Below are 222,918 nucleotides of genomic sequence, written 5' to 3'. Positions count from 1 at the left end.
CCCCGCGCTTGAGGCCATCACGAAATAGCTGAGCGCGTTGTGGGTGCCGATGTGAAACGTCGCGGCGTGAATGGTGTAGAATGGCATGGCCAGTTCGACGGATATGAACGCGACCCGGGTGAGCAGGAACCGTCGGAACCAGCCATAGGCCATGCCGGTTTTGAAGCCCCTTGCAAGCGCGGCGAGAGGGCGGGCTGGTGCCTCGGCCGCAGGTGAGGACAATCGGCCTTCCAGAAGTTTCACGCCGACAAAGCTGAGCCCGGCAACTGTCAGCGCCAGTATACCGCACCACAGCACGACGATATGCTGCTGCATTGGCTTGTCCGAGGCCATCAGGTCCCGGGTCAGCCAGACGACGAGAATTGCCAGTATGCCGGATATCGTGGCTTGGGCGAAAACCATTCGATTGCGGATGTTTTCGGCCACGGTGGTTCCGTAGACTTGGTTGGTTCCGATCGTGTTGACGCCCTGACACAGGCCCATGACGATTGCGGTGATCAGAAACAGCAGGATGAGCAGCACCTGCGTCAGGCTGGTTGCGAAGATGGCAACAAGCGCCAGAGCCAACGCTGTCAGAATGTCCGTTGCATAGACGGCCACCTTGGCGCGGACGATGTTGTTGACGAACGGAGAGACGAAGATTTCAGAGATAAGGCGCGAGCCGGTGACGAAGGGAAGCAACAGCCCGGCGATGACGGTCGGTGCACCAAGCGCCAGATAGAGGAACGGCAAAACGATTGTCGGATTGGCCAGTTGCCCCCCGATGGTCGAAAGCGCACCCGACAGAAAGATCAGCCGGTGGTTTCGCCTCTGGTGGGTCTCGGGCGGGGTCTGTGAGTCAGATCGTTCCATAGCGTTATTGCATCCTGGCCCGTCGGGTGCGGTGTCACTTTCGGAAAAGATAGGTGAAACTGCCGGCGGATGGCAAAGGCAATTGAGGTCCGGGTCGGCTTGAGTGCTGACAGAACACGCTGCGCGATTGTCACTTTGGGAAAAATCCTGTCCACGGGAAGGATACGGCCTTGCGTCGGGGCGGCAAGTTCGCAAGATTTGGCCACCCAAGAGCGATAAAGAGAAACCGAAGGTACGGGCATGGCGGCAGGTATCAGAAAAACCGGACCGATCCGGGCCCTTGGGGCCATGTCGGGCACATCTCTGGATGGAGTTGATGCGGCAGTGGTCGTGACCGACGGTGAGCGCATTCAGGAGTTTGGCGAAACCGGGTATCGCGGATATTCGGGTGACGAAAGGGACACTCTGCGCGCAGCACTGGGGCATTGGAACGGTGATGCGGTTGCCGTCGCGGGCGATCTGATCACACAAGCACATGCCGAGGCTTTGTCCGGGTTCGATGGGGCCGAGCTGATCGGCTTTCACGGGCAGACACTGGCACATGAGCCACGCGGTCGAGGGACCTTGCAGGTGGGCGACGGAGCCCGGCTTGCCCGGGAGTTGCATGTGCCGGTGGTTTGGGATTTCAGATCGGATGACGTGTCGATGGGGGGTGAGGGTGCGCCTTTGGCCCCGTTTTTTCACTTTGCCTGTGCGGAGTGGATCGGCGCGGAAGAGCCTTTGTGTTTTCTGAATCTGGGCGGAGTGGGCAACCTGACCTATGTCGATCCGTCATTTGCGCGCCCTGAAGACCCAGGTGCGCTGCTGGCGTTTGACACCGGGCCAGCCAATGCACCGGTGGATGATCTGATGCAGGCGCGCTTGGGCAAGTCCATGGATCGGGACGGAGCGGTCGCCAGGGGTGGTACGGTAGAAAGCGGGGCGCTGGAGTTGTTTCTGGCCGAGCCGTTTTTCAACCGGATGCCGCCCAAATCGCTGGATCGCAACGATTTCGCCGAGATGATCGGTTTGGTGCAGGAGCTGAATGACTCGGATGCTGTTGCCACGCTGACCGGGATGTGCGCCGCCGGGGTTGCGCAGGGGATGGAACACTGCCCCAAGCCGCCTTCGCGGGTGCTGGTGACCGGAGGGGGACGGCACAATCCGGTGTTGATGGAGATGCTGCGGGTCTCGCTGGATTGTCCGGTGGAGCCTGTTGAAAGTGTCGGTCTGGATGGCGACATGCTGGAGGCGCAGGCCTTTGCGTATCTCGCGGTGCGGGTCGCGCGGGGATTGCCGACCTCATGCCCCGGCACGACCGGAGTGCGGGCGCTGGTGGGGGGCGGGATCATCAGTGTGCCGGCGCCGGATGGCGCGGTGGCCGGGTAGGGGGGGGCGCCCCCTCGGCCTTACGGCCTCACCTCCAGAGTATTTGGGCCAGATGGAGAGAAAACCTCAGCGCGTGAGGGAGCGGGCATAGTCCGCGGTGAATTTTGCGTAGCCGTTCGAGGTGGATTTCAAGTGCTTCTGGGTCCAGTCGTGAAAGGCGGGCAACTGGTGGAAGGGGACGTTCGGAAAGGCGTGGTGTTCCGCGTGGTAGGGCATGTTCCATGCCAGAAAGCGAACGATCCGGTTGGTGAACGTGGTGCGGGAATTTTCCAGCATGTTCGCAACAGGCGGGCAGAGGCCGTGTTCGGCAAGCAGGTAGAGCCTGAGAAACGGTTGGCCGACGAGAAGGGGCAGCAGCCAGACCCAGAACATCACTGGTGAGAAGAACAGGCTTATGACAGCGAGGGCGTAGAGGGCGAGCAGCACGCGCGCCTCGGTTTTCATGGCGCCGTGTTGGCGTTCGGGCAGGTAAGGGGCGTCGATGCGGCCCATGGCGTTGTCGACAAGTACCCGCGCCATCCCGGTCCAGTAGAACCAGCCTGTCAGGTAGATCGCGACGGAAATCCAGCTGTCGGGCCGCGGCTTTCCGGCCAGTTCGGGATCGCGTTCGGGATCGTTCGTCCATTTGTGGTGGGCCAGATGAAAATACCGAAACCACGTGAAGGGAAGCAGGATCAGCAGGCCGACCAGATGTCCGACCCCTTCGTTCAGCCAACTGGTTCGGAACGGTGTCTTATGCGTGCATTCGTGGCTGAGCGTGAACAGGAACACCAGCAAGAGGCCCTGTGGCAGGATCAACGCTTGCCAGAACGGGACCTGCATCAGGATGCCGGTTGTCGTCAGCGTCAGGGCGGCGAAGTAACCAATCAGGTGCTTCAGGCCAGCCGCGTCCGACCGTGCCAGCAGGCTGGCCTTGGTCTGGGGCGGCAGCGAGGAGATGAGCGCGCGGTGATCCATGCGCTCACCCTACGCAGGAAAGGCCGTCGATCAAGCCCTTGGGATGTCGAAATCCGGTTCAGCGAGTTCAAATCCTTCGAACTGGAACCCCGGCGAAACGGTGCAGCTGACCAGAGTGTAAGCGCCGGTGGTGTGCGCGGCCTGCCAATGGCCCTTGGGAACGATCAGTTGCGGCGCACCTTTGGTCAGGTCCGGCGCCAGCAGGTGATCGGTGGCAGGCCCGGTATCTGAACCGCTTAGCGACAGGATCAGCGGCGCACCGGCGTGATAGTGCCAAATCTCGGTGGCATCTACCCGGTGCCAGTGGCTGCGCTCGGTTTCCTGTAGCAGGAAGTAGATGCAGGTGCCGGTGGCGCGGCCCTGATTTTCGGCGCGCCAGGTTTCCTTGAACCAGCCGCCTTCGGGGTGTCGTTCCAGTTTCAGGTGATCGATGATCTGTTGGGGTGTCATGTCTGCCTCATTCGTTTGGCGCGATTATGCACGAGGTGCCGCATTCCGCTATGGCAATCATGGGTTTGGGTTTTATCTTTGTCCCATGACCATGATGATCCCCTTTGATAATTCGTTTGCCCGTCTGCCAAGCGGGTTTTTCGCGCGCCAGAACCCCGAACCGGTGAGTGCGCCGCGGATGATCGCCTTTAACTCCGATTTGGCCCGTGTGCTGGGGATTACCGAGGGCGATGTTCAGGATATGGCAAACACCTTTGCCGGTAATGCAGTACCCGACGGGGCCGAGCCGTTGGCGCAGCTGTATTCGGGGCATCAGTTTGGCCACTATAACCCTCAGCTTGGGGACGGGCGCGCAATTCTGCTGGGTGAAACCGTTGGGACGGACGGTGTGCGGCGCGACATACAGCTTAAGGGCTCTGGCCGGACGCCGTTTTCGCGGCAGGGGGATGGCCGGGCCTGGCTGGGGCCGGTGCTGCGGGAATACGTGATTTCCGAGGCGATGCATGCGCTGGGCATTCCGACAACGCGGGCGTTGGCTGCCGTGGAAACCGGCGAGATCGTTCTGCGTGAAGCGCCAATGCCCGGAGCGGTGCTGACACGGGTGGCACAAAGCCATCTGCGGGTCGGTACGTTTCAGGTGTTCGCCGCGCGGGGTGAGATAGCCAACCTGAAACAGCTTACGGATTACGCCATCCAGCGGCACTATCCCGAGGTCGAAGGGCCGATGGGTCTGTTGCGGGCGGTGCGGGATGCACAAGCTCGGCTGATTGCCCAGTGGATGAGCGTCGGGTTCATCCATGGTGTGATGAACACGGACAATTGCTCGATCGCGGGAGAGACCATCGACTATGGCCCCTGCGCGTTCATGGACACGTATCATCCGAACACGGTCTACAGTTCGATCGACCGGATGGGGCGTTATGCCTATTCCAACCAGCCGGACATCGCGGTCTGGAATGTCGCGCAACTGGCGACATCTTTGATCCAGCAGATCGAGGACAAAGAAGCCGCCGTCGAGGAGGCAACGGAAATCGTTCACGCGATGCCCGGGCTTTTGCAGGACGAATGGTTGAGGCGGTTTCAGGCCAAGATCGGTCTGAGCCGGGCGGAGGAGGGCGATCTTGAACTGATCACCGACCTTTTGACGCGCATGGCGCAAAATCAGGCGGATTTTACCAATACGTTCCATGCGCTGGGCGCGGGCAAGGCGAGGGATCAGTTCACGGACCCCACAGCCTATGATGCGTGGGCAGAGAAATGGCAGGTGCGCACCGGGCGTGAGGCGAATGCTGTTGAAACGATGGTGTCTGCAAACCCGGCCTTTATTCCGCGCAATCATCGGGTGGAGCAGATGATTCAGGCTGCCGTGCAGGGGGATTATGCACCCTTCAACAGGCTGAACGCGGTCCTGTCTGCGCCATATGTGTGGGCAGAAGAAAACTCGGACCTTGCCCGGCCTCCGACCGAAGGTGAAGTCGTTCATGCCACGTTTTGCGGGACGTGAGTGTGGAGCGTTTTCGGCGAATGGCAGGGTTTAACGGACTGAGCTGAAAGTTGGCTATTGTTTCACTGCCAGCTCATTGTTTCACACGCCATTGAAATACCAGAGCCAACTTGCCTGCGGGTTAGATGTAAAGGGTAAGATACGGACCGGGCAGACGCGTCATACGCGGGATGTCGGAAAACCGGGATATACTCGAAAACCCCTTCTTCCCAACGCCCGCCAGCAATGCTATGCCCCCGGTCAGGCACTCTGGCGATGGCGTCGCCGGGGGTAGTTATCGTACAACACAGATCCTGTACGCCGGGACTTTCAATCGGGAGATTGAGGGCCCTGCCTTGTCTCCCTCGCAACAGGAGACGGCCATGGCCTGGTCACCGGATAAAACCGAAGTCAAAAGCTGGAACGAATGGGACACCCTGCGCCACGTGATCGTGGGCCGCGCGGATGATTGTCATATTCCGCCGGAAGAGCCTGCGCTGGACGCGAAGGTGCCGGAAGACAGCGATATGCGCGGCCAGTGGGGCAGGCGGCCTCAGGAAACCATCGACCGGGCCAATGAATTGCTCGACAATTTCGCCGATCAGCTGCGCAAGCGCGGTATTCGCGTGGATCGCCCGACATCCATTGATCACTCGCAACCGGCCACCACTCCGGATTTTCATACCGAAAGTCAGTTTGGCTGCATGCCGCCGCGGGATGTTCTGCTGACCGTCGGGCACGAGATGCTTGAGGCGACGATGTCGTACCGCTGTCGCTGGTTCGAATACCTGAACTATCGCCCTCTGATGCAGCAGTACTGGGACGAAGACCCCAATTTCCGCCACGAGGCCGCGCCCAAGCCGCGCCTGACCGATGCGGACTATCATCCCGATTATCTCAGCGACAAGATCGGCGTCGAGAAACGCCTGCAATGGGCGGCAGAGAAGTTCTTTGTCACCACCGAGGAAGAGCCGCTGTTCGATGCTGCAGACGTGCTGCGCTTTGGCCGTGATCTAGTGGTGCAGCATGGGTTTACCACCAACCTCAAGGGGATCGAGTGGCTGCGGCGTCACTTCCCGGATCACCGCGTTCACACGGTGAACTTTCCGGGTGATCCCTATCCGATCCATATCGACGCCACCTTTACCCCTCTGCGTCCCGGCCTGATCCTGAACAATCCGCAACGGCGGTTGCCGCAGGAACAGCGCGGCATGTTCGAGCGGAACGGATGGGAGATCGTGGATGCGGCACAGCCCGCCCACAACACGCCGCCGCCGCTGTGCTATTCGTCGACCTGGCTGTCGATGAATGTGCTGGTGCTGGACCCGAAAACCGTCTGTGTGGAAAAATCCGAAGTCTATCAGGCCGAACAGATGGACAAGCTGGGCATGGAAGTGGTCGAGGTTGAATTGCGCGACGCATATGCCTTTGGCGGCGGGTTGCATTGCTGCACCGCGGATGTCTATCGCGATGGGGACTGCGAGGACTATTTCCCGAACCTCTAAGCGCCGATTAGTTCCAAGGCCGATCCGATTGGGTCGGCCTTTTTTGACATGTAAAAGGTATCAGGGGCTTACACCGAGGTGCTGATGTTTTCCGGAACGTCTGTCTTGCAACTGATACCTTTCGCCCGATCCGGTTCACCCCGAAATGAATATTCGGGCTTGAATGCGGCGTGTGGCGTGGCAATCTAGGGTATTCCTCAGAGAGCCAAGTTGATCCCGGAACCCATGCTTCAGCCTTTGTCCCTGCGCATTGCCAGCTACAACATTCAGAAATGTGTGGGGCTGGATCTGCGCAGGCAGCCGCAGCGCATTTTGCAGGTGCTGGACCGGATGGGCGCGGAAATCGTCGTGCTGCAGGAAGCGGACAAGCGTCTGCCGCCACGTCCCGCCGCCTTGCCGCATTTCATGCTGGAAGAGGCCGGGTGGAAGGTTGCGAACCTTGGCGGCGCGGGCAGTCTTGGATGGCATGGAAATGCCGTGATCTGGCGCGGGGATCATATCTCGGTCCGGCAGACCGAGCATCACGATCTGCCGGGTTTTGAGCCGCGGGGCGCGGTGCGGGTGGAGTTTGACACTCCGATCGGCCCTCTTCGTATTCTTGGCATGCATCTGGGATTGCTGACCCATTCACGCCACCGGCAGATCAGGCACATGCGGCAGGACAGCCGGGACCTGAACTTGATGCCGACGGTCTGGGCCGGGGATTTCAACGAGTGGTCCCGCCAGCCCGTTCTGGACCGGCTGGCGCCTGACATGCGGTTTCTGCCGCCGATACCCAGCTTTCCGGCCGCCCAGCCGTTGGGGGCGCTGGACCGGATCGCGCTGAGCGACGGGCTGGAGGCGCTTGCCCACGGCGTTCACGCCGAACGTCCGGCGCATATCGCCTCGGATCACCTGCCTGTCTGGGCTGATCTTCGCGCTTCAGCCTGAGCAAATTTTGACGCATCCTGAACTTGCCCCGGCGCGATTCACGGTGGCAGGCGGTAAAAAGACGTACTAAGACAGAGGTCCTGAAAGGATTTGGGGGTCATCATGTCGGATACCATCATCGCCCGGTGCGAAGCCAAAGGGCTGCGCATGACCGGCCAGCGCCGGACGATTGCCCGTGTGCTGCAGCAGAGCGATGACCATCCGGATGTTGAGGAGCTGTATTCGCGAGCCTCGGCGCTGGACGAAGGTATCTCGATCGCGACAGTGTACCGGACGGTCAAACTGTTCGAAGAGGCCGGAATTCTTGAGCGGCTGGAATTCGGCGACGGGCGCGCGCGCTATGAAGATGCCGAGCGGGACCATCACGACCATCTGATCGACATCAACTCGGGCGAGGTGATCGAATTCGTCGATCCGGATATCGAGGCGCTGCAGGAAAAGATCGCCGCCAAGCTGGGATATGAACTGCGCGGTCACAAGTTGGAGCTTTACGGGGTTCCGATCCGCAAGCGTTAATCCTTGATCGTCCGGTCAAAGCAGAAGGCCTGAGCCTGGGCGGCGCTCATGCCGTTTCCGACGATATCAACTGAAATAGATTGGCTTTCGACAGCGCCACTGGCTGGCGGACTGAATGTGAATTGCACCGCTTGCTTGTCGCCCTTCTTCACACTGGGGCCTCGGCCGCGTGTGACGTAAATGCGCTGTGTCGCACCTTTACCAAGATCCGCGAGTGCATATTGCGCCGCGCCGCACCAAAAATCCCCTGAGGCAGGGCCTTGGGTTGCGATCACTTCGAAAGCGTCTCCGCCCAACGGATGAACTTCGTAAAGAACTGCATAACCGGCTGAAACTGGAGCCGGTGAAAACAAGACTGCGGCAAAGATTGCGTGTTTCATTCTCTCCTCCAAACTCATGGAGGGGTACGTCGATCTTGGGGAAAAGGATCAAAGAACTTGCCGAAAATCTTCAGGCTGCACGTTGCGCCTGCGTGGGAAGTATCACGAAACGCGATGGGTGGGGTCACGTCTATTCATCGAAGTTAATGCGAAAGTCCTTGCCGTAGCCGCGATCATGCGATTTTGCTGATCGCATTGGCCGTACCGATGGTGGACGGCAGAGATTGGATACGCGCATGAACAACGTCAACGGCATCCTGATGATCATTGCCTCGATGGCGGCCTTTACGCTTGAGGACATGTTCATCAAACAATTGTCGGTCGATGTTTCGACCGGACAGATTCTGACGGTGCTGGGCACATTCTGCTCGGCCATCTTTCTGATTCTGGCAGTTGCAACACGTAAACCCATTTTTCTGCCGCAGGCCTGGGCGCCACTGCCACTGATCCGGGCGGGGCTAGAGGCTGTGGGCGCGCTGACCTTTGTGACCGCGCTGTCGCTGGTTGATCTGTCCACTGTTGCGGCGGTGTTTCAGGCGCTGCCGCTGACGATCACCATGGGTGCGGCGCTGTTCATGGGGGAGCAGGTCGGCTGGCGCCGGTGGAGTGCGATTCTTGTGGGCTTTGCCGGTGTGCTGATGATCATCCGGCCCGGAACGGATGCGTTCCAGCCGGAATCGCTGTTTGTGGTGGCAACCGTGGTTGCGATTGCGGCACGGGATCTGCTGACGCGGGTCATCGATCACCGCGTACCGTCGGTCGTTGTTGCGTCGCAGGCCTATCTTGCGCTGATCCCGACCGGTCTTGTGCTTATGACCGTGACCGCTGCGCCGGTTGCCACGTTGCAGGCACCGCAGATCGGGATTTATGTAGGGGCCATCGGGTTCGGTGTTCTGGGGTACTATGGCATCGTGACCGCCATGCGTATCGGCGAGGCATCGGCCATCACCCCGTTTCGCTATACCAGACTGTTATTCTCAATACTGGCAGGCATGCTGGTGTTCGAGGAACGCCCCGATTTGCCGACCCTGATGGGGGCGTCCCTGATCATCGGATCCGGACTGTATACTTTCGTGCGTGAGCGGCGGCTTGCGCGCGAGATGGCTGCCGTCGCGGCCTGAGGCGCGGCCTGCTGTCTCAGGTCTAAGAAAATCCCTGCGAATGTTCGCGCAAACACCGCAATGTTAGCCCTAAAGTCGTAAAAACAGGTACGTTAGCGGTAACGGTGCCGGTTTACTTTTTTCCGGGTGCTGATAAGACGCCTGCAACCGAAAGCATCTTCAGGGACGGGCCTCATGAGCACCATCATCGACATTCACGCGCGCGAAATTCTGGACAGCCGGGGCAATCCCACCGTCGAGGTGGACGTGATTCTGGAAGACGGAACAATGGGCCGCGCCGCGGTTCCTTCGGGTGCGTCAACCGGGGCCTATGAGGCGGTTGAAAAGCGCGATGGCGACAAGGATCGGTATCTGGGCAAAGGCGTACTGGAGGCCGTGGCCGCCGTGAACGGTGAGATCGCCGAGGAACTGGTAGGCTTTGACGCGACCGAGCAGGTGGCCATCGACGGCGCCATGATCGAATTGGACGGGACCGAGAACAAGGGCCGTCTGGGTGCCAACGCCATTCTGGGTGTTTCGCTGGCAACTGCCAAGGCGGCGGCGGATTTCACCACGCAGCCGCTGTACCGCTATGTGGGCGGCACCTCGGCCCGTGTTCTGCCGGTGCCTATGATGAACATCATCAATGGCGGCGAACACGCGGACAACCCGATCGACATTCAGGAATTCATGATCATGCCCGTCTCGGCCAGCAACATCCGCGAAGCGGTGCGCATGGGGGCGGAGGTGTTCCACACGCTGAAAAAAGAGTTGTCGGCGGCAGGTCTGGCCACCGGGGTGGGTGACGAAGGCGGTTTTGCGCCCAACATCGCCTCGACCCGCGAGGCGCTGGATTTCGTTCTGAAGTCGATTGAAAAAGCGGGCTACAAGCCGGGCGAAGACATTCATCTGGCGCTCGATTGTGCGGCGACCGAATACTACAAGGACGGAAAATACGTTCTGTCGGGTGAGGGCACGACCCTGACGTCCGAGGAAAACGCGGCCTATCTGGCGGCGCTGGTTGCCGACTATCCAATCATCTCGATCGAGGATGGCATGTCCGAGGATGACTGGGACGGCTGGAAGGCACTGACCGACGCCATTGGTGACAAGGTGCAGCTGGTGGGTGACGATCTGTTCGTGACCAACCCGGCGCGTCTGGCCGAGGGGATCGAGCGGGGCTGCGCCAACTCGATGCTGGTCAAGGTGAACCAGATCGGTTCGCTGACCGAAACGCTGAAGGCCGTCGATATGGCCCACCGTGCGCGTTACACCAACGTCATGTCGCACCGTTCGGGCGAAACAGAGGATGCAACGATTGCCGATCTGGCGGTTGCCACCAACTGTGGTCAGATCAAAACCGGATCGCTGGCGCGCTCGGACCGGCTGGCCAAGTACAACCAGTTGATCCGCATCGAAGAATCGCTGGGTGAAGTCGCGGAATACGCGGGACGTTCGATCCTGCGTTGATTGGCAACGCCTGACAAATACCGCCCGGTCCTGTTATTCGAATGGGGCCGGGTGCAGTGCCATTCCATCGGAATGCGCTACAAGGTTCGGCTCATGAGCATGTAGCGTTCTCGCGCCCTGAATCCGGTGCGCGCATACAGTCGCTGAACGGTTTCGTTGTCGCGATCCACCTCCAGATGGATGGCGCGGATACCGGCCTGTGCAAGTGCCTTGGGCAATTCCAACAGAACCTCGGTGGCGATGCCGCGGCCGCGCACAGCGGGGCGGATGTAGATTTCATCGGCAAAGGCGTCCATGCCTCCGAACTCGACCGACCAGCCAAAGGTTATGACGATATATCCAAGCGGGGCGCGAGAGGGGCCGATCAGGTAAACGCAACCATGCGGGATGCCCTCAAGCAGCGGGAGGAGGGCATCGCGGCGCTGATCGTGATCCTGCTCGATACCGGCCTCGGTATGAAAGGCGGCGACCAGCGCCATCAACCGGTCCAGATCGTCGGGGCGGGCAAGGCGAAGGGCAGCGGTCATAGCCGGGCCAGCCGTTCGGTAAGCAGGGCGAAAAAGCCGTCCGCATCCAGATCACCCATGAACGTGGCGTTGGGTGGTCGGTCGGTGACGCCCCACCAGTCTGCGACGGTCATGCCGAGGGTCAGATCGGATTGGGTTTCGATCTCGACATTGACATGACGGCCTGAGAACAGCTCGGGCTTGATCAACCAGGCGGTAACGCAGGGGTCATGCAGGGGGGCGCCTTCGCTGCCGTATTTGTTCTTGTCGAACCGTTCGAAGAAATCGGTCATTTCCGCCACGGCCACACCAACCTTGTTTCCAAGCGCGCGGAAAGCGTCGTTGCGGGGTTTGGTGACAAGTGCCTTGTGGGTCACGTCCAGCGACATGACGACAATGGGTCTGCCGGATTTAAATACGATATCAGCGGCTTCTGGATCGACGTGAATGTTGAACTCTGCCGTTGGCGTGATGTTCCCAACCTCAAAATACGCGCCACCCATCAATACGATTTCCTGAACACGATCAACGATATCGGGGGCTTTCTGAAAAGCTGTCGCGATGTTGGTCAGCGGGCCAAGTGGGCAGAGGGTAACGGTGCCGGCTTCATGCGCGCGCAGGGTGTCGATGATGAAATCGACGGCGTGGCCTTCTGTCAGAGGCATCTGCGGGTCGGGCAGAACAGGCCCGTCCAGACCGGTTTTGCCGTGTACATGTTCAGCGGTGATCAGGGGGCGGTTCAGCGGGCGGTCGCAACCGGCATAGACGGGCACTTCGGTATGGCCTGCCAGCTCACAGACGATGCGCGCATTTTTTGCGGTCAGTTCCAGCGGCACATTTCCGGCGACCGCCGTGATGCCCAGAACCTCGATCTCTTCGGGGCTGGCCAGCGCCAGAAGGATGGCGACGGCGTCATCCTGTCCGGGGTCGGTGTCGATGATGATCTTGCGCGCTGTCATGGACGGCCTCCGAAGTGTTGAAGGGCGGAGACTGGCAAGCGCTGCCTCACTTGTCCAGCGGTTTCAGGCGTCGGTCGGCGCATCCACCGGCGGGAGTTTGCCATTGGCGCGGTGTTCCTCGGTTTTGACCTCGTCCCAAAGCGCGTCCATCTCGGCCAGATCGCTTTGCGACGGGGTTTTGCCGCGCGCGGCAAGACGCGCCTCGACCTGTTCAAAACGTCGGGTGAACTTGGCGTTGGTTCGGCGCAGCGCGGCCTCGGGCTCGATCCCCAGATGACGCCCCAGATTAACGATGACAAACAGCAGATCGCCAAATTCATCCTCTAGCGCGTCGGCATCCATGCTGTCGCACGCCTCTTCCAGCTCTGCGGCTTCTTCGGTGATTTTGGAAAGGACATGGCTGGCGTCGGGCCAGTCGAAGCCTACGCGGGCTGCGCGTTTCTGCAACTTGTGAGCGCGCAGCAGGGCGGGCAGGTTGGCCGCCACACCGTCCAGCGCGCCTTTCTGTTCCTTGCCTGCGCGTTCTGCCGCTTTGATGGTTTCCCAGTCCAGCGTCTGCTGTTCGGCGGACTTGTCGCGGGATTCATCGCCAAACACGTGCGGGTGCCGGTCCACCATCTTGTCCGACATGGTGCGCACCACGTCCTGAAACGTGAAATGCCCGGCCTCCTGCGCCATCTGCGCGTGGAACACGGATTGGAACAGCAGGTCGCCCAGTTCGCCCTTCAGTTCATCATACGCCTCGCGTTCGATGGCGTCGGCGACCTCATAGGCTTCTTCGATCGTGTAGGGAGCGATGGTTGAGAAATCCTGTTCGATATCCCACGGACAGCCCGTCTGCGGGTCGCGCAGGCGGCGCATAATCTCCAACAGGCGCTCAATCCCTGCGTCAGAGTCGTGGATCAGCGGATTTTCAGCCATTGCGAAGCCCCTTGTTCCGGTGTCAGATGCATCCATCCCGCAGCTTGGATCAGGAGTCCACCCCAGATGCCCGTCGTGAACCGAATTGCCGACTTTGCCGCCGATATGACCACGTGGCGCCAGCACCTGCATACGATCCCTGAACTTGAGTTCGAATGTCATGAAACCGCTGCGTTTGTGGCCGAGCGTCTGCGCGAGTTTGGTGTGGATGAACTGCACGAAGGGATCGCCACCACGGGCATCGTCGCAATTATCAACGGGCAGGGCGAAGGGCCTACGATTGGCCTGCGCGCCGATATGGATGCGCTGCCGATTCCTGAGGAGACCGGTGTGGAGTATGCCTCCACAAACCCCGGAAAGATGCACGCCTGCGGGCATGACGGGCATACAACGATGTTGCTGGGCGCGGCACGCTATCTGGCCGAGACGCGCAATTTCCGGGGACGGGTTGCGTTGATCTTTCAGCCCGCTGAGGAAGAGGGCGGCGGGGCTGGTGTGATGGTCGAAGAAGGCATCATGGACCGGTTCGATATCTCTCAGGTCTATGCGCTGCACAATGCGCCCGGGTTTTCGGAGGGGTCGTTTTATACCACACCCGGTCCGATCATGGCGGCGGTGGACACGTTCGAGGTGCATATTCAGGGTGTCGGCGGGCATGGGGCCATGCCGCACGAAACCCGCGATCCGGTCATGGCGGCCTGCGGCATTGCGCAGGCGATCCAGACCATCGTCAGCCGCAATCACTATGCGCTGGACGATCTGGTTGTCTCGGTCACGCAGATTCACACCGGCACGGTGAACAACGTGATCCCCGACACGGCCTATATCAACGGTACCGTGCGCACCTTTGATCCGAATGTGCAGAAAATGGTGATGCAGCGCATGGAGCAGATCGTGCAGGGGCAGGCGGCATCCTATGGGGTCGAGGCGCGTCTGGATTATCACGTCAGCTATCCGGCCACGATCAACGATGCCAACAAAGTGGCCTTTGCGGCAGACGTGGCACGGGAGGTTTCCGGCCCTGAACGCGTGATCGCCAATACGGGGCGCGAGATGGGGGCCGAGGATTTTTCATACATGCTGCAGGAACGGCCCGGTGCCTATCTGTTTCTGGGACAGGGCGAGGGTGCGGGCCTGCACCATCCGAAGTACAACTTTAACGATGACATCGCGCCGGTGGGTGCATCCTTTTTTGCGAGGATCGTGGAAAAGGCGCTGCCTGTGGCTTGACGTTAGTGCGCGTCGCCAACCCCCCGGGGAACTTTGGGAGGAAGATGACCTAAAATGTCGTTGGAAAATGCAAAGACACAGGTGGACGAGGCGTTCACCAATCCTGACCTCAAGGGGTTGTCCTTTGAGAATACATTTGGCGGGGCGACATCGTTTCTGCGCCGCTTGTACACCAAGGAGCTGAAGGGCGTGGATATTGCCGTGACCGGCGTGCCCTTTGATCAGTCGGTCACCAACCGGCCCGGCACCCGTCTGGGGCCCCGCGCGATCCGTGAGGCCAGCGCCCTGCAATCGCCCGATGCGCCCTATGGCTGGCCTTTCGATGCGCTGAGCGAGTTGGCGATCATCGATTATGGCGACATGGCCTATGACTATGCCAACATCCCGGCATTTCCTGACACGCTGACCGAGCATATCCGTACCATTCTGGCGGCTGATGTGGCCTCGGTCACGCTGGGTGGGGATCACTACATCAGCTTTCCGATACTGAAAGCCTATGCCGAAAAATTCGGACCGATGTCGCTGCTGCAATTCGATGCGCATACGGATACGTGGGCTGACGATGACATGTCCCGCGTGGATCACGGCACCATGTTCTACAAGGCGGTGAAGCTGGGGCTTGTGGACCCGAAGCGATCCGTTCAGGTGGGGATACGCACCAGCAACGAGGATACGCTGGGCGTCAATATCATCGACGCACGTGAAGTGTACGAGGCCGGACCGGCCGCCGTGGCGCAGAAAATCAAAAGTATTCTGGGCGACAGCCCGGTTTATCTGAGCTTTGACATTGATGGTCTTGACCCGGCGTTTGCACCGGGTACCGGGACACCCGTATGGGGAGGTCTGACCTCGATCCAGACGCAGATTATTCTACGCGACATTGCCGGGATCAACATCAAGGGCGGTGACGTGGTCGAGGTGTCGCCGCCATTTGATACTTCGGGCGCGACGGCCATTGCAGGGGCACATGTGGCGACGCAGATCATTTGTCTGTTGGGGTGGAACAAGCTAGTCCCAGCTTAACGATTGGTTAGCCATATCGTCGATATGTGCTTGGTCAAATGGCGGGACGGGAGAGGCGACGGGAATGACAGATTTTAACCAACCGATCAGCGGCAACGATCTGGCTCGATTTTCCGGGCCTAATACATTCATGCGGCTGCCGCAGGCGGCCTCGCTTGCGGGGCTGGATGTGGCGGTGCTGGGCATCCCGATGGATATCGGCACCTCATGGCGATCCGGGACGCGGTTCGGGCCGAAACAGATCCGTGCCGAAAGTGCAATGATCCGGCCCTATAACATGGCCACAGGCGCGGCCCCTTTTGACAGCCTTCAGATCGCAGATATCGGTGATCTGGCGATCAATACGTTCTCTCTGGCCGATAGTCTGAAGATCATCAAAGAAAGCTATGACGGTATTTTGGCGCAGAACGTGATCCCGGTGGCGATGGGGGGCGATCATTCGATCACCCTGCCGATCCTGCGGGCGATTGCTGCGAAACACGGGCCTGTCGCGCTGGTCCATGTGGATGCCCATGCCGACGTCAACGACGAGATGTTCGGCGAGCGTGAGACGCACGGAACCGTCTTTCGTCGCGCCTATGAAGAAGGGGCGATTATCGCGGACAAGACCTTTCAGATCGGCATTCGCGGCTCGGGCTATGCGGCCACTGATTTTACCGAGGCACAGGGTTGGGGATTTCGTCATTTCCCTGCGTGGGAGTTGTGGCACCAGAACCTGACATCCATCGGAGATGAGATCCGGCGCGTGGTGGGGGATCATCCGGTTTATGTCACCTATGACATCGACAGCCTGGACCCGGCCTATGCGCCGGGCACGGGCACGCCCGAGATCGGGGGCCTGACCACTCCGCAGGCGCTACAGATTATTCAGGCGCTGAAGGGGCTGAACATCGTGGGATGTGATCTGGTTGAAGTTTCCCCGCCATACGACCCGTCCGGGAATACGGCACTGACAGGGGCGAACTTGCTGTATGAACTTCTGTGCGTTCTGCCGGGTGTGACGTCACGGTAACCGGGCCCTGCGTGGCTTGCGTGGGTGACGGTGCGGGTTAGGGTCGGGATCAGGCTGTTATGGGATGGAAAATGACCCTTCTTCTGGTGCTGATTGTTCTGGTCGCTGGCCTTGCAGGTTATGTTCGGCTGGCGCCATCCGATACGGCGCGCTGGCACATAGCGCCCAGAGGTGATGAAAGTCGGGATTTCAAGGCGGGTGTTCTGCGTGTGATCGATACCGGGCCGGACGGTCTGGCGCGACTGGATGCCATTGCCCGCAATGCCCCGCGCACCACGGTTCTGGCAGGATCGGTGGACGAGGGGATGATCACTTATGTCACCCGCACCAAAGTGATCGGATTCCCCGACTACACAACGGTGCAGCAGGACGGCGACACGTTGCGTATCTATGGGCGGTTGCGTTTTGGCCGGTCAGATTTCGGGGTAAACAAGCAGAGGGTTGATGGGTGGATCGCCCTCATGCAGCCTTGAGGATAGGCACCCTTCCTGCACTTCGCGCCACATCGGGACGTTCAGCGACATCTGGCATTGTGCCATGAACATGCGGCCATCGACCTGCAGGCAGATCATTTCCCCCAACTCGACGCGGGTGCCTGATTTATCGGTGCAATAACAGTCCTGCACCTTGCCGCCGGGACCGGTGACGTCCGAAAATGCAGGCGAGGCGCAGAGGATCAGGACAAGAACAAGCCGTTTCATGGGATCAGCTTAGCACGAGGCGGCCCTTGACCAAAGCCTCGGGATGATAGACACCGCGCGGATGGTCCCTGAAGAACGTCTTGAACAGATCACTCAACGATTCCAATACCTCGAAGCTGCCATGGCTGATGGCGCATCGGGCGGGGATATTGCGGCTTTGGCCAAGGAATATTCCGAGCTCAAGCCCGTGGTTGAACAAATCCAGCACTGGCGGCAGTTGGTGGCCGATCTGTCCGAAGCGCAGGCGATGCTGGACGACCCGGACATGAAGGAACTGGCCGAGGAGGAAATCCCCGAGCTTGAGGCTCGCATTCCCGAGGCCGAGCATGCGCTGCAGCTGTCGCTGCTGCCACGGGACAAGGCAGATGCCCGCCCGGCAATGCTGGAGATCAGGCCGGGGACCGGAGGGGACGAAGCGGCGTTGTTTGCCGGTGATCTGCTGCGGATGTACCAGCGTTATGCTGAAACGCGGGGCTGGCAGTTCGAGATTATCGAGGAGCAGGCCTCGGATCTGGGCGGCATCAAGGAAGTGGTGGCCCATATCAAGGGTGACAACGTGTTTGCCCGGATGAAATACGAATCTGGTGTTCACCGCGTCCAGCGGGTGCCGGAAACGGAAAGCGGCGGGCGTATTCACACGTCGGCGGCCACAGTGGCGGTTCTACCCGAGGCCGAGGACGTGGATATTCAGATAGACGCCAATGACCTGCGCATCGACACGATGCGCAGTTCGGGCGCGGGCGGTCAGCACGTGAACACGACCGATTCGGCGGTACGGATCACGCATGTTCCCAGTGGTATCGTGGTGACCAGCTCCGAAAAGTCGCAGCACCGCAACCGCGAGATCGCGATGCAGGTTCTGAAAACGCGCCTCTACGATCTTGAGCGGCAGCGGATCGACAGTGAACGGTCGGCGGATCGGGCCAGTCAGGTGGGTTCGGGTGACCGATCGGAACGCATCCGCACCTACAATTTCCCGCAAGGCCGCATGACGGATCACCGGATCAACCTGACGCTTTATAAGCTGGATCAGGTGATGCAGGGCGATCTGGACGAAGTAATCGACGCACTGACTGCGGATGACCAGGCCCGGCTGCTGGCCGATATGGCACAATGACCGGGGCTTTGACAGCGGCGCAAGCCATGGTTGCGGCAACCGCGCGGTTGCGGGCAGCAGGGGTTGATGACCCGGCGCGTGATGCGCGCCTGCTGCTGGCGCACGCGGCGCGGATCGAGGCCAGCCGCGTCACCCTGATCGCCCCGGACGAGTTGTCGGCGGAAATCGTGGAACGCTATGACCAGTTGATTTCACTGCGCGCGATCCGGGTGCCGGTATCGCACTTGCTGGGCGAGCGAGAGTTTTACGGCCGCCGTTTCCGTGTCAGCCGCGATGTACTGGACCCGCGCCCGGAAACGGAAACGTTGATCGAGGCGGCGCTAAGCCATCCCTTTGACCACGTGCTGGATCTGGGGCTGGGGTCGGGGTGTATCCTGATCACACTATTGGCAGAACGGACCAGCGCCACCGGGGTCGGCGTGGACCTGAGTGAGGCAGCCTGTCTGCAGGCCAGTGCCAATGCCGTTCAGAATCAGGTGCAGGACCGGCTGGAGATCGTGCAGTCGGACTGGTTTGAAAATGTCGAAGGCCAGTTTGATCTGATTGTGTCGAACCCGCCCTACATATCGGCGAACGAAATGGAAAGCCTGTCGCGGGAAGTGCGCGAGCACGAACCGCGCATGGCATTGACGGATGAGGGCGACGGGCTGGGCGCCTATCGGCGCATTGCCGCCGAAGCACCGGATTTTCTTATGCCGGGTGGGCGGTTGCTGGTGGAAATCGGCCCGACACAGGCACGAAAGGTCGCTGCGTTGTTTGACGCATCCGGTTTGTCGGGAATCCGCGTTATCGCCGATCTTGATGGTCGCGACCGGGTTGTTGGCGCCTGTATGCCGGGGTGAGGGGATGGATTGAGGCCGAAAAACGCCAATTCAGGTAAAAAAGCTGCGAAATTTTCGGCAACCCTCTTGTCTGCGTCGTCAGGACGTGCTTACTCAGAGTAGTCGGTGAGGGCGACGCTTTAACAGCGAACCTCCGACGCCAAGCCCAAAAAAGTCGACAACGAGTCACGAAATCGGCCTCGAAATGGCGCAATGTACGGGTTGATCGACAGTGAATTACAAGGCTGACGTTAAATAAGATGAGATCTTCCAAATCCCGCTCGCGGGCAAAGAACAACCGCAATCGTCCTTCTGGCGGCAACGTCGTAAACAGGGTCTTCGACAGCTCGGGACCCGAAGGTAAGGTGCGCGGCACGCCCCAGCAGATCATAGACAAATACAATCAACTGGCGCGCGACGCACAGCTGTCGAACGACCGTGTGGCCGCAGAGAATTTTCAGCAACATGCTGAGCATTACCTGCGTATGCTAAGCGAAGCTCAGCGCGAGATTGATGCGCGCCGGGAAGAACAGGAACGGCAGAACCGTGAACGGCAGGCCGAGCGTGACCGTGAACGGGCCGAAAAGCAGGAGCGCGAGTCGGCGGCCACGGCTGCACGGCAGGCCGATCCTTCGGAAGCGCCGCAACCTGACGTTCTTGGCTTTGCCGATCAGCCCAGCGGGGCAGATACGGGGCTGGTCGAAACCCCCGAGAGCAAAAGCCCGGAGCCAGAGGCGGCTGAACCCAAAGAGCGCAAGGAAAAACCTGCGCGCCGTCCGCGCACGCGCAAGCCCAAAGCCGCGCCGGAACCTTCGGAAAAGGCTGAGGTTTCGGGCGACGGTGATGCACCTGAAGCGGCTGAATAACCGCTAGCAGACCCTCTTGCGAAACATGTGAAGTCCCGGTCTTTTGGCCGGGATTTTTCGTGCCGATTGCCGGGAATGCGTTTCGGGCGTTATGGCTTTTGAATTTCCCTGGCCAGAGCGCAAAACCCCTCCAGTGGAATTTGCTCGGCCCGGTCTGTAGGGGTAATACCGGCGGCGCGCAGGCGGTCTTCGATATCGGGTGCGATACCCTTGAGTGAGGCACGCAGCATTTTTCGCCTTTGGTTAAAGGCGGCCGCCACGACCCGCGAGAGTGTGGCTGCATCCGCCGGAAAGCGGGGTTCAGGCAGGGCAGTCAGGTGTACAACCGCGCTGGACACCTTGGGTGGCGGGGTAAACGCCCCAGGTGGCAATGACATGGCGATGCGCGCCTCGCTGCGCCACTGAGCGAGGATCGCAAGGCGGCCATAGGCCTTGGAGCCGGGTCTGGCCACGACACGCTCGGCCACCTCACGCTGGAACATCAGGGTCAGGCTTTGCCAGAACGGCGGCCATTGCGGCGGCGTGAGCCAGCGCACCAGAAGTTCGGTCCCCACATTGTAGGGCAGGTTTGCGGCGATCCGGACAGGCGGCGTCAGGTGTTGTGATGGGTCGATTTCGAGGGCGTCGCCGTTGATGACCTCAAGCCGCCCGGGGTAAGCGGCGGTGATATCTTCAAGAGCGGCAATGCAGCGGGTATCTTTTTCGACCGCAACCACCTTGCGCGCGCCTTCGGCCAGAAGGCCACGAGTCAGACCACCGGGACCGGGACCGATCTCCAGCACGTCGCAGTCAGTCAGGTCGCCAGCCTGTCTGGCGATTTTGGCGGTCAGGTTGAGGTCCAACAGGAAATTCTGCCCAAGCGACTTGCGCGCGGAAAGTTGGTGGGTCGCGATCACTTCGCGAAGGGGGGGAAGGTTGTCTATTGCGCTCATGGTCTGATCATCGTGGTGTGGAACGGCAGGGGGGCGCCATAGATTTTTTGCCTCTGGCGGGGATATTTCCGGCAAGAGGAAGGATCAAGCCCTTTGCGCCATCTGTTGGGCCAGTTTCAGCGCCTCGATCAGGCTGGTAGGGTTGGCGATGTTCTGTCCTGCGATATCGAGGGCTGTGCCGTGATCAGGCGAGGTGCGGATGAAGGGCAATCCTAGTGTCACGTTTACCCCCCGGTCGAAATCCAGCGTTTTGATCGGGATCAGTGCCTGATCGTGGTACATCGCAATTGCTGCGTCGTATCGCGCCCGGGCTGCCGCGTGAAACATGGTGTCGGCGGGATGAGGGCCGGTCACGGACAGTCCTTCGGCCCGCATGTTTTCAAGCAGGGGGGCGATCCAGTCGATTTCTTCGCTCCCCATCTTGCCGCCTTCACCTGCATGGGGGTTGAGACCGGCAACGGCAATTCGGGGTGTGGAAATGCCGAATTGTTCCTGAAGTCCGCGTATCGTGATTTCTGTGGTTTCGCGCAACAGTTCCGGTGTCAGGACAGATGGGACGTCGGACAGGGCGATGTGAATGGTGGCGGGGACGACGCGCAGCTGGTCACTTGCCAGCATCATGACCACGCGCTTTTTCCCGGCCAGAAAGGCAAGGAATTCGGTATGCCCCGGGTGCGGGAAGCCTGCGCCGTCGATCAGCGCTTTCTTGTGAATTGGCGCGGTACACACAGCCGAGGCTTTGCCGGACTGAACCAGCGCCACCGCTTTTTCGATGGCCTCTATGACAAAGGGGGCGTTTGCCTGGTCTGGCTGACCGGGTTGTGCCGGTGCTGAGAAGGTCAACGGCAGTACGGGCATCGCATTGGCGCAGTGCGCGGTGGCCTCGGCAGGGTCGTTCACAATTGCGATCGGCGTCGCTGCGGGCAGATGCCGCGGATCGCCAATCCAGACGAAGGGGCAGGTGTCCCGCAACTGCTCCCATGCTTTTGCCGCGATTTCCGGGCCGACGCCTGAGGGCTCACCGCAGCTCAGTGCGATAGGCGGGGTCATTGTTCGACGATGTGGGCATCCGCGCGCAGCTGTTCCAGCTGGCTTTCGGCGAAGGCTTGCAGGCGCTGCTGAGTCAGGGCGTTGGCGATATCCTGGCGCGATGTTTCCTCGCCCAGATCGCGGGTTCGGTTGCACAGCATCAGAAGAACCAGTGTCTGACCGTTGTTGCGGGTCAGAGTGGTCGAGATTTCGCCCGGATCGAGCTTGCCCAGTTCCAGCGCGATATCGCGGGGAATTTCCGACGGGCTGGCTGAGACCCGGTCGAGAACCTCGGCGGGTTGTTCCTTGGCTACGCCGTAAAGGTCGTCGCAAGTATCAACGGTCGCCATGATTTCGGCGGCTTGCTTGAGCGTTTCCGGGCTGCGACCGCCTGCCATATAGTAGGTTGCGTAGTCGATTTTCGAAAAATTTGGAGCCCCGGTCGAGACTTCGCGCAGGCCACGCATTTGAAACAGCGCCACGGCATTGGGCAGGGTCAGCGGCGACGTGATCTCACCTTTGTTGAGGCCAAGGATCACAGGCTGTAGGGCCGGGGGCAAATTGCTGAGCGGCAGCCAGTCCAGCCGACCGCCATTGGCCCGGGTGTCGGCCGCGGAATATTGCGCGGCGGCAGCAGAAAACGAGTCGTAATCGGGCAAAAGCGCGATTTCTTCCGCCAGCGCCTCGGCCTGACCCAGCGTTTGTGGGGTAACCGGAATGATGATTTCAGACAGCAGCACCTGCAGGCCGCCACCGCCCGCCTGGCCCATAGCGCGGTCGACTTCGGCCTCGGTCGGTCGGGCTTGTGAAATGAAGCGCGCGCTTACGTAGTCGCGCCAAGCCATCTGAATTTTGACGAAATCCCGAACAGTTTCCGTTGCGATGCCTTCATTGTTCAGAAGCCTCAGGAAGTCCTCGGTCGACAACTGACCACGGGCGGCAAAGTCGTCGATTCCGACCTGAACGTCTTCGGGCGGGATTTCGATACCGGCATCGCGGATTGCCTGCTGCCGCAGGCGGTCGTCGATCAGCGCCTGACGCACCTCGGCCTCGGAACCGCCGGGTATGCGCAGTATCTGCATGAACTGCAGACGCTGGTCCAGTTCATACCATGTCACGATATCCTGATTGACCCGGATTGCCGGTGAAAACAGGCTTTGAGCGGTGGCAGGCAATGATGTGCACGCAAAAAGAGCTGCGGTCAGCACAGGCATTGCCGGTTTCAGCCAGCGGGAAAGAGTGATCTTTGAGAGTCCTGAGATTAGCTGCATGATTTTTTATACTTCTTGCCACCACCGTTAACGGCATATCCAGTCAGGGCAATGGTAAAGCCGAATTCCGTTGTCGGCTCAATACTCGAGTTGGACGTATAGCGCCGATTCACGTTCATGTTTACTGCTACGCATTCATTTTGATAGGTCAAACCGAATCCAAGCCTGATCGGTTCGGATTCGCTGAGATCGTAGCGTGCACTTGCTCTGGTTAGCCAGTTTTGATTGATCTGATATCGTCCGGCCACGCGGACTTCGGAAATCTCATCCGTAAGGGCCTCATCCGGGTCTTCCTCGAGCCAGACATAGCTGCCTGACAGGCGCACTACTTCGTTCCCCCAGGTACTGCGTACTTCTGCCTTGGTAAAGTTCATGTCACCGTTGAGGATGCCACGGGCGGCCAGCGAGAATTTTCTGTTCAGTTTTAGCTGACCGGCCAGCAACAGGTCAGAAGATGTGCCCTGAAGGCCGGATGTCAGTGTGAATTCGGGGTCCGCCTTGTTTCGAAAAACCTGACCGATTGTGGCGAATGCCTCCCAGCCATCGGGATTGTAGCGCGCCCAGTTCAGGCCGACGACGGCCGTCGAACCGTCTTCGCGATGGTCCTCGGCCGGAAAACGCGAAAGGGACAGCAGGTTGCCCTGATCGAACTCCTGAAAGTTGCTTTCGTCATTGGGCACATCCGTGTTTGTCACATGTGTCCAGCCGACTTGCGCAATTGGTTCGAGGTGCTGCGTGGCCCCGGACTTTTCGCGTTTCACCATCGGGTATCGGAGCGTGAAGGCCGTTCTTGGAGTTGACCGGGTAATGCGATCCGGAAACTGGCTGTCGTCGCGAATATTGAATGTGTCGACCGAGGCGCCGATCCGCCAGTCTGCACGCAGTCCCGAGTTCCAGATCCAGCTTTTTAGCCATTCCGCGTCAAAGGTTGCCCGCGCGACGTCGCGTCCGATGATGTCCTGATCGCTGGTGCGTTCATGATTGTGCGCGATAAAGCCCAGTCGAACTTCTCCGCCTAACTGACTGGGAAAATAGCGTTTCCGATAGTCCAGGTCGAATACCCGGGACGGGATCAGATCCTGTGGTTCGCGATCGCGCAGGGATTTGTAGTGGATGAATCTGGTGCGGAATGCGGTATCACGTTTGATCCGCTCCAGAGAGATTTCGCTGCGCAGGCGGTCCAAGTCGGGAAGCCCGTAGTCAGCCAGATACGAGTCGTCGGACGTGGCTCGCAGGTCGAACCGCAGTTTGAAGTCGTTCTTCAGGTTGAACCGTCCACGCGCAAACAGGTAACCACGATCCTGACCGGGCAGCAGGTCATCCTGAGTATAGGCGCCTTCGACGTCGATCCGGCCGTTTCGAAAGGCCTGTCTGTATCGAAAGCCCAATGTCGTTGTTTTGTCAGAGACATAGGGCGTCAGCGTCAGGTCCTTGTGATCGCCAATCTTGAAGAAGTAGGGCACCTGAACGCCGGTTCCCAGCTGCGATGTGGTTCGGATCGACGGAACCAGAAACCCGGTGGCGCGGTCCAGCGTCGGGTCCGGCAAACGCAAAACTGGAAAGTAAAACAGCGGTACGTCCAGAACGCGAAATTGAGCACCTTCGAAATAAAGTTGCTGTTTGACCTGATCGTGGGTGACCTTGCGGGCACGGATCTGCCAAAGGGGTGGTTTGCCGTTTTCACAGACATGGCAGGATGTGGCCGACACTTTGCTGAATTGCGTATAGCGCCCGCTGGCCCGTGTGGCCTGAACGGATGCGATCTGAACTTGCTGTTCAAAAACCAACCGTGCGCTTTTCAGGATGCCGTTCTGAAACCCTGAATCCAGTTCTGCGGAATCCGCGAGTAGGGTCGACGTACCACGTTCGTCAATGCGGATCGGCCCTTCGATCGTCAGTTGGCCGGTTTCTCTGTCATAGGTGATTTTACGAGCCGTCAGTTTTGTTTCGCCCTGATAGGCCTCGACGTTGCCTTCGGCGATCAGCTTGCGCTCTCTGGTGATAAAAACCTTGTCGGCCACCAGCAGGGCCGGTGGGTCTGCTGGTTGTTCGGTTTCGTCACCAGCTGCGCTGCGCGGATTGGCATTCTGCGCGAGGGCAGAAGAGATCGGGGTCACAAACACGACCCCCGATAGCAATAGGGATACCAGCCGCCGCATCATCCATCCTCCGCATGAAGCAGCAGGCCCAGTGATAGCAGGATGGCCGCAACCGGAGGTGCCCAAGCGGCAACCAGAACAGGAAGCTGGCCGTTTTCCCCCAGTATTTGCGCGAAGTTGCGGACGAAATAGATCGCGAAACCCAAAAGAACGGCGGTCAGAACGGCAATGCCGGTGCCCCCGAATCTGACGTGGCGCATGGTAAATACCGCTCCGATCAGAACCATTGAAACCAGAAAGAGCGGTCTGGCCAGCTGTACCTGCAGCCATACCTCATACTGCTTGGTGGTGAACCCGGCCTGCCGCAGATCCTTGATGAGTTGTGGTAGGTCGTAGACTGACACCGCGTCTTGCTGTCCCAGTGAATCCAGAATTCTGTCACGTGTCAGCGACGTGGGCAGCTCCAGTTGTTTGTATCGCGTGGCGTTGGCCTCGGGGTTGAGACCATCCTGCAGCGGCCAGGACTTGGCATTCGTCAGAATCCACACGCCATCACCAAGGCGCGCCCGGCTCGCGGCGATCTGGCGGGTCGGTTTGCCGTCTGGCGAGAAGGCGGTGATGGTTACCCCGTGCAGTTCGAATTCACCCTGATCGCCGGTTCCGGTTGCATGAATCACCGACTGGCCGGATTCGGTTCCCTGCCGCAGCCACAAACCTTCGCGGCTGATAGACAGCGTGGAGCCACCGCCGTTCAGGTACCCCTCGGAAAGCTTTCGGAATTCTTCAGAGGTGGCCGCCACGATCGGGTTCAGAAGCGCGACGGACAGCGCCCCGATGATCAGAGATACCACAACAGGCGCAATCAGGGCGCGGATACCAGAGCGCCCGATGGCCCGGGTCACTACCAGTTCCGAGCTGCGGGCCAAACCGATGAACAAGGCGATGGTGGACAGGATCATTAGCAACGGCAGCATTTCGCTGACTGCTGCTGGCGTATTCAGAAGGGTCAGTTGGACCAACTGCCCAAAGCCGAGGTCGGCCTCGTTGAATCGGCGCACCTGTTCGATCAGGTCGATCAGCATGATGAGGGTCAGGAAAACGCCGCCGATCATCAGAAAACTCTGTATGAATCTGCGGGCGAAGTAGCGGTCGAGGATCACCGGGCGACCTCCGCCACATTGCAGTTCGCGGGAATCACAGAACAATCGCTACAGCGGCAAATACTGCGCGACGGCATATGCCTGCCGTATGGTGCCAATGCGATCTCCCCGGAGCCTGCCAGTTATTTTGCGGCGACCATAATCGAATTGTCTGGCGGGGAAAACTGCTATCTGGTCAAGTCGGGCGGGGCAGGCTACCTCTGGTGCAAACAACATTTCTGGAGCAAGCGATGAGCAGTTCGATCCCGATCCGTTTTCAACCGACAGACCTTGATCAGATGGCCACTGCCGAGGGGCGCGTTGCCATTGTGATACCGCCCGAGGGCAAGATGGATCCCGGTGCGCGCAGGGCCAACAGGTTGACACGGGGTGCAGTGGCAAGGCTGCTGGAGAGCGAGCGGTTTGGAAAGGCCAAGGCGGGGCAGGTGATCTCGTTGGCGTGGCCAGGTGGGATGGCGGCCGAGGCGTTGGACGTTCTGGTTCTGCCGCGTCGTGCCGATAGCGAAGAATGCCGCAAGGCCGGTGCGGCGCTTGCCAAGGCTGCGGGCGCCAAGCCGCTTTTGGTCATGGCGGGCAATCAGCCCCGGATCGAAGATCTGGCTGCCGGTATCGCGCTACGCACCTATGACTTTGATGCGCACAAGACCAAAGAACCGGAAGAGCGTGGCGTGGTGACAATCTGTCATACCAAGCCGGATGACGCCGAGGCGGCCTTTGCCCCGCTGCAGGCGGTGGCCGAAGGTGTCCACATGACGCGCGATCTGGTCAACGAGCCTGCAAATGTTCTGACCACAACCGAATTCGCCGACCGACTGAAAGAGATGGAAGCGCTTGGGCTGAAGGTCGAGGTGCTGGAAGAGGATAAGTTGGCCGAACTGGGCATGCGCACATTGCTGAGCGTCGGGCAGGGGTCCGAGAGCCCCTCGAAGGTTGTGGTGATGCACTGGAACGGTGGTGACAAGGATGATGCACCGCTGGCGCTGGTCGGCAAGGGCGTGGTGTTCGATACGGGCGGCATATCCCTGAAACCATCGGCCGGTATGGAAGACATGACCATGGATATGGGCGGTGCGGGCGTTGTGGCCGGTACAATGCGGGCGCTGGCGCTGCGCAAGGCCAAGGCAAATGTCGTTGGCCTTGTCGGGCTGGTAGAAAACATGCCGTCAGGAACTGCGACCCGTCCCGGGGATGTGGTGAAGTCGATGAAGGGCGACACCGTCGAGATCATCAACACCGACGCCGAGGGCCGTTTGGTTTTGTGCGACGTCATGTGGTACGCGCAGGAGCGGTTTAACCCCGTCGGTATGATCGATCTGGCAACCCTGACCGGTGCGGTCATCATCGGGCTGGGGCATGAGAACGCTGGCGTATTCTCGAACAACGACACCTTTTGCGATGCATTCCTCAGTGCGGCAAAGACCGAAGGGGAAGGTGCGTGGCGGATGCCGTTGGGCAAGGCCTATGACGATATGCTGAAATCGCGGATTGCCGACATGAAGAATGTGGGCGGGCGACCGGCCGGGTCGATCACCGCCGCGCAGTTTCTGCAGCGTTTCGTCAAGGAAGAAACCCCGTGGATTCACCTGGACATCGCCGGCGTCGCCTCGGTCTCGTCCGAAACCGCCTATGCACCCAAGGGCGCCACGGGCTGGGGTGTTCGCGCACTCAGCCGCATGGTGCAGGATAACTTCGAGCAATAACCATGGGGGCCGTCTATTTCTACCATCTGACCCAACGACCGCTGGAGCAGACCCTGCCGGTCCTGCTGGACAAGGCGCGGCAGGCCGGGTGGCGGATTGCAGTCCGGGGCGTCGATCCCGGGCGGCTGGACTGGCTGGACGAAAAGCTGTGGCTGGGACTCGAGGAAGGGTTCCTGCCGCATGGCCGGGCGGGCGGGCCGCATGACCAAATGCAGCCCGTCTTGCTGACGACCGACAAGCAGGCGGCCAATTCGCCCTCGTGCGTGATGGCCATTGATGGTGCCGGGGTCGATCCGGAAGAAGTCACCGCGATGGAGCGGGTCTGCATTCTGTTCGATGGTACCGACGCGCAGGCCGTGCAACACGCGCGAGGCCAGTGGAAGGCGCTGACAGGCGCGGGATGCGCGGCGCAATACTGGTCCGAGGAATCGGGGCGTTGGGAGAAGAAGGCTGAGGCCTGAAAATTTAAACCCGACAAAGACTTGCAGGAGAAACCTGATATGAAGATGAAGCCTTTGGGCCGCAGCGACATGATGGTGTCCGATTTGTGTTTGGGCACGATGACATTCGGCACGCAGACATCAGAGCCGGTGGCCCATGCGCAGATGGATCTGGCGCTGTCCGCTGGTATCAACTTTGTCGATGCGGCCGAGATGTACCCGGTAAATCCGATTTCGAAAGAGACTATTGGCCGGACCGAGGAAATTCTGGGCAACTGGAATGCGGCAAACCCTTCCCGCCGAGGTGACTATGTTCTGGCGACCAAGCATTCTGGTGCCGGGTTCATGCATGCACGCGATGGGGCGCCGATTTCGGCAGAGACGATTCCGCAGGCGATTGAGGGCTCTCTGCAGCGGTTGAAGACAGATTACATTGATCTGTACCAGTTCCATTGGCCCAATCGTGGCAGCTATATGTTCCGACAGAACTGGACCTATGATCCGTCGCGGCAGGATCGGGCGGACACTTTGGCGAATATGGAGGAGTGCCTGGAGGCCCTTCAGCATCAGGTGGACAAGGGCAACATTCGCGCGTTCGGATTGTCGAATGAAAGCGCATGGGGAACGGCGCAATGGTTGCGGATAGCGGAAGCAAACGGATGGCCGCGCGTTGCGTCGGTGCAGAACGAATACTCGCTGCTGTGCCGGTTCTTTGACACCGACATGGCCGAGCTGAGCGTGCACGAGGATGTGGGCCTGATGGCCTTTTCACCTTTGGCGGCGGGATTTCTGACGGGCAAATACCAGAATGATGTGGTGCCTGACGGATCGCGAATGTCACTGGTGCCTGAAATGGGCGGTCGCAAATCCTATCGTGTTTTCAGCGCTGTTTCGGCTTATCTTGAAGTTGCTGAGCGTCACGGGCTGGACCCGGTTCACATGGCATTGGCGTGGTGCCGTACACGGCCCTTTATGATGTCGGCAATCTTTGGTGCGACAACGCTTGCGCAATTGGAGCACGTTCTGGAGGGAGCCGGAATGGAGCTGTCCGAGGACGTACTGGCCGAGATCACTGCAGCCCATCGGGCACATCCAATGCCCTTTTGAGGGCATCGCGGCAAGCCGCGATTCCCCCAAGTATTTGCAAACGGTAAAAGTGTCAGTGGTGTGTGGGTTGCCGGCGATCCTGTCGCAAGTCGCGGGCCGACAGACCATGAGTGGTGCGGAAAGCGCGGGCAAAGCTGGACTGTGAAGTGAAGCCCGTGGCCAGCGCGACCTCCATTAGCGGCATGTCGGTGTCGGCAACAAGGCGGCGGGCCTCGGCCAGACGCAGTTGCAGATAGTGATCCTGTGGTGTGGTGTCGAGGCGCAGGCGGAATTGCTGTTGCAGAGTTCGGGGGCTGGTGCCCAAAGTGTTGGCAATTTCCGCAAGCGGCATAGGATCGTCCAGCGCCGCCTCCATCAGTTTGTTTGCCTTTGCCGTCAGTGCGTTGTGACGGTGCGGAGCACCGGTGCGGCTTTGCGGTTTTGTGGGCTCGGGCGCGCCGTCATACAGGAAAAGGCCGGATACGCGGGCGGCAAAGCCTGCTCCGTGGCGGGCGGCAATGATGTGCAGCATCATTTCAATCGCCGGTATCGCACCGCCGGAGGTCAGCCGGTTTTCAGAGACGGTGAAACGGTCGGGCAGGACGGTGACATCGGGAAAGCGGCCGGCGAAGTTGTCCAGATCCTCCCAGTGGGTGGTCGCTGTATGGCCGTTCAGCAGCCCTGCCTCGGCCAGCAGCCAGGGGCCGCCGTCTATTCCAGCCATCGTGGCGCCCGTGGCGGCGATGCGGCGCAGTCCGGCAAGCAGACTGGGGGTGGCGTGGCGGGCCAGGTGAAACCCCGCAACAACGATCATGAGTTCACAGGAATCAACCCGTGCCAGCGGAATGCCCGGAACGGTCAGGGCGCTGGTCAGTTGCGCGGGCTCCGCGGTGGCGGTCACATAGTCCCAATCAAATGCGGGGCGGTCCGCCAGACGGTTCGCCGCACGCATGGGGTCAACGGCGGACGCGAAGCTGAGCGTGTTGCAATCGTCCAGCACCAGCACCGCGGTTTTAAGGGCGCGGTGTTCCGGCTGGAGTATGTTTTTTGCGGATTTCATCAAGTTCGATTCGCATTCTGACAAGTTGTTTCCCTAAGGCTGCGCCAGAGTCGATCGCGAAGCAAATCGGAATCCGGGGAGAAGCCTGGGGAAAACTCTGGGCGAATCCGGGTATAACTTGGGGAAAACGTCATGCCTCTGGAAATGAACCGCGAAGTCTTTATCACCTGCGCCGTCACCGGCTCGGGCGGAACGCAGGATCGCAGCCCGCATGTGCCGCGCTCGCCCCAGCAGATCGCCGACAGCGCGATTGCTGCCGCCAAAGCCGGCGCGGCGGTGGTGCATTGCCATGTGCGCGACCCGGAAACCGGTGCGCCCAGCCGTCGGCTGGACCTGTATCGCGAGGTGACCGACCGTATCCGCGATGCGGAGGTCGATGTGGTGTTGAACCTGACCGCGGGAATGGGCGGCGACATCGTATTTGGAGGCGTCGAGAGCCCGTTCCCGGTGAATGAAGCGGCTACCGACATGATCGGTGCCTCCGAGCGCGTCGCGCATATCGCGGAATGCCTGCCCGAGATCTGTACGCTTGACTGCGGCACCATGAACTTTGCCGAGGCCGACTATGTAATGACCAACACGCCCGGCGCGTTGCGGGCGATGGGGCAGATGATGACCGATCTTGGCGTGAAGCCCGAGATCGAGGCGTTCGATACCGGCCATCTGTGGTTTGCAAAGCAACTGGTGAAAGAGGGCATTCTGGAGCCCAACGCACTGGTGCAGCTTTGCATGGGTGTGCCGTGGGGGGCGCCGGATGATCTGAACACCTTCATGGCGATGGTGAACAACGTGCCCGATGACTGGACTTTCAGCGCGTTTGCGTTGGGGCGCAACCAGATGGCATTTGCCGCGGCATCGGTTCTGGCTGGCGGCAACGTACGTGTGGGGCTGGAAGACAATCTGTGGCTGGACAAGGGCGTTCTGGCCGAGAACTGGCAACTGGTCGAGCGGGCGAACACCGTGGTTTCGAACATGGGCGCGCGGGTGATCGGCCCGCAGGAAGTCCGCGAGAAACTGGGTCTGACCAAGCGGGCACCGGTGGCGAAATAAACCAATCCCACGGGGGAAATTGGGGGTCAGCCCCCAAACCCCCGGGATATTTTGGGCAAGAGGAAGAACCGGGCGGTTCTCAGAGGAATTCGGATGCAAACAGCAGCAATCATCGGTGGTGGTGTGATCGGCGGCGGGTGGGCCGCGCGGTTTTTGCTAAGTGGCTGGGATGTACGGGTTTTTGACCCGGACCCGGAGGCCGAGCGCAAGATTGGCGAGGTTCTGGACAATGCACGCCGGTCGCTGCCGGGGCTGAGCGACGTCCCGCTGCCGCCGGAAGGCACGCTGAGCTTTCATGACGATATGGCGGATGCGGTGCGGGGCGCTGTCTGGATTCAGGAGAGCGTGCCGGAACGGCTGGATCTGAAGCTGAAGGTTTACAAGGGCTTGCAGGAAGCTTGTGAACCGGATGCGATCATTGGTTCCTCCACCAGTGGGTTCAAGCCGTCGGAGTTGCAGGAAGGCGCGCTGCGCCCGGAACAGATTGTGGTGACGCACCCGTTCAACCCGGTTTACCTGTTGCCACTGATCGAACTGGTGCCAACCGACAGGAATGCACCCGAGTTGGTTGAACGCGCCAAGGAACTGCTAACCTCGGTCGGATTCTTCCCGCTGCATATCAAGAAAGAAATCGACGCACATATTGCCGACCGGTTCCTCGAGGCGGTCTGGCGCGAGGCGTTGTGGCTGGTAAGTGACGGCATTGCCACGACCGAAGAGGTGGATGAGGCAATCCGCATGGGATTCGGCATCCGTTGGGCGCAGATGGGTCTGTTTGAAACCTATCGCGTCGCCGGGGGCGAGGCCGGGATGCGACACTTCATGGCGCAGTTTGGCCCGGCGCTGAAATGGCCCTGGACCAAGCTAATGGATGTGCCCGAGTTCACCGACGAGTTGGTAGACCTGATTGCGGACCAGTCGGACGCGCAATCCGGGATGCATTCGATCCGCGAGTTGGAGCGAATTCGCGACAACAACCTGGTCGGAATGATGCGCGCGCTCAAGAAGCAGGATTATGGCGCGGGTGCTGTGCTGAACCAGCATGATACGCGGTTGCGCTCCGGCGCATTGCCCACACTTGACGAGGCGGATCTGAGCCAGCCGATCCTGACGCTTGCTCGTGCCGTGCCGCTGGATTGGACCGATTACAACGGGCATATGAACGAGGCCAAATATCTGGAAGCCTTTTCGCTGGCCACGGACCGGTTCATGGAAATCATCGGATGTGATGCGGAGTATATCGCGTCGGGCGGCAGTTACTTTACCGCCGAAAACCATATTCGCTATCTGGATGAAGCCCATGCCGGGTCGAAAATCGAAGTGCGGACCCAAATGCTGTTGGGTGAAGGTAAAAAACTGCACCTTTTCCACAGCATGTTTGAGGGCGACAAGCTGCTGGCCACGACCGAGAGCTTTTTGTTGCATGTCAGTCTGGAAACCCGCCAGTCCAGCCCGCCTTCGGCAGACATCCTGACCACATTGGCGCGGATCACCGAAGCGCAGGCCGCGTTGCCTTATCCAGAAGGGGCGGGCCGCGCGATCCGGAAGCCGGCGTGAACCAGCGCGTACTGATCACCGCCGGTGCTTCGGGTGTCGGCCGGGCGATGGCCGAAGCCTTTGATGCGTCAGGGGCCTCGGTCTGGGTCGCAGACGTGGACAAAGAGGCGCTGAAAGCGTGCCCCGGACACTGGCAGCAGTCCATTGCAGATGTCTCGGACGAAGCACAGGTTGCAGCGTTGTTTGCCGAGGTTGAGGCGGCATGGGGTGGGTTGGATGCACTCTGCGCCAATGCCGGGGTCGCGGGGCCCACGGCACAGGTTGAGGATGTGGAACTGGACGATTGGCGGTCCTGCCTGTCGGTCAATCTGGAAGGTGCATTTCTGTGCTCGAAATACGCGGTCCGGATATTGAAGCGCCAGGGCAGTGGAAGTGTGATCATCACCTCCTCTACCGCCGGTCAGTACGGGTATCCCAATCGGTCGCCTTATGCGGCGGCTAAATGGGGGATGGTTGGGCTAGGAAAAACTCTGGCAATGGAATTGGGACCGCATGGCGTCCGGTGCAACGTGATTTGCCCCGGAGCTGTGGAAGGCCCCCGCATGGAGGGCGTCCTGCAGCGGGAAGCGGCAGCGAAGGGTATGACCCGTGATCAGGTCTATGACGGCTATGCATCCGGCACGTCGATGGGGCGTTTCGTCGAGGGGCGGGACATTGCCAATATGGCCGTGTTCCTTGCATCTGACGCGGCGCGTCTGGTGTCAGGGCAGGTAATCGCGGTGGACGGGCATACGGTGAACCCCGACCCGAAAGTTTAGATTGAGCGACCCGGCCCGTTCAGGGGCCGGGTGTGCGGATCATCCCTGATTGGGGCCGCGAATCTGGCGGATTGCGCGGCGCACCGCTTCCCAGTCCTGTGCTTGGCTCGCGTTTCCGGCAGCCTCGCATTCGCGCATTTTCTGGGCCGCTTCAGCCTCGGCCTTGTCGCCGTGTGCGGTATAGAGCGCCCGCGCATACTCTGCGGTCTTGAGTGCGTCCATTCCTTTGATCCTCCGTTTCTGTTCCGAGTGGATGGATGTGGCAAGGGTTCGCGCCCGAGGACTATACTACAAGACCGTTCACTCTGCACGTCAGACGGTATCAGGGTTGGGTTATGGCTGCCCGAAGCTGTGTCAGGTGGGCGGGTAAATGTCTGGCTGTCAGATCAGCTTCGCGTACTAACGTATCGAAATGACGGGTAAAAACCTCGACCCGATCCCGGTCCCTGAACGCCATATAGTGGCTGCCTGCGTAAAAGACGCACAGCAACGGCCCAAAGATCGTGACCGGGGCCGAATACAGGCGCTTGGCGTCGAACAGATATATGCGCAGGCGTGGATAAAGCTGTTCGCACAGGGCCAGCAGGTGATCGATCTGTTCCAGCCGTACATCCAGCGGAAGGCCATGGTAATAGCCGGTCGCGTTGGCAAAACTGTCGAGTTCGAACAAGGGCATGGCAATCTCGTAATCAGATTGTGCGCTGCGCATCCATGCAAGCCGGTCTTCTGATGCCCTGATTGCCTGATCGGCGGTTCTGCCCAGATGCGGAGTGTACTCCCATTCCAGAACCGCGCGTGTCTTGAGCATGTCGGGCAGGGTGGCCGGGACATAACGTATCTTGTAGCCCGCGGCCTGCTGGTGCCATTCGAATATCTTTTCATCGACCAGAGCGCGTGGCGCTTCGGTCATGGTCAGCGAACTGGCCAAGAGTTCCGCCGCACTTTCCGGACGATCCGAGATGCTAAGCAGCCAGTCGGCAGATACGCCAAGCGTTTCTGCACAACTGCCGATCACATGCGCATTCGGCAGACGCGCACCGTCGTCTGTCAGCAATTGGGAAACCGTTGATCGGTCAACCCCGATACTGCGGGCAAGGGCGCTTTGGCTGACATGCCGTTCTTCCATTGCGCGCGCCAGTCGCAGGCGAAATTGTGCCGCGCGGACACGTTTGTCGATTCTGTCCAACATATGGTGATAAATATCACCTTTGCTGAATTTTGTTAATCATATTCAGAATTCTCAACGCCCCGGTTGCCGCGTAACACTTGTTTTACAACAAAAAAAATAGGGGTCCGGAATGGAAACGCGGCAAAGATCAGTCGTGAAAGCAATCGTTTGGAATGTGATGGGCTTGGCAACGATGACCCTTGTGGGTCTGGTAGCCACTGGTTCCGCTGCAGTGGGCGGAACGCTGGCCATAGTAAATACAGCCATCGGCCTGACCATGTACATCGTGTACGAGCGTGTCTGGGCAAGCATCAACTGGGGGCGCAATGTCTGAGCGCCCCGTGCATAACAACCCAGAGTGGGGCACCCTTCTGCTGATCATTGCCTGCTATGCTGCGTGGTTGCTGGTGGCCTTCTGGCTGTCGGCCATCGGATTGTGGCTGGCCATTCCCGTCATGGGGTTGGTTGCGGCCTTGCATTCGTCGCTGACGCATGAGGCGCTGCATGGGCATCCGTTTCGCACCAGATGGATCAACGAAGCGTTGATGGCTTTGCCGCTGACACTTTGCATTCCCTACAACCGTTTTCGTGACCTGCATCTGGCCCACCACCGGGATTCCAACCTGACCGATCCTTATGACGATCCCGAGTCGAACTATCTTGATCCGGTGGTCTGGAATACTCTGCCAGGGTGGAAGAAAGCACTGTATGCCGCCAATAACACTCTGCTGGGGCGCATGGTACTTGGGCCGGCCATTGGGCAAGTGGCGTTTTTCAGGGACGAATGGCGCGGTGCGATCCGCGGGGACCGTGACATCCTGCTTGCTTGGGCATTGCACATACCGGGCGTGGCGGTGGTGTTGTGGATCGTCGTACAAACAGCCATGCCGATCTGGGCGTTTGTCGTATCCGCTTATATCGGTCTTGGTCTGGTCAAGATCCGCACCTTTCTTGAACATCGCGCGCATGAAAAGGTGCGCGGTCGCACGGTTGTTGTCGAAGATCGTGGCCTGCTGGCTTTTCTGTTTTTGAACAACAACCTGCACGTCGTTCATCACATGAATCCCAACGCCCCGTGGTACCGGTTGCCTGCACTTTATCGCGAAGGTAAGGAACGCTACCTGACCTGCAACGAGGCCTATGTCTATCGCTCATATGGCGAGATTTTCCGCCGCTATTTCTGGCGGGCCAAGGACCCGGTTGCACATCCTCTCTGGCCAAAGGGTTGATTTGACGACAAAAGGGAAGCCATGAGTTTATGGATTCCCGTCACCATTGCAGCCGCACTGTTTCAAACGGTGCGGTTTATGCTTCAGAAATCGCTAAGTACCGTCAAACTGTCCGCCGCCGGTGCAACCTTTGCGCGGTTTGCCTATTCAGCACCGCTGGCGATGCTGGGGCTAATAGTGGTTCTGAGCACAGGTGATATGGATTTGCCGCCGCTGTCTGCGCGGTTCTGGCTGTTTGTGGCGATCGGCGGTACAGCACAGATACTTGCCACCATCTGTGTGGTTGCCCTGTTCAAACAGCGTAACTTTGCGGTCGGTATCACCTTTAAGAAAACCGAAGTCATCCAGACCGCCATAGTCGGCTTTCTGATTTTGGGCGACAGCATTTCGCTGGGGGCATTTGCCGCCATTCTTCTTGGCCTATTGGCCGTTTTGCTCTTGTCGAAAACGCCCGGAGGTGACGGTGCCTGGTGGCGGCACCTGACCAATCGCGCCTCGCAACTGGGGCTAGGTTCGGGCGTCCTGTTCGCTTTCTCTGCGGTCAGCTATCGTGGGGCGTCCCTGCAACTGGGTGATATCGATGCGTGGTTCCGGGCATTGGTGACCCTAGCGGCGGTGACCTCTTTCCAGTTGCTCAGCATGGGGCTGTGGTTGCTGTGGCGGGATCGCGCTGAATTGCGCGCGGTCTGGGATACGCGCCGCACCGGGGTCTTTGTCGGCCTGACCAGTCTTGGCGGGTCCTTCTGCTGGTTTCTGGCGTTCACCTTGCAGAATGCAGCTTATGTCAAGGCGATGGGGCAGGTGGAGTTGATCTTCAGCCTCATGGCCTCGACCCTGGTGTTCAGGGAATCCATCACCCGGCGCGAGATCGCCGGGATCGCGCTGCTGGGCCTGTCTATCCTGGTGCTTGTTCTGGCGATTTAACCCGCGCGGCGCTCATCAAAGCTGAGGGCGATAAAGCTGGGCAAATGATCACCCATGCCGACCACACCGCCGCCACCGTTATCGTTTCGATCCCGGTTGCGGCCTCTGGGCTCCTTGCCTTTGCTGCCTTCGGCGGTCTTTCGGGACCTCGGTGCTTTTTCCGGCTTGGTGGCTTTGTCAGACTTGGACGTGCCAGATTTGGGCGCGTCAGCCTTCTTTTCTTCTTCCTTAACCGGGTTTTCCAGACGTGGGATGACCTTCTGGATCAGCTTTTCAATCGCGTCCAGTGCCTTTTCATCCCGCGGCGAGCAGATGGTGATGGCCTTGCCCTCACGTCCGGCTCGACCTGTGCGGCCAATGCGATGCACGTAATCCTCGGCGTGGCCTGGAACGTCGAAGTTGAAGACGTGGCTGACAGACGGGATGTCCAGACCGCGCGCTGCGACGTCCGAAGCGACCAGCAGGCGCAATGTTCCGTCGCGGAATCCATCCAACGTTTTCATGCGCTGCGACTGATCAAGATCGCCATGGATCGCAGCGGCGTTGTAGCCATATTTCTTCAGCGACTTCATGCAGATATCGACATCGCTTTTGCGATTGCAAAAGATGATGGCGTTGGTGCACTTGTCGCCTTCGGCATCAATCAGTGCCCGCAATGCCTTGCGCTTGAGGCTGGCCTCACGATCACGGCGTCCGGCTTTGAACATCACGACACCCTGTTCGATGGTTTCCGAGGCAGTCGCCTGACGCGCAACCTCGATCCGTTCCGGGGCGGACAGGAATGTGTCGGTGATCCTTTCGATCTCGGGCGCCATGGTGGCCGAGAAGAACAGGGTTTGACGTGTAAACGGCGTAAGTGAGAAGATGCGTTCGATATCTGGGATGAAACCCATGTCGAGCATGCGGTCGGCTTCGTCCACCACCATGATCTGAACACCTGTCAGCAGCAGCTTACCGCGTTCGAAGTGATCCAGCAGGCGACCCGGCGTGGCGATCAGGACGTCAACGCCGCGATCGATCAGCGCGTCTTGTTCCTTGAAACTGACGCCACCGATCAGCAGCGCCTTTGTCAGTTTCAGATGCTTGGCGTAGGTGTCGAAGTTTTCCGCCACCTGTGCCGCCAGTTCCCGTGTCGGGCACAGTACCAGCGAGCGTGGCATGCGTGCCCGCGCGCGTCCCCGTGCCAGCAGGGTGATCATTGGCAGCGTAAAGCTGGCAGTCTTGCCCGTTCCGGTCTGAGCAATCCCCAGAACATCGCGCCCTTCAAGGGCCGGAGGGATTGCGCCTTCCTGAATCGGGGTGGGTGTTTCGTAGCCGGATTCCTCAATGGCTTTGAGGACCTTCGGGTTCAGGTTCAGTTCGTTAAATTTTGTCATGTATGTCCGGTTCATGCGGACACTGACCTGGCCCGCGCGTCTGAAAAGTGCCGGGCCCGGATGGCCATGCGCCCCATGCGCGTTTCGGCTTGGGCGGGACATAACAAAAACGTGGGGCAGGGTCAAATGAAGACCACTTAACCTGATTGGCATCGTCTCTGTTTGCGATTTTTCGCAACAATTCAGACGCTTTCGGGAAAGTGTTTCGCCAATTTCCGATCCAGATTCAGCGGCCTGTGCCGGATCATGCCGAGGTCCTCAAGCCGTGTGCGGACGTCTGGATTTGCACCGCTGATCTCATCGTAAAATTTGCGCAAACCCGCCTCACCGCCGTCTTCTTCGATCCCGTTGAGAAGTTCGTGCATGTTCAGACCGCCGGATTCGCGCGGGACATTGGGGGCCATATCAGCCTGATAGGATCCGCGCGCCAGACGGAACCGGTAATGCGCTAGCCAGTGGTCCCAGTCAGGGGCGTGCCTATGGCACAGGTCTACCTGCGGCAATTCGGTGTCGCAGGGCAAGGGCTGTCTGAACTGGTACAGATTGTGGATGCGAAAGCTCAGCTTCGGCAATCCGGTTCGAGCGAACAGTTTGCCCTGAAGGTGGCTGAAAAAACCGCCCCGAACGAACTCACCGTAATTTGGATAGATCGACTGAACCAACGCCGCACGTTCGGGTCCGGCCGGAATGAAGGCTTTGTACAGATCCTCACCGCCCGCCAGGGCTTCTAGCGGACGAGCCCGAACGGCGGGGACTTCGGGAGGCACGGCGGCCAGCAGGTCGGCTATGGGTGTCAGCGGCCACAGAAATTCGTCGATGTCGATATGGGCCAGCCAGTCCAGATCGGTGTTCCGATAGGTGAACGTGGCGTTATCGGTCTGCCGAACCTGATGTTTTTCCGGACGTTTGCGTCGTCGGCTGTCCCAATAGGCATCGTCGCAGACACGCGCCTTGATTTTGGGATGCTGGCGCAGAGAACTGAGAGCAGTATCGTTGGGTTCGTCGAGAAACAGGTAGAGAGTATCCGCCCCGAGGTCGAGGTGATAGGCCGCAAAGCGCAGGATTTCCTGTGCTGACCCCCGAACGGTTGAAACGATGCCCCACGTGGTCATACGCTGCGCCGCTGCGTTGTGTGCTTTGTGGTTGCAAGCGTTTGCAGTGATCTCGCGGCTGAAACTGGCTGCCCGCCCTTGCGAACAGGGGCAAAGGCCAGCCCGCCGGGATAGGTGAGGTCATTGTCGCTCATGTGCGCAGGATTGCACGGTCAAGATTGTCCGTGCAATCAGGCAGTTGCGTCACGTCATCATCTCTTTGGTCGCGGTCAGGTTCAGGTCCGGATAGTCGCGGACGACCCGGTCGATGTCCCACTGAAGGCGGGTCAGATAGACGATGTCGCCGTCATGGTCATGGGCGATGTGCTGCTTGTTGGCGTTGACGAACTTTTCGACCTCGGCCTTTTCTCCGCTGACCCAGCGGGCCGAGGTGAATTGAGATGCTTCAAACCGCACCGGCAGGCCGTATTCCATCTCGATCCGGCTGGCGAGCACTTCGAATTGCAGCGCGCCAACGACGCCAACGATAAAGCCCGAACCGATTGAGGGTTTGAACACTTTGGCAGCACCTTCTTCGGCAAACTGCATCAGGGCCTTTTCCAGATGCTTGGCCTTCATCGGATCGCCCGCGCGAACACCCTGCAGCAGTTCTGGCGCAAAGGACGGGATGCCCGAGACGCGCAGCGCTTCGCCCTCGGTCAGGGTGTCGCCAATACGCAGCTGGCCGTGGTTGGGGATGCCGATGATGTCACCGGCCCATGCCTCATCCGCCAGTTCCCTGTCAGAGGCGAGGAACAGCACCGGGTTCGAAATCGCCATCGGCTTCTTCGACCGCACATGTGTCAGCTTCATGCCGCGCTTGAAATGGCCGCTTGCCATCCGCACGAAAGCCACACGGTCGCGGTGCTTGGGGTCCATGTTGGCCTGCACCTTGAAAACAAAGCCTGCAACTTTCTTTTCGTCAGGTGAAATCTGACGCGGTTCAGCGGACTGAACTTGTGGTTGCGGGCCATAGGCGCCGATACCCTCCATCAGTTCCTTGACTCCGAACGAGTTGATGGCCGATCCGAACCAGATCGGGGTCATGTGCCCCTCAAGCACCGCTTGCGGGTCGAGCTTGGGCAGCAGTTCGCGCGCCATCTCGACCTCTTCCAGCAGTTTCTCCAACAGATGCTCGGGTACGTGCTCGGCCAGTTTGGGATCGTCCAACCCGTTGATTTCGATGCTTTCCGCCACTTTGTTGCGGTCGGCGCGGTCCATCAGCTCCAACCGGTCGCGCAACATGTCATAGCAGCCGATGAAATCGCGACCCACGCCGATGGGCCACGCGGCTGGTGTGACGTCGATGGCAAGCATTTCCTGAATTTCGTCGATGATTTCGAACGTATCGCGGCTTTCGCGGTCCATCTTGTTACAGAAAGTCAGGATCGGCAGGTCACGCAGGCGGCAGACTTCGAACAGTTTCTGCGTCTGGCTTTCCACACCTTTCGCGCCGTCGATTACCATCACCGCCGCGTCCACCGCCGTCAGGGTGCGATAGGTATCCTCGGAAAAGTCCGAGTGACCGGGCGTATCCACCAGATTGAACCGGAAGTTGTCATAGTCGAACGACATTGCCGAAGCCGAGACCGAGATACCGCGATCTTTTTCCATCTGCATGAAGTCCGAACGCGTCCGCCGTGCCTCGCCCTTGGCGCGCACCTGGCCGGCCATCTGGATGGCGCCGCCGTACAGCAGGAACTTTTCGGTCAGCGTCGTCTTGCCCGCATCCGGGTGCGAGATGATGGCGAATGTTCTGCGCCGCGCAATCTCGGGCGGCAATACGGGTTGGTTCGTGGCGGTATCAAGCATGTGCGCGCGTATAGGCGTGGAATCCTGCCGAGGCAAGACAAAGGGGGGTGGTTCGAATCATGTGGCTATGGCAATAAGAACATATAGTGAACAAATGATGGAGTGGACCAATGAATTTGAAAGAAATCGCTGACGAGCTGGTGGCTGGTTGCCGCGAAAACCGGGCCAAGGAGAATCTGGAAAAGCTCTATGCGCCGGATGCGGTCTCGGTCGAGGCGATGGACATGGAAGGCATGGGGCGCGAAACTCATGGGCGCGATGCTATTCGTGGCAAGCACGAGTGGTGGGAAAGCGCGCATGAGGTGTCGGGCGCATCGGTCAGCGATCCGTTTCCCCATGGCGATGACCGCTTTGCCGTGATCTTTGAAGTGCAGGGAAAGGTTAAGGAAACCGGCGAGGCATTCGATATGCGTGAAGTGGGCGTTTATCACGTCGCTGATGGCAAGATTGTCCGGGAAGAGTTCTTTTATTAAGAGCTGACTGCAATTCTGGCCTTCTTTGACGGGGCGGTGTTAGACATGCGGGCAACGACTGTCAGGGAGGGTCAGATGGACCTAGGAATTCAGGGAAAACGTGCGCTGGTCAGTGCCAGCAGCAAGGGGTTGGGTCTTGGCTGCGCCGAGGCGCTTGCGGGTGCTGGAGTCAATCTTGTGTTGAACGCGCGCGGCGCCGAGGCGCTGGAGGCCGAAGCGGCGCGGTTGCGGTCCGAGCACGGGGTTGAGGTGCAGACCGTCGCTTGCGACGTAACTTCGGCCGAAGGTCAGGCGCAGGTGATCGAAGCCGCACAGGGCGTTGATATTCTGGTCACAAATGCCGGTGGCCCACCGCCCGGGCTGTGGTCGGACTGGGATCGGGACGATTTCATCAAGGCGCTGGATGCCAACATGCTGACACCGATTGCATTCATGAAGGCATTGTTGCCGGGGATGATCGACAAGGGCTGGGGTAGGGTGGTGAATATCACCTCGCAATCCGTGCGCGCGCCGATTGCCGCGCTTGGCCTGTCCAATGCGGCACGCACGGGGCTGACCGGGTATGTCGCGGGTACTTCGCGGCAGGTGGCGCCGCATGGAGTGACGATTAACAATCTGCTGCCGGGCATTCACGCCACGGACCGGGCGGATTCGTTGGACGGTGGCGTAGCGGCGCAAAAGGGGATTTCCGTGGACGAGGCGCGCGCGGAACGTGCCGCGACAATCCCTGCGCGCCGCTATGGCACGCGGCAGGAATTTGGTGCGGCCTGCGCGTTCCTGTGTTCGCAACATGCCGGTTTCATCGTTGGGCAGAACATTCTGTTGGATGGTGGCGGTACCAACCTGACGATGTGACGATGGCGCAAAAGTTTTCACTGAAAGATCAATTGTTTAATTCCGAAAAGACCCGCTATCTGGCGGGGCTTTTCGCCGAAGCTGAGCCTGGGTTTGATGCCGCGGTGTTTCAGGCGCAGGTCATGGATCGCCTGCCGGAGCTTGAGCTGAAGGAACGGATGGCGTGGATCGCCACCTGTCTGCAGGCGGCAGTTCCGGGTGAATTGCCAGAGGTTGCCCCGGTGATCCTGCGCGCCCTGCCGCCGCCACTGGACCCAAACAAGACGGATGATGATTTCGGTGATTTTATTTTTGCGCCGCTGGGTGATTGGGTTGCAGCGGTTGGTCTTGAGCATCCTGCGCTGGCGCTGGATGTGATCGAAGAGCTGACCCAGAGATTTTCGATGGAATGGACGATCCGTCCGTTTCTGAACCAATGGCCGGATGTAGTGATGGAACGGATGCAGGAATGGTGCCTGCATTCCAGTTACCATGTGCGCAGGCTGGTCAGCGAAGGTACCCGGCCGCGCCTGCCCTGGGGAATGGCGGTTGGATTGGAACTGAACGATCCGCTGCCGTTGCTGGACCGGTTGCACGGAGATGGGACGCGATATGTCACGCGGTCCATTGCAAACCACTTGAACGACATCGCAAAGAAAGACCCAGATATTGTTCTGGATCGTCTGAAGGGATGGCGCGACGAAAATCGCCAGCGCCCTGACGAATTGCAATGGATGACCTCCCATGCATTGCGCGGGTTGGTGAAGGCCGGCCACCCCGAAGCGATGAAGTTGCTTGGTTTTGACCCTGATGCTGATTTTACAGTTTCGATCAGTCTGGACGGAGAGGCCCGGATCGGTGATGCGCTGGAATTTTCAGTCGACATCGAGGGGCAGGACGAACAGCCGGTTCTGGTCGATTATATTATTCATTTTCAGCGCCCTGGCGGCAAAACCTCAGCCAAGGTTCACAAGCTGAAGCAAGCCAAGGTAAAGGGCGGCGGCCTGAGGTTGGAAAAACGGCACAAGCTGAAGGGTGATGCGACGACGTTCAGGCTGGTGCCGGGGGCGCACAGGCTTGAGATACAGGTGAACGGACGGTTACGTGCAGGCCTGGATTTCGAACTTTTGGAATGATCCGATCCGAAATTGCACGACGGGTGTTTCTGTGAAGTCGACAAGTTTCTACTCGGGTGAGACTAACGGGGTCGTCGTTGCACATCCGCGATCTGGTGGCGCACCGTGGTTCGGTTGCTGCTGACGCCTTGCGCCTGAGGGGATGGGTTGTTATCCCCGCGCAAGCCCGATGGATTTGATCGGGAAAGGCAATGGGGTCCATCGGTGACGGATAAGGCAATTCCTCCGCGTCTGGAAATCCGCAATCTTGTGTGCCGTTTTGGCGGGCGCACAGTCGTTGACGACGTTTCGCTGAGTATTCAGGCCGGTCAGGTAACCTGTCTTTTGGGGCCGTCCGGGTGCGGCAAATCTACGACGCTGCGGATGATCGCCGGGGTCGAGATGCAGGATTCCGGCGAAATCTATGTGGACGGCAAGCTGGTCTGCGACACGGTGTTTCGTGTGCCGCCCGAGCGGCGCGAAATTGGCCTGATGTTTCAGGACTTTGCCCTGTTTCCTCATCTGAGTGTTGCCGACAACGTGGCCTTTGGCCTCAAAGGCGCCAAGGATGAAAAACGTGCGCGGGTCGAAGAACTGTTGGCCAAGGTCGATCTGATGCGCTTTGTCGACGGGTTTCCACATCAGTTGTCGGGAGGGGAACAACAGCGGGTTGCCCTTGCGCGTGCTCTGGCGCCACGCCCGCGGATCATGTTGATGGACGAGCCGTTTTCGGGCCTCGACAACCGTTTGCGTGATGGCATTCGGGATGAAACGCTGGCCATTCTAAAAGAAGAGGATGCCGCTGTTCTACTGGTCACGCATGAACCGGAAGAGGCCATGCGCATGGCTGACGAGGTCGCGTTGATGCGGCGTGGCAAGATCGTTCAGCAGGGCGCGCCCTACAACGTCTATACTCGTCCTGTAGACAAGGAAGCGGTCGCTTTTTTCAGTGATCTTAATATCTTGCAGGCGCAAGTTAACGGAGCTTTGGCGGACACGCCGTTTGGACAGTTTTTAGCACCGGGCATTCCGGACGGCACAGATGTCGAAATCGTTTTTCGCCCTCAGCATGTGAAACTGGATTTCGACAGAAACGGTAAGGGCCCGATGCCCACGCCGAGCGATGGTGTGCCTGCACGGGGTGTTGTCGAGCGCGCTCGGTTTCTTGGCAACGAAAGCCTTGTGGAATTCCGTATGGATTTCGACGGCTCGGTCCTGAAAGCCACTGTGCCGAACGTCTTTGTGCCACAGCCGGGGCGGGTGATGTGGCTGACGGTGCGGCGCAACCGTTGTTTCGTGTTTCCGGCCTGAGGCGGCGCATTATGTAGTTTCCCGGCAAGTGGTGCGCGAATGCCGCATATTGCGCGCAGGGTCAGCTTGCCGCGACGCGGGGGCGGGTCTATCAAGGGCGAAACCGCGGGTGGAGCAGGCTTTATGCGAATTCTTCTGACAAATGATGATGGTATCAACGCACCGGGGCTGGCTGCGCTGGAAGGCATTGCGCGTGATCTGGCAGGTCCGGACGGCGAAGTCTGGATCGTTGCGCCTGCGTTCGAACAATCCGGTGTGGGGCATTGCATCAGCTATACCCATCCGATGATGATCGCCAAGCTGGGTGAACGCCGCTATGCCGCCGAAGGGTCTCCGGCTGACTGCGTTTTGGCGGGGCTGCATGACGTGATGAAAGACAATCCACCGGATCTGGTTCTTTCCGGCGTCAACCGGGGCAATAACTCGGCCGAGAACACGCTGTATTCCGGTACGATCGGCGGCGCGATGGAGGCGGCGTTGCAAGGGTTGCCCGCGATCGCGCTTTCGCAATATTTCGGCCCACGCAATCTGGGGTTGGAAGACCCGTTCGAAACCGCGACGAGGTATGCGGCGGATCTGATCCGGCGCATTCTGGATACGACACCCGAGGAGCAATCGGATTACCGGTTGTTTTATAACGTCAATTTCCCGCCGGTTCCTGCTGGTGAGGTTCTGGGAACGCGTGTTGTTCCGCAGGGCTTCCGCCGGGACACGCATTTCGGGGTTGAACCACACAGCTCGCCATCGGGCCGTCGTTTCCTGTGGATCAAGGGTGGTTATCAGCACAACCCGACTGCGCCGGGAACAGACGCCGCAGTCAACCTTGAAGGCTATATCTCGGTGACGCCGATGCGGGCGGATCTGACCGCGTATGACGCGCTGGAGACACTGAAGACGATCGAATGAGCGGACCAAGCCCTGAAACAAAAATGCAGTTTCTGTTTGCCCTGCGGTCGCGTGGGGTGACTGACGCGCGCGTGTTGGCCGCAATGGAGCAGGTCGACCGCGGTCAGTTCGTCAAAGGGCTGTTTTCCGAACGCGCCTATGAGGACACGCCTTTGCCCATCGCCTGCGGGCAAACGATCAGCCAGCCGTCTGTGGTGGGACTGATGACGCAGGCTCTGGAAGTGCGCCCAAGAGATACGGTTCTGGAGATTGGCACGGGCTCGGGTTATCAGGCAGCAATTCTGTCGAAACTGGCGCGCCGGGTCTATACGGTCGAGCGCCACAAGCGGCTGGTGCGCGAAACCGGTCAGCTGTTCCGGGACCTTGGGATGACGAATATTACGGCAATGTTGTCCGACGGCTCACATGGTTTGCCTGAACAGGCGCCGTTTGACCGTATCATCGTGACTGCGGCCGCCGAAGATCCGCCCGGGCCGCTCTTGGCGCAGCTGAAAATCGGCGGTATCATGGTCTTGCCCGTGGGCCAGTCGGATGCGGTGCAGACCCTGATCAGGGTCAGACGCACTGAAACCGGTCTGGACTATGACGAATTGTTGCCCGTCCGCTTTGTTCCCCTGATCGAGGGGCTGGGTAAGGACGAGGCTTAGAAAGTTTCTGCTTTATGTGCCGAAACCCCGGCCAACAGGGGCGGCCTTTGAGGATAGAGAGATGAGAGCAGTTTCAAAATCAGGTATTTTTCGCCCTGCGACCACGGTCGCGGCCTTGATGGTTCTGGCTGCTTGCGAGGGGCCGCTGGACTACGACCTGCGCGGTCAGCTGGGTGGTTTTTCCACCACCAACGCTGCGCAGACCGCCAGCACATCCAGCCGACCGGCACCGGATGCGCGTGGTGTGATAACGTATCCGAACTATCAGGTTGCGGTCGCAAAAAGCGGTGACACCGTCAGAGACGTCGCGGCGCGTGTAGGTCTGCCCGAAGGGGAACTGGCGCGATTCAACGGGTTGTCCACAGACGATGCGTTGCGAGAGGGCGAAGTGCTTGCCTTGCCGCGCTCGGTCGGCGGGGCGGCAGGCACTGTCGATATTGAGACTATCGCTACGACAGCCATCGATTCCGCTCCGGGCACGGAAGCGGTGCAGACGACAACGCTGGAACCGGCCAAACCTGCGCCTGCGCCGGTTGCGTCCGGCCCGGAACCCGTTCGACACAAGGTCAAGCGCGGAGAGACGGCCTATACCATTGCGCGCCTTTATCAGGTGCCGGTCGAATCCCTGGCGGAATGGAACGGGCTGAGCTCGGATTTCATGGTACGCGAAGGGCAGTTCCTTCTGATCCCGGTCAAGAATCAGGCCGCGCCGCAAGCAACCGTGGCCCCGACGGTAGTCGAACCGACGTCGCAGCCGGGGCAGGGGTCTCAGACGCCAACGCCACCCAGTGCGACGCAACCATTGCCCGATGAAAATATCGCGCCGCTTACACCTGCGCCCGATGTGACGGCAGAGGCGCCCAGTGGCGCGGCAAATTCGGCGCTGGCGCTTCCGGTGTCCGGCAAGATCGTTCGGCCCTACAACAAGGGTAAGAACGAAGGCATCGATATCGCGGCAGCGCCGGGTACCGCAGTGACTGCAGCTGAAGCGGGGACCGTGGCGGCAATCACTGCTGATGCGGATCAGGTGCCGATCGTCGTGGTGAGGCACAAGAACGACCTGCTGACGGTTTATGCCAACGTCGATGCGATCTCGGTCAAAAAGGGCGATCGGGTCAAGCGCGGGCAAAAGATCGCGTCGCTGCGCGGCGGTGACAACGCCTATGTGCATTTCGAAGTGCGTCAGGGGTTCGAGTCGGTCGATCCCGAGCCCTATCTGAAATAACGCATATGGGAGTCATTGTTCCCGCGAAGGTGTGCCGGGATCAAAATCCGTCAGGCGTCTGGATCATAGTCGGCCAGACGTTTGCCGGGTTCATCGGCAAAGACTTCAGGCAATGGTGCGACGGCCTCGATCAGATCAATCCGGAACACGCGGAACGCGTCACGCAACTCGCACCACGCGGTCAGTGTCCAGACGCGGCCCCAATATTCCATGTGCAGCGGGCGGATGATCCGGTCTGTGGAAACCCCGTCGATCCGGCGGTAGGACAGACGCAATTTCTGGCGTGATTTGATTGCGGCCCGGATCGGAGCCATATGGGCCAACCCACGCGCGGCATCGGCAAAGGGGTAGACCGCGAATTTCCAGGCATCAGCTTCGGCGACAACTTGTGTCGGCAGGACGGTATCAATCTTGTCGGCCAGAGATTCCGCTGCAGCTTTGAGGTCGGGATCGGCGGCCTCGGCCACAATGGCCATCCCGAGGTTCAGCGCCTCTAACTCGGCCGGAGTCAGGTTGAGCGGGGGCAGGGTGATCTGTTCGCGCACCATGTAGCCCACACCGCGTTCGCCCTCGACCGGAACGCCCGAAGCGACAAGTGTGTCCATGTCGCGATAGATCGTGCGGACCGACACCTCAAGCCGGTCCGCGATATCCTGCGCGCGGTGCAATTTGCCGTCGCGCAGAATCTGGATGATATCGAACAGACGGTCAGTGCGGCGCATGAAACGCCGTCCGGACCGTCTTTAGGCGGTCATGTTCCATAGCACGTTCTCATGACGCATCTGGACGCTGTCGGGGTTGATTACCGCCATCAGAGCCGGGGCAAAGTCCTGTTGCGGGAATTGCGCGGCGGCATCTTGCGCGGCCTTCATGTCTTTCCAGATGACATAATCGGTCCAGCGGCCATCCTCACCCTGACTCAACTGGCGATGGGCAAAGCCGGGGGCGGCGCGGACAAAGGCCTCGGACGCCTGGCTGAGTTTTACAAACTCTTCCGGGGTGGTCCCATTTGCGAGGGTAAAGGTGACGATTTCTGCGACGTGGGTCATTTGAGTCTCCGTTGACCAGGTTTCGATGCCTCTTCCTAGTCACCTTCAACTGACATAAACCTGTCAGTTGAAGAAAGCGAGTCCCCAAAAATCGCGCGATCACATCAATTTTGAACGCCAATTTGATCTGCTTCCCTTTTGTGGGCGGCCATGGGGGCGTAAACACAGGTCGAAATCGAATTCCCGGCGCGCACAGCGCCGACGCAAAAGGAGAAAAGACATGCTCAACAATATCGGTCTTCCCGGTCTTCTGCTGATCGCCGTTGTGGTGCTGGTTCTGTTTGGTCGTGGCAAAATCAGTTCGCTGATGGGCGAAGTGGGCAAGGGCATCACCTCGTTCAAAAAAGGCGTCAAAGAAGGCGCGGACGAGCTGGAGCAGGATGCTTCGGAACTGGCCAAGGACGTTACGCCCGAGACCGACAAGGACAAGGTCTGATCCGGCATGTTTGATCTGGGCTGGACCGAACTTCTGGTCATTGGCGTCGTCGCCCTGATTGTGGTGGGGCCAAAGGACTTGCCGGTGCTGTTCCGCAACGTCGGCCGCTGGGTAGGCAAAGCCCGGGGTATGGCGCGCGAGTTCAGCAACGCGATGAACGAAGCGGCGGACGAGGCTGGCGTGAACGAGATCCGCAAGGGTCTGAACGCCGCGACGAATCCGGTCGGTACTGCAATGGACAGCGTCAAGGAAGCGGCGCAGGACATGGCGAAAAGCATTGATCCAACCAAGTTCGACTCAGAAAGCGAAACCGGCAAGCTGGCCGCTGAACGGGCCGAGCAAGCCAAGAAAATTCAGGCCACCACTGCCCGCGCCGCTGCGGAACGGAAAGCCCAGGAAGCCGCTGATGCGCTGGCCAAGGCCGAAGAAGCCGAGGCTGCACTGAACACTGAAAGCAAGACATGACCAACACCGACGAGATCGAGGATTCCTCGGCCCCATTGATTGAGCATCTGGCCGAGTTACGCACGCGGCTGATCCGCGCGGTCATTGCGTTTATTGTCGGCATTGTTGTGGCGTTCACAGTTGCCGAGCCGATCCTGCAGTTTTTGGTGCAGCCAATCGAAGCAACTTTGCGCGAACTGGGTGATCCATCACCGACACTGCAATACACCTCGCCGCAGGAATACCTGTTTACGCTGTTCCGGATTTCCATGGTTTTCGGGTTTGCATTGGCGTTTCCGGTGATTTCGTATCAGCTTTGGCGTTTTGTGGCGCCGGGGTTGTATCGATCTGAAAAGGGTGCGTTCCTGCCGTTTCTGATCGCGTCACCGTTCATGTTCCTGCTGGGCGCGGCCTTTGCTCAGTTTGTGGTCACGCCATTGGCGATGCAGTTCTTTCTGGGCTTTGCGGACGTCAGTTCGATTTTTGCCAACCTTCTGTCGGCGACAACCGGTGATGTTCCGGAAGAGATCGTGGTCGTTCCGGAAACCACTGAAGGTGTGAAGATCACGTTCTTCGGCAAGGTCAACGAGTCGCTCGATATTACGCTGAAGTTCATCCTTGCCTTTGGCTTGTGTTTTCAGTTGCCTGTTTTGCTGACGCTTATGGGCAAGGCCGGGCTGGTCAGCGCCGAGGGGCTGGGCAGTGTTCGAAAATACGCGATGGTGGGCATTCTGGTCTTGGCCGCGCTTGTCACGCCGCCGGATGTGATCACTCAGATCATCCTGTTTGTTGTCGTCTATGGCCTTTACGAAGTATCGATCTTCCTTGTCGCGCGGGTCGAAAAGAAGCGCGAGGCGCAATTGCGGGCCGACGGCTACTACGACGATGAAGAGGCCGAGGATGAGGCCATGATGGCAGAGTCCGAATCTGACAAGTAATCAATTCGGACAATCAGAAAGCAGGCGCACCGTTCCCGGTGCGCCTTTTTCTTTTGAGCCCTTGTTGTGAGCGGCGGAACATGGTTTGAAACCGGCCAGTCAGACCGGAGGAGCGCATGGACGACCAATCCCTGAACCGTATCGCAGAAGCACTGGAACGGATGGTCCCGGCGCCGCTGGCCGCGCCTGATTTCAATTCCGCCCCGGCATTCGTGTGGCATGTTGAACCGGATCGGCTGGAACCGGTGGTGCAGGTCAACCGGGTAGATCTGGACCTGCTGGTGGGCATCAACCGGTCCCGCGATACTCTGTTGGACAACACCCGCCGGTTTGCAGCCGGGTTCAAGGCCAACAACGCACTGCTCTGGGGAGCGCGCGGCATGGGGAAATCCAGTCTGGTCAAATCCGTGCACGGAACACTTCAGGCTGAACATCCCAATCTGAAGCTGGTCGAGCTTCAGCGCGAGGATATGGGTTCGGTCGCGCGTCTGCTGAACCATCTGCGCGCCGCGCCCTACCGATTTATCCTGTTCTGCGATGACCTTTCATTCAGTCACGACGATCAGCATTACAAGTCACTGAAGGCCGTGCTGGACGGGGGCATCGAAGGAAGGCCCGAAAACGTGGTGTTTTATGCCACCTCAAACCGTCGCCACCTGATGCCGCGCGACATGATCGAAAACGAACGTTCCAGCGCCATCAACCCCTCTGAGGCGGTTGAAGAGAAGGTGTCGCTATCGGACAGGTTTGGCCTGTGGTTGGGTTTTCACCCCTGCGATCAGGATGAATATCTGGCAATGATTGACCGGTATTGCGCGGCGTACGGGGTGCAAGCCGAACCCGAAACCCTCCGCGCGGAGGCCATCGAATGGCAGGCAACGCGCGGCGCCCGTTCAGGACGTGTTGCCTGGCAGTTCTTTGTCGATCTGGCAGGGCGCAACGGCGTTCATATCCAATAAAAACAGTCGAACAGGCTGCGCGAACCGCAACTTCTTGTCGTTCCAGTTATGGCTGCCAGAGGCATGGCCCGGAACGGGCCATCCTACAACAGTGCAAGAATGCGCTGTGCCTCGTCTGCCGGTTTGGCGAGAACCGATCGGTCTTCACCGGGATGGAAACGGGCCCGCAAAGCGGTCGCCATGGGCTCTGGTTCGACGATTTTCACGCGCGGGCCGGTGCGTACCGTTTCGGCGGCCCAGCTGCGTGCCAGCGCCATCTGCGACGCCTTGGTTGCGCCATAGGTGCTAAAGAATTTCTCGCCCGCCTTCGGGTCGTCAAAAAACACAGCCTGTCCCGTTTCGCCCAAAAGCGGCGCAACATAAGGGATCAGAACCGAAGTGGCCGTCGCGTTCACGTCCACCGACTTTTTCCAGTCCTTGGGGTCGATAAACGGCGCAGGGGTCAGGGGGGCGGTGTGGATAGCCGTGTGCAGCCACAGATCCAGTTTGCCCCACCGATCATGAATACCACGGCACAGCGTGGCCATCGCGTTGGGATCAGTGATGTCCATCGGTGCCAGTGTCGCGGATCCGCCTTTCGCCTGAATGCGATCGTCCAGTTCCTCCAGCCCGCCGGTGGTGCGGGCAACGGCGATGATATGGTATTGGGGTGCCAGCGCCTCGGCCAGGGCTGCGCCCAATCCGCGTGAGGCCCCGGTGATGAGGGCAAGTTTGGTCTGATCGGTCATAGGCGGGGTTTGAACCGATGTGCGCGAAGCGTCAAGTCAGGATCAGCGTCCCGGGATGGCGATCCGCCTTGTCTGGCCGCTTTGTCGCAGCATGACGCCGTGCTCGTCGATCGCAACGACTGTGCCCGAAGCCACGCGGCTGCCCGGTTTAACCTCTTTTACTCGGCCAGATGACAGGCGCATCAGCGCCCGCATGTTGGTTTTTGAGCCAAAGACTCCCAAAACGGAAACCGAGCTCTTCTTGAGCGCGCCCTTTTGTGTGGCCGCGCTTTTGACGGTGGCGTTTGACATGGTTCGTGGCCCGAACAGCATTCGGACCCCTTGTTTTATGAGTGGTGTTAGCCGGCGGTTACCAAATCGGGCAGGGGAACAAAAGCCTTGTCGGGGGCGGTAATACACCAGGCGGTGAGCGCGCAGGGAAGTCTTTGCAAATGCAATCTGTTCATCGATGAGTTGTAGGCGGGAATGTACCGAAAGGTACTCAACAGGTATTACAGATAACGGGCGTCAGAGTGTTCCAACGCCCGTTCGGGATGTCGATTCGCCGTCTTTGGTTCAGGTCCGAACCTTTGGAATTTCCGGCAGACGCCTCGAAATCCGGTTATAGGTAGACCGTTTCAGCCAGAAGCCAGTTTTGCAGCATTCCACGACCCGCCGACGACTTGCATGTCCTGTTTCTTTTTGCTTGCGCGGCTGCTGTTTTCCAGACTGTCCAGATACTCGCCGTCGACGCCGGTTACGTAATTGCCGTCAAAGCACGAGCAGTCGAAGGCCTCGATCTCGGGGTTGCCTTCCTTGGCGGCCCAGATCAGATCGTCAAGGTTCTGATAGAACAGCGCATCCGCGCCCAGTTCCTGCCGGATATCCTCGATCTCTTTGCCATTGGCGATCAGTTCATGCCGTGTGGGCATGTCGATGCCATAGACATTGGGATATTTCACGGGGGGGGAGGCGCTGGCGATATAGACCTTCTTTGCACCGGCCTCGCGGCACATCTGCACAATCTTCTTGATCGTGTTGCCGCGCACGATGGAATCGTCGATCAGCAGCACATTATGCCCGGCAAATTCCAGCGGCACGGCGTTCAGCTTGCGGCGCACGGATTTCTGCCGTTCCTCCTGGCCGGGCATGATGAAGGTACGGCCAACGTAACGGTTCTTTACCAGACCCTCGCGGTAGGGGATGCCGGTGATCTTGGCGGCCTCCAGCGCGACGGGGCGGGCGCTGTCGGGGACAGGGATGATCCGGTCGATCTCAAGCCCCGAATCCTGAATTTGCTTCGCCAGCGTCTGCCCCATGCGCATCTGGGTCTTGTAGACCGACACGCCATCCAGCAGCGAATCCGGGCGGGCCAGATAGACATATTCGAAAATGCAGGGGGTCAGCTTGCCTTCGACCGCCTGGAATTCATGCATATTGCCGTCGAGGTCGATCAGGATCGCTTCGCCCGGGTTCAGGTCGCGCAGCTTGTCGAATCCGTTGATGCCAAAGGCCACGTCCTCGGACGCAAAGGCATAATCGTCACCGTCCCCGGGAGCCTCGCGCCGGGCCACCGACAGCGGGCGGATGCCGTTGGGGTCGCGGAAGGCCAACATGCCGACGCCAGCGACCAGACAGATCACCGAATAGGCCCCCTGCACCCGCTCCATCGTCATCTTGACGCCCGCAAACAGGTTGCGGATCGGGTCGGCATTGCCGTTCACCTTGATAGCATCGGCCACCTTGTCGGCCAGCACGTTCAGAAGGACCTCGGAATCCGAGGTAGTGCGCAGGTGGCGGCTGTATTTTGCAGTGACCTTCTCGCGCTGTTCTTCGGTGTTGGTGATATTGCCGTTGTGAACCAGATAGATGCCGTAGGGTGCGTTGACGAAGAACGGCTGTGCCTCTGACGCGCTGAGTGACCCGGCGGTGGGATAGCGCACATGCCCGATCCCGACCTTGCCCAATAGCGTTTCGGCGTCGCTGGCACCAAACACGTCCTTGACCAGACCGTTGGCCTTGCGTTCCCGGAAAAACTCGCCCGTATAGGTGACGATACCCGAGGCGTCCTGACCCCGGTGCTGCAGCATCAGCAGCCCGTCATAGATTTCCGCAAAGACATCATCTGTCCTGTTTGCGATCCCCAAAATCCCACACATATACGGGCTCCAATTTCTATGACGTTGTTACGCTGAGTTTGACCGGCTTTTCGGATCGGTTTGTCCACCCGTCAGGGACCTTGCCTGCAAGTGGGGCTGTTTCACATGCCCAGACAACTGATATCACTGCGACGAGCGCACATGAAAACAGAAAGAACAAGACCGGCAGCTCCGATTCCGTGGCGGGTTTGGCACTCACATAATGCCTCAGACGGCCCATGTCACCAAAGGATCACATTTGTTGCAGCCGCAACATGCGTGAAAGCCGATAATGCGCAGACTTTGCCAACAAATAATGACAAAACAGACGGTATGTGCTGTCATATTGTGGAAGTGGTCTTGAATGGGTGATCAGCGGGCAGGCAGGACGTACCGATGTGGGAACACAAGCCGCAAGGACGTAAGGACGAGCCGGTAAAAAGGCGGTGCCATCGGTGCCGCGGGTTGGGGCGCGCTCCTTGTCAGATTTGCAATGGAACCGGGCAGGTATTCAAGGGCACGGATATCTATGGCAACAGGCAATACAATCAATGCAGCGGGTGTTTTGGCCTGAAAAGCACCCGGTGTTCGATTTGCGGTGGTGAAGGATTCATCAACAGTTGAGCGACAGAGCGGCCGGGCAAAACGTCTTGGGTCCAAATGAGAATGCCCGGCATAAAGCCGAGCATTTGTGAAACAACAACGAACCTGCGATGGCGTGTCTGTCGGTTCCGGCTGTGATTATTGTTCCTGAAGGCCTTCGTTGCAGCTGCCGACCAGTTCTTCGTACTGGCGGGTGACCCAGCCAAGGGCGGCTTCGGGGTTCTGCTCTTCGATCTTGTCGCTCATTTGCTGAAAGACCTGAGCGGAACGGCTGTCATCAACGATCGTGTAATTCTGACCGGTCATCACGGTGTCGTAGACAAAGAACGCGATAGCCACCAACAGAATGCCGCGTGCGATGCCAAAGAAGAATCCGAGCGCCTGATCCAAACCGCCAAGCGCGGAACGTTGCACCAGCGAAGAAAACAAGGGCGTAAAGATACTGACAACGATCAGAGCAACAGCAAACACCGCCGCGAAAGAGGTGATGACGGCCAGTTCACAACTGTCGCGCAGGAATTCTCCTACAACCGGTATTTCCTTGACCAGAGGCATTGCCTGAGGCGCAAAGATAAACGCAAGAACGGCTGCCGCCACCCATCCGGCGATCGCGAGAACTTCACGAACGAGGCCGCGGGAATAGGCCAGCAGGCCCGATAAGACGACGATCAGGGCAACGACCCCGTCAATTATTGTAAAACCTTCCATGGCCCTCGCCTGTTCTTTTTCTGCCCCTCGGACGGGATACTACCCCGCTCCGAAGGTTTCGCCAACAAACCCCACCAAATCGCTGGGCCGGGTAAGTGACAGACCTGCCACAGTACCGGTCTTGCCGCCTGCCGGAGCGATTGCCGCTGTGAAACCAAGTTTTTGCGCTTCTTTCAACCTGTTTTCGGTCTGAGGGGCGGGTCTGAGGGCACCTGAGAGTGAAATTTCACCAAAAACCACGGTATCGGCGGGCAAGGCGGTGTCTTCTCGTGCACTCAACAGGGCGGCGGCGACTGCCAGATCGGCCGCAGGTTCGGAAATTTTCAAACCACCAGCGACATTTAGATATACATCCAGCCCCGCAAAAGGGATGCCGCAGCGGGCTTCGAGCACGGCGAGAATCATGGCCAGTCGGCCGCTGTCCCAGCCCACGACGGTGCGCCGCGCCTGTGAATGAGGAGAGGGTGCGACGAGCGCCTGCAATTCGACCAGAACCGGGCGCGTGCCCTCGATCCCGGCAAAAACGGCCGAGCCGGGGCTGGGCGCACCACGTTCGGACAGAAATAGGGCCGAAGGGTTGCGAACCTCGGTCAGCCCGCCGCCAGTCATTTCGAAGACGCCGATTTCGTCAGCGGGACCAAAGCGGTTCTTGACCGCGCGCAGGATGCGGAACTGATGCCCGCGCTCGCCTTCAAAGTACAGGACGGTGTCCACCATGTGTTCCACCACGCGCGGACCGGCGATCTGGCCTTCCTTGGTGACATGACCGACCATGACGATTGAAACCCCGTGTCGTTTGGCAAACGTGGTCAACTCGTGCGCCGCCGCGCGAACCTGACTGACCGAGCCGGGAGCGCTGTCCACATTATCGGCCCACATCGTCTGGATCGAGTCGATGATCGCCAGACCCGGCTTTTCGGCCTCGAGCGTCGTGAGGATGTTGCGCAGGTTGGTTTCAGCGGCTAGTTGGACCGGCGCATCGGTAAGACCCAGTCTCCGTGCCCGCATACGGACCTGAGCGCTGGCTTCTTCTCCGGACACATAAATCGTTTTGAGGCCGGACCGCGCGAACCGCGCCGCAGCCTGCAGCAAAAGGGTGGATTTGCCGATACCCGGATCACCCCCCACAAGTATTGCCGAGGCAGGCACCAGGCCGCCGCCCAGCACCCGGTCCAACTCGTCCACGCCGCAGATTGTGCGCGGCGGCGGGGCTTCTTCGGTGGACAGATCGCCAAGCGGCACGGGCTGGCCGCGCCTGGCGCCAAGGGTTTTGGACGCGGGGCCGGAGGACAGGGGAACATCCTGAGAAATGGTATTCCATTCGCCACATGCGTCGCACCGTCCGGACCATCGGGAATGCGCCGCACCGCAGGCAGAGCAGGAGAATGATTTTGTCTTAGCCATGCGGCCCTTGGTGCACGAGGAAGGGCTGTTCTTCAAGCCCTTGCGGGCGGTACGTTCTCAGGCCGAGCGCGACCTATTCAGCCGCGCGGGGGGATGGCATAGCAATGATGCTGGCGGCTGTTGGATCAGTGCCGTCCGGCGGCGGCTGAAGCTGAGCCGACAGTTCTGGAAGAAGTTCGAACAACTCATCCCTGAGACGTCCAAGTTGCGATTTCGCGATCGATTCCTCGATCTCGACATCCCGTGTCCACTGGCGCAATTCGTGCATGATGATCTGCGCCTCTTCGATACGCTCCTGGAAAAGTTCGATTTCTTCTTGCCGTTGCTTCAGGAACGTGCGTGCCCGGTTCACCTTGGTTTCACCATAGACGTCAGCTAGTTCGTGGCTGATCTGGCTCATCTGTGCCGCCAGTTCCAGCACCTCAGGTTCCAGCCCCTGCAGGTCGGGGTGATCGCGCATGAAGGCCATCCTCTCTTTCACTGCGTCGAATTCGGAAGCCAATGAGAACACACCACTGCGGTCAGCCGCATGGGCCACCTGATAGGCATTCACGACGTCCTGCATTTGCAGGGCAAACTTTCGGTGCGCATTTTCCAGCGCCATCATTCGCCCGTTGGCAGGCAGATAAAAGGCCAGCATCAGGATCAGGCAGGTCACGCCGATCTGAACATAGGCCCCCGCATTGGGTATTGCGGTTTCTCCGATCCCGGCCTGCATCGAAAGCCATGGCCAGATGCCAACTGCCGAGAGAAGCGTAGCCGTCACGGAAAACAGAGCGGCGGCGCAGATGAGGAAAAATGTTATGCGTAGGAAGATGCTTTGAAGCTGCAGTGTCATTGTGTGGAAGGCGGCCATAGCTGTCCTTCTCCTTTCGAAACCGGCTTTGAACCGGACCCGGAGCGGAGAGTGCATGTGCCAAACAATACGATCCGCGACGGATCCATAACTAATAATAAACAGCTGCTCGAATAGGGATGATCGTACTCAAATTATTGAATTCGATCAATCAGGCCTGATCATTTCGTGATTTGAGTTGCATTTCCGTAATGTGACCCAACGCGATGGAGGCCAGAATGCATCCGGTAAACAGATAAAGGCCCCATGCGGTTTCGATGGTCGCGTAGGAAATGCCCTTGGCCAGCGTGATATAAAGCGCGATCAGAAAAATGTCGGCCATGGCGAGTTTGCCGAGGATGTGCAGGGCGGGTTGAACCCGTGCGTCCAGCAGATCCCATTGGATCAGCGCGGTGCCGATTGTTTTCATGTAGGGCGCAAAAAGGGCAAAGGCGGTGACGACCAACGCAAGGAAGACATCCGAGCGCCAGAGGGATTGCAAGCCGGTGATCACGCTGATTTCGCTTAGGCCGAAGATCGGCAGCAACCCAGCGCGCATCAACGGGGCGAACCACGCGATAGGGTAGAGGATCAGGAGTGAGAGTGTGGCGAGACGAAGCATGTGTTCATATTTGGGTGGAAACAATGCATAAACCAATCAGAAAACACGCGGAATCCAACTTTATCGGTCGACCTTCCCAATTGCGCAGGTAACGGGTTCGCAAATACAAACCCAGAATGATCGCAGTCGTGCCAAGTAAAAGGTTCAAAGAGCGGCTGTGGGTGTTTTCTACAAAAGACACCACAAACCAGGCTATTGTCGCGAAAGCAGCAAGTAAAAGAAGCGATTTTAACTCGCTGACTTTTTCTGAGGAATCCGGATAGCTTTCGGAACCGCCGTAGCCAAACTTTTGTTGGCGGGCGCTGTCTTCTACCTGAGCGAATTGCGTCCTGGACCTAGGGAGTACCGGAAATCCCGGAAAAATGCCTGATGTGACGGTTGCAAAGGCGAGTAAATAACTGGTGCCGATGCCTCTGACGAGGTCTGAAGCTTCTAACAGGTCCAGCCCGTTACTCACCGCACCGCCTCAATCGGCCCTTCCGCACTCCCGCTTATGAACTGTTCAAGATACGGATCGCCCGAGGCATCCATCTGCGCCACAGGGCCCGTCCATTGAATCACCCCGTCATGCAGCATCGCCACGTTGTCGGCAATCGCGCGGACGGAACTCATGTCGTGCGTGATGGTCATTGCGGTGGCGCCCATCTCGGTCACGATTTCGCGGATCAGGTCGTTGATGACACCCGACATGATCGGGTCGAGGCCGGTGGTGGGCTCGTCGAAAAAGATAATCTCGGGCTCGGCGGCGATGGCGCGGGCAAGGCCCACACGTTTTTGCATACCGCCGGAAAGTTCTGACGGGTACAGGTCAGCCACCTTGGCGCGCAGGCCCACGCGGCGCAGTTTGTCGATGGCGATCTCGCGTGCTTCGTCCACCGGGCGCTTCAACGACCCGCGCAGGAGGCGGAAGGCGACGTTCTGCCAGACGGGCAGTGAGTCGAACAAGGCACCGCCCTGAAACAGCATTCCAAAGCGCGCCCAAAAGGCGTCGCGGTCGCCTTTAGATGCGTCTTTGCCGTCGACATAGATATTGCCGCTGTCCGGTGTGATCAGCCCCAGAATACACTTGAGCGCAACAGACTTGCCGGTGCCGGACCCGCCGATGATGACCATCGAGGTGCCCTTGGGGATCTCAAGGTTCATGCCCTGCAGGACATGGTTATCGCCAAAGGCTTTATGTACGTTCTCCATCCGGATCATAGCGAGAAGAACACCCCCGTAAGCACGAAGTTGGCGGCAAGGATCAGTACGGCGGCGGCCTCGACCGAGCCTTTGGTGGCCCGGCCCACGCCCTGTGCACCGCGGCCCGAGGTCATGCCGTAATAGCAACCCATAATGGCGGCGATCATGCCAAAGACCGCGCCCTTGACCAAGGATGAGACGATGTCGCGGGTTTCAAGGAAATCCACGGTGTTCTGCAGATAGGCCGACGGGTTGAAGCCGAGGTTCTGGGTCGCCACGACATACCCTCCGGCGATGCCGATGATGTCGCCGACGCCAACAAGCACCGGTACCGTGATCAGCGCGGCCAGAACGCGAGGCGCAGTCAGGTATTTCATCGGATGCGTGGACAGGGTGACCAGCGCGTCGATCTGTTCGGTTACTTTCATCGTCGCGATTTCCGCTGCGATTGACGACGTGACGCGAGCGGCGATCATGAGACCGACCAGAACGGGGCCAAGTTCGCGCACCATGCCGATGGCGACGATCTGAGGCACCACCGCCTCGGCGTTGAAACGCGCGCCGCCGGCGTAGATCTGCAGGGCCAATGCGCCACCGGTAAAAATTGCGGTCAGCCCGACCACCGGCAGCGACAGCCAGCCGATGTTCAGCAGGGCCATGCCGAATTCACGCGGATAAAACGGCGGGCGAAAGATGTGCGACACCGCATCCAGGGCGAACAGGGCAACCCGACCAAAGGCGGCCAGAACGGTCAGCACCGTCCGGCCAAGCCCGGCGAGCGCAGCAAGAGGGTTCATTCCACGTAGCCCCGTGAATACCTGGCGCCCATCGACGTCAGGATTTCATAGCCGATCGTGCCCGCCGCTTCGGCCAGGTCGTCCACGGTCTGGTGCCCGTTGAGAATGCGGAGCCGGTCCGGTTCATAGTCGAGGTCGGTTACGTCAACGGTGATCAGGTCCATCGAGATGCGGCCGACGACCGGGCAGGGGTGATCACCCGCGAAGGTGTCAATCCCGCCGCCGATTGCGCGATGCAGGCCGTCAGCGTAACCAGCTGAAACCGTTGCGATCTTGGACGGACGGCGCGCGGTCCATGTGTTGCCATAGCCAACAGTTTCGCCCACAGCGACGTCGCGGACCTGAATGACGGGCAGGTCCACCGTCACGACGGTCTTGCCCTCAGCAAATGGCAAGCCGCCATACAGGCCGATACCCGGGCGGCAGAAATCAAAATGGAATTCGGGGCTAAGTAATGTACCACCCGTCGCTGCCAGAGAGCGCGGTGCCTTAATACCGTGGGTCAATTCCCGGAACGCATGCAATTGCTGTTGGTTCATCGGGTGGTTTGGTTCGTCAGAGCAGGCCAAATGAGACATGACGACCTTGGGGTTCAGGGGCAGGGCCTTGTGGCGCAACTCGGCCCAATCCGCGGGTTCCAGCCCCAGCCGGTTCATTCCGCTGTCGAGCTGTATTCCGAACGGATGATCCGGCAAGGCTTCGAGGTGTCGCTGAAACTGCGCCGGAGAGTTGATCAGCGGCGTCAGGTCATGCTGACGCAAAAGATCGGCGTCGCCTTCCATATGACCCGAGAAAACGGCAATCAAAGGACCCGGACCCAGCGCTTCGCGAACGGCGACGCCTTCTTCGGCGGCGGCAACAAAAAACTTGCGTGCGCCAGCTTCGGCAAGGGCGCTGGAAACCGGTCCGGCGCCCAGACCGTAGGCATCGGCCTTGACCACGGCGCCGGTTTCGACACCCGTCTTCGCGTCAAGCGCCCGCCAGTTCTGGGCGAGCGCCATAAGATTGATCGTCAAACGTGCAGTACTCATGCCCCGTTCATGACATCGCAACGCTGCAGGTCAAGAGGGAAAGCCTCAATTTCCAGAGGGTTTGTGCGCGTCATAAGCTGCTTCCAGCTCACCCCTCAGAAAATCTGCAAATAATAAGGGCTCAAAGCGAGGTTCCCCTGTTCCTGGCAAGGGCTCGATCATTGTGTTCACATGAGGATCAAAGAAGAACGGAACGCTATATCGTTCACGACCGGAACGGTTGATGACGCGGTGCGGGGTGGACAGAAGCCGCCCGTTGCTCATCCGGTGCAGCATATCTCCGACATTGACTACAAACGCGCCGGGACGGGTGGGCACGTCGACCCAGTTACCGGCAGGCGTTTTGACTTGTAAACCGCCCACATTGTCCTGTGATAGCAACGTCAGGCAGCCGAAATCCGTGTGCGGGGCCGAGCCAAAAAGATCGTCGGGGCTGGCATCCGGCTGGGGTGGATAGTGAAGCAGGCGTAGCCAGATCGTCGGTTCGTCGAAGGCGTCAAGCGTGGAAGTATCAGCAACATCAGCGGCCTGCAGGGCGATCCTCATCAATCTGCGGCCCAGATTCGACATCTCGTCTGTATAGGCCTGCAACGTTTCACGAAATCCGGGCAGGTCAGGCCAGCGGTTCGGGCCTGACAGATAGACGTCCGGGTCGGCCTTTTCGTCCTCGCGCATCATCATGAAGCTTGCGGACTGGTTTGGTTTGGTAACATCCGCCAAGGTTGAGTTGACGTCCGTAGAGGTGTTGATCGGGATGTAACCGCGATGGCTGCGGTCAACGGTGATCGCCATCTTGTTTTCCAATGGCAGCGCATGGAACCGCTGGGATGCGTCGTAGACGGCCTCGACCAGGGCCGGATCTATGCCGTGGTCTTCGATATAGCCAAAACCGGTTGTGCCATAGGCCGCGCGAAACTCGGCGGCGATTTCGGAATCGGTACGGTCACCCAACCGAATGACGGGGATTTCTGTGAATTCAGTCATATCTTTCTCGCTTTGAATTGGATTGTCGCAGGGCGGTTTGCGCCCCCGGGCTATCCGGCAAAGCGTTTCCGGCGGTGGCCGAAATGCCGCGCGAGAATTTCGCGACGCGGCAGAGGGGAAAGATACATCATCATGGGATGATCTGTGCCGCAGCGTTCAGTTCAGGTCAAGGGGATTGCGCGTCCCTAGGTAACGAAGTGAGATGCCGGGATGGAAACGATGAACATCGCCACTGCTTTGATCCTGCTGCCAGTCGGCATTCTGGCCGGTGCCCTGAACGCTGTGGCCGGAGGGGCAACGTTTTTCACCTTTCCTGCGCTGATGGCCGTTGGCTTGCCGCCGATGACCGCCAACGCCACAAATTTTGTGGCCCTAGTACCGGGTAATCTTGCCGCCTTACCTGCGTTTCGGGTCGAGTTGAAAGCCATGCGCACTGCCATCCTTCCTTTGCTGTTTGTCTGTGGCGGTGGAGGAATTGTCGGAGCGATTGCTCTTTTGTGGTTTGGGAACAGTGTGTTCGAAGACCTTGTTCCTTGGTTGATGGGTTTTGCGACCCTTCTTTTTGCAGCGGCACCTGCTTTGCGCCGCCGAATCTCGGGTCATGCGGCCGGAAAAGCTGTTATCTGGCCCGGGCTGTTTCTTTTCTCGGTTTACGGGGGGTACTTCGGGGCAGGATTAGGACAGATCATGCTGGCGGCCCTTATCCTTGCGGGCTACGACGATTTTCATCGTGCCAATGCGCTAAAAAATGCAGTGGTTGGATGGGTCAGCGTTTTGGCCGTCGGAATCTATGGGCTTGGTGCGGCCATTGCATGGCCGCATGCGCTGATCATGATGGTTGGTGCCACGATAGGTGGATATGGCGGCGGAGTGGTGTCCAGACACGTACCACAACAGGCCTTGAGGCTGATCGTGATTGCGTTTGGCGCGCTGCTGACCGGGTATTATTTTCTGACCGGTTAATAGCCTTCGATCTGGCCACCTTGCTGCCACGGTTTCACCAGATTGCCAAAGCGGGTGAATTGGGCCTCGAAGGACAGTTCGACCGTGCCGATGGGGCCGTGGCGCTGTTTGCCGACGATAACTTCGGCTTTAGCATGAAGTCGTTCCATGGCCTGCTTCCACTCTTCCATCTTTTCCAGCTCGTGATCGCCGGGCTTTTCTCTCTCCTTGTAGTACTCCTCGCGGAACACGAACATCACCACGTCGGCGTCCTGTTCGATCGAGCCCGATTCCCGCAGGTCAGACAGCTGCGGGCGTTTGTCGTCGCGGTTTTCAACCTGACGGCTAAGCTGAGACAGAGCAATCACCGGGATGTTCAGTTCCTTTGCGATGGCCTTCATACCCATTGAAATCTCGGCAATCTCGTTGACGCGGTTGTCTGCCATGCCACGGCAGAGCTGCAGATAGTCGATCACCAGAAGGTCCAGCCCATGCGTTCGCTTCAACCGGCGCGCCCGGGCGGCCAGTTGCGAGATCGGCAGGGCGGGGGTGTCGTCAATAAACAAGGGGCAGGCCTCAAGTTCCTTGGCGGCATCGACGAAGCGGCGGAACTCGGCCTCGGTCATGTCACCCTGACGGATCTTGTGGCTGGAAATCTCGGACGCTTCGGCCAGAACACGGCCCGCCAACTGTTCGGCGCTCATTTCGAGGGAAAAGAAACCGACCACGCCGCCGTCAATCGCACCCTCGGTGCCATCCGGTTTCAGGCCGCGCTTGTAGGCTTTGGCGACGTTGAACGCCACGTTGGTCGCCAGCGAGGTTTTCCCCATCGACGGGCGCCCCGCAAGGATGATCAGGTCAGAAGGATGCAGGCCACCCAGCTGTTTATCGAGGTCGGCCAGACCGGTGGAGATCCCTGCCATGCCGCCACCGCGCTGGTATGCTTCGTTGGTGACGTTGACGGCTTCTGTGACCGCCTTGAGGAAGGACTGGAAACCCTGTTCGGTCTGGCCCTGCTCGGATAACTGATAAAGTTGCTGCTCGGCCTCGACGATTTGTTCTTTTGGCTCGCTGGAAACTTCAACCCGCGCGGCCTTGTCCGAGATGTCCCGGCCCAGCCGGATCAACTCGCGCCGGATGGCAAGGTCATAGATCATCTGGGCATAGTCATGCACGGCAAAGGCACTGATCGATGCACCCGCCAGTTTGACCAGATAGGCAGGCCCGCCCAGTTCCTTCAAACCTTCATCTTCGGCCATGAAGGATTTCAGCGTCACAGGCGAGGCCAGCGCATTCTTGGCGATGCGGGCGGCGGCAACCTCATAGATGCGCGCATGGACCGGATCGTAAAAATGATCGGCCCCAATGACTGATGCAACCCGGTCATACAGGTCGTTGTTTGTAAGGATCGCACCCAGAAGCTGCTGCTCGGCCTCAATGGAATGCGGCATGGTTTCGGCATTCTGAATCCGAGCTGCCGCCTGCTCGATACTGCTTATCTCGTTCATTGCTGCTCTCACCGTCCCTTGGACAGAGGCCATAACGCGGCGCCGTGAGTCGGCGCAAATTGTATGTTTTCTGGGGATATGCTGTGCATATCTCTAACTTCCCTCATATTGAAGGATCGAGGGGCATTGCGTCAACATATTGTGTGGGAAACGCCCGCCGAGGGCGAAGCGTTTCCATTTCAACAACAGTTTTCGTCACGTCAGGATTTGCGGGCTTCCTGCCATGCACGAGGGTCGTTCAGAAACGTCTCGACCCCATCCAGTGTTTCCTGATCGAATGATCCTTGTGCCTTGGCCTCGGCCAGAACATCCCACCAGGTGCAGAGGTGATGCAACTGAACACCATGATCTCCCAATGTTTTTTCGGTCTCCGGGAAGATGCCGTAGTAGAATATTACGGCGGTGTGGGCGCAGGTCGCACCGGTGTCGCGGATCGCATCGACAAAGCTGAGTTTCGAACCGCCATCGGTAGTCAGATCCTCGACCAGCAGCACCCGCTCACCCTCACTCATCGCGCCTTCGATGCGGGCGTTGCGACCGTAGCCTTTGGGTTTCTTACGCACATAGGTCATGGGCAGGGCCATGCGCTCGGCCACCATCGCAGCGAAAGGAATGCCTGCGGTTTCTCCCCCGGCGATGTTGTCGAACGCTTCGAAACCCGCATTGCGCATCACGGTGACCGTCAGGAAATCCATCAGGGTCGAACGGATACGCGGGTACGAGATCAGCTTTCGGCAGTCGATATAGGTCGGGCTGGGCAGGCCACTTGCCAGTGTGAATGGCTCGCGCGCGTTGAAATGCACGGCCTTGATTTCCAAAAGCATCCGCGCCGTGAGGCGGGCGATTTCCGTGGCGTCAGGGTAAGAACTGGGGATCATCGGTGTCATCCTTGAAAGAAAGCGGTCTTCTACTCGGTTCAAATTCGGCCGCCGGAGGCCCTAAACCCGGGCGCTTTCGCTAGAGGCTGGTTATCGCCGTCCGTATTTGAAAACGAAAAGAAGTCAGAGAGTTACACTCCAGTGCAGAGGGAAACCGGGGTCGAATACGGTCACGGGTCCATCATCGGTGTTGATCTTGTCGGGATAGGTTACAGGCTGGCCTTTGGTCAGCGTGATCGTTTCCTCGTTCACCGGCAAACGATAGAAGGCAGGGCCATTAAGCGACGCAAACCCTTCAAGCTTGTCGAGTGCATCCACCCGCTCAAACATCTCGGCCAGTAATGACATGGTGTTGGTGGCGGTGAAGCAACCGGCGCAACCGCAGGCCATTTCCTTGTTGGCGTCGGTGTGCGGTGCGCTGTCCGTACCAAGGAAAAACCGGGTATCGCCCGATGTTGCCGCAGTCAGCAGGGCCAGCCGGTGTTCTTCGCGTTTGGCAACGGGCAGGCAGTAATAGTGTGGCTTGATCCCGCCAACGAGGATATGGTTGCGATTGATGATCAAGTGATGGGTCGTGATCGTTGCACCCAAATCGGATTCGTTGGACCTGACGTAGTCGACGCCATTTGAGGTGGTAATGTGCTCCATCACAACCCGCAGCCCCGGAGTGGCCTTGCGGATGGGGTCAAGGACCCGGTCGATGAATACCGCTTCGCGGTCGAAAATGTCGATTTCGGCATCGGTCACTTCGCCGTGTACGCACAATGGCAAACCAATCTCGGCCATCTTCTCGAGCACGCCGCGCACCTTGTCGAAATCGCGCACACCTGAGGCCGAGTTTGTTGTCGCCCCGGCAGGATACAGCTTTACCGCTTTGATCAACCCGGTGGCGTGGGCGGCGGCCATATCTTCGGGGTCCGTATCCTCGGTCAGGTACAGGGTCATCAGCGGCTCGAACGTCATGCCGTCGGGCAGCGCGGCCAGAATGCGTTCACGATAGTCGGAAGCCTGTGCACCAGTCACCACGGGCGGCACCAGATTGGGCATGATGATCGCGCGCGCGAAATGGCGTGCGGTTTCGGGCAGAACGGCCTGCAGCATGGCGCCATCGCGCAGATGCAGATGCCAGTCGTCGGGGCGGCGGATCGTAAGGCTGTGGGTCATGGCGCATCCGCTAGCACAGCCTGTGCGGGCGGGAAAGTCCCGTCAGTGAAACGCGGTCGATTTGTCCATCTGATCAAAGAAAGGCGCGCGTCAGGGTTGCCAATTGAACAGTCCGGCGTAAATCCCCGAAAGATCACGGACTTGACGTCCGCTCGCCGCCGTGACCTGTTGTGCCAAGGGAGAAACCATCACATGACGCAACCACAAACCATCGACGCCGTGCAGGAATTGCTTGGTTCACAAGGCTATGTATGTGGCAGGGCGCTGGCCACGGTTGTGTTCCTTTCGCTCAAGCTTGGCAGGCCGTTGTTTCTGGAGGGCGAGGCAGGGGTAGGCAAAACCGAAATCGCCAAGGCCTTGGCCGCAGGTCTTGATCGCCGGTTGATCCGGTTGCAATGCTATGAGGGGCTGGACGCGTCTTCGGCCGTTTATGAATGGAATTTTCCGGCTCAGATGGTGGCGATCCGAACCGCTGAGGCTGCGGGAGGTGCTGATCGCGCCGCGCTGCAAACCGAGCTGTTCTCGGACGAGTTTCTGGTGGAACGTCCGCTATTGCAGGCCATGCGCCCGGATGAAAATGGCGCACCGGTTCTGTTGATTGACGAGTTGGATCGCACCGACGAACCGTTCGAGGCATTCCTGCTGGAAGCGCTCAGCGATTTTCAGGTGACGATTCCCGAATTGGGAACTGTCCACGCCCCTGAGCCGCCAATCGTGATTGTGACGTCCAACCGCACACGCGAAGTGCATGACGCGCTTAAGCGGCGGTGCCTTTATCACTGGGTCGACTATCCGGATTTCGACCGTGAAATCGAGATACTGCACGCCCGCGCGCCAGAGGCCGCCGAGACACTCAGCCGCGAGGTGGTGGCGTTTGTCCAGCGACTGCGTACCGAGGATCTGTTCAAGAAGCCGGGCGTTGCCGAAACCATCGACTGGGCAAAGTGCCTTTTGGCACTGGATGTCATCAACCTTAGCCCCGAAGTGATCGGGGACACGCTTGGCGCGATTTTGAAATATCAGGACGACATACAGAAACTGCAGGGGTCTGAGGCAAAGCGTATTCTGGATCAGGCAAAAGCCTCGCTTGAACCGGCATGAGGCTTTTTCTGTTGGGCAATACCTCGGGGGTATGGGGGCAGCGCCCTCATGGCGGATAATGGCAGAGCAACTTCCGCTGGATATTCCCGACGACCCCAAACTGGCGCAGAACATCACCCATTTTGCACGTGCCTTGCGCAAAGCGGGTCTGCCCATCGGCACGGGCCGGGTCGTGGATGCAATCCGGGCAGTAGAGGCGGCGGGATTTACCGAGAAAGAGGATTTCTTCTGGACGCTGCACGCCTGTTTCGTCAGCCGTCCGGAACATCGCACCGTATTTGCTCAGGTTTTTCGGCTGTACTGGCGCGATCCGCGTTATCTTGAACATATGATGTCCATGATGCTGCCTGCCATTCGCGGCGTGCAAGAAGAGCGCAAGGCGGATGCCGGGGAAAAGCGTGCAGCCGAGGCGTTGCTGGATGGGGTCGAACGGGATCTTCCCGACATTCCGGAACAGGAGAACGAAGAAACCGAGCTGGATATCGACGCCTCTCTGACCGCCTCGACTGAAGAGCGGTTGCGAAAGCTGGATTTCGAACAGATGAGCACCGAAGAAGTTGCGCAGGCCAAACGCTTGCTGGCGCGGTTATCGCTTCCGGTAAAGCCCATCGAATCCCGCCGCGGTCAAGCCAGTCATCTGGGGCACCGGATCGACCGCGCCCGGACCTTGCGCGCGGCCATGCGCCAGGGAGGGGAGTTGCGGAACATAGCGCGGATGCAGCCCAGACCACGCTGGCCCAATCTGGTGGTGCTGTGCGATATCTCTGGTTCGATGAGCCAATACAGCCGCATCATCCTGCATTTTCTGCACACCGTTTCAAACAACAAGGGGGCGGGATGGGCCCGGGTCCATGCTTTCACCTTTGGCACGCGGTTGACCAATATCACCCGCCATCTGAACCAGCGCGACGTTGACGCGGCGCTGGCTGCCGCCGGCTCAGAAGCGCAGGACTGGGAAGGTGGAACTCGGATCGGAGAGTGCCTGCATGACTTTAACCGAGACTGGTCGCGGCGCGTCATGGGGCAGGGGGCCGTAGTGCTGCTGATCTCGGATGGTTTGGAGCGTGGCGATGCACAGAGCCTTGAACGAGAGATGGAGCGTCTGCATCTGTCCGCGCGCAGGTTGATCTGGCTAAATCCGTTGCTTCGGTGGGATGGTTTCGCACCAAAAGCCAAAGGCGTCGCGGCCATGTTGCCGCATGTTGACAGTTTCCGCGCGGGACATTCGATCGCTTCGCTGGAAGATCTGGCGACTGCTATTTCGGCCCCAGATGATGTGGGTGAGAAAGCCCGACTGATGGCCGCGCTTTCCCGGTAGAGATTAAGACAACTGCTTTTCGTTGCACTCGCGGGCCATTTCGATGGCCTTGTAGGTGCCAGTCAGATCGACGGTAAAGCCGAACTCTTTTTCAGGAAAAACAGCCATGACTTTTTCCTTGGCGACAGCATCGACAAAGCTGGGGTCGTCGGTCAGGACATATCCACCTGAATATCCTTTGGTGATATTGCCGCGCATCCCGGTTGCCTCACCAACATAAAGCTGGTCGCCCAGCAGGATCGCCACGCCTTCCTTCTCGCCTTTTTTGATGTCTGTCTTGGCTTTTGTGAAGACGCCGACATAAGCTACGGCGCGATCTTTGGTCAGGCCCATCTGCACAACGTTTTCAGCGTCATCGACGGCCTCGATCAGGCAGGATTTCTTTTCATTATCTATGAAGACCTTCCAGCCTTCGACCTCTCCGTAGCGCTCGAAAGTGTCGGCCCAGGCCGAAGTGGATGCCAGAAGGCCAAGTGCTGTGCCAATCGCAAGAAAACGTTTCAAGTCATAGTCTCCGTTTTAAAATTCCCAACCATGCAAGCGCTTAGCGCCTTTGGTCATCGGCAAGCTAGGGTCGAAACCCCCTACAATCAATCCTTTGTGTTTTTTGAATGTGACTTTGATCTATGTCATGCGAGATTTGGAATATGTAATGTATTCCGAAAGCGGAATGTAATTATGCCGAAAGGACACCTCATGCCTCTGAACTGGAAAATCGGAGGGCTGTTGCTGGGATTGGTCTTCTTTGCTGCGGTCCTGCTGGTCAAGCCGATCGGCGTATCGACGCAGTTCGTTATTCTGGACGGCCTTCTCGCCGATACAGTTAACCCAGACTTCGTGACGACAACCGATGAGGGTGGATACACATCAAGCAATGCATATCTGGCCAAGTCGAATGGAAAATATGCCAAGTCTGTCTCGAACCCTCTGAATTACTCGTTTGTATTTGTGATTGCGATGATGATCGGAGGTTTGGTCTCTGCCAAGGTGCGCGGCGGTATTTCTAGCACCGAACGCCAGATACCGGCCCTGTGGCGCGCCAATTTCGGGGACAGCCCGGCCAAACGATATGCGGCGGCATTTCTGGGTGGGTTTGTAGTGCTCTACGGCGCGCGTCTGGCGGGGGGCTGCACCTCGGGCCATATGATGTCGGGGATGATGCAGACTGCGGTCAGTGGATACATCTTCGCAGCCGGGGCATTCGCCGCTGCCATCCCGGTTTCTCTTTTGATGTTCAGAAAGGAGGCGTGATCCATGACCTCGATCCTTCTTGCACTGGTGATCGGAGCAGCCTTTGGCGCAGTTCTGGATCGCGTTGGTGCCTCTAACCCATCCTACATTAATTCGATGTTGAACCTCACTAACCTCAATCTTGCCAAATCGATACTGTTGGCAATTGGCGTGGGCTCGGTCCTGATGTTTGGCGGCCAGATGCTTGGCCTGGTTGATGTGGGGCATATGTCGGTAAAGACAGCCTATGCAGGCGTCTTTTTGGGGGGGCTCTTGCTGGGGGCCGGCTGGGCCTTTTCCGGCTATTGCCCCGGCACCGGTTTGGTTGCCGCCAGTTCGGGCCGCAAGGATGCGCTGTTTTTCATAGCAGGCGGACTGTTGGGTGCGGCGGCTTACATGACTTCTTATCCTTTTTGGAAATCAACCGGGCTTCTCAACAAAATCGCTGGTGGCAAAGTCACGTTGGGAACCGTTCCGGGCGCGGATTATGACGGGCTGACGGCAATTCCCGGTGATGTTCTGGGCATTGTCCTTGGTCTGGCCCTGATCGCCGTTGCATTTGCCTTGCCGGAGCGCCTTGCGGGGCGTCCAACGCAGCCTCAGCCAGCCGAATAGGCACAGGAATGCGCGCGGCAACTCGCGCTATCATGTGCCGCGCGTTGCGGCCCGGCGATCCGTGTTCCCGCCGGGCCGCTTTTCATTGCGCCAAACCTCCCTATGTTGATCCCAGACATTCCCGGAGGGTTCCATGGATCGATTCGACAGCAGCCCCGAAACCGCGCTGGACTGGTACCGCGACGGAACCGGCGCAGCACTTGCGACCGTTGTCGAAACCTGGGGCAGCGCGCCCCGGCGGGTGGGAGCGCAACTTGTTGTAGGTGGTGATGGGCGGATCGAAGGTTCCGTTTCAGGCGGCTGTGTCGAAGGCGCGGTCATCGTCGAAGCGATCGAAGCCATAGAGGAGGGCGATGCCCGGCTGCTAGAATTCGGCGTCAGCGACGAAGACGCCTTTGCCGTCGGGCTGGCCTGTGGTGGAACGATCCGCGTGCTGGTTGAGCCTGTGGGATCAGTCCTACCGGAGGCTATGCTGGCAGAACTGGTCGCAGCCCGAGCCAACCGTGAGCCATTGGCCTATGAGGTCAACATCGAGACCGGGAAACGAGCCCTGCGTCGCAATGCTTATTCGGACCGTTTGAGGGCCGATCGATCCGGCTTCGAAGAGGACGGGCAGACATTTGTCGCCGTGCATAACCCTCCACTACGTTTGATCGTTGTCGGCGCAGTTCATATTGCGCAGGCGCTGGTTCCGATGGCACGGATCGCGGGTTATGATCCGGCGATCATCGATCCGCGCGAGACCTTCGCCTCAAACGCGCGCTTCCCCGGGGAACGCATTCTGACGGACTGGCCTGACGAGGCTGTGGCGAGCTTGGGGCTGGATTCGCGAACGGCCCTGGTGTTGCTGACCCACGATCCCAAGCTGGATGATCCCGCATTGCAGGCTGCTCTGAGTGCCGGAGTGTTCTATATCGGAGCGCTGGGGTCTAAGAGAACGCACGCCAAGCGCGTGGACAGGATGAAGCAGGCCGGTTTCTCGGATGAGCAAATAGCACGCATTCATGGTCCGGTTGGTCTGGACATAGGTGCTGCCGGACCATCGGAAATTGCTGTTGCCATCTTGGCCGAGATGACCGCCGTTTTGCGGGGAAAAGCATGAAATTTGGGCCTGTTCCGGTTGATGAAGCCGAAGGGGCAATTCTGGCTCACTCCATCACGGTTGGTGAAGAAAAGATCCGAAAGGGTGTAATGCTGGACGCCCGGCATATCTCGAAGTTGATGGCCGGGGGCGTTACCGATGTCATAGTGGCACGAATGGAGGCCGGCGATTGCCACGAGGATGAAGCAGCCGGGATGCTGGCCAAAGCACTTGTGCCCGAGCCCGAGCAGGTCAACCTGCACGTGACTGAAGCGTTTACCGGCCGGGTGAATATTCTGGCTGACGGGCCGGGCGTTGTGGTTCTGGATATCCCGGCGATCCAGCAATTCAATCAGGTGCACCCCATGATCACGGTGGCCACGGTTCCGCAATACCAGCAGATGGGACCGCGGGGCATGGTGGCGACGATCAAGATTATTTCCTATGCCGTACCTCGGGCGGACGTATTGCGGGCCGCGAATCTGGCGCGGGATGCCGTCCGGCTGATACCGCCGGTTCACAATACGGCGGGCCTTGTGGTTACCGATATCCCGGGCGGGCCGCCCAATGAAAAGGGCATCGCAGCGATCCGGGCCCGGGTTGAGGCGTTGGGCATGGATTTGTGCGACGTTCAGATCGTACCTCACCGAATTCCTGATCTGGCAAGGGCGATTTCTGATCTGAAAGGCGAGGTCGCAATGATCCTGACCGGCTCAGCCACGTCCGACCCGGCTGATATTGCGCCAACTGCCGTGCGGGCGGCGGGCGGCAGTGTCGATCGGTTTGGAATGCCGGTTGACCCGGGAAATCTTTTGTTTCTTGGCGCTCTTGGCGAGCGACCCGTCATTGGTCTGCCCGGTTGCGCACGCTCGCCCGCGCTTAACGGGGCTGACTGGGTTTTGTCCCGGGTGGCCTGCGGCATTGAAACCACTGGCGCAGATATCGCCGGCATGGGTGTCGGGGGATTGCTCAAGGAAATTCCCACCAGACCGCAACCGCGCGCAGGCAGGGTAAAGTGACGCAACGGCATTTTTGTCCGTCAGACCCACTGCAATAGGTTTAAAAAGTCGGGCGCTGTGGTCGAAGGAAAATTCGGTAAATATTTTTGTTCTCAAACGAATTTTCCCATGTTTAACTCAGGGCCAAGGGAGAAAATCAAAAGGGAGGATCTCATGACACAGGTCTCAATGACCGTGAACGGGAAGGCCGTGACCGGGGATGTCGAAGGCCGGACCCTGCTGTCCAGTTTTCTGCGGGAACATCTGTCGCTGACCGGAACCCATGTCGGTTGCGACACGGCCCAGTGCGGTGCCTGCGTTGTTCACGTTGATGGCGAGGCGGTCAAATCCTGCAACATGCTTGCGCTCGAGGCTGATGGGGCTGATGTCGGAACGATCGAAGGACAGGCCGACGAGGATGGTTCGCTGAACGTGATCCAGCAGGCGTTTCAGGACCACCATGGCCTGCAATGCGGATTCTGCACACCGGGCATGGTGATGAGCGCGGCGGCGCTGCTGAAAGAAAACCCGCGCCCGACTGAGGCGGAAATTCGCAAGTATCTTGAGGGCAACCTGTGCCGTTGCACCGGATATCACAACATCGTCAAGGCGATCATGGCCGCATCCGGTCAGGACGTGAGTCACATCGCCGCCGCGTAAGGCGGCCACAGAGAATTTTCGACGAAAATTCTTTTCCAGGGAGGAGAACAAGCAATGCCCAAAGACAGTGGCATCGGAGCCAGTTCCAAGCGCCGCGAGGACGTGCGCTTTCTGACCGGAGCAGGCAACTATACAGATGACATTAACGTTCATGGTCAGGCGTATGTCCATTTTCTGAGATCGGATATGGCGCATGGCCGTATCAAAAGCATTGACACTTCGGCGGCCGAGGCCATGCCGGGGGTTGTGCGGGTGTTTACCGGTAAGGACTTTGAAGGCGTGGGCGGGATGCCCTGCGGCTGGGAAGTGGCCGACCGTCACGGCGCGCCGATGCAGGAACCGCCGCATCCTATTCTGGCGCAGGGTAAAGTGCGCCATGTGGGCGATCCGATTGCAGCGGTGATTGCGGATTCGCTGGAGCAGGCGCGCGACGCTGCTGAGGCGATAGATGTGGACCTCGAGGAACTGCCTGCCGTGATGGATATGAAGGCGGCAGCTCAGGAAGGTTCCACCCTTGTCCACGACGACCTCAAGAACAACATCTGCTATGACTGGATGCTGGGCGAGGCGGACAATGCCAAGGTGGACGAAGTGTTCGCCAACGCGTCGCATGTCACCACTCTGGAGCTGGTTAATAACCGTCTTGTTGCCAACCCGATGGAGCCCCGCGTGGCGGTGGCCGAATACAACAGGGGCACTCAGGATTATACGCTTTATACCACGTCGCAGAATCCGCATGTGATCCGCCTACTGATGTGCGCCTTTGTTCTGGGTTTGCCTGAACACAAGGTACGCGTCGTGGCACCGGATGTCGGCGGCGGCTTTGGAACAAAGATCTTCCACTATGCCGAAGAGGCGTTTTGTACCTTTGCGGCCAAAGCCTGTAACCGGCCGGTGAAGTGGACATCCAGCCGCAGCGAAGCGTTCATGTCGGATGCGCAGGGCCGTGATCACGTGACCAAGATTGAACTGGCGCTGGATGCGGATAACAATTTTGTCGGCCTGCGTACGGATACCTACGCCAACCTTGGTGCGTATCTGTCGACCTTTTCCAGCTCGGTTCCCACCTGGCTGCACGGGACACTGATGGCAGGCAACTACAAGACGCCGGTCATTCAGGTGAACGTGAAGGCGATGTTCACCAATACTGTCGCTGTCGATGCTTATCGCGGTGCCGGACGGCCCGAGGCGACCTATCAGATCGAGCGTGTGATCGACAAAGCCGCGCGTGAGCTGGGCGTTGATCCAATAGCTTTGCGTCGGCAGAACTTTATCACTCAGTTCCCGTATGACACTCCGGTGGCGTTGACCTATGACACCGGCGATTACAACGGAACGATGGATAAGCTGGAGCAGGCTGCGGATCTGGCAGGTTTTGCCGGTCGTCGCGCGCAAAGCGAGGCCAATGGCAAGCTGCGCGGTCTGGGCGTCAACTGCTATATCGAGGCCTGCGGCATCGCCCCATCAAACATCGTCGGCATGCTGGGTGCGCGCGCGGGTCTTTATGATGCGGCGACCGTTCGGGTGAATGCAACCGGTTCGATCAGTGTGATGGTCGGGGCGCACAGTCACGGACAAGGACATGAAACATCGTTCCCGCAGATTGTCGCGGACATGATCGGTATTGACGAGTCGATGGTCGAGATTGTGCATGGCGATACGTCCAAGATTCCCTTTGGCATGGGTACCTATGGGTCCCGGTCGCTGGCGGTCTGTGGATCGGCCATGGTCAAGGCGACCGAAAAAGTCATCGACAAGGCCAAGACGATTGCCGCGCACCTGTTGGAAGCCTCAGAAGCTGATATCGAGTTGAAGGATGGCCAGTTCACTGTGGCGGGCACCGACAAGTCCGTGGCCTGGGGGGACGTTACTCTGACGGCTTATGTTCCGCATAACTATCCGCTGGAATTCACCGAGCCGGGGCTTGAAGAGACGGCATTCTATGATCCGGCGAACTTTACTTACCCAGCGGGTGCCTATGCCTGCGAAGTTGAGGTTGACCCGGAAACCGGTCAGGTCTCGATCGAAAAGTTCACGGCGGCGGATGATTTTGGTAACATTATCAATCCGATGATTGTTGATGGTCAGGTCCATGGTGGCATCGGTCAGGGCATCGGTCAGGCACTGCTGGAGAACTGTGCCTATGACGAGAATGGTCAGCTGCTGAGCGCTTCTTTCATGGACTACGCGATGCCGCGTGCGGATGACGTGCCGTTCTATGGTGTCGATCATTCCAGCCAGACGCCTTGCACCCACAACCCGCTGGGCGTGAAAGGCTGTGGTGAGGCCGGGGCAATCGGGTCACCGCCGGCTGTGGTCAATGCTGTGGTCGACGCGCTGCAATCGGGCGGCAAGGCGGTCGATCATATCGACATGCCGGTTAGCCCGTCGCGCGTTTGGGCGGCGATGAACAGCTGAATGAATGCTGAGAGGCTGGGGGCAATGCCCCCAGACCCCCAGAGTATTTATAGCCAGATGAAGAACGGATCGGTGTTCTTCGGAAAGGAAGTACGAAATGTACAATTTCGAGTTTGAAAAACCGGCGACGATTGCGGATGCAGCAGCGGCGCTAGGAGGGGAGGACGTGCAGGCGCTGGGAGGTGGTCAAACCCTGATCCCGACGCTGAAGCAGCGTCTGGCGGCGCCGTCCAAACTGGTATCGTTGAGCGGGATCGCAGAGATGCAGGGCGTCTGCGTAGAAGATGACGGGTCGCTGGCCGTTGGCGGGGCAACAACCCATGCGACGGTTTCCGCTGAAGCCGCCGACAAGTACCCGGCGCTATCGGAATTGGCGGGGCACATTGGTGATCCTGCCGTGCGTAACCGGGGAACACTGGGTGGTTCGCTGGCCAACAACGACCCTGCGGCGTGCTATCCCGCTGCGACTTTGGGGTCTGGGGCGACAATCATCACCAATACGCGTCAGATTGCTGCGGATGACTATTTCCAGGGTATGTTCACGACGGCTCTGAACGAGGGTGAAATCATCACCTCTGTTCGGTTCCCTGTGCCGCAGGCGGCAAGCTATCAGAAGTTTTTGCAACCGGCCTCACGCTTTGCTTTGGTTGGGGTATTCGTGGCGCGGTTCGCGGATGGTGTTCGGGTTGCGGTAACTGGCGCCAGTGAAGATGGCGTGTTTCGCTGGTCCGAGGCCGAACAGGCCTTGGCTAAGGAATTCCGGCCTGATGCACTGATGGGGCTGCAGATCAACCCGATGAACATGATAGGCGATTTGCATGGCAGCAAGGAATACCGTGCGCATCTAGTCAGTGTCATGACGCGCCGTGCAGTCGAAGCTATCGGCTGAAGAACCGCTTTGTTTCTTGCGAACCCCGGCTTAAGGCCGGGGTTTTTTTATGCAAAAAAAGAACAAATGTTCTTGATTGCATGAATTGAATACATCTTTTGCCGCTGCAAGTGTTCCGGATGAACTTTGAACGGGGCTTGCGTATGTTTGATGCCGTGGAAATTTCAGCGCTGAAGGATCCAGACAACGGTGAGGTAAGGCAGCCTTTCGTTTTGGTTGCGCCGAATGGTGCGAGGCGGAGTCGCACAGATCATGCGGCGTTGCCGGTTGGGACGGAAGATATTGTCCGGACTGCGAAATCCTGTTTTCTGGCGGGCGCACAGGGACTGCATCTGCATGTCCGAGATGAAGATGGCGGACACAGTCTGGATTCCGGACTGTACGGGGAAGTTATCCGGGAACTAGAGGGTGTGGTTCCTGATCTAAAAATTCAGATCACGACCGAGGCGGCCGGGATTTATGACGTGCAGGCACAGCTCGATTGCCTGAAGGGCGTCCGGCCTGCTTGGGCATCGATATCTGTGCGGGAAGTAGCGCGGTCACCTGAACTGGCGGATCGTATCTATGGCCTTTGTGAAGATCAGGGTACCCGGGTGCAGCATATTCTGTATGACGCGGATGATGCGATGCAACTAAAAGACTGGCAGGAACAGGGCATCGTTCGGGCGCATCAGTCCGAACGGCTTTTGGTTCTTGGGCGCTATTCCGAGGGGATGGTGTCGTCGCCCGGTGATCTGGACCGGTTTCCGGTAAGCCCGGACAACTGGATGGTGTGCGCCTTTGGGGCGCAGGAACATGCCTGTTTGCTGGAGGCGGCCAAACGGGGCGGTGATTTGCGGGTTGGATTCGAGAACAGCCTGACCGATGCTGACGGAAATCCCTGGCCGGACAATGCCTCTTCGGTCGCGGCACTGACAAGCGCGCTTGAAAGGAATTTGAAATGAGTCACGTATTTCCACGCCATACCAAATCGGTTCTTCCTGTCGCCGCGGGCGGGGATGGATGTTATCTGATTGACGCTGAAGGCAAGCAGTATCTGGACTGTGGTGATGCTGCGGTATCCTGTCTCGGTCACTCGAACCCGGCTGTGATTAAGGCGGTTCAGGAACAGGTAGAGAAGATCGCGTTTGCACATACCGGGTTCATGACGTCAGAGCCGGCGGAAGAACTGGCGGACCTGTTGATCAAACATGCGCCGGGGGATTTGGACCGGGTATATTTCGTATCCGGTGGGTCCGAGGCGACAGAGGCTGCGATTAAGCTGGCGCGGCAGTATTTTCTTGAGACAGGCCAGCCAGAACGGCGCCGTGTGATCGCGCGTCGGCAAAGCTATCACGGCAATACCTTGGGGGCGCTTTCGGCTGGAGGGAATGAGTGGCGCCGGGCACAGTTTGCACCGCTTCTGATCGAAATGAGCCATGTCGCACCTTGCTACGAGTATGCAGAAAAGCCCGATGGTGAGAGCAGTTTTGACTATGGCCAGCGCGTCGCCAACGAGTTGGAGGCAGAAATTCTGCGTCTTGGTCCGAACACCGTGATGGCGTTCATGGCTGAACCGGTGGTAGGCGCGACGCTGGGTGCCGTTCCGGCGGTTGAGGGGTATTTCAAGCGCATCCGTGAGATTTGCGATCAATACGGCGTGTTGCTGATACTGGACGAAGTTATGTGCGGCATGGGGCGCACGGGGCACCTGTTTGCTTGCGACCATGATGGAGTGGCGCCGGATATTCTGTGTATCGCCAAGGGGTTGGGCGCCGGATATCAACCGATTGGTGCGATGCTGTGTACAGATAAGATTTATGACGCCATCCGGGACGGATCGGGGTTCTTTCAGCATGGGCACACCTATATCGGTCACCCTGTCGCAACGGCGGCCGCCTTGGCGGTTGTCCGGGAATTGACAGGCCGTGATCTGCCGACACGCGCGGGTGCCATGGGGGAAAAGCTGCAGTCAGCGTTGGTAGCGGCCTTTGGCCAGCACCCGAATGTGGGTGATATCAGGGGCAGGGGGCTGTTTCGTGGTGTGGAACTGGTGGCCGATCGCGAGACGCGGACTCCGTTTGACCCGTCCTTGGGCGTCGCTGCCAAAGTCAAGAAGGCGGCTGTAGCTGCGGGGCTGATTTGTTACCCGATGTCCGGCACGCGGGACGGCAAAAACGGCGACCACATCCTTTTGGCGCCGCCGTTCATAATCGAAGATGCTCAGATTGATGAACTGGTCACCAAGTTGTCCGGAGCAATATCCGAGGCTTTGCCTGAGTAGCTCGCTCAAGTGCCGGGAAGACTCTCGGAGACGCGGGATTCTCAGGTTTCGGCGCGGGAAAGATCCAGTAGGAATATCTTGTTCGGGTATGCCTGATCCTGGATGCGGAAATATGTTGTTCCTGCGTCGGTGAAGCCCTGCGAATGGTAAAAGGCTATTCCAGGGGTGTTTTCTGAGTTGGTGGTAAGCCAGATCGATGGGGCAGAAACCGTATCGCAATAGGCAACCGCAGACAGAAGTAGCTTTTTGCCTATTCCTTTACCGTGCTGGTTGGGCCGGACATACAGCGTTTTAATTTCAGTTTCCGACGGTACACCTGCAGGTGCCGGGCAGTTGCGCGAGACATGTATAAAGCCTTCGATCCCATCGTGGCCTTCTGACACAGCCAGATAATCGTCGCCCGAAACGATAAGGTTTTCGAACCGGGATGCAGTGAATTCGGACAGAACGTAGTCCGCGAAGAAACCGCTGATGCCCTGGCGAAGGTAAGTCCCCAACCACACCTCGATACTGAGTGCTGCCAGACTGCTGGCGTCGCCTTTGTTCGCACTCCGGATTGTCACTTGAGGCTACCTGTCAAATAGTACTGGAAACTGGCGAAACCGTTCATGAACGGATGAAACGAACTCTGATAAAAAAAGCCCCGCCTTTTTGGTGCTGGCAGGGCTTCGTCTGTTTATCAAGGGACGGGCTATTTCTGCGGCAGCGGGCCGATCATCATGATCATCTGACGGCCTTCCATCTTCGGCATGTTTTCGACCTTGCCGATTTCCTTGATGTCTTCAGCGACACGTTCCAGCAGTTCGCGCCCGAGATTTTGGTGTGCCATCTCGCGGCCACGGAACCGCAGCGTGACCTTTACCTTGTCGCCGTTTTCCAGAAACTTGACCACGTTGCGCATCTTGACGTCATAGTCATGGGTGTCGGTGTTGGGTCGGAATTTGACCTCTTTCACCTCGATGATCTTTTGTTTCTTGCGCGCTTCGGCTTCGCGTTTTTGCGTTTCGTATTTGAACTTGCCGAAATCCATGATCTTGCAGACGGGAGGATTGGCATTCGGCGAGATCTCGACAAGGTCCAGACCAGCCTCATCGGCAAGTTGCATAGCTTTGGCGGGATGAACCACCCCGACATTTTCGCCTTCTGCGCCGATCAGGCGGATTTCGGGGGCACGGATCTTGTCATTGACGCGCGGGCCAGTATCTCGTTGCGGCGGCGCGTTGTGAGGTCTGCGGGCTATGGGTTCATTCCTTTGATAATTGCAGAAATTCGAGGCTGGAATTTAGACTGGCGCTCAAAGCGTTTCAAGCGCCATCCGCATTGGGGCGCCTGAAAATCTTGGGAATCGCATCGGTTTTTGCCGGTTGAGCACCATCGCCCCCAACCGGCAAGGCGGTTCAGCCGACAAAAGCCTTTTCAATCACGAATTCCTTCGGGTCCGAGTTTGCGCCTTCACGCAGGCCGAACTCTTCCAGAATTGCTTTGATATCGTGGTTGAAAGCGAGCGAACCACACACCATTGCGCGATCAGTTTCGGCCTGAATGCCGTTTTCGATGCCAAGGTCGGCAAAGACGGTGCCGTCTTTCAGCAATTCGGTGATACGGCCCATCTTCGGGCTCTCTTCGCGGGTTGTTGTCGGGTAGTAGCGAATCTTGTCGGCGAAGCCTTCACCGATCAGTTCGGCCAGCAGTTCGTCCTGACGGATGCTGTCAATCAACTGACGACCATATTCCAGCTCGGCAACTTCGCGGCAGGTATGGGTGATGATGACCTCGTCATAATCCTCATAGGTCTGTGGCTCGCGAAGCAAAGAAGCGAAGGGGGCAAAGCCGGTTCCGGTGGCAAAGAACCACAGACGTTTCCCGGGCAGCAGCGCGTCATGCACCAGCGTGCCGACAGGCTTTGGCCGCAGGATGATCTGATCGCCCGGCTTGATGTGCTGTAGCTTCGAGGTCAGCGGGCCGTCCTGCACTTTGATCGAATAGAACTCCAGTTCCTCGTCCCAGCTGGGGGAAGCTATGGAATAGGCACGCAGCAGCGGTTTGCCGTTGTCGCCCAGCAAGCCGATCATCACGAACTCGCCAGAGCGGAAACGCAGGCTGGCGGGGCGCGAAACCTTGAACGAGAACAGGCTGTCGGTCCAGTGTTTCACGTCCAATACTGTTTGAGCGTCCGGCAGGACGGGGGCTTTGACGGCGGTTGCTTCGGTCACGGATTTCATCTCTGTCATCGTTTCACTGCCGATCAACTAAACCGGCATCTCCGTTTAATCTTTGATTCAAGTCAGGAAAAGGGGGCAGATTGCCCCCATCCCGTCACAAGCTGGCGATTGGCGGAATTATCCGCGCAGGCGGGCCTGATAGTTGTGGCCCTGCCAATTGGCGCGGGCCAGCCATTGATCTTCGGGCTGGCGGGCTGCCAGAGCATGATCGATTTCAACCTCGTCGAAGCCGCTGCGGCGTGCCATGGCGTATTGATCCGCCAGAACGTGGCCTTTGGCCCGCAGACGACCGGTGAATCCCTTGAGCCGCAGCGTGCGCGCGATCGTAAAGCCCCGTCCATCGGCGAACGAGGGGAAATCCACCCGCACCATTTTTACGCCGCCCAGACGATCCACCAGATCATCCGGGTCAGTATCCGAGGTCACGTCCAGCGCAACTACGTCATTGGCGGCATCGTCAAGCGTGACATAGCCGTCGGTCCAGTCATCAGGGGCGAACCCCTCATCCGTTACGATTACGTTCATGTTTTCTCTCCGGCGCGCACCATCTTGCCATCGACAAAATGAATGCCGCATTCTTCCTTGTTCTGGTCGCGCCAACGTCCGGCGCGGGGGTCTTCGCCCTCTTTGACCGGCGAGGTGCAGGGCGCACAGCCGATCGAAGGGTATCCTTTGGCCACCAGCGGATGCCGGGGCAGGCGGTTTTCGTCCATATAGGCGCGCACATCCTCGGGCGCCCAGTGGGCCAGCGGGTTGACCTTGATCCGGCCTGTACCGTCCTCGACTTCGAAGAAATCGAGCGCGGCGCGTGTGCCCGCCTGAAACCTTTTGCGACCGGTGATCCAGCCGCAATACCCTGCCAGCGCCCTTTGCAGCGGAAAGGTCTTGCGCAAATTACAGCAGGCGTCGGTATCGCGCAGTCGCAGGGCTCCGTAAGGATCGTCACGCTGCACATCCTCGTCATCCGCGCGGATGATCTGGACATTCGTCAGCCCCAGCCGTTCGCTGACCTCCTGTTGGTAAGTCAGCGTTTCGGTAAACAGCATCTGCGTGTCGATGAACAGGATCGGCGTCGCCTTGTCGACCACCGCTGCCATGTGCAGCAACACAACCGATTCTGCGCCAAAGCTTGAGACCAGCGCCAGGTTATCCACCGCCTCCAGCGCGCCATGCATGACATCATGGGCGCTGTGGTGGCGGAACCGGGCATTGAGCGCCTCGACCTTTTCGGTCAGTTCGCGGCGGTCCTTGCCCAGTTCGGTCTGGATCAGGTCAAGCGGCATTGGCCTGTGCCTCAGGGTAGAGGGCCGCCTTGAATGGCGCCATACCCAGACGACGATAGGTTTGCAGGAATGTCTCTTCAGGTCCTTCGCGGTGTTCGAGGTAGGCTTCGACCAGACGCTCAACTGCCGGGACGATTTCATCATACGAAAAGCCGGGGCCAGCACGTTCACCAATGGCCGCGGTTTCGGTTCCGTCACCACCCAGCGTGATCTGGTAATTTTCGACGCCTGCGCGATCCAGACCCAGGATGCCGATGTGACCGACATGGTGGTGGCCACAGGCGTTGATGCAGCCTGAGATCTTGATCTTCAACTCGCCAATATCATGCTCCAGCTTGAGGTCCTCAAAGCGGGTCGCGATTTGCTGCGCAACCGGGATCGAGCGTGCCGTCGCCAGCGCGCAGTAATCCATGCCCGGGCAGGCGATGATATCGCTGATCAGGCCGATATTTGCGGTGGCCAGCTCATGCTCTTTCAGCTTCGCATGGATCGCGGGCAGGTCCGATTTGTGGACATGCGGCAGGATCACGTTCTGCTCATGGCTGATTCGCAGTTCGTCATAGGCGAACTCTTCGGCCAGATCGGCCATTACGCGCATTTGCTCGGCAGTCGCATCACCCGGCGTCTGGCCGTGTTTCTTGATCGAGATCGTGACGATCGCATGATCCGCATTCTTGTGCGGTGCAATGTTGGTGTCGACCCACGAACGGAAGACCGGATCATTGGTATAGGCGCTCTCGAACGAGGCAACCGAACCTTCACGGAAGGTCGGAGGCGCAAAGTGACCTTTGATTTCTTCCAACAGGTTCATGTCGGCGCCTTTGAACTGCGGGCGGACCTTCAGGAAGCGCTCGTTCACCTTGGCGCGGATGGCGTCGATGCCGTGCTCATGCACGGTGATCTTGATGCGCGCCTTGTACTTGTTGTCGCGGCGACCGATCTGGTTCCACACGGAAACGGTGGCTTCGAGGTAAGCCAGCAGATCGTCAAAGGCGACGAATTCGGACAGTTCCTTGCCGATCATTGGGGTACGGCCCAGACCGCCGCCCACGATGACGCGGGCACCCAGAACACCGTCACGCTCGACCAGCTGCAGGCCGATGTCATGCGCCTTGATCACGGCACGGTCGTTTTCCGAGCCGGTGATCGCGATCTTGAACTTACGCGGCATGAACTGGAATTCCGGGTGGTCGGTCGACCACTGGCGCAGCAGTTCGGCATAGGGGCGCGGGTCGGCGACCTCATCCGCGGCGGCGCCGGCAAAATGGTCAGCGGTCACGTTGCGGATGGTGTTGCCCGAGGTCTGGATGGCGTGCATGCCAACCTCGGCCAGCGCGTCCAGCATGTCCGGTACGTCGTTCAGTTTCGGCCAGTTGTACTGGATGTTCTGACGCGTGGTGAAGTGGCCATAGCCCTTGTCCCACTTTTCAGCCAGCAGGGCCAATTGGCGCATCTGCGCGCTGTTGAGCGTGCCATAGGGGATCGCAACGCGCAGCATGTAGGCGTGCAGCTGCAGATAAAGACCATTCATCAGGCGCAGCGGCTTGAATTCATCCTCGGTCAGCGAGCCGTCAATGCGGCGCTCGACCTGCGCGCGGAACTGCGCGTTACGTTCTGCCAAAAATGCTGTGTCGAACTCGGAGTAGCGATACATGATTAGCTGTCCTTAGTTGCAGCCCCGAACCTTGGGGCCTTGAAGGGGAGAGAGAGGGCCAGAGGTCAGGCCCGGGGCTGCGGGGAAGTTTCCTGTTTGCCGTGGGCATAGTTGGACGGACCAGTCCGGCGGAAATCTTCCCGGAAATGGGTGGGCTCGGGGCCATTGTCGCCGGCAACCGCGTCGGCCAGATAGGCACCAACGATCTTGCTTGCCTGACGTTCGGCATCCAGCAGGCGAACCTGCGCGTGAGCTTCGTCGGTGATCAACTCGGCCTCGGACAGCTCGCGCGACCAACGGTCGTCTGCGGTCAGATAGACAACGTCACCTTCCAATAGGTCGTTGGCGGTTACCACTTTGGGGGTAAAAGCGCGGGCCATCAGGCGTGCTCCTTCTTGAATTCGGTCAGGGCCCGAGCCGCTTGTCGCGGGGCGAGGCCGTAAAAGGTAAGGGTGGGGCCGTCCATTTCGGCGGCGTTCAAATCACTGGGTAGCTGGTCCAGCGTGGTGGTCAGAATGCGTTGATCGGAGTGCGTGGCGTTTTCCACCAGCGTCACCGGCGTATCCCGGTCGGCGCCGTGCATGATCAGGCGGCCCTGAATAAAGCGGGCAGATTTCTTGCCCATATAGATCGCGGCCACCGATCCGGGCCGCGCCAGTGCGGTCCAGTCGTGATCGGCAAAGCCTTTCATGTCGTGGCCGGTCAGAAAACGAACCGAGGAGTTGCGACCGCGCCGTGTCAGGCTTTGGCCAATTCCCGCAACAGCCGCCGAAGCCGCCGTGATACCGGGAACGATCTGCCATGGAATGCCTGCGGCCTCGACCGCCTCAATCTCTTCATCCAGACGCCCGAACACGGTCGGGTCACCGGATTTCAGACGCACGACACGCTGGCCTTTCAGGGCGTACTTAACCAGCAGTGCGTCTATGTCTTCCTGTTTCCAGGATGGGCCGAAACCTGCTTTTCCAACATCGACCAGAACTGCAGACTTGCCAGCCAGTTCCAGAACCTCGGCGCTGATCAGACGGTCATGCAGCACGACATCAGCGCGCTCAAAGGCGTTCAGCGCCTTGAGCGTCAGCAATTCCGGATCGCCGGGACCCGCGCCGACAAAGTCGACGTGCCCAATGCCATCATGTGAATGCGTAAGCTGCATGTTTCGTCTCGGGTTGGTTTGACTTGATCTGCAATATAGGAAATATTCCCTACCAACCGCCATACTGGCGCTTAAATAAGAACATACGTTCCAACGTTGCCCTGCAAAGGGACGCTGGTTTCAAATGAGAGGTAAAAAGGGAATGTCGGTTCGGATAGATGACACAGATCGGAAAATTCTGGCCGAGCTGCAGAGGGATGCCAGCCAGTCTCTGGATGAAATTGCCTCGCGTGTGAGCAGTTCAAAAACCCCTGTCTGGAATCGAATCCGAAAGCTGAAAAGCGCCGGCGTTATTGGTCAGCAGACTGTTCTTCTGGATGCCGAAGCGCTGGGTTTCGAAGCGACGTTTTTTGTCCTGATCCGTACCTCAGAACACGAGGCCGAATGGCAGCAACGTTTCCTAAAGGCGCTGCGTGATCGTCCCGAAGTGCAGGAGGCTCATCGGCTGGCCGGTGACATCGATTATATTCTTAAAGTGCGGGTCAAAAATGCCCGTGCCTATGATGCCTTTTATCAGGCTCTGATTTCCGAAGTCAGGGTGCACAACGTGACCGCACTGTTGTCAATGGAGGAGATCAAATCGACTACGATGCTGCCTCTGAACGCGCTGGCTGAGGCATGACGTCTGCGTAGGAGGGCGTTGCACCGTCACCTTTGGCGACTCCCCGGGTTTGATGATCAGAGTGAAACCTGCAATCGGGTCAATCCGTGGAAGTGATAGCTGTCTGCGTATTCCGGTTCTGACGCGAGCCGAAGCGACGGGCAGCGCTCGAACAGGATAGGCAGAGCTATGCGCATTTCCAATCTGGCGAGTGGTGCGCCGACACAGAAATGCAGGCCTCCTCCAAAACTCGTATTGGTTTGAATGTCCCGAGCCGGGTTGAAGGCACTCGGATCAGCCCAGATTTCAGGATCACGGTTCGCGGCGCCCAACAGCAAGGCAACCTGGTCGCCGCGTTGAAATTTGTGGCCGAAAAGTTCAGCATCTTCATAGGCGTAGCGGGTGAACATGTGAAGCGGTGGATCAAACCTCAGTATCTCTTCCACCGTTCTGTCTATGCAATCAGGCCTGAAAACCCGTGTGTCTGTACCTGTTTCCAGCAGAGTTTTGACACCGTTTCCAATGGCATGAACCGTCGCTTCGTGCCCGGCGTTCAGCAGCAATATGCAGGTGGAGATCAGTTCCTCGCCAGAGAGTTTTTCGCCTTCCTCCTCGGCGGCAATCAGTCGGGTTATCAAATCGGGGCGCGGGTCATTTCTGCGACGATCAACGTAGTTGCGCAAAAATTCAGCGAACTCTCTCGACGCTTGTGCTGCATCGTCCTCGGTTTGTCGCGTTCGGCTCGCCTGGTACATTGCGACCATTGCGTGCGACCAGCGAAGCAATTGAGGTGCCTTGTCTTCGGGAACACCTAACAGGCGGCAGATGGTGATTACCGGAACTTTCGTGCAATAGGCCTGCAACAAGTCAAATTCCGTATCCGGAAAAGCGTCGATCAACTGATGGCAAAGTTTTTCGATGTCGGACGCAAGTGCCGAGATAGAGCGTGACGTGAACGCCCTTAGCACCAGACCGCGCAGACGGGTATGGCGCGGTGGTTCCGCTTCCAGCAGGGAATGCGCTTCGACTTCCAGCCATGGGGAGAGATGTTTGGGCCCTTCGGATGCAAGTTCTTGCGGAACTTCGCGCCCAAAGCGTTTGTCCCGAAACAGCGCCTGTACCGCCGCGTGCGAGGCCGCTGCCGGCATGCTGTATTCGGGCCAGAAAAATAGTGGGCCCGCATCCCGGGCCTTGTCGTAGAATTCGTAGGGATTCTGAACAAATGACGGGTCTGTCGGGTCTTGGCTCAATCTCTTCATGCGCGCAGACTTGCCATGAGGCGCCGTGAATGCAAGACCCTTAGTCATGCGTCGCGTTTGGACAATTGCTGGATTCCTGCTGGCTGTCGGCCTGCTGTCGTCTGCCGTCTGGTCTTATGGCTATCGGCAGGCACTTAATCAGCTGAGCGAGCAGGCCGAGGCCGATCTGGAACTGGCCTCAGACGGGCTGAGCCTGCAGTTGCAGGTTTATCAGGAACTTGCCGTATTGATGGCTGATCACCCCGGTTTGCGTGGGCTGATCGATCCGGAAAGACGGATCGACGCGCAGGCGCTTTTGCTGGAGGTTGCAGACAAGACTGCCGCAATCGATGTTCTGTTCGCTGACAACAACGGGCAAGTGCTGGCCTCGGCGCAGGGTGTGAGGGTCGGAACGGTTGACGAGGATCCAGCCTTCAGGCGTGCGATGCAGGGTGCGCTTGGAAGCTCGCACGGGATTCTGCAATCCGAAGGCAACCGGATATTTTCATATGCCGCGCCTGCATTTGGACCGGATGGCCAAATATTTGGCGCTTTGATGATGATTGCGGATATCGAGGATGTCGAGCGCACTTGGCGCAGCAGTACCGAAGCTGTCTTTTTTGTAGACAGGCCGGGCCATGTATTTATCACCAATCGATCCGAGCTCTTGTTCTGGAAACGACCGGAGAATGGCATTGGACTGGCGCCGTTGGGCCGAGACGCGCCAGAATTTGCATCCGGGTATGTTGGCCAGCATGAAATCTGGCGGCTAGGTTGGGGGCCATACCTGCCAGAGCGGGCGTTGCATCTGACCCGCGACCTGCCCGTAATCGGGATGACGGGCGAAGTGTTGATGGATGTGGCACCGGCACGTCGGCTTGCAGCGTTGCAGGCGGCGGCGGTCGCCGCGATCTGCCTTGCCTTTGGCGCCTTTTTGTTTCTTGCGATGGAGAGACGGCGCTCGTTGGCTGACGCGAACGCGGTTTTGGAAAGCAGGGTAGCCCAGCGAACCCGTGCATTGACGGCTGCGAATACCGCATTGCGACACGAGGTTGCGGAACGGCAAGAGGCTGAGGCAGCGCTGAAGCGAGCGCAGGCTGATCTGGTGCAGGCTGGAAAGCTGAGCGCGTTGGGGCAAATGTCGGCAGGTATCAGTCACGAGCTGAACCAACCGCTGATGGCGATCCGCCAGTTCGCGGATAACGGTGCGGCCTTTCTGGAACGTGGAAAAGAACAGAAGGCTGGTGAGAACCTTGGCAGAATCTCTGAAATGGCGGCCCGTATGGCACGGATCATCAAGAATCTGCGCGCTTTCGCCAGAAATGAAAGCGAACCCATGGGCAAGGTCGATCTTGTACAGGTTCTGAATGCTGCGGTTGAGCTGACCGAGGCGAAGCTTCGTGCAGACAGTGTGGTGCTGGATTGGACACCTCCGGAAGGTCCGGTTTTTGCGTGGGGAGGAGAAGTGCGACTGGTTCAGGTTTTCGTTAACCTGATCAACAACGCCGCCGATGCGATGGAAGGTCAGGTCGGCAAACGCATTTCCATAGAGCTCCGAAATGGTGCCCGATTGACGGTTTCAGTGCGCGATACCGGACCAGGTATCAAGGATCCCGAGCGGATGTTCGAACCGTTTTATACCACCAAATCTGTCGGTGCCGACGAAGGCATGGGGCTTGGTTTGTCGATTTCATACGGGCTGGTGCAGAGTTTTGGGGGTGAGATTCGGGGTGCAAACACTACGGAAGGTGCGGAATTCACCGTTGAACTTGACCCGTACAGAGAGGACGAGGCCGCATGATCCGTAAGGTTTTACTGGTCGATGACGATGCAGCTGTACGAGAGGCGTTGAGCCAGACATTGGAACTGGCCGATTGCGACCCGGTTGCCGTCGGTTCATTCGTCGCGGCCAAAGATTACATCAAACCTGATTTTCCCGGCGTAATTTTGTCTGACATGCGAATGCCGGGCCGCGACGGGTTTCATCTTTTGTCCTATGCGACAGATGTGGATTCCGAGCTTCCCGTTATTCTTCTGACGGGTGAGGGCGATATTCCGATGGCCGTGCAGGCGATGGGGCAGGGTGCGTTCGACTTTCTCGAAAAGCCGTGCGCGGCATCCGATTTGCTTGCCGTGCTCAATCGTGCTTTTGCCGCCCGGGCGCATGTACTTGAACAAAGGGCGCTGAAACATGAGCTGGAGCGCGGCGATCCCGCTGCGCGGTTGCTTTTCGGCTTGTCCCCGCAAGCCGAGGATTTGCGCGAGAGGGTGCGCAATGTGGCCCCAACGCAGGCCGAGGTTCTGGTGACCGGCCCCCCGGGCAGTGGTATTTCGAAAGTGGCTGAAGTGGTGCACCTGATGTCGCCTGTCGGGCAGGGGCCGTTCGTAAAGCGATCGACAGCCGGTCTTGAGGCGGCGGAACTGGCTGAAATTTGTGAGGACGCCTCGGGCGGTTCTCTGTTTCTTGATGAAGTATCCTCGATGCCGGAAGCGACGCAGTACGCGGCGCTGGATCTGATCGAAAAGGGAGCGGATGCACGCATCATCGCGGGTACAACGGCGGATCTTGGACGTTTGGTGGCAGAAGGCTCTTTCAATGCCGAGCTGTTCTATCGCCTTGATGTCATGCGGGTTCGAATTCCGTCTCTGGCTGAACGTCCCGAAGATATTCCGGTGATCTTTCGGCAGTATGTCTCACAAGCGGCCGAGCAGGCTGGCATTGCTGCCCCAGAGGTTACGCCCGATCATCTGGCAGAACTGATGGCTCAGGAATGGCCGGGAAATGCGCGATCACTGATGTCCGCTGCGATGCGTTTTGTGCTGGGAATGCCAGAAGAAGTTGCACAGGCAACCGATCTTGGACTGGCTGAACAAATGGCGAGGGTCGAGCGATCTTTGTTGATTGCTGCGCTTGGTCGTCACAATGGGAAAGCGTCGGCAGCGGCCAGCGCGCTGAAATTGCCGCGGAAAACGTTCTACGACAAGTTGGCGCGATATGGAATTCGGCCCGAAGATTACAAGCGTTGACGTATCGAGATACTCCGACCGCAGGAGCGCTTGAACCCAGAGGTCACTGGTATTCGGCCTGATACTCTTCCGCTGCAACCTGTAATCGGCTGATTCGGTTTCGCGATTCGAAAACCGTGCGAAAATCCGCACAATGTAACTTAGGACTGTGCGGAATTTCGCACACCTCAAATCCCATGTCTGAAATGCAGATTAAATAAAGTACATATAGCACTGATATAGAAGAATAAATTTCTAACCTTAACTTCCGAAAGCAAAATGTTGAGCGAGAAGTTGTGATTCGCTTCACTCCGCTCATCGCGACGCCGCAACTGGCGAATTGCACTAGGTCTCAAAATTTGGGGAGGAAAGAAATGAAACTTTTGACAACCGCAGCCACCGCTCTGGCCCTGTCTGTTACCGCTACTGCCGGTATGGCGGCATGTGATGACGGTGAGATCGTGGTCAAGTTCGCGCATGTGACGAACACCGACAAGCATCCCAAAGGCATTGCAGCATCACTGCTGGAACAGCGCGTCAACGACGAGATGAATGGCGTGATGTGCATGGAGGTGTATCCGAACTCGACGCTGTACAACGATGACAAAGTGCTGGAGGCGATGCTGCAGGGCGACGTGCAACTGGCCGCGCCGTCTTTGTCCAAATTCGAAAAGTTCACCAAGCAATTCCGCTTGTTCGACCTGCCGTTCATGTTCAAGAACATCGAGGCTGTTGACGCATTCCAGGCGTCGGACGACGGGCAGGCAATGAAGGACAGCATGCAGCGCCGTGGCCTTCAGGGGCTGGCATTCTGGCACAATGGCATGAAGCAGATGTCGGCCAACAAGCCGCTGGTTGATCCGTCGGATGCCAATGGCCTGAAATTCCGGGTTCAGTCCTCGGATGTTCTGGTGGCCCAGATGGAAGCCATCGGTGGCAGCCCGCAGAAAATGGCATTCTCGGAAGTATATGGCGCACTTCAGCAGGGTGTTGTCGATGGGCAGGAGAACACCTGGTCGAACATCTATGGCAAGAAGTTTTTTGAAGTTCAGGACGGTGTGACTGAAACCAATCACGGCATCATCGACTATCTGGTGGTCACCTCGGTGGACTGGCTGGACAGCCTGGACCCCGAAGTGCGTGAGCAGTTCCTGACCATTCTGACCGAGGTGTCCGAGACACGGAACAAGGAAGCCTTTGCCGTGAACGAAGCGGCCAAAGCCTCAATCACCGATGCGGGCGGTATCATTCGCGAGCTGAACCCCGAACAGCGTCAGGCCTGGGTTGATGCGATGAAGCCGGTCTGGGACAAGTTTGCTGGTGACGTGGGTCAGGACAAGATCGACGCCGCACAGGCAATCAACGCCGGGTACTGAGCCCTGTTAAAGGCGTAGCCGTCCGGGGGACTGGGGAGTAACACGGACGAGCGCGCCAGGCGGGCCGCTTCAGGCCCGCCGCCTTTCAAAACTCATAACATTGCGGGGATATTCAGATGTCTGGTGCGAAATCCGGCCCGGTAGGGCTGGGCGACCAAATCGAAGAAACTCTGATCGCGTTGCTTCTTGGCCTGATGACGGTCGTCACTTTTGCCAACGTGATCGCGCGGTTTGTGTTTAATTCCAACATCCTGTGGGCGCTGGAACTGACCGTATTCACCTTCGGCTGGCTGGTATTGCTTGGGGCGTCTTACGCGGTCAAGAAACATGCGCATCTGGGTGTCGATGCCATTCTGAACTTGCTTGCACCCGGTCCTCGTAAGGTTATGGCGCTGGTTGCCGTCGCCTGTTGTCTTGTGTTTTCGTTGCTGATGCTCAAGGGCACCTATGATTATTGGGCTGTCTTCGCAGATTTACCGCCGACTTCGGGGCGTTGGTTCCCGACGGGGTTTGATACCAGCGCGCGCAGTCAGAGTTTTTATGAGGTGGACGATATTCCGATGGTCGCACCGCTGCGCTTTCTGGAAGACCTGATCAACTACGGCGAAACCTACGAAAAGCTTCCCAAGGTGGTACCGTACTTTGTGCTGCCTTTGTCGATGCTGCTGCTTGTCATTCGGTTTGTACAGGTCGGTCTGCAGATTTTGCGGGGCGAAACAGACCGGATCGTCGCCAGCCACGAAGTCGAGGACGAACTGGAACAGGTTCGCGCTCAGCAGGGAGAGCATGACTGATGGACGTTGTCATCCTATTTGCAATGGTCATCGGCCTGCTGATGATCGGTGTGCCGATCGCGGTTGCGCTTGGCCTGAGTTCCACCCTTTTCCTGCTGGTCTATTCGGACAGTTCGCTTGCCTCGGTCGCAGGTACTCTGTTTGAAGCGTTCGAAGGCCATTTCACACTACTCGCCATTCCATTCTTCATCCTCGCGTCGTCTTTCATGACGACCGGCGGGGTTGCGCGGCGCATCATCCGCTTTTCGATTGCCTGTGTCGGTCACCTGCCGGGTGGTCTAGCGATTGCGGGCGTGTTTGCCTGTATGCTGTTCGCCGCGCTTTCCGGGTCTTCACCGGCGACTGTGGTCGCCATTGGCTCAATCGTAATCGCCGGGATGCGTCAGGTCGGATATTCCAAGGAATTCGCCGCAGGCGTGATCTGTAATGCAGGCACGCTGGGCATTCTGATCCCGCCCTCTATCGTGATGGTCGTCTATGCCGCAGCGGTCGAGGTTTCGGTCGGCAGGATGTTCCTTGCGGGCGTCATTCCTGGCCTGCTGGCAGGGCTGATGCTTATGGTCACCATTTACGTCATGGCCAAGGTCAAGGACCTGCCGAAAGGGGATTGGAAAGGCTGGAGCGAGATCTTTGCTTCAGCGCGTGAGGCTGGTTGGGGTCTGTTCCTGATTGTCATCATTCTTGGCGGTATCTATGGCGGCATCTTTACACCGACCGAGGCCGCAGCTGTGGCCGCCGTCTATGCCTTTCTGATCGCCAGCTTTGTCTACAAGGATATGGGACCGCTGTGTTCAGAAGGTGATGCGCCGAACATTCCGCTGGTCAAAAAGCCTTATGCACTGGTCACGGCATTTTTCCACCCCGATACCAAGCACACGCTGTTCGAAGCGGGCAAACTGACTGTAACGCTGCTGTTCGTCATCGCGAATGCGCTGATCCTCAAGCATGTGCTGACGGATGAGCAGGTGCCACAGCATATCGCCTCGGCGATGCTGTCGGCTGGTTTCGGTCCGGTCATGTTTCTGGTGGTGGTCAATGTGATCCTGCTGATCGGCGGTCAGTTCATGGAACCTTCGGGCCTGCTGGTCATCGTCGCACCGCTTGTATTCCCGATTGCCATCGAGCTGGGTATCGATCCCATCCATCTGGGGATCATCATGGTTGTGAACATGGAGATCGGGATGATCACACCACCGGTCGGCCTGAACCTGTTTGTCACGTCCGGCGTAGCGGGAATGCCAATGATGAGGGTCGTTCGCGCCGCACTGCCATTCCTTGCGGTTCTGTTTGTCTTCCTGATTATGGTGACTTACATTCCGTGGCTTTCGACTGTGCTGCCCAACGCAATCATGGGGCCGGAAATCATCACCAATTGATGGTCGAAAATCTTTGGGACTGCCGGGCTATTCATGCCCGGCAGTTTCATTTTTTAGGCTGGTCCCCCAACCCCGAATTTTCCTGCGCTTTTCCATTTCAAAACAAAGGGCTAGGCAGGGGCGGTACGGGCAGCTAACCTGCTGCTGGAATATGCAGAACGTTGGTGAACTTTATGCTGAATGAAATCGACGAATTAATGTTGCGCGTCGCATATGGCGAGGCAAAGACCGGATTTGACGAAGGCGGATGCCCAATCGGATCGGTATTGGCGCGCAATGGTCAGGTGGTGGCACAAGGCCGAAACCGACGCGTTCAGAATGGAGATCCCATTGCTCATGGTGAGATGGATGCCTTGCGAAAGGCGGGGCGGCAAAAGACCTATCGCGATACGGTTCTGTATACCTCTTTGTCCCCCTGCATGATGTGTGCGGGAACAATCGTTCAGTTCGGGATACCGCGCGTCGTCATTGGAGATACCCAAAATTTCGGCGGCAATGAGGATTTCCTGCGTTCGAACGGGGTCGAGGTTGTTGTTGCCGACGACCCCGACTGTATTGCGTTGATGAAACGGTTTATCGAAGAAAAACCCGAACTGTGGGCCGAGGATATTGCCGAATAAGCGCGTCAGACAGATTCCAGGGCGTTCACAATTTCTGAAAAGTCAGCAGCCTTGAGGCTTGCGCCGCCGACCAGTGCGCCATCGACATTGTGTACGGCAAAAATTTCGGCGGCGTTGTCCGGCTTGACCGACCCCCCATAAAGCAATCGAACGGAGCGCCCCACGCCTTCGCCAAAGCGGCGTTCCAGCCGGGCGCGGATAAAGTCATGAACTTCGCCTATCTGGTCAAGTGTTGGCACTTTGCCCGTGCCGATGGCCCATACAGGTTCATAGGCGATCACAAGGTTCTCTCCGGTCGACTGGTCGGGGATCGAGCCCGACATTTGCCCGCCGATGATATCCAGCGTGTTGGCCGCTTCGCGCTGTTCAAGACTTTCACCAACACAGATGATCGCGGTCATGCCTGCGTTCATGACAGCCTTGGCCTTGGCACGGACGTCTTCGTCCCGTTCTCCGTGATCTTCGCGCCGCTCGGAATGGCCGACAATAACTGCATTTGCACCGGCGTCGCTAAGCATGTCGGCGCTGATATCGCCGGTATGCGCCCCCGAAGTAGCGGCATGGCAATCCTGACCCCCGACAGAAACGGCTGTTTCAGTCAGGCGTCTTGCCGCCCGATCCAAAAGGGTCGCCGGAGGACAGATCAGTATGTCGACGGATGGGGAAGGGTGGTTGCGGGCCAGCGCATCCAGCTCTCCGAGGGCCGCGCTTACACCGTTCATTTTCCAGTTACCTGCCGCCAACTTGCGCCGCATTCGACCGTCCCTTTTTGAGTTTCGTGTTTTGTAACCCGATAACACCGGACACGATCAGAGACAATCGCAGGCACCCTGATTCAGCCGAGCTGATGCGATGTTCGGCCGGCTTATGCAATCTGGAGTTTTACGTCAGAACCAATCCGGAAGGTTATTGAATGCCCGGGGTTTGATCAGCTTCCTTGAACTTGATCGACTCGCCGCAGCCGCAGGCGTCCACCACGTTGGGGTTTTTGAATTTGAACCCGGATTCGAGCAACGAAACCTCGTAATCGATCTCGGTTCCGAACAGGAACATCTGTGCCATCGGTGCGATCATGACGCGCGCGCCGTCCTGCTCGACCACTTCATCATGCGGGTCGGACTGATCGACATATTCCATGGTGTATTCCATTCCGGCGCAACCGCCTTTTTTCACACCGATACGCAAGCCAGTATGGCCGCCCTTGTTCATCAGGCGGATAATCTGCTCTGCGGCCTTAGGCGTAATGGTCACGGCCTGTTTGCCGGGAATGCCGAACATCGTGTTCTCCGTTTTCGCGCGTTGCCAACAATTTAAGGCCGACTTGCGGCGGGCTCAAGGGAAGTTGGTCAATCAAATACACCTTTTGTTGGGTTCAGGTGCCGAACTGCACTGTTGTTTCACACGTGCAAGTTCTTGCATCCCGATCCTTTCACCCGATAGGCTGCCGGTTGTTGACCATTCATTTAATTCAAATCACCGGATTATTTGGTGAAAAAGGGGAACATCGTCATGAGGCTTAAGCCTGTTTGGAACTTCACGGGAAAAGCGATCCCGGCCATTTCCTTTTTGCTTGTTCTGGGGCTGCAAAGTCCCGCGTTGTCTGAAACGGGTCAGAAAACACATCCCGTCAACTGCGCCACGGCTGAGGGGGATTTGCGGGCACTGAACGCAGAAAAAGAACATGCTGAACAGCAACAGCTGCTGGATGTTACCGCGATAACCCCCGCCGGGGCACTTCTGGGCCTGATTAAGGGTGACGAACAACAAAAGCTACAGATGCTGTCTGGTGACTATGTCAAGTCATTGGATGCGAGGATCGCGGAAACAAAGGAACAATGTGGAATTTCCTGACGGCCGATGTTTCGTCACCAGCGCCTTAATGAAAGTGGGCCGCCCTCGGGCAAGAGCGGCCCCAATTCTGGGCCTGAAGTATTTGGGGATGACAGAAGGTCAATAGCCCATACATACAACTCATTTCACGGAGATGATTAAACTGCCGCAGCTAAAGCGTTCTGCTTGGCATTTCCAAATCCCGTAAATGTTGATGTGGCGCATTTGTTGCGTGCCAATGTGTCAGGCTGTTAACCGATAGGTAACAGTAAGACGAATGATTTGTGACAAGTCCTTGGTTTCAGGAGGAAACCCGGGACTTACATAAAGCCCAGTTCAAGGCGCGCTTCGTCCGACATCATCTCCATACCCCAGGGCGGTTCCCAGGTCAGTTCGACGTCGACTTCTTTGACACCGGCAACGGGCTCGATTGCCTCCATGATCCAGCCGGGCATGTCGCCTGCGACCGGACATCCGGGGGCAGTCAGGGTCATGATCACTTTAACGGCGCTGTCGTCACTGATTTCGATCGTGTAGATCAGACCGAGGTCGTAAATATTGACCGGAATTTCAGGATCAAACACTGATCTGCAAGCTTCGACCACTTGTTCGTACAAGGGGTGTTCAACGGTCGAAGGCGCGATGAGTGGTGTGCCTTCAAGCTGTTCACTGGGATGGGTCATTCAAGCCTCGGATCAGTTACCTGAGCGATTATATAGGGAAACCCTGCGTCAGCGTCCAGAGGGGCAATGGCGCGCAGCAACGCGCGCCACGCCAAATTTTTTTCAGTCGTTGATATCGTGATTAAAGGTCTTCACCTGCCCATGAGGCAGAGCAAACATCCGCCGCAGGATCAGCCAAGCGACAAGCGACAGTGCCGCAAAGATCAGCAACAAAACGGGCAGGGAGGGCGTTATTCCGGGGATCGCCAACAAAATCCCCGTAATTGCTGCCCCGATGGCAAATCCCAAAAAGATAAAGCCCGGCAGAACAACCTCGAGTATGGCCAGAACAAGTGCACCAGCCAGCCAGAGCCACCATGTCAACCAGAACGGGTCTGCCATTACTTGCCTCCCTTCAGCATCTTGAACGCATCGCCAAAGGCCTCCAGCGCGTTGGCAGGCACGACGATGGTCTGTTTACCCGTACCGTTGCCAAGGGCGTTCAGCGATTCGACCTGTTTCAGCGCAACCTGATACTGCGCCGCTTCTATACCATTGTCCTGAATGGCTTTGGCGACAACACCTGTTGCATAGGCTTCGGCCTCGGCCTGAATACGCCGGGCTTTGGCAGTCTGCTCCGCGGCATAGAGTTCGGCGTCGGCCTGCAATTCGACTGATCGTTTCTGACCTTCGGCTTCGGTCACCTGTGCACGACGCGCGCGTTCGGCGTTCAACTGCTGTAGCATCGCGTCACGTGTGGCCTGATCCAGATTCACATCCAGAATCTCGGCGCGTGTAACTTGTATACCCCAATCGTCCACAGCCGTTTCAACGCTTTCCTGAATGCGCGAAATCAACTGAGCCCGGTTTGACTGAACTTCATCCAGATCCATTTTACCGATTTCTGCCCGGACGATACCGGCCACGGTGGTTGCAATCGCGCCATCGACGTCACGGATGCGATAGACAGTCTTTTCCGGTTCCAGAATACGATAAAAGACAGAGGTGTCGATCTGGACGAGAACGTTGTCTTTGGTGATTGCGTCCTGTGTGGCGTTGGGCAGCTGGCGCTCGAGGATCGAGATTTGGTGACGCGCAACATCCAGAAACGGCACGATAAAGTTGATGCCGGGGCCAAGCACCGAATGCAGGCGCCCAAACCGTTCGACCACAAATTTCTCGGATTGCGGCACGATCTTGATGCCTTTCAGGATGATGACAACGATAAATACCGCCGCCAACAGGAATATGATGTTCGATGAAATCAATCCGATGATCTGGTCTTCGGTCATGTCTGTCCTCATTATTGTGTACGACGGTATACATTTGGGGGTTGAGTCGTCGATTTTCAACTCTGGTATGAATGGAGCGTAAGTGGCGCAAGTCTGTCCGTGTAGGCAGGTGGCATGCAATACCCGGCGTGTGACTGCTTTGCATCCTTGCCCGATTGCGCTATCGGGCGCGCATGAAACTTATTATCGACACCGATCCCGGCATCGACGACGCCATGGCCATAGCTTACGCTGTTGCGGCACCTGAAATCGAGTTGCTGGGTCTTACTACCGTATTTGGGAACACCCATGTTCATCAGTCCAGCCGCAATGCCCGTTATCTGCTGCACAGGCTCAATCTAAACGTGCCAGTTGCGCAAGGCGCGGCTGTTGCACACGGGGAGGACTACCATCAACCCTCGGATCACGTTCATGGCCCAGAAGGTTTCGGGGACATGATCGATATTCCGGACATCGGCGAAAACGACCCGCGAAACGCGGCCGAGTTTCTTGTAGACATGGCGCGCGAGCATAAGGGGGAACTTGTGGTTTGCGCGGTCGGTCCGCTGACCAACATTGCTGATGCAATGCGACTGGACCCTGAATTCGCCTCGAACCTTGGCCGTCTTGTCATCATGGGAGGGGCCGTTTTCTGCCCCGGCAACATCACCGAACATGCCGAGGCGAATACCTATCACGACGTGCATGCAGCCGATGTGGTCTTTGCTGCGCCACCGGAAACCGTTCTGGTCGGGTTGGATGTGACGCTCAAGACGCTTTACGAGACTGCTGACTTTCAGGCGCTGGCAGAACGCTCACCTGACATAGGTGCGTTTCTGCGTGATATTTCGCGTTTCTACCTGAGGTTCTACAAGGATGTTGGCGGGCTGGAAGGATGTGGTTTGCACGATTCTACAGCCGTCATCGCCTGCACACACGAACGGATGTTCGAATCCGAAACGACAGGTCTGCGCGTTGAGGTTGACGGACCGGAAAAGGGCGCAACCCGTCCGGATGTATCCCGCCCACCGGTGCGGGTTTGCCGCGATGTGGACGGGGCAGGGGTCGTACGCCTGTTTACCAACCGGGTAGCGTCGCTGCCTTGACGGGTTGCAATGACCGGGCATATCGGGCAAATCCTGCGCGGTTCAGCGACCCGAGGCGATGACATGACCGAGCGTTTTTCCTTTGATCTGAAAGCCACTGACGGCAAGGCCCGCACCGGGGTTATTCACACCCCACGCGGAGAGGTGCGTACGCCTGCTTTCATGCCGGTCGGCACTGCCGCTACGGTCAAGGCAATGATGCCAGAAAGCGTGCGCGCCACCGGCGCCGATATCCTGCTGGGCAACACCTACCACCTGATGTTGCGCCCGACTGCTGAACGGATTGACCGGCTGGGCGGATTGCACAAGTTCATGAACTGGGATCGCCCAATACTGACGGATTCGGGCGGGTTTCAAGTCATGTCGCTTGCCGGGCTTCGGAAGTTGACCGAAAAAGGCGTCACGTTCAAATCGCACATTGACGGCTCCAAACATGAATTGTCTCCCGAGAGGTCGATGGAGATTCAGCGATTGCTGGGATCAGACATCGTAATGTGTTTTGACGAATGCCCGGCCTTGCCCGCTGACCGAAAGCGCATCGCCGAGTCGATGCGCCTGTCGATGCGTTGGGCGGCCCGGTCACGTGACGCATTCGGAGACCGCCCCGGCCATGCGTTGTTCGGAATCCAGCAAGGTGGTTTGGAGCAGGATTTCCGCGAAGAATCCGCTGAGGCGCTGAAAGAGATCGGGTTTGAAGGCTATGCAGTGGGGGGGCTGGCCGTGGGCGAAGGGCAGGAGGCCATGTTCGGAGTTCTGGATTTTGCCCCTGACATGCTGCCAACAGACAAACCGCGCTATCTGATGGGCGTTGGAAAACCTGATGACATCGTTGGGGCGGTCGCACGCGGGATTGATATGATGGATTGTGTGCTGCCGTCGCGTTCTGGCCGCACCGGGCAGGTCTTCACCCGTTTTGGGGTGGTCAACATCAAGAATGCCCGCCACGCTGACGATCCGCGCCCGCTGGACGAGCAATGCACCTGTCCGGCCTGTTCCAACTATTCCCGCGCCTATCTGCACCACGTTTTCCGCGCCAATGAGATGATCTCGGGCATGCTGCTGACCTGGCATAACCTGCACTATTTTCAGGAAATCATGCAGGGTATGCGCGAAGCAATTGCCGCCGGGACGTTTCAGGCATGGCAGGCGGAATTTCATGCGCAGCGGGAGCAGGGGGATATTGAACCGCTGTGAGCCTTCGGTGCTTCAGTGACAAATTTCGCGAAACAATGTAGGCTAAAGCCGATTTTAGTCCGTAGTTTTCGAAATTTGCATTTGGAGTACGAGTATGTCGCGCTCAGCTTGGTTCATCGCCCTTTTTGTTGCCGCATCGCCAGTTTATTCGGACGTCTGGACGTTCGAAACACCGTCAGAGAATATCCAGTGTTCGGTCGGGCAGGAGGCCAATTTCTCGGATATCTACTGCACCATCATTGAACGTCATGGCCAGCCAGCCGCACCTCGTCCTGCTGATTGTATTTCGGATTGGGGGCACAGTTTTTTCATGCGTGATACCGGTCCGGCCACAATGCTGTGCGAACCACTGAACCGTAACCGGGATGGTTTCGACCGCGCGGAATATGGCGTGACCGGAAGGTTTGGCGGGTTTGTTTGCCAGTCGTCACGCAAAGGACTGGATTGTCGAAACCGGGATGGGCACGGTTTCTTTCTGTCCCGCGCTGTTCAGATGATCTTTTGACGCTGAGCTTGATTTGCCTCGTGCCCGCATCGGCGCTCGGATCGCCCCGCCTGCAGTCCTGTTTGAAATTCTGAGGCCAAAAGACAGGAATCTGGCGTGCCATGGCTTGCAGTCCCGGAGTACTCAAGCCATGCTGCCGCACACAAAGCCGATGGTGAGGTTGAAAAGGCCGTGTTTGCGCCCCACCTTTACCGTCCAAGACAGGAGACGGCCGAGGGTTGCCTTGATAAGGGACCGGTGTCGTCTTGCCAACGATAAGGATAGAGCATGCAAGAGCCTCTGAATTCCTCATACCCCGTACTGCCGCTGCGCGATATCGTGGTGTTCCCGCACATGATCGTGCCGCTATTTGTGGGCCGCGACAAATCGGTTCGCGCGCTGGAAGAGGTGATGCAGGATGACAAGCAGATCCTGCTATCAAGCCAGATCGACCCCAGCGTGGACGATCCCGATACAGACGGCATCTACAAAGCGGGTGTGCTGGCCAATGTCCTGCAGTTGCTGAAACTGCCCGATGGCACGGTCAAGGTGCTGGTCGAAGGTCAGGCGCGCGTAAAAATCACCGAATTCCTTGAAAACGAAGATTTTTTCGAGGCCCGTGCGGAATACCTCACGGAAATCCCCGGCGATGTCACCACCACCGAGGCGCTGCTGAGAACCGTCACGGACGAGTTCGAGCGCTATGCCAAGGTTCGCAAGAACATTCCCGAAGAGGCGCTGGCCGCGGTGGGTGAAACTACCGAGTCGGCAAAGCTGGCCGATCTGGTTGCTGGCCATCTGGGGATCGAGGTCGAGCAGAAGCAGGACCTGCTGGAAACCCTCAGCGTCAGCGAGCGGTTGGAAAAGGTCTATGGCCTGATGCAGGGCGAAATGTCTGTTCTGCAGGTCGAGAAAAAGATCAAGACGCGTGTCAAATCCCAGATGGAGAAGACCCAGCGCGAATACTATCTGAATGAGCAGATGAAGGCCATTCAGCAGGAACTGGGTGATGGCGAGGACGGCAAGAACGAAGTTGCCGAACTGGAAGAGAAAATCGCCGAAACCAAGCTGTCGAAAGAGGCGCGCGAAAAGGCTGAGGGCGAGCTGAAAAAGCTTAGGAACATGTCGCCCATGTCTGCCGAGGCCACAGTGGTGCGCAACTACCTCGATTGGATTCTGGCGCTGCCATGGGGCACCAAGTCCCGCGTGAAAAAGGATTTGGGCAAGGCGCAGGATATTCTGGACGACGATCACTATGGCCTTGAAAAGGTTAAAGAGCGGATTGTCGAATATCTGGCTGTGCAACAGCGTTCGAAAAAGCTGAAAGGGCCGATCCTGTGCCTTGTCGGACCGCCGGGCGTGGGTAAGACATCGCTGGGTAAGTCAGTTGCCCGAGCAACCGGACGCGAATTCATTCGCATCTCGTTGGGTGGTGTACGCGACGAATCCGAAATTCGTGGTCACCGCCGGACCTATATCGGGTCTATGCCCGGCAAGATCATTCAGGCGCTGAAAAAGGCAAAAACCACAAACCCGCTCATCCTGCTCGACGAGATCGACAAGATGGGGCAGGATTTCCGTGGTGATCCGGCGTCGGCGATGCTTGAGGTGCTGGATCCCGAACAGAATAGCACTTTCATGGATCACTATCTTGAGGTTGAATACGACCTGTCGAACGTGATGTTCCTGACCACCTCGAACAGCTACAACATGCCCGGACCGCTGCTGGACCGGATGGAGATCATCCCGCTGGCCGGCTATACCGAGGATGAAAAGCGTGAGATTGCCAAACAGCACCTGATCAGCAAGCAGGTCAAAAACCATGGCCTCAAGGCTAAGGAATTCGAACTGACTGACGAGGCTTTGACGTCGATCATCCGTACCTACACCCGTGAAGCGGGCGTGCGGAATCTGGAGCGTGAGATTGCCAAGGTTGCGCGGAAGTCGCTGACCAAGATCATCAAGAAAGAGGCTGAATCCGTTACGGTGACGCCTGAGAATCTGGATGAGTTTCTTGGCGTGCCCAAGTTCCGTTTTGGTCTGGCAGAGCTTGAGGATCAAATCGGTGTGGTAACCGGTCTGGCCTATACCTCGGTCGGTGGCGAACTGTTGTCCATCGAAGCGCTTCGTCTGCCGGGCAAGGGGCGGATGAAAACCACAGGTAAACTGGGCGATGTGATGAAGGAATCGATCGAGGCTGCGTCCTCGTATGTGCGGTCGATTTCGCCCAGCCTGGGTATCAAACCGCCGCAGTTCGACAAATGGGACATCCACGTGCACGTGCCTGAAGGCGCGACGCCTAAGGATGGTCCGTCGGCTGGTCTGGCAATGGTGACATCAATTGTATCGGTGCTGACCGGCATTCCGGTGCGCAAAGATATTGCCATGACAGGCGAAGTTACCTTGCGCGGGAATGCGCTGGCGATTGGCGGGCTAAAAGAGAAGCTGCTTGCGGCGCTGCGCGGTGGTATCAAAACCGTTTTGATCCCGCAGGAAAACGAAAAAGATCTGCCCGAGATTCCCGACAATGTGAAAGAGGGGCTTAAGATCATCCCGGTCAGTCATGTGTCCGAAGTCCTGAAGCTTGCATTGGTTCACGAGCCCGAGCCGATTGAATGGGATGAGGCTGCGGAAGAAGCCGCAGCCGCAGCCGCCAAATCTGCAGAAGGCAGCGGGCGGTCGGCAACGGCGCATTGACCGCGAAGTTCAGTTTATAAAGGCGGGCCTTAGGGCCCGTTTTTTTTGTCGATTAAAAGCCGACGACCGGTTTGGTCGGATCAAGGATTTCCTCTTCAACGATGTATTCCTGAAACTTGTCCTGCGGCAGCGCAGACCGCACGGCCAGAACAAAGATAACGACCGAAAAGACTGCGCAGACGACAATGTCCCAACCGAACGGGATTTGCTTTTGCGCGCCCTCACCGAATTGACCGAGATAGGATATCAGGCCGATGCCAATAAAATATGGTATCAGCCACAGTGCTTCGGTGATGTCCATTTCCCCTAGCTTGCCGGAAAATCGAGCCAGCAAAAGCAACAAACCGACGATCAGCGCTAAACCAAGCCGCCAAACAGTGTCCCAGCCGCTCCAGTACACGATTAATGTCGCTATGGCGAAGGCCAGAACCCCGACCAAGCGAACTGCCGGTAAACGAACAGAGCGCGGGTGATCAGGCAGCAAGTCCCGCAGGCACACAACTGCTATCGGGCCAACTGCGAATGACAGAACGATTGCCGCCCCGTTCAGTGCAATGACCTCGTTGAACGGGATGGTCAGCAAAAACAAAATCCCGACCAGAAAATTGAGGCCCAAAGCCCATAGTGGAACGCCGAAGGATGATAATTTCTGCAACATACCGGGCAGGAAACCGTTTTTGGACAACGCAAGTGCAATTCGGGCGTTGGAGCCGGTGGCGACCAGCCCGTTTCCAAATGGCCCTATGACAGAGCCAACATTGAGAAGACTTAGAAACCAAACCAGACCAACGGACATGATGACACCGTCCAGAGGACCTTCGCCGCCGAAACTCAGACTGGCCCATCCGTTTTTCAAGGCTTCGCTATCCAACGCGCCGATGAAAGCGATCTGCAGGCCAAGATAGATGAGTGCGCAGAGCAAAATGGAAAGAACCAGGGCGGCAGGAATGGTAAATTTGGGATTGCGCGCTTCGCCGGCCATATCCACTACGTGCCGGAAACCGATGAAAGAAAAAATCACACCTCCGGTCGACACCGCGGCCATGATGCCATGCAGTCCATATGGGGCAAATCCACCGTTATTCGTAAAGTTCGCCCCATTGAACCGCGTAGAGATCAAAAGGATCGAAAGCAGGATCGGAATGCCGATTTTTGCCCAGGTTAACGTCGCATTTACTTGGGCAAAGAACTTGACCCCAAGTGCATTAATAGCGACGAAAATCAACATGAGCAGCAATGCGATGGCAATTCCGGCCCCGGTCAGATCTCCAGTACCCGCGACGTGAAGCCATGGGGCATAGGGGGCTAGATATTTCAGCATAGCCTCAACTTCGATCGGGGCCGTGGTGTTATAGCCGATCCAGGCGCTCCAACCCATTGCCATGGACACGATATTCCCGTGCGAAAACTGGGGCACACGGGCAATTCCACCGGGGATTGGAAGCATGGCCGATATCTCGGCGAATGTGATGGCCAGAATAAACATGGCCGCCGCGCCCAAAAGCCATGACAGGATTGCCGCCGGGCCTGCTTGTTGAACGGCAAGCAATGGTCCAAACAGCCAGCCTGATCCGATAATGCCGCCAACAGAAATGAAGGTAAGTCCAATCAGGCCGATTTCCCGCTTCATCTTTGCCATTCTGCGACCCGTTTATGGATTTAAGAAAATACTGATTAGAATGAGAAGCCTACACGGGTTGCAAGGCTAAACAAGCCTTTCGGTCGCAGAGAACCGGTTACAGAAATCGTCGGATACAGACAGAAGATGGTGGGTGATAAGAGATTTGAACTCCTGACATCTTCGATGTGAACGAAGCGCTCTACCACTGAGCTAATCACCCATGATCGGGGGTCTTACAGCGACTTGTAGGGTGCTGCAAGGGGGGCGTAGGCGAATGTTGAAGGGAAGCAATAGGAATTAAGAAGTCAACTGCTGCCCTGAAATTTCACAGGAAACAGGAGCATGAAACCGGTTGATCAGCTGCCCCACTTATTAAGTTGGGGCAGCTATCCGATGCAGACGCTGTGTTTGGCGCCTGCCGAATTGGCAATATGCCTCCATTCAGCCGGTTAGAGGATGAAGTCATCCGCTGTAAGGTTATGTAGGCCGATAAGTCTGATGACCATCTCAACGTCTGTATCGTTGTCGTTGTCGATGTAGACCAGCGTGTGATTGTCGGCGACGGATTTTCTAAAGTAGATTTCACCTTCGTCGTCGGTTCCAGTCTTTCTTTGGCCATCAAAGGTAAATGAATTGTCACCGGACAAGACTGTGCTGGCATCGATTTTACGCAGGTTGATTTTGTCCACGCCGGACTTAAAGTCACGGATCACGTCAGCCTGAATGCTGTTGTTGGCGCTGTCGCCGATGTCTTTAAAAACAAAATGATCCGCACCTTGCCCACCAAACAACTTGTCCCGGCCTTGTTCACCAACCAGAAAATCCTGACCATCCTGACCGTACAGAGTGTCATTGTTGGAGCCACCGTTAACGATGTCATCGCCCAAACCGCCAATCAAATGGTCTTCACCAGCCTTTCCGAACAGGTGGTCTTTTCCTTTGGCCCCTTTGAGGATGTTGGCTGCTCCGGTGCCTATGAAGACATCCGAGGCTGTTCCCCCCTGCAGGTTTTCAATACCCTGGATGGTGTCGTTTCCTAGCCCGGTATTCTGCGCTGTGGAAATGTTGAGGTTCACAGAGGATCGTGTGCCGGTGTTGTTTATGTACCAGTCCAGCCCGGCGCCACCTTGCAGGAAATCATTGCCAGTGGAGGCGTAGAGTTTGTCGTGCCCGCTATCACCATAGACGCTATCCGACCCTGTGCCGCCTAACAGATTGTCATGACCGCTGCCGCCACGCAGAGTATCATTGCCGCCGTTGCCGCGAAGCGTATCGTTACCGCCGTTGCCGCTAATTTGGTTGCCAAGCTCGTTGCCGCCGATCACGTCACTTCTGTTTCCGCCGATCGCATTTTCGATTTTGACCCCATTAGCAATTGTAAAACCACCAATGATACCGTTTGCGTATGAGGGGATGCCTCCGGCATCGCTTCCTGTCAGGTCAGCATCGTTCAGGTTGATATAAACGCCCCGATTCGCGTTCTGAGCAGAGATTGTATCCGTACCGCCGGTGTCCCAGATGCAAGACCATGAGGTCCCGGCCTTGTTAATGTCGTCAAGCGTATAGACGTTGTTTCCTGTGTTGTGTGCTTTGGCCCCGTAAATGGCTTGCAGCGCGGCTATGTCCAGCGCCATTGGAGTTGATGAGTGTCCGTACGCGGTTGAAATGGTTTGAATATGCGTTGGGTGGCCCGCGTTGTACGACATGATGGTGAAAACACCCTGGTTTTGCCCATCGGTGCCATAGTCACCAAAAGACGAAGTAACGCCGGGAAACACAGATGATGTGCCACCGTTGTCATGCGGATGTGCGATCCCGAGCCCATGAAGCATCTCGTGCATGATGGTTTCAAAACCTTGGCCGCCTTTTTGCAGAGAGGCGGGTGTCCACACAAACGAGTCGTATGAAAACAATCCATACAACGTATCTTTGCCGCCAATTGTGAGAAGCTTGCTTCCCGGTGCCCCATGAGCACCAGCTACACCCGGGACGGGAAAAAAGTTGGATGGTACGAGTGCGTACCTAAAATTTTCGGCGTAGATTGAACCGGGATTTCCGGAAGGAACCTCGACGTAGTCGACGGGGATGATCGTCTCGATCGTTGCAATGGCTTCCCGAAAGGCGTTCTTTTCCCAAGTTTGAAAAGTATGCAGCCCCGGGTCAAACGAATACGTTAGTGTTCCGGCTGCACCGCCGAAATTTGTGTTCATGTTCCAGGATGATCCCCAGATCAATCCATCAACATATGCTTTGCCAGTAAGATTTGAACCAAAATCATTTACCGTACTTGACATCTATGTGCACCTCAAAAGTCCAAAGTTTTCTGCGGCTTGGCCGCCTGCAATCTATTTCTCAGGCGACCTGCAGAAAGTCTGTTAGTTCCAGAGTGATACGCCCCCAAATGGGTCTAAACCTTCTATTTACTTTTGATGCAAGAACATAGTGCCAGATGCGGCAAAAGTGAGGGAATGAACTGGCGTTTGTGTCACAATGTATTTTTTTGATACTTTCGACAGTTCCGACGCGTTTATTGCAGCCGCAAATAGTGAGGTTGTGATATTCTCGAAACGTAACAAATGTCTGACGGGCTGACTCATGCCATGGTTGTTTGGTGCTTTTGTTGCAATCGTTCAAAACTTGCATGAACCGGCGACATCATAATCTTATCTATTTGCCGGCCAGACTTGATTTATTCCGCCATTGGCATGCCGGTGACACTGGGATGGAAAGAACCGGCGATCAGGAAAAAAGCGGAACACGCGAAAAAAGTTGGAAACGCCGCTTGACGATGCCGGGGTGTAGCCATAATACACCCAAACGTTCAGCGATGAACGGACAGTGAGCGGTTGTAGCTCAGTTGGTTAGAGTACCGGCCTGTCACGCCGGGGGTCGCGGGTTCGAGCCCCGTCAACCGCGCCACACTGTCAGCCTTTGATCCGGGCAAATGGATCAGGAAAAGACCCTAATGCGCGGTTGTAGCTCAGTTGGTTAGAGTACCGGCCTGTCACGCCGGGGGTCGCGGGTTCGAGCCCCGTCAACCGCGCCACTTTCCTCAGAGAAGTAAGAAATATCGCCCATCCTGGGCGCTTCGTTGTGATTTTGCCAACAAGCGGCCTCAATCTGGCGTGAATCGTTTCGGAAAATCTTGAATCACCAGTATTCTGCTGCATTCCATCCTCTGGAAAACGTCTGACCACCACGTGGCGGCTATTTCCGGAAACGCAAAATGTCAGGGGTGAGTTTTGGCCAGTTTGAATCGCGTCGTGATGGCGCGGCGCAGTAAAAGAATGATCCGTTCCCTAGGGCCGCAGAATCTGGAGGTTGCTGAAATCTCGGGAAAGTGGGGTAAGCAATTCGGATTTCAAAGCTATCGACAGTTCCGCTTGCCGCAACATGATATCTGCGAGGGCCCATTTCTGGATGAACGGGGTGCGGTGCTGAAGTTTGATCTGATTGTCGCCAATCAGGTCTGGGAACATCTGGACCGACCGTATGAGGCCACGTTGAACGTTCTTGAGATGTTGCGCCCCGGTGGATACTTTTGGCTGGCTGTCCCATTTTTTGTGCCATTTCACGCCGCTCCACAGGATTGCTCGCGCTGGTCGGCGCGAGGATTGAAGAACCTTCTGCTTGAAACCGGGTTTGATCCATCCGCAATCAAGGCCGAACAATGGGGGAATCGTCAGGCGGCCCTTCGAAACTTGGAACCTGAATGGCCACCTGTTTTCAAACCGGACACGGATGTTCTGGACAATGACCCGGACTTTCCGATCGTCGCCTGGGCGCTGGCCCGAAAAAGCCACGAATGAGGCAAACCGGGTGAATTATTGCTTGTTCACCATTCGTTCGCATTTTTCGGTTGGAGTCTCGGCTCAGCTCGCCTATCTCTAGGACACTTGTTTGTTGGGGGCCGAAATGGCTGAGCTGAAGAATATTGAGGTGCGCGGCGCGCGCGAGCACAATCTCAAAAATATCGACGTGGATATCCCGCGCGATCAGCTGGTGGTGATCACTGGCCTGTCCGGTTCCGGCAAGTCGTCACTTGCGTTTGACACCATCTATGCCGAAGGGCAGCGCCGCTATGTCGAAAGCCTTTCGGCCTATGCGCGCCAGTTCTTGGATATGATGGAAAAGCCGGATGTGGACCACATCAGCGGCCTTTCCCCGGCAATCTCGATTGAACAAAAGACCACATCGAAAAACCCACGCTCGACCGTTGGCACGGTGACCGAGATTTATGACTATCTACGGCTGCTTTTTGCGCGCGCGGGAACACCTTTCAGCCCTGCAACCGGATTACCGATTGAGGCACAGCAGGTTCAGGACATGGTCGACAGAATCATGGCGATGGAGGAGGGGACACGGGGTTATCTGCTGGCCCCCATCGTGCGCGACCGAAAAGGCGAATACAAAAAAGAGTTCCTTGAACTCCGCAAACAGGGGTTCCAGCGGGTCAAGGTTGATGGCGAGTTTTATGAACTGGACGAGCCACCTGTGCTGGACAAGAAATTCCGGCATGACATTGACGTCGTTGTTGACCGTCTTGTCGTGCGCGAAGGGATGGAAACCCGGCTGGCCGACAGTTTACGCACCGCACTGGATCTGGCGGATGGCATTGCGATCCTGGAAACCGCGCCACGTGAAGGCGAGGCAGAGCGGCTTACATTCTCAGAAAACTTTGCCTGTCCGGTCAGTGGGTTCACGATCCCCGAGATCGAACCGCGTCTGTTTTCGTTCAACGCTCCGTTTGGGGCATGCCCGGATTGCGACGGGTTGGGCGTTGAGTTGTTTTTTGACGAGCGCCTTGTGGTGCCAGACCAGACCCTGAAAGTGTATGATGGCGCTTTGGCCCCATGGCGCAAAGGCAAGTCGCCATACTTCCTTCAGACCATCGAAGCGATTGCCCGACACTATGAGTTCGACAAGAACACGGCGTGGAAGAACCTGCCGGAGAAAGTGCAGCAGGTGTTCCTATACGGGTCCGGGGATGAGGAAATCCAGTTCCGTTATGATGAGGGCGGCAGGGTTTATCAGGTGACCCGTACATTCGAAGGCGTCATTCCGAATATGGAGCGCCGTTACCGTGAGACGGACAGCGCCTGGATTCGGGAAGAATTCGAAAGGTATCAGAATAACCGCCCCTGCGGCACATGCCGGGGTCACCGCCTGAGAGAAGAGGCGCTGGCCGTCAAGATTGCAGGGATGCACGCCGGTAACGTGGTGCAAATGTCCATTCGCGAGGCGCTGAGCTGGATCGAGGATGCGCCAAACCACCTGAGCGCGCAAAAGAACGAGATCGCGCGCGCCATCCTCAAGGAGATACGCGAACGACTGGGATTCCTGAATAACGTTGGATTGGAATACCTTACGCTGTCCCGATCCAGCGGGACCCTTTCAGGTGGCGAAAGCCAGCGCATTCGTCTGGCCAGTCAGATCGGCTCTGGTCTGACCGGCGTTCTTTATGTGTTGGACGAACCTTCGATCGGATTGCACCAGCGCGACAATGACCGACTGCTGGGAACGCTCAAGAACCTGCGTGATCAGGGCAATACCGTGATCGTGGTCGAGCATGACGAGGAAGCCATCCGCGAGGCGGATTATGTGTTCGACATCGGACCGGGGGCAGGGGTGCACGGCGGCGAGGTCGTCAGTCACGGAACGCCCGAACATATTGCATCGGATACGGCGTCGATCACCGGGCAATACTTGGCCGGAACACGTGAGATAGCAGTGCCCGCAACCCGGCGAAAGGGGAATGGCAAGAAGGTGTCGGTGGTCAAAGCCACGGGCAACAACCTCAAGAATGTCACGGCGGACTTCCCTCTGGGCAAGTTCGTGTGTGTTACTGGCGTATCCGGTGGTGGAAAATCCACGCTGACCATCGAGACGTTGTTCAAGACTGCTTCGATGCGCCTGAACGGGGCGCGTCAGACGCCTGCACCCTGTGAGACCATCAAAGGTCTGGAGCATCTGGATAAGGTAATTGATATCGACCAGCGGCCGATTGGGCGAACCCCCCGATCGAACCCTGCGACATATACCGGGGCGTTTACACCGATCAGGGACTGGTTTGCGGGGCTGCCAGAGGCCAAGGCGCGCGGCTATAAGCCAGGGCGCTTCAGTTTCAACGTCAAAGGCGGACGATGCGAAGCCTGTCAGGGGGACGGTGTCATCAAGATCGAGATGCACTTTTTGCCCGATGTCTATGTGACCTGCGAAACCTGCAAGGGCGCGCGTTACAACCGCGAGACCCTTGAGATCAAGTTCAAGGGAAAATCCATCGCGGATGTTCTGGATATGACTGTTGAGGATGCGCAGGAGTTCTTTAAGGCGGTGCCGTCCATCCGGGACAAGATGGACGCGCTGGCACGTGTCGGCCTAGGTTACATCAAGGTAGGGCAGCAGGCGACGACGCTTTCGGGCGGTGAAGCGCAAAGGGTGAAGCTGTCAAAGGAACTCAGTAAGCGGTCTACGGGGCGCACGCTGTATATTCTAGACGAGCCGACCACGGGGCTGCATTTTGAAGATGTGCGCAAGCTGTTGGAAGTGTTGCACGAACTGGTCGAGCAGGGGAACACGGTTGTCGTGATCGAACACAATCTGGATGTTGTCAAAACGGCGGATCACATCATTGATATCGGCCCCGAAGGTGGCGACGGAGGAGGGCAGATTGTAGCGGAAGGCACGCCTGAGGACGTCGCCGAGTGTACACACAGCCATACCGGTCACTATCTAAAGTCGATGTTGAATCCGGAACGCGTAGCTGCGGAGTAGTGACAGCTTTCCAGTTCGTGCCATATCGGAAATTCACGCCATGGCACGGTCTGGGTTTTAGCTTCCTCAGTTAAGGATATCCGCCACTGCGCCTATGAGGTTCAGAACCTTATGCGTGTCGCTGTCAACACTGTAGACGTAGTCCCCGGCCCGCACGTAATACCCGTCGCGGCGCAACCCGTACCGATAGGGATCGTTGATCCAGACATAATCCCGCGTGATATAGTCACCAACTCGGTAGCGCTGTTTCACCTGTCCGGGCGGAACACATGGAACAGCCTTTTTCGCGAGGCCCGGTGGGCAATGATAGGCTTGCTTGCCGACAGTACTATTGCCGGGTGAAGCTCGCTCCACTTTCAGGCTGTTCTTGTTTTTGCCTTTTCCCTTACCATTCCCGTTACCTGCCCAACTGGCAGCCGGACCAAGGGCAAGAACAACAACCATCAAAGTGCGGACCAACGCCCTCATATTCCCGTGCTCCTTTGCATCGACGGATTACGCAGGTTTAGTGCGTATTCACAAAGGAAAGATAGGGCGCCGTGTGGCGATTTTCGACCGGCGGGCAAGAAACCGCCAGAGCGACCGCGTCAGCTTCGACCGCGTTTTTCGAACCTTGGCAGCATGGCGCTGAAATCCATGCCTTGTCCGCCTTCCTGCTCGACGAAAGTTTCATACAGCATGGTTGCTGCCTGACCCATCGGTGTGTCCGCATCGGCGCTTTCGGCGGCCTGCTGGCTGAGGCGCAAATCCTTGAGCATCAGTTCTGCGGCAAATCCCGGCAAATATTCATTGTCGGCCGGGCTTTGTGGTCCGACACCCGGGGCGGGGCAATATGCATTCATGGTCCAGCTGTAGCCGGAAGAGGTTGAGACGACATCGAACATTTTCTGCCGGTCAAGGCCCAGTTTGTCAGCCAGCGCAAATGCTTCGCATGTGGCGATCATGGTTACGCCAAGGATCATGTTGTTGCAGATTTTGGCAGCCTGACCTGCACCCGACTCGCCGCAATGAACTGCCTTCTGACCCATGATGTCGAAAAGCGGAGCGGCCTTGGCGAATGCGTCGTCTGAGCCACCGGCCATAAAGGTCAGTGTACCCGCTGCAGCGCCTCCGATGCCGCCGGAAACCGGGGCATCCACGGCAAGTAATCCTGCGGAAGTGGCCTGGTCGGCGACAGCTCGTGCGCTTTCAACGTCCACCGTCGAACAATCGACAAATGCGGCGCCCTGAACCATTGCGGGAATGATTTCGTTGGCGACTGAGCGGAGGATGCGGCCATTAGGTAGCATCGTAATTACAACGTCAGCGCCCGCCGCTGCGCCTGCGGCCGTTTCAGCCATCGCGACGCCGTCGACCGAGATATCCGCCATGTCAAAACCGATAACTTCGTGGCCCGCTTTCGCGAGGTTGGCCGCCATTGGCGCACCCATGTTGCCAAGGCCAATGAAACCTATCTTCATCTCTCAATCCTCCTCGAATGTCAGGGCATCTTTGCCAAGGGGTTGCAGCATTTTGGAAACGGCCACGCCGGGCACGTCCATATCGGCATATTGCCAATCAGGGTTGCGGTCTTTGTCAATGATCTGAGCGCGGATTCCTTCCAGAAAATCCCCGTGTTCCATCGCACGGTGCGTAAACCGGTACTCAAGTTCCAGAGATTTGCGGATGGTCAGCGATGGCGTGCGCAGGCGATGAAGCATTTCGGCGGTGCAGGCCATGGATATAGGCGAGTTTCGGTTTAGCGCTTTAAGCGTGTTCTGAGCGAATTCACTTTGGTCGTTTTGCAGCGAATTCAGAATATCGCCGAGTGTTTCACCAGAGAAATGCTTGTCTATCATCGCCTGTTCGTCCCGGAGTTTGCCCGGGTCGGCTTTTTGCGCGTGGGATTCGACATGGCCCGCGTCACCCGATGCCTCAAGCATTGCAATCAGGGAGCCCCATTTCTCCTGCGGAATGTAGTAATCTGCAAAGCCTGCAAAAATGGCGTCATCGGGACCCATTCGGCCTGCCGTCATTCCAAGATATTCGCCGCTGCGTCCGGGCGCGAGTGCCAGCATCAGTGTTCCGCCAACATCCGGGATAAGACCAATTCCGCATTCGGGCATCGCGATTTTTGAGCTTTCCCCGACGACCCGGTGCGTCCCATGGCAGCCGATACCGACGCCGCCGCCCATCGTGAAGCCTTGAAGAAAACTGACCACAGGCTTGGGATACTCAAAGATCATCGCGTTCATACGATATTCATCGCGCCAGAAGGTGCGGCCATACTCAAAGTCGCCGTTGGTGCCTGTCTCGTACAACTCGGCAATATCGCCGCCCGCACAGAACGCCTTTTCGCCTTCGGCATCCAGCACGATCAGATCAATGTCGTCATCCTCGCGCCAATTGCGCATTGCGGTGTCGATCGCCATGCACATGTCATAGCTCATCGCGTTCAGAGCATGTGGCCGGGTCAGCGTGATACGTCCGGCGCGACCGGCAACGCGGATATCAATGTCAGCCATGATGTCCTCAGCGGTTGGCAAGCATGTTGCGCGAAACGATCACTCGCATGATCTCGTTGGTGCCTTCAAGGATTTGATGCACGCGCAGGTCTCGGACCAGCTTTTCAATCCCGTAGTCGGCGAGATAACCGTATCCACCATGCAGTTGCAGGCACTGATCGACTACCTTCGATCCTGTCTCCGTTACGAATTTCTTGGCCATGGCACAGAATTTTGTCGCGTCTGGCGTACCCTGATCCAGTTTCCAGGCGGCCTGACGCAGGAATGTGCGCGCCGCCTGCATTTCGATTTCCATATCGGCAAGACGGAACTGAAGGGCCTGAAACTGGTCGATGGATTTTCCGAAAGCCTTACGCTCGGACATGTATTGCAGTGTCATGTCCAGCCCGGCCTGTGCAGCACCCAATGAACATGAAGCGATGTTCAGACGCCCACCGTCCAGCCCCATCATGGCATACTTAAACCCGTCGCCTTCTGCACCGACAAGATTTCCGGATGGAATCTTGCAGTCGTCGAACTGAACCTGAGCGGTGGGTTGGCTTTTCCATCCCATTTTCTGCTCAAGCCCGCCAAAGCTGAGACCGGGCGTGCCGTCCTCGACATAGACCGTCGAAATGCCTTTGGGGCCATCTTCGCCCGTGCGCACCATACAGACATATGCGTCGGAATACCCGCCGCCCGAGATAAACGCTTTGGTTCCGTTCAGCGTGTATCCTTCGTTGGTGCGTTCCGCACGGGTTTTCAGGGCCGCTGCATCGGAACCCGAACCGGGTTCGGTCAGGCAATAGCTGAGAACTGTATTCAGGCTCAGCACATCCGACATGATGCGAGATTTCAGGTCATTATCGGCGAAATTGTCCAGCATTTTCGCGCACATGTTGTGGATGGACAGAAACGCTGCAACTGAGGGGCAAGCCATCGAAAGGGCCTCGAATACCAGAGTTGCGTCCAGCCGGGACAGACCGGATCCACCGCTTTCTTCGGACACATACAGACCGCCGAACCCAAGTTCCCCCACCTTTGGCCACAGGTCTTTGGGGATTGTTCCTTCAGCTTCCCACTGACGGGCGAAAGGCGCGATGTTTTCCTGCCCAAACGCATAGGCCATGTCGAATATGGCTGTCTGTTCCTCGGTCAGCGCGAAATCCATGGCCTCTCTCCCTTGCAGCGTATGAATTGAACGATTGTTTATTTCGCAATCCTTACAGAAATTTTGCAGCGGCAGCAATCGGACAGCCTCTTACCAAAGGGGTGTTTTGGTGTTTGCCGAGGTCTGACGTATATTTTGGGAAGTTTTTTGAGGAGAATTGGTATGTCGCATTTCAAAATGGCAGTTGTGATTATTCACGGCATGGGCAGTCAATTTACGGGAACGCCCCTGCCATCGTCTGCAGTGACCTTTTCCCGCGAACTTCACAAACAGGTCGGGCGGTTTGTTGGGCCTGATCTGAACCGTGTTGCGTGGCGTGAAATCGTCTGGGCCCATGTTCTGCAACCGCGTCAGAACCGCTATCTGCGAAAAATCAAACGGCGAACCGGTTATGATGATGTTCGGGAATTTGTGGTTCACAATTTGTCGGACGCGGCTTCTTATCGCAAAACACAGGATGGAAGCGACAAAACCTACGAGGCCATTCATGCCGAGATCGACCGGGTGATGGAGGATGTAAGAACGCAGGTGGGCGATCGTGCGCCGCTGCTGTTGCTGGCCCATTCCCTTGGTGGGCATATCATGTCGAATTACATCTACGATCTGCAAAGCCACCTGCGGCACACCGGGCAAACCCTGCACAATACGCCCGTCCGAAATATGCAGACAGTTGCGGGGATCATTACCTTTGGCTGCAATATTCCGATATTTCTTTTTGCCTACCCGCAAAACCAGATCAAACCGATTGACCCGCCGAATTCCGAACTGCCGCATGCGCTAAAGTCCAGGACGTGGTGGTACAACTTTTTCGACAAGCACGACGTGCTGGGCTATCCGCTGCGCGATTGCGCACCGGCCTATGATCAACTGGAGGCAAATAACGAGCTTCGTGACGTTTCGATAAATTCCGGAAACATTTTTACGTCGTGGAATCCGCTTTCGCACAACGGGTACTGGAAGGATCCGGATTTCTATGAGCCGGTCGGCCGCAAGATCAAAAACATGTTGCGTGTGATCTGAGCCGATCACAGATCCATATGAAATTCCACGATAAGATGTTTCACCACGGCTTTGCCGGGGTCTTCACCATTTGCGATGGCCTCGGCGTGCACGCGGCGCTGGCGGGTGGCCGAGGTGCCGCTATTTGCGATCTGCCGCAGGCGCGCAAGCTCTGTCATAGTGCCTAGCGCCTCGGCATCTTCAGCCAGCATTCCCATGAGTTCGTCCATCAGTTCCGACATCGGTTTGATTGAACGGTCCCCGAAATCAATCAGACCCTCGCCGACACCATAACGCTGCGCACGCCATCGGTTTTCACCAATCAGGAAGCGGTCATAAGAACGCCAGCGCAGATTGCGGGCCTTCAGGCGGCAGAGCATCCGCGTAAGCGCCTGAACCATTGCGGCCAGCGACAGTGTGTGTTCCAGCCGGGGCTGGACATCCATGATCCGTGTCTCAAGCGTGGGAAATTGGTGCGACGGGCGCAGATCCCACCAGATTTTGGTCGTGTCTTCGATTACGCCCAATTCGACAAGTATGCCGGTTGTGCGTTCGTATTCGGCCCAGCTTGTGAAAACCGGTGGCAGGCCGGTTCGCGGAAGATTGTCGAAAACCGTCAGCCTGTACGAAGAAAGCCCCGTATCCTCGCCATTCCAATACGGCGAGGAGGTAGACAAGGCCAGAAGGTGCGGCAGGAAATAGCACAGCTGGGGCACCAGATCGGCGCGCAGGGATTTGTCCTCGACACCGACGTGGACGTGCATCCCGCAAATCAACATCCGACGCGCGACGCCGCCCAATGCGTGTTGCAAAGCGTCATACCGTTCCTTGCGGGTGTGATGCTGGTCTTTCCAGTTGGCAAAAGGATGACAGGACACAGCAATCGGGGCCAGATTGTATTCGGAGGCGCGTTTTGAGACGCAGGAACGCAATCGCTTCAGGTCTTCGCGAGCGCCCTTTATCGTGGAATGCGGGCGGGTTCCCACCTCGATCTGGCATTGAAGGAATTCCGGACTGACCTGACCTTCAAAGTCATTCTGACATGCTTGCATAAGGCCCTCGGGCGCCTCGGACAATTGAAGGGAATCCTTGTCGACAAGCAGGTATTCCTCTTCAATTCCCAGGGTGAAGTCCTTTTGCATCTTCCGCCTCCCGTCTGGAATTTGAACCAGTGAATACGGAATTTTTCTTTTTGCCAAGGGTTTGCGGTACTGACGCTTGCAGTTGCGGGGCAAGCGGCGGTAAGGACCAGATGCAATCGTCGCAATGGAGCCGTCGCGTGAAACCCAGGAAATTTCCACGTACAAATGCCTTTCTCGATCGATTTGGCGTCAAGTTGATCGACCGGGTTACAGAGCGGGATGAGCACCAACGGTTGAGCGCCTTTGAGCGGTCAGGGGGATTGACCCGCCCGGCCTATGCTTTGTCGCCCGGGATGGACGGTTTCGATCTTGGCCAACTGGTCGAAGAGTATCAGGTTCACGCCGGGGCGCTTTCGGCCCTCAAGGACCCTCAACGAAACCAGACCGGGTACCGGATAAACAATGGCTATTACGACAGCCCCGATGCCGATGCGCTGTATCTGATGATCCGCCGGTTCAGGCCGCAACATGTGATCGAGGTCGGTTGCGGGAACTCTACACGGGTCACGCGGCAGGCAGTGATTGACGGCGGTCTTGAAACCCGCATCACCGCAGTCGACCCGTTTCCGCGCGCAGACATCGCGCACGTTGTTGATCAGTTTGAACAGAAGCGGCTGGAAGAGGTTGATCCCGCCCTTTTTGATCAGCTGGAGGCGGGGGATGTTCTGTTTATCGACTCCAGCCACGTCGTGCGGATGAGCAACGATGTGGCGCACCTGTTCTGCCGCATCATTCCTTCACTCAAGTCCGGCGTTGTCATCCACGTCCACGATGTGTTTCTGCCTTACGAATATCCCAAGCGTTTCTTCTACGATTGCCCGGGATGGGGGGAACAGTATGTGCTTCACGCGATGCTGCAATCGGGCGATTTTGAAATGTTGTGGCCCGGGTACTATTTGCAGCAGGACCGCCCCGACGCGATGGAAGCGCTGCCGTTCCTGAAAGAAGGGCGAGCGCAGAGTATCTGGGTTCAGAAAAAGTAAAATTGCACCCAAAGTGATCCGGATATCCGGTCATGCCGTACCTCTCTGCATAACAAGCACCAGAGGAGATGACTGAAATGTTTCGTCGTACGTTTATCGGGGCCGCCGCTGCAATGGCCCTTGCACTGCCACTGAAGGCTCAGGCAAATCAGGATATTGTTGATACAGCCGTTTCAGCAGGCTCGTTCAATACACTTGTCGCGGCGGTTCAGGCGGCCGGACTGGTCGACACCCTTAAGGGTAAGGGGCCGTTCACGGTTTTCGCACCTACGGACGAGGCTTTTGCTGCATTGCCGGAAGGCACTGTTGAGACATTGTTGCTGCCCGAGAACAAGGATCAACTGGTATCCATTTTGACTTACCATGTGGTGCCGGCAAAAATCATGTCCGGGGATATTGCTGGCAAGCGCGCCAAGGTTTTGACGGTTCAGGGCGAAAGGCTCAGCGTTAATGCGCGTAACGGCGTCAAGGTCGACAAAGCCGATGTCGTGCAAGCAGACATCGTCGCAAGCAACGGCGTAATTCACGTCGTGGACAAAGTGCTGTTGCCTGAATAATTCAAAGTAACCAATGAAAAGCCCCGGTCCTGTGTCAGGCCGGGGTTTTTGCATTCAGACCAGTCGGACCTGAGTTCCGATCTGTACAAGATCGTACAGTTCCTCGACATGTTGATTATAAAGACCGATGCAGCCGGATGAACTTTGGCGGCCGATCTTACGCGTGTCATGGGTGCCGTGAACCAGATAGGCAGGCCAAGTCAGATACATTGCGCGTGTGCCAAGCGGATTGTTGGTTTCTCCGCCTTCGACACGAACCGGAAGCGACGGATCGCGTTCCCGCATTGCCGCTGTTGGCGTCCAGCTGGGGTTTTCGCGCTTGCGAACAACTTCGGTGTAGCCGCGCTTGGTCAACTCTTCGCTTTGGGGTACCGAGCTTGGATACAGCCTATAGGTTCCGTCAGCGCCCCAATAGTGCACCGCACGGCTGGTTATGTCGGCGAGCAAACATCCGACACCCAACTTGTCAAAGTGATCCTGCCAGTTTTGTTGCGAAAAGGACGAAACGTTCCTGCGCACCGGTAATTGGGTGCCGATCGCATCTTCGCTTTCGGGAAAGGCATCCAGACTTTGCGCTCGGACAAGCGCGGGCGTTGCCAGTGTTGATGCGACGCCCAATAATGCGGCGCGACGGGTCATGCGGGACTGGGACAAGGGTGCCTCCGGTAATTCTGCTCAATTAGCAATTTTGGCAGCATAACTAAGCACGTTGCCCGGTTTTTTCCAGCCCTCACAGACTGAACTTATTGTGAGGCGGCTTTTGTAATCTCTTACTCGGCAAAAGCCCGCTTAGAAAAAATCCCGGCCGCAAGGCCGGGATTTGATCGGTTTGTTGGAACTGTTGGAACTACGGTCAGTCCATGGCCTTGAAGTTAAACTCGCCACCTTCCTTGATGCCCGAGGGCCAACGCGAGGTGACCGTTTTGGTACGGGTGTAGAACTTGAACGAATCCGGGCCGTGCTGGTTCAGGTCACCAAACATGGATTTCTTCCAGCCGCCAAAGGTGTGATAGGCCAGCGGAACCGGGATCGGTACGTTGATGCCGACCATGCCGATATTGACGCGGCTGGCGAAATCGCGTGCTGTGTCGCCGTCGCGGGTGAAGATCGCAGTGCCGTTGCCATATTCATGGTCCATGGCCAGTTTCAGCGCCTCTTCGTACGAACCCGCGCGAACAGTCGACAGGACCGGGCCGAAGATCTCCTGTTTGTAGATATCCATCTCTGGCGTCACATTGTCGAACAGGTGCGGGCCGACAAAAAAGCCGTCCTCATAGCCCTGAAGCGAGAAGTCACGGTTATCCACGACCAGTTTCGCGCCTTGTTCCACACCGGAATTGATCAGACCCAGAATGCGCTCTTTGGCGGCGGCGGTAACCACGGGGCCCATGTCCACATCATCGCCTGCTGTGTAGGGGCCGACCTTCAGCTTTTCGACGCGGGGGATCAGTTTCTCGATCAGGGCGTCTGCGGTTTCCTCGCCCACCGGAACGGCGACGGAAATCGCCATACAGCGTTCGCCTGCTGCGCCAAAGCCAGCGCCGACCAGTGCGTCGGCAGCCTGATCCAAATCGGCATCCGGCATGACGATCATGTGGTTTTTTGCACCGCCAAAGCACTGTGCACGTTTTCCGTTCGCAGTGGCGCGGGCGTAAATGTACTGCGCAATCGGGGTCGAACCCACGAAAGACACGCCCTGAATGATGTCGCTGTCGAGCAGAGTGTCCACAGCTTCTTTATCGCCGTTCACGACCTGGAACACACCCTTGGGCAGACCTGCCTCAACAAACAGTTCCGCCAGCATCAGCGGGACAGAGGGGTCACGTTCGGACGGTTTCAAAACCACTGCGTTACCGCAAGCCAGCGCGGGTCCGACATGCCAAAGCGGCATCATGGCGGGGAAGTTGAACGGCATGATCGAAGCGACAACGCCCAGCGGCTGACGCATCGAATACATGTCGATACCTGGGCCTGCGCTGTCGGTGAACTCGCCTTTCAGCATCTGCGGTGCACCGATGCAGTATTCAACCACTTCCAGACCACGCTGCAGATCGCCCTTGGCATCGGGCAGGGTCTTGCCATGCTCGCGGCTGAGAGCTTCGGCCAGCTTGTCCATGTCGCGGTTCATCAGGCCAACCATTGCCATCATGACGCGCGCACGTTTCTGGGGGTTTGTCGCGCCCCACGCCAGTTGCGCCGCGGCAGCCTGTTCGATCGCGGCTGTGGTTTCAGCAGCGCTGGCCATCGGGCATTTATACTGCACTTCGCCAGTCGCAGGGTTAAAGACATCGGCGACACGGCCGGACGTACCGGCGACATTCTCGCCATTGATGAAGTGGGACAGTTCCTGCATCTCAATCTCCTCCGGTAAATTTGTGCGCACCATAGGCTTGCAGAAATCCCCTGAACAGAGGCAATGTTCCAAAAGTGTTTTGCAAAAATGCAAGGATGCAAAAGTGGAACCCAACTGGGATGATATGCGGGTGTTTCTGGCTGTCGCGCGTGAAGAGAGCCTTTCTGCAGCGGGTCGGTTGCTGAAGCTGGACCCCGCAACCGTCGGTCGGCGGATCGGGCGCCTTGAAGCAGCTCTGGATGCGCCGCTTTTTGTCAAATCTCAGCAAGGATATGTACTGACCCCGGCCGGTGAACGTTTGCTGGAACACGGAATGCAGGCCGAAGAAGCCATGCGTGCCGCCACCGGAGCGATGGAGGGGCCGACAAAGTCTCTTAGCGGTCAGATCCGGATCGGAGCACCGGACGGAAGTGCAAATTATTTGCTGCCGCAGGTTTGTGCAAAAATCAGCGAGGCAAACCCTGATCTGGATATTCAGATTCTGGCGCTGCCCCGCATTATCAACCTGTCCCGGCGCGAGGCGGACATGGCCGTGACAGTCAGCGCCCCGACAGCCGGAAAATTACTGGTTCAGAAAATAAGCGATTACAAACTGCATATGGTGGCGACGCAGGACTATCTGGACCGTCATTCTGAAATAACATCCCTTGCGGACCTCAAGGGTCACTGCATGATTGGATACATTCCGGATATGATCTTTGATCGCGAGCTTGATTATCTCAATGACATTGGAATTGACCGCGTCGCTCTTGCATCGAATTCGGTCTCCGTTCAGTTGCGGCAGGTGTCACACGGATCAGGGGTATGCGTGGCCCACGACTTTACCCTGCCGTTCCATCCGAAATTGCGGAAAATACTGACGGATCAAGTCAGTCTGACGCGTAGTTTTTACCTTGTGCGCCATCAGGGTGACCAGCGCAACGAACGGTTGAACCGTTTCGCGAATGCGCTGACAAGAGGTATCCGCGATGAAGTGGCGCGGCTTGAGGCCGAGGCTTCACCTTGACAGGCTGCCACAATCGGGCAACGCTTTGGAAAACGTAAAGTAATTTCGGAGGTGTTGCATATGCTTGTTCAGGCCATTCTTAAGTCCAAGGGGGCTGGGGGCGTGGTATCGGTCAGCCCGTCGGCAAGCGTTTCCGAAGCAGCTAGAATACTGGCAGAGAAACGGATCGGTACGGTTGTGATCTCTGAAGATGGGGGGGAGACGGCAGTCGGCATTTTGTCCGAGCGCGACATCGTTCGGGAACTGGCGGCGAGTGGCGGTGATTGTCTGTCACAGCCTGTCAGCGCCTATATGACGAAGGAACTGGTTACGACGACCCGTCAGGCTTCGGTTCAGGACATTATGGCGCAAATGACCCAGGGACGGTTTCGCCACATGCCGATTGTAGAAGAAGGCAAGCTTGTCGGCATCGTGACCCTGGGGGACGTCGTTAAGGCGCAACTCACTGAACTTGCAATGGAAAAGGATGCCTTACAGGGCATGATCATGGGCCACTGATTTCGGTCTGACCTTTCCCGCCTCTTGCACCTGCGGCAAAGATGTGTTTGCTTGCGCAGAAATATTGTTGCGCAGGAGTGCACCATGCGGGTTGGATTGTATCCGGGAACCTTCGATCCGATTACATTGGGTCACATCGACATCATCCGTCGTGCTACCGCCTTGGTGGACAAGTTGGTGATTGGGGTGGCCATCAATCGCGACAAGGGGCCACTTTTCCGGCTGGAAGAGCGAGTGGCAATGATCGAAGCGGAATGCGCCCGGCTGACGGAACAAACCGGCACCGAGATTGTGGCCCATCCGTTCGAAAATCTGCTGATTGACTGCGCTCATGACGTGGGTGCGCAGCTTATCGTACGCGGTTTGCGTGCGGTCGCCGATTTCGAATACGAATTCCAGATGGTCGGTATGAACCGGGCGCTGGATGATACCGTGGAAACAGTGTTCCTGATGGCCGAGGCGCGGCATCAGGCCATCGCCTCGAAACTGGTTAAGGAAATCGCCCGACTAGGCGGGGACGTGTCCAAGTTCGTCACGCCGCGCGTGAACACTGCTTTGCTGGAAAGACTGGGATAAACCTCCCATCGATGCGGCGGTGTCCAGCATCCGGTTGGAAAAGCCCCATTCGTTGTCATACCAGGCAAGGACGCGCACCAGCGTCCCATCTGTCACGGTAGTCTCCGGCAGCGAAACGGTTGAACTGTGCGGGTCGTGGTTGAAATCCACCGAGACCAAAGGCCGGTTTTCTGCGGCAAGAACGCCCGGTATCTTGTCGGCTGCACTGGAAAGCAGAGCATTCACTTCGTCGACGCTTGTCTTCCTGGACACTTCGACAACAAGATCCACAACAGAAACGTTGGGCGTCGGTACCCGGATTGCCTGGCCGTTCAATTTTCCGGCCAATTGAGGAAGTACAAGGCCAACTGCGGCAGCCGCGCCCGTGGTGCTGGGGATCATCGACAGGGCTGCGGCCCGCGAACGGTAGGGGTCTTTGGTTGCGGTGTCGTGAACGGGTTGGCTGACGGTATAGGCATGGACGGTCGTCATCGAGCCGTGTCTGATGCCAAGGGCTGCATCAAGCGCCGCAGCAACCGGTGCCAGACAATTTGTGGTGCAGGACGCGTTTGAAACGATCATATGATCTGAGGACAACTCGTGATCGTTAACGCCGAATACGACCGTTTTTACTGGTGTTGTCCCGCGGGCAGGGGCGGATATTAGAACCTTGCCCGAGCCATTTTTTAGGTGCCGGGCAGCGTCTTCGTAGGTGCGGAACGCGCCGGTACATTCCAAAACGACATCGACATCCGACCAGTCCAGATCTTCGGGGTTTCGATGGCTACTCAGCCGGATGGGCCCGGAGCCAACATCCATCTGGCTTTGTGCAAATGTCACCGGTGCGCGATAGCGGCCATGCACGCTGTCGAACTCGAACAGATGGGCGTTCATCTCTGGTGGGGACAGGTCGTTAATGGCGACGACTTCGATATCCTTGCGACCGCTTTCCATAGCCGCACGCAGCACACCGCGCCCGATCCGTCCAAAGCCGTTGATTGCCAGCCTGAGTGTCATTAGCGCAGCCTTTCATGTGCAGTTCAGTGAAAAGTTAGCGCTAACATCACGATTGCTGGAAAAATGTCAACAGGCATTATTTGTCAGCGCCAAAAGGCGAGCCAATCCAAAAATTCGTAGAATTTTTTTCCAAGGAAAAGCAGGTGTTCTGTGCCGTAGAGTGCGTAGTCGAGCATCATGGTCCCTAAAATCAGAACAGCAAGCCAGATTGCGAGTTGATTGGTCATGTCTATCCCGAAGCACAAAAAAGCCCGCCCAGATAACCTGAGCGGGCTTTGCCTCTCAAGAGGTTAGGCAGAATTCAGCCTAGTTTTCCCATGGCGACCGCAACGTCTGCCATGCGGACGGAGAAACCCCATTCGTTGTCATACCAGGCGAGAACCCGCACCATGCGGTCCTCGACGACGCGGGTCTGATCTGGCGCAAAGATCGAGCTTTCGTTGGTGTGGTTGAAATCGGTCGACACCAGGGGTGCGGGCTCGTACCCCAGAACACCCTTCATCTTTCCTTCGGCTGCGTTTTTCACAGCTGCATTTACTTCATCGGCGCTGACGTCACGGCCCGCGCGGAAGGTCAGGTCAACGGCCGAAACATTCGGGGTAGGGACCCGGATCGCAGATCCGTCGAGGCGGCCCTTGAGGCGCGGCAGCACTTCTCCCAGTGCTTTGGCGGCACCGGTGCTTGTGGGAATCATCGACATCGCTGCAGCGCGGGCGCGGTACAGATCCTTGTGGCGGCGGTCCAGAGTTGGCTGGTCGCCGGTATAGGCATGGATCGTGGTCATGATGCCATGTTCGATTCCAAACGCGTCGTCCAGAACTTTGGCCAAAGGCGCAAGGCAGTTGGTGGTGCAGGAACCGTTCGAGATCATCCTGTCGCCTGCTTCAAGCTGATCGTCGTTCACGCCGAAGACAATCGTCTTGTCCACGTTCTTGCCCGGAGCAGACAGCAGAACTTTCTTTGCGCCACGATCCAGGTGGGCCTTGGCCTTTTCACCATCATTGAACTTGCCGGTGCATTCCAGAACGACATCACAGCCGTCCCAATCCAGTTCGCCCATGTCGTAAGTCGAGAACATCTGCATGTCGCCACGACCTAGGTTCATGGTTCCGTCGCCGATGGTCACCTCACCCGGGAAACGGCCATGAACACTGTCGTATTTGATCAGGTGGGCAGCAGTATCCAGAGGACCAGTGGCGTTAACCTTGATCACTTCGATATCGTCGCGCCCCGAGGCTGCGATGTGGGACAGGGTGCAGCGGCCGATACGGCCAAATCCGTTGATGCCAACCTTGATGGTCATTATGCGACTCCGAAAGACGTGAAACTTGCAGGCCGTATAGACCCGGCCTGATGGCTCAGAAAGGGGAAAATCGTCCTAAAATGAATATGGTAGCGCAAACTTTCGACGATTGCGCTAACGCTTGCGCTAAGCGTCGGATCGTTTAGGTTCCTGTTGCGGCAGGATGAGCAAAAAGGAACGCGGATGAGTGGTCTTCTGGCTTTGTTGGATGATGTGGCGGGCATCGCAAAGGTTGCGGCATCCTCGATTGATGATGTGGCAGCGGCAGCTGGCAAAGCCGGGGCAAAGACCGCTGGTGTGATCATTGACGACGCAGCCGTCACGCCGAAATACGTTCAGGGGTTCGCCCCAGCGCGGGAGTTGCCGATTATCTGGCGCATCGCGCGCGGTTCGTTTTTCAACAAGCTTGTTCTGCTTTTGCCCGTCGCGATGCTGCTAGCGAACTTTGCGCCGTGGCTGATCACCCCGCTACTGATGATCGGCGGAGCGTATCTGTGTTTCGAGGGGGCCGAGAAGATCTTTCACGTTCTGTTTCCCCACGGCAGTCATGTGATCGAAGAGGACATGACCATCCGCGATCCGGGCCATCTGGAAGAGCAAAAGGTAAGGGGGGCGATCAAAACCGATTTCATTCTTTCGGCCGAGATTATGACGATTGCCCTGGCGGCCATCGAAGCGCCCAATGTCTGGATGCAGGCGGCAACGCTGGCCGTTGTTGGGATCGGGGTCACAGTCGCCGTTTACGGATCAGTCGGAATTATCGTGAAAATGGATGATGTGGGTTTGTTTCTGGCCAAGAACGGAAAACTCGGCATTACGCAATCGCTGGGACGCGGGCTGGTCAAAGGAATGCCATATCTGCTGAAGTTGCTGTCCGTGGTCGGTACGGCAGCGATGCTTTGGGTTGGCGGATCGATCATCGTTCATGGGTTGGAAGTATTGGGCTTTGGCTGGCTGGGCCACCACATTCACGACTGGGCTTACGCCGCCGGGCATGCCGTGTCCGAACAGTGGACCGGCGTTGTTGAGTGGATTGCCAAAGCGACGATGGACGGGATATTCGGCCTTGCACTGGGGCTAATTTTGATACCGCTCGTGATCAATGTCATCGCGCCTGTTTGGAACAGTCTGGCAGGGACGAAAAAAGAGCACTGAGGCAAAAATCATTCGTGACGTGGGGTCGCAGTAGTTCGCGCTGAGCGGCAGGATATGATCGCCTGCGAAGTAAGTGACGGGATGATCATGTCAGAACCAAATTTGTCCGATGTACTGGATGCAGTGGAGGCTCGTGAAGACGGCTTGGGCTATCCTGTTCCTGCGAACTGGATGCAGGGCCGGACAACCTATGGCGGGTTTTCATCAGCTTTGTTGCTTTCTGCTGCGCGCGCGCAGGTGGACGACTTGCCACCACTACGATCAGCATTGATCAACTTTACTGCGCCAATCGGCACGTCCCCCACGATCAAATCAGAAATTCTGCGGCAGGGTCGCAATGTCACGATCATAAGCGCACGGGCCGAGATCGATGGGAATGCTGCAGCAGTTGGGACTTTTTCCTTTGGGGCGCCGCAAGACAGTCACGTGGCCTTCTCTTGCCCGCCAAAACCGGCTGGGGACCCGGAGCAGACTGAACATTATTTCCCGCCCGGATTGCCCCGGCCACCTGTCGCCTTTCTGGACAACTTCGACGTCAGGCTGATCGAAGGCGCGCGTCCTTTCGAAGGTGCTGAGCGGGGTTACGTTCGTCTTTGGGCGCGCCACCGGGACAAGAGGATGCACGGTACACTTGAAGGGTTGATTTCCATAGCCGATCTGCCGCCCCCGGCAATTTATCCAACTCTGAAGAAGCCCGGCGTGAACTCGTCAATGAATTGGATTTTCAACGTGTTGTCCGAAGATATTCACACACGGGACGGCTGGTGGATGCTGGAACATGAACTGACCGCAGGTCACAACGGATACAGTTCTCAGGTCATGCGGGTTTGGAATACCCATGGAGATCTTGTCGTTGATGGAATGCAATCGGTCATAATATTCGTATGACAAAAAAAGCCCCGGCGATGCCGGGGCTTTTTGATTCCGTAAAGCCGATATTAACCGAGCAGTTCCTTGACTTTGGCAACGGTCGCTTCAGCGGTGATGCCGAAATGCTTGTACAGCTCATTTGCCGGGGCTGATGCGCCAAAGCTGGACATGCCGATAAAGCCTGCTTTGGCTTCCCGGCCACGCTCGCCCAGCAGCCAACGGTCCCAACCGCCGGCGCGAACTGCAGCTTCGATACCAACGCGAACTGCACCTGCGGGCAGGACGCGCTTGCGATAGGCTTCGTCCTGCTCGGCGAACAGTTCCATGCAAGGCATGGACACAACTCGGGTGCCGATGCCTTCGGCCTCAAGCATGGCTTTGGCTTCCATCGCCAGCGAGACCTCGGAACCGGTGGCGATCAGGATGGCCTGACGTTTACCTTCGGCCTCGGCCAGAACATATGCGCCCTGAGCAGTCAGGTTTTTGGTCTTGTGCTGGGTCCGTACGGTCGGCACGCCCTGACGGGTCAGCGACAGGACCGAGGGGCTGTCCTTGAATGTCAGCGCCAGTTCCCACGATTCCGCGGTCTCAACGGAATCTGCAGGGCGGAACACATAGGTGTTTGGCGTCGCGCGCGAGATGGCCAGATGCTCGACCGGTTGGTGGGTCGGGCCGTCTTCGCCCAGCCCGATCGAGTCGTGGGTCATGACGAACACCGAAGGCACCTTCATCAGGGCCGCCAGGCGCATGGACGGACGGGCATAGTCGGTGAAGGCCATGAAGGTCCCGCCATAGGGGCGGATGCCGCCATGCAGCGCCATACCATTCATTGCGGCAGCCATGCCGTGCTCGCGAATCCCGTAGTGGATGTAGCGACCTTTGCGGTTTTCCGGCAGGAACACCCCCATATCGGCGGATTTTGTGTTGTTCGACCCGGTCAGGTCAGCCGAACCGCCAACGGTCTCGGTCATGATCGGGTTCACGACGTTCAGAACCTTTTCGGACGACGCGCGGGTGGCCAGCTTTGGCTGATCTTCCGACATCTGCTTTTTGAATGCGCGAATGGCACCGGCCAGCTTTTTGGGCGCTTCAAACGCATAGGCGCGGTTGAACTCGGCCTGCTTGCGCTCGGACAATTGCGCGAAACGCTCTTCCCACGCGGCGCGCTCTGCCGCACCGCGGGAACCAATGGCTTCCCATGCGTTTTTGACATTGGTCGGAACTTCAAATGCGTCATGCGGCCAGCCATAGCCGTCCTTTGCATCTTTCAACTGCCCCTGATCGGTCAGCGCGCCATGGCCTTTCGAGGTGTCCTGAGCGGCGTGGCCCAGGGCAATGTGGCTTTCACAGGCGATCATGGTCGGCTTGTTCGACTTTTTTGCCTGAACGATGGCGGCGTCGATAGCCTTGGGATCATGTCCGTCAATCTCGATCACATGCCAGCCCGAGGCAGCAAAGCGGCGCACCTGATCGGTGCGGTCGGCGATATCAACGGTGCCGTCGATGGTGATGTTGTTGTTGTCCCAGAACACGATCAGCTTGCTCAGTTCGTGGCGACCTGCAAGCGTAATCGCCTCTTGGCTGACGCCTTCCATCAGACAGCCGTCGCCCGCGATCACGTAGGTGTAGTGATCGACGACTTTTTTGCCGTAATGGGCGCGCTGGATTTCCTCGGCCATGGCAAAACCAACGGCGTTCGAAATACCCTGACCCAGTGGGCCAGTGGTGGTTTCGATCCCGTCGATCAGAAAGTTTTCGGGGTGGCCCGCGGTTTTTGCACCCAGTTGGCGGAAGTTCTTGATCTCTTCCAGTGTCACATCCGCGTGGCCGGTCAGATACAGCAGCGAGTATACCAGCATCGAGCCATGACCCGCAGACAGGATGAACCGGTCGCGGTCCGGCCAGTTCGGGGCCGAGGCGTCGAATTTCAGGTGTTTTTCAAACAACACGGTCGCAACATCGGCCATGCCCATCGGCATACCGGAATGGCCGGAATTGGCGGCGGCGACAGCATCAAGGGTCAGGGTGCGGATAGCCGCAGCCTTGTCCCAGTGTTCAGGGTTGGCATTGCGCAGCGCAGTCAGGTCCACGGGCGTTATTCCTTTGGATTACAGGCAGATTGCGCGCTCAATACCATCCACCCTCCAAAGTGCAAGTGGAACCCGGCGTGACAGGTCATGTGTGCTTCAAGAGTTGTGGCCAAGTGGTTGAAAGCAAAGAGGGGGGTATTTCCCGCAGCATTCCGCTAAACTAATGCTGATCGCAGCCAATTCCGATTCGGGGCGGCTGCGCAACAGAATGAACCTTGGTAAACAGGTGACAGGGGCATGAGTCAGATCGAGGAATTGCAGCGCCGGATTACTGCCGCGATGGAGCGGATCAGCGTCGGCGTAGATGTACTAAGTGAAAAATCCCCGGCTTCTGGTGGTGAAGATTCGACATTGCGCGAAGCCTTGGACGAGGAAAAGCTTGCCAACGCGCAACTAGAAGAAAGGCTGAGGGCGCTAAAAGAGCGTCATGAAGCGGAAATCGACACGTTGCGCCAAGAGAACACGACTAACGGGGACAGCGCAGCCTTGCGATCCGAGATCGAAGAGCTTCGCGCAAGTTCGGTTGACGCCAGTGTAGCGGAAGATTTGCGGTCGCAACTTGCCGAAGCGTCGTCAAAATTAGCAACGGTCGAAGCCGCGCGAGCGGAATTGGCAGCCGCCAAGACGGCGCTGGAAGACCAAAATGAGGCGTCCGCACTAAAGGCCGAAATCGAAGCGCTGCGCGATCAACTGGATGCGGTTGAGGATGTCGAACCTTTGAAAGCCGAACTGGAAACATTGCGGCAACGGGCGGGGAACACCGAAGAACTGGATCGGCTGCGTGCTGAAAACAACCGGCTGACAACGGAACTTGCAGACAGTGAACGTATTGAAGAATTGAGCGCAGAGCTGGAAATGCTGCGCGCGGAACGGGCCAGCCATGGAACGGCCATGTCCCGACTGGATGGGGATTTGCAGCGTTTGCGCAAGGCCAACGAACAATTGCGCACTTCAGTCGAAGAACTGCGTGCGGCAGCCGCCGACGGATTGTCCGATGCAAGTTTACTGAACCGGGCCACCGCTGCGGAACTGGAGGCTACCCGCGCGGCGCGCGCGACCGACGCGGCAGAAGCGCATGCCGTTCTGGCGCGGCTGGAGCCGTTGCTTGCCCGTGCCAACCTGACGGAAGGGGAGGTTGAGTGATGCCCGAAGTTACCATTCATATCGGCGGTCGTGGATTCGAAGTCTCATGTCAGGAAGGCGAAGAAAGCTATCTGCATGCCGCAGCCAAATTGCTGGATGATGAGGCTCAGGTTCTGTCGGATCAGATCGGACGCATGCCCGAAGCGCGCATGTTGTTGATGGCGGGGTTGATGCTTGCCGATAAATCCGCTGCGGCGGACGATCGGGTCAAGTCGGTTGAGGCAAAGCTGGCAGATATGGAGGCGGAACTGAACCGTCTTCGTAATGCGCCGCCACCGGAACCTGAGCGAGTAGAAGTCGCCGTGGTTCCGCCTTCGGTGACAGACACGCTGGCGGAACTTGCCGCGCGGGCAGAGGCTCTGGCTTCGGTTGTTGAGGAGAAGTCAGGGAAATGAGGGTTTTGCGTAGTTTTGTCTGCGGCGTGTTGGTGATGGCTCCAGCGTCGGCGGCAATGGCGGAAATCGACATTCTGTCAGTGACATTCACCTGCGAAAACAACATTCCTCTGCCGGTGACATATTTCAACTCATCTGACGGGTCCGGAGCGGCAGCAATGCTGGTGGATAATTCACTTGTGCCCATGCGTCAGGAGGCGAGCGGGTCTGGTATCCGCTATGAGTCCATCGGCTCGAGTGGAAAATATATCTTGCGCTCTAAGGGCTGGAACGCAACCGTCAGCTATCTGGCGACAGGGGATGCCGCCAGCGAGCAGGTTATTCTGAAGGATTGTGTCAGCCGGTAACGGCTGATCAGGCGTTCGCTTCGCGGATTTTGTCGGCGGCTTCCTTGTTGTAACCAACGCCGTTTTCGTCAAACAGAGTGTCCAACTCGCCCGACAGAGTCATCTCGGTGATGATGTCGCACCCGCCGACAAATTCGCCTTTGACAAACAGTTGCGGTACGGTCGGCCAGTCAGAATAGTCCTTGATGCCCTGACGCACCTCTTCGTCGGCAAGAACGTTAACGTCTGTATAATCGACTCCCATGTAGTTCAGTACACCGGCCACGCGCGAGGAGAATCCACATTGCGGCATCTCCTTGGTGCCTTTCATGTACAGCACCACGTCATTGGCTTTGACGGTCTCGTCGATCTGGGTCTTAACGTCGGTCATTTTGCTCTTCCTTTTCGCCATTCTCTGCGGCGGATGTTCCATTTTCAGATGAGCCCGGAACCCATCCTTCTTCTTCTAGCCTGCGGTGTTCGGCTTGTGCCAAGGTCACCGGATCAAGCCCGTGTCTGTCGATGCCCGCAATCTTGCTAATGTCATCCGGATCGGGGCGCATGTCCGCAAGATTGCGCTTTCTGTTTCGCTTCACATAGGCCTCGATCAGCGCAGCGGCAACTATCAATCCCGCTATTCCGCCAATCCAGATGAGGCCGTTGTTCATTTTCCTGGCACCATTGCTTTGGAGTATTGGTGTGGATCGCCCGGCACGAAAAAAGCCGAAGTTCGGTCGCTAACTCTGGCTACGTAGTTTGTCGAGACAGCGATGGCGTTTTGATTAGGTATGGTTCCGCGCCAAATTCGAGGCCGAGAATTGCCAATTGATGAACGGATAGCCAGCGCGTTTCCGACACATGTCAACGGAGCGAAACCGGTGTATGCCCAAGCGGCAAACCTCATTCAGGCACTTTTGTGGTCAATGCCAGTGCGTGAAGTTCGCCATCGGGGCCATCCATCTTGCCTTTCAGCGCGGCATAGACGGCACGCTGCTGCTGAACGCGATTTTTCCCGCGAAAGCTCTCGTCCACCACCATTGCAGACATGTGAACGCCATCGTTGCCACCCACCTGAATTTCCGCGTCAGGAAAGGCTTCGCGCAGCAGGTGTTCGATTTCATAGGCGCTCATCGGCATGTAGGTAACTCCTGAAGGTCTTTATCAAGATGTAGAGCGATGCGCAGGGCCGCGCAAGGTGTGGCGGATGGTCCGATCCGGTAAAACCTGCGCTTGCGGACAAGCGCAGGAAATTCCGTATTTGGAACGAGAAGAAGGGGCCGCGATCAGGCCACAGCCGCTGCAAAGCTGCTGCGGAAGGTCTCGGTCAACTCGGACAGGGGCGCCTCGGAACCGCCGATTTTCACGGTGTCGCCGGTGAAACGACCAACTGAAGTCAGGGGAACACCGGCCTGACTGGCGGCGATCATCAGTGCCTCGGCCTGATCGAAGTTGCAGGCGACCAGATAGCGTGCCTGATCCTCGCCAAACAGGAAATCGGTCGAAGCGCCGTCGAGATTGATGCCAACACCTGCCGCCTCGGCAAGCTCGAACGCGGCAAGGGCCAGCCCACCGTCGCCCAGATCGGTGCAGGCCTTGATCATTTCGCGGTTGGAGCGGATGAAGTCGCCGTTGCGTTTTTCCGCCTCCAGATCAACATGAGGCGCATCACCGTCTTCGCGGTTGAAAACCTCGGCCAACAGGGCGGATTGCCCGAGATGACCATTGGTTTCACCGATGACCAGTGCAACATGCCCCTCGCGGACTTCGTTGCCGATGATCTCGTCCGTATGGGCCAACAGGCCGACCGCGCCAATGGTCGGGGTGGGCAGGATGGCCTGACCGTCGGTCTCGTTATAAAGCGAGACGTTGCCGGACACGATTGGCATGTCCAGAGTGGCCACTGCAGCGCCGATCCCTTTGATTGCGCCAACGAACTGACCCATGATCTCGGGCTTTTCGGGGTTTCCGAAGTTCAGGTTGTCTGTGGTGGCCAGCGGTTTGGCCCCGACAGCGGTCAGGTTACGATAGGCCTCGGCCACCGCTTGTTTGCCGCCTTCTTCGGGATTGGCCCGGACATAGCGAGGTGTAACGTCCGAAGTAAAGGCCAGCACCTTGTCTGTGCCGTGGACACGGACCATGCCCGCGCCCAAACCGGGTGTGCGGGCGCTGTCGGCCATGACCATCGTGTCATATTGTTCATAGACCCATTGCTTGCCCGCATAGTTGGGCGAGGAGAGCAGGGCGCGCAGACCGTCGATGGGGTCGATCTGGGGAACCTCAGACAGCTCTTCTGCAGGCGGAGTAGCTTCCCACGGGCGGTCATATTCAGGGGCCGTCGACGACAGTTTGGACAGGACGAGGTCTGCTTTTACTTCGCCGTTGTGCATGATCAGGAAGCGGTCTTCGGCGATGGTTTCGCCGACAATCGCGAAATCCAGATCCCATTTCTCGAACACGGCGCGTGCCTCGGCCTCGAGCTCGGGCTTGAGAACCATCAGCATGCGTTCCTGGGATTCCGACAGCATCATTTCATAGGCTGTCATGTCCTCTTCGCGCTGAGGTACGTTTTCCAGATCCAGACGAACGCCAAGGCCACCCTTGTCGCCCATTTCAACCGCCGAACAGGTAAGGCCAGCGGCGCCCATGTCCTGAATCGAGATTACGGCGCCGGTTTTCATCAGCTCAAGCGTCGCCTCCATCAGGCGCTTTTCTGTGAAGGGGTCGCCAACCTGAACGGTGGGACGCTTTTCCTCAATGGTGTCGTCAAATTCGGCCGAGGCCATGGTTGCGCCGCCCACACCGTCACGACCGGTTTTGGCGCCCAGATAGACGACAGGCATGCCAACACCTGAGGCAGCGGAATAGAAGATCTTGTCGCTGTCGGCGAGACCGGCAGCAAAGGCATTCACGAGGCAGTTACCATTGTATGCAGGGTGAAAGCGAACTTCACCGCCGACACAGGGCACGCCAAAGCAGTTGCCATAACCACCGATACCTTCAACCACGCCGTTTACCAGCTGGCGGGTCTTGTGGTGGCCCGGTTCGCCAAACGACAGTGCGTTCATCGAGGCAATCGGGCGCGCACCCATGGTAAAGACATCGCGCAGGATACCACCCACGCCGGTCGCCGCACCCTGATAGGGTTCGATATACGAAGGGTGGTTGTGGCTTTCCATCTTGAACACGACGGCCTGACCGTCACCGATATCCACGACGCCTGCGTTTTCACCAGGGCCGCAGATGACCTGCGGACCGGACGTGGGCAGGGTGCGCAGCCACTTCTTCGACGACTTGTACGAACAATGCTCGTTCCACATGGCCGAGAAAATACCAAGCTCGGTAAATGTCGGCTCGCGCCCGATTATGTCTAGGATCATGTCGTATTCTTCGGGTTTCAACCCGTGCGCAGCAATCAGATCCGGTGTTATTGCGGGCTCTTGCATCGTCTGTCCTGTCCCCAAGCTGGCCGATATTGCGCGCCTTTTAGGGCAATGGCGCGCCGGGGGGAAGTGTCAAGAACGCGCAGCGGTCCTAGAACCGTTGTCCGACGTAGATATACAGGTTGTTTTCCTGCTCATCATTGCGGCTGACATCCACTGAGAAATCCAGTGGGAACTTCTTGGACACACGATACCGCGCACCAAGGCCAACCGCGCTGTGGGTGCCGCCGTCGCCCAGTTCGCCGAAACTTGGGCCAGTCAATCCGGAGCCGCCGAATACAACAACGCCAAGCCGTTTTGTTAAACGCTGCCGGGCTTCGACCTGCACAGAGGTAGAATAAAAGTCCAGATACTGGGTCGCCGAAAAGCCGCGGAAAGCATCGACCGTCCCAAGGCTGCACTGGTCAAAGAACGGAGTTTGCGATGAGGATCCGCAAACCGAAAAACGGGCAGCGATTACGGTTTTTGAAGCAGGGCTGAAGTAATGCGTGTAATTCGCGTAAGCTTTGGAATAATCGTCCACCAACCCCTGAAGCGCAAAACCCTGGAATGCCTCGACGTGCAGGCTTTGCCCCTTGGTTGGGTAAATCGTGTCGTCTCTGGTGTCCCAGTCTGACAACAGCCCGACATTGCCAATTCTTGTGTTCAGAAATTGATCAAAAGGTGGGGGGATAGGCGGAAGATTGGCGAATCCTGGAGAAACAGTCGTGTCCAGATAGCGGAATGATGCCCCAAACGAGAGATCGGACGTGACACCATAGGCAAGGCTGAACCTGCCTAGAACACCATCCTGTCGGATCGGCAAGATGCCGACGTCAGTGTACAGATCGTAATGAACGTCCGCTTCGGCATACAGCGCTTTGATAAGCCATCGGTTGTCATTGAAGTTGATATTGACAGATGCGCCGCCGACCCTGCTGCCATTGTCTGACTTCAGGGCCGCAACGCCGATAACGGACGGTTTCGAACCCTCATCAAGGTTGAACAGGTACCCGGCGCCAAGGATCAGACCCGAGCCGATTGTGGGGTTGGAAAAGGGAATAGGGGCCAGAACAAACGATCCGCGCCGAAAACCGATAGTGTTTTCTTTGCCGGTATTGCCCAATCCACCAGTATGAGTATCGACAACACCCCTTGAGCTTTGCGATGCGGCCTGAGTGGCAAAAAGACTGGCCAGGCAGAACAGGGTGATTTGCGACACATGTCGAAGCATCTCAACCCTTTCGGTGGCCAGTCTTTATCATTTCTGCGCCTCTATTTTTTTCCCTGTTCCTGTTGCTGTTGCGCCTGCTGGGCGGCGGCATCGCTTGCCGCACCTGCAATCGCCGTTTTTTGTTCCTCGGTCAGGTTTTCAGACTCGTCCAGACCAGGGATCGCGACCCGCACCTCACGACGTGCAAAGTCGATCCCGTTTTCCTTGAACGCAGCTTTGACCCTGTTGAAGATTTCCTTGCGCAGGGTGAACTGCTTACCTGGCTTGGCCATGAACTTTCCGCGGATGATCATGCCGACGTCGTCGAAATCGAAAACGCCCTGCGACTTGAACGGTTGCAGAAAGCCATCCTTGTGAACTTCGTCCGCCATCATCTCGGCACCGATCTTTTTAAAGATTTTCTTGACCTTGTTGGGATCAGTGTCGAAGGGCACCGTGAACTTGAGCTTCATGATGACCCAGTCACGACTATAGTTGGTCAGTTTTTGAATTTCGCCATACGGAATGGTGTGAACCGGGCCACGATGGTGACGCAATTGCATCGAACGGATCGAGATCTTTTCGACGGTTCCGGTGGTGCCTCCAACATCGACATATTCGCCAACGCGGAAGGCGTCATCGACAAGGAAAAAGATACCCCCCACGATGTCCGAAACCAGTTTTTGCGCACCAAAACCGATGGCCAGACCCAGGATACCTGCACCAGCCAGCAGTGGCGTGATATCAAGCCCCAAGGCCCCAAGTGCCAGAAGGCTGAAGATCACGGCGATGGCCACCTGTGCTGTGACACGAAGCAAAGGCAGAACTGTTGCCAGGCGTGAGCCGCCAGACCCACCGCCTTCACCGGCTTCTTCGTCCGGGCTTTGCTCGGCTTCAGTTTGTTCTTTCGCAAGCCGACGGTTGATCCAGAGCGAAACAACTTCGTTAAGGATGTATCCGATCGCCGCGATGATAAAGAACTGTATGACCTTGCCACCAGCATCTGAGCCAGCACCCGCAATTTCCTGTAAATCCAGATCCCATGCATTTGCGATCATCAGGACAACGAAAATACCCGCAAGTACCCGACCGATCCGGATATAGCTGCGCTTGGTTGATTTGTATGCGCGTTCGGCAATTGGACCACCGCCGATCATTGGCGGTTGCAAATGGCGAACCAGGCCGCGGATTGCTGTATCCAATGCCGGAGCGATCAGCAGCCAGAACATCGTCACAAAGTGGGCCCCTTCGGCAGCGGCTGCGGCCAGTTGCGGAACGTTCGTTGCTGCCAGGTATTCCACGACCAGCCACATGACTGCTGACACGCCGATCGCGAAATAGGGGTAGAAAAAGGCTGCACGCTCATCAAACTCGGTCCGATCGGGGTCCGTGCCGCGCATCATATCACTCAGCCCTTCGCGGGCTGTCCAGGCGATGAGCGCGATATAGATATGAATCGAAGTGTTAAGCCAGAAACCCAGCCGCGTTTCACTCATCTGAACGCCGTTAAGAGCGTTGAACGTGATGATGAACATCGTGAAGCCAATCAACAGGAACAGGCCGATCAGGTTTCGGTGCAAGTATTTTGCCCAGTGGTCGCTGATATTTACCAGCCGCAATGCGGATTGGTTGGGGGCGATAATAAAACGCGAAATGGCCGCACCAAGACGTGGAATCCAGATCAGATAGAACACAAACGGGGCCGCTTGCGCGATCTGCTGTTCGTCCAGCAACTGCCGCCCGACAAAGACCAGAGTGTAATAAAACACGAGAAGGCCCAGAAACTCGCAGAGAAAGCGCTTGACCAAAAACGTCACGGCACCGCGCAAATCGGTCGAGGCGTCGCCGTCCACAACCTTGACCCAGCGGCGGGTCCAAAGGCCCACCGCCTTTTCCGCAGCGAAACCGATGGCGAGCGCCAGGAATGTATAGCCGAACAACGTGGTCAACCCGCTTGGGCCAAATGTCGAGGCAAAGGTTGAAAATGCCTCGTATTGTTTGCTGACAAGAGTCGGCAGCTTTCGGACTACATCCACCCACGAAGCCGCCATGGCGCTACCCGTATCGGCGATTGTCTTGACGACGCCCTTCTTGGACTTGGCCGCTTCTGTCTGCTGTGCAGCAACCGCGTCAAGACGTTCAAGCAACAGGGAACGAACCTGATCATCCGACATGCGGGCGACAAGATCGTCGACCTGTTCTGGCGTCAGGTCCTCAGGGACGGCCACTGATGATGATGTGTTTGCACTGCCCGATGTCCCGGGCACTTGAGCAAAAGTGGGAAGCGCCAAGAAGAATACGGAAGCCAGCGTTAACAATAGCCGGAATGGATGGAACATTGAATTTGCCCTCGAACGCGGAATTTTGTTTGTTTCCCATATCATACGCTAATGCGTCGAAATTCCTAGAGAATTTGGGAGGGCTGATCGCGTTATTGGGTGTCGTAAGCAAAAAAAAGGCCGAGCACTAAGCTCGGCCGTAGTCCAACAGGGAGGTATGAAGATGATGAGCGTTTCAGCATCACCGCCTTCGAGAGCTCATTTAGGGGGCGTTTCGTGTTCGTTCAAGGATTATCAGGCTGCAATCGCAGCAACTCCGTTATGTTCGGTGTGCATAGCTAGAGTTTTCCCATCTGCCTCAGGTGCTTACGGTGCGCTATGATCTCGTCCTGAACGAAATCCCGAAAGGCCGCGACCCGCTTGGAGTGCCTTAATTCTTCGGGATAAGCGAGATAGACCGGCACATCAGCGCTTTCGATATCCGACAGCACCGGAACAAGGTCCGGGAAATCCTCGGTCACATAGTCGGGCAGGACGCCGATACCCAGATTGTGCAGAACTCCCTGAAGGACGCCAAAGTAGTTGTTCACCGTAAGTAGCGAACCGGGGTTATATGTCATCAGATGTTTGACCATCGTCGCGCTCGCCCCGACCTGTGGGGCCGAGGGGTTCTGGCAAATCAGGCGATGTGCGGTCATTTCCTCCAGCGTTTTTGGCGGACCGCCGTGCTCGTCCAGATAGCTGCGGGTTGCATACAGCAGCATCTGCACGGTCATAAGGCGTTTTCGCACCAGATCAGCCTGGCTTGGCTCTTTCATCCTGATGGCGACGTCAGCCTCGCGCATGGGCAGGTCCAGAACGCGCTCTTCGAGCATCAGATCGATGTTCAGCTCGGGGTACTTCTCATAGAGTTTCGGAAGTCGGGGGGCCAGCCACAAGGTGCCGAACCCGAATGTCGTTGTTACGCGCAGAACTCCAAAAACCTCTTCTTCGCTGTCACGGATCCGGGCGGCGGCCGAGTCGAGCCGTTTCGACATTGCCGATGTTGCATCGAACAACAGCTCACCCTGTTCAGTCAGGATCAGACCGCGTGCGTGGCGATGAAACAGGGTGGCATTCAGTGATTCTTCGAGGGCGCGAATTTGTCGGCTGACCGCAGATTGGGATAGATTCAGCTTGTCTCCGGCATGAGTCAGGCTGCCCGCGTCGGCTACCGCGTGAAATATTCTGAGCTTGTCCCAATCCATCTTCGAAACTTTCGATATCCTTTTGCAGCCCTATATGAAACACGTAACAATTTCTACATTCAAAAGGCGAAATCGTTACGGAATATAGGGAAATTACTATACAGGTCAGAAATTATGACCTAATATAAGGGAAGTTGGAGCACACTAATCAGGCGAGGGGAGACGTCAGATGAGTCAGCCGAAAATAACTCTGAATGACCGGTTTGACCTGTCAAAAAGTCCCGTTTTGCTAAACGGAACGCAGGCGCTTGTGCGTCTGATGATGATGCAGAAGGTCAGGGACCAGTCGCTGGGGCTGAATACAGCAGGCCTTGTCACGGGATATCGAGGTTCGCCCTTGGGGGCGGTCGATCTGCAAATGACCCGGGCGCAGAAAAAGCTCGTCGAAAATGACATAACCTTTCAATACGGATTGAACGAAGATCTCGCGGCAACTGCCTTGTGGGGTAGTCAGCAGGCCGGGTTGCGCGGAGACGGCAAGTTCGATGGCGTCTTTGGCCTCTGGTACGGAAAGGGGCCAGGGGTTGACAGGTCCGGTGACGTGATGCGGCACGCAAATATGGCCGGAACGTCTGCGCATGGCGGCGTTTTGATGGCGATGGGCGATGACCATACCGGGGAAAGCTCGACCGTTTTGCATCAGTCCGAATGGTCGCTGGTCGATATGTATATGCCGGTGGTCAGTCCGGCAGGTGTGCAGGAAATCCTCGACTATGGCATCTACGGCTTTGCACTCAGTCGGTTTGCGGGCGTTTGGGTTGGTCTCAAAACGATGAAAGACACCATCGAGGTCACGTCGGTGGTGGACGGTCGTCCGGACCGCATGCAGCTTGTAATGCCGGAATTTGATATGCCTGACGGTGGATTGAACATCCGGCTGGGAGATACACCGCATCTGCAGGAATCGCGAATCATCGATTACAAGCGTTTCGCGGCAGAGACATTTTCGCATGCCAATAAGCTGGACAAGCGGGTCTGGGGCAAGCCGGGCGCCAAGATCGGCTTTGTGGCCGCTGGCAAGAACTGGCTGGACCTGACGCACGCCATGTCCCTGTTGAATGTCAACGAGCATGAAGCCGAACGGTTGGGCATAACCACCTATAAGATCGGTCAGACCTTCCCGTTGGACATGAAGGGATTCCACGACTGGGCCGAAGGGCTGGATCTGATCGTCATTGTCGAGGAAAAGCGGAAGCTGATCGAGGTGCAGGTCAAAGAGGCCATTTTTGACGATCGTCGCGGCCGGAGGGTTTACGGGTGGTACAAGGGCGGCGCAGGAACCATGCACCGAGAGGAACTGTTCCCGACACGGGGTGCCCTGGACCCGGTTATGATTGCCGAGAAACTTGGGCAAATCCTGATCGAAGAAGGTCACGATACAGATGGAATCCGGGCGGGTCTGGCGAAACTTTCCGATGCGCGCCGGGCTGATAACGCTCAGGAAATCGCGACGCGTCTGCCCTATTTCTGTTCTGGGTGTCCGCACAACAGTTCGACAAGGCTTCCTGATGGAAGCCGTGCTTATGCGGGGATCGGCTGCCACTACATGGTGCAGTGGATGGACCGGGAAACGACAGGTTTCACCCAAATGGGCGGTGAAGGTGCGAACTGGATCGGCGAGGCGCCGTTTTCCACGACCAACCACGTTTTCCAGAACCTTGGGGATGGCACCTACAACCACTCGGGCGTTCAGGCAATTCGGGCCGCATTGGCGGCTGGGACCAATATCACCTTCAAAATTCTGTTCAACGACGCGGTTGCCATGACCGGGGGGCAGGAAAATGAAGGGGGTTTGAGTTCGGAACGGATCGTCAATGAACTGACGGCTATGGGCGTTAAACACATAGCGGTTGTTTACGACGAGAAAGAGGATGTGAATTTCAAGGCATTGCCGGCCGGCGTTGAAACCTCTGAACGGTCAGAACTGATGAATGTGCAAAAGCGGTTCCGGGATATCGAAGGTGTTTCAGCCATCGTCTACATTCAGACCTGCGCTGCCGAGAAGCGCCGCCGGCGCAAGCGCGGAACGTTTCCCGATCCGGACAAACGGGTTTTCATCAATTCGGACATTTGTGAGGGATGCGGCGACTGCGGTGTTCAGTCAAACTGTGTTTCGATCGTTCCCAAGGAAACCGAACTGGGGCGCAAGCGGGCCATTGATCAGTCAAGCTGCAACAAGGATTTCTCGTGTCTGAACGGGTTCTGCCCGTCCTTCATCACGCTCGAAGGTGCGAAAATCCGCAAAGAGGCGACGACGCACATTGAACTGCCGGACCTGGCCATGCCGGACCTGCCGCAAATCAATGGCACCCACAACGTAGTAATCACTGGTGTCGGTGGAACCGGGGTTGTGACCATCGGCGCCGTGCTGGCGCAAGCCGCCCAGATCGACGGCAAGGGCGCGGGCATGATGGAAATGGCTGGCCTTGCCCAGAAAGGCGGCGCGGTGCACATCCACTGCCGTCTTGCCAACTCTCCTGATGATATCAGCGCCATTCGGGTGGCGACGGGGGAAGCGCACGCGCTGATTGGTGGTGATCTGGTTGTGTCGGCGGGATCCAAAACTCTGGGTCTGACGAAAACCGGGGTGACCGGTGCCGTAGTTAACAATCATGAGATCATAACCGGGGATTTTACCCGTGATACCGAGTTCAACATCCCGAGCGATCAGCTGGAACTGGCACTCGAGGCGCGGTTGAAAGACGGGGTCGCTCTGTTCGACGCGACCGAATTGGCGCGGGCTGTGATGGGCGATTCGATCTATTCGAACATGATGGTCTTTGGCGCGGCGTGGCAGCGCGGGCTGCTTCCGGTTAGTCATGATGCGATATCGCAGGCGATTGAGCTGAACGGAACGGCAATCGAACGCAACAAGCGGGCTTTCGAAGTCGGACGGTGGGCCGTACTGCATCCTGACGAGGTAGGCAAAATCCTGAAGCCGGGCGTTGTCGAACTTCCAAAATCACTTGATGAGAAAATCGAATTCCGCGCCGACCATCTGATCGCGTATCAGGGCGAGCGATTGGCCAGACGGTATCGCAAGCTGCTTGAGGGTATCGAAGACGCATCTGTGAAAGAGGCGGTTGCCAAGGGATATCATAAACTGCTGTCCTATAAGGACGAATACGAGGTCGCGCGATTGCTGATGAGCAGCCGCGAAAAGGCCGCGGCTGAGTTTGACGGTGATCTGAAGATGACCCTGCACCTCGCGCCGCCGTTTCTGGGAGGAAAAGGCGCGGATGGCCGCCCCAAGAAACGGGAATACAAAGAGTGGATGCTTGGCCCGCTTAAACTGTTGTCGCGGATGCGATGGGTTCGGGGCACACCGCTGGATGTCTTTGGCTATAGTGCCGAGCGTAAAATGGAGCGGGCTTTAATCCGTCAATACGAGAAGGACATGAAGGACGTCCTTCCGAAGTTGTCAGCCGACACGCGTGATGCGATCGTGGCGTTAGGCCAACTACCGCTGGAAATCCGGGGGTTTGGTCCGGTGAAAATGGCGAATGAGGCCAAAGCGGCCAAAAGACGAGAAGAGTTGCTTGCAACCATCAGCCAGGGAGGGCCAGAGCTGAAGGCTGCAGCCGAGTAAATCGTCACACGCCTGTCACGAAGTCTGGGCAAAATCGCTGTCTGCGCATATTTTGCCGACAAACCATCGGAGTTGCCCATGCCTTCGCGCCGTCATGTCGCTCGTGACATTTCATACGCCTTTTCCGCCGAAACCAAGGGTGGGCAGGCGATGATCAAGCTGATGGAAAATACAACTGGCCGTCTGCGGCTGATCAAGCGCGCGGATGGGTATGAAAAAGAAGTCGCCAGCGGGCGTGACTTCTGGGCAGTCATGGTCGAGCGCTACGGCCTGTCGCTGGATGTGGTCGGCGGTGCGCTGTCGAATATCCCCAAAGACGGTCCTTTGATCCTGATCGCCAATCATCCGTACGGAATTTTGGATGGTCTGATGATGGGGCACATCCTGTCGGAGACGCGCGGTGACTTTCGTATCCTGGCCAATCAGGTGTTTCGCAAAGCCGAAGACCTGAACAGAATCATTCTGCCGATTTCGTTCGACGATACGAAAGAGGCGATGAAGCTGAATTTGCAGACCCGCAGGACCTCTTTGGATTACTTGGGGCAGGGTGGAGCTATCGGTATTTTTCCCGGCGGTACCGTCAGTACCGCCGCAACGCCGTTTTCTCATCCGATGGATCCGGGTTGGCGCGGGTTTACTGCGCGGATGGTTGCCAAATCAAATGCAACAGTTGTTCCCCTTTTCTTTGATGGACATACCTCGCGCCTGTTCCAGATCGCCAGCCATTTGCATTACACGCTGCGCATGGGACTGCTGATCAAAGAGTTCAAGAAAAGGGTCGATACACCGGTCAGAGTGGTTGTGGGTGACCCCATTGGGCGCGATGTTCTGGACCCATTGGCCACTGATACGCGCAAGATGATGGATTTTCTGCGCAAAGCCACGTATGAGCTGTCCCCGAAGCCGCTGAAGTCTTATGACTATGGCTATGAATTTGAGGAACGGCATCGCGCCTGAAGGGGCTAATGGCAGTAGGCATCTTTGATTCCGGATTGGGCGGGCTGACCGTCCTTGGCGCCGCGCAGGAACATCTGTCCGGCGTGGATTTCCTGTATTATGCGGACAGCGCACATGCGCCTTACGGTGTTCGTGACGCCGAGGATATTTATTCTCTGACCCGCAACGCCGTGCATGCCCTGTGGGATCGGGGGTGCAATCTGGTGATCCTCGCCTGCAATACTGCAAGTGCTGCAGCGCTTCGTCGTATGCAGGAAGAAGGTGTGCCGGACGGAAAACGCGTGCTGGGCGTATTCGTTCCGCTAATCGAGGCTCTGACCGAGCGGCAGTGGGGCGACAACTCGCCCCCGCGCGAGGTTGAGGTGAAGCATGTTGCGCTTTTTGCGACCCCTGCAACCGTGGCAAGCCGCGCATTTCAGCGCGAACTGGCGTTCCGCGCGATTGGCGTTGATGTTGAGGCACAAAGTTGTGGTGGCGTTGTAGACGCCATCGAAGATGGTGACATGATTCTGGCTGAGGCGCTGGTGCGTTCTCATGTGGATGCGCTCAAACGCAAAATGCCGCATCCGCAAGCTGCCATACTTGGGTGCACGCATTACCCGCTGATGGCCGAAACGTTTCAGGCCGCACTTGGACCGGATGTGAAGGTATTCAGTCAGGGTGATCTGGTAGCCGCAAGTCTTGCGGACTACCTACGGCGGCATCCGAACATGTTGGGCGAAGGCACAGGCGGCTTTCTGACCACAGGCAAGCCAGGCTTTGTTAGCGACCGGGCGACGCAGTTCCTCCGACGACCTATCACCTTTGAGGCCGCCTGACTTCGGTCAAGGACCGCGCTTAACCCATCCCGTATTCCCAAGGCCGTCGCATCGGCGGTCGTGACATGTGACACATCAAGACAAGAGGTCTGACATGACCCATAAAATCGCAATCCTTGGCGCTTCCGGTTATACCGGCGCAGAGTTGGTGCGGCTGATCGCCGAGCACCCTAACATGGACATCGTTGCACTGGCGGCCGAGCGTAAGGCTGGGCAAAGCATGGCTCAGGTCTTTCCGCATCTGCGGCACCTCGACCTGCCGGATTTGTGCAAGATATCCGAGATCGATTTCTCACAGATCGACCTGTGCTTTTGCGCGCTGCCGCACAAGACGAGTCAGGAAGTTATTCGTGAGCTGCCCAAAAACCTGAAAATCGTGGACCTGTCCGCAGATTTTCGCCTGAGTGACCCGGCTGAATATGAAAAGTGGTACGGCAATCCTCATGTTGCGCTGACGCAGCAACAAGAGGCGGTCTATGGCCTGACTGAATTTTTTCGCGAGGAAATCCGGCAGGCACGTCTTGTGGCTGGCACAGGATGCAACGCGGCAACTGGTCAGTATGTCCTGCGTCCGCTGATTGGGGTTGGGGTGATTGATCTGGATGATATCATTCTGGATCTGAAATGCGCCGTGTCCGGGGCAGGTCGGTCGCTGAAGGAAAACCTTCTGCACGCAGAATTAAGCGAAGGCTACAACGCTTATGCGGTTGGCGGGACTCACCGGCATCTGGGTGAGTTCGATCAGGAGTTCTCGAAGCTTGCGGGGCGCACCGTCCACGTGCAGTTCACACCCCATCTGGTTCCAGCGAACCGGGGAATTCTTGCGACGACCTACGTAAAGGGTGACCCGCAGAGCGTTTATGAGGTGTTGTGTAACGCCTATGAAAACGAACCCTTTATACAGATGTTGCCATTTGGTGAGGCTCCGTCGACGCACCACGTGCGGGGATCGAATTTTTGCCATATCGGCGTGGCTGCAGATCGGATCGAACGCCGTGCGATCGTAATCGGCGCCTTGGATAACCTGACAAAAGGTAGCAGCGGGCAAGCCTTGCAGAACGCGAACCTGATGTTAGGTGAAAACGAAACCATGGGCCTGATGATGGCCCCATTGTTCCCGTGAGGACGAGATGAAATCGCTCAAGAAACGTCGCCGTATTCAGGTAATCGTGTTGGCTGCTTTGGCTCTTGCGATTGCGACGGGACTGATTGGGTATGCGATGCGCGACGGCATCAACTTTTTCCGCTCACCCAGTCAGATCATAGCTGAACCGCCGGAACCGACTGAAGTGTTCCGCATCGGCGGACTTGTCGAAGAAGGGACTTTGGTTCGCGGTCAAGGAGAGGTCGTGCGGTTTTCGGTGACGGATGGCGGTGAAACTGTGCCGGTGGTTTTCACTGGAGTGTTGCCGGATCTTTTCGCCGAAAATCAGGGAATGATCGGCACCGGAAAATATGTGAACGGTGTGTTCGAAGCTACTGAAATTCTTGCGAAACACGACGAAACATACATGCCGAAAGAAGTCATGGATGCCCTTAAAGAGCAGGGTGTTTACCAAGAGGCCGGCGAAAGCTGATCCGCCCACAAATCCGGTCGAAATTCGAAAACCGATAACAAAGAGCGTTGCGTGGAAGGACCACGCAGCGCTCGTTTTGTATTGCCAATCTTAACCTCTTTTCGGGACCGTCCCTGCATTTACCGGAGGTGGTTAGATGCAGACTGTACGGCAGATTGCCGAGGATATCGTGACGCGTGAAGGGGGATTTGTTAACGACCCTGACGATCCCGGCGGCGCCACGAAATACGGGGTTACAATCCACACACTTCGCAGGCTTGGGCTGGACCTGACCGGCGATGGGCGGATCGGTTTGGCGGATGTTCACGCGCTCAGCCGGGATGATGCGGTAGAAATCTTCTTGCGTCATTACTATCAACAACCCTGCTTGGAGCGTATGCCCGAAGCGCTGCAACCGTCGCTGTTCGATATGTATGTCAACGCCGGGGCGCAGGCCGTAAAAGTTCTGCAACGGTTGCTGCGGGACATGAGATTTGGCGTTGCCGTGGATGGTGTGATTGGCCCTCAGACCCAGGCCGCAGCACAGAACGCGGCCGAGCCCGACCCCATCATTTTGAGGGACGCCTACGGCATAGCGCGCCGGAACTATTATTTTCGGCTTGCTGACGGCAGACCTGCATCGAGAAAATACGCGCGCAACAGGTCAGGGGGTAAAGGCGGGTGGATACGCCGGGCGGAAGAGTTCCTTTCGCCAAAGTACCACATGAGCGACGCAGAGTTTAAGCGCAGGGTGGCGGCATGGGCCTGATATCGGGTTTCTTGAGCTTGTTGTTCGGCGGCGGACGAAACGTAGTGCGCGAGACAGCGGAAGTTTTTCGCGAAAACGCAGAAGCAGGGGCCGAAAGGGCGGTTTCTGTGCACGGGCAGGCCATGGCTCAGTTCGCGGCCGAGTTTCAGGTGTCGCGAAAGGGCGGCTTTGATCGCTTAATGGATGGGATCAATCGTATTCCGCGCCCGGCGCTGGCCTTGGGGGCCATCGGGCTTTTTGTGTCTGCGATGGTCGATCCGCTGTGGTTTGCTGCGCGGATGCAGGGGATTGCACTGGTGCCAGAACCGCTTTGGTGGCTGTTCGGAGTGGTTGTTTCGTTCTATTTCGGTGCGCGTCATCAGTCCAAAGCGCAGGATTTGCAGCGTGAAATCGCTGCGACGATGATGCGAGCGCCCGAAATTGCAACGAATGCCCGAGCGTTGCAAAGACTGCGGCATGACAACCCTGGAAACGCTGAAACCAATGGCGATGCGGAACTTGCGATGAAGTCGATTGAACCTGATGACAATCCGGCTCTGACTGTATGGCTGAAGCAAAAAAACAGCTAAACCGCGACACTATGTGCGCCCGAAACCGGCGAAAGTGATTGGCGCCTGTCTGAGCGTGGGATTATACCCACACCATGATTACAGAGCTTGGTCACTTCGCCCTCATCCTCGCGTTCTTCGTCGCGATTGTTCAGACCGTTGTCCCACTGGTTGGCGCCGGTAAACGCTGGTCCGGATGGATGGCATTTGCCGAGCCCGCTGCCACAGCGCAGTTTCTGCTGACGGCATTTGCATTCGGTGCGCTGGTCTGGGCGTTCGTGACGTCGGATTTCTCGTTGCGTGTGGTGGTCGAGAACAGCCACTCTGCCAAGCCGATGCTGTACAAGATCAGCGGCACCTGGGGGAACCACGAGGGCTCAATGCTGTTGTGGGTCCTGATCGTCACGCTGTTCGGCGCCTTGGCCGCTTGGTTTGGGGGTGGGCTTCCGCCTACGCTGAAGGCGCGCGTGTTGGCTGTTCAAGCGGCGATTGGCGTGGCGTTTTTTGCGTTCATTCTGTTTACGTCAAACCCGTTTGTCCGGCTAGCTGTGCCGCCCTTTGACGGGCAGGACCTAAACCCGCTGTTGCAGGACCCGGGCCTCGCATTCCATCCGCCGTTTTTGTACCTTGGATACGTGGGCCTGAGTATGGCGTTCAGCTTTGCCGTCGCCGCCCTGATCGAGGGGCGCGTGGACGCCGCATGGGGGCGGTGGGTGCGTCCTTGGACGTTGACGGCCTGGATGTTCCTGACCATCGGTATCGCACTGGGGTCATGGTGGGCCTATTACGAGCTTGGTTGGGGTGGGTACTGGTTCTGGGACCCTGTCGAAAACGCATCGTTCATGCCGTGGTTGTTGGCTGCCGCGTTGCTGCATTCGGCCATTGTGGTCGAAAAGCGCGAAGCGCTGAAAAGCTGGACGATCCTGCTGGCGATCATTGCGTTTGGTTTTTCGCTTATCGGCACGTTCATCGTGCGCTCGGGCTTGCTGACTTCGGTTCATGCCTTTGCCAATGATCCCGAAAGGGGTGTCTTTATCCTGTTCATCCTGATCATTTTCATCGGTGGCGCGCTGACTCTTTTCGCCGCGCGGGCTCAGGCCATGCAGGCCAAGGGTGTATTCGGCATGATCAGCCGTGAAAGCGCCCTGGTGGTGAACAACATTCTGCTGGCCGTAAGCTGCTTTGTGGTGTTCTTCGGAACGCTTTGGCCGATTGTGGCCGAAATGCTGTTTGATCGGAAACTGTCAGTCGGGGCGCCGTTCTTCGACGCGGCATTCACGCCATTTATGGTCGTTTTGGGGCTGGTTCTGCCCTTGGGCTCGATGCTGCCGTGGAAGCGGGGCAAGCTGGGGCGTGTTGCCTGGTCTCTGCGTTACGCGTTTGGACTGGCGTTGGCGCTGGCGCTGCTGGTTTGGGCGATGCAAAGCGGGCGCAGTGCACTGGGGCCGGTCGGGCTGTTCCTTGGTGCATGGATCACCTTCGGTGCAGCCGTTGATCTGTGGAGCCGCACTGGTCGCAAGGGGAATCTGGCACGCCTGATGCGCCTTCCGCGCGCGGATTGGGGCAAGGCCGTTGCACACACCGGTTTGGGGGTCACGATCTTTGCCATTGCTGGTTTGACGTCGTGGGAGGTCGAGGATATTCGCGTCACGAACCTTGGCGCACCCTTTGAGGTCGGTGGGTTTACTCTGACACTTCAAGATGTTCAAAGTGTTCAGGGACCAAATTACAATTCGACTATGGCGTCAGTTCTGGTGGAAAAGAACGGCCGTTTCGTAACCACTTTGCATCCCGAAAAAAGAGAATATCCGGTGGCGCGTATGCCGACGACCGAGGCCGCCATCGACTATCGCTTTTTGCGTGACGTCTATGTCGTGATTGGCGACCGCCAGAACGACGGAAGCTGGATCATGCGGACCTATATCAAACCGCTGGCCAACTGGCTGTGGGGGGGCTGCATTCTGATGGCACTTGGCGGCTTGCTCAGCCTGTCGGATCGGCGCTTTCGTGTCGCTGCTGGTGCGCGCAAGACCCCGGTTAAGGGAGTGCCTGCAGAATGAAACGGTTTATCCTGATCCTGTTGCTTGCGGCATCACCGCTGTTCGCAGTCGAGCCGGACGAAGTTCTGGACGATCCTGCACTTGAGGCGCGCGCGCGTGATCTTAGCACCGGGTTGCGGTGTCTGGTGTGCCGCAATGAAAGCATCGACGAAAGCAACGCAGATCTGGCCCGCGACCTGCGTATCCTGCTGCGTGAACGACTAGTGGCAGGTGATACTGATGAAGAAGCCGTGGCATTCATTGTTGACCGTTACGGCGAATATGTACTTCTCAAGCCGACCAATACAGGCGCCAACATGCTGTTGTGGCTTTCTGGGCCAATCATGATGTTGATTGCGGCGGGGCTTGGCTGGAATTTCCTCAGAGGCCGGTCGCGGTCGTCCTCAAACCCCGAAAGCGCCGGGTTGAGTGACGAGGAAAAGGAACGGCTGCGTCAAATTCTGGACGAGTGACGCGCGGTTCCGCTTTCCCTTCACGTTAGCTTACGTCAGTTTGCAGGCAGCTAAAACGCACGCGAGGGTCTTTCATGGAATACGAATCCGTTCTTCTCGATATTACTGACGATCTTGCGGTTCTGACTTTGAACCGGCCGGACAAAATGAACGCGCTGACAGCCCAGATGCGGGCCGAGATCACCCATGCGATGAAACATGCGGCGCGCCATGCCCGCGCAATCGTATTGACTGGGGCAGGAGGGGCGTTTTGTTCCGGGCAGGATCTGGGCGACGCGTCGAGTACGGGTAACATCGACCTCGAACGTTCCCTGCGGGACGAATACGAACCCATGCTTGAGTCGGTGTACGACTGCCCCGTTCCAACTGTTGCCGCGGTGAATGGCCCTGCCGCAGGAGCGGGGGCGAATCTGGCGTTGTGCGCCGATGTCGTCATTGCAACTGAAAGTGCGTATTTCTTACAGGCTTTCGCCCGGATTGGCCTGATGCCGGATGCAGGCGGTACATGGTTCATGCCGCGCCAGATGGGCTTTGCCAAGGCCATGGGGGCCGCACTTTTTGCAGACAAGATCAGCGCCCGTCAGGCCGATGACTGGGGGTTGATCTGGGAAGCGGTAGCGGATGACCAGTTCGATGCTCATTGGCGCAAGCGGGCTGATTATCTTGCAAAAGGCCCCACAGCAGGTTTCGGTGCGATCAAAAAGGCGATCCGCGGAACGTATGACAAGAACCTGTCCGAGCAGTTGACGATCGAGGCGCATCTGCAGGGCGATTGCGGGCGCACGCGTGATTTCACTGAAGGTGTCGTAGCCTTTCTTGAAAAGCGTCCCGCGAGGTTCGAAGGTCGCTAAGACATTGACAAAGCTTTGGCGCAGGCGCGTGATACTCGGGCGATGACAGTCCCGACACCAAGCCCTTGTGCCGCAGTTCTGGAACATCTCACCGGTCGAAACCGGGGCCATTACTCGTGGATCACAACAGACGCCATGGACATCTGGCTGGACCCGGATGGTGGCCTGCGCGTTCTGTTACCGGGTGCAAGACTGCCAGAGGGACGGCACGTGGCGCGTATGTTGCGCGATGGTGAGGTTTTTTCGGTCGAGGCCGTTGATGGCGCGGAAATCTGGGTCAATCGGAACCCGGTATTACAAACGCCGCTTTCACAGGGCGACACGATCGAATTCGGGGACATCGGTCCATTATCCAGGTTCAGGGTTTACGACGACGATAGTTGTCCCAAGCCTACCTTTGGAGAAATCCTAGACGACGCCGTATCCTATCTGCGCAGCAGTCGAAAACCGGTTGCCAGCCGGATTGTTCATTCAGTATCCGGGGTATTTTCACGCATAGTTGGCGACAGGACGCTGTTGTTTCGTACCGGCGTTCTGATCTCGCTGCTTTTGTTGGCGATGGCGGTCTTTGCCCAGTTTCAGGCAGACCGAAACCTGAAGGCCCAAATCGAAAGTGGTCAGTTTCAGGTAGAAGCTGTCGCCGCCGCCCTGTCCGAAACACAGCGGCAGGTTATTCGGCCCGGTGATCTGGCAGCTTTGCAGGAAGAGTTGCGTGCGCGGGTTTCGGTGCATGCCGAACGGCTGCAGTCGTTGGAGGCGCGATCGGGGGCAGCCACCCGTGTTGTTGGTCAGGCGACTGAAGCAATTGCGTTTATTCAGGGCGGGTACGGATTGGTACATGTGGAATCGGAACGCATGTTGCGGCAAGTTCTCGATCCCAGCGGGGTGCCAATGCGGTTACCCAATGGCAAACCAATGCTGTCACTGGACGGGAACGGACCTGTTGCCGAAGTGCAGTTTAACGGAACAGGGTTTGTTCTGCGCGATACCGGCCTGATCGTCACAAACAGGCACGTCGCCGTTCCGTGGGAAGGGGAGCCGGGGGTCAGCGTAGGTGGTGAAGCGATGGAGCCTCGGATGATACGCTTTGTGGCCTATTTTCCGGATCAGACCGGCCCCGTCGACCTTTCCCGGGTTGCAGTCAGCGATTCAGCGGATCTGGCTCTGATCAGGCCTGTGCAGGACATGAAATTGCCTGACGGATTACCTATGGCCGATCAGGTCCCCGAGCCGGGACAAGAAGTACTTGTGATGGGGTATCCCACAGGTCTCATGTCGCTATTGGCGCAATCGGGCGAGGCGTTCGTGGAACAGCTTCGGGAGAAGGGTGAAACAGGGTTCTGGCAGGTTGCTGCGCGCCTGTCAGAGGCCGGATTGATGTCGCCGCTTTCCAGCAGGGGGATTGTTGGGCAGGCCACCGACGCCGCCATCGTCTATGATGCCGAAACCACGCATGGCGGCAGCGGCGGTCCGGTTCTGAACCTGTCAGGAGAGGTCGTGGCGGTGAATGCCGCCATCATTCCCGAGTTCGGCGGATCGAATCTGGGTGTGCCGACTGCTCAGGTCAGGGCATTACTTGCTGCATTCGAACCGTCACAATGAAACAAGCCGCCCTTTGGGCGGCTCGTAACTTTTGGCGAAGTTCAGCTTTTAGGCTCTGCGGCGTCGACGTCCGCGACGCTCGGTGGCTTCTGCGTCGTCGCCAGTTCCGTCCGATGCCGACGAGAACGGCCCCAATGCGCTGGTAATCTGATCAAGCGTCGGGCGGTTTCCGCGTGTTCCCGTATCCAGAGCTTCACGCATTTTGCGCAGGTGCTCTGGCTTTGTACCGCAGCAGCCGCCGATGATCGTCGCACCAGAATCCCGCGCCATCGCAGCATAGTGGCCCATGAGCTCCGGGGTTCCGTCATAGTGAATATGTCCGTCGACATATTTTGGAATACCGGCGTTTCCCTTGGAAATAATCGGGCGCTCGGTACCTTGGGCCGCAAACCCCAATACCGTGCGCAAAATGTCTGATGCGCCAGTTCCGCAATTTGCCCCAAATGCAATTGGCGGATTGGGTAGCGTTTCAACCAACTGCGCCAGATCGGAGGACGTAACGCCCATCATGGTGCGCCCGGCTGTGTCAAAGCTCATGGTGCCGCACCAGGGCATATCCACCAAAGCAAATGCTTCGGCCGCAGCACGGAATTCTTCGGGGGCGCTGATGGTTTCCAGCCACAGAACGTCAACACCGCCTTCTTTCAGACCCTCAGCCTGTTCGTGGAACATTTCGACGGCCTCGGCATGGGACAGGCTGCCAACGGGCTCCATGATCTCTCCGGTCGGGCCAACTGACCCTGCGACGATCACGGTTCGACCCGCTTTGTCTGCAACTTCCCGGCCAATTTCTGCGCCTGCACGATTCAACTCGCGGACACGACCTTGCGCATCGTGCAATTTCAGTCTTGCCGCCGATCCTCCAAAGGTGTTGGTCAAAAACAGATCGCTGCCCGCATCGACAGAGCCTTTGTACAGCGCCGTGATCTTTTCAGGTGCATCGCAATTCCATAATTCAGGTGCGTCGCCGGACTGAAGGCCCATGTCGAACAGATTTGTCCCGGTCGCACCATCCGCAAGGATGGCATCAGCGGTGTCGAGCAGTTTGGAAAGCGCGTTTGTCATTGTTGTGATCCAAAAAAGTGGTGTTTCCTGCACACCAAAAAAGAGACGCCCCATGTTTCATGAACGGGGCGTCAAATCAAATTCATAAAGCTCATGAAGATCATGAGCTTTTGGCCAAGTTACTCAGATTCGCTGAGAACCTGTTCTTTTGCTTCAACCAGTAATTCGGCCATCTTTTGACGAACGGTTTGTTCATCGGTCAGATTGCCCAAATAGCCAAGTACGGCATTGACCACATCATCTTCACTGACGTGCTGGAGATCAGTCTGAACCAGTTCTTGCCCATATTTCCGGGCTTTCTCGACAGTTTCACCTTTCAGTGCAGAAGCCCAAACAGCCATAAACCGGTTACGGCGCATGCGGGCAAGAAACTGCATTTTTTCGTCGTGGGCGAATTTGTTTTCAAACGCTGTTTCGCGTTCGTCAAATGTGGTCATGGTATTAAGGACCTCTTTGGGTGACATTTTATTTCCTGATGATATGACCATACGCGCCACGGTGCGCAAGGTATTTGCGCTGCGTCAAACCCCCTCGGGCATGTAAACTTGCGGGAAAGGGGGGCTTGGCTTATGAGGGCGCCAACGCGAAGGGACTCAATCCCTCGCTCCAGACTGGAAGGGTCGCTTATGGCGCGTCGCAAGAAGATTTATGAAGGCAAAGCCAAGATTCTGTACGAAGGCCCGGAACCGGGTACGATCGTTCAGTATTTCAAGGACGACGCCACCGCCTTCAACGCGGAAAAGAAAGACGTAATTGAAGGCAAAGGCGTGCTGAACAATCGTCTGAGCGAATTCTTCATGACGGGTCTGGCCCAGATTGGCGTGCCTACGCATTTCATTCGTCGTCTGAACATGCGCGAGCAGTTGGTGCGCAGCTGCGAAATCGTCCCGCTGGAGGTGATCGTACGCAACTATGCCGCCGGATCGCTGACAAAACGTCTGGGCATTGCCGAAGGCACACAATTGCCGCGTCCGATTGTTGAATACTGCTACAAGGATGACGCGCTGGGTGATCCTTTGGTGACCGAAGAACATATTGCCGCGTTTGGCTGGGCTGGTCAGCAGGACATGGACGATATTCTGAGTCTGGCGCTGCGCGTTAATGATTTCATGAGCGGCATGATGCTGGCAGTGGGCATCCGTCTGATCGATTTCAAGATCGAGATTGGTCGTGTGTACGACGGTGACTTCCAACGCCTGATCGTGGCGGATGAGATCAGCCCGGATAGTTGCCGGTTATGGGATATTGAAACCGGCCAGAAACTGGACAAGGACGTTTTCCGCCGGGATCTGGGAAGCCTGACTGACGCCTATTCCGAAGTCGCGCGCCGTTTGGGTGTGCTGCCCAAGTCAGCGGTAACCAAGCCAACGCTGATCAACTGACTTCGTATCCGCCACGGGTTTGTGGCCACAAGAAATGAAACGCGAATCGCCTGTTTTGACGGTTCGCGTTTTTTATTTGCCCGCTCGGTCAGATTGACAGTGCAGTCTGGTTTCGATCTTTTCTGAGAGCAGTTGGAACAAGGGTAATCAAAAAATGGGCGAACTGTTTGATCAGGCGATATTTTTGAAGTTCCTTGCGGCTTTGCTGGCAATCTTCAATCCGCTCTATGGCATTCCGATCTTTCTGGGAATGACCGAAGGCTACTCTCAGTCCGAGCGGAGACGCATTGCCTTGATCGTGACGGCGACGGTGACCGTAGTGGCCTTGGTCGCCGTAATGGTCGGAGAAGAGGTGCTTGCCATATTTGGAATTGATATTCCGTCATTCCGAATTGCGGGCGGGATCATAATCTTTGGCGTTGGTCTAACCATGCTGAACGCCTCGGACAGATCGCAGGGAGATCAGGATGCGGCCAAGGACGGACATGCCAAGAAGGGAAGCATCGCCGTGGTGCCATTGGCGATTCCCCTGACGATCGGACCCGGGACGATCGCAACGACGATTGTGTTTGCCCATATGCTGCCCACGGGTGCCGAGGTTGTGACATTAGGGTCTGCGGTACTGATTGCCTGTACCATCGTCGGCCTTGGGTTGATTTTTGCCGACGGTATTTCGCGGTTTCTTGGCCCGACAATGATCAGTGTAATTACCCGTATTATGGCGATAATTCTGGTCGCAGTATCGGTCGAGATGGTACTGACCGGAACATTCCACGCCATTGATGCACATTATCCGGGGTTGAGTTCCGGGCAGACTGGCGCCGGATCAAACTGAGTACGACTTACCTGCGGTCATCAGTCCTCATGGCAAAGGGTTGTCCAATTATTTGAAGCAGGGTATCCCCCGCGCAAAGGAAAAGGTTCCGTTGGTTGGCGGGGCACAGGTGGAGTTGCATGAAATGAAAGCACGGGTACATGTGATGCTCAAGAACGGGGTTCTGGACCCGCAGGGCGAGGCGGTGCGTCACGCGTTGGGTGCCTTGGGCTTTGACAAGGTCGAGGGCGTGCGTCAGGGCAAGGTGATCGATCTTGAACTGACCGAAGGGGCGACCGAAGCGGATGTGACCGAGATGTGCGAAAAGCTGCTCGCCAACACTGTTATCGAACGCTACGAGATCGAGCTGGTCTGACCCTCTCGGGCCGCGGATGCGGCAACCCATTGATTTGAGACCCAGGAGGTTTTGCCATGCGTGCAGCCGTTGTTGTTTTTCCCGGTTCCAACTGTGACCGTGATCTGGCCGTTGCCTTCGAACAGGCCGGTTTTCAGGTGGACATGGTCTGGCACAAGGACGCGTCGCTGCCGGATGGTGTCGATATCGTCGGCGTTCCGGGCGGCTTTTCCTATGGCGACTATCTGCGTTGCGGCGCCATCGCGGCACAGTCACCGATCTGCAAGGCAGTGGTCGAACATACTGCTCGGGGTGGTTACGCTGTCGGGATTTGCAACGGGTTTCAGATTTTGACGGAAACCGGCATTCTGCCGGGGGCTCTTCTTCGCAATGCGGGCCTTAAATATATCTGCCGAACCGTTGGGTTGAAGGTGGAGACCAGCGACAGTGCGTTCACCGAAGGTTACAATGCGGGTGACGTGATCAACATTCCGATCGCACACCACGATGGCAACTATTTTGCAGATGACGGAACGCTGGCAGCCCTGCGCGATCAGGATCGCATCGCTTTCACCTATGCCGACAACCCAAACGGTTCGTGCGACGACATCGCGGGGGTTCTGTCCGACAACCGACGGGTATTGGGCATGATGCCGCACCCTGAACGGGCGGCGGATGAGGGCCACGGCGGAACGGATGGGGTGGCGCTCTTCCGCGCATTGTCAGGTGTCCTCGCACCGGCGTGACTTGAGTACGCTGGTTCAGGGGCGTAGCTTCTGGCCATGACGTCGGAAACCCAACCTGAACATAGCAAGCTTAGGAACCTGTTTAGCGGCCCGCCATTGGGGTGGCGCTTGCGTTTGGCTGTGGTTGTACTGCTGTTGTGCGCGGTCGCGACGGTGTGGATCACCAATCGTCTTCTGACGGACAGATTTACCGAATCCACTCGCAATCGCGCCGAGCTTAGATTGGCGCTTTATTCAGGTAACCTGCTGAGCGAACTGCGCCGAAACGCAATCGTTCCGCAGTTGCTGGCGCGTGATCCGACGCTCATATCCGCCTTACAGTCCAGCGATTACTCATTATCGACGCAGCGCCTTATTTCGTTTGTGGAGGAAATTGGTGCAGCGTCATTAATGCTGTTGGACCGGGATGGTCGCACGGTAGCGGCCACAGACCGGAACCGATTGGGCGAGGCACACCGAAATTCGGCATACTTTGTCGATGCAATACGATCGAATGCCACACTATTTTCGGTCATTCAGCGCGATTCCGGTGGGTACAGTTTTTCCTATTCCCGGCGAATGGAAGCAGGGGCGGAAATTCTTGGCGTAATCGTTGTCGAGGTCGATCTGCAAAAATTCGAACGAGCCTGGGCTGGGATTTCCGACGCGGTCATGGTGACCGACAGTACGGGTACGATTATCCTGTCGACAGAGCCACAATGGCGGGGGCTGGACGAAAATGCCGCAATGCTGAGGCAACCGCCCCAGAACGCCATACTGAAGGCAATTCGTGCTACGACCGACTGGACCTCTCTGCCACCCGATGCCTACCTGCAAGGCGAGGCGGTGATGCGGATGGAAACCCGGATACCGTTCCGTGGCTGGCAGATGACTTCGTTCACCACTTACGCCTCGATTCGGGAAAAGGTGAACAGCGTGCTGGCGCTGGAGATCATGGGCTTTGCGATTCTTCTGGCGCTGGCATTTTATGCGCTGAGCCGCAGGGCAACGCTTCGCATGACGCTGTTTCAGCGCGAGTCGGCGGAGCTTCGCGCATTGAACGCAAGGCTACAGCGGGAAATTGCTGAGCGGGAACGTGTTGAAAAGACGCTGGAAGTTGCCGAACAGACGCTGGCGCAAAGTTCAAAATTAGCGGCTTTGGGTGAGATGTCTGCGGCCGTCAGTCACGAGCTGAACCAGCCGCTGGCGGCGATGAAAACCTATCTTGCTGGCGCACGCCTTTTGTTGCGCCGTAACCGGCCGGAAGAAGCGCTGGCAAGCTTTGGACGTATCGACGGCCTGATTGAGCGAATGGGCGCGATTACACGCCAGCTGAAATCCTATGCGCGAAAAGGGGCGGATGCGTTTTCCCCAGTAAATCTTAGCGAAGCATTGGCTTCATCGCTTTCGATGATGGAGCCACAGTTGCGCCAACGCCATGTTAAGATCACTCAGATCATTCCCGAGGAACCTGTGTTAGTCTTGGGGGATAGGATGCGGATCGAACAGGTCATGGTGAACCTCTTGCGAAATGCACTGGACGCCACCAAATCTGTTGCAGAGCCGGATGTTGAAATCATCCTTGCAGCGGGGGACATGGCGGTCCTAACGGTGCGCGACAACGGTTACGGGATCAAGGATATCGAGAACCTGTTCGAACCGTTTTACACGACCAAGCAGCCCGGGGACGGCGTTGGACTGGGGCTTGCCATCTCGTCCGGGATCGTGAACGACCACGGGGGACGGCTGACCGCGCGCAATGGACAACTCGGTGGTGCAGTGTTTGAAATGCAATTGCCGATACTTGGCAAAGACGGCCTCGAGGCCGCTGAATAAACGAGGAATTATTATGGCACAGGCCATGAAAATCGCCATTGTGGACGACGAACAAGACATGCGTCAGTCGATTAGCCAGTGGCTGGCACTATCCGGATACGACACCGAAACCTTTGCCAGTGCCGAAGAGGCGCTGAAGGTATTGGGCGCCGATTATCCCGGGATTGTGATCTCGGACATCAAAATGCCGGGGATGGATGGTATCCAGCTTTTGAAGAAGCTCATGGGCGTGGATAGCACCCTGCCGGTTATCATGATTACCGGTCACGGGGATGTGCCGATGGCAGTGGAAGCGATGCGCGTTGGAGCGTTCGACTTCCTTGAGAAGCCTTTTAACCCGGACCGTATGTCCGAATTGGCAAAACGCGCCAGCAACGCCAGACGTCTGACGCTGGACAACCGGGCGCTGCGGCGTGAGCTGTCGGGTGGCACCCAGATCATGAACAAACTGATCGGCGCCAGCCCGGTGATGGAACGCCTGCGCGAGGATATTCTGGATCTGGGACAGGCCGATGGTCATGTACTGATTGATGGCGAAACCGGCACTGGCAAGACACTTGTGGCCCATGCGTTGCATGCGGTTGGCAGCCGGGCGGGTAAGAAGTTCGTTCTGGTTTCCTGCGCGGCGCTTGAGGAAGAGGCGCTGTCAAAGCGTCTGTTCGGGCCGATGATGCCCGAGGACGCCCAGTTGCCCGCAGTCGAAGAGGCAAGAGGCGGAACGCTGGTTCTGGAGGATGTTGAAGCGTTGAGTGATACGCTTCAGGCCCGTTTGCTAAGCATGATGAATGAGCAGGGCACGCCCGCCGAGACACGGATCGTGGCCATTTCGAATCTGCAGGAGGCAGGCAAGACCAGTGAGGACGTTCTGCGCCCGGACCTGTTCTATCGTCTGGCGGCGTTGCGTATCACAATGCCGCCGCTGCGACAGCGGGGAGAGGATATCCTGACGCTGTTTACCCGCCTGAGCGAGCAATTCGCCGAAGAATATGGGTGTGACGCACCGCAGGTCAGCGCTCAGGAGGCTGCGCAGCTGTTGCAGGCACCTTGGCCCGGTAACGTGCGCCAGTTGATCAACATAGCCGAACGGGCCGTACTGCAATCGCGGCGGGGATCGGGAACGATTGCGTCGTTGCTCATGTCGGATCACGAAGAGATGCAGCCGGTCATGACGACGGAAGGCAAGCCGCTCAAGGAATATGTTGAGGCGTTCGAGCGGATGCTGATCGACAACACCATGCGCCGCCACAAGGGGTCGATTGCATCTGTTATGGACGAATTGTGCCTGCCGAGGCGCACACTGAACGAGAAGATGGCAAAGTACGGGCTGCAGCGTTCAGACTATCTGTAAAATTGCCATTTAGCGCCGGGAGGGGGCCAGCCCCCTCTTGAACCTGCGGCTCAATTCACCCCCAAAGTACTTCTGGCCAGATGATGAGATCCATCTGATTAGGTCGTTGCCTGTGCATTTGTGTGCGGGAATGGGTTCTGATCGGGTGTTTGGAGCAGTGCGCCTGCAGTTTGCCCATTGTCTTTTCCACAAGACTGCTTTTATTGTGGCGGGACGGGCCGGGCCGTTTTGGTGCCCCTAAGCCCCGAACCTTTGAGTTTCGCTGCTCTGCCGCGGATGGCGATAGTCCCCACGAGGCAAAGCAGACCGATTGTGCCCCTGATGTGGGCAGTAGAATGCCTTTGTCCGAGTAGTCGGGCGAAAGGAATAATGGGCAGGCAGCGAGTTTATATCGCACCTGTCGGAGAAAGAACCGCGATGACGCGCGCGCGACGATTGAATGAACGGGCAGGGGGCCAATGCGCCAGACCCTGCCGCGCGCCGTCTGAAATCGCCCTGACAAGACACCACCCCAAAAGCGCCCGTCCTCCCGGACGGCGGAGGACAGCGTTATTGGCGCGGTGCACCAAGGAAACATGGCAAAGAAGATGCTTATCGATGCCACCCACGCGGAGGAAACCCGCGTCGTGGTGGTGGACGGAAACAAGGTTGAGGAGTTTGACTTTGAATCCGAGAACAAACGACAGCTTGCAGGCAATATCTATCTCGCAAAGGTAACGCGGGTTGAGCCGTCGTTGCAGGCGGCGTTTGTAGACTATGGCGGAAACCGGCACGGGTTTCTGGCGTTTTCCGAAATTCATCCCGACTACTATCAGATTCCGGTCGCTGATCGCGAAGCACTGATGGAAGAAGAGCGCGCTTATGCCGAGGCGATGAAGGCGAGGGACGAGGCTGATGAGGCAAAGCCCAAGAGGCGGCGGTCACGGTCCCGTACCAAGGCGGAAGACGTAAAATCAGACGACCTGATCGAGACCAAGGAATTGGCGTCCGAACCGACCGGCATGGAAACCATTGACCTGGATTCGGGTGAGGAAGAAGTAGATCTGGCGGTACCGGAAGGGACTTCGCCGATCGAGCTGGTCGCGGAAACGCCTGTTGAAACCCCGGATGATGGTGAAGCGGCAGAAGTTGATGAAACAGACGCGCCAGCCAATCCTGAAGAGTCTGCATCAGAAGATGTGAACCCGGAGGATGCAACGGAAGTTACCAATGAAGGTGACACCGACGCTGCTTCATCGGAGGAAGGTACCGATGAAGCGCAGAACGCTGAAGTGTCCGCCGAAGAAGCGCCCAGTGCAGATTCTTCTGCCGAGGCCGTAGAGGGAGATCGTGGGGGCGAGGAAGATGGCGCCGCCGCCGAGGCTGAGGACGAAGACGACCAAAAGCCGACGGTTGCCCGTTCTGATGCAACGGACAAGGACGACAGTATTGAATCCGTTGCAGACGAAGACGACAGCGAGGATATTCGTCCGCCGCGCAAGCCGCGTCCGCGTCGATACAAGATTCAGGAAGTTATCAAGGTGCGCCAGGTTCTTCTGGTGCAGGTTGTAAAGGAAGAACGCGGCAATAAAGGCGCTGCGTTGACGACGTATCTGTCACTTGCCGGACGCTATTGTGTGTTGATGCCTAACACTGCGCGTGGCGGCGGCATTAGCCGCAAGATCACCAATGCGGCAGACCGCAAAAAGCTGAAGGATATTGCGTCTGAAATTGATGTACCGACCGGCGCAGGGCTGATTGTCAGGACCGCCGGTGCAAAGCGGACCAAGTCAGAGATCAAGCGTGACTATGAATATTTGCAGCGCCTGTGGGAGCAAATTCGCGAACTGACGCTCAAATCCATTGCACCTGCAAAGATCTATGAAGAAGGCGATCTGATCAAACGGTCGATCCGTGATCTGTATAATCGCGATATTGATGAAGTTCTTGTTGAAGGCGAAGGCGGTTACCGCATTGCCAAGGACTTCATGAAGATGATCATGCCGTCCCACGCCAAGAACGTGAAACGGTACGAGGATGCGCTGCCGTTGTTTGCACGGTATCAGGTGGAAAGCTATCTGGCCGGGATGTTCAACCCGACGGTTCAGCTGAAGTCTGGCGGTTATATCGTGATCGGCGTGACTGAGGCGCTGGTGGCGATCGACGTGAACTCGGGCCGGGCTACCAAGGAAGGCTCGATCGAGGAAACAGCGCTCAAGACCAATCTTGAGGCGGCTGACGAGGTCGCGCGCCAGTTGCGTTTGCGTGATCTGGCCGGTCTGATTGTCATTGATTTCATCGACATGGATGAACGCAAGAACAACTCGGCGGTCGAAAAGCGTTTGAAAGATAAGCTGAAAACAGATCGTGCGCGTATTCAGATGGGGCGTATCTCGGGTTTTGGCCTGATGGAGATGAGCCGTCAGCGTCTGCGTCCAGGAATGCTTGAGGCGACTACGCAACCTTGCCCATCCTGCCATGGAACCGGTCTGATCCGGTCTGATGACAATATGGCGCTGTCAATACTGCGGCAGATCGAAGAAGAAGGCACGCGCCGCCGGTCGCGTGAGGTTTTGGTACGCTGCCCTGTCAGCATCGCCAACTTCCTGATGAACCAGAAGCGCGAACACATCGCACAGATTGAGGCGCGGTATGGCTTGTCGGTTCGGATTGAAGGTGACGTGCATTTGGTCAGCCCGGACTTCTCGATGGAGAAGTTCAAGACCGCCAGCCGGATCGTGCCAGAAGCAACGGCGCCGGTCGTTTCGGTGGACGCTTCGTTGATGGATCAGGTCGATGCGGCAGAGGACGAAGAAGAAGAGACCGTTCAGACCGAGGAAGAGCAAAAGCCCAAGCGGAAACGCCGTCGTCGCCGTCGCAAGAAGGGTGGTGGAAACGCCGATGCGGTGGATGTGAATGACGAATCCAGCGAAGAATCCGCAGAGTCTGCAGACGGTGCTGAACAGCCGCAGGAAGCTTCGCCCTCTGAGGCTGATGCGTCTGACGCTGAAGGTGAGGGTGGCGACGAGGCCGTTGAAAAGGCGCCAAAACCGAAAAAGCGTCGAGCTCCGCGCCGGAAGAAGAAAGATGTAGAAGTCACAGAGGACTCAACTCCCGCAGAAGCGGAAGTATCGAATGAGGCTTCTGAGCCAGCCGCAGAGGACAATCTTTCCGAGAATGCTGCAGAGGCTGAAGAAATCGTTGTGGTAAGCGAAGTTGACGTGAACGCCGATCCGATTGAAGCAACGGCAAATACGGATGATGCGCCAAGCGAGGCTGAAAGCCCTGAACCGGAGGCTGAAGCCGAAGAGGCAAAAGAACAGTCTGCTGATGAAACCCAGCAGCCGGTGGAACCGGAAGCTGATGTCGAGCCTGTTCCTGAAGTAGCCGAGGAACAGCCGGAACCGGTTTTGGAGGTGGTGGCGGAAGAGCCGCCTCAGCCAGAGGAGCCGCCCAAGCCCAAGCGGCGTGGATGGTGGTCGCTGGGAAGCTGATGAACTGAAAAAGGCGGGTCCAATCGGGCCCGCCTTTTTCATCCGCCTTTGCGGATAAGATAAAACTGGTGGCCGTCTCGCTCGCCCTGGGATACCAAGCAGTGGCCCGCCTCTGCACAGAAATGCGGAACGTCGATGACTGCTGCGGGGTCATCCGCCAGCACCCGCAAGACGGCACCGTCAGGCAGATGTTTAAGTCTTTTTCGGGCTTTCAGGACGGGCAGGGGGCAAAGCAGCCCCAATGCATCCAGAGTATCGGTCACGTCATTCATACATTGCAGATATTCGGCCTTTTCTGTGCTGTCCAGCATCAGACCACGAGGATGTGACCGATTGGCCCCGTGACGCGGGTCAAGCGATGGCATATGTCCAGAAACATGTTCGGAATTGAAATCATCGACGCGGGTCTGCTGCCTGCCATGTTCGTCGCCATGATCGGCGGGATCATCAGTTTTCTGTCACCCTGCGTTTTGCCGATCGTGCCGCCGTATCTGGCCTATATGAGCGGCGTTACCCTTCATGAAATGCAGGACGAGGCGCAGGCGAGGCGCAAAGCGACATTGGCTGCCCTGTTCTTTGTGATGGGGTTGTCCACCGTCTTTCTGTTGCTGGGGTTCACGGCTTCGGCCTTTGGGGCGTTTGTGCTGACGAATCAGGTGTTGTTCGCCAAAATTTCCGGCGCGGTTGTCATCGTTTTCGGGCTGCATTTCATGGGCGTCTTTCGAATTCCGATCCTTGACCGTGAAGCGCGCGTAGACGCAGGCGAGGCAGGTGGTTCGGTTTTTGGTGCTTACCTTCTCGGGCTGGCATTTGCCTTTGGCTGGACACCCTGCATCGGTCCGCAACTGGGGGCGATCCTGTCATTGGCGGCGTCCGAAGGTTCGGTCGCGCGGGGAACTGTGCTGCTTGGCGTTTACGCTGCAGGGCTTGGAATTCCGTTCCTGCTTGCCGCCATGTTCGTCAACCGGTCAATGTCTGTCATGAACCGTATCAAGCCATATATGGGGCTGATCGAAAAGGTGATGGGCGGGCTGTTGCTGTTTGTCGGCATCATGCTGATTACCGGCTTGTTTACCGAATTCAGCTGGTGGCTTTTGGAAACGTTCCCGGCTCTGGCTGTTCTGGGTTAACCTTGAAAGTGACGCAGATGGCAAGCCTTACACTTGCCATTTGACTGCGCTAACGTGCCCGGTAGAGGTCATGGTGATGAGCAGTCAGGAATCCCGAACAAACGTTCACAAACGCCGGGTTTTTTACATTCCGGGCTATGATCCGATTCATCCCCGCCGCTATCGCGAGCTATACCGCAAGGAGAGTCGCGAGCAGGCGAAAATCTCCGGCTATGACATCGCAATAGAGGCAAAATCCACAAGCGGTCCCTATGGCTGGCAGGTGTTTTCCTGTCAGGACGGTCAGGACGTTCAGTCCAAAGTCGAAGTTTTGGTTTGGTCGGACATCGTTCGCAGCAGCATGTCGAATTCCATTCCCGGAACCTATTTGCAGATGTTGCGAACAGCCTGGATATATCTGTCTTCCGGTTCGCTTTGGCGTCTGATGCGTCTGCGGAAAGGTCCGGTCATTGCCGCCCTATATCCTGTCGCGATGTTAATGTTGCAGTTGGTGGCAGCGGTTCTTGCTGGATGGATACTGGCAGCTCTCATTTTCCCGCTGGTGGGGTGGTTCTCGTTGGTACCGTCGCTTGCGCTTGGCTATGGGGTGCTGCGCTGGTTTCGAAAAATCGATAATAAGCTGTTTGCTTACTACCTCCTGCATAACTATGCGCATTCCGCCCGTCTTTGGGGGAGGTATCCGCCAGAAATGGAAAGCCGTCTGCAGGATTTCAAAGAGTTGGTCGAGCGAGCCCTGCAAAGTGACGAAGACGAGGTTCTGGTCGTTGGCCATAGTTCTGGCGCCAATCTGGGGGTGTCTTTACTGGCCGACCTGATCCGGGATGGGCGAGTTCCGGAAAATGGCCCCAAGCTGGCGTTTCTGTCTCTGGGGCAGGTCGTGCCGATGGTTTCCTTTCTACCGATGGCGCAGCGGTTAAGGGCGGATCTGAACTATCTGTGCACGCGTGACGAGGTGACCTGGATAGATGTGACTGCTCCGGGCGACGGGTGTGCTTTTGCCCTGTGTGACCCCGTTGCCGTCAGCGGCGTCGCGGCACCGGATAAACGCTGGCCGCTGGTTTTGTCGGCAGCCTTTACACAAACTCTTTCACCGCAGCGTTGGGCGGAATTGAGATGGCGGTTTTTCCGGCTGCATTTTCAATATCTTTGCGCCTTTGATCGGCCCGGAGAGTACGACTATTTCCGCATCACCGCCGGGCCGGTTACGCTGGCGGACCGTTTCAAAGGTCGTGCGCCCTCCAAGTCACGGATTGACGTCGCCGTGTCAAAACACCGGTCGATAGCTGCATGATCCCCCCCAAACCAAATGCGCGACCCGACAGGGTATCACTCTGGCGTTATCTGAGCATGTTTCGGCAGGACATTCTGTCGGCGCAGCCCGCAAAACTTTATCGCGCGTGGATGGCTGAATTCAGAACCACGTTCTTCCGCTCCTACCTCATAAATCAACCTGAACTGGTCGATACGGTCCTGAAGGAGCGCCCCGACGATTTTCCAAAGTCAGATCGTATCCGCGAAGGGTTGCGGCCGCTTTTGGGCGACTCGGTGTTTCTGACCAATGGCGAGACATGGAAACGGCAACGACGCATTATTGATCCAGCTTTCGAAGGCGGACGGTTGAAAGATACCTTTCCGGCAATGTGGTCTGCGGCCGAATCCTGTGTGGACCGCCTGCGCCCTTTGGTTGGAGAGGAAACAGAGATCGAGGAGGTGACAAGCCACGCCGCCGCAGACGTGATCTTTCGCACCCTTTTTTCAGTCCCGATCGAGGATGAAACCGCCGCGCAGGTGTTTTCCAGGTTCCGGGCCTATCAACGTGCTCAGCCCCTGCTGAACCTTGCCGCATTTATTCCGGTTCCGGGTTGGTTTCCCAAGTTTCACTCTGGCGAGACCAGAAAGAACGCCGCTCGAATTCGCTCACTGATCCGCAAAATGACAGATGAGCGCGCAGCGGCTATCGCCGCGGGAACAGCTCCTGATGATCTGGCAACCAAGATCATGACGATGCGTGATCCCGAAACGGGCGCGGTATTTGATACTCAGGAAATGGTGGATCAGGTTGCCATCTTTTTTCTTGCCGGGCATGAGACCAGTGCGTCGGCTCTGGCCTGGGCGCTGTACCTGATGGCGCTTTATCCAGAATGGCAGGAAAAAGTGGCTGCCGAGGCCCAGGCACTGGACGAGCGGTCCTTTGCAGTCATGTCAAAACTAAGGATCAGCCGGGATGTCTTTCGCGAGACGCTTCGGCTTTATCCACCTGTACCGATGATGGTGCGTGAAACGACGTGCCCGGAACAATTCAGAGGCAGGGACATTCCGGTGCGGTCGCAAGTGGTTCTCAGCCCATGGCATCTGCACCGCCACGAACGGCTGTGGGAACGCCCGGATGAATTTGATCCGGCACGCTGGCAAAGCGATAACGGCAGGGAGTGTCAGAGCAAGGCATTCATTCCGTTTTCCGCTGGCCCGCGCGTCTGCACCGGTGCCGGATTCGCGATGGTCGAGGGCCCCCTGATATTGTCGATGTTGTTGCGCCGGTTCCGGGTCGAGCGCATTGCAGGCCGCGACCCTGTTCCGGTCGCTCATCTTACGGTTCGGGCAAAAGACGGGATTTGGCTTAGGCTTCTTGAGCGCTAACAAACTACCATCCATCAACGCCTTGATGTATGCGAATGCTCAAAGCGGAATCAAAATTGAACGGGAAATGTGTTATGTCCAAAGCAGATCAGCGCGAGCAGATGACAAATGGTGCGGGTTTTATCGCTGCACTGGATCAGAGCGGCGGTTCGACCCCCAAGGCGCTGGCGCTGTATGGGGTAGACGCATCGCAATACGGATCCGAAGAAGAGATGTTCAGCGAGGTGCAGAAGATGCGCGCGCGCATCATTCTTGCGAACGATTTTACCAAGGACAAAGTCATCGGCGCGATCCTGTTCGAACGTACACTGGGAGAAGAGATCGATGGCCGTAAGGTTGCCGATTACCTTTGGTCGGTCAAAGGGGTGGTGCCATTTCTGAAGATCGACAAAGGTCTGGAAGAACAGGCCAATGGTGTTCAGATGATGAAACCCATCCCGGGTCTGGCCGAAACTCTGGCCAAGGCAAATGGTGTCTTTGGAACCAAGGAACGCTCGGTCATCCATGAGGCAAATGCCGAGGGTATCGCGGCAGTAGTTGCGCAGCAGTTTGATGTTGCCCGCGAGGTGATTTCAGCGGGCATGGTTCCGATTGTCGAACCCGAGGTGAACATCCATTCTGAAACCAAGGCCGAGGCCGAGGATATCCTGAAGGCGGAAATCCTCAAAAACCTCGATCAGCTTGGCGATGGACAGGATGTGATGCTGAAACTGACCATTCCGACCAACGCCAATCTTTTCGATGAACTTGCGGATCACCCGCGCGTCTTGCGCGTCGTGGCTCTGTCCGGCGGTTATTCAACGGAAGAGGCTTGTGATCTGTTGAACCAGAACGCCAAGATGATCGCATCTTTTTCGCGTGCACTCACCGAAGGTTTGTCCAAGCAGATGAGCGATGCCGATTTCAACGCGGCTCTTGGCACTAATATTGATAAAATCTACCGCGCGTCGGTGTGATTTTTGACTAAGGCGCCTTGCGGGGCGCCTTAGTCAGGTTTGGTGAACTCGCCGCGCAAACGGGCCGATTTTTCGCGCATGACGCAATCCTTTGCGTGATCATTGACCAGTCCCATTGCCTGCATAAAGGCAAATACGGTGGTTGGGCCGACGAATTTCCAGCCGCGTTTCTTGAGGTCTTTCGACATTGCCACCGATTCCGGCGAGGTAGATAAAGTCTGCGGCTCCGGAAGGCTTTCGGGCGACGGTTCATATCGCCAAACATAAGCAGCAAGCGACCCCTCAGATGCTACCAATTCCTGAGCGCGGCGCGCGTTATTGATTACGGCTTCGATCTTGCCGCGATGGCGGACGATACCACTGTCCTGAAGAAGGCGTTCGACATCCGCATCAGAAAACTCTGCTATTTTGTTGAAATCAAACTCCAAAAATGCCTTTCGGAAGTTTTCGCGTTTGGACAGAATGGTGCGCCAGCTCAGGCCTGACTGAAAACTCTCCAAGCAAAGTTTTTCAAACAGCCGCCGATCATCGCCAACCGGGTATCCCCATTCCTGATCATGGTAATCAAAGAATTCGGGTGCGCTCTGACACCAAGCACAACGAAGTTGCCCATCCGGGCCGGGAATAGCTTTGGCCATAAATGTACCCCATTTGTTCTATGGGTTATAGAACCCACACGCGCAGGATTTGGCAAGCCTCAATTCCGACTTTGGTACCAATTCAGGATGAATACGCGAATTGCCGAGGCGAGGCCTGTTTCGGGGTCTCTTCCCACATCAATTTCGGATGCTAAGGCATTGATCGGAAGGTTTCTTTCTTCGGCGATTTCTCTAAATGCTTGCCAAAATTCTTCTTCAAGGGATACCGAGGTCCGATGGCCTTTGAGCGTTAGGGAGCGTTTGACCGGGCGCCGGCTCATTTGTCTACCTCGTGCCCCTCGTGATCGCGAAGCGCTTTTTGATGCCGGGCTTTGTCCAGTTCTTTCTCTGCCTTGGATCGGCCGAACCTGACAGCATTCTGGTCTGCGCGGGCCTTTTTTTCAGCCCGCGCCTTGTCTTTTCGAAACCGGTTCAAGTTTACCGGCTTGCCCATCAGTCTTTCGGGCCGATCATTTGTTCAGGCCGCACGACGGCGTCAAATGTGGCTTCGTCGACAAAGCCCAGCGCGATTGCTTCTTCTTTGAGTGTCGTGCCGTTCTTGTGGGCCGTTTTGGCAACGGTGGTCGCATTGTCATAGCCGATGGTGGGCGCAAGCGCCGTCACCAGCATGAGGGATTCCTTCATCAGCTTGTCGATACGAGGTTCGTTGGCCTGAGTGCCCATCAACATCCGTTCGGTAAAGCTGTCGGTTGCATCGCCCAGCAACTGGATCGACTGCAAAAGGTTATAGGACATCATCGGGTTGTAGACGTTAAGCTCGAAGTGCCCCTGGCTGCCGGCGAACTTGATGGCGGCATCGTTGCCCATCACATGGGCTGCGACCTGTGTCAGTGCTTCGGCCTGAGTGGGATTGACCTTACCTGGCATGATTGACGATCCGGGTTCGTTTTCCGGCAGGATCAATTCGCCCAAACCCGAACGCGGGCCGGAACCCAGAAAACGGATGTCGTTGGCAATTTTGTAGCAGCTGCCCGCAATCGTTGCCAATGCGCCGGACAGGAACACCATGGCGTCGTGCGCGGCCAATGCCTCGAATTTGTTGGGCGCCGTAACAAAGGGCAGGTCGGTGATTTCAGCCATATTGGCCGCCACGGTTTCACCCCAACCTTTCTGGGTATTTAGGCCGGTGCCAACCGCCGTGCCGCCCTGCGCAAGTTCATAAATTCCCGGCATGGCTGCGTTAACTCGCGCAATGCCTTGACGGATCTGATGGGCATAGCCCGAGAACTCCTGACCCAGTGTCAGAGGGGTCGCGTCCTGCGTGTGGGTTCGGCCGATCTTGATGATATCCTTGAACTCGTCAGACTTCTGCTCGAGCCCGGCAGCCAGTTTTTCCAGCCCTGGCATCAAAACATCCCTAACGCTCATCGCTGTGGCGATGTGCATGGCGGTGGGGAACGTGTCGTTTGAGGATTGCCCCATATTGCAGTGATCGTTTGGGTGTACGGGGCTTTTCGATCCGATTACGCCCCCCAGAATCTCGATGGCGCGGTTCGCAATGACCTCATTCGAATTCATGTTGGACTGTGTGCCCGAACCGGTCTGCCAGACAACCAAGGGGAAATTGTCGTCAAACTTGCCTTCAATAACTTCGCCTGCGGCTTGAATGATTGCATCAGCCAGTTCAGGTTCCAGTTTGCCGCTGGCCTTGTTTGCCATGGCGCAGGCCTTTTTGATGACGCCCAGCGCACGTACGATGGCGACGGGTTGCTTTTCCCAGCCAATTGGAAAGTTCATGATCGAGCGTTGGGTCTGCGCGCCCCAGTATTTGTCTGCGGGGACCTCAAGCGGGCCAAAACTGTCGGATTCGGTGCGGGTCTGGGACATCTGTCACTCCGTCATGTATGCGATTGTATGCCGTTTAACCGGGACCATGCCTTGGTGCAATCGGCCAGTTGCGCGCACCATAAACTTAAGCTGTGCAAAGGTATAGGCGAGAGGGCAGTTCAATTATACGTGGTCATCGAAACAGCCCCATTGTGCGTAGCCGGGTGGTGGTTAGTATGGGCAGGCCATCTGTGACGGAGACTCTCATGCGTGCATCAAACCGCCCCCAAGCGCTGTTCATCGCATTATACGCATTGACCGTGTCTTTTTGGATGGTGGTGCTGACGCTTCAGGCCGCTGCCTCGGGAATCACGCCTTTCGTAGGTGACTATGTAGGATCGGCTGAACTTGTAGATGCCGATGGCACGTCGACGCCACGCGATATGAGTGTGTCAATTTCCGAATTGAAAACCGGGTTCAATGTCAGTTGGTCGACGACGACTTATAAGTCCGACGGACGGGTGAAAGAACAGAAATACTCGATAGATTTCCGTCCTACAGACCGGACCGAGGTTTTTTCCGCCGCGATGAAGCGCGACGTATTCGGACATGAGGTGCCACTGAACCCAATGAAAGGCGAGCCTTTTGTTTGGGGGCGGATTAAAGGTGACACCCTAACGGTGTTCTCGCTGTTTATCGATGACAACGGTGGGTACGAGTTGCAGCAATTTGATCGGACGCTTGCGGACGGTGGATTGGATCTGTCCTTTTCACGGTTTCGCAACGGCGAAAAATCACGCTCTGTCGAAACGTTCCTGAAACGGCAATAGCCAGCCCGTTCCGCGCACTACTTCCGGAAGCTGTCCAGTGAAACCACATCGGCGTCGTGATGTGTCTCGGGTTCTTCGGTCTGCAAGTGGTCCGGATCGTCTTCGATCTGCACGATTTCGTCATCGTCTTCCGAGCTTTCGAAGCGCAGACCGAATTCCACGGACGGATCCACAAACGTCTTGATCGCAGAGTAGGGGATGTACAGCGGTTCCGGCGTGTCACCAAAATTCAGCGTGATCGAGAACCCTTCATCGACGACAGTCAGATTTTCGAACCAGTGCTGCATAACAACGGTCATTTCATCTGGGTAGCGTTCCCGCAGCCAGTCGGCCAATTCCACTCCCGCATGGCGGGTATCGAACGTGATGAAGAAATGATGCGTCCCCGGCAGCCCGTTTTGGGACACGTCGCGCAAGACAGTCTTGATCAGGCCCCGCATGGCCGTGTGCATCAGATTTCCATAGTCGATGTCTTGCGACATGTTTGTTCCTCGAAAGTGGTTGTATTCAGCATAGGGGATTCGACTGGAAACAAAAGGCCGTCTTGCGCATTATTGGTTATACGAAGTGAGCAATCAGGCCCGCCAGAATCATAACGGTTAACGCCCTTCCAATCCCGAATTTTAGTCGGAAAATCAATAGCCCGGCGACGATGGTTAAAATCAATGCGGTGATGTTTAGCGAGTCCATTCCCGGCGCTGGCAGGGAAAGAGGCCCGAATTGAAATTCGGGAACGCGGCTAAAAAGAACATTCAGACCAAACCAAACAGACAGGTTGAGAATCACACCGACCACGGCTGCCGTGATCCCATGCAGAGCCGACGAGAGGCGCGGCCGGGCGGCAATTTGTTCCAGATAAGGTGCGGCAAGAAAAATCCACAAAAAGCATGGAATGAAGGTCGCCCAAAGCGCGATCATCCCAGCGGCGATTGCAAGGGCTGGTCCACCCGCCGCTTGACCGCTGAGCATGGCGACAAACTGTGTGACCAGTATCAGCGGCCCGGGGGTCGTTTCGGCAAGACCCAGCGCGTCAATCATCTGATCTGTGGTGATCCAATTGTATTTTTCCACGACTGTTTGCGTCATGTAGGCCAGAACGGCATAGGCCCCGCCGAACGTGACCACTGCCAGTCGGGCGAAGAACCAGCCCAGATCACTCAACAATTTGGGACCGGTCATCGAAAGTGTGAACAGAGGCGCAAGCCAGAGTGTCAGCCAGATGATCGCGGTTCGAATTGGCGCGGTTGGCGGCGCGTCGGGGAAACTCCCGTCAGAACCGGATTCGGCCGAAGTCAGATAGCCCCAAATGGCGGCACCCAGAATAATCAGCGGGAAAGGGATGTTCAGGGCGAAAATGGCCAGAAAGCCCAATATGGCGATGATCCGATGCTCTCTGTCCGTCAACGCCTTGCGCGACAGGTTTCTGAGTGCCTGAAGGACGATCACAATGACCGTTGCCTTGACCCCAAGAAAGGCCGACTGAACCAGTGGTAGATCCCCGAATGCAGCATAAAGCCCGACAAGCACCGAAATGATCAGTGCACCAGGAAGTACAAACAGACCACCGGCGATCAGCCCACCCGCCACGCCCCGCAAACGCCAGCCTGCATAGGTGGCCAACTGCATTGCTTCCGGACCGGGCAGGAGCATGCACAACGAAAGTGCGCGCAAATAGGTTTGCTCGTCCAGCCATGGACGTCGTTCCACCAGTTCCTGATGCATTAATGAAATCTGCGCAGCTGGCCCGCCGAATGACAGTAGGCCAATGCGGCCAAATACGGCAACGAGTTCGCCATTTGTCGGGGTCATTTCTTGCGCTCCGACGGCCAGTCGTGCGTTTCACTGAACCCGTCCCGCGCCCAGCGGTACAAAGCGTCATAAAGGTGCATTCCTGCCGTCAGCTGCTCGTGATCATCCCTGTATTGGCGCGACAGACCGACGGAAACGGCGAGCAGGCCAGCGGCTTCAGGGGCAAGGTCATGGCGATTGGTGTCTGCCGCGCGAACAACCTCGGACAAGCGATTCAGGGCAGGGGTTCGCAGCCCGAATTCGTCCAACATTGTATCAAAAGTACAATTTTCGCCTCGATGGCTCCAGAATTGGCCTTCGATGTCAAATGGTGTGGCGCCAAATCGTTCGGCCACTCCTTCAACCTCGGCAGGGGAGACAAAAAGGAAGCGTGCAGACGGATCAACAAATCGGCGGATAAGCCAAGGGCAGGCGATCCGGTCGATTTTGGGCCGATGTCGGGTGACCCAAAGTGTGCTTCCCCCCTGAGGCATTGGGAGCGCAGCAAATGGCACTCTCATAGCGCCAGGAGTATCCCGCCACGCAAACATCCCGCCTTCCAGAAATTCCGCGTCGTAACCTTCTCCGCGCAATAAGGACACCAAACCCTGACTAAGCTTTTTGCCTTGCTGACACACAATAACGCCGGGTTTGTCCTGAAAAACCTCGCGAATTCCCTTCATGTCGATGTGCGATCGACGAACTGAACCGGGAATAAGATAGGGATCGGCCGAAAAGTCGTCTTCCAGGCAGATATCAACAATGATTGGTGACCGCGGTGTTCCGATTAGACGCAACAGTTGCTGAACCTTGATGGCATTTGGGGCAGCCATGGCATGTCTCCTTCAGATGTGGATACATGCGAAACTTGGGCTGTCGCCTCACGGGGTGTTCGCAACGTTACCCCATGAGACTTAGGTACAGCGGAAAGGTCCGAACCGTCAATATTATCAGACCCAGTCGAGCCTTTGTCCGGTCATGCAAACGGGCAGGGTATCCTGCGGCAGCTGACCAAGTTGTTCAAAGAACGAAACGAAGTCGAATTGATTATAGGCCTCGACCATTTTTCCGTCCTTGAACCGAGCCATGACTTGACCAGAGACCTCGACCGCAGCACCGGTGTCGGCGCGAGACGTATGAACATGCAGAATTGCAGAGAGCCAATCATTTTCCTCAATGATTTTAGGCAGCTCCACACGGATATCTCCCAGCAGGTGCCGGAACGCGGTTACCAGATCACGGAAGTCATCTGCCCCGACCTGCATTTCCGGTATCAACCCTTCGGCCATCGTATCCGGTAAGAAGTACTGGTCGATGGCGTCTGTGTTTCCCTGTTCCCAAACCTCAGAGTACCAGGCTTTGAGCAATTCTGATTTCGTCATGTCCGTTCTCCAACCTTTGACGAAAACCGTGCAAAAAGAGAGTGAATAAACCATGAACAAAAGGATGTTCGTGGTCAAAAAGGGCAAACATGAAAGGTAAGTGCAGGTTTCTGTTGCCAGGTACCTGCGAACCCCGCCTTACGCGGCTAGGCGCAAGGGCTTAAGTTTCGGTCTTGTTACTGCTTATGCAGCAACTGCAACCGGAGCACGATTGTCATTTGCAATTGTACTGTTTGGGCCGGTACGGTGGCACCCCGCCGAGACAAAGCTAACCCCTTTAGACGTCCGTCGATCCTGTTTCGACCCCATGATCCCCAAATGAAGGATGTATGGTGGAGTCGCCGGGTACCGCCCCCGGGTCCGATCCGTTTATTACGAGCGCGTTTATGTCCATAGTCCCGAAGGACATGACATATATAGGTGACGGCTTGGAGGGATGCAAATACAGAATCTTTCAGGAAAAGATGACTGTTGTGAATGCTTTATACGGACTTGTTGAGGTTCGCTGCAATCAGTAGTGCTGCCAGTAACGCCTCGATTCCTCCAAATAGCAGCGCTTTTGCAATTGGTGGGTTGTCTAGCGCCAAGGAAACAAAACGACCCAGAGCAGTGCCTGCATAGACAATTCCCAACATCAAATACGCAGTCGGGCTGTTGAGCCACAAAACCGCAGCGCCCGTAACGACAAAAAGACCGCCAACCGACGCCCGCATTTCGCTCAAACCCATTGTGCTGTTGGTCGGCGCCAGGTCCAGCGAAGCGGCTGTCCACGCCGGCGCCAGAAACCCGAACAGTCCGAAACCGATCGTCAAAACAGCAATTACTGCGTTAATGGTGGGTATCATCCGATCCTCGCAATGTTTGAAGGTTAGATACTTAGCTCGGTTTTCGGCCAGTGAAATCCCCTAAAGCGCTGACCACAAGCCCAGGCCTCCGACAACCAAAAGGCTTAGGGCCCAGACAAGCTCCAGATCGAACCAGCTTTGCGACAGGAACTTTAACCCCAGCCAACGATAGACGGCAAAAGCCAGTCCGCCCCCGGCTGTGACCATGGCTAGCGTATGAATCGACGCCACGGCCAGTGTCAGGGCCATGTTGGTTGCCATGATTTCAGAAACGGCCCTGTGGCCAGTGTCCAGTTCGTCAAGGCCACAGAGACCGAGGTATATCGGAACCAGCATCAATGCGGCTCCGTGAGCCAGTGCCACAAGAAAGGACCATAAGATCAGCTTGCCGGGCGGAATTCGAGACAGCATTCGGGGATGGCGGCGCGTGATCATGACATAAAGACCCATCGCGATGACCAATAGGGCTGCGCCGATGCGGATTTCGGACTGGTATTCGACCAGCACGGCCATAAGCGCGAATGGCAGCAGGATACCGAGCATGGCCAGAAAGTGCCCGGTGGCCAATGCACCCAGCGCTTTCCAAAGCGCGGTCTGACGGCGCTCCATCATCGCGGCAGACACCGTCAGGGGCCATCCCATACCGGGGTTAAGGCCGTGATAGAGTCCGCTTAACACCACGGCCAGCCAAAGCCCGGCCGTGGTCGTCGTCAGATACTCCAACTCAGGCCGACGGGTAGCAGAAGCTGTCAGTCGAACAGTCTCCGCCTTCAAGCCGAATCTGGTGGCTGCGATAACCCTTTGGGAACTCGACCCAGAAATTCGGATCAAGCGTCAGACCGCCGTTTGTCCCGACATCCGCCTTGACCATCGCAGCGCCGCGATCACCGGGATAGAACTGGTCATCCCACGTGGAATACAGTGAATTGGTCCAGTAAACACGTTTGCCGTCACGGCTGATTTCGACCATTTGGGGGCCATAACCAAAGACGTTGCCGTTGGGGTGCTTGGTCTTTTTGACGATCCCACCGATATCAACTTTGCCGGCAAGAGTGGGGTTCATTGGGTCGGAAACGTCGTATTGATGCATCTCGCCGGTCCCCCAGCACGAGACGTAAAGGTATTTGTCGTCCAAGCTTAGATCGATGTCAGTGACCAATGGCGGTACGGCTGAAAACCCTTTCAGAAGCTCGGGCAGGTCGTTCGGATCAGCTGGTTGCGGATCTATCGTAATCGTCTTTTTCGCTTCGAACGTTCCGTCGCCATTCCGCCACCATGTAAATACTGCACCTTGGAGGTTGGTTGTATCTACGACCACTCCGCAAAAACCGTGTTGTTTGACCGGATCATGGGCAGGGCGGATTTCCAGCGCCATCTGGTGGTTTTCGCCCAGATCAATGGTCTGAATATTTGTGCGATTCCGCAGATTCCAGAAATGAATGCGGTGTCCGTATTTATTCGACAGCAGGTCTTCGGCAACGATGCCGTTTTCGAATTGCGGCGGCAGCGCCCATTCGGAACTGACCATGTAGTCGCGTGGCAGGTTCCACCAGAAGTCATAGTGCTTGTCCTGCACGCCGCGCTCAATTTCATACCGGCCGATGATGTCGAAGGTTTCGCAGTCCATGATAAAGATACCCGGCGGGCCGTCGGTTCCATCCGGACCACCGCCGCCGAGTGTGCTGACATATATGCCTTCCGGTCCGCAATGAATGGTATGCGGGCGGGAATATCCTGTTTTTGCAAACACTTCTTCCGGTTCGATAATCTTGTGTATCTTCGCTTCCAGCGGGTTCTTGACGTCAACCACGTATATCCGGCTGGACCGAATGCCCGGTATGATCAGATACCTCCGCTCAAGAAATGCGTGACCGCTGAGTGGTGAAAGAGATGACGAGCAGGCGTTCCAGCCGAAATGATGAAACTCGTCCCCGGTTTCGGGCATGATGACAGTGTGGACGATCTTGCCAAAATCGCCAGAGTTCGGGTCAGTGTTTACTACAGCCAGCCCATCAGGTTGCGAGAAATCCGGGCTGAGCATCAGCGTGAACGCCAATGTTTCCGTTGGTCCTTCCATCGCCAGTTTGGGGGACGGATAGAATGTCGGGTCCGGTCTAAGGTTCATAACTTCCTCCCGTAAATAATTGATATTCAATTTTTATTGAGAGTTCCGGTCTTCGTGCCGGGTGTCACGCTGCCTGACTGATTGTCCGTTTGGGGGGCCAGTTGCGTCAAGTGCCTTTTCCAACTGCCATATTTAGGGGTGTCTGCGGCGGCTTTCCGCGACGTCCCGGGCAAGTTTGCGGGTATAGCCTTCAAGATCGATCAGAGCGGTGTCGACCGCTTTGGCATCTTGCGTTTCAAGGGCATTTGCGATGGCAGTATGCAACAAGATAATTTCTTCGCGGGAACGAGCCGTGAAGGTAATCATGTTCATCAGGGGTTGCATTGCCTCGACCGCGCCAGCCAACTGATAGGACAGCACCGGATTTGCCGCGCCATCGACAAGGGCACGGTGAAAGGCCACGTCCGATGCGCAAAACGCCTCGTCTGTCAGGCCGGGTTGCGATTGGCGGAATATCTCTGCACGCATGGTCGCCAGATGATCGGCTGTGCGTCGTTGCGCGGACAACGGGGCACATGCGCGTTCCAGCGCATATCGGGCCTCGCAAGCCGTATCGAAGCTGACGGCGTTCATCGACAGTAGCAACGTCGAGGTCGTAATTTGCTGTGAATACGCATCTTCGAAATTCAAGCGGTTCACGAAGGCGCCACCTGTGGCACCGCGCTGAGTACGGATAAGCGACTGCGCTGCAAGCCTTTTCAGGGCCTCGCGCACAGTGGGTCGCGACACCTGGAACTGGTCCGCCAGTTCCGCCTCGGACGGCAGGCGTTCGTCTACGATCAGCTTTCCCGTGACAATAGCATCACGGATGGCCTGAGCGATTTGCGCCGACAGATCGGCAGGTTTCAAAGGGTCGATTTTCATGTTTGGCGCACGATTTGTAATTTTTTATTTGTCTGACATTTAAAAGTCTGACATTTGAAAAGCAAGAGATGAGTCGGGAGCGAGGGAGGGAGAGCCATGCTGTCGGGACGCATCAGGGCAATGACCGCGCCGCACTGGCTGGCGCTTTTCATTGGCATTGCCGGAGCGTGGACCGTTTTATATCTGATGGCCGTTCCAGCGGAATTGCGTCAGATCGGAATGGTTTACGGGGCGGACTTCTGGTCAAGTCTGTGCGTTGTCACCCCGGATGCCGCCGGATTTGTCCGGATGGTTTTGATGTGGGTGCTGATGTCGGCCGCAATGATGGCCCCGACTGTTCTACCGGCTCTCGCAACATATGAAGAACTGGGTGAGACTGGTGCGGGCGTCCATATGGGGCATCTGCTTGGCGGATACCTTATGGTTTGGTTGGGGTTTTCGCTTTCTGCCGCAGGATTGCAAATGGTCCTGTTTCAGGCTGGTCTGATTGATCCTTTGGGCCAAAGCGGCACCCGTTTCCTGTCCGCAGGGCTTCTGGCGGTTGCTGGAGTTTATCAGTTTTCACCTGTTAAGGAGGCCTGTCTGGTGAAATGCCGCTCACCCATGATGTTCTTCATGACCCATTGGGACGAAGGTCCGTGGCGCAATGGCATTCGGCTTGGACTGGTTTGCCTTGGGTGTTGCTGGGCCCTGATGCTTCTCGCCTTTGTCGGCGGTGTCATGAACCTGGCTTTCATGGGGCTGGCGACCGTCATCATGGTTTTTGAGAAACTGCCCGACCTGGGGCGCTGGATTACCCGGCCCTTGGGTGGAGCGCTGATTGCCGCGTCGGTTGCAATCGGATTTGGACTGATTTGAAGGAGGATTAAGAATGGCAAACGATCGACTGGAAGTCGCCGAGAAGATCGACAGCCGACATCCGGCTGCGGATCGCAAAGACCCCGGTTTGACGCCGTGGGCAATTAAAGGCGAGCTTGTACTGAATTGCAATTGCACGGTTTTCTGTCCGTGCGTGGTTTCGCTTGGCAAGCATGAGCCGACCGAAGGGCATTGTCAGACCTGGGGCGGTGTGCGCATCGACAGCGGCCATTATGGCGACGAAGATCTGTCTGGTCTGAATATCGGTTTGCTGATCGAAATTCCGGGAATGATGTCGCGCGGCAACTGGAAGGCTGCGGTGTTCATCGACGATCGCGCCAGCCATGCAGCCTACGAAGGATTGGTCAAGATATTCTCGGGGCAGGCACGCGGTACGACCGGGCTGTTCTCGATTTTGGTGGGTGAGTTCCTTGGCGCCGAACGGCAGCCCGTATCCTATGTGAACGATGGCAAGAACCGACACATAACTGTTGGTAAGAAAATTCAGGGCACCGTCTTTCCGGTTCAGGGCAAGGACAAGGAAAGCGATATCGTAATATCGAATACCGAATACTGGATGGGTCCGGACATCACAGTGGCCACGGCCAGCAAGGGCCGCGTACGCGCCTTTGGTCGGGTTTGGGATTTTGAAGGACGTTCAGCGGAAATCTGTCAGATCGACTGGCACGGACCCAAGTGATGATCACCGCGTCCTACGCACAGGAGATGTCGCGCTATAATCGTTGGCAAAACAATCAGTTGTCAGGCTTTCTTGAAATGCTGACGTTGGCTGAACTGACACGTGATCGTGGCGCTTTTTTCGGTTCGATACTCGGCACCGCGAACCATCTGCTGTGGGGCGACTGGATTTGGATTTCACGCTTTGACAAAGGTCCAGGCCCCGGTGGAGGCATTCCGGAAAGCACTTCGATATGTGGCGATCTTGCTGAATGGTTGCCAATGCGCGAAGAGATTGATGAGCGTGTTGAAGGCTGGGCTCACCGCCTTGAAGACGGGCCGTTGACCGGGGATTTTACGTGGTATTCGGCTGCAAAAGAGGCTGACGTAACCAGGCCCTATGCCCAATGTGTAGTTCACATGTTCAATCATCAGACGCACCATCGCGGCCAGCTGCACAAGATGCTGACCGAGGCAGGATCAAAAGCACCTGTCAGCGATCTGGTATTCCTTCCCGAGGGGTTCTGATATGGCTGTAATCACGCCCAGTCGCCGCGTCCGCAAAACTCCGTTCACACCCGGCGTCGAAGCCGCCGGAGTTGGTGGATATACTGTCTATAACCATATGTTGTTGCCGACATTTTTTGAAAGTGTCCAAGCAGATGCGGCACACCTCAAGAAACATGTGCAGGTTTGGGATGTGGCCTGCGAACGTCAGGTTGAAATAAGGGGTCCGGATGCATTGCGGCTGATGAAAATGCTCAGTCCGCGCGATATGGACCGGATGCAGAAAGATCAGTGTTACTATGTCCCGGTCGTTGATCAGAATGGCGGAATGCTGAATGACCCGGTGGCCGTAAAACTGGCTGACGATCACTATTGGCTGTCGGTGGCAGATGGTGATTTGTGGCAGTTCGCGTTGGGGATTGCTGTCGCGCTTGATCTCGATGCCGAAGTAGCAGAACCGGATGTCTCGCCGCTGGCGGTGCAGGGGCCAAAGGCCGACGAACTGATGGCCCGGGTATTTGGCGAGCAGGTCCGGGATATCAAGTTCTTCAGATACAAGCGTCTTGCTTTCGAAGATCGCGAGTTTGTCGTGGCCCGGTCGGGTTGGTCAAAACAGGGCGGGTTTGAAATCTATGTGGATGCCTCCGATTATGGCATGCCGCTATGGGATGCTCTTTTCGCCGCCGGACGCGATCTAAAAGTTCGGGCTGGTTGTCCGAACAACATTGAGCGCATTGAAAGCGGGCTTTTGAGTTTCGGATCGGACATGACGCGCGAGAATACGCCGTTTGAATGTGGTCTGGGTCGATATTGCAACTCGCCCGAAAGCTACACCGGAAAGGCGGCGCTGGCGGATCAGGCCCAAAATGGCCCGCCGCGGCAGATTCGGCCCGTTGTGATCGAGGGTGATATTGGACCCTGTTCCGAGTCCTGGCCACTCATGTCTCAGGGAAATCAGGTTGGGCAGATAGCTTCGGCAGTCTTTTCACCCGAGTTCGGAGTTAACGTGGCCATTGGCATGGTTGATCGATCGCATTGGTCACCCGGTACCCGCATCGAGGTGCTGACAGAGCACGGAATGAGATGGGCCGTTGTACAGGAACGGTTTTGGCGATGACTGTGATCATCGTTGACGTTTGGAAGATAGATGAAATGCCGGGCGCACCGCGTCCAGATTAGAGGAGTGGCATGATGTTCAACGCATTGGTTGTTGAAAAGAATGAAGAAAGTGGCAAAGCAAGTGCCTCAATTCAGCAGATTTCCGAGGATACTCTCCCTCATGGAGAAGTCACCGTTGCTGTGGAATATTCGACAGTGAACTATAAGGACGGCCTGTGCCTGAGCCCCAGTGGTGGTGGGTTGGTTCGAAAGTACCCGCATGTACCCGGCATCGATTATGCGGGAACAGTCGAGTCATCTTCGGACGACCGTTATAAGCCTGGCGACAAGGTCGTGCTGACCGGCTGGCGTGTGGGCGAGGCACATTGGGGTGGGTACTCTCAAAAAGCCAACGCGCTGGCGGATTGGCTGGTACCGCTGCCCGAGGGCTTGGATGCAAGGCATGCAATGGCAGTCGGCACTGCGGGCCTGACCTCGATGCTTGCAGTGATGGCTCTTGAAGATCACGGACTGACGCCGGATCACGGCCCTGTATTGGTGACGGGCGCAGCAGGTGGTGTCGGATCAGTTGCAACCGCCATTCTGGCCAATCTGGGTTACGAGGTTGCTGCCGTGACCGGTCGTCCGGAAGCAGCCGAGTATCTTAAATCGCTGGGTGCTACGACAATCGTTGCGCGGGAAGAACTGAACGAAACAACCAAGCGCCCACTTGAGAGTGAGAACTGGGCCGGGTGCGTTGATGCGGTCGGTGGTGAAATGTTGGCGCGCGTTCTGGGCCAGATGAAATATGGATGTTCGGTTGCCGCAGTCGGTCTGGCTGGAGGGGCTTCGTTACCGGCATCGGTGATTCCCTTCCTTCTTCGAGGCGTGAACCTTTTGGGTATCGATAGTGTGATGCAGCCATACGAAAATCGGGTGCGCGCCTGGCAGAGAATCTCGACCGACTTGCCGATGGATAAGCTGGACGCAATGATTCAGCCTGCAAATCTCAGCGACCTGCCGCAGCTGGGAGCAGATATTTTGAAAGGTCAGGTAAAGGGTCGCGTTGTTGTCGACGTCAACGGCTGAGCGATCCCTGTAACGAAAGCTGTCCGTTCACTTTTTCGGGCAGCTTTCCTGTTGGGCAGGAAAAACACCAAAAAGCCGTGAAACACCCCTCGCTATCGTCACATTTCCCGTTCATGATTGCTATACATCCCAATTCCGATGTCTTATGACCCATCGGAACAGTACCTGAAAACGGGGAGTGAGCAGCATGTCTGACGATTTCGAACTGGACACCGATGATCTCCAGCGCCGCATGGATGGCGCGATGGCAAATCTGCGGACCGAATTTGCGTCTTTGCGTACCGGTCGTGCGTCGGCGTCCATGCTTGAGCCAGTGATGGTGGATGCCTACGGTTCCATGACGCCGGTCAATCAGGTTGGTACGGTCAATGTACCCGAGCCTCGGATGGTGACAGTCAATGTTTGGGACAAGTCCCTGGTAGGCAAAGTGGAAAAGGCTATCCGCGAAAGTGGGTTGGGCATCAATCCGCAGCTCAACGGTACAATCATCATGCTGCCCATTCCGGAGCTGAACGAAGAACGCCGGCGTGAACTTGGTAAGGTTGCAGGCCAGTATGCGGAACATGCCCGCGTCGCGATCCGAAATGTGCGGCGCGACGGTATGGATCAGGTCAAAAAGGCCAAAAGTGACGGTTTGTCCGAGGATGACCAGAAATTCTGGGAGGCCGAAGTTCAGGAGTTGACCGATAAGATGATCAAGGTCGTGGACGAAGCGCTTGAAACCAAGCAATCCGAGATCATGCAGGTCTGACCTGATAATGCCCAAAGATCCGGATATCCTGGAGCCTGTCGGCCCGCAGCACGTCGCCATCATCATGGACGGAAATGGACGTTGGGCGCAGGCGCGGGGGCGTCCCCGATTGTTTGGGCATCACGCCGGCGCGCGGCGCGTACGCGAGGTCGTCGAAGCTTGCCCGCCTCTTGGCATCAAGTATCTGACGGTCTTTGCTTTTTCGACCGAGAACTGGAAACGCACTCAGGTCGAAGTTGCTGGCCTGATGAGCTTGTTCCGGCGCTACATCACCAAGGAAACACACGCACTGAAGGAAAACGGTGTGCGCGTGCGGTTTATTGGTGATCGCATGCGTCTGGACGCCAAGCTGATCGAGCTTATGGACAAGCTCGAACAGGCGACCAGCCATAATGATCTGGTTCATCTGACAGTAGCGTTGAACTATGGCGGTCGGGACGAAGTGGCCAGGGCGACAAAACGGTTGGCCCGGGATGTCGCCGATGGAAAACTGCGGCCCGAGGATGTGGACGTGGAAACGCTTCCTAAATATCTGGATACCCATGTTCTGCCTGACCCGGATCTGGTGATCCGAACCAGCGGAGAAGCAAGGATTTCCAATTTCCTGCTTTGGCAGTCTGCGTATTCTGAATACGAGTTCATCGACACGCTGTGGCCGGATTTCACAGCGGATGAGCTGGAACGGTTGTGCCGCAGTTATGGATCGCGCGAGCGCCGGTTTGGAGCGGTTCTGGCATGAGTGACGGCAGGTGGTCCGATCTGACCGCTCGGGTACTGTCTGCTCTGGTGCTGGTCGGCATCGGCTCAATTGAAGTTTGGCTGGGCGGGCTGTGGTTCGAAAGTTTCATTGCTGTTGCTTGTGGGTTGATGATCTGGGAATTGGTGCGGATGGTCGACCCCGATCGTATGGGCGTTGCCGTTCAGCTTGCTATTCTAACTGGCGCTGCCATTGCGCTTAGCTATCACGTTCCGCCGCTTTACAAATTGCCCTTGTTGTTGGCTCCGGCTTTGGTTGGGGCAGGGCAGGTGAAACAGCACAAGGGTTTGTATGCTCTGTTTGCCGTTTGGATTGCCGCAGCCGGGCTTGGCTTTATTTCGATTCGCGAAAATATGGGCCTTGTCTGGATGGTCTGGTTGATCGCGGTTGTCGTGGCGACTGACGTTGCGGGGTACTTTGTCGGCAAGTCAGTTGGCGGACCAAAGTTCTGGCCGAAAGTCAGCCCAAAGAAAACGTGGTCCGGCACTGCCGGTGGCTGGGTCGCCGCCGCATTGGTTGGGGCAGGTTTTGCGGTGCATGCGGGGTTTGGCATTACCTTTGTCATGGTATCGGTTCTGGCATCCATGGCCAGTCAGGCCGGTGACATCGTTGAAAGTGCGACCAAAAGGAAACTGGGCGTGAAAGACAGTTCGAACCTTATTCCCGGGCATGGCGGGTTTCTTGACAGGTTTGACGGGATGATGGGCGCATCATTGCTGGTTCTTATTCTGGGGCTGTTTTTCTCTCCCGGAGGAATGTGATGCGTAAGGTATCGATTTTTGGTGCCACCGGCTCGGTCGGGCAGAACACCATCGACCTGATTTCTCGGGACCGGTCATCTTATGATGTCGTTGCGTTGACCGGTGGCAGGAATATTGCACAACTTGCACAAGATGCTCGATCATTGGGCGCCAAGGTGGCGGTAACGGCCTATGAAGATTGTCTGGAAGACCTAAAAGCCGCGCTTGCCGGGACCGGGATCGAAGCTGCTGCTGGAACAACTGCCTTGAACGAAGCCGCGACTAGGCCTGCCGATTGGGTCATGTCGGCAATCGTCGGGTCCGCAGGTCTGAACCCGGGTCTTGAGGCGCTCAAGCAAGGGGCGACCCTGGCATTGGCCAACAAGGAAACGCTGGTTTGTGCCGGTTCACTGGTGATTGAAACCGCCAAAAAACACGATGCCCGTTTGTTGCCGGTGGACAGCGAACATTCGGCTGTGTTTCAGGCACTTGTAGGCGAAGAGATCGCGTCGGTTGAACGTATCGTCATTACCGCTAGTGGTGGTGCTTTCCGTGACTGGCCACTGGAGGAGCTGTCGAAGGCAACTGTCGAACAGGCATCCAGCCATCCAAACTGGGACATGGGTCAGCGGATCACCATCGACAGTGCCTCTATGTTCAACAAGGCATTGGAAGTCATCGAAACCCGGGAATATTTCGGGGTGGCGCCGGGTGAAATCGAGGTTCTGATCCATCCTGAATCCATGGTTCATGCGCTGGTCGGGTTCCGGGACGGCGCGCTGATGGCGCATCTGGGCGCGCCGGACATGCGGCACGCCATCGGATACGCGTTGCACTGGCCCGCAAGGCGTGAACTGCCGGTCGCTCGGCTGGATCTGGCCAAGCTAGGCAAGCTGCATTTTCAGGACCCGGACCTTGCCCGGTATCCGGCGCTGAGGCTGGCTCGGAATGTTATGGAGAGAGGCGGGTTGTCCGGAGCTGTATTCAATGCAGCCAAGGAACGCGCACTAGATCTGTTCATCGAAAAGCGGATCGGATTTCTGGATATGGCTCGGGTGGTCGAGGCTGTATTGGACCGGTTCGAGGGCACCACCGGCCTGATTGATGCCGACATGACCCTTGATAACGTACTTAAAACGGACCATCTGGCACGTAAGTGGGTGGATGAAGCCGTGATCACGCGAGCAGGATAGACACTTGGACATCATATCTCTGATCCCGCAATTTGGTGGGCTACTTTATACAATCGCGGCGTTTGTCGTGGCGCTTTCGGTCATTGTGGCCGTGCATGAATACGGTCATTACATTGTTGGTCGCTGGTCGGGCATTCATGCCGAGGTCTTCTCGCTTGGATTTGGTCCCGTTCTTTGGAGTCGGGTGGATAAGCACGGTACCAAATGGCAGGTAGCAGCCCTTCCATTCGGTGGTTACGTCAAGTTTCTGGGCGACGCCAACGCGGCCTCGGGCAAAGACGAGGAAGCGATGGGAGAGCTTTCCGAACAAAACCCGGAAGAGCTGCGTCGCACTATGCACGGTGCACCGCTTTGGGCGCGTGCGGCGACGGTTGCTGCTGGGCCGATCTTTAACTTTGTGCTGTCCATCCTGGTTTTCGGCTTGATTTTCTGGTCACAAGGGGTGGCTAAAGAACCGTTAACGGTGGGAAATTTGAAGCCGCTGCCTGGGACCGTTCAGGAACTCAGGGATGGCGATCAGATCGTCGCAATCGAAGGCATCCGCACACCTGATTTTGACCAAGGTGGTGAGTGGGGTGATTTTGTCGACGAATTGCCGGTGCAGCCGGTTCTGGATTATTCGGTTCTGCGTGAAGGGCAGGAGGTTAATGTGTCCGGGCCGTGGCTGTTCCCGCCGCTGATCCAACAGGTTGCGCCTAGAAGTGCGGCAATGGATATACAACTACGCCCCGGTGACGTGATCACCGCGGTGGATGGTGAGCCAATCTTTGCCTTTGAGCAGCTGAAAGAACACGTTGAGTCTTCGGATGGGCGGGTTTTGCTGCTGAGTGTATGGCGTGATGGGACGGAACTTGAGTTTGCGCTTGCGCCACGTCGCACCGATGAACCGCAGCCGGATGGCGGATTTGTAACCCACTGGCGGATTGGCATAGTCGGGGGAATGATGCTGGAACCGGCGACAGAACCTGCCGGGTTGGGGGCATCACTGTCCAACGGCGTGAACCAGACCATACGTATTATCGATGGTTCATTGTCGGGCATCTGGCATATGATCACCGGCGCGATTAGCACGTGCAATATTTCCGGACCTATCGGCATCGCCGAAACGTCAGGCGCGATGGCCAGTCAGGGTACCCAGAGCTTTGTGTTCTTTATCGCTGTTTTGTCGACAGCGGTTGGGTTGCTTAACCTGTTTCCGATACCAGCTCTGGATGGGGGGCATCTTGTCTTCTATGCTTATGAGGCCGTTGTGGGGAAACCGCCCAGCGATTCCGCTTTGCGGGTTCTGATGGGAATCGGGATCAGTCTGATTTTGATGTTGATGGTCTTTTCCTTGAGTAATGATCTCTTCTGCTGATTGTGACCCGGCCACCTAAAAATTGACAAAATATCGCCTCAATTGTGGGCTAAATTTGTCATCGCAAAAGACCTTTGTGGAACAAGAGAAGTAGTTGGCGATGTTAAACACGCTGCAGCAATCCTATCAGGGCCTGACCCTTTTGATGACGCTGAACTGGGACCGGTTCCTGAGCGTTGGGGCCATTGCCGTTGCCTGGGCTATTTGCGCCTACGTACTATCTTTGTGATTCCCTGAATACGTTTGAAAATTCAGTTGCGCGGCCCATTGGGCCGCGTTGTCTTTTGGGCTTTTGACAAGCCCCAACAATCCCGGTACTCAACGTTAAAGTCGTATAATTTTGGGTAGAGACAAAAATGACTGACAGGAGAGGCGCGGGCACATCCTGCGGTGTTTACAAACCGCAAGGCAATATTTTGTGGCGGGCACTAGGAATTTTTTTCCTTTTCTTTGCAATGGTGTTTGTGGTTTCGCCGCAGCAGGCGCTGGCCCAAAATTACACGTTTAACTCGGTTCAAGTCGAAGGCAACCGACGGATTGAAACGTCCACCATAATAGCGCGTTCGGGAATCGAACGGGGCCAGCAGGTAACTGCGGGCCAGTTGAACGATGCCTATCAGCGTTTGCTTGACAGTGGTGTTTTTGAAACAGTCGAACTGACGCCAAAAGGCAGCACACTGGTCATTTCGGTCGAAGAATATCCGACGATCAACAAGATCAGTGTCGAAGGCAACCGCAGGGTCAAGGACGATGTGCTGATGGAGGCAATTGAGTCCCAGCCCCGTCGGGTGTTCACTCCGGAAGTCGCTGAAAAAGATGCCAACCTGATTGCTGAAATCTACTCGGCGCAAGGTCGAGTATCGGCAACTGTCATTCCCCGTATCATTCGTCGTAGCGACAATCGTGTTGATCTGGTTTTTGAGGTCTCCGAAGGCACCACAATCGAAATTGAACGCGTGAGCTTTGTCGGTAACCGTGTCTATTCTGATCGGCGTTTGCGCCGCATTCTGGAGACCAAACAGGCCAACTTCCTGCGGACGTTCCTGCGCTCGGACACGTTTATTGCGGATCGTATCGAGTTCGACAAACAGGTGCTACGTGATTTCTACCTGTCGCGGGGCTATGTCGATTTCCGCGTCAACAGCGCAAATGTTGAGTTTACGCGCGAACGGGATGCCTTCTTTCTGGTGATGGATGTCACTGAAGGACAGCAGTTCAGGTTCGGGCGCGTCTCAACAGTCAGCGAGATCCCTGGCGTTGATGCGGCAGCCTATCAGGATGCCCTCAAGATCAAACCCGGCGTGATCTATTCGCCGACCCATGTTGAAAACTCAATCGCACGGCAAGAACGTCTGGGACTGAAGCAGGGCGTCGATTTTCTGCGGGTCGAGCCGCGTATCACGCGAAATGACCGCGATCTTACGCTGGACGTTCAGTTTGTTCTGACTAAAGGGCCACGAATCTTTGTCGAGCGGATTGATATCGAAGGGAACACCACGACCCTGGACCGGGTGATCCGGCGGCAGTTCAACACGGTTGAGGGCGATCCCTTCAATCCGCGTGAAGTCCGTCAGAGTGCTGAACGCATCCGCGCGCTTGGTTTTTTCTCGACCGCTGATGTGGAAACGCGCGAAGGATCGTCGCCCAGCCAGGTCATCATTGACGTGGATGTTCAGGAACAGCCGACAGGCTCGCTCAGCCTTGGCGGTAGCTACTCGATCTCGGACGGTTTCGGGGTTGCAGTCGGTCTGACCGAGTCAAACTTCCTTGGGCGTGGACAAACTCTGGGGCTCACCCTGTCAACGGCGCAGGACGCGGAACAGTACGTCATCAACTTTTCCGAGCCGTATCTGTTGGGCCGTAGACTTCGTTTTGATCTCGGAATGGGATTGGCTTCGCAAAACTCGAGCTTTGCGACCTATGACGTAGACCGTGTGTTCTTCAATCCTTCTCTGTCCTACGCAATCGGCGAACTGTCGTCGGTTAGCCTGCGGTACAGATGGGAAAACAGCGAAATGACAGAGCAGGATGGCCAGACCAGTGGTGCCGTCATTAGCTCGGAAATCGCACAAGGAGAACGCTCAACCAGTTCGCTTGGACTTTCCTATACCTATGACAGCAGGATTGGTGGTCTGAATCCGAATGCTGGCTTCCTGTTCGAAGTGGGCGTTGACGCTGCTGGTCTTGGCGGTGACAACGAGTACTTCAAGACCAGCGCGCGTTCGATTGCTCAGACGCGGGTGTGGAACGAAGAGGTGACTTTGCGCGCGACAGTCGAGGCTGGTGCACTGCATTGGACCGGTGACAACTTCAGCCGTACCATCGACCGATTTGTTCTTGGGCCGAATACGTTCCGTGGGTTCGAACCTGCGGGCCTTGGACCTCGGGATCTGTCGAACGGTCAGGATGATGCTATCGGCGGCAACTATTACTGGGTAACGCGTTTTGAGGCGGATTTCCCCCTCGGGTTGCCCGAAGAATTGGGCCTGCGCGGTGGTTTGTTCTATGACATCGGCAACCTCTACAACCTCTCGAACGTGGATACGTCCGGCGGTACCATCGTTGGTGCGGACGGGTCGATCCGTCAGGTGATTGGCTTCTCCATCCTGTGGACGACCGGCTTTGGCCCGCTTCGGTTCAACTTCTCGAAAGCAATCCAGAAAGAGGATTTCGACAAGGAACAGAACTTTGACCTGACGATTCAGGCCCGGTTCTGAGGACATGTGTGGAATACTCAGAGTAGTATCACAGGGCCCCTTGAGGGCCCTGTGTGTTCTTTTGGCCCTGATCGCGCCAACTCAGGTGCTGCCTCAGCAGTTGGGGGTTCCACAGGCGGCTATTCTTACGATCTCTAGCGATCGGCTTTTTTCAGGCTCGGCATTTGGGATGCGTGTGATTGGGGAAATCGAGGCCGAAGGCGCTCTGCTTGCGGCCGAGAATGAACGAATCGTAGAAGATCTAAGCCGCGAGGAAAAGGATCTGACCGAAAAGCGCGCAACCATGAGCGCGCAGGATTTTCGCCCCCTAGCCGAAGCGTTTGACAGAAAAGTTCAGACCCATCGTGAAAGTCAGCGCGCGAAATTGGACGCTTTGGCAATCCGTAGTGATGAGGCAAGGAGCCTGTTTCTCGAAATGGCGCGACCCATACTGGTTGATCTGCTGCGCGAGACGGGAGCGGGCCTGATTGTCGAAAGAACCGATGTATTTCTAAGCTCGGATGCAACGGATATCACGGATATTGCGATTGCGCGGATCGATGCCGCCATTGGCGATGGCTCGGAGCTGGAGCAGCAAGGCGCAGACTAGCGATGCTTGCCCTTGAGGTAGGAGATTGCTAATCCACTCGTAAAAGAACACCCGGAACAGGACGACCGCACGATGACCACGGAAACCAAAAGTGCCGACATTCAGTTGATTCAGAGGATTCTGCCTCATCGCTATCCGTTTCTGCTGGTCGACAAGGTGATCGATATCAAAGGGTATCATTCGGCCGTCGGCATCAAGAACGTGACCATGAACGAGCCGCATTTTCAGGGCCACTTTCCCGGAACGCCGATCATGCCGGGTGTGACCATCGTCGAGGCTATGGCTCAGACCGCGGGCGTAATGCTGGGTGTAGGAATGGATGTGATCGACAGCGAATTGCTGATCTATTTCATGAATATCGACAAGTGCAAATTCCGCCGCAAAGTGATCCCCGGCGACGTGCTTGAAATGCATGTCGAGACCGTGCGTGGTAAGATCGGTGGCAAGATCTTTAAATTCAGCGGTCGTGCGACCGTTGAAGGCGATGTAGCTGCCGAGGCCGAGTTCGCTGCCTATGTGGACTGGGACATGGAAAAAACAACATGAGCCGCATTCATCCCAGCGCGATCATCGAAGACGGTGCACAGATCGGCCAAGATTGTGAAATCGGCCCGTTTTGCTATGTCGGCGGACAAGTCCGACTTGGTGATCGGGTCGTGTTGAAATCACATGTCGTTGTCACCGGTCAAACTTCGGTGGACGATGATTCCGTGATCTTCAACTTCGCTGTTATCGGAGAGATTCCTCAGGATCTTAAGTTCAAGGGCGAGAACACGCGTCTTGAAATCGGCAAGCGCAATCGCATTCGCGAGCATGTGACGATCAATGCCGGGACCGAAGGCGGTGGTGGAGTAACCCGGATCGGGGACGATTGTCTGCTGATGGCTGGCGCCCATGTCGCCCACGATGTCCAGATTGGTGACCGTGTGATCATGGTGAACCATGCAGGTGCCGCAGGACATTGCATCGTCGGAGATGACGTTATCGTTGGCGGTCTGTCTGGGTTGCATCAATGGGTGCGCGTGGGGCAGGGCGCGATTATTGGCGCTCTGACCATGGTTGCCAATGATGTCATTCCCTATGGTCTTGTGCAGGCGTCGCGCGGTGAGCTGGATGGCTTGAATCTTGTGGGTTTGAAACGGCGCGGCGTTGCGCGTGAAGATATTTCGGCGCTGCGGGCTGCATTTCGCGAGCTATCCGACGGCGAGGGAACCTTTATGGACCGCGCCAAACGGATGGGCGAAGGGACCGACAGCGAATATGTTCGCCGGATCGTCGATTTCGTGACTGGCGAAACCGACCGCTCTTTCCTCACACCAAGGAAGTGACGCAATGCTCGCGCTGATCGCAGGAACCGGTGCCTTGCCGGAAGAGTTGGTGGCAAGACTGCCTGAGCGTCCGATGATATGCGCGATGGAAGGTTTCGAGCCTGAAAACCTAACCACAGATCGTGTCTTTCCGTTGGAACAGCTGGGCAGTTTTATCGCCGATTTGCGCACGCGTGGAATTACCGAAGTCTGCATGGCCGGTGCGGTCCGACGTCCGGTTATCAATCCGGGCCGTATTGATGCGGAAACGATACCGTTGGTCCCGATCTTGCAGCAGGCGATCATGTCGGGGGATGACGGGGCCTTGCGCGCGGTTATTGGCATTTTTGAAGATGCAGGTCTTGCGGTGCATGCTGCCCATGAACTGGCGCCGGATATACTACCGCCTTTGGGGTGTCAGACGGAAACACGGCCTTCGGACAAGGATCTGACCGACGCTGACCGCGCGGCCGGGGTACTGCGGGTCATGAGCGCGGCTGATATCGGTCAGGCCTGTGTGGTTCTGGACAATCAGGTTTTGGCAGTCGAAGGAATTTTTGGCACCGCCTGGATGTTGCAATCGCTGGCGCAGCGGCCCGATGTTGGAGGTGGCGTGCTGTTCAAGGCTCCGAAAGCGGGTCAGGACCGGCGCGCTGATCTGCCCGTCATTGGCCCTGATACCGTAACCGGTGCGGTAGCTGCCGGGCTAGCCGGAATCGTTGTCGAAAAAGGCGGTGTCATCGTGTTGGAGCGCGAGCGTGTGATCGAGGAATGCAACCGGCTGGGAATATTCCTGTACGTGCGTGAGCGCGCAGTCTGATGCGGGTATTTCTGGTCGCCGGTGAACCATCGGGCGACCGGTTGGGCGCCGCGTTGATGGAGGGGCTAAAGACCCTTGTCCCCGATCTGAGTTTCGATGGTGTTGGCGGTCCGCTCATGCAGGCGCAGGGATTGGAAAGCCGATTTCCGATGTCCGAACTCAGCGTCATGGGGCTGGTAGAGGTTCTGCCCAAGTTTTTTCACCTGAAACGCAGGATATCTGAAACGGCCGAGGCAGTTCTGGCGACAAATCCGGACGTTCTGATCACCATCGACAGCCCCGATTTTTCCCTGCGAGTGGCCAAACAAGTCAAAGCCAAAAGCGATATTCGAACGGTGCACTACGTGGCCCCAAGTGTCTGGGCTTGGCGTCCCGGGCGCGCTGACAAGATGGCGAAGGTTATCGACCACGTTTTGGCGCTGCTGCCCTTTGAGCCGCCCTACATGGAGCGCGCCGGGATGGAGTGCGATTTCGTCGGGCATCCCGTCGTGAATGAGCCGATAGCAACCAGCGATGATATTGCCGCATTCCGCGATGAATACGGTATCGGGGAGGCACCCATACTGCTGGCTTTGCCGGGTTCACGGCGGGGCGAGGTTGACAGGCTTGCCCCGGTGTTCGGCGAGGCGCTGACGGTGCTCCTGCAGGACCGGCCGGACATGCGCATTGTGGTCCCGACCGTCGCACATATGGCCGATGTGGTGTCAGAACACGTACAGAACTGGCCCGGTTCACCTGTCGTCGTTGATCCCCGCGGGATACCTGCCGATCAGGCAACGGCGCAAAAACGCGCAGCATTTGCCGCGGCTGAGGTCGCATTGGCGGCTTCGGGCACAGTTTCTCTTGAACTTGCCGCGCAGTCGACACCGATGGTAATTGCCTACAAGCTGACATGGCTGACCCAGAAAATGGCCGAACGGATGGTCAAGCTCGATACGGTAACTCTCGTCAATCTGGTCAGCGAAACGCGCGCAGTGCCCGAATGTCTGGGTCCGGAGTGTTTGCCGGAGCTTATTGCGGACAAGCTTGCAGGCGTTGCAGCCCATCCTGAAAGTCAGGCTGAGGCGATGCGGAGCACGATGGTACGCCTCGGTCGAGGGGGTGAGGCACCGGGGCTCAGGGCGGCGCGTGCGGTTCTGCAGCGGATGAAGACGTGATGGTTGATCATGTTGTCTTTGCGCTATCGGCCTTTTTGGCGCAGGTTCTGACCAATCTGGACAACCTAGCCGCGCTGATCGCGCTTATGTTGGTGTCAGGCCCGGTGCGGTCTGTATTGGGGTTCTTGCTGGCGCAGGTCATCATTATCGGCGCATCTGTAGCGGTGGCACTGGGTGTCGATGATATCGTTCCTCAATGGGCGGGGTATCTGGGTCTGATCCCACTGAGTCTGGGTGTTGTCGGAGCCATCAGGAGGTTTCGGGACAAAGATGGCGGCGATACCGCCCGCATCTCCTCCAGCACATCAATCCTTGTGACCACACTGATTTTCATCAGCCTGTCTATGGACACGTTTGCTGTTCTCGCTCCGCTGCTGGCAGATTCGGCGCCGAGTTTCCGTCTCGCCGGTGCGGTTGGTGCTAGCCTTGCAGCGCTGGCGCTGGCGGCATTGGCATTGCTGAGTACACGGACGCCATTTATGACAGGGCGGGTTGCCCGCAGGCTGGAAGGCCTTGTCCCTTATGTGATGATAGGGGCCGGGCTGTATATCCTCAGCAATACATGGACCGACGCGATCTAGTACCCGCGCCAAATCCATCCGCCGCCAAAGATGCGGCTACCTTCGGTTTCATAAAACACGCAGGCCTGACCAGGTGAAATGCCTTCTTCCGCGGTCAGAAGTTCGACTTCGGCCGTCGTGTCAGACAGTGGGCGAATGATCGCTTCGCGCGGCGGACGGGTCGAGCGGACCTTGACCGAAACATGCCATTCCTTTTGCGAGTCAAAAGGGGCATCGCCCAGCCAATTGATTTCGCGCACGGGTACGGTTCGTGTCGCCAGCATTTCTTTTGGCCCGACAACAACCTGCTTTTTGTCAACGTCCAGCTTTACAACATACAAGGGCTCGCTCAGGCCGCCAATTCCAAGACCCCGACGTTGTCCAATGGTGTAGTGGATCACGCCGGTATGGGTGCCAAGAACCCGGCCATCGGCGTGCACGATCTCACCCGGTTCGGCTGCACCCGGCCGGAGCTTCTCGATTACGCTGGCATAGTTGCCATCAGGCACGAAACAGATGTCCTGACTGTCCGGCTTGTCTGCGACGGCCAGCCCATATTGTGCTGCCATTTCCCGGGTCGCGTCCTTGGAGGGAAGGTGACCAAGAGGGAAGCGCAGATAATCCAGCTGCTCAGGCGTGGTCGAGAACAGGAAATAGGACTGATCGCGGTTCGCATCCTCGGCGCTGTGCAACTCAGCACCGTTCGATCCCACCTTGCGTTGGATATAATGGCCTGTGGCCATGCAGTCGGCCTCAAGATCCCTGGCGGTTTCCAGCAGATCCTTGAATTTAACCCGCTCATTGCAGCGGATGCAGGGAACCGGGGTCGCACCGGCCAGATAGCTGTCGGCGAATTCGTCGATCACGGCATCCTTGAAGATGTTTTCATAATCCAGAACGTAGTGAGGAAACCCGCGCTCTTCGGCCACACGCCGCGCGTCGTGAATATCTATGCCTGCACAACAAGCACCTTTTTTGGCCAACGCAGCGCCGTGATCATATAGCTGCAGAGTTACGCCCACGACGTCATAACCTTGGTCGGCCAGATAGGCCGCCACCACGGAGCTGTCCACGCCGCCGGACATGGCAACCACAACCCGCGTTTCCGAGGGCGGCTTGGCAAAGCCAAGCGAGTTCAGCGGGGTCTCGTTATCGAGGGCCATGTCGGATCCTGTGCGGGTTACGAAAGACCGGCAGAATATAGGAAAATTCGAGACACTCTCAAGAGGTGCTTTCATGCAGCGTTAAGTAAGCTGGGATCAGCTTATGGGAAGTAGCAAAAGGGGCGCATGATGTATTTGCACAAAGTAGAAGGGCCTCGGTCGGTCACACTTCCGGACGGATCGATTTTGTCACGTGCTGATTTACCTCCTGAGGATACGCAGCGATGGGTTGCATCAAGAAAAGTGACAGTCGTTCGCGGGGTTCTTTACGGGCTGATAACCCTGTCGGAAGTGAAGCAAAAATATGGGGTTAGCGAAGAAGAGTTCAGCTTGTGGGCAACGGCGGTTGTCGAACATGGCGCAGATGCACTGAAGGTAACTTCGCTAAAAAAATATAGACAACCTATGGTAGAAAAGACTTAATAGCGATATCGGTAACGTTGGGTTAACCAATCTTGGTCAGATTTGAATTGAAATCTGAGTATTTACGAAACTGGAGCTTTGATATGCGCATACTTCTTGTTGAGGATGACCCGACAACTTCCAAAAGCATCGAGTTAATGCTGACGCATGCCAATCTGAACGTCTATGCGACGGATCTTGGTGAGGAAGGCATAGATCTGGCAAAGCTCTATGATTACGATTTGATTTTGCTGGATTTGAACCTGCCGGACATGACGGGGCACGAGGTCTTGCGCCAGCTGCGCATCGCGCGCGTCGAAACGCCAATATTGATTCTTTCGGGTGCCGATGACACCGAAAGCAAGATCAAGGGATTTGGTTTCGGGGCCGACGACTATCTGACAAAACCGTTTCATCGGGAAGAGTTGGTAGCGCGAATTCACGCGATTATTCGTCGTTCAAAGGGACATTCGCAGTCGATCATCCGGACCGGGCGCGTTGCTGTAAATCTGGACGCCAAAACGGTGGATGTCGAAGGCACGCCAGTGCATCTGACAGGTAAGGAATACCAGATGCTGGAACTATTGAGCCTGCGCAAAGGAACAACACTGACGAAAGAGATGTTCCTGAATCACCTGTACGGGGGAATGGACGAACCTGAACTTAAGATTATCGATGTTTTCATCTGCAAACTGCGCAAAAAACTAAGCAACGCAACGGATGGCGAAAACTATATCGAAACCGTCTGGGGGCGTGGCTATGTCCTAAGAGACCCGCAATCCAACGCGATGGGCGAGGCGCGGCTTGCCGTCGGCGCCTGATGTAATCACGATGCGCCGCTGGCGGTCCGGGGCGGCAAGTTCACTCACGGCTTAGCATGACTGGACCTGCTCATGGCCTCGCCCTATCACTGGTTCCCAAGATCAAGTGATAGGGCGAGGCCATGAGCGATACGATTCCCGCTGAGAAACTTACCGAAGCGCAGGCGCATGACGAATTGAAGCGCCTAGCCGACCTGCTCAGCCGTGCCAATGAGCGTTATCACACTGACGATTCACCCGAGATTTCTGACGCCGAATATGACTCGCTGAAGTTGCGCAATCAGCAGATCGAGGACCTTTTTCCGCACCTGAAGCGGAGTGATAGCCCTTCAGAACAAGTTGGCGCACGCCCTGCGGACGGATTTTCCAAGATCACACATTCTGTGCGCATGATGTCACTCGGAAATGCGTTTGATGATGCGGACGTGGTCGATTTCGATCAATCCGTTCGAAAATATCTTGGGCTGACTGAAAATGACGAACTGGCATACACGGCGGAACCAAAGATTGATGGGCTTTCGTTGTCGCTGCGCTACGAAAAGGGCGAGTTGACACAGGCCGCAACCCGCGGAGACGGAGAAGTCGGGGAAAACGTTACTGCGAATGCCCGGACAGTTGCGGACATCCCCAAGCAAATCTCCGGCGCGCCAGATGTGCTGGAGGTACGTGGCGAAATCTACATGTCCCACGAAGACTTCGACGCGCTGAATATGCGACAAGCCGAGATTGGAGGAAAAACCTTCGCGAACCCGCGCAACGCTGCCGCGGGATCATTGAGGCAGCTGGATGCCGAAATCACCCGTGCGCGGCCCCTTCGTTTCTTTGCGTACGCATGGGGAGACGCATCAGAACGCCTTGCGGCAACACAATACAAAGCGATCCAGCGCTTGGAGGGGTTTGGGTTTCAAACCAACCCACTGACACGGTTATGTGCGTCGACAAGCGAGATGCTGGATCACTATGCAGGGATTGAGGCGCAGCGTTCCACATTGGGCTACGACATTGATGGTGTTGTGTACAAGGTCAATGACCTGACACTGCAATCGCGGCTCGGGTTTCGCTCGACGACACCCAGATGGGCAATTGCGCACAAGTTTCCGGCTGAACTCGCCTGGACCAAACTGGAGGCAATTGACATTCAGGTTGGCCGAACAGGCGCGCTGAGCCCGGTAGCACGTCTGCACCCAGTGACTGTCGGTGGCGTTGTCGTATCAAATGCAACGCTTCACAATGAGGACTATATCGCGGGAAAGGATTCCAAGGGGGAAGAAATTCGCGGCGGCAAGGACATCCGAGTGGGTGACTGGGTCCAAGTATACCGTGCGGGTGATGTAATACCCAAAGTGGCCGATGTCGATTTGTCCAAACGTCCGGAGGGCGCCGTTCCTTTTGACTTTCCGGCGAAATGCCCCGAATGCGGCAGTGATGCCGTGCGGGAAGAAGGGGATGCCGTAAGACGCTGTACTGGCGGGTTGATCTGCCCGGCACAGGCAATGGAAAAACTAAAACACTTCGTATCCCGCAAAGCGTTCGACATCGAAGGGCTAGGGGCAAAACAGATCGAAATGTTCTATGATGACCCGGACCTTCCGATAAAGGCACCGGCAGATATCTTTACGTTGCAGGAACGTGATGGTGCCAACCTGACAAAGCTCGCCAACCGTAAGGGGTGGGGTGCGCAAAGTGCGTCCAATCTGTGGTTGGCGATAGAGGAGAAACGCACCGTTTCATTTGGTCGACTGCTTTTTGCATTGGGTATTCGTCATGTGGGTGAGGCTGCCTCGAACTTGATTGCGAGCCACTATGGTACATGGTCCGAGTTCGAAAAGTGCATTACGGCCGCAAAAGGTTTCGAGGGACCCGAGTGGGAGGACCTTCTGGCAATTGATGGCGTGGGCGAGGTTATGGCACACGCGCTTGTCTCGGCCTTTGCGCAAACTGCCGAGCGCAAGAGCATTGATGAACTGGTTGCAATGCTCAATGTACAGGAGGCCAAACGCCCAAATACGTCGGGCAGCCCGGTCGCCGGGAAAACGGTGGTGTTCACGGGGACTCTTGAAAAAATGACACGCGCGGAAGCCAAGGCGCGGGCCGAAGCGTTAGGGGCCAAGGTTTCGGGCTCAGTCAGTAAGAAAACTGATATCTTGGTTGCCGGTCCGGGGGCAGGTTCAAAGGCGAAAAAGGCCGCAGAGCTGGGTATCGAAACACTGGATGAGGACGGCTGGTTGCAGCTGATCGGGGATGCATGAGCGGGCGGCCTGAAACACTATTTCCGATATTTTCCAAGCTTGAAACACTGGACGGCGTGGGGCCGAAAACCGCTAGGCTGTTAGCGCAGATCGATATTGAAACGCCCAGGGACGTTCTGTTTTCGCTGCCTTACGCGGTGGTAGACAGACGCCGCAGGGATACCATTCAGGGCGCTGATCTGCCATCAACCCTGACCGTTGAAGTTACTGTCGGAGTGCATCGCCCACCAAGAACGAAAGGCGGCGCGTATCGTATTCACGTTGAAGACGCACGGGCCGAATTCCAGCTGGTTTTCTTTCATGCCAGAGGGGATTACCTGAAAAAAATCTTGCCGCAGGGCACGCGCCGGGTGGTTTCCGGTAAACTGGAACTGTTCGACGGAATGGCCCAGATGGTGCACCCGGATCATGTCCTTCCACCCGAAGAGGCAAGTGAAATCCCCGAGTTCGAACCGGTCTATCATCTGACGCAGGGCGTAACCCAGAAAACGGCTTTTAAGGCGGCGCGCAGTGCATTGTCACGCGCCCCGGATTTGCCTGAATGGATCGATCCCTCTCAGGTGGCCAAAATGAACTGGCCTGACTGGCTTGGGGCAATCAAATCCGGACACGCACCGAAAGGCGCTGATGACGTTGCACTCACGGCGCCTGCGCGTGAGCGTTTGGCATATGACGAGTTCTTTGCCCACCAACTGACGCTGGGATTAGCACGGCAGCGGGAAAGAAAGGCGCGGGGAACGGCAAGTGTTGGGTCGGGAAAGCTGCAGTCGAAAGTACTGAACAGCCTGCCGTATCGCCCCACCGGTGCGCAGTTGCGGGCCATCGATGAGATTGCTGCGGATATGGCATTGGAAACGCGGATGAACCGTTTGCTGCAGGGGGATGTGGGCGCGGGAAAAACTTTGGTTGCTTTCATAGCCTTGCTTGTTGCGGTCGAAGCAGGCGGGCAGGGGGTCATGATGGCGCCGACCGAAATTTTGGCGCGTCAGCATCTGGAAGGTCTCAGACCGCTGGCAGAAGAGGCCGGGGTCGTGTTGGAAATCCTGACGGGTCGCGACAAAGGTGCCGACCGTAAGGCAAAGCTCGCCGCGCTGAAAGATGGAAATATCCACATCCTGGTCGGAACGCACGCAGTATTCCAGAGCGATGTCGAATTCCATGATCTTCGTATCGCCATAGTAGACGAACAGCATCGGTTTGGTGTTCGGCAGCGTATGGAATTGGCGGAAAAGGGGGTGGCAGCAGATGTGCTTGTGATGACTGCCACGCCCATACCGCGCAGCCTTGCACTGACACAGTACGGGGATATGGACGTTTCTGTGCTGGACGAGAAACCGCCAGGTCGTAAGCCAATCCGGACTGCAATTCTCAGCACGCAACGTATCGATGAAGTTGTCGCGCATCTGAAACGTGCGATTGAGGACGGGCGGCAATGTTATTGGGTCTGTCCTCTGGTCGATGAATCCGAGGTCTCTGATCTGACTGCGGCTGAAGAACGGTTCAAACGCCTGCGGGCCATTCTAGGGGACAGTATCGTCGGGCTTGTGCATGGGCAAATGCCGCCGCCGGAAAAGGATGCGGCAATGGCTGCGTTCCAATCTGGGGAAACCAAGGTTCTGGTGGCCACAACCGTAATTGAAGTCGGGGTAAACGTCCCGAACGCATCAATTATGGTGATCGAGCGGGCCGAGATCTTTGGCCTTGCCCAATTGCACCAGTTGCGTGGCCGTGTGGGTCGTGGGGATGCCGAATCCACGTGCTTGCTGATGTATCAGCCACCGCTCAGCGAAGGAGGACGTCGACGTCTGGAAGTATTGCGTGAGACGGAGGACGGATTTCGCATAGCAGAGACCGATCTGGAAATGAGAGGCGCCGGTGACATGATCGGAACAGCTCAGTCCGGCCTTCCGAAATTTCGTGTTGCCGATCTTGAACGTCAGGCCGGATTGATGGCCGTCGCGCAGTCCGATGCGCGGGCTTTGCTGGCATCTGATCCCAAATTAACCACGGATCGCGGAAAGGCGGCCCGCACCCTTTTGTGGTTAATGAAACAGGATCAGGCGATACGTTTGATTTCAGTGGGTTAGGGAATGTGTAGCTGAAAAGTTCGCAAATGTTCTCATAAAGTTCTTTACTGAATTGAAAAAATATGAGAACAAAAGGTCAACAAATGATTAAACCCTGACCGGAGGTGAGACCATGCTGACCCAGATCAAGACAGCCTTCAGCCGTTCGCAGAGCACGCTTTTTCAGGATGCTGTCGGTGTGGCGTCTTTGGTGGTCATGCTTGTCGTTGCACTTCACATGCCTGCGGGGTTCTGACTTTACTGCCTGCGATCTCGTGCCGCTGAATCCGCGCCTGTCTTCCCCATTGTTTCAAGGATGACTTACCTGTCCCGTTTTCCTTGAGGGGCCTTGCCTCGGCCCCAGTGCGGATATCCGGACCCCACGCGAGAAACGCAATACCTGCCGCCGCTCTCTCCGCCCGGGAGAAGCGGCGGTTTTTTTATAACTGGCCCGTTTTGATGATTTCCAGCAAAGCGGACAAAACGGAATTGGCAGCAACCGAAGCCAAGATCATTCCCATCACACGGCTGATGATTGCCGATCCAGAATGGCCAATCAGACGAATGATCGGATCTGCCAGCAGCATGAGAACATACGCAATTGCAATAACAGCGAGCATGACCAGTGCTGTAACCCCCTGATCGGCGACGCTGTAGCGGTTGTTGTCGGTTAGAATAACGATGGCAAGCATGGCACCGGGTGACGCCAAAGACGGAACCGCCAAGGGGAAAATTGCCGGGTTGGGTTTGTGGGGATCTGCCTGGGATTCTTCTTCTGCTTGCCGCTGCTCTGTATCGGGTTTGCTTTCTCCGAATATCATCGTCAGGGCAAACAGAAACAGAATGATACCGCCAGCGACCTGAAACGAGTTTAAGCCGATTTCCAACGCTTCGATAAGAAGCTGTCCGAACACCAGAAAGAAAAGCAGCACACCGGCGCTAACCGCGGCCGCTAGCAAAGCCGTGCGGCGGCGTGCCGACGCCTCGATACCAGCGGTTACCGCAATGAACACGGGGATCGTTCCGATCGGATCGATCACGACCCAAAGAGTAACGAAGTGCTCAAGCAAACTATGCAAAACAAAATCCCCCTCTGAAATTAAAGGGAGATTAGTCGCGTTTGTCTCAGATTGCCACGCTTAGGCGCAATTGGCCTGTTCTGCTGTTTCCATGGCCTCGGCGGTGGCCTCGAGCGCAAGCAGGATCGATGCATGGCGGTTTTTGTAGTCCCGCGCGGGCATCAATACTTCGAGCCCGTCAAACGGGGCATCAGGCGCCGGTCCGTCATTTCTGAGCATATTCTTCAACTGGTCGCGGGCCGTTTCGATCTGCGCGCGTGTCGCCCCCAGAATCGCTGCGCCAACGACCGAGGCCGATGCCTGACCCAATGCACATGCTTTGACGTCCTGCCCAAATTCGGTGACCTTATCACCAGCGACCTTTATATCCACAGTGACGGTCGAGCCACACAAAGGTGAGCGTTTCTTGACCGTTGCATCGGGGTTCTCCAGCCGGTCCAGATGCGGGATATCGGCCGCAAGCGCCAGAATGCGACCGGAATAGAGCTTTATCAGATCTGTCTCGCCGGACATGGGTTTCCCTCGTTGTCTGTTCCCCATACATAGTGGTCACGATGAAGGATGCAAAAGGTTTTTACCATGTCGACTTTCGTGTCATTCGACCCCTCGACTTTGACATACAACGAAGCAGGCCTGATCCCCGCGATTGCTCAGGATCATACCAGCGGAGACGTCCTGATGATGGCATGGATGAATGCGGAAGCAGTGGTGCGTACGCTGGAAACAGGTCGGGTAACCTACTGGTCGCGTTCACGTAAATCCTTTTGGGTCAAAGGGGAAACGTCAGGCCACGTACAGGAACTGATCGATTTCCGCGTTGATTGTGATCGGGATTGCCTGTTGGTACTTGTTCGCCAAACTGGCCCGGCGTGCCATACAAACCGCCGCAGTTGTTTTTATACTTCGGTGCAGGAAGGGGCCGAGGTCGAGCTTATGGCCCCGATGGTGTGACACTGATCTGCACCCAAGGCGAGGGGCCTGAAACCGGGATCAAAGCCCGACCATCGCTCTGACGTCTTCAGGCGTGGCACCTTCGGCGCGGTACTTCAGAATCGCCCGGGCGTCATCCCGTTTTGCCAGCCGTTTTCCATTTTCGTCGCGTATGAGAAGATGGTGATGGTAAATCGGGGTCGGCAAGCCCAGCAGGGATTGCAGCAGGACGTGTATCTGCGTTGCCTCGAACATGTCTTCGCCACGAACAATGTGGGTGATATTCTGATCGGCGTCGTCGACCACAACTGACAAGTGATACGAGCCCGCCATGTCACGCCGGACAAGTACAATATCTCCAACTGCCTGAACAAGCGTTTCCGGATCCAGTTGATGTTTTCCAACGTAAGCATGGCCGGTTTCTTCAAAGGACCGCAAGTTTGCGCAATCGACCGCTTTTTGCATGTCGAGGCGCAAGGCTTCGTTGGCGGATGCTTCAGACAACGGACGCTCGCGGCAAGTGCCAGGATAAATACGGCCATCCGGACCGAATTGAGGAACACCCTCCTGCGGAGCCCCAGCGGCTGCCTTGATATCTGCCCTGTTGCAGCGGCACGGGTAGACAAGCCCCATCTCCGTTAATTGCTTTACAGCCTGGCCATATCTCTGGTGCCGATCTGATTGACGCAAAACCGGGGATGGCCAGGAAAGCCCTAACCAGCCAAGATCATCATAAATCTGATTTTCCCACTGGATGCGTGATCGTGACTGATCGATATCTTCGATCCGCAACAAAAAGCACCCGTTAGATTCACGAGCCATGTCCGCTGCCAAAAGCGCGGAATAGGCATGTCCAAGATGTAGTGGACCTGTAGGCGAAGGTGCAAAGCGTGTAGTGAATTTCACGTTTTCTCAACAACGTAGACGTCGGACTTCAAGTCCATTCCTGGCAAGTGTGGTCCGTATTCCCGAAACAGCAAACGCGCCGACCCCATATCCAGCCAATCATTGAGACGCCCGGAATAGGCGCGATCAGCCAGAGCGTGGTCGTTGAAGGAAAAGGCCAGCAATCCACCTTTGGGCAGGGCATTCATCAGCAAGTCAAAGGTTTCCGGCGGTGCTGCGCCGACACCGATTACCCCTATGGCGGTGATCGCTTTATAGGTGCCTTGCTGCAGCGGGTTGGGGTCCTCGACTTCAAATGTTGAGAGATTCCGGTAAACACCTTTCGCCAAAGCGCCATCCAACATTTGTGGTGTTGGGTCCAGACCATCGATAACCTCGAAACCGACTTTACTCAGGGCAACGCCAGACAACCCGGTACCGCATCCGTAGTCCAGAATTGGAGTCTGGGCTTCGGGCATTTTCGACCACAACGCCTCGGCAACCCGTCCCGGTGTGGCATAGCCATGCTCGCCGACCTCCTTGTCGTAGGAGTCTGCCCACTTTTCATAGTGCGCACGGGTTTCCTGCGGGGTTGAGAGATTGTAAGTGTCTTTCAGGAATTTATCACTCATGCCACCATGTTAGGCGCTTCGGACGCGCGCCGTCCAGTCAGCATTGTTCCAGCCACGTGGTCCATGCGGCCTTGGCGCGGTCCGTATAGGCCTTGTACCGATCTTTGCGGCCGCGACGTCCCCCTTTCAGCCCATCGACCGGGCGGAAAAGGCCAAAGTTGACGTTCATCGGTTGAAAGGTTTTGGCTTCGGCACCGCCGGTGATGTGGTGGATCAGCGCGCCCATGGCGCTGTCCTGAGGAACGTCATCCAGCGACCGCCCCAGGATTTCAGCAGCAGCCATGCGGCCTGCCAGCAATCCCATCGCCGCGCTTTCCACATACCCTTCAACGCCGGTGATCTGACCAGCAAAGCGGATGTTGGCCTTGGATTTCAGCCGCATTTGCGCGTCGAGCAAGGTGGGGGAGTTGATGAAAGTATTGCGATGGATGCCGCCCAAGCGCGCAAAACCGGCATTTTCCAGACCGGGGATCATGCGGAAAACCTCGGTCTGCGCTCCATATTTCATCTTGGTCTGGAAACCCACGATATTGAACAAGGTTCCCAGCGCATTGTCGCGCCGCAGTTGGACGACGGCATGGGGTTTGACATCAGGCTGGTGCGGGTTGGTCAGGCCCACGGGTTTCATCGGCCCGTGACGCAGTGTTTCTCGCCCGCGCTCGGCCATGACTTCGATGGGCAGGCAGCCGTCAAAATATCCGGCAGTTTCGCCTTCGTGAAATTCCGTCTTATCAGCGGCAAGCAGGGCGTCGATGAATGCCTCGTACTGATCCCGGTTCATGGGGCAGTTGAGATATGCTGTGCGCTCTTCTTCTGTTTCACCCTTGTCATAGCGTGACTGCATCCACGCCTGCGTCATGTCGATGCTGTCAGCGTAGACAATCGGTGCGATGGCATCAAAAAAGGCAAGGGATTCGGCACCTGTCTCCTTGCGGATCGCTTCACCAAGAGATGGAGAGGTGAGGGGGCCCGTGGCAAAGATCCATTTACCGTCGTCAGGCAAGTTGCTGACTTCTTCACCGGTCACAGAAATACGCGGGTGGGCGCGCAGTTTTGCGGTTACGGTTTCCGAAAACGGATCGCGGTCGACGGCCAGTGCGCCGCCCGCCGGCAGGCGATGCGCGTCAGCAGTTTTCATGATCAGACCGTTTGCCGCCCTCATTTCCCAGTGAAGCAGGCCAACGGCATTCTGCTCGTCATCGTCAGAGCGGAACGAGTTAGAGCATACCATTTCCGCCAGATTGCCAGTTTGATGCGCAAAGGTGCCCACATTGGGTCGCATTTCATGGATGACTACATCCACGCCCATTTCGGCGGCCTGCCATGCGGCTTCGGAACCGGCCATGCCGCCGCCAACGATATGTAATGTCTCGGTCATGGGCAGCCACATAGGGCAGCGTACGTGAATACGCAACGCTAAGCACATTCATTGCTGCATGTAAGGGAAGTCTTGGGGTCGCCGCTGCGGGAATGTCGACGCCGGTGAGAGAGACCAGCTTGGAGGGACCTTCCGCCCACGGCGACCCAAAAGTACGTTCAAGGTACTAACCTTGTCCAAGCATTGCCACAGTGTTGCCGTTTTGGGAAGTGCAAAAATGCGAACAATCGGCACATTTTGTAGAAACAATTGATCTATTGCTTCCAATTTGGCGGTCTCTTTTCGATAAAAGCCGAGATTCCTTCTTCGGTTTCGCGAAAGAGCATATTTTCAGCCATTACGCCTCCGGTATAGGAATAGGCCTGGTCCAAAGGCATTTGGAGCTGCTGATAAAAGGCCTGTTTACCTATCTTGACGGCCGATCCAAGTTTGGCCGTAATCTTTTCAGCCAGCGCTGCGGTTTCGCTTTCCAGCTTGTCATGGCGCACGACACGGTTGATCAGGCCAAGTTCTGCTGCGCGGTCAGCTTCAATAAATTCCCCCGTAGTCAGCATTTCAAACGCTTGTTTTCGCGGGATGTTCCTACTGAGTGCGACCATCGGAGTCGAACAGAACAGCCCGATATTTACACCATTTACGCCAAATCTGGTGCCTTCGGCAGCTACGGCCAAATCGCAGGTAGCGACCAACTGGCAACCGGCGGCCGTGGCAATGCCGTGTACTTGGGCAATAACGGGTTGGGGCAGGGACTGAATCGACATCATTACCCGTGCGCAACGCTGAAACAGATCCGCAAAGTAGGCCTGCCCACCATCTTCGGCTTGCCGTCCAGCTGTCATTTGCTTGAGGTCGTGACCGGCACAAAATGCTTTTCCTGCACCAGACAGAATCACAGCGCGGATCGCGCGGTCCTCTTTCAGGGCATCAAGTTCTGTTTGTAGCGCTGCCAGCATCTCGTCACTTAAGGCGTTCAGGCGATCCGGCGTATTTAGTTGCAGATGGGCGATGGCATCTGTGTCGTTACGTTCCAGAATTGTCATCTTGCTCTCCCCATATCAGTCAGGGCAACTCTAGGGCTGGAATGTCAGGAGGGAAAGCATGTCGTTGGCCATGACCAAAGAAGAGTTGTCGGAATACATGGCCGTGGTGTTTCCGCAGGTCAAAGAAGATTTTGCGATCGATGATCTGACCGAAGATACGGTGACAATGCGCTTGCTTACCGCTGAGCGCCACTTGCGCCCAGGGGGGACTGTGTCCGGGCCATCCATGTTCGCTCTGGCCGATGTCTGCGTGTACGCAATGGTTCTTGCAAGGTTGGGAAAAAAAGCGCTGGCGGTTACCACCAGTTGCTCCATGGATTTCATGCGCAAGCCTGACGGATCATCGCAGATGATTGCGCAATGCCGGTTGCTCAAACTAGGACGCACTTTGGCGGTAGGTGATATTTTGATGTTTTCAGTGGGATCAGAGAAACCAGTCGCTCGGGCGACAATGACCTACTCAATTCCCCCTGCGGGGTCGGCGGCAGCCCTAACCGGATAAAAAGGGCCGGGGAAAAACCCCGGCCAGGGAAGAGGTCCCTTACGGGACTGGGGATATGTCAAATCTGCCAGAAGTAACGGCGCGTCTCGTTTCTGGCCTGCGGCCGACTCAGGCCCACGTCCATAAGCAGCCTGTCATCCAGCCGGCCAAGATTAATTCGACTGCGGCGGCGTTGTTCCCATTGTGTGATGACCGCGGCAAAGCGCACTGCCAGAAGGGCGACCACTGGCAGCCGGGGGCTGGTGTTCAGCAACATCAGGGCGGAGTTGTGCATTGCGCGTGTCATGTCAAAATTCCTTTCAATTGTATTGACACAAAGTTGGGCGTTTCGATACAAGGCATAGGTACACCCGGAATTGTCCCAAATTCAAAGAAAGAATTGTAATGGATACAATTTGGCCTGAGGCGCTACCCAAAGCAAAGGGAGCAAAGTACACTCTGGTTGCAGATACGATACGAAAAGCAATCGAAAACAAAGATTTGGAGGTTGGTGTTAAGCTCCCACCCGTGCGCGAACTTGCGTACCGACTGCAAATTACTCCGGGTACGGTCGCAAGGGCCTACACGATTCTCACTGATGAAGGGTTGCTACAAGCAGAAGTTGGACGTGGTACATTTGTTGCCCCACCAAAATCTCCGATACTTGACGATGTTTGGTCGCGACAGCTGCACCTTCGCGACGACAAACATGACGACAGTGTCAGCTTGTTCAGTCCGCGGCTGCCTGACGTGGGGCAGGTATCGCTGATCCGGGAGTGCATGGCTAAGGTCACCCAAGGCGATCCGCGCATGTTCATGAACTATCCCACACGCGATGCCTACCTGCCGGTTCGGCAGGCGGTCGTTGATTGGCTGTCGGATTTACCATTGGGGGGCGTGACCGCCGACGACATTGTTCTGACACACGGAGGGCAAAGCGGCATCTGCGTGGTTTTCCAAACCATTCTAAAAGGGCCGAAACCCGTTGTTCTGGTCGAGGATCTGTCCTACGCCGGATTTCGTCGGGCCGGTGACCTGATGAGAGCAGATGTCATCGGCGTCAAAATGGACAAGTGGGGGATCAGCGCCGAGGCGTTGGACCATCTGCTGCGTCAGACACCTGCACAGGCAATTTGCGTATCCCCAGAAGTGCAAAACCCAACCGGTGGTCACACGCCGCTGGAGCGACGCAAAGAAGTCGTTGAGGTCGCTCGGCGTCATGATGTCGAGATTGTCGAGGATGACTGTTACCGTATGGGTGAGGCACGGGCTCCGAGTTACAGAGCGCTGGCGCCCGAGCGGGGATGGCATGTGTCCTCCATCTCAAAAACGCTGACGCCGGCCTTGCGTGTTGGATTTGCGATCGCCCCCAAGGAACGGAGCGGTGATTTGCGGAGGTCCGCCGAATACGGGTATTTCGGTCTGGCACAGCCCCTGGCGGAACTGACGAGGCTGTTGCTTAGCGATCCCCGGGCACAGCAACTGGCCCGGGATGTCAGGGCGAAGATGGGAGAGTACGTACGGGTGACAGTAAATGCACTTGGCGGGTTTGACCTGAACTGGGATTCCGAAGTTCCCTTTGTTTGGCTGAGCCTGCCATCTGGCTGGCGTTCAGCGGCATTTAGCCGGGCTGCCGAGCGGGAGGGAATACAACTAAGGTCCGCTGATGAGTTTGCATTGCGCGATGGCCGTGCGCCCAACGCAGTTCGAATTGCGATGAACGGGCATGTCACCCTAGAGCAATTCGAGGACGCCATGCTTCGGCTGCGGGCCTTGCTGGATAATCCGCCCGAACAGATCAGCGTCTGACGGGCGGATTGTCTGGTTCGCTATTTCTTTTCGCCCAAGGGCACCCAGACGGCAATGTCGTTGGTGCCATAGCTCCAGATGTCTCTCGATGCGGCGATCCCGGCGGTGACCGCTGCCGTTACAAGACCTGCAACAGACGGGCCGCTGACAACCACCCCGTCAAGACGCGGACGGAACGTGAAATCGGATTTGCGCTCGCCTGTCGTGCAGACCAAGCGGATCGGGGTGGGCTTTCCCTTGAATTTGGGAGCACGAATAATGGCCGGGGTTGTGAAGCTGGCCGAAAACTCGGCTGAATCGAGCTTGCACGCTGCACCGACAACCTCTTTCCTGTCCAGAGGCGGGCCTTGCTGCGTCTCGCCCTGTGTATTGACGGGCTCGGCGTCGGTGCTGTCCTCGTTCTCTGAAATATAGGTGCGCACAACCGGTTCAGTAAAACCCACAACCCGGGCACTTGTGCTGCTGTGCTTGATGTTCACCTCAACCGGCGGCGTGGTGATAGGTGCGCCTTGGGTACACGCGGTCAAAAGCGCGGCACCGGCAAACACGGCAATATGGCCAAACTTCATTGTAACTCTCTTTTAAGTCGTTTGATACGGATGCCAATGCAGCTTTGTGAGGGTGAACGTAAGGCACGGCATTCAATCTTTGCGAGTAGTGTGTTTTTAGAGAGACAAAACCGGAAGATCAGACACTCAAAGAATGGGGTAATATAATACCTAATTTATAACCTCTTGTATTTAATCAATTAAATCATGATTGCCGCGCTTGACGCGACGCCTGCGGGTGTCTAGATACGCATCCATCGAATTCGGGCCGCTCTGTCTTAGGGCGGTCTTTCACATCAAACAGGACTATCCTGCCATGAAAACCTTTTCTGCAACACCTGCAGACATCGACAAGAAGTGGATCCTGATCGACGCCGAGGGCGTTGTTCTGGGCCGTCTTGCCTCGATCGTCGCCATGCGCCTGCGTGGCAAGCACAAAGCGTCGTTCACCCCGAACATGGACATGGGCGACAACGTCATCGTGATCAACGCTGACAAAATCCAGATGACCGGCAAGAAGCGCGAAGAGAACTTCTACTGGCACACTGGTCACCCGGGCGGCATCAAATCGCGCACCAAGCAGCAGATCCTCGAGGGTGCACACCCCGAGCGCGTCGTGACCCAGGCGGTCAAGCGCATGCTGCCGGGCAACCGTCTGGCGCGTCAGCAGATGACCAACCTGCGCGTTTATGCCGGTGCCGAGCACCCGCACGAAGCCCAGGCCCCCGAAGTTCTGGACGTCAAGTCCATGAACAAGAAAAACACCCGGAGCTAATGACCGATGGCTGATCAGATCAATACTCTCGAAGAGCTGAGCGCCGTCGCAGGCGTTGAAACCGTGGCCGAAGAAGTCATCGTGCGCGAACCCGTACGTGACGAGCTGGGCCGTTCGTATGCCACCGGCAAGCGTAAAGACGCTGTTGCCCGCGTGTGGATCAAGCCGGGTTCCGGCAAGGTCACCGTGAACGGCAAGGACCAGGACAAGTACTTCGCACGTCCCGTTCTGCAGCTGATCCTGCGCCAGCCGTTTCAGGTTGCCGGTGTGGAAGGTGAGTTCGACGTTGTCGCAACCGTCAAAGGCGGTGGCCTGACCGGTCAGGCCGGTGCGGTCAAGCACGGCATCTCGAAAGCACTGCAACTGTACGATCCGTCGCTGCGTGGCGCTCTGAAAGCCGCTGGCTTCCTGACCCGTGACAGCCGCGTTGTGGAGCGTAAGAAATACGGTAAGCGCAAAGCGCGTCGTTCGTTCCAGTTCTCGAAGCGTTAATTCGCTGCCGAGTGCACAAAATCAAAGGGCTCGCGATTGCGAGCCCTTTTTTGTTGTAGGGACGGAATTCTCGGCCGTTACTCTTCGTGGACCTTCTTCCACGCACCGCCTTCGACCAGATTGACGTAAACGGTATCGGCGCCCTGATGGTCGTCCGGCCCAAAGGTCATGTGGTTGCCGACAAGATCGTCCTGATAATCAAGAGACTCCATCGCAGCGATGAAACTCTCATGTGTCAGGTCCGGGCCGGCAGCCTCTAGCGCTTTGACCATCATTTCGGCAGCTGCATAGCCCAGCATGGCAAAGCCAACCGGGTCTTCGCCTGTTGCAGCCTTGTACTCTTCGATGAATGCTTTCGGAGCAGGCTCATCCGCGCGCGCCCACAGGTCCTGCCAGGAGGCTGCCGAATAGAACCCGTCAGTTACGCCACCGGGCACCTGAGCTACCACGGTCAGGAAACTGGCCGATGTCCCCAGAAACTTCATGTCATCCAGGCCCATTTTCTTGGCGGTACCGACCACGGTGATGGCCTGCCGCACACCCAAGGCGATGGTGACGATGTCACAGCCTTCTTCCTTGAGCTTGCTAAGTGAGCCGACAAAATCTGTCTCATCCGGTTTGTGAGTGGTTTCGGCTGCAAAGGTAATCCCGGCCTCTTCCGCGCCAGCTTTTGATCCTTCGAGGATTTCCTTCCCGAAATCGGTAGGCAGATACATGGTGCAGACCTTTTCGGCACCAAACTCTTCGGTCAGATACTTCACACCGACCCGGCTTTGGTCATAGTAGCTTGAGAAAGACGTGAACTTGTTGTCCACGGGATCCTGCAGCATCTGACGTGCAGCCGACAACGGCGCCACATTCGGAATCCCTTTGGGATCGAGCAGCTTGAAGCCTGCCAGGTTCATCGGCGTGCCAAGACTTTGCAACATGGCAAACACTTTGTCGCGATTCAGCAGCTTATTATAGCCCTGCATCGCGCGCGGCATCTGATATCCGTTGTCCTCGACTACGTAACGAATTGTACGACCGTGCACACCACCATCTGCGTTCACCCGGTCGAATACGACGTTTGCACCTTTCACGGCTGGTACACCAACAGCCGCAAAAATCCCGCTGAGATCATTGACCGATCCGATTATCACCTCTTCGTCGGTCACGCCCTGCGTTTCCGCGCTGGCAAGGGTCGCAGCCGCCGTCAATGCAGTGGCGGCTGTCAGCCGCTTGATCATAGTTTTCATGTTTCTCCTCCCTTTGGGTAATCCCGGCACTATTTGTACATATCTTCAATCAGATGTCCGTGTTTCTTTTCGACAAACCCTCGTTTCAGTTTCATTGTCGCGGTCAACTCCTCGTCTTCGGCTGTCAAAAGCACATCGATCAGGCGGAAGTCCTTGATCTGTTCGACCCGCGCGAATTCTTTGTTCACGGCTTTAACCTCGTCTTCAATAAGCTGCTTCACCTCCTTGGCGGCGCAAAGCGACGCAAAGTTTGAAAACGGAATCTTGTTGTCCTGAGCGTATTTCTCGACATTCTCCTGATCAATCATAATCAGCGCTGTCAGGTACTTACGCCGGTCACCGATTATTACGGCATCGGAAACGAAGTGGCTGAATTTCAGGCGGCTTTCGATCTCGGCAGGCGTGATATTCTTGCCGCCTGCGGTGATGATGATGTCTTTCAAACGTCCTGTAATCGTGACGAAACCATCGTCATCCATTCGCCCGACATCGCCTGTTCTCAACCATCCGTCGGCTGTGAATGTCTCGGCCGTTTTTTCGTTATTGCGCCAATAACCCTGGAACGTATTCAAGCCGTGGACCTGTATTTCGCCACCATCGGCGATACGGACCTGAATGCCCGGAACGGCCTTGCCGATCGTACCAATCCTGTTTTCCTCAAGCGTGTTGATTGTAGCCAGCCCTGAGGTTTCGGTCATGCCATAACCCTCGACCAGCGGCACACCGATAGCCCAGTACCATTTCAGCAATTCAGGAGAGATAGGTGCCGCGCCGGTACCGCCGCGTCGCATTTTGTCCATGCCCAGCATGCGCCGCAAATTTCTAAGCACCAGCCTGTTCCAGACCCAGAACTGAGCAGACACAATGGCGGGAACAGGTTTGTTTTCAATAAGGTATTCGGCGCGCTTCATCCCAGATTTCAGGGCCAGCCCAAATGCCGCGCGGCCAGTTGGCGTGGCCTCTTGCGCCATGATGAGAACCTGAGAATAGATCTTTTCCCATACACGCGGCACAGCGGTGAAGGTTGCTGGCGAAACCTCCTGTAGATTTGCAAAAACCGTTTCCGGATTTTCTGCAAAGTTCACTGTGTTTTTTGCCGCTAGCGGAAAATAGATCGACACATCGCGTTCCAGAATATGGCACAGCGGCAGGAAGCAAAGTTGTTCGTCGCTTGAGAATGTGGGCAGGCGATGCGCGCCTGCTTCGATCGCGGCCATGATATTTTCATGGCTCAGCATGGCGCCTTTGGGCATCCCGGTGGTGCCGGATGTGTAAATTAGTAGCGCCGTGTCCTGAGGGCTGGCTTTGGCGATTTCAAGATCGAACGCTCCGGGGTCCTCTTTTTCAGCCAGTCTTCCGATTTCATACAGATCATTGATCATCATGCAACGATGATGCTCAAGGTCGTGCAGGCCTTCGTCTTCAAGGATGATGACGTTCAAAAGACCGGGAACATCGGCCTCGATTTCCAGGTATTTATCCAGTTGTTCTTCGTTTTCGACGATCAGAAACCGGCTATCGCTGTCGTTTACCAGATACCGAAGCTGACTGGCTGAATCGGTCGTGTAGACCCCCGAAGCAATCCCGCCGACAGACTGGATGCCCATATCGAAATAGGCCCATTCCTTTCGATCTTCGGACAGGATCGAGACGACCTCGCCGCGCTGCAGGCCCAGTTTGCGCAAGGCAAGGCCAATCCATTTGGCGTGCTGCCAATAATCCGCCCAGGAATACGTCTTCCAGATGCCAAAGTCCTTTTCACGGTGCGCAGTCCGTCTGCCCAATTCCGCGCATCGTTTCTGAAAAAGCCCGGGAATTGTCGTGCAATCATCAACCCTGACGGGGCGCTGCCCGGGGGTGGCGTTGAAAGACACGCCATTGATCACTGTCTGAGGGGGCAGGGTGCTTACATCCATTTTGCTCACCTCTGTTGTCATCGCCAAGTTTTCTTACGTTTCCAGCGGCGGTTTTCACGCGCGCCTTCTTCCTGAACGCCAAGATAGAAGTTCTGGATATCCTCTGATTTCATCAGATCGTCCGCGTCTCCGTCCATAACAATGCGCCCGACCTCCATGACATATCCATGATGCGCCAGTTCCAGAGCGGCAGAAGCGTTCTGTTCCACCAGCATGATCGTCATGTTCTGTTCTTCGTTCAGGCGTCTGAGTATCGCGAAAATTTCCTGAACCAGAAGTGGTGACAAGCCCAGAGAGGGTTCATCCAGCAACATGATTTTCGGGTTGCCCATCAAGCCGCGTCCAATGGCCAGCATTTGTTGTTGGCCGCCTGACAGGGTTCCCGCCTCTTGGTTTCGGCGTTCCTTGAGGACCGGGAAGTAGTTGAACACGAGTTCGCGGTCCCGTTCGATCTGGGCTTTGTCTCGCAGGGTGTAGGCCCCGAGGCTCAGGTTGTCATCGACCGTCAGCAGGGGAAAAACCTCTCGTCCCTCCGGGACGTGTACAATTCCCTTTTGCACGACTTTATGTGGTTCCGAACCTTGTATGTTTTCGTTTTCAAACGTGATGGTACCTTTTTCGGGGTCCATAACGCCTGAAACGGTTTTCATCAGAGTAGTTTTTCCAGCGCCATTGGCGCCAAGGATCGAGACGATCTTTCCCGGATGAACATCCAGAGAAACGCCCCGAATGGCCATGATCGGACCATAGAAACTTTCGATATTTCGGATTTTTAGAATGGGTTCGCTCATGATGCTTTCCCCAGATAGGCTTCGACGACTGCCGGATGGGACTGAACTTCGCTGGGGGTTCCCAAGGCCAGTTTGGCACCGTCTGCCATGGCCAGAACGCGATCAGAAACACCAGAAACAAGTCCCATATCGTGCTCGACCATCAATACGGTGATGCCCATCTGACGGCGGATGTCGTCGATCCACCACCGCATGTCGGTTGTTTCTTCGACCGACAAGCCTGACGCCGGTTCGTCCAGCAGCAGCAATTTGGGATCCGTCGCCAAGGCCCGTGCGACCTCGACAACTTTTCTGACACCATAAGGCAGCCCCGCGATCATTTTATCGCGGTAGGCCTGAAGATCCAGAAAGTCGATGACCTCCTCGACCTTTTCGCGGTTCTCGATTTCCTGCCGTTTGGCTGATGGGGTAAAGAACAACTCGGTCAGCAGATTGCTTTTGCGATGGCGATGCCGCCCGACAAGAAGGTTCTGCAAAACCGTGGCGTGTTCGAACAGCTCAATGTTCTGGAATGTACGCGCCACCCCAAAGGCTGCGACGCCCGAAGGTTTAACCTCCAGAAGATCATGTCCGTCAAACCGGATTGATCCGTTATATGGGTCATAAAAGCGCGATATCAGGTTGAATACAGTTGATTTTCCGGCACCATTTGGTCCGACGATTGCAAAGACCTCGCCCTGATTCACAGAAAAGGAAAGGTCATTGACGGCCGTCAGTCCGCCGAATTTTAGCGTGACATTCTCAAAATCCAAAAAGCTCATCTCAGGCGCTCCGTCTTGAGGTAGGATTTTTGCCTTTTGAACATATCCTTGCGGTAGAAAGGGAACAGCTCGAACCAAGTGCGAATTTTCAACCATCGGCCATAAATGCCCATCGGCTCGAACAGGATGAAGGCGATCAGGATCATTCCGAATATGCCGAATTCCAGCCCGGGAATGGCGACAGTGTTTCCGCCAAATACTGCCCCGACATATTCCTTGGATATGGACAGGAATTGCGGCAGGAACCCGATGACGATGGCACCGAAGAATGCGCCGTGGATCGATCCCAGACCACCGATGACGATCATCATCAGCAGCTGAATCGAGATAACAACGCTGAAAGTTTCGTTGTTGAAAGCCCCGGAATACATGCCCATCAATGCGCCTGCCCATCCCGTGATCGCACAGGAAATCGCAAAGGAGATGGTTTTGGTCCGCGAGATGTCGACGCCCATTGCCTGTGCCGAAACTTCCGAATCCCTGACGGCGATAAAGCTTCGGCCCAATGGCGCACGCAGAAGGTTGATGTATCCAAGCGTCACAAGGACAGTGATGATCAGGACCAGCCAATAAAACAGATCAGGCGTTCCCCAGCGGTCAATAGTCAAACCCAGAACGTCGACGCCACCGATGTATTTTCCGGCAACGCCGCCAGTGATCGGCTCGGCCAGAACGATGATGTCATCCATCAAAATGGACAGGGCCAGCGTAAAGATAGCCAGATAGATGCCGTGCAGTCGCAGGGCAGGGATGGCAACAGTCACCCCGGCAATACCTGTCATGATACCGGCCAGCGGAAAGGCGATCAGAAAGGGTACACCCGCTTCGACCAGAATGACGTTGGCATAGCACCCAAAGGCAAGAAATGCCGCATGTCCAAGGCTGGCCTGTCCGGTATGTCCAGTCAGGATCATCAGGCCAAGCCCTGCAATGGCCCAGATCAGGACATTGGTCAGTTCCCCAAGATAGAATTCATCCAGCCACCAGGGCGCAGCAGCGACCACGGCGAGAAGAATGAGATAAAGGCTTAGCTGATACCCGTCTTTCCAGGGGCGGATATCCTGCATGTAGTCGGTTTTGAATACAATCCGCATCGCTTCAGACCTTTTTTACGCGCACTTGGCTGAACAGCCCGTGAGGGCGGAAAATCAGCACGGCAAGCAACAACGCATATGGTGCAATCTGACTGTATCCAGCTGCGATATATCGGCTGGCGAATGGCTCGATCACACCAACGATCAGGCCACCGGCAAGGGCACCATGCAAGCTGCCAAAGCCGCCGATCACCGCTGCAGCGAAAGCCTTGATGCCCAAAAGTCCGGTATTAGGATCGACCGAGCCTTTGGCTGCAAACAGAATGCCAGCAATTCCGGCAACCACACCTGCCAGTGCCCAGATAAAGCTCTGAACCCGTTTGACAGGCACACCCATGTAATAGGCGGCCAACTGGTTCTGAGATGCACCCTGCATCGCGAGCCCAAGTTTGGTTCTGCTGAAGAAAACATACAGCCCCCAGGTGAGCAGTATGGTGACGACGATAACGGCTACGTCCTCCATCCCCAGAACCAACCCGCCAAAGCGGACGTCCTTTCCTGCCAGCGGGTTCTGCAACGTCTGTGGCTCATGTCCCCAGATCAGCCCGGCCACGAACCGGATCACAAAACCAAGTGCGATGGTCAGAATGACAACGGCGGTCTGGCTTTCCCCGAACATGCGCCGGATGATCAATCGGTCGAGCAAATATCCCAGTCCCCCCATGATCCCCAGGGAAATCGGAAGTGCCAGCCAGAAAGGCAGACCCATGTATTCCGTATTCGTCAATCCGATGGTGACAAAAGCGCCCAGCATCATGAAATCGCCCTGCGCAAAGTTCACGGCTTCGGTCGCTTTATAGATCAGTACAAAACCTAGTGCGATCAGGCCGTAGACACAGCCATTCGCCAGCCCGCTGATCAGCAGCTGTACGTTGTCCAAATTTTTCCTCCCTGCGCCGGTAAAACCGGCGTCCTTATCCTGCCCATGCGCTCCTCACTTCGCGGGGGCGTGACTCTACTATGGCGTGATCATTACCTTTCCGTCACTCTTTTTCAGCGCATCTGCCAAACCCGACACAACGTCACGAAGTTTAAGGTGTTCGGATACGTCCGTTTGCCAGCGTCCATCTGCAAAACGCGCCTGCACTTCGGAAACAACGCGCATCTGATCGGCTGGTGGCGTGTTCATCATCCACTCGGTCAGCCAGAATCCTTCGATCCGTTTGCCCATGAAAATGAACTGTCCGACCTGTGTCAGCTTTGGCGGCTCCGTGCTCAATTTTCCGTAGCAGATCCACCGCGCGCGGTTGGGCATGGAGGTGAAAATCTGCTCGGAAACCTGATCTGCCACGGCGTCGAGAAACACCCGAGGCTTCAATTGCTTGCTGATCGACGCAAATTGCCGGGGCATATCCGGGTCACTGCTGACCAGAACTTCTTCAGCACCCAGAGATTTAAGTGCTTCGACCGTTTCACTCCGGCGGACGATCGCAATGGGCTTCATGCCAAGATCGCGTCCAAGGCTGCACATCAACTTACCCAATTGGCTTGTCGCGGCGGAAATGACAAAGGCGTCCCCGTCTGCACGTGCAATATCAACCATGGCCATTGCGGTAAGCGGATTGACGATCTGCGCTGCGCCATCTTCATCAGAAACATCCGGTCGCAGCGGGATGCACATCCGAGCTTGCGTAAGTACATATTCCGCCCACGCACCAGTACCCGCGGCAATAAACGAAACCCGCTGTCCCAGCAGCGCTTCAGCCCCTTCTCCAGCAGTGACAACGTCGCCGCACCCCTCAAAACCGGCAGGAGCACCTTTGACACGGGGTTGTCCGTATTCGCCTTTGATGAAGTGAATATCCGATGGATTGACGGACGCCACACGCAACCGGATCAGCACCTGTCCCGGGCCGGGTGTGGGTAACGGCAACTCCGCCTCAGCAAGCCAGTCCGCTGCATTGTCGATCATAGGGCCGGTTGCCGCATCAGAATACCCATCATGAGTTTGAATAACGGCAAACATTTGAGACGGAAGATCGTCTTTCATTTAATTGTCCTTGGATCGGGTTTGTTGGGTGCACATGCGCAAATGCCCAGCATTTTAAGGGGCAAGGCGTGCCAAAATCTCTGAATCGGCAACACCATTTCTGCACGGCTGACATCTCGCGGGAACTTCGGTTTGGATATCCGGCTTGCCGGGCCGCCGAGCGGGATGTGAATAGCGGGCAAGTGCAAATGCATGTCCAGTCTGGTTGGTGACTTGCTGAATGCAAACATGCCACCAAGGCTTCCGTCAATTTCTTACCGCAATGACGTGGCGGAAAACCCCTGACGAGAAGAGGGTCGGCGAGCACCGCCGACCCGTTTGCTTATTATTGTGTCAACAGTGATCTTAGTTCTTCGATTTTCGCCGCAAAAGTTTCCGGCGCTGCCTTGATGTCGTCCAAAATCTTGATCGCCTGCGACTTTATATCCTGAGACAACTGGCTTTCCTGAACTGCCGCTACGACCTTATCGTAGTCGAACTGTTCTGCGGTCAGCATGCCGCTTTCCACCCACGAGTTCAGAAGTTCCTGTCCCTGATCGCTAAGTGCCGCAACCTGCTCGCCTGCTTGTTGGGCCAGATCATTGGCGGTGTCACTTGCCTGCTGCGCCGCTTCGGACGCCTGATCTGCAACTGACGAAGCCGCTTCGGATGCTTGCTGTGTGGCATTGTTCACAGCTTCGCTGGCTGCTTCCTGAGCTGCAGAAGCCGCTTCGCTCACGGCTTGTCCGGCATCTTCAGCTGCAGACTGTAGTTTTTCGGCTGCGGTGGGTTCGGGCTGGTTTATAAAGAAATAGCCGCCGACAACAATTGCGGCGAGAACTGCGATGATAACGATTACACGCGACATTTGGATCTCCTTTGGAAAATGTGCCGCCCAGATGGTTGATATCTAAAGGGAAAAAAAGGGGAAAGTCCGGATAAACTGTTCACAACCAGAGTTTGAGCCGGGAGGCGCTGGTTATACACGGTTGCAGTGGCGGGATACTGCCGCTTTTTGACGGCAAGTGATAATGGTTCAATCCCAGGCAAAATTTTCCAGATTTGACGGAATTGCTGACTGAGAAGGACGAGTGTTTGCCAAAATTTGATGGAGAGACAAGGATTCGAACCTTGGGCGCTTTTCTTAAGCCCAGGATCGGCATCTCCCGCGGCAAGGGTTGGCATGGAAACACTTCATAGATTTTAAACTGTATCGGCTCCGTAGTGTTAATGCAGAATGGAAAGCAGCCCGTCACCGCGCTTGAGCACACCACTTCCGTAACCGGATATTTTATTGGCAGCCGGATAAGTAATTTCACCGGGCAGAAAATTCACGCATTGAGAATAGTTTTCATGAGGCACACCAGTTCAGTTTGGGTAGTTTGATGCACAGTTTGTTGGGGCTTCCAATTCAAGGTTTCTGAAATGCTAACTAAAAATTGCCAGGCCGTTGTCATCGGAGGTGGTCTTGTCGGTTGTTCGATTCTCTACCATCTTGCCAAGCTTGGTTGGACCGACGTTGTTCTGCTGGAGCGGGACGAGCTGAC

227 protein-coding genes, 3 tRNA genes and 1 other RNA gene (1 of these 231 only partly in view) are annotated in these 222,918 nt (G+C 57.0%); 125 read left to right on the top strand and 106 right to left on the bottom strand.

The annotated features are described in order from the left end of the window. Positions 1-852, bottom strand: partial view of an MFS transporter gene (locus ACR0NA_RS01155; protein ID WP_480725378.1) — the 5' portion only. Its footprint begins 435 nt before the window's first position; only the first 852 of its 1,287 coding nucleotides appear in the window; its start codon is at positions 850-852; its stop codon lies off the left edge, out of view. Positions 853-1,092: 240 nt separating this feature from the next. Between ACR0NA_RS01155 and ACR0NA_RS01150 the strand changes: the two genes are divergently transcribed. Continuing rightward, positions 1,093-2,220, top strand: coding sequence for an anhydro-N-acetylmuramic acid kinase (locus ACR0NA_RS01150; protein WP_480725376.1), 1,128 nt, complete (start codon positions 1,093-1,095; stop codon positions 2,218-2,220). A gap of 66 nt (positions 2,221-2,286) precedes the next feature. Here ACR0NA_RS01150 and ACR0NA_RS01145 read toward each other — a convergent pair whose 3' ends face one another. Together ACR0NA_RS01145 and ACR0NA_RS01140 are read right to left on the bottom strand one after the other, a co-directional pair. Continuing rightward, positions 2,287-3,177 (bottom strand): fatty acid desaturase, encoded by an 891-nt coding sequence (locus tag ACR0NA_RS01145; protein WP_480725373.1) that lies wholly within the window; start codon positions 3,175-3,177, stop codon positions 2,287-2,289. 30 nt (positions 3,178-3,207) lie between these two features. Then, on the bottom strand, positions 3,208-3,627 hold the full coding sequence (locus ACR0NA_RS01140; protein WP_480725371.1) for a cupin domain-containing protein: 420 nt from the start codon (positions 3,625-3,627) through the stop codon (positions 3,208-3,210). An 85-nt stretch (positions 3,628-3,712) separates the two neighbouring features. Here ACR0NA_RS01140 and ACR0NA_RS01135 point away from each other — a divergent pair, with 85 nt between their 5' ends. The 4 genes from ACR0NA_RS01135 (at position 3,713) to ACR0NA_RS01120 (ending at position 8,061) form a co-directional block, all read left to right on the top strand. Continuing rightward, entirely contained in the window at positions 3,713-5,131 is a 1,419-nt protein-coding gene (locus ACR0NA_RS01135) for a protein adenylyltransferase SelO (protein ID WP_480725367.1), read from the top strand. A 362-nt stretch (positions 5,132-5,493) separates the two neighbouring features. Then, positions 5,494-6,615 (top strand): serine/threonine protein kinase, encoded by a 1,122-nt coding sequence (locus tag ACR0NA_RS01130; protein ID WP_480725364.1) that lies wholly within the window; start codon positions 5,494-5,496, stop codon positions 6,613-6,615. 225 nt (positions 6,616-6,840) lie between these two features. Further along, on the top strand, positions 6,841-7,545 hold the full coding sequence (locus tag ACR0NA_RS01125; RefSeq protein WP_480725978.1) for an endonuclease/exonuclease/phosphatase family protein: 705 nt from the start codon (positions 6,841-6,843) through the stop codon (positions 7,543-7,545). Positions 7,546-7,647: 102 nt separating this feature from the next. Next, the gene (locus ACR0NA_RS01120) at positions 7,648-8,061 is read left to right on the top strand and encodes a Fur family transcriptional regulator (protein WP_170652136.1); all 414 of its coding nucleotides are present in this window, start codon (positions 7,648-7,650) and stop codon (positions 8,059-8,061) included. On the opposite strand, the gene ACR0NA_RS01115 is transcribed toward ACR0NA_RS01120, so the two are convergent. Then, positions 8,058-8,441 carry a hypothetical protein gene (locus ACR0NA_RS01115; protein ID WP_480725359.1) on the bottom strand — a complete coding sequence of 128 codons (384 nt, stop codon included), beginning with the start codon at positions 8,439-8,441 and terminating at the stop codon, positions 8,058-8,060. The genes ACR0NA_RS01120 and ACR0NA_RS01115 overlap by 4 nt on opposite strands. A gap of 236 nt (positions 8,442-8,677) precedes the next feature. Here ACR0NA_RS01115 and ACR0NA_RS01110 point away from each other — a divergent pair, with 236 nt between their 5' ends. Both ACR0NA_RS01110 and eno read left to right on the top strand, forming a co-directional pair. Then, positions 8,678-9,562: a DMT family transporter gene (locus ACR0NA_RS01110; RefSeq protein ID WP_480725357.1), complete on the top strand. Its 885-nt coding sequence runs from the start codon at positions 8,678-8,680 to the stop codon at positions 9,560-9,562. Positions 9,563-9,736: 174 nt separating this feature from the next. Further along, on the top strand, positions 9,737-11,011 hold the full coding sequence (eno, locus tag ACR0NA_RS01105; protein WP_480725355.1) for a phosphopyruvate hydratase: 1,275 nt from the start codon (positions 9,737-9,739) through the stop codon (positions 11,009-11,011). A 77-nt stretch (positions 11,012-11,088) separates the two neighbouring features. Here the strand turns inward: eno and ACR0NA_RS01100 are convergent, their stop codons facing one another. The 3 genes from ACR0NA_RS01100 to mazG all read right to left on the bottom strand — a co-directional run bounded on the left by ACR0NA_RS01100 (position 11,089) and on the right by mazG (position 13,397). Further along, positions 11,089-11,538, bottom strand: coding sequence for an N-acetyltransferase family protein (locus ACR0NA_RS01100; RefSeq protein WP_480725353.1), 450 nt, complete (start codon positions 11,536-11,538; stop codon positions 11,089-11,091). Further along, positions 11,535-12,476, bottom strand: a complete 942-nt coding sequence (locus ACR0NA_RS01095; RefSeq protein ID WP_480725351.1) for a nucleoside hydrolase — start codon at positions 12,474-12,476, stop codon at positions 11,535-11,537. The genes ACR0NA_RS01100 and ACR0NA_RS01095 overlap by 4 nt, the downstream gene beginning before the upstream one ends. Before the next feature lie 63 nt (positions 12,477-12,539). Then, positions 12,540-13,397 (bottom strand): nucleoside triphosphate pyrophosphohydrolase, encoded by an 858-nt coding sequence (mazG, locus tag ACR0NA_RS01090; protein ID WP_480725349.1) that lies wholly within the window; start codon positions 13,395-13,397, stop codon positions 12,540-12,542. A 66-nt stretch (positions 13,398-13,463) separates the two neighbouring features. Here mazG and ACR0NA_RS01085 point away from each other — a divergent pair, with 66 nt between their 5' ends. The 4 genes from ACR0NA_RS01085 to ACR0NA_RS01070 all read left to right on the top strand — a co-directional run bounded on the left by ACR0NA_RS01085 (position 13,464) and on the right by ACR0NA_RS01070 (position 17,135). Continuing rightward, complete coding sequence (locus tag ACR0NA_RS01085) at positions 13,464-14,627, top strand: M20 aminoacylase family protein (RefSeq protein ID WP_170652150.1); 1,164 nt, start codon at positions 13,464-13,466, stop codon at positions 14,625-14,627. A gap of 54 nt (positions 14,628-14,681) precedes the next feature. Continuing rightward, on the top strand, positions 14,682-15,650 hold the full coding sequence (gene speB / locus ACR0NA_RS01080) for an agmatinase (protein ID WP_170652152.1): 969 nt from the start codon (positions 14,682-14,684) through the stop codon (positions 15,648-15,650). Positions 15,651-15,714: 64 nt separating this feature from the next. Then, positions 15,715-16,662: an agmatinase gene (speB, locus tag ACR0NA_RS01075; protein ID WP_480725347.1), complete on the top strand. Its 948-nt coding sequence runs from the start codon at positions 15,715-15,717 to the stop codon at positions 16,660-16,662. Positions 16,663-16,733: 71 nt separating this feature from the next. Further along, positions 16,734-17,135 (top strand): DUF1499 domain-containing protein, encoded by a 402-nt coding sequence (locus ACR0NA_RS01070; protein ID WP_480725345.1) that lies wholly within the window; start codon positions 16,734-16,736, stop codon positions 17,133-17,135. On the opposite strand, the gene ACR0NA_RS01065 is transcribed toward ACR0NA_RS01070, so the two are convergent. Continuing rightward, positions 17,076-17,363: a hypothetical protein gene (locus ACR0NA_RS01065; RefSeq protein ID WP_170652159.1), complete on the bottom strand. Its 288-nt coding sequence runs from the start codon at positions 17,361-17,363 to the stop codon at positions 17,076-17,078. The two genes, ACR0NA_RS01070 and ACR0NA_RS01065, sit on opposite strands and share 60 nt — an antisense overlap. A 61-nt stretch (positions 17,364-17,424) precedes the next feature. Here ACR0NA_RS01065 and prfA point away from each other — a divergent pair, with 61 nt between their 5' ends. The 3 genes from prfA (at position 17,425) to ACR0NA_RS01050 (ending at position 20,167) form a co-directional block, all read left to right on the top strand. After that, entirely contained in the window at positions 17,425-18,480 is a 1,056-nt protein-coding gene (gene prfA / locus ACR0NA_RS01060) for a peptide chain release factor 1 (protein WP_480450166.1), read from the top strand. After that, on the top strand, positions 18,477-19,322 hold the full coding sequence (gene prmC, locus ACR0NA_RS01055; RefSeq protein ID WP_480725343.1) for a peptide chain release factor N(5)-glutamine methyltransferase: 846 nt from the start codon (positions 18,477-18,479) through the stop codon (positions 19,320-19,322). Before prfA ends, prmC begins: the two co-directional genes overlap by 4 nt. 239 nt (positions 19,323-19,561) lie before the next feature. Then, complete coding sequence (locus ACR0NA_RS01050; RefSeq protein WP_480725341.1) at positions 19,562-20,167, top strand: DUF4167 domain-containing protein; 606 nt, start codon at positions 19,562-19,564, stop codon at positions 20,165-20,167. An 89-nt stretch (positions 20,168-20,256) separates the two neighbouring features. Here the strand turns inward: ACR0NA_RS01050 and rsmA are convergent, their stop codons facing one another. From rsmA to lptG, 5 genes are all read right to left on the bottom strand, one after another. Further along, positions 20,257-21,099, bottom strand: coding sequence for a 16S rRNA (adenine(1518)-N(6)/adenine(1519)-N(6))-dimethyltransferase RsmA (gene rsmA, locus ACR0NA_RS01045; RefSeq protein ID WP_480725339.1), 843 nt, complete (start codon positions 21,097-21,099; stop codon positions 20,257-20,259). An 84-nt stretch (positions 21,100-21,183) separates the two neighbouring features. After that, positions 21,184-22,149: a 4-hydroxythreonine-4-phosphate dehydrogenase PdxA gene (pdxA, locus tag ACR0NA_RS01040; RefSeq protein WP_480725336.1), complete on the bottom strand. Its 966-nt coding sequence runs from the start codon at positions 22,147-22,149 to the stop codon at positions 21,184-21,186. Next, positions 22,146-23,399, bottom strand: a complete 1,254-nt coding sequence (locus ACR0NA_RS01035) for a peptidylprolyl isomerase (protein WP_480725332.1) — start codon at positions 23,397-23,399, stop codon at positions 22,146-22,148. Before ACR0NA_RS01035 ends, pdxA begins: the two co-directional genes overlap by 4 nt. Next, the gene (locus ACR0NA_RS01030) at positions 23,390-25,558 is read right to left on the bottom strand and encodes an LPS-assembly protein LptD (RefSeq protein WP_480725329.1); all 2,169 of its coding nucleotides are present in this window, start codon (positions 25,556-25,558) and stop codon (positions 23,390-23,392) included. Before ACR0NA_RS01030 ends, ACR0NA_RS01035 begins: the two co-directional genes overlap by 10 nt. Continuing rightward, positions 25,558-26,658 (bottom strand): LPS export ABC transporter permease LptG, encoded by a 1,101-nt coding sequence (gene lptG, locus ACR0NA_RS01025; protein WP_480725327.1) that lies wholly within the window; start codon positions 26,656-26,658, stop codon positions 25,558-25,560. Before lptG ends, ACR0NA_RS01030 begins: the two co-directional genes overlap by 1 nt. A 230-nt stretch (positions 26,659-26,888) precedes the next feature. On the opposite strand from lptG, the gene ACR0NA_RS01020 reads away from it, so the two are divergent. The 3 genes from ACR0NA_RS01020 to ACR0NA_RS01010 are packed head-to-tail and all read left to right on the top strand — an operon-like array spanning position 26,889 to position 29,905. Beyond that, on the top strand, positions 26,889-28,358 hold the full coding sequence (locus ACR0NA_RS01020) for a leucyl aminopeptidase (protein WP_480725323.1): 1,470 nt from the start codon (positions 26,889-26,891) through the stop codon (positions 28,356-28,358). A 2-nt stretch (positions 28,359-28,360) separates the two neighbouring features. Continuing rightward, entirely contained in the window at positions 28,361-28,819 is a 459-nt protein-coding gene (locus tag ACR0NA_RS01015; protein WP_480725321.1) for a DNA polymerase III subunit chi, read from the top strand. Between the two features lie 39 nt (positions 28,820-28,858). Next, positions 28,859-29,905, top strand: a complete 1,047-nt coding sequence (locus ACR0NA_RS01010; protein ID WP_480725315.1) for an aldo/keto reductase — start codon at positions 28,859-28,861, stop codon at positions 29,903-29,905. Between the two features lie 52 nt (positions 29,906-29,957). On the opposite strand, the gene ACR0NA_RS01005 is transcribed toward ACR0NA_RS01010, so the two are convergent. Next, a complete protein-coding gene (locus ACR0NA_RS01005; protein ID WP_480449788.1) occupies positions 29,958-30,944 on the bottom strand; it encodes a GlxA family transcriptional regulator in 987 nt (328 codons plus the stop codon). Between the two features lie 132 nt (positions 30,945-31,076). Between ACR0NA_RS01005 and bcoG the strand changes: the two genes are divergently transcribed. The 3 genes from bcoG to ACR0NA_RS00990 all read left to right on the top strand — a co-directional run bounded on the left by bcoG (position 31,077) and on the right by ACR0NA_RS00990 (position 34,309). Next, on the top strand, positions 31,077-31,994 hold the full coding sequence (gene bcoG / locus ACR0NA_RS01000; RefSeq protein ID WP_170652183.1) for a 3-dehydrocarnitine:acetyl-CoA trimethylamine transferase BcoG: 918 nt from the start codon (positions 31,077-31,079) through the stop codon (positions 31,992-31,994). A 93-nt stretch (positions 31,995-32,087) separates the two neighbouring features. Beyond that, complete coding sequence (locus ACR0NA_RS00995) at positions 32,088-33,551, top strand: carnitine 3-dehydrogenase (protein ID WP_480725311.1); 1,464 nt, start codon at positions 32,088-32,090, stop codon at positions 33,549-33,551. Then, positions 33,548-34,309 carry an SDR family oxidoreductase gene (locus tag ACR0NA_RS00990; protein ID WP_480725309.1) on the top strand — a complete coding sequence of 254 codons (762 nt, stop codon included), beginning with the start codon at positions 33,548-33,550 and terminating at the stop codon, positions 34,307-34,309. The genes ACR0NA_RS00995 and ACR0NA_RS00990 overlap by 4 nt, the downstream gene beginning before the upstream one ends. A 39-nt stretch (positions 34,310-34,348) precedes the next feature. On the opposite strand, the gene ACR0NA_RS00985 is transcribed toward ACR0NA_RS00990, so the two are convergent. Together ACR0NA_RS00985 and ACR0NA_RS00980 are read right to left on the bottom strand one after the other, a co-directional pair. Then, entirely contained in the window at positions 34,349-34,531 is a 183-nt protein-coding gene (locus ACR0NA_RS00985) for a hypothetical protein (protein ID WP_480725307.1), read from the bottom strand. 100 nt (positions 34,532-34,631) lie between these two features. Next, positions 34,632-35,498, bottom strand: coding sequence for a helix-turn-helix domain-containing protein (locus ACR0NA_RS00980; protein ID WP_170652191.1), 867 nt, complete (start codon positions 35,496-35,498; stop codon positions 34,632-34,634). A 109-nt stretch (positions 35,499-35,607) separates the two neighbouring features. On the opposite strand from ACR0NA_RS00980, the gene ACR0NA_RS00975 reads away from it, so the two are divergent. From ACR0NA_RS00975 to ACR0NA_RS00965, 3 genes are read left to right on the top strand one after another with little or no spacing between them, the layout of a single operon-like run. Further along, positions 35,608-35,811, top strand: a complete 204-nt coding sequence (locus ACR0NA_RS00975) for a DUF2061 domain-containing protein (protein ID WP_480725305.1) — start codon at positions 35,608-35,610, stop codon at positions 35,809-35,811. Then, complete coding sequence (locus tag ACR0NA_RS00970) at positions 35,804-36,706, top strand: fatty acid desaturase (RefSeq protein WP_480725301.1); 903 nt, start codon at positions 35,804-35,806, stop codon at positions 36,704-36,706. Before ACR0NA_RS00975 ends, ACR0NA_RS00970 begins: the two co-directional genes overlap by 8 nt. 21 nt (positions 36,707-36,727) lie before the next feature. Continuing rightward, positions 36,728-37,630, top strand: coding sequence for an EamA family transporter (locus ACR0NA_RS00965; RefSeq protein WP_480725299.1), 903 nt, complete (start codon positions 36,728-36,730; stop codon positions 37,628-37,630). Here ACR0NA_RS00965 and ACR0NA_RS00960 read toward each other — a convergent pair. The 4 genes from ACR0NA_RS00960 to ACR0NA_RS00945 form a co-directional block, all read right to left on the bottom strand. Next, complete coding sequence (locus ACR0NA_RS00960) at positions 37,627-39,006, bottom strand: DEAD/DEAH box helicase (RefSeq protein ID WP_480725297.1); 1,380 nt, start codon at positions 39,004-39,006, stop codon at positions 37,627-37,629. The genes ACR0NA_RS00965 and ACR0NA_RS00960 overlap by 4 nt on opposite strands. 182 nt (positions 39,007-39,188) lie before the next feature. Next, positions 39,189-40,118 carry a glycosyltransferase family 2 protein gene (locus ACR0NA_RS00955; protein ID WP_480725294.1) on the bottom strand — a complete coding sequence of 310 codons (930 nt, stop codon included), beginning with the start codon at positions 40,116-40,118 and terminating at the stop codon, positions 39,189-39,191. Beyond that, entirely contained in the window at positions 40,115-40,252 is a 138-nt protein-coding gene (locus ACR0NA_RS00950) for a hypothetical protein (protein ID WP_480725292.1), read from the bottom strand. The genes ACR0NA_RS00955 and ACR0NA_RS00950 overlap by 4 nt, the downstream gene beginning before the upstream one ends. A 49-nt stretch (positions 40,253-40,301) precedes the next feature. Then, positions 40,302-41,909, bottom strand: a complete 1,608-nt coding sequence (locus ACR0NA_RS00945; RefSeq protein ID WP_480725290.1) for a peptide chain release factor 3 — start codon at positions 41,907-41,909, stop codon at positions 40,302-40,304. 110 nt (positions 41,910-42,019) lie between these two features. Between ACR0NA_RS00945 and ACR0NA_RS00940 the strand changes: the two genes are divergently transcribed. The 7 genes from ACR0NA_RS00940 to ACR0NA_RS00910 all read left to right on the top strand — a co-directional run bounded on the left by ACR0NA_RS00940 (position 42,020) and on the right by ACR0NA_RS00910 (position 48,420). Then, a complete protein-coding gene (locus ACR0NA_RS00940; RefSeq protein ID WP_480725288.1) occupies positions 42,020-42,382 on the top strand; it encodes a nuclear transport factor 2 family protein in 363 nt (120 codons plus the stop codon). 75 nt (positions 42,383-42,457) lie between these two features. Then, positions 42,458-43,237: an SDR family oxidoreductase gene (locus ACR0NA_RS00935; RefSeq protein WP_480725285.1), complete on the top strand. Its 780-nt coding sequence runs from the start codon at positions 42,458-42,460 to the stop codon at positions 43,235-43,237. Between the two features lie 2 nt (positions 43,238-43,239). Further along, complete coding sequence (locus ACR0NA_RS00930) at positions 43,240-44,352, top strand: hypothetical protein (RefSeq protein ID WP_480725283.1); 1,113 nt, start codon at positions 43,240-43,242, stop codon at positions 44,350-44,352. 231 nt (positions 44,353-44,583) lie between these two features. Then, entirely contained in the window at positions 44,584-45,642 is a 1,059-nt protein-coding gene (locus tag ACR0NA_RS00925; protein WP_480725976.1) for an ABC transporter ATP-binding protein, read from the top strand. A 123-nt stretch (positions 45,643-45,765) separates the two neighbouring features. Further along, positions 45,766-46,548 carry a 5'/3'-nucleotidase SurE gene (surE, locus tag ACR0NA_RS00920; protein ID WP_480725281.1) on the top strand — a complete coding sequence of 261 codons (783 nt, stop codon included), beginning with the start codon at positions 45,766-45,768 and terminating at the stop codon, positions 46,546-46,548. Then, positions 46,545-47,195: a protein-L-isoaspartate(D-aspartate) O-methyltransferase gene (locus ACR0NA_RS00915; RefSeq protein ID WP_480725278.1), complete on the top strand. Its 651-nt coding sequence runs from the start codon at positions 46,545-46,547 to the stop codon at positions 47,193-47,195. The genes surE and ACR0NA_RS00915 overlap by 4 nt, the downstream gene beginning before the upstream one ends. 61 nt (positions 47,196-47,256) lie before the next feature. Next, a complete protein-coding gene (locus ACR0NA_RS00910) occupies positions 47,257-48,420 on the top strand; it encodes a LysM peptidoglycan-binding domain-containing protein (protein WP_480725276.1) in 1,164 nt (387 codons plus the stop codon). A 50-nt stretch (positions 48,421-48,470) separates the two neighbouring features. Here the strand turns inward: ACR0NA_RS00910 and ACR0NA_RS00905 are convergent, their stop codons facing one another. After that, positions 48,471-49,142: a helix-turn-helix transcriptional regulator gene (locus ACR0NA_RS00905; protein ID WP_480449773.1), complete on the bottom strand. Its 672-nt coding sequence runs from the start codon at positions 49,140-49,142 to the stop codon at positions 48,471-48,473. Between the two features lie 21 nt (positions 49,143-49,163). Next, positions 49,164-49,469, bottom strand: coding sequence for a hypothetical protein (locus ACR0NA_RS00900; RefSeq protein WP_480449772.1), 306 nt, complete (start codon positions 49,467-49,469; stop codon positions 49,164-49,166). A 220-nt stretch (positions 49,470-49,689) separates the two neighbouring features. Between ACR0NA_RS00900 and ACR0NA_RS00895 the strand changes: the two genes are divergently transcribed. The 4 genes from ACR0NA_RS00895 (at position 49,690) to ACR0NA_RS00880 (ending at position 52,246) form a co-directional block, all read left to right on the top strand. Beyond that, positions 49,690-49,905 carry a twin-arginine translocase TatA/TatE family subunit gene (locus tag ACR0NA_RS00895; protein ID WP_074734275.1) on the top strand — a complete coding sequence of 72 codons (216 nt, stop codon included), beginning with the start codon at positions 49,690-49,692 and terminating at the stop codon, positions 49,903-49,905. 6 nt (positions 49,906-49,911) lie between these two features. Next, a complete protein-coding gene (tatB, locus tag ACR0NA_RS00890; RefSeq protein WP_170652223.1) occupies positions 49,912-50,370 on the top strand; it encodes a Sec-independent protein translocase protein TatB in 459 nt (152 codons plus the stop codon). After that, a complete protein-coding gene (gene tatC / locus ACR0NA_RS00885) occupies positions 50,367-51,287 on the top strand; it encodes a twin-arginine translocase subunit TatC (protein ID WP_170652226.1) in 921 nt (306 codons plus the stop codon). The genes tatB and tatC overlap by 4 nt, the downstream gene beginning before the upstream one ends. Positions 51,288-51,403: 116 nt before the next feature. Then, on the top strand, positions 51,404-52,246 hold the full coding sequence (locus tag ACR0NA_RS00880; RefSeq protein WP_480725271.1) for an ATP-binding protein: 843 nt from the start codon (positions 51,404-51,406) through the stop codon (positions 52,244-52,246). 83 nt (positions 52,247-52,329) lie between these two features. Here ACR0NA_RS00880 and ACR0NA_RS00875 read toward each other — a convergent pair whose 3' ends face one another. The 12 genes from ACR0NA_RS00875 to ACR0NA_RS00820 form a co-directional block, all read right to left on the bottom strand. Continuing rightward, positions 52,330-52,974 (bottom strand): SDR family NAD(P)-dependent oxidoreductase, encoded by a 645-nt coding sequence (locus ACR0NA_RS00875; protein ID WP_170652230.1) that lies wholly within the window; start codon positions 52,972-52,974, stop codon positions 52,330-52,332. 42 nt (positions 52,975-53,016) lie between these two features. After that, the gene (locus ACR0NA_RS00870; RefSeq protein WP_480725268.1) at positions 53,017-53,265 is read right to left on the bottom strand and encodes a hypothetical protein; all 249 of its coding nucleotides are present in this window, start codon (positions 53,263-53,265) and stop codon (positions 53,017-53,019) included. A 326-nt stretch (positions 53,266-53,591) separates the two neighbouring features. Continuing rightward, positions 53,592-55,112, bottom strand: coding sequence for an amidophosphoribosyltransferase (gene purF, locus ACR0NA_RS00865; protein ID WP_480449769.1), 1,521 nt, complete (start codon positions 55,110-55,112; stop codon positions 53,592-53,594). A 720-nt stretch (positions 55,113-55,832) separates the two neighbouring features. Further along, the gene (locus ACR0NA_RS00860; protein WP_480725264.1) at positions 55,833-56,402 is read right to left on the bottom strand and encodes a CvpA family protein; all 570 of its coding nucleotides are present in this window, start codon (positions 56,400-56,402) and stop codon (positions 55,833-55,835) included. A 39-nt stretch (positions 56,403-56,441) separates the two neighbouring features. Next, the gene (gene radA, locus ACR0NA_RS00855; protein WP_170652238.1) at positions 56,442-57,806 is read right to left on the bottom strand and encodes a DNA repair protein RadA; all 1,365 of its coding nucleotides are present in this window, start codon (positions 57,804-57,806) and stop codon (positions 56,442-56,444) included. Positions 57,807-57,879: 73 nt separating this feature from the next. Next, positions 57,880-58,644: a kinetochore Spc7 family protein gene (locus ACR0NA_RS00850; RefSeq protein WP_480725262.1), complete on the bottom strand. Its 765-nt coding sequence runs from the start codon at positions 58,642-58,644 to the stop codon at positions 57,880-57,882. Between the two features lie 169 nt (positions 58,645-58,813). Then, positions 58,814-59,263: a paraquat-inducible protein A gene (locus tag ACR0NA_RS00845; protein WP_170652242.1), complete on the bottom strand. Its 450-nt coding sequence runs from the start codon at positions 59,261-59,263 to the stop codon at positions 58,814-58,816. Positions 59,264-59,267: 4 nt separating this feature from the next. Next, complete coding sequence (locus tag ACR0NA_RS00840) at positions 59,268-59,720, bottom strand: hypothetical protein (protein ID WP_480725260.1); 453 nt, start codon at positions 59,718-59,720, stop codon at positions 59,268-59,270. After that, positions 59,717-60,463: an ABC transporter ATP-binding protein gene (locus tag ACR0NA_RS00835; RefSeq protein WP_480725258.1), complete on the bottom strand. Its 747-nt coding sequence runs from the start codon at positions 60,461-60,463 to the stop codon at positions 59,717-59,719. Before ACR0NA_RS00835 ends, ACR0NA_RS00840 begins: the two co-directional genes overlap by 4 nt. After that, a complete protein-coding gene (locus tag ACR0NA_RS00830) occupies positions 60,460-61,242 on the bottom strand; it encodes an MlaE family ABC transporter permease (RefSeq protein ID WP_170652248.1) in 783 nt (260 codons plus the stop codon). The genes ACR0NA_RS00835 and ACR0NA_RS00830 overlap by 4 nt, the downstream gene beginning before the upstream one ends. Continuing rightward, positions 61,239-62,273 (bottom strand): alanine racemase, encoded by a 1,035-nt coding sequence (alr, locus tag ACR0NA_RS00825; protein WP_480725253.1) that lies wholly within the window; start codon positions 62,271-62,273, stop codon positions 61,239-61,241. The genes ACR0NA_RS00830 and alr overlap by 4 nt, the downstream gene beginning before the upstream one ends. A gap of 45 nt (positions 62,274-62,318) precedes the next feature. Then, positions 62,319-63,257 carry an isopenicillin N synthase family dioxygenase gene (locus ACR0NA_RS00820; RefSeq protein ID WP_480725250.1) on the bottom strand — a complete coding sequence of 313 codons (939 nt, stop codon included), beginning with the start codon at positions 63,255-63,257 and terminating at the stop codon, positions 62,319-62,321. A gap of 210 nt (positions 63,258-63,467) precedes the next feature. Between ACR0NA_RS00820 and ACR0NA_RS00815 the strand changes: the two genes are divergently transcribed. Beyond that, the gene (locus ACR0NA_RS00815) at positions 63,468-64,220 is read left to right on the top strand and encodes a sulfite exporter TauE/SafE family protein (protein WP_480725247.1); all 753 of its coding nucleotides are present in this window, start codon (positions 63,468-63,470) and stop codon (positions 64,218-64,220) included. Here the strand turns inward: ACR0NA_RS00815 and ACR0NA_RS00810 are convergent. The 3 genes from ACR0NA_RS00810 to pyrC all read right to left on the bottom strand — a co-directional run bounded on the left by ACR0NA_RS00810 (position 64,217) and on the right by pyrC (position 67,749). After that, entirely contained in the window at positions 64,217-65,707 is a 1,491-nt protein-coding gene (locus ACR0NA_RS00810) for a replicative DNA helicase (RefSeq protein ID WP_170652256.1), read from the bottom strand. The genes ACR0NA_RS00815 and ACR0NA_RS00810 overlap by 4 nt on opposite strands. Before the next feature lie 200 nt (positions 65,708-65,907). Beyond that, complete coding sequence (locus ACR0NA_RS00805) at positions 65,908-66,585, bottom strand: orotate phosphoribosyltransferase (RefSeq protein ID WP_480725245.1); 678 nt, start codon at positions 66,583-66,585, stop codon at positions 65,908-65,910. A 123-nt stretch (positions 66,586-66,708) separates the two neighbouring features. Continuing rightward, entirely contained in the window at positions 66,709-67,749 is a 1,041-nt protein-coding gene (gene pyrC, locus ACR0NA_RS00800) for a dihydroorotase (protein WP_480725243.1), read from the bottom strand. 192 nt (positions 67,750-67,941) lie between these two features. On the opposite strand from pyrC, the gene ACR0NA_RS00795 reads away from it, so the two are divergent. Continuing rightward, on the top strand, positions 67,942-68,850 hold the full coding sequence (locus ACR0NA_RS00795) for an AAA family ATPase (RefSeq protein ID WP_480725241.1): 909 nt from the start codon (positions 67,942-67,944) through the stop codon (positions 68,848-68,850). A 58-nt stretch (positions 68,851-68,908) separates the two neighbouring features. Next, positions 68,909-70,168 (top strand): vWA domain-containing protein, encoded by a 1,260-nt coding sequence (locus tag ACR0NA_RS00790; protein ID WP_480725239.1) that lies wholly within the window; start codon positions 68,909-68,911, stop codon positions 70,166-70,168. Between the two features lie 3 nt (positions 70,169-70,171). Here ACR0NA_RS00790 and ACR0NA_RS00785 read toward each other — a convergent pair whose 3' ends face one another. Next, the gene (locus tag ACR0NA_RS00785) at positions 70,172-70,672 is read right to left on the bottom strand and encodes a hypothetical protein (RefSeq protein ID WP_170652266.1); all 501 of its coding nucleotides are present in this window, start codon (positions 70,670-70,672) and stop codon (positions 70,172-70,174) included. A 192-nt stretch (positions 70,673-70,864) separates the two neighbouring features. On the opposite strand from ACR0NA_RS00785, the gene ACR0NA_RS00780 reads away from it, so the two are divergent. The 9 genes from ACR0NA_RS00780 (at position 70,865) to ACR0NA_RS00740 (ending at position 80,322) form a co-directional block, all read left to right on the top strand. Further along, positions 70,865-71,419: a YeeE/YedE thiosulfate transporter family protein gene (locus ACR0NA_RS00780; RefSeq protein ID WP_480725235.1), complete on the top strand. Its 555-nt coding sequence runs from the start codon at positions 70,865-70,867 to the stop codon at positions 71,417-71,419. A gap of 3 nt (positions 71,420-71,422) precedes the next feature. Further along, entirely contained in the window at positions 71,423-72,013 is a 591-nt protein-coding gene (locus tag ACR0NA_RS00775) for a DUF6691 family protein (RefSeq protein WP_480725232.1), read from the top strand. Positions 72,014-72,146: 133 nt separating this feature from the next. Next, entirely contained in the window at positions 72,147-73,115 is a 969-nt protein-coding gene (locus tag ACR0NA_RS00770) for an XdhC family protein (RefSeq protein WP_480725230.1), read from the top strand. Then, positions 73,112-74,113 (top strand): molybdopterin-binding protein, encoded by a 1,002-nt coding sequence (locus ACR0NA_RS00765; RefSeq protein WP_480725228.1) that lies wholly within the window; start codon positions 73,112-73,114, stop codon positions 74,111-74,113. The genes ACR0NA_RS00770 and ACR0NA_RS00765 overlap by 4 nt, the downstream gene beginning before the upstream one ends. 153 nt (positions 74,114-74,266) lie before the next feature. After that, the gene (locus tag ACR0NA_RS00760) at positions 74,267-74,752 is read left to right on the top strand and encodes a (2Fe-2S)-binding protein (protein ID WP_480449754.1); all 486 of its coding nucleotides are present in this window, start codon (positions 74,267-74,269) and stop codon (positions 74,750-74,752) included. Between the two features lie 54 nt (positions 74,753-74,806). Beyond that, on the top strand, positions 74,807-77,170 hold the full coding sequence (locus tag ACR0NA_RS00755) for a xanthine dehydrogenase family protein molybdopterin-binding subunit (RefSeq protein WP_480725225.1): 2,364 nt from the start codon (positions 74,807-74,809) through the stop codon (positions 77,168-77,170). Positions 77,171-77,267: 97 nt separating this feature from the next. Beyond that, entirely contained in the window at positions 77,268-78,059 is a 792-nt protein-coding gene (locus ACR0NA_RS00750) for an FAD binding domain-containing protein (protein WP_480725222.1), read from the top strand. A 143-nt stretch (positions 78,060-78,202) separates the two neighbouring features. Next, on the top strand, positions 78,203-79,003 hold the full coding sequence (locus tag ACR0NA_RS00745) for a beta-keto acid cleavage family enzyme (protein WP_480725220.1): 801 nt from the start codon (positions 78,203-78,205) through the stop codon (positions 79,001-79,003). Further along, positions 79,000-80,322, top strand: a complete 1,323-nt coding sequence (locus ACR0NA_RS00740; protein WP_480725218.1) for an aspartate aminotransferase family protein — start codon at positions 79,000-79,002, stop codon at positions 80,320-80,322. The genes ACR0NA_RS00745 and ACR0NA_RS00740 overlap by 4 nt, the downstream gene beginning before the upstream one ends. A gap of 41 nt (positions 80,323-80,363) precedes the next feature. Here the strand turns inward: ACR0NA_RS00740 and ACR0NA_RS00735 are convergent, their stop codons facing one another. The 8 genes from ACR0NA_RS00735 to cobA form a co-directional block, all read right to left on the bottom strand. Continuing rightward, positions 80,364-80,885 (bottom strand): N-acetyltransferase family protein, encoded by a 522-nt coding sequence (locus ACR0NA_RS00735; RefSeq protein WP_480725216.1) that lies wholly within the window; start codon positions 80,883-80,885, stop codon positions 80,364-80,366. A gap of 128 nt (positions 80,886-81,013) precedes the next feature. Further along, positions 81,014-81,475, bottom strand: coding sequence for a translation initiation factor IF-3 (gene infC, locus ACR0NA_RS00730; protein ID WP_480450164.1), 462 nt, complete (start codon positions 81,473-81,475; stop codon positions 81,014-81,016). Positions 81,476-81,719: 244 nt separating this feature from the next. Continuing rightward, positions 81,720-82,553: a ferredoxin--NADP reductase gene (locus ACR0NA_RS00725; protein WP_480449749.1), complete on the bottom strand. Its 834-nt coding sequence runs from the start codon at positions 82,551-82,553 to the stop codon at positions 81,720-81,722. A gap of 108 nt (positions 82,554-82,661) precedes the next feature. Further along, positions 82,662-83,069, bottom strand: coding sequence for a DUF934 domain-containing protein (locus tag ACR0NA_RS00720; protein WP_170652287.1), 408 nt, complete (start codon positions 83,067-83,069; stop codon positions 82,662-82,664). Further along, positions 83,066-83,827 carry a phosphoadenylyl-sulfate reductase gene (locus ACR0NA_RS00715; protein ID WP_480725213.1) on the bottom strand — a complete coding sequence of 254 codons (762 nt, stop codon included), beginning with the start codon at positions 83,825-83,827 and terminating at the stop codon, positions 83,066-83,068. The genes ACR0NA_RS00720 and ACR0NA_RS00715 overlap by 4 nt, the downstream gene beginning before the upstream one ends. Beyond that, the gene (locus ACR0NA_RS00710; RefSeq protein WP_480725211.1) at positions 83,817-85,481 is read right to left on the bottom strand and encodes a nitrite/sulfite reductase; all 1,665 of its coding nucleotides are present in this window, start codon (positions 85,479-85,481) and stop codon (positions 83,817-83,819) included. Before ACR0NA_RS00710 ends, ACR0NA_RS00715 begins: the two co-directional genes overlap by 11 nt. Before the next feature lie 65 nt (positions 85,482-85,546). Next, complete coding sequence (locus ACR0NA_RS00705) at positions 85,547-85,861, bottom strand: DUF2849 domain-containing protein (protein ID WP_170652293.1); 315 nt, start codon at positions 85,859-85,861, stop codon at positions 85,547-85,549. Continuing rightward, entirely contained in the window at positions 85,861-86,637 is a 777-nt protein-coding gene (cobA, locus tag ACR0NA_RS00700; protein WP_480725205.1) for a uroporphyrinogen-III C-methyltransferase, read from the bottom strand. The genes ACR0NA_RS00705 and cobA overlap by 1 nt, the downstream gene beginning before the upstream one ends. Positions 86,638-86,779: 142 nt before the next feature. Between cobA and ACR0NA_RS00695 the strand changes: the two genes are divergently transcribed. Continuing rightward, positions 86,780-87,259, top strand: coding sequence for an Lrp/AsnC family transcriptional regulator (locus tag ACR0NA_RS00695; protein WP_170652297.1), 480 nt, complete (start codon positions 86,780-86,782; stop codon positions 87,257-87,259). 56 nt (positions 87,260-87,315) lie between these two features. On the opposite strand, the gene ACR0NA_RS00690 is transcribed toward ACR0NA_RS00695, so the two are convergent. After that, positions 87,316-88,497 carry a cytochrome P450 gene (locus ACR0NA_RS00690; RefSeq protein WP_480725973.1) on the bottom strand — a complete coding sequence of 394 codons (1,182 nt, stop codon included), beginning with the start codon at positions 88,495-88,497 and terminating at the stop codon, positions 87,316-87,318. Positions 88,498-88,543: 46 nt separating this feature from the next. Between ACR0NA_RS00690 and ACR0NA_RS00685 the strand changes: the two genes are divergently transcribed. The 6 genes from ACR0NA_RS00685 to ACR0NA_RS00660 all read left to right on the top strand — a co-directional run bounded on the left by ACR0NA_RS00685 (position 88,544) and on the right by ACR0NA_RS00660 (position 95,648). Continuing rightward, entirely contained in the window at positions 88,544-90,277 is a 1,734-nt protein-coding gene (locus tag ACR0NA_RS00685; protein WP_480725202.1) for a sensor histidine kinase, read from the top strand. Beyond that, positions 90,274-91,503 (top strand): sigma-54-dependent transcriptional regulator, encoded by a 1,230-nt coding sequence (locus tag ACR0NA_RS00680; protein ID WP_480725200.1) that lies wholly within the window; start codon positions 90,274-90,276, stop codon positions 91,501-91,503. The genes ACR0NA_RS00685 and ACR0NA_RS00680 overlap by 4 nt, the downstream gene beginning before the upstream one ends. 353 nt (positions 91,504-91,856) lie before the next feature. Further along, positions 91,857-92,858 (top strand): DctP family TRAP transporter solute-binding subunit, encoded by a 1,002-nt coding sequence (locus ACR0NA_RS00675; RefSeq protein ID WP_480725198.1) that lies wholly within the window; start codon positions 91,857-91,859, stop codon positions 92,856-92,858. A gap of 116 nt (positions 92,859-92,974) precedes the next feature. Further along, positions 92,975-93,652: a TRAP transporter small permease gene (locus ACR0NA_RS00670; RefSeq protein ID WP_480725195.1), complete on the top strand. Its 678-nt coding sequence runs from the start codon at positions 92,975-92,977 to the stop codon at positions 93,650-93,652. After that, positions 93,652-95,028 carry a TRAP transporter large permease gene (locus tag ACR0NA_RS00665; protein WP_170652309.1) on the top strand — a complete coding sequence of 459 codons (1,377 nt, stop codon included), beginning with the start codon at positions 93,652-93,654 and terminating at the stop codon, positions 95,026-95,028. The genes ACR0NA_RS00670 and ACR0NA_RS00665 overlap by 1 nt, the downstream gene beginning before the upstream one ends. A gap of 173 nt (positions 95,029-95,201) precedes the next feature. After that, positions 95,202-95,648 carry a nucleoside deaminase gene (locus ACR0NA_RS00660; RefSeq protein ID WP_480725193.1) on the top strand — a complete coding sequence of 149 codons (447 nt, stop codon included), beginning with the start codon at positions 95,202-95,204 and terminating at the stop codon, positions 95,646-95,648. Between the two features lie 5 nt (positions 95,649-95,653). Here ACR0NA_RS00660 and tpiA read toward each other — a convergent pair whose 3' ends face one another. Both tpiA and ACR0NA_RS00650 read right to left on the bottom strand, forming a co-directional pair. Continuing rightward, positions 95,654-96,403: a triose-phosphate isomerase gene (tpiA, locus tag ACR0NA_RS00655; RefSeq protein WP_480725191.1), complete on the bottom strand. Its 750-nt coding sequence runs from the start codon at positions 96,401-96,403 to the stop codon at positions 95,654-95,656. Positions 96,404-96,554: 151 nt separating this feature from the next. After that, positions 96,555-96,926, bottom strand: a complete 372-nt coding sequence (locus ACR0NA_RS00650) for a HesB/IscA family protein (RefSeq protein WP_480725189.1) — start codon at positions 96,924-96,926, stop codon at positions 96,555-96,557. A 231-nt stretch (positions 96,927-97,157) separates the two neighbouring features. On the opposite strand from ACR0NA_RS00650, the gene ACR0NA_RS00645 reads away from it, so the two are divergent. Beyond that, a complete protein-coding gene (locus ACR0NA_RS00645; RefSeq protein WP_480449739.1) occupies positions 97,158-97,499 on the top strand; it encodes a hypothetical protein in 342 nt (113 codons plus the stop codon). Positions 97,500-97,798: 299 nt separating this feature from the next. Here the strand turns inward: ACR0NA_RS00645 and ACR0NA_RS00640 are convergent, their stop codons facing one another. From ACR0NA_RS00640 to ACR0NA_RS00630, 3 genes are all read right to left on the bottom strand, one after another. Further along, on the bottom strand, positions 97,799-98,161 hold the full coding sequence (locus tag ACR0NA_RS00640) for an SUF system Fe-S cluster assembly protein (RefSeq protein WP_170652319.1): 363 nt from the start codon (positions 98,159-98,161) through the stop codon (positions 97,799-97,801). 102 nt (positions 98,162-98,263) lie between these two features. After that, positions 98,264-98,542 (bottom strand): NfeD family protein, encoded by a 279-nt coding sequence (locus ACR0NA_RS00635; RefSeq protein WP_480449738.1) that lies wholly within the window; start codon positions 98,540-98,542, stop codon positions 98,264-98,266. After that, on the bottom strand, positions 98,542-99,432 hold the full coding sequence (locus ACR0NA_RS00630) for an SPFH domain-containing protein (RefSeq protein WP_170652323.1): 891 nt from the start codon (positions 99,430-99,432) through the stop codon (positions 98,542-98,544). Before ACR0NA_RS00630 ends, ACR0NA_RS00635 begins: the two co-directional genes overlap by 1 nt. A gap of 173 nt (positions 99,433-99,605) precedes the next feature. Here ACR0NA_RS00630 and ACR0NA_RS00625 point away from each other — a divergent pair, with 173 nt between their 5' ends. The 4 genes from ACR0NA_RS00625 to lon all read left to right on the top strand — a co-directional run bounded on the left by ACR0NA_RS00625 (position 99,606) and on the right by lon (position 104,892). Next, positions 99,606-100,517 (top strand): nucleoside hydrolase, encoded by a 912-nt coding sequence (locus ACR0NA_RS00625; RefSeq protein WP_480725185.1) that lies wholly within the window; start codon positions 99,606-99,608, stop codon positions 100,515-100,517. Positions 100,518-100,580: 63 nt separating this feature from the next. Continuing rightward, a complete protein-coding gene (gene tgt / locus ACR0NA_RS00620) occupies positions 100,581-101,711 on the top strand; it encodes a tRNA guanosine(34) transglycosylase Tgt (RefSeq protein ID WP_480725971.1) in 1,131 nt (376 codons plus the stop codon). A gap of 94 nt (positions 101,712-101,805) precedes the next feature. After that, on the top strand, positions 101,806-102,216 hold the full coding sequence (locus ACR0NA_RS00615) for a DUF6636 domain-containing protein (protein WP_480725183.1): 411 nt from the start codon (positions 101,806-101,808) through the stop codon (positions 102,214-102,216). A gap of 267 nt (positions 102,217-102,483) precedes the next feature. Then, positions 102,484-104,892 carry an endopeptidase La gene (lon, locus tag ACR0NA_RS00610; RefSeq protein WP_480725181.1) on the top strand — a complete coding sequence of 803 codons (2,409 nt, stop codon included), beginning with the start codon at positions 102,484-102,486 and terminating at the stop codon, positions 104,890-104,892. 52 nt (positions 104,893-104,944) lie between these two features. Here lon and ACR0NA_RS00605 read toward each other — a convergent pair whose 3' ends face one another. The 3 genes from ACR0NA_RS00605 to ACR0NA_RS00595 form a co-directional block, all read right to left on the bottom strand. Then, positions 104,945-106,531, bottom strand: a complete 1,587-nt coding sequence (locus tag ACR0NA_RS00605) for an APC family permease (protein ID WP_480725177.1) — start codon at positions 106,529-106,531, stop codon at positions 104,945-104,947. 127 nt (positions 106,532-106,658) lie between these two features. After that, positions 106,659-106,733, bottom strand: a tRNA-Val gene (locus ACR0NA_RS00600). 229 nt (positions 106,734-106,962) lie between these two features. Then, positions 106,963-108,807: a M10 family metallopeptidase C-terminal domain-containing protein gene (locus tag ACR0NA_RS00595; RefSeq protein WP_480725175.1), complete on the bottom strand. Its 1,845-nt coding sequence runs from the start codon at positions 108,805-108,807 to the stop codon at positions 106,963-106,965. 548 nt (positions 108,808-109,355) lie between these two features. On the opposite strand from ACR0NA_RS00595, the gene ACR0NA_RS00590 reads away from it, so the two are divergent. From ACR0NA_RS00590 to uvrA, 4 genes are all read left to right on the top strand, one after another. After that, positions 109,356-109,432, top strand: a tRNA-Asp gene (locus ACR0NA_RS00590). Between the two features lie 50 nt (positions 109,433-109,482). Beyond that, a tRNA-Asp gene (locus tag ACR0NA_RS00585) sits at positions 109,483-109,559 on the top strand. Between the two features lie 241 nt (positions 109,560-109,800). Further along, entirely contained in the window at positions 109,801-110,322 is a 522-nt protein-coding gene (locus tag ACR0NA_RS00580; protein WP_480725173.1) for a class I SAM-dependent methyltransferase, read from the top strand. A 106-nt stretch (positions 110,323-110,428) separates the two neighbouring features. Further along, positions 110,429-113,287, top strand: a complete 2,859-nt coding sequence (gene uvrA / locus ACR0NA_RS00575) for an excinuclease ABC subunit UvrA (RefSeq protein WP_480725171.1) — start codon at positions 110,429-110,431, stop codon at positions 113,285-113,287. 66 nt (positions 113,288-113,353) lie between these two features. On the opposite strand, the gene ACR0NA_RS00570 is transcribed toward uvrA, so the two are convergent. The 4 genes from ACR0NA_RS00570 to ACR0NA_RS00555 form a co-directional block, all read right to left on the bottom strand. Beyond that, positions 113,354-113,755 (bottom strand): hypothetical protein, encoded by a 402-nt coding sequence (locus ACR0NA_RS00570; protein WP_480725168.1) that lies wholly within the window; start codon positions 113,753-113,755, stop codon positions 113,354-113,356. A gap of 119 nt (positions 113,756-113,874) precedes the next feature. After that, on the bottom strand, positions 113,875-114,747 hold the full coding sequence (mmsB, locus tag ACR0NA_RS00565) for a 3-hydroxyisobutyrate dehydrogenase (protein WP_480725164.1): 873 nt from the start codon (positions 114,745-114,747) through the stop codon (positions 113,875-113,877). A 3-nt stretch (positions 114,748-114,750) separates the two neighbouring features. Next, entirely contained in the window at positions 114,751-115,791 is a 1,041-nt protein-coding gene (locus tag ACR0NA_RS00560) for an enoyl-CoA hydratase/isomerase family protein (protein ID WP_480725161.1), read from the bottom strand. Positions 115,792-115,798: 7 nt separating this feature from the next. Next, positions 115,799-116,941 carry an acyl-CoA dehydrogenase family protein gene (locus ACR0NA_RS00555; RefSeq protein WP_480725159.1) on the bottom strand — a complete coding sequence of 381 codons (1,143 nt, stop codon included), beginning with the start codon at positions 116,939-116,941 and terminating at the stop codon, positions 115,799-115,801. Positions 116,942-117,103: 162 nt separating this feature from the next. On the opposite strand from ACR0NA_RS00555, the gene ACR0NA_RS00550 reads away from it, so the two are divergent. Beyond that, positions 117,104-117,961 (top strand): hypothetical protein, encoded by an 858-nt coding sequence (locus ACR0NA_RS00550; RefSeq protein WP_480725156.1) that lies wholly within the window; start codon positions 117,104-117,106, stop codon positions 117,959-117,961. A 5-nt stretch (positions 117,962-117,966) separates the two neighbouring features. On the opposite strand, the gene ACR0NA_RS00545 is transcribed toward ACR0NA_RS00550, so the two are convergent. Continuing rightward, positions 117,967-119,082 (bottom strand): carboxylate-amine ligase, encoded by a 1,116-nt coding sequence (locus ACR0NA_RS00545; protein WP_480725153.1) that lies wholly within the window; start codon positions 119,080-119,082, stop codon positions 117,967-117,969. A gap of 137 nt (positions 119,083-119,219) precedes the next feature. On the opposite strand from ACR0NA_RS00545, the gene ACR0NA_RS00540 reads away from it, so the two are divergent. After that, on the top strand, positions 119,220-120,065 hold the full coding sequence (locus ACR0NA_RS00540) for a class I SAM-dependent methyltransferase (protein ID WP_480725151.1): 846 nt from the start codon (positions 119,220-119,222) through the stop codon (positions 120,063-120,065). Between the two features lie 77 nt (positions 120,066-120,142). Further along, entirely contained in the window at positions 120,143-120,622 is a 480-nt protein-coding gene (locus tag ACR0NA_RS00535; RefSeq protein WP_480725149.1) for a fasciclin domain-containing protein, read from the top strand. A 54-nt stretch (positions 120,623-120,676) separates the two neighbouring features. On the opposite strand, the gene ACR0NA_RS00530 is transcribed toward ACR0NA_RS00535, so the two are convergent. Further along, entirely contained in the window at positions 120,677-121,261 is a 585-nt protein-coding gene (locus ACR0NA_RS00530) for a L,D-transpeptidase (RefSeq protein WP_480450162.1), read from the bottom strand. Between the two features lie 214 nt (positions 121,262-121,475). Then, positions 121,476-122,975, bottom strand: a complete 1,500-nt coding sequence (locus ACR0NA_RS00525) for a CoA-acylating methylmalonate-semialdehyde dehydrogenase (RefSeq protein ID WP_170652357.1) — start codon at positions 122,973-122,975, stop codon at positions 121,476-121,478. A gap of 103 nt (positions 122,976-123,078) precedes the next feature. Between ACR0NA_RS00525 and ACR0NA_RS00520 the strand changes: the two genes are divergently transcribed. From ACR0NA_RS00520 to coaD, 3 genes are all read left to right on the top strand, one after another. Beyond that, entirely contained in the window at positions 123,079-123,981 is a 903-nt protein-coding gene (locus tag ACR0NA_RS00520) for a LysR family transcriptional regulator (protein ID WP_480725146.1), read from the top strand. Positions 123,982-124,041: 60 nt separating this feature from the next. Further along, entirely contained in the window at positions 124,042-124,479 is a 438-nt protein-coding gene (locus ACR0NA_RS00515; protein ID WP_480725145.1) for a CBS domain-containing protein, read from the top strand. Between the two features lie 84 nt (positions 124,480-124,563). Further along, the gene (coaD, locus tag ACR0NA_RS00510; RefSeq protein WP_170652361.1) at positions 124,564-125,055 is read left to right on the top strand and encodes a pantetheine-phosphate adenylyltransferase; all 492 of its coding nucleotides are present in this window, start codon (positions 124,564-124,566) and stop codon (positions 125,053-125,055) included. On the opposite strand, the gene gap (ACR0NA_RS00505) is transcribed toward coaD, so the two are convergent. From gap (ACR0NA_RS00505) to gap (ACR0NA_RS00495), 3 genes are all read right to left on the bottom strand, one after another. Further along, on the bottom strand, positions 124,987-126,051 hold the full coding sequence (gene gap / locus ACR0NA_RS00505; protein ID WP_480725142.1) for a type I glyceraldehyde-3-phosphate dehydrogenase: 1,065 nt from the start codon (positions 126,049-126,051) through the stop codon (positions 124,987-124,989). The two genes, coaD and gap (ACR0NA_RS00505), sit on opposite strands and share 69 nt — an antisense overlap. 83 nt (positions 126,052-126,134) lie before the next feature. Beyond that, positions 126,135-126,278, bottom strand: coding sequence for a hypothetical protein (locus tag ACR0NA_RS00500; protein WP_480725141.1), 144 nt, complete (start codon positions 126,276-126,278; stop codon positions 126,135-126,137). Positions 126,279-126,352: 74 nt separating this feature from the next. Then, positions 126,353-127,354, bottom strand: a complete 1,002-nt coding sequence (gene gap, locus ACR0NA_RS00495) for a type I glyceraldehyde-3-phosphate dehydrogenase (protein ID WP_480725140.1) — start codon at positions 127,352-127,354, stop codon at positions 126,353-126,355. A 183-nt stretch (positions 127,355-127,537) separates the two neighbouring features. Here gap (ACR0NA_RS00495) and ACR0NA_RS00490 point away from each other — a divergent pair, with 183 nt between their 5' ends. Next, positions 127,538-128,509: a DUF808 domain-containing protein gene (locus ACR0NA_RS00490; RefSeq protein ID WP_480449719.1), complete on the top strand. Its 972-nt coding sequence runs from the start codon at positions 127,538-127,540 to the stop codon at positions 128,507-128,509. 87 nt (positions 128,510-128,596) lie between these two features. Then, positions 128,597-129,397, top strand: a complete 801-nt coding sequence (locus ACR0NA_RS00485) for a thioesterase family protein (protein WP_480725137.1) — start codon at positions 128,597-128,599, stop codon at positions 129,395-129,397. Positions 129,398-129,447: 50 nt separating this feature from the next. On the opposite strand, the gene tkt is transcribed toward ACR0NA_RS00485, so the two are convergent. Continuing rightward, a complete protein-coding gene (tkt, locus tag ACR0NA_RS00480; RefSeq protein WP_480725132.1) occupies positions 129,448-131,469 on the bottom strand; it encodes a transketolase in 2,022 nt (673 codons plus the stop codon). A 237-nt stretch (positions 131,470-131,706) separates the two neighbouring features. On the opposite strand from tkt, the gene ACR0NA_RS00475 reads away from it, so the two are divergent. From ACR0NA_RS00475 to ACR0NA_RS00465, 3 genes are read left to right on the top strand one after another with little or no spacing between them, the layout of a single operon-like run. Then, complete coding sequence (locus tag ACR0NA_RS00475; protein WP_480725129.1) at positions 131,707-132,612, top strand: hypothetical protein; 906 nt, start codon at positions 131,707-131,709, stop codon at positions 132,610-132,612. Further along, positions 132,612-133,007: a cell division protein ZapA gene (locus ACR0NA_RS00470; protein WP_480449715.1), complete on the top strand. Its 396-nt coding sequence runs from the start codon at positions 132,612-132,614 to the stop codon at positions 133,005-133,007. Before ACR0NA_RS00475 ends, ACR0NA_RS00470 begins: the two co-directional genes overlap by 1 nt. Further along, positions 133,004-133,354, top strand: a complete 351-nt coding sequence (locus ACR0NA_RS00465; protein WP_480725125.1) for an MliC family protein — start codon at positions 133,004-133,006, stop codon at positions 133,352-133,354. The genes ACR0NA_RS00470 and ACR0NA_RS00465 overlap by 4 nt, the downstream gene beginning before the upstream one ends. Positions 133,355-133,361: 7 nt before the next feature. Here the strand turns inward: ACR0NA_RS00465 and grxD are convergent, their stop codons facing one another. The 7 genes from grxD to ACR0NA_RS00430 form a co-directional block, all read right to left on the bottom strand. Continuing rightward, the gene (gene grxD, locus ACR0NA_RS00460; RefSeq protein WP_480725122.1) at positions 133,362-133,724 is read right to left on the bottom strand and encodes a Grx4 family monothiol glutaredoxin; all 363 of its coding nucleotides are present in this window, start codon (positions 133,722-133,724) and stop codon (positions 133,362-133,364) included. Then, complete coding sequence (locus tag ACR0NA_RS00455; protein WP_480449713.1) at positions 133,711-134,001, bottom strand: hypothetical protein; 291 nt, start codon at positions 133,999-134,001, stop codon at positions 133,711-133,713. Before ACR0NA_RS00455 ends, grxD begins: the two co-directional genes overlap by 14 nt. Positions 134,002-134,233: 232 nt before the next feature. Continuing rightward, complete coding sequence (locus tag ACR0NA_RS00450; protein WP_170652384.1) at positions 134,234-134,470, bottom strand: BolA/IbaG family iron-sulfur metabolism protein; 237 nt, start codon at positions 134,468-134,470, stop codon at positions 134,234-134,236. A 146-nt stretch (positions 134,471-134,616) separates the two neighbouring features. After that, on the bottom strand, positions 134,617-136,776 hold the full coding sequence (purL, locus tag ACR0NA_RS00445; protein ID WP_480449712.1) for a phosphoribosylformylglycinamidine synthase subunit PurL: 2,160 nt from the start codon (positions 136,774-136,776) through the stop codon (positions 134,617-134,619). A gap of 88 nt (positions 136,777-136,864) precedes the next feature. Next, entirely contained in the window at positions 136,865-137,986 is a 1,122-nt protein-coding gene (locus tag ACR0NA_RS00440; protein ID WP_480725118.1) for a BamA/TamA family outer membrane protein, read from the bottom strand. Between the two features lie 41 nt (positions 137,987-138,027). Then, a complete protein-coding gene (locus ACR0NA_RS00435) occupies positions 138,028-140,193 on the bottom strand; it encodes a mechanosensitive ion channel domain-containing protein (RefSeq protein ID WP_480725115.1) in 2,166 nt (721 codons plus the stop codon). Positions 140,194-140,582: 389 nt separating this feature from the next. Beyond that, a complete protein-coding gene (locus ACR0NA_RS00430; protein ID WP_480725113.1) occupies positions 140,583-141,491 on the bottom strand; it encodes a LysR family transcriptional regulator in 909 nt (302 codons plus the stop codon). A gap of 169 nt (positions 141,492-141,660) precedes the next feature. Between ACR0NA_RS00430 and ACR0NA_RS00425 the strand changes: the two genes are divergently transcribed. The 11 genes from ACR0NA_RS00425 (at position 141,661) to ACR0NA_RS00375 (ending at position 154,693) form a co-directional block, all read left to right on the top strand. After that, on the top strand, positions 141,661-145,080 hold the full coding sequence (locus tag ACR0NA_RS00425; RefSeq protein WP_480725111.1) for an indolepyruvate ferredoxin oxidoreductase family protein: 3,420 nt from the start codon (positions 141,661-141,663) through the stop codon (positions 145,078-145,080). A gap of 78 nt (positions 145,081-145,158) precedes the next feature. After that, positions 145,159-146,037: a lysophospholipid acyltransferase family protein gene (locus ACR0NA_RS00420; protein ID WP_480725108.1), complete on the top strand. Its 879-nt coding sequence runs from the start codon at positions 145,159-145,161 to the stop codon at positions 146,035-146,037. Between the two features lie 8 nt (positions 146,038-146,045). Continuing rightward, positions 146,046-146,855, top strand: coding sequence for an aspartate/glutamate racemase family protein (locus ACR0NA_RS00415; protein WP_170652397.1), 810 nt, complete (start codon positions 146,046-146,048; stop codon positions 146,853-146,855). A gap of 94 nt (positions 146,856-146,949) precedes the next feature. Continuing rightward, entirely contained in the window at positions 146,950-147,978 is a 1,029-nt protein-coding gene (gene argC, locus ACR0NA_RS00410; protein WP_480725106.1) for an N-acetyl-gamma-glutamyl-phosphate reductase, read from the top strand. A 7-nt stretch (positions 147,979-147,985) separates the two neighbouring features. Beyond that, positions 147,986-148,432 (top strand): cytochrome c maturation protein CcmE, encoded by a 447-nt coding sequence (ccmE, locus tag ACR0NA_RS00405; RefSeq protein WP_170652401.1) that lies wholly within the window; start codon positions 147,986-147,988, stop codon positions 148,430-148,432. Between the two features lie 136 nt (positions 148,433-148,568). Next, positions 148,569-149,180: a holin-associated N-acetylmuramidase gene (locus ACR0NA_RS00400; protein WP_480725103.1), complete on the top strand. Its 612-nt coding sequence runs from the start codon at positions 148,569-148,571 to the stop codon at positions 149,178-149,180. Beyond that, on the top strand, positions 149,171-149,749 hold the full coding sequence (locus ACR0NA_RS00395; RefSeq protein WP_480725099.1) for a holin family protein: 579 nt from the start codon (positions 149,171-149,173) through the stop codon (positions 149,747-149,749). The genes ACR0NA_RS00400 and ACR0NA_RS00395 overlap by 10 nt, the downstream gene beginning before the upstream one ends. Before the next feature lie 74 nt (positions 149,750-149,823). Continuing rightward, entirely contained in the window at positions 149,824-151,788 is a 1,965-nt protein-coding gene (locus ACR0NA_RS00390) for a heme lyase CcmF/NrfE family subunit (RefSeq protein ID WP_480725097.1), read from the top strand. Beyond that, positions 151,785-152,240, top strand: a complete 456-nt coding sequence (locus ACR0NA_RS00385; protein WP_170652409.1) for a cytochrome c-type biogenesis protein — start codon at positions 151,785-151,787, stop codon at positions 152,238-152,240. Before ACR0NA_RS00390 ends, ACR0NA_RS00385 begins: the two co-directional genes overlap by 4 nt. A gap of 74 nt (positions 152,241-152,314) precedes the next feature. After that, positions 152,315-153,091 (top strand): enoyl-CoA hydratase-related protein, encoded by a 777-nt coding sequence (locus ACR0NA_RS00380; RefSeq protein ID WP_480725095.1) that lies wholly within the window; start codon positions 152,315-152,317, stop codon positions 153,089-153,091. A gap of 42 nt (positions 153,092-153,133) precedes the next feature. Then, on the top strand, positions 153,134-154,693 hold the full coding sequence (locus tag ACR0NA_RS00375; RefSeq protein ID WP_480725093.1) for a S1 family peptidase: 1,560 nt from the start codon (positions 153,134-153,136) through the stop codon (positions 154,691-154,693). Between the two features lie 48 nt (positions 154,694-154,741). On the opposite strand, the gene bmt is transcribed toward ACR0NA_RS00375, so the two are convergent. Together bmt and ACR0NA_RS00365 are read right to left on the bottom strand one after the other, a co-directional pair. Continuing rightward, positions 154,742-155,758: a betaine--homocysteine S-methyltransferase gene (gene bmt, locus ACR0NA_RS00370; protein ID WP_480725090.1), complete on the bottom strand. Its 1,017-nt coding sequence runs from the start codon at positions 155,756-155,758 to the stop codon at positions 154,742-154,744. 119 nt (positions 155,759-155,877) lie between these two features. Beyond that, on the bottom strand, positions 155,878-156,195 hold the full coding sequence (locus ACR0NA_RS00365; protein ID WP_480725088.1) for a DUF1476 domain-containing protein: 318 nt from the start codon (positions 156,193-156,195) through the stop codon (positions 155,878-155,880). A gap of 189 nt (positions 156,196-156,384) precedes the next feature. Here ACR0NA_RS00365 and purC point away from each other — a divergent pair, with 189 nt between their 5' ends. The 7 genes from purC (at position 156,385) to ACR0NA_RS00330 (ending at position 165,691) form a co-directional block, all read left to right on the top strand. Beyond that, entirely contained in the window at positions 156,385-157,140 is a 756-nt protein-coding gene (gene purC / locus ACR0NA_RS00360) for a phosphoribosylaminoimidazolesuccinocarboxamide synthase (RefSeq protein ID WP_170652418.1), read from the top strand. A gap of 154 nt (positions 157,141-157,294) precedes the next feature. After that, positions 157,295-157,975, top strand: a complete 681-nt coding sequence (locus tag ACR0NA_RS00355; protein WP_480725086.1) for a MarC family protein — start codon at positions 157,295-157,297, stop codon at positions 157,973-157,975. A 124-nt stretch (positions 157,976-158,099) separates the two neighbouring features. Beyond that, positions 158,100-158,330: a phosphoribosylformylglycinamidine synthase subunit PurS gene (gene purS / locus ACR0NA_RS00350; protein ID WP_170652422.1), complete on the top strand. Its 231-nt coding sequence runs from the start codon at positions 158,100-158,102 to the stop codon at positions 158,328-158,330. A 56-nt stretch (positions 158,331-158,386) separates the two neighbouring features. After that, positions 158,387-159,055, top strand: a complete 669-nt coding sequence (gene purQ, locus ACR0NA_RS00345; protein ID WP_480725084.1) for a phosphoribosylformylglycinamidine synthase subunit PurQ — start codon at positions 158,387-158,389, stop codon at positions 159,053-159,055. A 36-nt stretch (positions 159,056-159,091) separates the two neighbouring features. Next, positions 159,092-160,870 (top strand): sensor histidine kinase, encoded by a 1,779-nt coding sequence (locus ACR0NA_RS00340; protein WP_480725082.1) that lies wholly within the window; start codon positions 159,092-159,094, stop codon positions 160,868-160,870. A gap of 13 nt (positions 160,871-160,883) precedes the next feature. Beyond that, a complete protein-coding gene (locus ACR0NA_RS00335; protein ID WP_170652427.1) occupies positions 160,884-162,218 on the top strand; it encodes a sigma-54-dependent transcriptional regulator in 1,335 nt (444 codons plus the stop codon). Between the two features lie 575 nt (positions 162,219-162,793). Further along, positions 162,794-165,691: an Rne/Rng family ribonuclease gene (locus ACR0NA_RS00330; RefSeq protein ID WP_480725079.1), complete on the top strand. Its 2,898-nt coding sequence runs from the start codon at positions 162,794-162,796 to the stop codon at positions 165,689-165,691. A gap of 38 nt (positions 165,692-165,729) precedes the next feature. On the opposite strand, the gene ACR0NA_RS00325 is transcribed toward ACR0NA_RS00330, so the two are convergent. Further along, on the bottom strand, positions 165,730-165,963 hold the full coding sequence (locus ACR0NA_RS00325; RefSeq protein WP_480725969.1) for a sulfurtransferase TusA family protein: 234 nt from the start codon (positions 165,961-165,963) through the stop codon (positions 165,730-165,732). Positions 165,964-166,068: 105 nt separating this feature from the next. Here ACR0NA_RS00325 and ACR0NA_RS00320 point away from each other — a divergent pair, with 105 nt between their 5' ends. The 4 genes from ACR0NA_RS00320 to ACR0NA_RS00305 all read left to right on the top strand — a co-directional run bounded on the left by ACR0NA_RS00320 (position 166,069) and on the right by ACR0NA_RS00305 (position 170,414). Then, positions 166,069-166,821, top strand: coding sequence for a cytochrome c biogenesis protein CcdA (locus tag ACR0NA_RS00320; RefSeq protein WP_170652431.1), 753 nt, complete (start codon positions 166,069-166,071; stop codon positions 166,819-166,821). Positions 166,822-166,897: 76 nt separating this feature from the next. Beyond that, positions 166,898-168,112: a hypothetical protein gene (locus tag ACR0NA_RS00315; RefSeq protein ID WP_480725076.1), complete on the top strand. Its 1,215-nt coding sequence runs from the start codon at positions 166,898-166,900 to the stop codon at positions 168,110-168,112. Continuing rightward, on the top strand, positions 168,109-169,458 hold the full coding sequence (locus ACR0NA_RS00310; protein ID WP_480725074.1) for a cytochrome P450: 1,350 nt from the start codon (positions 168,109-168,111) through the stop codon (positions 169,456-169,458). The genes ACR0NA_RS00315 and ACR0NA_RS00310 overlap by 4 nt, the downstream gene beginning before the upstream one ends. Before the next feature lie 74 nt (positions 169,459-169,532). Beyond that, positions 169,533-170,414 (top strand): fructose bisphosphate aldolase, encoded by an 882-nt coding sequence (locus ACR0NA_RS00305; RefSeq protein WP_480725070.1) that lies wholly within the window; start codon positions 169,533-169,535, stop codon positions 170,412-170,414. A gap of 29 nt (positions 170,415-170,443) precedes the next feature. Here ACR0NA_RS00305 and ACR0NA_RS00300 read toward each other — a convergent pair whose 3' ends face one another. From ACR0NA_RS00300 to fumC, 4 genes are read right to left on the bottom strand one after another with little or no spacing between them, the layout of a single operon-like run. Continuing rightward, positions 170,444-171,052, bottom strand: a complete 609-nt coding sequence (locus ACR0NA_RS00300) for a DNA-3-methyladenine glycosylase I (RefSeq protein ID WP_480725068.1) — start codon at positions 171,050-171,052, stop codon at positions 170,444-170,446. A 59-nt stretch (positions 171,053-171,111) separates the two neighbouring features. Continuing rightward, entirely contained in the window at positions 171,112-171,333 is a 222-nt protein-coding gene (locus ACR0NA_RS00295) for a ribbon-helix-helix domain-containing protein (RefSeq protein ID WP_480725066.1), read from the bottom strand. Further along, on the bottom strand, positions 171,330-171,506 hold the full coding sequence (locus tag ACR0NA_RS00290; RefSeq protein ID WP_480725063.1) for a DUF4169 family protein: 177 nt from the start codon (positions 171,504-171,506) through the stop codon (positions 171,330-171,332). Before ACR0NA_RS00290 ends, ACR0NA_RS00295 begins: the two co-directional genes overlap by 4 nt. Next, complete coding sequence (gene fumC, locus ACR0NA_RS00285) at positions 171,506-172,900, bottom strand: class II fumarate hydratase (protein ID WP_480449680.1); 1,395 nt, start codon at positions 172,898-172,900, stop codon at positions 171,506-171,508. The genes ACR0NA_RS00290 and fumC overlap by 1 nt, the downstream gene beginning before the upstream one ends. 272 nt (positions 172,901-173,172) lie before the next feature. Between fumC and ACR0NA_RS00280 the strand changes: the two genes are divergently transcribed. Then, entirely contained in the window at positions 173,173-173,670 is a 498-nt protein-coding gene (locus ACR0NA_RS00280) for a hypothetical protein (RefSeq protein WP_480725967.1), read from the top strand. 17 nt (positions 173,671-173,687) lie between these two features. Here ACR0NA_RS00280 and ACR0NA_RS00275 read toward each other — a convergent pair whose 3' ends face one another. The 9 genes from ACR0NA_RS00275 to ACR0NA_RS00235 form a co-directional block, all read right to left on the bottom strand. Beyond that, complete coding sequence (locus tag ACR0NA_RS00275) at positions 173,688-174,152, bottom strand: SspB family protein (protein ID WP_480725061.1); 465 nt, start codon at positions 174,150-174,152, stop codon at positions 173,688-173,690. Between the two features lie 76 nt (positions 174,153-174,228). After that, a complete protein-coding gene (chrA, locus tag ACR0NA_RS00270; RefSeq protein ID WP_480725058.1) occupies positions 174,229-175,479 on the bottom strand; it encodes a chromate efflux transporter in 1,251 nt (416 codons plus the stop codon). Beyond that, on the bottom strand, positions 175,476-176,291 hold the full coding sequence (locus ACR0NA_RS00265; protein WP_480725056.1) for a chromate resistance protein ChrB domain-containing protein: 816 nt from the start codon (positions 176,289-176,291) through the stop codon (positions 175,476-175,478). Before ACR0NA_RS00265 ends, chrA begins: the two co-directional genes overlap by 4 nt. A gap of 117 nt (positions 176,292-176,408) precedes the next feature. Then, on the bottom strand, positions 176,409-176,840 hold the full coding sequence (locus ACR0NA_RS00260) for an ester cyclase (protein ID WP_170652453.1): 432 nt from the start codon (positions 176,838-176,840) through the stop codon (positions 176,409-176,411). Positions 176,841-176,939: 99 nt separating this feature from the next. Continuing rightward, positions 176,940-177,286, bottom strand: a transfer-messenger RNA (tmRNA) gene (gene ssrA, locus ACR0NA_RS00255). Positions 177,287-177,322: 36 nt separating this feature from the next. After that, the gene (locus ACR0NA_RS00250; protein ID WP_480725053.1) at positions 177,323-177,685 is read right to left on the bottom strand and encodes a DUF4345 family protein; all 363 of its coding nucleotides are present in this window, start codon (positions 177,683-177,685) and stop codon (positions 177,323-177,325) included. A gap of 60 nt (positions 177,686-177,745) precedes the next feature. Further along, positions 177,746-178,408: a hypothetical protein gene (locus ACR0NA_RS00245; RefSeq protein ID WP_480725051.1), complete on the bottom strand. Its 663-nt coding sequence runs from the start codon at positions 178,406-178,408 to the stop codon at positions 177,746-177,748. A gap of 1 nt (position 178,409) precedes the next feature. Continuing rightward, positions 178,410-179,810: a selenium-binding protein SBP56-related protein gene (locus ACR0NA_RS00240; RefSeq protein ID WP_480725049.1), complete on the bottom strand. Its 1,401-nt coding sequence runs from the start codon at positions 179,808-179,810 to the stop codon at positions 178,410-178,412. 132 nt (positions 179,811-179,942) lie between these two features. Continuing rightward, the gene (locus tag ACR0NA_RS00235; RefSeq protein WP_480725047.1) at positions 179,943-180,674 is read right to left on the bottom strand and encodes a FadR/GntR family transcriptional regulator; all 732 of its coding nucleotides are present in this window, start codon (positions 180,672-180,674) and stop codon (positions 179,943-179,945) included. Positions 180,675-180,794: 120 nt separating this feature from the next. On the opposite strand from ACR0NA_RS00235, the gene ACR0NA_RS00230 reads away from it, so the two are divergent. From ACR0NA_RS00230 to ACR0NA_RS00145, 18 genes are all read left to right on the top strand, one after another. Further along, entirely contained in the window at positions 180,795-181,532 is a 738-nt protein-coding gene (locus ACR0NA_RS00230) for a DUF2182 domain-containing protein (protein WP_480725964.1), read from the top strand. Positions 181,533-181,545: 13 nt separating this feature from the next. Then, entirely contained in the window at positions 181,546-182,232 is a 687-nt protein-coding gene (locus ACR0NA_RS00225) for a DUF1326 domain-containing protein (RefSeq protein WP_170652463.1), read from the top strand. Beyond that, complete coding sequence (locus tag ACR0NA_RS00220) at positions 182,232-182,738, top strand: DinB family protein (protein ID WP_480725042.1); 507 nt, start codon at positions 182,232-182,234, stop codon at positions 182,736-182,738. Before ACR0NA_RS00225 ends, ACR0NA_RS00220 begins: the two co-directional genes overlap by 1 nt. A gap of 1 nt (position 182,739) precedes the next feature. Continuing rightward, on the top strand, positions 182,740-183,834 hold the full coding sequence (locus tag ACR0NA_RS00215; RefSeq protein ID WP_480725037.1) for a dimethylsulfoniopropionate demethylase: 1,095 nt from the start codon (positions 182,740-182,742) through the stop codon (positions 183,832-183,834). Positions 183,835-183,908: 74 nt separating this feature from the next. After that, complete coding sequence (gene acuI, locus ACR0NA_RS00210) at positions 183,909-184,904, top strand: acryloyl-CoA reductase (RefSeq protein WP_480725035.1); 996 nt, start codon at positions 183,909-183,911, stop codon at positions 184,902-184,904. A gap of 187 nt (positions 184,905-185,091) precedes the next feature. Next, a complete protein-coding gene (gene frr / locus ACR0NA_RS00205) occupies positions 185,092-185,655 on the top strand; it encodes a ribosome recycling factor (protein ID WP_480725032.1) in 564 nt (187 codons plus the stop codon). Positions 185,656-185,662: 7 nt separating this feature from the next. Continuing rightward, a complete protein-coding gene (locus tag ACR0NA_RS00200; RefSeq protein WP_480725030.1) occupies positions 185,663-186,394 on the top strand; it encodes an isoprenyl transferase in 732 nt (243 codons plus the stop codon). Next, positions 186,391-187,173, top strand: coding sequence for a phosphatidate cytidylyltransferase (locus ACR0NA_RS00195; protein ID WP_480725027.1), 783 nt, complete (start codon positions 186,391-186,393; stop codon positions 187,171-187,173). Before ACR0NA_RS00200 ends, ACR0NA_RS00195 begins: the two co-directional genes overlap by 4 nt. Then, the gene (gene dxr, locus ACR0NA_RS00190; RefSeq protein ID WP_170652476.1) at positions 187,173-188,345 is read left to right on the top strand and encodes a 1-deoxy-D-xylulose-5-phosphate reductoisomerase; all 1,173 of its coding nucleotides are present in this window, start codon (positions 187,173-187,175) and stop codon (positions 188,343-188,345) included. The genes ACR0NA_RS00195 and dxr overlap by 1 nt, the downstream gene beginning before the upstream one ends. A 4-nt stretch (positions 188,346-188,349) precedes the next feature. Next, the gene (rseP, locus tag ACR0NA_RS00185) at positions 188,350-189,702 is read left to right on the top strand and encodes an RIP metalloprotease RseP (protein ID WP_480725024.1); all 1,353 of its coding nucleotides are present in this window, start codon (positions 188,350-188,352) and stop codon (positions 189,700-189,702) included. Positions 189,703-189,796: 94 nt separating this feature from the next. Then, complete coding sequence (locus ACR0NA_RS00180) at positions 189,797-189,931, top strand: hypothetical protein (RefSeq protein WP_480449665.1); 135 nt, start codon at positions 189,797-189,799, stop codon at positions 189,929-189,931. A 127-nt stretch (positions 189,932-190,058) separates the two neighbouring features. After that, positions 190,059-192,419, top strand: a complete 2,361-nt coding sequence (gene bamA / locus ACR0NA_RS00175) for an outer membrane protein assembly factor BamA (protein WP_480725020.1) — start codon at positions 190,059-190,061, stop codon at positions 192,417-192,419. A 40-nt stretch (positions 192,420-192,459) separates the two neighbouring features. Further along, on the top strand, positions 192,460-193,008 hold the full coding sequence (locus ACR0NA_RS00170) for an OmpH/Skp family outer membrane protein (RefSeq protein ID WP_480725018.1): 549 nt from the start codon (positions 192,460-192,462) through the stop codon (positions 193,006-193,008). Between the two features lie 72 nt (positions 193,009-193,080). Next, positions 193,081-193,554 carry a 3-hydroxyacyl-ACP dehydratase FabZ gene (fabZ, locus tag ACR0NA_RS00165; protein ID WP_170652484.1) on the top strand — a complete coding sequence of 158 codons (474 nt, stop codon included), beginning with the start codon at positions 193,081-193,083 and terminating at the stop codon, positions 193,552-193,554. Beyond that, positions 193,551-194,336 (top strand): acyl-ACP--UDP-N-acetylglucosamine O-acyltransferase, encoded by a 786-nt coding sequence (lpxA, locus tag ACR0NA_RS00160; protein WP_170652486.1) that lies wholly within the window; start codon positions 193,551-193,553, stop codon positions 194,334-194,336. Before fabZ ends, lpxA begins: the two co-directional genes overlap by 4 nt. A 4-nt stretch (positions 194,337-194,340) precedes the next feature. Next, positions 194,341-195,135 (top strand): LpxI family protein, encoded by a 795-nt coding sequence (locus tag ACR0NA_RS00155; RefSeq protein WP_480725015.1) that lies wholly within the window; start codon positions 194,341-194,343, stop codon positions 195,133-195,135. Beyond that, entirely contained in the window at positions 195,135-196,292 is a 1,158-nt protein-coding gene (gene lpxB, locus ACR0NA_RS00150) for a lipid-A-disaccharide synthase (protein WP_480725011.1), read from the top strand. Before ACR0NA_RS00155 ends, lpxB begins: the two co-directional genes overlap by 1 nt. Further along, a complete protein-coding gene (locus tag ACR0NA_RS00145; RefSeq protein ID WP_480725009.1) occupies positions 196,292-196,873 on the top strand; it encodes a cadmium resistance transporter in 582 nt (193 codons plus the stop codon). The genes lpxB and ACR0NA_RS00145 overlap by 1 nt, the downstream gene beginning before the upstream one ends. On the opposite strand, the gene mnmA is transcribed toward ACR0NA_RS00145, so the two are convergent. After that, entirely contained in the window at positions 196,870-198,015 is a 1,146-nt protein-coding gene (gene mnmA, locus ACR0NA_RS00140; RefSeq protein WP_480725006.1) for a tRNA 2-thiouridine(34) synthase MnmA, read from the bottom strand. The genes ACR0NA_RS00145 and mnmA overlap by 4 nt on opposite strands. Positions 198,016-198,144: 129 nt before the next feature. Between mnmA and sciP the strand changes: the two genes are divergently transcribed. The 5 genes from sciP (at position 198,145) to ACR0NA_RS00115 (ending at position 203,809) form a co-directional block, all read left to right on the top strand. Further along, positions 198,145-198,438 carry a CtrA inhibitor SciP gene (gene sciP / locus ACR0NA_RS00135; protein WP_480725004.1) on the top strand — a complete coding sequence of 98 codons (294 nt, stop codon included), beginning with the start codon at positions 198,145-198,147 and terminating at the stop codon, positions 198,436-198,438. Between the two features lie 83 nt (positions 198,439-198,521). Then, positions 198,522-199,238 carry a response regulator transcription factor CtrA gene (gene ctrA, locus ACR0NA_RS00130; RefSeq protein WP_480449653.1) on the top strand — a complete coding sequence of 239 codons (717 nt, stop codon included), beginning with the start codon at positions 198,522-198,524 and terminating at the stop codon, positions 199,236-199,238. Between the two features lie 122 nt (positions 199,239-199,360). After that, positions 199,361-201,487 carry an NAD-dependent DNA ligase LigA gene (ligA, locus tag ACR0NA_RS00125; RefSeq protein ID WP_480725002.1) on the top strand — a complete coding sequence of 709 codons (2,127 nt, stop codon included), beginning with the start codon at positions 199,361-199,363 and terminating at the stop codon, positions 201,485-201,487. Continuing rightward, positions 201,484-203,574 carry an ATP-dependent DNA helicase RecG gene (gene recG / locus ACR0NA_RS00120; RefSeq protein WP_480724999.1) on the top strand — a complete coding sequence of 697 codons (2,091 nt, stop codon included), beginning with the start codon at positions 201,484-201,486 and terminating at the stop codon, positions 203,572-203,574. The genes ligA and recG overlap by 4 nt, the downstream gene beginning before the upstream one ends. Before the next feature lie 112 nt (positions 203,575-203,686). Beyond that, positions 203,687-203,809 (top strand): hypothetical protein, encoded by a 123-nt coding sequence (locus tag ACR0NA_RS00115; RefSeq protein ID WP_480449647.1) that lies wholly within the window; start codon positions 203,687-203,689, stop codon positions 203,807-203,809. Positions 203,810-203,993: 184 nt separating this feature from the next. Here the strand turns inward: ACR0NA_RS00115 and ACR0NA_RS00110 are convergent, their stop codons facing one another. Together ACR0NA_RS00110 and ACR0NA_RS00105 are read right to left on the bottom strand one after the other, a co-directional pair. Next, positions 203,994-204,632, bottom strand: a complete 639-nt coding sequence (locus ACR0NA_RS00110; protein WP_170652504.1) for a MarC family protein — start codon at positions 204,630-204,632, stop codon at positions 203,994-203,996. 60 nt (positions 204,633-204,692) lie between these two features. Then, positions 204,693-205,145 (bottom strand): iron-sulfur cluster assembly scaffold protein, encoded by a 453-nt coding sequence (locus tag ACR0NA_RS00105; protein WP_480449645.1) that lies wholly within the window; start codon positions 205,143-205,145, stop codon positions 204,693-204,695. A gap of 48 nt (positions 205,146-205,193) precedes the next feature. Between ACR0NA_RS00105 and hisI the strand changes: the two genes are divergently transcribed. After that, positions 205,194-205,583 (top strand): phosphoribosyl-AMP cyclohydrolase, encoded by a 390-nt coding sequence (hisI, locus tag ACR0NA_RS00100; RefSeq protein WP_480724997.1) that lies wholly within the window; start codon positions 205,194-205,196, stop codon positions 205,581-205,583. 39 nt (positions 205,584-205,622) lie between these two features. Here the strand turns inward: hisI and gluQRS are convergent, their stop codons facing one another. The 4 genes from gluQRS to ACR0NA_RS00080 all read right to left on the bottom strand — a co-directional run bounded on the left by gluQRS (position 205,623) and on the right by ACR0NA_RS00080 (position 209,497). Further along, positions 205,623-206,468 carry a tRNA glutamyl-Q(34) synthetase GluQRS gene (gene gluQRS, locus ACR0NA_RS00095; RefSeq protein ID WP_480724995.1) on the bottom strand — a complete coding sequence of 282 codons (846 nt, stop codon included), beginning with the start codon at positions 206,466-206,468 and terminating at the stop codon, positions 205,623-205,625. Beyond that, positions 206,465-207,079 carry a class I SAM-dependent DNA methyltransferase gene (locus ACR0NA_RS00090; RefSeq protein ID WP_480724993.1) on the bottom strand — a complete coding sequence of 205 codons (615 nt, stop codon included), beginning with the start codon at positions 207,077-207,079 and terminating at the stop codon, positions 206,465-206,467. Before ACR0NA_RS00090 ends, gluQRS begins: the two co-directional genes overlap by 4 nt. 37 nt (positions 207,080-207,116) lie before the next feature. Beyond that, positions 207,117-208,457 (bottom strand): methylenetetrahydrofolate--tRNA-(uracil(54)-C(5))-methyltransferase (FADH(2)-oxidizing) TrmFO, encoded by a 1,341-nt coding sequence (trmFO, locus tag ACR0NA_RS00085; RefSeq protein ID WP_480724991.1) that lies wholly within the window; start codon positions 208,455-208,457, stop codon positions 207,117-207,119. A 254-nt stretch (positions 208,458-208,711) separates the two neighbouring features. Next, a complete protein-coding gene (locus tag ACR0NA_RS00080; RefSeq protein WP_480724989.1) occupies positions 208,712-209,497 on the bottom strand; it encodes an enoyl-CoA hydratase in 786 nt (261 codons plus the stop codon). Positions 209,498-209,555: 58 nt separating this feature from the next. On the opposite strand from ACR0NA_RS00080, the gene ACR0NA_RS00075 reads away from it, so the two are divergent. Then, positions 209,556-209,999 carry a PaaI family thioesterase gene (locus tag ACR0NA_RS00075; protein ID WP_480724987.1) on the top strand — a complete coding sequence of 148 codons (444 nt, stop codon included), beginning with the start codon at positions 209,556-209,558 and terminating at the stop codon, positions 209,997-209,999. Between the two features lie 58 nt (positions 210,000-210,057). Here the strand turns inward: ACR0NA_RS00075 and ACR0NA_RS00070 are convergent, their stop codons facing one another. After that, positions 210,058-210,285, bottom strand: coding sequence for a YjiS-like domain-containing protein (locus ACR0NA_RS00070; RefSeq protein WP_170652519.1), 228 nt, complete (start codon positions 210,283-210,285; stop codon positions 210,058-210,060). A gap of 98 nt (positions 210,286-210,383) precedes the next feature. Between ACR0NA_RS00070 and ACR0NA_RS00065 the strand changes: the two genes are divergently transcribed. Continuing rightward, positions 210,384-211,787 carry an aminotransferase-like domain-containing protein gene (locus ACR0NA_RS00065; protein ID WP_480724984.1) on the top strand — a complete coding sequence of 468 codons (1,404 nt, stop codon included), beginning with the start codon at positions 210,384-210,386 and terminating at the stop codon, positions 211,785-211,787. A gap of 20 nt (positions 211,788-211,807) precedes the next feature. Here the strand turns inward: ACR0NA_RS00065 and ACR0NA_RS00060 are convergent, their stop codons facing one another. Next, the gene (locus ACR0NA_RS00060) at positions 211,808-212,356 is read right to left on the bottom strand and encodes a hypothetical protein (RefSeq protein ID WP_480724980.1); all 549 of its coding nucleotides are present in this window, start codon (positions 212,354-212,356) and stop codon (positions 211,808-211,810) included. Between the two features lie 295 nt (positions 212,357-212,651). On the opposite strand from ACR0NA_RS00060, the gene rplM reads away from it, so the two are divergent. Both rplM and rpsI read left to right on the top strand, forming a co-directional pair. After that, on the top strand, positions 212,652-213,110 hold the full coding sequence (gene rplM, locus ACR0NA_RS00055; RefSeq protein ID WP_039536983.1) for a 50S ribosomal protein L13: 459 nt from the start codon (positions 212,652-212,654) through the stop codon (positions 213,108-213,110). Between the two features lie 6 nt (positions 213,111-213,116). Beyond that, entirely contained in the window at positions 213,117-213,602 is a 486-nt protein-coding gene (gene rpsI / locus ACR0NA_RS00050) for a 30S ribosomal protein S9 (protein WP_039535473.1), read from the top strand. 77 nt (positions 213,603-213,679) lie between these two features. Here the strand turns inward: rpsI and ACR0NA_RS00045 are convergent, their stop codons facing one another. From ACR0NA_RS00045 to ACR0NA_RS00010, 8 genes are all read right to left on the bottom strand, one after another. Next, positions 213,680-214,840, bottom strand: a complete 1,161-nt coding sequence (locus ACR0NA_RS00045; RefSeq protein ID WP_480724977.1) for an ABC transporter substrate-binding protein — start codon at positions 214,838-214,840, stop codon at positions 213,680-213,682. Between the two features lie 29 nt (positions 214,841-214,869). Continuing rightward, positions 214,870-216,756, bottom strand: coding sequence for an AMP-dependent synthetase/ligase (locus tag ACR0NA_RS00040; RefSeq protein ID WP_480724975.1), 1,887 nt, complete (start codon positions 216,754-216,756; stop codon positions 214,870-214,872). Positions 216,757-216,773: 17 nt separating this feature from the next. Further along, entirely contained in the window at positions 216,774-217,547 is a 774-nt protein-coding gene (locus ACR0NA_RS00035) for an ABC transporter ATP-binding protein (RefSeq protein WP_170652524.1), read from the bottom strand. Continuing rightward, the gene (locus ACR0NA_RS00030) at positions 217,544-218,308 is read right to left on the bottom strand and encodes an ABC transporter ATP-binding protein (RefSeq protein ID WP_480724971.1); all 765 of its coding nucleotides are present in this window, start codon (positions 218,306-218,308) and stop codon (positions 217,544-217,546) included. Before ACR0NA_RS00030 ends, ACR0NA_RS00035 begins: the two co-directional genes overlap by 4 nt. Further along, positions 218,305-219,402, bottom strand: coding sequence for a branched-chain amino acid ABC transporter permease (locus ACR0NA_RS00025; protein ID WP_480449627.1), 1,098 nt, complete (start codon positions 219,400-219,402; stop codon positions 218,305-218,307). The genes ACR0NA_RS00030 and ACR0NA_RS00025 overlap by 4 nt, the downstream gene beginning before the upstream one ends. Positions 219,403-219,406: 4 nt before the next feature. Then, positions 219,407-220,282: a branched-chain amino acid ABC transporter permease gene (locus ACR0NA_RS00020; protein ID WP_480449625.1), complete on the bottom strand. Its 876-nt coding sequence runs from the start codon at positions 220,280-220,282 to the stop codon at positions 219,407-219,409. Positions 220,283-220,360: 78 nt separating this feature from the next. Then, the gene (locus ACR0NA_RS00015) at positions 220,361-221,392 is read right to left on the bottom strand and encodes a zinc-binding dehydrogenase (protein ID WP_480724966.1); all 1,032 of its coding nucleotides are present in this window, start codon (positions 221,390-221,392) and stop codon (positions 220,361-220,363) included. A gap of 325 nt (positions 221,393-221,717) precedes the next feature. After that, positions 221,718-222,239 carry a hypothetical protein gene (locus ACR0NA_RS00010; protein WP_480724962.1) on the bottom strand — a complete coding sequence of 174 codons (522 nt, stop codon included), beginning with the start codon at positions 222,237-222,239 and terminating at the stop codon, positions 221,718-221,720. A 557-nt stretch (positions 222,240-222,796) separates the two neighbouring features. On the opposite strand from ACR0NA_RS00010, the gene ACR0NA_RS00005 reads away from it, so the two are divergent. Further along, a partial coding sequence (locus tag ACR0NA_RS00005; protein WP_480725961.1) for an FAD-dependent oxidoreductase occupies positions 222,797-222,918 on the top strand: 122 nt, incomplete at its 3' end.

The sequence above is a fragment of the Ruegeria sp. C11 genome (assembly GCF_056537725.1).
The sequence above is the reverse complement of the archived record's forward strand: the minus strand, read 5'-3'. Positions and strand labels throughout refer to the sequence as shown.

Coding starts and splice junctions, on each gene's coding strand:
- ACR0NA_RS01150 (WP_480725376.1), top strand. CDS start 1,093: ATGGCGGCAGGTATCAGAAAAACCGGACCGATCCGGGCCCTTGGGGCC.
- ACR0NA_RS01145 (WP_480725373.1), bottom strand. CDS start 3,177: ATGGATCACCGCGCGCTCATCTCCTCGCTGCCGCCCCAGACCAAGGCC.
- ACR0NA_RS01140 (WP_480725371.1), bottom strand. CDS start 3,627: ATGACACCCCAACAGATCATCGATCACCTGAAACTGGAACGACACCCC.
- ACR0NA_RS01135 (WP_480725367.1), top strand. CDS start 3,713: ATGACCATGATGATCCCCTTTGATAATTCGTTTGCCCGTCTGCCAAGC.
- ACR0NA_RS01130 (WP_480725364.1), top strand. CDS start 5,494: ATGGCCTGGTCACCGGATAAAACCGAAGTCAAAAGCTGGAACGAATGG.
- ACR0NA_RS01125 (WP_480725978.1), top strand. CDS start 6,841: ATGCTTCAGCCTTTGTCCCTGCGCATTGCCAGCTACAACATTCAGAAA.
- ACR0NA_RS01120 (WP_170652136.1), top strand. CDS start 7,648: ATGTCGGATACCATCATCGCCCGGTGCGAAGCCAAAGGGCTGCGCATG.
- ACR0NA_RS01115 (WP_480725359.1), bottom strand. CDS start 8,441: ATGAAACACGCAATCTTTGCCGCAGTCTTGTTTTCACCGGCTCCAGTT.
- ACR0NA_RS01110 (WP_480725357.1), top strand. CDS start 8,678: ATGAACAACGTCAACGGCATCCTGATGATCATTGCCTCGATGGCGGCC.
- eno (WP_480725355.1), top strand. CDS start 9,737: ATGAGCACCATCATCGACATTCACGCGCGCGAAATTCTGGACAGCCGG.
- ACR0NA_RS01100 (WP_480725353.1), bottom strand. CDS start 11,538: ATGACCGCTGCCCTTCGCCTTGCCCGCCCCGACGATCTGGACCGGTTG.
- ACR0NA_RS01095 (WP_480725351.1), bottom strand. CDS start 12,476: ATGACAGCGCGCAAGATCATCATCGACACCGACCCCGGACAGGATGAC.
- mazG (WP_480725349.1), bottom strand. CDS start 13,397: ATGGCTGAAAATCCGCTGATCCACGACTCTGACGCAGGGATTGAGCGC.
- ACR0NA_RS01085 (WP_170652150.1), top strand. CDS start 13,464: ATGCCCGTCGTGAACCGAATTGCCGACTTTGCCGCCGATATGACCACG.
- speB (WP_170652152.1), top strand. CDS start 14,682: ATGTCGTTGGAAAATGCAAAGACACAGGTGGACGAGGCGTTCACCAAT.
- speB (WP_480725347.1), top strand. CDS start 15,715: ATGACAGATTTTAACCAACCGATCAGCGGCAACGATCTGGCTCGATTT.
- ACR0NA_RS01070 (WP_480725345.1), top strand. CDS start 16,734: ATGACCCTTCTTCTGGTGCTGATTGTTCTGGTCGCTGGCCTTGCAGGT.
- ACR0NA_RS01065 (WP_170652159.1), bottom strand. CDS start 17,363: ATGAAACGGCTTGTTCTTGTCCTGATCCTCTGCGCCTCGCCTGCATTT.
- prfA (WP_480450166.1), top strand. CDS start 17,425: ATGGTCCCTGAAGAACGTCTTGAACAGATCACTCAACGATTCCAATAC.
- prmC (WP_480725343.1), top strand. CDS start 18,477: ATGACCGGGGCTTTGACAGCGGCGCAAGCCATGGTTGCGGCAACCGCG.
- ACR0NA_RS01050 (WP_480725341.1), top strand. CDS start 19,562: ATGAGATCTTCCAAATCCCGCTCGCGGGCAAAGAACAACCGCAATCGT.
- rsmA (WP_480725339.1), bottom strand. CDS start 21,099: ATGAGCGCAATAGACAACCTTCCCCCCCTTCGCGAAGTGATCGCGACC.
- pdxA (WP_480725336.1), bottom strand. CDS start 22,149: ATGACCCCGCCTATCGCACTGAGCTGCGGTGAGCCCTCAGGCGTCGGC.
- ACR0NA_RS01035 (WP_480725332.1), bottom strand. CDS start 23,399: ATGCAGCTAATCTCAGGACTCTCAAAGATCACTCTTTCCCGCTGGCTG.
- ACR0NA_RS01030 (WP_480725329.1), bottom strand. CDS start 25,558: ATGCGGCGGCTGGTATCCCTATTGCTATCGGGGGTCGTGTTTGTGACC.
- ACR0NA_RS01020 (WP_480725323.1), top strand. CDS start 26,889: ATGAGCAGTTCGATCCCGATCCGTTTTCAACCGACAGACCTTGATCAG.
- ACR0NA_RS01015 (WP_480725321.1), top strand. CDS start 28,361: ATGGGGGCCGTCTATTTCTACCATCTGACCCAACGACCGCTGGAGCAG.
- ACR0NA_RS01010 (WP_480725315.1), top strand. CDS start 28,859: ATGAAGATGAAGCCTTTGGGCCGCAGCGACATGATGGTGTCCGATTTG.
- ACR0NA_RS01005 (WP_480449788.1), bottom strand. CDS start 30,944: ATGAAATCCGCAAAAAACATACTCCAGCCGGAACACCGCGCCCTTAAA.
- bcoG (WP_170652183.1), top strand. CDS start 31,077: ATGCCTCTGGAAATGAACCGCGAAGTCTTTATCACCTGCGCCGTCACC.
- ACR0NA_RS00995 (WP_480725311.1), top strand. CDS start 32,088: ATGCAAACAGCAGCAATCATCGGTGGTGGTGTGATCGGCGGCGGGTGG.
- ACR0NA_RS00985 (WP_480725307.1), bottom strand. CDS start 34,531: ATGGACGCACTCAAGACCGCAGAGTATGCGCGGGCGCTCTATACCGCA.
- ACR0NA_RS00980 (WP_170652191.1), bottom strand. CDS start 35,498: ATGTTGGACAGAATCGACAAACGTGTCCGCGCGGCACAATTTCGCCTG.
- ACR0NA_RS00975 (WP_480725305.1), top strand. CDS start 35,608: ATGGAAACGCGGCAAAGATCAGTCGTGAAAGCAATCGTTTGGAATGTG.
- ACR0NA_RS00970 (WP_480725301.1), top strand. CDS start 35,804: ATGTCTGAGCGCCCCGTGCATAACAACCCAGAGTGGGGCACCCTTCTG.
- ACR0NA_RS00965 (WP_480725299.1), top strand. CDS start 36,728: ATGAGTTTATGGATTCCCGTCACCATTGCAGCCGCACTGTTTCAAACG.
- ACR0NA_RS00960 (WP_480725297.1), bottom strand. CDS start 39,006: ATGACAAAATTTAACGAACTGAACCTGAACCCGAAGGTCCTCAAAGCC.
- ACR0NA_RS00955 (WP_480725294.1), bottom strand. CDS start 40,118: ATGACCACGTGGGGCATCGTTTCAACCGTTCGGGGGTCAGCACAGGAA.
- ACR0NA_RS00950 (WP_480725292.1), bottom strand. CDS start 40,252: ATGAGCGACAATGACCTCACCTATCCCGGCGGGCTGGCCTTTGCCCCT.
- ACR0NA_RS00945 (WP_480725290.1), bottom strand. CDS start 41,909: ATGCTTGATACCGCCACGAACCAACCCGTATTGCCGCCCGAGATTGCG.
- ACR0NA_RS00940 (WP_480725288.1), top strand. CDS start 42,020: ATGAATTTGAAAGAAATCGCTGACGAGCTGGTGGCTGGTTGCCGCGAA.
- ACR0NA_RS00935 (WP_480725285.1), top strand. CDS start 42,458: ATGGACCTAGGAATTCAGGGAAAACGTGCGCTGGTCAGTGCCAGCAGC.
- ACR0NA_RS00930 (WP_480725283.1), top strand. CDS start 43,240: ATGGCGCAAAAGTTTTCACTGAAAGATCAATTGTTTAATTCCGAAAAG.
- surE (WP_480725281.1), top strand. CDS start 45,766: ATGCGAATTCTTCTGACAAATGATGATGGTATCAACGCACCGGGGCTG.
- ACR0NA_RS00915 (WP_480725278.1), top strand. CDS start 46,545: ATGAGCGGACCAAGCCCTGAAACAAAAATGCAGTTTCTGTTTGCCCTG.
- ACR0NA_RS00910 (WP_480725276.1), top strand. CDS start 47,257: ATGAGAGCAGTTTCAAAATCAGGTATTTTTCGCCCTGCGACCACGGTC.
- ACR0NA_RS00905 (WP_480449773.1), bottom strand. CDS start 49,142: ATGCGCCGCACTGACCGTCTGTTCGATATCATCCAGATTCTGCGCGAC.
- ACR0NA_RS00900 (WP_480449772.1), bottom strand. CDS start 49,469: ATGACCCACGTCGCAGAAATCGTCACCTTTACCCTCGCAAATGGGACC.
- ACR0NA_RS00895 (WP_074734275.1), top strand. CDS start 49,690: ATGCTCAACAATATCGGTCTTCCCGGTCTTCTGCTGATCGCCGTTGTG.
- tatB (WP_170652223.1), top strand. CDS start 49,912: ATGTTTGATCTGGGCTGGACCGAACTTCTGGTCATTGGCGTCGTCGCC.
- tatC (WP_170652226.1), top strand. CDS start 50,367: ATGACCAACACCGACGAGATCGAGGATTCCTCGGCCCCATTGATTGAG.
- ACR0NA_RS00880 (WP_480725271.1), top strand. CDS start 51,404: ATGGACGACCAATCCCTGAACCGTATCGCAGAAGCACTGGAACGGATG.
- ACR0NA_RS00875 (WP_170652230.1), bottom strand. CDS start 52,974: ATGACCGATCAGACCAAACTTGCCCTCATCACCGGGGCCTCACGCGGA.
- ACR0NA_RS00870 (WP_480725268.1), bottom strand. CDS start 53,265: ATGTCAAACGCCACCGTCAAAAGCGCGGCCACACAAAAGGGCGCGCTC.
- purF (WP_480449769.1), bottom strand. CDS start 55,112: ATGTGTGGGATTTTGGGGATCGCAAACAGGACAGATGATGTCTTTGCG.
- ACR0NA_RS00860 (WP_480725264.1), bottom strand. CDS start 56,402: ATGGAAGGTTTTACAATAATTGACGGGGTCGTTGCCCTGATCGTCGTC.
- radA (WP_170652238.1), bottom strand. CDS start 57,806: ATGGCTAAGACAAAATCATTCTCCTGCTCTGCCTGCGGTGCGGCGCAT.
- ACR0NA_RS00850 (WP_480725262.1), bottom strand. CDS start 58,644: ATGACACTGCAGCTTCAAAGCATCTTCCTACGCATAACATTTTTCCTC.
- ACR0NA_RS00845 (WP_170652242.1), bottom strand. CDS start 59,263: ATGCTTCGTCTCGCCACACTCTCACTCCTGATCCTCTACCCTATCGCG.
- ACR0NA_RS00835 (WP_480725258.1), bottom strand. CDS start 60,463: ATGATCCGGATGGAGAACGTACATAAAGCCTTTGGCGATAACCATGTC.
- ACR0NA_RS00830 (WP_170652248.1), bottom strand. CDS start 61,242: ATGAACCCTCTTGCTGCGCTCGCCGGGCTTGGCCGGACGGTGCTGACC.
- alr (WP_480725253.1), bottom strand. CDS start 62,273: ATGAGTACTGCACGTTTGACGATCAATCTTATGGCGCTCGCCCAGAAC.
- ACR0NA_RS00820 (WP_480725250.1), bottom strand. CDS start 63,257: ATGACTGAATTCACAGAAATCCCCGTCATTCGGTTGGGTGACCGTACC.
- ACR0NA_RS00815 (WP_480725247.1), top strand. CDS start 63,468: ATGGAAACGATGAACATCGCCACTGCTTTGATCCTGCTGCCAGTCGGC.
- ACR0NA_RS00810 (WP_170652256.1), bottom strand. CDS start 65,707: ATGAACGAGATAAGCAGTATCGAGCAGGCGGCAGCTCGGATTCAGAAT.
- ACR0NA_RS00805 (WP_480725245.1), bottom strand. CDS start 66,585: ATGATCCCCAGTTCTTACCCTGACGCCACGGAAATCGCCCGCCTCACG.
- pyrC (WP_480725243.1), bottom strand. CDS start 67,749: ATGACCCACAGCCTTACGATCCGCCGCCCCGACGACTGGCATCTGCAT.
- ACR0NA_RS00795 (WP_480725241.1), top strand. CDS start 67,942: ATGACGCAACCACAAACCATCGACGCCGTGCAGGAATTGCTTGGTTCA.
- ACR0NA_RS00790 (WP_480725239.1), top strand. CDS start 68,909: ATGGCAGAGCAACTTCCGCTGGATATTCCCGACGACCCCAAACTGGCG.
- ACR0NA_RS00780 (WP_480725235.1), top strand. CDS start 70,865: ATGCCTCTGAACTGGAAAATCGGAGGGCTGTTGCTGGGATTGGTCTTC.
- ACR0NA_RS00775 (WP_480725232.1), top strand. CDS start 71,423: ATGACCTCGATCCTTCTTGCACTGGTGATCGGAGCAGCCTTTGGCGCA.
- ACR0NA_RS00770 (WP_480725230.1), top strand. CDS start 72,147: ATGGATCGATTCGACAGCAGCCCCGAAACCGCGCTGGACTGGTACCGC.
- ACR0NA_RS00765 (WP_480725228.1), top strand. CDS start 73,112: ATGAAATTTGGGCCTGTTCCGGTTGATGAAGCCGAAGGGGCAATTCTG.
- ACR0NA_RS00760 (WP_480449754.1), top strand. CDS start 74,267: ATGACACAGGTCTCAATGACCGTGAACGGGAAGGCCGTGACCGGGGAT.
- ACR0NA_RS00755 (WP_480725225.1), top strand. CDS start 74,807: ATGCCCAAAGACAGTGGCATCGGAGCCAGTTCCAAGCGCCGCGAGGAC.
- ACR0NA_RS00750 (WP_480725222.1), top strand. CDS start 77,268: ATGTACAATTTCGAGTTTGAAAAACCGGCGACGATTGCGGATGCAGCA.
- ACR0NA_RS00745 (WP_480725220.1), top strand. CDS start 78,203: ATGTTTGATGCCGTGGAAATTTCAGCGCTGAAGGATCCAGACAACGGT.
- ACR0NA_RS00740 (WP_480725218.1), top strand. CDS start 79,000: ATGAGTCACGTATTTCCACGCCATACCAAATCGGTTCTTCCTGTCGCC.
- ACR0NA_RS00725 (WP_480449749.1), bottom strand. CDS start 82,553: ATGACAGAGATGAAATCCGTGACCGAAGCAACCGCCGTCAAAGCCCCC.
- ACR0NA_RS00720 (WP_170652287.1), bottom strand. CDS start 83,069: ATGAACGTAATCGTAACGGATGAGGGGTTCGCCCCTGATGACTGGACC.
- ACR0NA_RS00715 (WP_480725213.1), bottom strand. CDS start 83,827: ATGCCGCTTGACCTGATCCAGACCGAACTGGGCAAGGACCGCCGCGAA.
- ACR0NA_RS00710 (WP_480725211.1), bottom strand. CDS start 85,481: ATGTATCGCTACTCCGAGTTCGACACAGCATTTTTGGCAGAACGTAAC.
- ACR0NA_RS00705 (WP_170652293.1), bottom strand. CDS start 85,861: ATGGCCCGCGCTTTTACCCCCAAAGTGGTAACCGCCAACGACCTATTG.
- cobA (WP_480725205.1), bottom strand. CDS start 86,637: ATGCAGCTTACGCATTCACATGATGGCATTGGGCACGTCGACTTTGTC.
- ACR0NA_RS00695 (WP_170652297.1), top strand. CDS start 86,780: ATGTCGGTTCGGATAGATGACACAGATCGGAAAATTCTGGCCGAGCTG.
- ACR0NA_RS00690 (WP_480725973.1), bottom strand. CDS start 88,497: ATGAAGAGATTGAGCCAAGACCCGACAGACCCGTCATTTGTTCAGAAT.
- ACR0NA_RS00685 (WP_480725202.1), top strand. CDS start 88,544: ATGCGTCGCGTTTGGACAATTGCTGGATTCCTGCTGGCTGTCGGCCTG.
- ACR0NA_RS00680 (WP_480725200.1), top strand. CDS start 90,274: ATGATCCGTAAGGTTTTACTGGTCGATGACGATGCAGCTGTACGAGAG.
- ACR0NA_RS00675 (WP_480725198.1), top strand. CDS start 91,857: ATGAAACTTTTGACAACCGCAGCCACCGCTCTGGCCCTGTCTGTTACC.
- ACR0NA_RS00670 (WP_480725195.1), top strand. CDS start 92,975: ATGTCTGGTGCGAAATCCGGCCCGGTAGGGCTGGGCGACCAAATCGAA.
- ACR0NA_RS00665 (WP_170652309.1), top strand. CDS start 93,652: ATGGACGTTGTCATCCTATTTGCAATGGTCATCGGCCTGCTGATGATC.
- ACR0NA_RS00660 (WP_480725193.1), top strand. CDS start 95,202: ATGCTGAATGAAATCGACGAATTAATGTTGCGCGTCGCATATGGCGAG.
- tpiA (WP_480725191.1), bottom strand. CDS start 96,403: ATGCGGCGCAAGTTGGCGGCAGGTAACTGGAAAATGAACGGTGTAAGC.
- ACR0NA_RS00650 (WP_480725189.1), bottom strand. CDS start 96,926: ATGTTCGGCATTCCCGGCAAACAGGCCGTGACCATTACGCCTAAGGCC.
- ACR0NA_RS00645 (WP_480449739.1), top strand. CDS start 97,158: ATGAGGCTTAAGCCTGTTTGGAACTTCACGGGAAAAGCGATCCCGGCC.
- ACR0NA_RS00640 (WP_170652319.1), bottom strand. CDS start 98,161: ATGACCCATCCCAGTGAACAGCTTGAAGGCACACCACTCATCGCGCCT.
- ACR0NA_RS00635 (WP_480449738.1), bottom strand. CDS start 98,542: ATGGCAGACCCGTTCTGGTTGACATGGTGGCTCTGGCTGGCTGGTGCA.
- ACR0NA_RS00630 (WP_170652323.1), bottom strand. CDS start 99,432: ATGACCGAAGACCAGATCATCGGATTGATTTCATCGAACATCATATTC.
- ACR0NA_RS00625 (WP_480725185.1), top strand. CDS start 99,606: ATGAAACTTATTATCGACACCGATCCCGGCATCGACGACGCCATGGCC.
- tgt (WP_480725971.1), top strand. CDS start 100,581: ATGACCGAGCGTTTTTCCTTTGATCTGAAAGCCACTGACGGCAAGGCC.
- ACR0NA_RS00615 (WP_480725183.1), top strand. CDS start 101,806: ATGTCGCGCTCAGCTTGGTTCATCGCCCTTTTTGTTGCCGCATCGCCA.
- lon (WP_480725181.1), top strand. CDS start 102,484: ATGCAAGAGCCTCTGAATTCCTCATACCCCGTACTGCCGCTGCGCGAT.
- ACR0NA_RS00605 (WP_480725177.1), bottom strand. CDS start 106,531: ATGGCAAAGATGAAGCGGGAAATCGGCCTGATTGGACTTACCTTCATT.
- ACR0NA_RS00595 (WP_480725175.1), bottom strand. CDS start 108,807: ATGTCAAGTACGGTAAATGATTTTGGTTCAAATCTTACTGGCAAAGCA.
- ACR0NA_RS00580 (WP_480725173.1), top strand. CDS start 109,801: ATGATCCGTTCCCTAGGGCCGCAGAATCTGGAGGTTGCTGAAATCTCG.
- uvrA (WP_480725171.1), top strand. CDS start 110,429: ATGGCTGAGCTGAAGAATATTGAGGTGCGCGGCGCGCGCGAGCACAAT.
- ACR0NA_RS00570 (WP_480725168.1), bottom strand. CDS start 113,755: ATGAGGGCGTTGGTCCGCACTTTGATGGTTGTTGTTCTTGCCCTTGGT.
- mmsB (WP_480725164.1), bottom strand. CDS start 114,747: ATGAAGATAGGTTTCATTGGCCTTGGCAACATGGGTGCGCCAATGGCG.
- ACR0NA_RS00560 (WP_480725161.1), bottom strand. CDS start 115,791: ATGGCTGACATTGATATCCGCGTTGCCGGTCGCGCCGGACGTATCACG.
- ACR0NA_RS00555 (WP_480725159.1), bottom strand. CDS start 116,941: ATGGATTTCGCGCTGACCGAGGAACAGACAGCCATATTCGACATGGCC.
- ACR0NA_RS00550 (WP_480725156.1), top strand. CDS start 117,104: ATGTCGCATTTCAAAATGGCAGTTGTGATTATTCACGGCATGGGCAGT.
- ACR0NA_RS00545 (WP_480725153.1), bottom strand. CDS start 119,082: ATGCAAAAGGACTTCACCCTGGGAATTGAAGAGGAATACCTGCTTGTC.
- ACR0NA_RS00535 (WP_480725149.1), top strand. CDS start 120,143: ATGTTTCGTCGTACGTTTATCGGGGCCGCCGCTGCAATGGCCCTTGCA.
- ACR0NA_RS00530 (WP_480450162.1), bottom strand. CDS start 121,261: ATGACCCGTCGCGCCGCATTATTGGGCGTCGCATCAACACTGGCAACG.
- ACR0NA_RS00525 (WP_170652357.1), bottom strand. CDS start 122,975: ATGCAGGAACTGTCCCACTTCATCAATGGCGAGAATGTCGCCGGTACG.
- ACR0NA_RS00515 (WP_480725145.1), top strand. CDS start 124,042: ATGCTTGTTCAGGCCATTCTTAAGTCCAAGGGGGCTGGGGGCGTGGTA.
- coaD (WP_170652361.1), top strand. CDS start 124,564: ATGCGGGTTGGATTGTATCCGGGAACCTTCGATCCGATTACATTGGGT.
- gap (WP_480725142.1), bottom strand. CDS start 126,051: ATGACACTCAGGCTGGCAATCAACGGCTTTGGACGGATCGGGCGCGGT.
- ACR0NA_RS00500 (WP_480725141.1), bottom strand. CDS start 126,278: ATGACCAATCAACTCGCAATCTGGCTTGCTGTTCTGATTTTAGGGACC.
- gap (WP_480725140.1), bottom strand. CDS start 127,354: ATGACCATCAAGGTTGGCATCAACGGATTTGGCCGTATCGGCCGCTGC.
- ACR0NA_RS00490 (WP_480449719.1), top strand. CDS start 127,538: ATGAGTGGTCTTCTGGCTTTGTTGGATGATGTGGCGGGCATCGCAAAG.
- ACR0NA_RS00485 (WP_480725137.1), top strand. CDS start 128,597: ATGTCAGAACCAAATTTGTCCGATGTACTGGATGCAGTGGAGGCTCGT.
- ACR0NA_RS00475 (WP_480725129.1), top strand. CDS start 131,707: ATGAGTCAGATCGAGGAATTGCAGCGCCGGATTACTGCCGCGATGGAG.
- ACR0NA_RS00470 (WP_480449715.1), top strand. CDS start 132,612: ATGCCCGAAGTTACCATTCATATCGGCGGTCGTGGATTCGAAGTCTCA.
- ACR0NA_RS00465 (WP_480725125.1), top strand. CDS start 133,004: ATGAGGGTTTTGCGTAGTTTTGTCTGCGGCGTGTTGGTGATGGCTCCA.
- grxD (WP_480725122.1), bottom strand. CDS start 133,724: ATGACCGACGTTAAGACCCAGATCGACGAGACCGTCAAAGCCAATGAC.
- ACR0NA_RS00455 (WP_480449713.1), bottom strand. CDS start 134,001: ATGAACAACGGCCTCATCTGGATTGGCGGAATAGCGGGATTGATAGTT.
- ACR0NA_RS00450 (WP_170652384.1), bottom strand. CDS start 134,470: ATGCCGATGAGCGCCTATGAAATCGAACACCTGCTGCGCGAAGCCTTT.
- purL (WP_480449712.1), bottom strand. CDS start 136,776: ATGCAAGAGCCCGCAATAACACCGGATCTGATTGCTGCGCACGGGTTG.
- ACR0NA_RS00440 (WP_480725118.1), bottom strand. CDS start 137,986: ATGCTTCGACATGTGTCGCAAATCACCCTGTTCTGCCTGGCCAGTCTT.
- ACR0NA_RS00430 (WP_480725113.1), bottom strand. CDS start 141,491: ATGGATTGGGACAAGCTCAGAATATTTCACGCGGTAGCCGACGCGGGC.
- ACR0NA_RS00425 (WP_480725111.1), top strand. CDS start 141,661: ATGAGTCAGCCGAAAATAACTCTGAATGACCGGTTTGACCTGTCAAAA.
- ACR0NA_RS00420 (WP_480725108.1), top strand. CDS start 145,159: ATGCCTTCGCGCCGTCATGTCGCTCGTGACATTTCATACGCCTTTTCC.
- ACR0NA_RS00415 (WP_170652397.1), top strand. CDS start 146,046: ATGGCAGTAGGCATCTTTGATTCCGGATTGGGCGGGCTGACCGTCCTT.
- argC (WP_480725106.1), top strand. CDS start 146,950: ATGACCCATAAAATCGCAATCCTTGGCGCTTCCGGTTATACCGGCGCA.
- ccmE (WP_170652401.1), top strand. CDS start 147,986: ATGAAATCGCTCAAGAAACGTCGCCGTATTCAGGTAATCGTGTTGGCT.
- ACR0NA_RS00400 (WP_480725103.1), top strand. CDS start 148,569: ATGCAGACTGTACGGCAGATTGCCGAGGATATCGTGACGCGTGAAGGG.
- ACR0NA_RS00395 (WP_480725099.1), top strand. CDS start 149,171: ATGGGCCTGATATCGGGTTTCTTGAGCTTGTTGTTCGGCGGCGGACGA.
- ACR0NA_RS00390 (WP_480725097.1), top strand. CDS start 149,824: ATGATTACAGAGCTTGGTCACTTCGCCCTCATCCTCGCGTTCTTCGTC.
- ACR0NA_RS00385 (WP_170652409.1), top strand. CDS start 151,785: ATGAAACGGTTTATCCTGATCCTGTTGCTTGCGGCATCACCGCTGTTC.
- ACR0NA_RS00380 (WP_480725095.1), top strand. CDS start 152,315: ATGGAATACGAATCCGTTCTTCTCGATATTACTGACGATCTTGCGGTT.
- ACR0NA_RS00375 (WP_480725093.1), top strand. CDS start 153,134: ATGACAGTCCCGACACCAAGCCCTTGTGCCGCAGTTCTGGAACATCTC.
- bmt (WP_480725090.1), bottom strand. CDS start 155,758: ATGACAAACGCGCTTTCCAAACTGCTCGACACCGCTGATGCCATCCTT.
- ACR0NA_RS00365 (WP_480725088.1), bottom strand. CDS start 156,195: ATGACCACATTTGACGAACGCGAAACAGCGTTTGAAAACAAATTCGCC.
- purC (WP_170652418.1), top strand. CDS start 156,385: ATGGCGCGTCGCAAGAAGATTTATGAAGGCAAAGCCAAGATTCTGTAC.
- ACR0NA_RS00355 (WP_480725086.1), top strand. CDS start 157,295: ATGGGCGAACTGTTTGATCAGGCGATATTTTTGAAGTTCCTTGCGGCT.
- purS (WP_170652422.1), top strand. CDS start 158,100: ATGAAAGCACGGGTACATGTGATGCTCAAGAACGGGGTTCTGGACCCG.
- purQ (WP_480725084.1), top strand. CDS start 158,387: ATGCGTGCAGCCGTTGTTGTTTTTCCCGGTTCCAACTGTGACCGTGAT.
- ACR0NA_RS00340 (WP_480725082.1), top strand. CDS start 159,092: ATGACGTCGGAAACCCAACCTGAACATAGCAAGCTTAGGAACCTGTTT.
- ACR0NA_RS00335 (WP_170652427.1), top strand. CDS start 160,884: ATGGCACAGGCCATGAAAATCGCCATTGTGGACGACGAACAAGACATG.
- ACR0NA_RS00330 (WP_480725079.1), top strand. CDS start 162,794: ATGGCAAAGAAGATGCTTATCGATGCCACCCACGCGGAGGAAACCCGC.
- ACR0NA_RS00325 (WP_480725969.1), bottom strand. CDS start 165,963: ATGAATGACGTGACCGATACTCTGGATGCATTGGGGCTGCTTTGCCCC.
- ACR0NA_RS00320 (WP_170652431.1), top strand. CDS start 166,069: ATGTTCGGAATTGAAATCATCGACGCGGGTCTGCTGCCTGCCATGTTC.
- ACR0NA_RS00315 (WP_480725076.1), top strand. CDS start 166,898: ATGAGCAGTCAGGAATCCCGAACAAACGTTCACAAACGCCGGGTTTTT.
- ACR0NA_RS00310 (WP_480725074.1), top strand. CDS start 168,109: ATGATCCCCCCCAAACCAAATGCGCGACCCGACAGGGTATCACTCTGG.
- ACR0NA_RS00305 (WP_480725070.1), top strand. CDS start 169,533: ATGTCCAAAGCAGATCAGCGCGAGCAGATGACAAATGGTGCGGGTTTT.
- ACR0NA_RS00300 (WP_480725068.1), bottom strand. CDS start 171,052: ATGGCCAAAGCTATTCCCGGCCCGGATGGGCAACTTCGTTGTGCTTGG.
- ACR0NA_RS00295 (WP_480725066.1), bottom strand. CDS start 171,333: ATGAGCCGGCGCCCGGTCAAACGCTCCCTAACGCTCAAAGGCCATCGG.
- ACR0NA_RS00290 (WP_480725063.1), bottom strand. CDS start 171,506: ATGGGCAAGCCGGTAAACTTGAACCGGTTTCGAAAAGACAAGGCGCGG.
- fumC (WP_480449680.1), bottom strand. CDS start 172,900: ATGTCCCAGACCCGCACCGAATCCGACAGTTTTGGCCCGCTTGAGGTC.
- ACR0NA_RS00280 (WP_480725967.1), top strand. CDS start 173,173: ATGGTGGTGCTGACGCTTCAGGCCGCTGCCTCGGGAATCACGCCTTTC.
- ACR0NA_RS00275 (WP_480725061.1), bottom strand. CDS start 174,152: ATGTCGCAAGACATCGACTATGGAAATCTGATGCACACGGCCATGCGG.
- chrA (WP_480725058.1), bottom strand. CDS start 175,479: ATGACCCCGACAAATGGCGAACTCGTTGCCGTATTTGGCCGCATTGGC.
- ACR0NA_RS00265 (WP_480725056.1), bottom strand. CDS start 176,291: ATGGCTGCCCCAAATGCCATCAAGGTTCAGCAACTGTTGCGTCTAATC.
- ACR0NA_RS00260 (WP_170652453.1), bottom strand. CDS start 176,840: ATGACGAAATCAGAATTGCTCAAAGCCTGGTACTCTGAGGTTTGGGAA.
- ACR0NA_RS00250 (WP_480725053.1), bottom strand. CDS start 177,685: ATGATACCCACCATTAACGCAGTAATTGCTGTTTTGACGATCGGTTTC.
- ACR0NA_RS00240 (WP_480725049.1), bottom strand. CDS start 179,810: ATGAACCTTAGACCGGACCCGACATTCTATCCGTCCCCCAAACTGGCG.
- ACR0NA_RS00235 (WP_480725047.1), bottom strand. CDS start 180,674: ATGAAAATCGACCCTTTGAAACCTGCCGATCTGTCGGCGCAAATCGCT.
- ACR0NA_RS00230 (WP_480725964.1), top strand. CDS start 180,795: ATGACCGCGCCGCACTGGCTGGCGCTTTTCATTGGCATTGCCGGAGCG.
- ACR0NA_RS00225 (WP_170652463.1), top strand. CDS start 181,546: ATGGCAAACGATCGACTGGAAGTCGCCGAGAAGATCGACAGCCGACAT.
- ACR0NA_RS00220 (WP_480725042.1), top strand. CDS start 182,232: ATGATCACCGCGTCCTACGCACAGGAGATGTCGCGCTATAATCGTTGG.
- ACR0NA_RS00215 (WP_480725037.1), top strand. CDS start 182,740: ATGGCTGTAATCACGCCCAGTCGCCGCGTCCGCAAAACTCCGTTCACA.
- acuI (WP_480725035.1), top strand. CDS start 183,909: ATGTTCAACGCATTGGTTGTTGAAAAGAATGAAGAAAGTGGCAAAGCA.
- frr (WP_480725032.1), top strand. CDS start 185,092: ATGTCTGACGATTTCGAACTGGACACCGATGATCTCCAGCGCCGCATG.
- ACR0NA_RS00200 (WP_480725030.1), top strand. CDS start 185,663: ATGCCCAAAGATCCGGATATCCTGGAGCCTGTCGGCCCGCAGCACGTC.
- ACR0NA_RS00195 (WP_480725027.1), top strand. CDS start 186,391: ATGAGTGACGGCAGGTGGTCCGATCTGACCGCTCGGGTACTGTCTGCT.
- dxr (WP_170652476.1), top strand. CDS start 187,173: ATGCGTAAGGTATCGATTTTTGGTGCCACCGGCTCGGTCGGGCAGAAC.
- bamA (WP_480725020.1), top strand. CDS start 190,059: ATGACTGACAGGAGAGGCGCGGGCACATCCTGCGGTGTTTACAAACCG.
- fabZ (WP_170652484.1), top strand. CDS start 193,081: ATGACCACGGAAACCAAAAGTGCCGACATTCAGTTGATTCAGAGGATT.
- lpxA (WP_170652486.1), top strand. CDS start 193,551: ATGAGCCGCATTCATCCCAGCGCGATCATCGAAGACGGTGCACAGATC.
- ACR0NA_RS00155 (WP_480725015.1), top strand. CDS start 194,341: ATGCTCGCGCTGATCGCAGGAACCGGTGCCTTGCCGGAAGAGTTGGTG.
- lpxB (WP_480725011.1), top strand. CDS start 195,135: ATGCGGGTATTTCTGGTCGCCGGTGAACCATCGGGCGACCGGTTGGGC.
- ACR0NA_RS00145 (WP_480725009.1), top strand. CDS start 196,292: ATGGTTGATCATGTTGTCTTTGCGCTATCGGCCTTTTTGGCGCAGGTT.
- mnmA (WP_480725006.1), bottom strand. CDS start 198,015: ATGGCCCTCGATAACGAGACCCCGCTGAACTCGCTTGGCTTTGCCAAG.
- sciP (WP_480725004.1), top strand. CDS start 198,145: ATGTATTTGCACAAAGTAGAAGGGCCTCGGTCGGTCACACTTCCGGAC.
- ctrA (WP_480449653.1), top strand. CDS start 198,522: ATGCGCATACTTCTTGTTGAGGATGACCCGACAACTTCCAAAAGCATC.
- ligA (WP_480725002.1), top strand. CDS start 199,361: ATGAGCGATACGATTCCCGCTGAGAAACTTACCGAAGCGCAGGCGCAT.
- recG (WP_480724999.1), top strand. CDS start 201,484: ATGAGCGGGCGGCCTGAAACACTATTTCCGATATTTTCCAAGCTTGAA.
- ACR0NA_RS00115 (WP_480449647.1), top strand. CDS start 203,687: ATGCTGACCCAGATCAAGACAGCCTTCAGCCGTTCGCAGAGCACGCTT.
- ACR0NA_RS00105 (WP_480449645.1), bottom strand. CDS start 205,145: ATGTCCGGCGAGACAGATCTGATAAAGCTCTATTCCGGTCGCATTCTG.
- hisI (WP_480724997.1), top strand. CDS start 205,194: ATGCAAAAGGTTTTTACCATGTCGACTTTCGTGTCATTCGACCCCTCG.
- ACR0NA_RS00090 (WP_480724993.1), bottom strand. CDS start 207,079: ATGAGTGATAAATTCCTGAAAGACACTTACAATCTCTCAACCCCGCAG.
- trmFO (WP_480724991.1), bottom strand. CDS start 208,457: ATGACCGAGACATTACATATCGTTGGCGGCGGCATGGCCGGTTCCGAA.
- ACR0NA_RS00080 (WP_480724989.1), bottom strand. CDS start 209,497: ATGACAATTCTGGAACGTAACGACACAGATGCCATCGCCCATCTGCAA.
- ACR0NA_RS00075 (WP_480724987.1), top strand. CDS start 209,556: ATGTCGTTGGCCATGACCAAAGAAGAGTTGTCGGAATACATGGCCGTG.
- ACR0NA_RS00070 (WP_170652519.1), bottom strand. CDS start 210,285: ATGACACGCGCAATGCACAACTCCGCCCTGATGTTGCTGAACACCAGC.
- ACR0NA_RS00065 (WP_480724984.1), top strand. CDS start 210,384: ATGGATACAATTTGGCCTGAGGCGCTACCCAAAGCAAAGGGAGCAAAG.
- ACR0NA_RS00060 (WP_480724980.1), bottom strand. CDS start 212,356: ATGAAGTTTGGCCATATTGCCGTGTTTGCCGGTGCCGCGCTTTTGACC.
- rplM (WP_039536983.1), top strand. CDS start 212,652: ATGAAAACCTTTTCTGCAACACCTGCAGACATCGACAAGAAGTGGATC.
- rpsI (WP_039535473.1), top strand. CDS start 213,117: ATGGCTGATCAGATCAATACTCTCGAAGAGCTGAGCGCCGTCGCAGGC.
- ACR0NA_RS00045 (WP_480724977.1), bottom strand. CDS start 214,840: ATGAAAACTATGATCAAGCGGCTGACAGCCGCCACTGCATTGACGGCG.
- ACR0NA_RS00040 (WP_480724975.1), bottom strand. CDS start 216,756: ATGGATGTAAGCACCCTGCCCCCTCAGACAGTGATCAATGGCGTGTCT.
- ACR0NA_RS00035 (WP_170652524.1), bottom strand. CDS start 217,547: ATGAGCGAACCCATTCTAAAAATCCGAAATATCGAAAGTTTCTATGGT.
- ACR0NA_RS00030 (WP_480724971.1), bottom strand. CDS start 218,308: ATGAGCTTTTTGGATTTTGAGAATGTCACGCTAAAATTCGGCGGACTG.
- ACR0NA_RS00025 (WP_480449627.1), bottom strand. CDS start 219,402: ATGCGGATTGTATTCAAAACCGACTACATGCAGGATATCCGCCCCTGG.
- ACR0NA_RS00015 (WP_480724966.1), bottom strand. CDS start 221,392: ATGAAAGACGATCTTCCGTCTCAAATGTTTGCCGTTATTCAAACTCAT.
- ACR0NA_RS00010 (WP_480724962.1), bottom strand. CDS start 222,239: ATGTCGCGTGTAATCGTTATCATCGCAGTTCTCGCCGCAATTGTTGTC.